A 224,168-nucleotide genomic window follows, 5' to 3' on the forward strand; every position below is an offset into this window, starting at 1 on the left:
CAGGCGGTGGAGCAGGCGCTGACTGTGCTGGAGCAGAGCGATCGGCTGGTGCAACTGCGCAGCGACTGGCTCGGCAAGGGGGAGGCGCTGCGGGTGCTGGCCGCCGCCAACGAGGCCCTGATGGGGAGTCTCAACCGTCAGGTCGGCACCCTGGTCAGTCAGGCCCGCGACTCCCTGGGGCAGAGCCAGCAGGCATTGAGCCAGCGGCTCAAGCTGCTGGAGCAGGCCCTGATGGTGATCGGCCTGCTCACCCTGGTGCTGCTCATCCTGCTGATGTGGCGGGTGGTCTATGGCCGCATCGTCTGGCCGTTGCAGCGAGCGGTCGCCGGGATGAGTCGGCTGGCGAAGGGTGACCTGGCGCCGCTGATGCCGGTCGGGGAAGCGGGACGCGACGAGCTGGCGGAGCTGGGGCGGGCGCTGCAGGTGTTTCGCGACAACGCCATCGAGCTTGGCCGCTACCAGCGGGAGCTGGAGTCGCGGGTCGAGGAGCGCACGGAGCAGCTCAGCCACGCCAATGTGCGCCTCAACGAGGAGGTGGAGAAGCAACGGCTGGCTCGCGCCGAGGCGGAGCAGGCCAACCGGGCCAAGTCGGTGTTCCTCGCCACCATGAGCCACGAAATCCGCACCCCCATGAACGGCATCCTCGGTGGCCTCACCCTGCTGGAGGACACCCACCTCAGCGAGACCCAGCAGCGCTACCTGGCCGCCATCGAGCAGAGCGGCGAATCCCTGCTGGAGATCCTCAACGACATTCTCGACTACTCCAAGATCGAGGCTGGCCATGTGGAGGCGCGTCGCGAGCCCTTCTCCCTGTGCCCGCTGGCCGAGGAGCTGATCGCCCTGTTCGGGCCGAGGGCCGATGCGAAAGGGGTGACGCTGGCGCTGGAATATGCCCCCTCGCTCCCCCCAGTGGTGGAGGGGGACGTGGGCAAGCTGCGCCAGGTGCTGGCAAACCTCTTGGGCAATGCGGTCAAGTTTACCGGCGAGGGGCGCATCACCTTGGTGGTGGCGCCGCTGGCCTGTGCGGGTCCCTGCGCCGAGCCCTGCATCCGCTTCGTGGTGAAAGACACCGGCCCCGGCATTCCGACCGGGGAGCAGGAGGCTGTGTTCGAGGCCTTCCGCCAGCGCAAGCGGGACATGGGCCATCAGGGGGGCACGGGGCTGGGGCTCGCCATCAGCCGCCGGCTTGTGGCCGCCATGGGGGGAGAGCTTATGCTCTCCAGCGAGCCGGGGCTGGGGTGTGAATTCAGCTTCAGCCTGCCGCTGCAACGCTCGGCGGCCCAGCTGCCGGCCAGCGCCCAGCCGGTGCGCCTCGGCCAGCCGCGGGAGATCCTGCTGGTGGAGGACAACGAGATCAACCGGCTGGTGGCCGAGGGCATGCTGGTGCGCCTCGGCCACAGAGTCACCTTGGCCGAGGATGGGCGCAGCGCGCTGGCGCGGGTGACCGAGCGCCCCTTCGAGCTGGCTCTGCTCGACATCAACCTGCCGGACATGGATGGCATGACGCTGCGCGAGGATCTGGTGGCCATCAGCGAGGAGGAGCATGGCTGCGGCCTGCCCGCCATCGCTGTCTCGGCCCAGATGTACCCGGAGGATGTGCGCGCCTGTCTGGCGGCGGGGTTTGCCGATTTCGTCGGCAAGCCGGTGCGGCTGGGGGCGCTGGCCGCGGCCATCGACCGTCTGTCAGCGGGGGAGGAGGCGCCTCCCCTGGTGGCGGACAAGCCGCTCGCTGTCGTCGAGACAGCCAACCGGGTGCTGGAGGCGGATCTGGCCCTGCTCGGCAGTCAGCGCATCCGCCAGCTCATCGCCCTGTTTGGTCAGCAGGGGGCGCCCCTGGTGGCCGAGCTGGCGCACAGCGAAGGGGAAGCGCAGCGCGCGCTGGCGCACAGGCTCAAGGGCAGCGCCCTGGCGCTCGGGCTGGATGATTTCGCGGCGCAGTGCGCCGCCGTGGAGCTGGGGCAGCTGGATGGGGGGGCGCTGGCTGTGCCGTTTGAGCAGGCGCTGGCCGGTTTGCGGGTGTGGCAGGCGAAGCATCTGCCGGATTAGCGGCAAGGAGGCGTGGTTCACGTCCGCGCAGGAAGGTCATTGCTCTTCGCGGTAGAGCGGCTGCCTGCACTGGGCGCAGAGGTGCTGGCGGCGGAAGTCGGCCTGGTGCACCAGGCCCACATCCAGCTGCTGATGATGGCCGCAGTGAATGCAGAAAAGGATGTCGCCGTCGATGGCGTCCGGGTGGGCCGCCAGATACTGCTCGCGGGTGGGCAGCTGGTCCCATTGGGTGGTGAAAGGGCTCTTGCGACTGCCGGTGTAGTAGATCCAGTAGAACAGCGCGAATACCGAAATAATCAGAAACAGCATCAAGTTATCCAGCATGGCTTACTCCCGTGAGTCTGCGGTGTGACAAGACAAGAGGGTGACGCGAGCAGCAGTTGACCGGATGCGGTGAGGGGCCCTTCCGTTGCCGGCCTGCGCGCCGGGCAACTGCTGTGCCTGTTAAAGATGTTATCTGTTAGTAAATGCTATATCCATGATCTGGCTCTGGTTTTGGCCGGCTGATGAGCCATGCTCCGGCACTTGGCCGAGTGTATCGGCGGCAGATGAAGAGTGCGCCGGCCGGGCGGGCGTGGGCTCGCCGGCGGGTCGCAGCCCGCCTGGTCGGTGTGAAATTTGCGACGCATTTTACATTTTTTAAACAAATTTTTGGGTGGTTGGACTGTCTCTTTGATCCAGCTCACGTTACAATGCGCCTGCCCACTTCACCTATCGCGCAAACGATTTTCAGGAGAGAAACGGATGTTGAAACGTGACATGACCATTGCCGGCTATGATCCCCAGCTGTGGCAGGCCATCACAGACGAGACCCGTCGTCAGGAAGAGCATATCGAGCTGATTGCGTCCGAGAACTACACCAGCCCCCGCGTCATGGAAGCCCAGGGCTCCCAGCTGACCAACAAGTACGCCGAAGGTTACCCCTCCAAGCGCTACTACGGTGGTTGCGAGTATGTGGATGTGGTTGAAACCCTGGCTATCGAGCGCGCCAAAGAGCTGTTCGGTGCCACCTACGCCAACGTGCAGCCGCACTCCGGCTCCCAGGCCAACAGCGCCGTCTACATGGCCCTGCTGCAACCGGGCGACACCGTGCTGGGTATGAACCTGGCTCACGGCGGTCACCTGACTCACGGCTCCCCGGTCAACTTCTCCGGCAAGCTGTACAACATCATCCCCTACGGCATCGACGAGTCCGGCAAGATCGACTACGACGAGATGGAACGTCTGGCCGTTGAGCACAAGCCGAAGATGATGATCGGCGGCTTCTCCGCTTACTCTGGCGTTGTCGACTGGGCTCGCATGCGCGAAATCGCCGACAAGATCGGTGCTTACCTGTTCGTCGACATGGCCCACGTGGCTGGCCTCATCGCCGCCGGCGTCTACCCGAACCCGGTGCCCCACGCTCACGTGGTCACCTCCACCACTCACAAGACCCTGGCCGGTCCGCGCGGTGGTCTGATCCTCTCCGCCGCTGACGACGAGGAGCTCTACAAGAAGCTCAACTCCGCCGTCTTCCCGGGTGGTCAGGGTGGTCCGCTGATGCACGTCATCGCCGGCAAGGCCGTTGCCTTCAAAGAGGCGCTGGAGCCCGAGTTCAAGACCTATCAGGCCCAGGTCGTCAAAAACGCCAAGGCGATGGCTGCCACCTTTATCGAGCGCGGCTACAAGATCGTCTCCGGCGGCACCGACAACCACCTGATGCTGGTTGACCTGATCGGCCGCGAGCTGACCGGTAAGGATGCTGATGCTGCGCTGGGCAAAGCCAACATCACCGTCAACAAGAACTCGGTGCCGAACGATCCGCGTTCCCCGTTCGTCACCTCCGGTGTGCGTATTGGTACCCCGGCCATCACCCGCCGCGGCTTCAAGGAAGCCGAGTCCATCCAGCTGACCCACTGGATCTGCGACGTGCTGGACAACCACGACAACGACGAAGTGCTGGCCACCGTGCGCGAGAAGGTGCTGGATATCTGCCGCCGTTTCCCGGTTTACGCATAATCGACCCGCTTTCAGGTTGAACCGCAATGCCACCCTCGGGTGGCATTGTTTTTTGTGGCGTCTGGCAACATGAGAGGGGCTATGAGTCAGCACAGCAAAGAGCAGTTGCAGGGCACAGGGAGCGGGGGCAACGCTGAGAGGGACTTGGCGTCGGCAGCGCTCAGGCAGGCGATCCGTGCCCAGTACCATTTTCGCGCCAGCGAACAGGGGCTGCTGGCCTGGGACGTGCGCCGGCTGGTGTGGTTGAGCCGCGATCTGCCGGTGCAGGCGGTGGCACTCGGTGAGATTGCCGAGCTCGACCAGCTGCACTGGTACGGCCATGGCGCCGCCAGCCCCACGGTGCGCAGCGTGGTGGAGCACTGCCAGCTCATGATGGCGGCCGATCTCGCCTATCCCATCCTGCTGGACAGCGCAGGTCGGGTGATGGACGGCATGCACCGGGTGGGCAAGGCATTGATGCTGGGCCACAGCCACATCGAGGCGCGCCGCTTTGCCGTGGATCCGGCGCCCGACTATCAGGATTGTGACCCCGATACCCTGCCTTATGATGACTGAGCCCGGTCGAATGGATGACTGGGATGGGCGCCTAAAACAGCTCTGATGTTCAAGAAACGGATGGCAGGAGATAGCTCAATGAAGAGAGTGCTGGAGATCCGAAACTACCGGCTCAAGGCCGGTAGTCGGGCAGAGTTTCATAGGTTGGTTGCAGAGCAGAGTTTGCCGCTGCACCGCGAGTGGGGAATGGATGTGGTGAACCATGGCCCTTCCTTGCACCATCCGGACGTCTATTTTTTGATGCGGGCTTACGATGATCTTGACGATCTGAACCGTTCACAGGCGGCATTCTATGCCACGGATGCATGGAGAAAAGGTCCGAGAGAAGCCATCGTCGAGCTGATAGAGAGCGACACCAATACTGTGCTCTGGCTGCCTGATGTCGCCATTGATGCACTTCGTGGTTGCTGATGGCATCTGTCACTTCCCTTGTTTTCACGGGCTTTTACCGGTTCCGGATGGCCGTGCTACACTGGCCGGCCTAGAGCCGGCCCCGGTGGTCGGCGCCCTTTTCCGTCAACGCCGGAGGTCCGATGCATTGCCCTTTCTGTAGTGCGGTAGATACCAAGGTGATCGATTCCCGTCTGGTGGCCGAAGGCCATCAGGTACGCCGCCGTCGCGAATGCCTGCTCTGCCACGAGCGCTTCACGACCTTCGAGATGGCCGAGCTGGTCATGCCCCGCGTCATCAAGTCCAACGGCTCGCGCGAGCCTTTCAACGAAGACAAGCTGCGTGCCGGCATCCTGCGGGCACTGGAGAAGCGGCCGGTGAGCATGGAGGCCATCGAGAAGGCGGTCAACCACATCAAGTCCCGCCTGCGGGCCACCGGCGAGCGCGAAGTGGCCTCCGAGCTGGTGGGCAACCTGGTGATGGACGAGCTCAAGGGGCTCGACAAGGTGGCCTATATCCGCTTTGCCTCCGTCTATCGCAGCTTTGAAGACATTCGTGAGTTTGGTGAAGAGATCGCCAAGCTGGAGAAGTAAGTCTTTCTTCCAAACCAGGTTGCCGCGTTCGATTACGCTGCGCTAATCGAACCTACGATATTGCGTAAGCCTGGATGTGCTGTCAGAGGAGCCCAGATGTTTAGTCAAGACGATTACCAATGGATGAGCCGGGCCCTCGAACTGGCCCGCCGCGGCCGCTACACCACGGCGCCCAACCCCTGTGTCGGTGCCGTGCTGGTGAAAGGCGGCGTGGTGGTGGGAGAGGGCTGGCACCAACGGGCCGGTCAGCCCCATGCCGAGGTCTATGCCCTGCACGCGGCCGGTGAAGAGGCCCGCGGCGCCACCGCCTACGTGACCCTGGAGCCCTGCTCCCATCACGGTCGCACCCCGCCCTGCGCCGAGGCGCTGATCAAGGCCGGTGTGAGCCGGGTGGTGGCCGCCATGGTGGACCCCAACCCTCAGGTGGGGGGGCGCGGCCTGCGCATGCTCTCCGAGGCGGGCATCAAGACCGATTTCGGTCTGCTGGCTGCTGAGGCCGAGGCGCTCAACCCGGGCTTTTTCAAGCGGATGCGTACCGCCTTCCCGCAGGTGACGGTCAAGCTCGGCGCCAGCCTGGATGGCCGCACCGCCATGGCGAGCGGCGAGAGCCAGTGGATCACCTCCCCGGAGGCGCGCCGCGACGTGCAGCGACTGCGGGCTCGCCACGATGCGGTGCTCTCCAGCGCCGAAACCGTGCTGGCGGACAACGCCTCCCTCACCGTGCGCTGGGACGAGCTGCCCCCCTCGGTCAAGGCCGTCTATCCCAAAGAGACCCTGCGCCAGCCGCTGCGGGTCATCGTCGACTCGCAAAACCGGCTGACCCCGGATCTGCCGCTGTTCCAGAGCGAGAGCCCGGTGCTGCTGGCCCGCCACAAGGCGGACGGCGACTGGCCAGCCTGGGTACAGCAGCTGGAGGTGCCGCTGCTGGATGGCAAGCTGGATCTGGTCAGCCTGTTCATGCTGCTGGCCAAGCAAAACGTCAACTCGGTACTGGTGGAGGCGGGGCCCCGCCTGTGCGGCGCCTTGCTGGACAAGGGGTTGGTGGACGATCTGGTGCTCTATCAGGCGCCCAAACTGATGGGGGATGAGGGGCGCGGCCTGTTCCATCTGCCCGGGCTCACCCGGCTGTTCCAGGCACCCAAGCTCAACATCAAGGATGTGCGCATGGTTGGCCAGGATATTCGTATTACCGCCAAAATAGCCTGATTTATCAATGTTAAAGGGGGCATTGTCGCCCCCGTCATCAGCAAGGTGATCTGCATGTTTACCGGAATTATCGAAGCGGTGGGAACCCTGGCCGAGCTGCGTCGCCAGGGCGAAGACATGGCCCTCACCGTGCACGCGCCCACCCTGGATTTTGGCGACGTCAAGCTGGGCGACTCCATCGCCACCAATGGTGTCTGTCTTACCGTGATCGCCCTGGGCGACAAGCGCTACACCGCCGACGTGTCGCTGGAAACCCTCTCCCGCACCGGTTTTTCTGCCGCCAAGGTGGGCGATCGGGTCAACCTTGAGAAGGCGCTGATGCCCACCTCCCGCCTCGGCGGTCACCTGGTCTCCGGCCACGTGGACGGGGTGGGGGAGGTCAAGAGCGTCTCCAGCAGTGGCCGTGCCATCGAGTACTGGATCAAGGCGCCGACGGAGCTCTCCCGCTACATCGCCGAGAAGGGCTCCATCGCGGTGGACGGCATCAGCCTTACCGTCAACGCCGTGCAGGGGGATCTGTTCCGGCTGACCATCGTGCCCCATACCGCCCAGGAGACCACCATAGCCGGCTGGAAGCCGGGCAGGAGCGTCAATCTCGAGGTGGATCAGATAGCCCGCTATCTGGAGCGGCTGATGACGGGTCAGCGCCAGGAGAGCAGTGCCTCCACCCTGACCCTGGAAAAGCTGGCCCGCTCCGGTTTCCTGTGACGGAACCTCGGCGGGAAAAACGCTTTTCTGTGATCCCGCTCCGATTGAAATGGGGCCCCGCGTGCCCCATCTAGAGCACAATAGGCAGTATCACATCGAGCCGACTGGCTCAATCCCCGAAGCATGTTGATGGAGTAGCCCATGGCGCTGAGCACGACCCAGGAAATCATTGCCGATATCAAGGCTGGCAAGATGGTGATCCTGATGGATGACGAAGACAGGGAGAACGAAGGGGACCTCATCATGGCCGCCTCCTGTGTCCGCCCGGAAGATATCAACTTCATGGCCCGTTACGGCCGGGGGCTCATCTGTCTGACCCTGACCCGGGATCGCTGCAAGCAGCTGGCGCTGCCGCTGATGGTCGACCGCAACAACGCCCAGTTCTCCACTGCCTTCACCGTGACCATCGAAGCGGCCGAAGGGGTGACCACCGGCATCTCCGCCGCCGATCGCGCCGTCACCGTACAGGCGGCGGTGGCGCCCGATGCCAAGGCTTCTGATCTGGTGCAGCCCGGCCACATTTTCCCGCTGATGGCCCAGGATGGTGGCGTGCTGACTCGCGCCGGCCACACCGAGGCAGGTTGTGACCTGGCCCGGCTGGCCGGTTACGAGGCCGCTTCCGTCATCGTCGAGATCTTGAACGAAGACGGCACCATGGCGCGCCGCCCTGACCTCGAGATTTTCGCCGAGCAGCACGGCATCAAGCTTGGCACCATTGCGGATCTCATCGAATACCGCAACCAGCACGAGACCACAGTCGAGAAGGTGGCCGAGTGCAAGTTGCCCACCGAATATGGCGAGTTTGACCTCATCACCTTCCGTGACACCATCGACAACCAGGTGCACTTCGCCCTCAAGAAAGGCGAGGTGAGTGCCGACCAGCCGACCCTGGTACGAGTCCATCTGCACGACGTGCTGAGCGATCTGCTGCAGACCGACCGCCACGCCGCCCGCAGCTGGCCGCTGCCCAAATCCATGGCCCGCATCGCCGACGAGGGCGGGGTGCTGGTGATCCTGGGGGCGGAAGCCCACGGCGCCGAGCTGCTGGCCCGGGTCAAGGGCTTTGAGGCCGCCGACAAGGGGTTGGCGCCGGAAGGGGCCAAGTGGCAGGGCACCTCGCGCCGGGTCGGCGTCGGCTCCCAGATCCTCAAGGCGCTGGGGGTGGGCAAGATGCGCCTGCTGAGCTCGCCGAAGAAGTACCATGCTCTCGGCGGCTTCGGCCTGGAAGTGGTGGAGTACGTCGGCGAGTAAGCGCCGCATACGGCTGAAATCATCCTCATGGCCGCCCGTTGCGGCCATGGTTTTTTGTCGTGGGTCTGTTGTGCTAGAATGTGCGCACTTTTGACTCCGGCCCTTTTGCTTTCACAGATACAGGATTTCCAATGAAGGTTATCGAAGGAAATATCGCCGCTCCTGAAGCGCGCGTTGCGATTGTCGTTGCTCGTTTCAACAGTTTCATCAACGACAGCCTGGTGAGTGGTGCACTGGACGTACTGAAGCGTCAAGGCCAGGTACAGGACAGCAACCTGACCCTGGTGAAAGTGCCGGGCGCGGTTGAAATGCCGCTGGTCATCAAGAAACTGGCCAAGAGCGGCAACTATGACGCCATCGTGGCAGTCGGCACCGTCATCCGTGGCGGCACCTACCACTTCGATCTGGTCGCCAACGAGAACAGCAAGGGCATGGCCCAGGTAATGATGGAATATGAAATTCCGGTTGCCTTCGGCGTACTGACCACTGAAAACATTGAACAAGCCATCGAGCGTGCAGGTACCAAGGCGGGTAACAAGGGTGCAGAGGCTGCACTGGCAGCGCTCGAAATGATCAACGTCCTGAAAGAACTGGACGTGTAACGAGGAGAAATGCATTGAAACCGTCTGAGCGCCGCAAGGCCCGCCATTGCGCCACCCAGGCCATCTACCAGTGGCAGATGACCAAGGCCAACGTGGGCGACATCGAAGAGCAGTTCAAGATCGATCAGGACACCAAGGGTGTGGATCTGAACTACTTCCGCGATCTGCTGTTCGGGGTAGCCCTCCACTGCAACGAGCTGGACAAGGTCTTCGCACCTTTCCTCTCCCGTCCGCTGGAAGAAGTGGACATGGTGGACAAGGCGATCCTGCGTCTGGCGACCTATGAGCTGACCCGTCGTGATGATGTGCCGCCGCGCGTGGTGATCAACGAAGCGATCGAGCTGGCCAAAGCCTTTGCTGCCGATGACAGCCACAAGTTTGTCAACGGTGTACTGGACAAGGTGATCAAGTCGCTGGACAAGCGCTGATCCCTGCGTTCATCAGCATTCCATGCTGATCGATGCTCTGTCGCGAGCCGTCGTCAGCAAGGTGAAGCGCAGCGCCTGGCCGACGTGTATGGAAATACATGAAGAGCCCGGCAGCGACCAGCCTTGAACACGGTCTCGCAGCAAGAGCCGCAACAGCATCTATCTAATAGAGGAGCCAGCTTAATCGCTGGCTTTTTACTGTATGGGTGAATTTGAGCTGATTGATAAGTACTTCAAGGTCCCCCACGCCCGCAAGGACGTGGTGATGGGCCCTGGGGACGACTGCGCCCTGCTGACCCTGCCCCCCGACACCCAGCTGGCGGTGAGCACGGATACCTTGGTGAGCGGCGTACACTTCTTTCCCGACATGGATCCGGTAGACCTCGGCTACAAGGCGCTGGCGGTCAATCTCTCCGATCTGGCCGCCATGGGCGCCGAGCCGCGCTGGGTGTCGCTGGCGCTGACCCTGCCCACCGTCAACGAAGCCTGGGTGGCCGGTTTTGCGGAAGGCTTCCTCGAGCTTGCCGAATACTACAATGTGGCGCTGGTGGGCGGGGACATGACCCGCGGCCCGCTTTCCATCACGGTATCGGTCAAGGGCTCGGTGCCGGCCGGCCGTGCCCTGCTGCGCAGCGGCGCCAAGGCCGGCGACGGTGTCTATGTGACCGGCACTCTGGGGGATGCCGCGCTGGCGCTCTCCCACCAGCTGGCCAAGCGCACCCTCAATGAGAACCAGCTGGCGGCCGTGTTGCCGCGCCTCGACCACCCCCATCCCCGCATTCTGGCCGGCCAGGCCCTGCGTGGGCTGGCCGGCAGCGCGCTGGATCTCTCCGACGGGTTGGCCTCGGATCTTGGCCATATCCTCAAGGCCTCCAGTGTGCGGGCCCAGATCGATCTCGATCTGCTGCCGCTCTCGCCGGTGCTGCAGGATGCGGTGAGCGAACAGGATGCCTGGCAGCTGGCACTGGCCGGCGGCGATGACTATGAGCTCTGCTTCACCGTGCCGGAGGAGCATCGCGGCGCGCTGGACACGGCGCTGGCCAACTGTGGCGTCAAGTTCACCCGCATCGGCCGGATCCTGGCCGGTGAGCCCGGCATCGACTATCTGCACGGTGAGCAGCCGGTCGAGCTGACGTTGAAAGGGTGGGATCACTTCGCATGAGCTGGTTCATGATAAAGCCCGAGCTGAAGCGGTTGAACCTCAGGAACCCGCTTCACTTCCTGGCGGTGGGGTTTGGCTCCGGCCTCTCGCCCAAGGCGCCCGGCACCATGGGGACGCTGGCCGCCATCCCGCTCTACCTGCTGGTGAGCGGCTTGCCGACAGCCTGGTTTATTGCCCTGCTGGTGGTCGGGTTCCTGATCGGCATCCGCATCTGCCAGAGCGCCACCGATGCTATCGGCATGCCGGATCACGGCGCCATCGTCTGGGACGAGGTAATCGGCTTTGGCGTCACCATGATAGCGGCGCCGGCCGGTTGGGAGTGGATACTGGCCGGCTTCGTGCTGTTTCGCCTGTTCGACGTGCTCAAGCCCTGGCCTATCTCCTGGTTTGACCGCCGTATCCACGGTGGCTTCGGCATCATGCTCGACGATCTCATCGCCGCCCTGTTCGCCCTGTTTTGTATGCAATTGCTGGCATACTGGCTGGGGTGACGGGGATTACGAGGGGGAATGCAGCGCTGGCATCCCCCTATTTATCTCTGTTTAGTTTTCATTCATCGGCATATGCTGCCGTTAAAAAATCATTTCACATAAATATTCACTACTCATTCGAGGCTTGAGACTATTGTGTCAATAGTGAATATTCCCGCCTGTTACACCCTTGTTGAAAGTAAAAGCACTAGATCTTCATTTATGTGGTCATAAAGTCTGGATATGTGATTGTAGTCATCATTTATGACTGCTGAGCTGGCTGCTAACTGAGCAAAGTATTGCGAAATTGTATAACCCGATCATTTACACTCGCCGTCAAACCGTCTAAGTTACTCGCGGGTTATTCCAAAAAAATGCAAAAAACCCGCCCGGATCGCTGGTTTCGTTGTCTCATGGATTGAGCGTTTAGTCGTCATATCAAACACTCACGATCACGCCAAGGCACGACCGGCATCTGCGGCCGATTTACGGACGAATTATTTGGGACGGATGTCCCCCGCAGAGGTAACCATGTCCTTGCTCGAAGTGAAAAACTTGCGGATCGAGTATCCCTCCCGCTACGGGGTACTGGCCGCAGTGAAGGATCTCTCTTTCTCCATCGAAAAAGGGGAGATAGTCGGTGTCGTGGGTGAATCCGGCGCCGGCAAGTCCACCATCGGCAACGCCGTCATCGATCTCCTGAGCCCGCCGGGTCGCATCGCCCGTGGCGATATCTACCTCAATGGCGAGCTCATCTCCGGCAAGAGCCAGAACGAGATGCGGGCCATTCGCGGCTCGCGCATCGGTTTCATCTTTCAGGACCCCATGACCTCCCTCAACCCGCTGTTCACCGTCGAACATCAGCTGGTTGAAACCATCCTCGCCAACACCGACCTGTCCCGTGAGGCGGCCTTTGCCAAGGCGCTCGAGCTGATGAAGGCGGTCGGGATCCCGAGCCCGGAGCTGCGCATCAAGCAGTATCCGCACCAGTTCTCCGGCGGCATGCGCCAGCGGGTGGTGATTGCCATCGCCCTCTCCGGCGATCCCGAGCTCATCATCGCCGACGAGCCGACCACGGCGCTGGACGTCTCCATCCAGGATCAGATCCTCCAGCTCATCCGCACCCTCTGCAAGGAGCGGCAGGTGGGCTGCATGCTGGTGACTCACGACATGGGCGTGGTCTCCAACGTCACCGACAAGGTGGCGGTCATGTATCGCGGCGATCTGGTGGAGTTCGGCACCACGGAACAGGTGCTGGGTCGCCCCAACCATCCTTACACCCGCAGCCTCATCTCCGCGGTGCCCCGCTCGGATGTGAAGCTGGTGCGCTTCCCGCTGGTCTCCTATATCGAGGATGCCGGTGCGGCGGATACCAGCATCGATCTCAAGACCCACTGGCTCGGCCAGAGCCAGGACGAACGCGCCTATGAAGGGGCGTTGCTGCGGGTGGAGAACGTGGATCTCAAGTTCGTCACCAAGGACTCCTTCTTCCCGAGCCGTCGCCAGTATGTACGGGCCTGCAACAACATCAGCTTCGAGATCTTCGAAGGTGAGACCTTCGGCCTGGTGGGGGAGTCTGGCTCCGGCAAATCCACCATCGCCCGCGCCATCACCGGCCTCTATCCGCCCGATACCGGCAAGATCTTCTTCGAGGGGATCGACTTGACCGCCCTCAAGGGCGAGCATGAGCGTCGCCCATTGCGTCGCCAGATGCAGATGGTGTTCCAGAACCCTTATTCGTCGATGAACCCGCGCATGAAGGTGCGCGACATCATTGCCGAGCCGATCCGCTTCCACAAGCTGGCGAGCAGCGAGAGCCAGATCGCCGGCATAGTGGGGGATCTGCTGGATCACGTTGGCCTCGGCCGCGGCGCCGGGGTCAAGTACCCCCACGAGTTTTCCGGTGGCCAGCGTCAGCGCATCTCCATCGCCCGGGCCCTGGCGACCCGGCCCCGTTTCCTCATCTGCGACGAGCCCACCTCGGCGCTGGATGTGTCGGTCCAGGCCCAGATCCTGAACCTGCTCAAGGATCTGCAGCAGGAGCTTGGCCTCACCATGCTGTTCATCAGCCACGATCTGCCGGTCATCCGCCAGATGTGCGATCGCATCGGGGTGATGCAGCACGGTCACCTGGTGGAGGTGGCCGAGACCGAGAAACTGTTTACCAATGCCGAGCATGAGTACAGCCGCAAGCTGATCTCCCTCATGCCGGAGTTCAAGGGAATGTCCCGCGAGGGGCTGGAAATCGCAAGCTAGGAAAGCACCGGCTCGCCGGTATCTATGTCAATAAAAAAGCCAAAAGCATGGAGAAAACAATGAAAAAAGGATTGTCCAAGATTGCACTGGCGCTGTTTGCCGCTGGTTTCGCCTTTAACGTCTCCGCTGTCGACATCAAGGTCGGTGTCGCCTCTGACGCCACCTCGCTGGACCCGCAGGAGCAGCTCTCCGGTCAGACCCTGGAGATGTCCCACCTGGTGTTCGATCCGCTGATGCGTTACACCCAGGACCTGCAGTTCGAGCCGCGCCTGGCCGAGAAGTATGAGCGTATCGACGACAAGACCGTCCGCTTCTTCCTGCGCAAGGGCGTCAAGTTCCACTCCGGCAACGACTTCACCGCCGACGACGTGGTGTGGACCGTCAACCGTCTGAAGTCCTCCGTCGACTTCAAGGCTATCTTCGACCCCATCGCCGAAGTGAAGAAGGTCGATGAGTACACAGTGGATCTCGTCACCGCCAAGCCGTTCCCGCTGGTGCTACAGACCGTGACCTACATCTTCCCGATGGACTCCAAGTTCTATACCGGCAAAACAGAGGCGGGCAAGGACAAGGGCGAGATCGTCAAGAACGGCGACTCCTACGCCTCCACCCACGTCTCCGGTACCGGCCCGTTCAGCGTCAAGTTCCGCGAGCAGGGCGTGAAGCTGGAGTACGTGCGCAACGCCAACTACTGGGACAAGGCCTCCAAGGGCAACGTTGACAACCTGACCGTGGTCCCCATCAAGGAAGACGCCACCCGCGTGGCGGCCCTGCTGGGTGGCGACGTGGACATGATCTACCCGGTTGCACCGAACGATCTGGAGCGCGTGAAGAACGGCAAGGACACCCAGCTGGTGACCCTGTCCGGTACCCGCGCCATCATCATCGAGCTGAACCAGAACACCAACCCGGCGCTGAAAGACAAGCGCGTGCGTCAGGCGATCAACTACGCCATCAACCAGGTGGGTATCGTCGAGAAGATCAACAAGGGCTTTGGCACCCCCGCCGGCCAGCTGAGCCCGAAAGGCTATGCCGGTCACAACGAGGCGCTCAAGCCCCAGTATGACCTGGCCAAGGCCAAGGAGCTGATGAAGGAAGCCGGCTACGAGAAGGGCTTCAAGATGAGCTTTATCTCCCCGGCTGCCCGCTACGTCAACGACGTCAAGATTGCCCAGGCCGTCTCCGCCATGTTGGCCAAGATCAACATCAAGGTTGATCTGAAGACCATGCCGGTGGCCCAGTACTGGCCGGAGTTTGACAAGTGCGCCGCGGACATGCAGCTGATCGGCTGGCACTCCGACACCGAAGATACCGCGAACTTCTTCGAGTTCCTGACCTTCACCAAGGATGCCAAGACCGGCATGGGCCAGTACAACTGTGCCGGCTATGCCAACGCCGAGGCTGACAAGCTGGTCGAGCAGGCCAATGCCGAGACCGACCCAGCCAAGCGCGCCGAGATGCTGAAGAAGGTCGAAGCCATGCTGATCGACGACGCCGCCTACGTGCCGCTGCACTGGGAAGATCTGGCCTACGGCGCCAAGAAGAACGCCGACATCAAGCCGGTGGTCAACGTAATGAACTTCCCTTACCTGGGTGACCTGGTGGTCGGCAAGTAAGCGCAAGTCGCAAGGAAGGACGGGGCGGGGTGGTCAGCCGGCCACCCCGCCTGCTAACAGAAGCCTGTGCCATGACACAGGCCACGTAGAAGGACAAGCATGTTTACATTCCTGCTGAAACGGTTCTATCAGGCCGTGATAGTGATGTTCGTCATCAGCCTGGTCGCCTTCTCCATCCAGGACAACCTGGGGGATCCGCTGCGCGAGCTGGTGGGACAATCCGTCTCCGAAGCCCAGCGCCACGAATTGCGCGAGAAGATGGGCCTCAACGATCCTTTCCTCGTCAAATACAGCCGCTTCTTGAAGAACGCGGTACACGGGGATCTGGGTACTTCCTACTTCTTCAAGCGACCCGCTCTCGAGGTTATCCTCGACAAGCTGGTGGCTACTCTTGAGCTGGTGTTTGGCGCTGCGCTGATCATCGTGGTGGTCTCCATTCCGCTTGGGGTCTACTCGGCGATCCGCCCGCACAGCATACCGACCAAGATCATCATGGCGGGGAGCAGCATCGGCATCTCGATCCCGGTGTTCCTGACCGCCATCATGCTGATGTACCTCTTCTCCATCCAGCTAGGCTGGCTGCCGGCCTATGGCCGCGGCGAGACCTACAACCTGCTGGGCTGGGAGTCGGGCTTCTTCACCTGGGACGGTATCAAGCATTTGATTCTGCCCTGCGTGTCGCTCTCCTCCATCATGCTGCCGCTGTTCATCCGGCTGGTGCGCTCCGAGATGCTGGAGCAGCTCTCCTCCGAGTACGTCAAGTTTGCCCGCGCCAAGGGGCTGGACAACAACAAGGTCTATTACCAGCACGCCCTGAAGAACACCATGCTGCCGGTCATTACCGTTGGCGGCGTGCAGATCGGTACCATGGTGGCCTACACCATCCTGACCGAGAGCGTGTTCCAGTGGCCGGGGACCGGCTTTTTGTTCCTCGAGGCGATCCACCGGGTCGATACGCCCCTCATCACCGCCTACGTCATCTTCGTCGGGCTCATTTTCGTGGTGACCAATACCCTGGTCGACCTGCTCTACGGGTTGATCAATCCGACCGTCAACCTGACCGCCAAGGGGTAACAGATGACTAACGCTGTGACTGCGAGCCCAAGCCGTTGGGCCCGATTCAAAAATTCCGACATCGTCTACTACTTCCTGCGGGACAAGGTAGCCATGTTCAGCTTTGCGGTGTTCGTGGTGTTCGTGCTGGCCGCCATGCTGGCGCCCTGGCTCGCCCCGTACAACGTCTATGACCAGACCAGCTTCGATCTGATGGATGCCGAACTGCCGCCCTCCTGGCTGGCAGGGGGCGAGGAGCGCTTCTGGCTCGGTACCGACAACCAGGGTCGCGACATCTGGAGCACCATCCTCTATGGCGCCCGCATCTCGCTCACCATAGGTCTGTTTGCGGTGGGGCTGCAGCTGGTGCTCGGCATCGTCATTGGCCTGCTGGCCGGCTACTTCGGTGGCCGCATCGACAGCCTGCTGATGCGCTTTGCCGACGTTCAGCTGTCGTTTTCCACCATGATGGTGGCGATCATCATCTCCGCCATCTTCCAGGCTACTTTTGGTTCCGAGTTCTACTCGAAGTTCGCCATCCTGATGCTGGTGGTGATCATCGGCATCGCCGAGTGGCCGCAGTACGCCCGTACCGTGCGCGCCTCGGTACTGGCGGAGAAGAAAAAGGAGTATGTGGAAGCGGCCAAGGTGATGGGCTTTCGTGCCCCGCGCATCATGTTCCGCCACATTCTGCCCAACTGCCTGTCGCCGATCCTGGTCATCTCCACGGTGCAGGTGGCCAACGCCATCATGAGCGAGGCGGCGCTCTCCTTCCTGGGGTTGGGGATGCCGGTGGATCAGCCGTCGCTGGGCTCGCTCATCAGCGTGGGCTTCAACTACATCTTCTCCGGCTCCTGGTGGATCACCGCCTTCCCGGGCATCTGCCTGGTGGTGCTGGTGCTGGTCATCAACCTGTTGGGTGACTGGCTGCGGGATGTGTTCAATCCCAAGCTCTACAAGGGCTGATGGTCACAGATAAACAATCAAGACAGACAAACGAAAAGGGCGCCATAACGGCGCCCTTTTGCTCTGTGTGCTGAGGGTCAAGCCTGCAGCCACTGCTCGATGCTGCGCTGGATGCCGGCGCCATCGAGCCCCAGCAGAGCGTAGATCTCCTCCTGGGTACCCTGCTCCACGAAGCGATCCGGCAGGCCGAGGTTGAGCACCGGCTTGCACTGTTTGCTGCGCATCAGCAGCTCGTTCACCGCAGAACCCGCGCCGCCCATGATGGCGTTGTCCTCAAGGGTGACGAATTGATCGTGGGTCGCGGCCAGGGAGAGCACCAGCGCCTCGTCCATCGGTTTGACGAAACGCATGTCCACCAGGGTGGCATCGAGCGCCTCGGCTGCCGCTTTGGCCTGTTGCAGCAGGGTGCCGAACGCCAGGATGGCGGTGCCCTTGCCCTGACGGACAATGCGGCCCTTGCCGAGCGCCAGCGCCTGCATCTCGCTCTCCACCTGGATGCCGGTGCCGCTGCCGCGGGGGTACCGTACCGCCGCCGGCCCGTTGCACTGGTAGCCGGTGTAGAGCATCTGACGGCATTCGTTCTCGTCGGACGGGGTCATGATCACCATGTTGGGCACGGTGCGCAGGAAGCTGATGTCGAACGCCCCCTGATGAGTCGGGCCGTCGGCCCCTACCAGACCGGCCCGGTCGATGGCGAACAGCACCGGCAGCTCTTGCAGCGCCACGTCGTGGATCAGCTGGTCGTAGGCGCGCTGCAGGAAGCTCGAGTAGATGGCGACTACCGGCTTCTGGTCGGCGATGGCGAGACCGGCGGCGAAGGTGACTGCGTGCTGCTCGGCGATGGCCACGTCGAAGTAGCGATCCGGATACTGCTGGCTGAACTTCACCAGGCCGGAGCCTTCGCGCATGGCCGGGGTGATGCCGACCAGCCGCTCATCCTTGGCTGCCATGTCGCACAGCCACTGGCCGAAGATGGCGGAGAAGCTCGGCTTGCCGCCGCTCGCCTTGGGCAGGGTGCACTCGTCCGGATTGAACTTGGGCACGCCGTGATAACCGATGGGGTCCTTCTCGGCAGGCTCGTAGCCCTTGCCCTTCTTGGTCTTGACGTGCAGCAGCTGCGGCCCCTTGAGATTGCGCATGTTGCGCAGGGTCTCGACCAGAGCCTCGATGTCGTGGCCGTCAATGGGACCTATGTAGTTGAAGCCGAACTCCTCGAACAGGGTGCCTGGCACCACCATTCCCTTGAGGTGCTCCTCTGCCCGCTTGGCCAGCTCCTTGACCGGCGGCAGGCCGGCCAGCACCTTCTTGCCACCCTCGCGGATGGTGGTGTAGAGCTTGCCGGACATGATGCGGGCCAGGTGGTTGTTCAGTGCCCCGACATTTTCGGAGATGGACATCTCGTTGTCGTTGAGCACCACCAGCATGTCCTTGTGGACATCGCCGGCGTGATTGAGTGCCTCGAACGCCATGCCGGCGGTGATGGCGCCATCACCGATCACCGCCACCACCTTGCGCCCAAGCCCTTCGCTCTCGGCCGCCACGGCCATGCCGAGCGCCGCACCGATGGAGGTGCTGGAGTGACCGACGGAGAGCACGTCATACTCGCTCTCGCCGCGCCAGGGGAAGGGGTGCAGGCCGTCTTTCTGGCGGATGCTCTGCATCCGATCGCGGCGACCGGTCAGGATCTTGTGGGGATAAGCCTGGTGGCCCACGTCCCACACCAGCCGATCGAACGGGGTGTTGTAGACGTAGTGCAGCGCCACCGTCAGTTCGACGGTGCCGAGCCCGGAGGCAAGATGACCACTGGAGCGACTCACCGAACGCAGCAGATATTCACGCAGTTCGTTGCACAGCACAGGCAGTCGCTCGAAGGGCAGGGATCGCAACTCGACCGGCGTATCCGCGAGGGCCAGGTTGGGGAAATTGCTTATATCAACGCTCATATTGTTACTGTTATCCAGCGTTTAGTGGGTTCGCTCGATGATGTAATCGGCAAACGCTTCCAGAATGTCGGTATTGTAGGGCAAAGATTGCAAGGCTGTTAAGGCTTTACCATGCAGTTCGCGAGCCAGCTCACGGGCATTGTCGAGCCCCAGCAGCGCCGGATAGGTACTCTTTTCCAGCGCCAGATCGGAACCTTGTCGCTTGCCGAGGGTGGCGGTATCGCCTGTGATGTCGAGGATGTCATCCTGCACCTGGAAGGCGAGACCGATGGCGGCGGCATAGGTTTGCAGCGCGCTCAGGATGGTTTCATCCACGTCGGCCTTGCACAGGGCGCCAAGCGCCACGGCGCACTCGATGAGAGCCCCGGTCTTGTGGCGGTGTACCTGTTCCAGCTCGGCCAGGGTGATCTGACGTCCTTCCGCCTGCAGGTCCAGCGCCTGGCCACCGCACATGCCGAGATAACCGGAGGCGCGCGCCAGCCGGCTCAGCATCCGCACCCGGTTGGCCTGCAGCGAATCCGGCATCGGGTGATCAGCCAGAATGGCGAAGGCCAGGGTCTGCAGGGCGTCACCGGCCAAAATGGCGGTGCCTTCATCAAATGCCTTGTGCACCGTCGGTTGGCCGCGACGTAGATCGTCGTCATCCATGGCGGGCAGATCGTCGTGCAGCAGGGAGTAGGCGTGGATGCACTCCACCGCGGCGGCGGGGCCGTCCAGCAGCTCGCGCTTTACTCCCAGCATCTCGCCGACGGCGTAGACCAGAAAGGGGCGTACCCGTTTGCCACCCAGCAGCAGACCATAGCGCATGGCATCGCGCAGGCGGGGGGCCATGGGCGGCAAGGATTCAAGTTGTGCAGAGAGACAGTCGTCAATACGTTGCCGGTGCAGGCGGGAAAAATCGTCCAGCGTCACTCACTCCTCTCCTTGCTCTGGCTGGAAGGGAACTGCGTGCTCGCTGCCATCGGCCTGAGTCAGCAGGAGCTGGATCTTCTGCTCGGCCTGCTCCAGCTTCTGCTGGCCGGCGCGCACCAGGTGAATGCCCTGTTCGAACTGCTTGAGGGCCTCTTCTAGCGGCAGGGAGCCCTGTTCCAGTTGATGAACTATGGTTTCCAGCTCTTCCAGAGTGGCATCAAAACTCAGGCGGTCGATTTTTTTACTGGCCATGTCCATCCTCGGGGATTGAAAAAAACGGCTTATCTTAACATCGACGGCGGGCAGGGGGGAGGCAGAAAAATGCCATCGGCTTAAACTCTCGGAAAAGTGGCCGATAATAAGCCATCTTCCAAAGGGGAAAATGGTAGCGGCCCTTGCCGCTGGTGAGCCAATAGCAGAAAATTCAACAAACTACAGATACAACAAATTTCAGCTGACAGGAGTAGGGATGTGGATCTAGGTAGTCTGATTGGCATAGTGCTGGGATTTGGGGTGGTCATCTATGGCATGCTGCTGGGTGGCCCTGTGGGGATGTACATTGACGTTCCTTCAATCTGCATCACGGTGTTAGGCTCCATCTTTATCGCCATGATGAAGTTCAACATCGGCCAGTTCCTGATGGCGTTCAAGGTGGCCGGCAAGGCATTCATGTACAAGGGAGACAAGCTTGACGATCTGATCGTCAAGGCAGTCGAGCTGGCCGATGCGGCCCGCAAGGGCGGTTTTCTGGCGCTGGAAGCGGCCGAGGTGCCCAACCCCTTCATGAAAAAGGGCATCGACATGCTGGTGGACGGTCACGACGCCGACGTCATCCGTGCCGTGATGGAAAAAGACATAGAGCTCACCGCCGAGCGTCATGTCATCGCCATCAAGGTGTTTCGGTCGTTGGGGGATCTGGGGCCGGCCATGGGGATGATCGGTACCCTGGTCGGGCTGGTGGCCATGCTGGCCAACATGAGCGATCCCAAATCTATCGGCCCGGCCATGGCGGTAGCCTTGCTCACCACTCTGTACGGCGCCATCGAGGCCAACATGCTTGCCATCCCCATCGCCGACAAGCTGGAGCTGCGCAGCGGTGAGGAGAAGCTGAGTCGCTGCCTGGTGCTGGACGCCATCATGGGTATTCAGGATGGCCAGAATCCGCGGGTGATCCAGTCCATGTTGCAGAACTACCTCAACCAGTCGAAACGCAACAATGGCGATGAATAGGGGGCTGTATGTCTGATTGCAAATGTCCGCCCCCCGGGCTGCCCGGTTACATGGGGACTTTCGCCGATCTGATGTCGCTCTTGATGTGCTTCTTCGTGCTGCTGCTCTCGTTTGCCGAGATGGATGTGCAGAAGTTCAAGCAGATTGCCGGCTCCATGGAGAAGGCGTTCGGGGTGCAGAACATCCTCGAGGTGAAGGACATCCCCAAGGGAACCTCCGTCATTGCCCAGGAGTTCAGACCGGGTCGCCCGGAACCAACGCCCATCGATACCATCATGCAGCAGACCATCGACATGACCCAGACCGAGCTGGAATTCCAGCCCGGTGATGCCGACAAGGCTGGTGGTCATGACAAGAGCGAAGACAAGCTGGTGGGGGGCGACACCCAGCAGGAGGCGCAGAAACAGCAGCAGGAGCAGTCCAATGCGCTGGCCAAGGCGCTGGCGGATCAGATGAAGGCGCAGATCCAGGATGGGGCGATCGAGATCGAGGCGCTGGGCCAGCAGATCATCATCCGGATCCGCGAGAAAGCCGCCTTCCCGGCGGGCTCCGCCTTCCTGCAGCCCCAGTTCTGGCCTGTGGTGCGCAAAGTTGCCGCCTTGCTCAAGGATGTACCGGGCGAGATCACCATCTCCGGTCATACCGACAACGTGGCCACCGAGGATGAGCTGTTCCAGTCCAACTGGGAACTCTCCTCCCAGCGGGCGGTGGCGGTGGCTCACCAGATGATCAAGGTGCCCGGTTTTGATGGCAGCCGGCTGGTGGTGCAGGGCATGGCGGATACTCAGCCGCTGGTGCCCAACACGACACCGGAGAACCGGCGCATGAACCGGCGGGTGGAGATCTCCATCATGCAGGGCAAACCGACGGTATCTGCTCCGATAAGCGCCCAGGAGCAGAAATAGTCACAGACAATTGTGATGCCAAAGCGCGATCTGCCTCGCAGGGACCGACATGGATTTTGTGCCGGCTTCATATTAAGATGCCTCATCCGAACCGACAGCTGCGGCTCTCTCTGATAGCCGCAGCTTCTCTTTTCAAGCAACCCAGGTTTCGACTATGAATCATACTCCGATGACTGTTCGCGGCGCTGAAAAGCTGCGTGAAGAGCTCGAATATCTCAAGACCGAGCTTCGTCCGCAGATTATCGAAGCGATTGCAGATGCCCGTGAACATGGTGATCTGAAAGAAAACGCCGAATATCATGCTGCCCGCGAGCAGCAAGGCTTCTGTGAAGGCCGTATCCAGGAAATTGAGAGCAAGCTCTCCAACGCCCAGGTGATCGACGTCACCAAGATGACCAACAATGGTCGCATCATCTTCGGGGCGACCGTGACGCTGCTCAAGAGCGAGACGGAAGAAGAGGTGGTCTACCGCATCGTGGGTGACGACGAGGCGGACATCAAGCAGAACATGATCTCCGTGAATTCGCCCATTGCCCGCGCCCTGATCGGCAAGGAAGTGGACGATGTCGCCATCGTCAAGACGCCGTCCGGCGACGTGGAGTACGAGATCCTGGAAGTCGCCTACCTCTGAGGTGGCGACCAGCCAGCAACAGGGGAGCCCGGCTCCCCTGTTTGTATTCAGCGGGGCTGATAAGCCTGGGTGAAGGCGTCCTGATGGCGCTGAAACATCCATCCGCGCAGTTGTTCAAGATCCTCTCTGGCCATCTGGAAGTGCAGTGCCCAGCCCTGTATGCCGTTGCGACGGTGGATCCGCCTGACCGGCTCTGCGCTGAGGGGCAGAGGAGGGAGACCTTCGATCAGCAGGGTGCCTGCCAGCGTGGTATCCATGGCCAGCTCGGCCGGCAAGCCTTCCACCACCAGCCCGTCCAGCGACAGGCTGTGCACCAGGTAGTCCTCTTCTCCCATCTGGAAGCGGGCCTGTTCATCCAGCCGCCAGGTGCGCGGATGGGGGTAACCCAGCTCCTTGATGACGGGGGCGGCGATGCGTGGTTCGACGAAGCCGTCATCGCCCTGAGTAAAACGCAGTGGGAAACGGAGCTGGTGTCCGGCGAAGCGGGCTTCCAGCACCAGCTGGTCGGCGCGTTGCAACAGACCAAGCAGGGGAGTGGCGAGATAACCGCTCAGGGGTTGTCCGGCGGCCGTCTCCTGATCGTTTCCCAAGTCCCGTAGCATGGCCAGTTCATCTTCGGTGAGAATCTGATGGTGATCCATAGCGGGTTTCCACGAGTATTCATCGCAGGTTAAGGGCCTGGCGACTACTTTGGCAAGCGACTTGGGAAGAGAGAAAATGAGAGGAAAGAGCGATGCTCTTTCCTGTTACTTGCGGGGCAGTTGGATTTTCGGCTCGTTGGCCTGACGGTAGATGGTCAGCACGTGGCCGATGCTCTGTACTTTCACCGCGCCGGTTTCACGGACGATGGCATCCATAACCAGCTGTTTCATCTCACGATCTTCAGACGCAACCTTAACCTTGATCAGCTCGTGGTGGTTGAGCGCCAGATCGATCTCGGCCAGCACACCTTCGGTCAGACCGTGCTGTCCCAGCAGGACGACCGGCTTCAGACTGTGGGCAAGGCCCTTGAGGTACTGTTTCTGTTTATTGTTGAGAATCATGGCAATTTCTTCATAAGTCAGGGTTGAAAGGGGCGTATTCTACCCCCACTTAGCCCTTAATACTAATAACCCTTGTGGTTTTTTAAAGTCGACAATCATGACCCAGAAAAAACATTCCCCCAGTTCAACCCGCTGGTTAAAAGAGCATTTTGACGATCAATACGTCAAGAAAGCCCAGAAGTTGGGGCTGCGTTCCCGTGCCGTGTTCAAGATCGACGAGATCCAGGGCAAGGACAAACTGCTCAAGCCCGGCATGACGGTGGTGGACCTGGGGGCGGCCCCCGGTGGATGGTCCCAGTTTGCCATCGATCAGGTCGGTGACAAGGGGCGGGTGATCGCCTGCGATATTCTGCCGATGGATTCCATCGCCGGTGTCGATTTCCTGCAGGGAGACTTTCGGGAGGAAACTGTACTGGGAGCTCTGCTTGAGCGGGTCGGTCCGGACAAGGTTGACGTCGTCATGTCCGACATGGCACCCAACATGAGCGGTACCCAGCAGGTGGATCAGGCCCGTTCCATGTATCTGGTCGAACTGGCGCTGGACATGTGCAATCAGGTCCTGCGTTCCAACGGCAGTTTCGTGGTCAAGGTATTCCAGGGGGAGGGGTTTGACATCTATCTCAATGAAATCCGTAAGCTTTTCTCTGCTGTCAAGATTCGTAAACCAGACTCGTCTCGTGCCCGTTCACGAGAAGTCTACATTGTGGCTACCGGTTTTAAACTGTAGTACCCTAACCTTCATCGTTAACTGTCAGTCTGCGAGGTTACTGATTTGAGTGACATGGCGAAAAACCTAATCCTGTGGCTGGTCATCGCCGTCGTGTTGATGTCGGTGTTCAATAGCTTCAGCCCCAGCGATACCACCAGTCGCCAGCTGGACTATTCCAGCTTCGTTAAAGAAGTGACCCAAGAGCAGATCCGTGAAGTACGGATGGATGGCAAGGTCATTAATGGCGTCAAGCGCACCGGTGAACGCTTCACCACCATCATCCCGGCGCCGGATCCCCAGCTGCTCAACGACATGCTCAATCACAATGTCAAAGTGATGGGCGAGAAGCCGGAAGAGCCGTCTCTGATCACCTCCATCTTTATCTCCTGGTTCCCGATGCTGCTGCTGATCGGTGTCTGGGTCTTCTTCATGCGTCAGATGCAGGGCGGCGGTGGCAAAGGTGCCATGTCGTTTGGCAAGAGCAAGGCTCGCCTGATGAGCGAGGATCAGATCAAGACCACCTTCGCCGACGTAGCCGGTTGCGATGAGGCCAAGGAAGAGGTCAAGGAATTGGTCGACTATCTGCGCGACCCAAGCAAATTCCAGAAACTGGGCGGCAAGATCCCGACCGGCGTACTGCTGGTAGGTCCTCCCGGTACCGGTAAGACCCTGCTGGCCAAGGCCATTGCGGGTGAGGCCAAGGTGCCTTTCTTCACCATTTCGGGCTCAGATTTCGTCGAGATGTTCGTGGGTGTGGGTGCCTCCCGGGTACGCGACATGTTCGAGCAGGCCAAGAAATCCTCCCCCTGCATCATCTTCATCGATGAGATTGACGCCGTCGGTCGCCAGCGTGGCGCCGGTCTGGGCGGTGGTCACGATGAACGCGAGCAGACCTTGAACCAGATGCTGGTCGAGATGGACGGCTTTGAGGGCAATGAAGGCATCATCGTCATCGCCGCTACCAACCGTCCTGACGTACTGGATCCTGCCTTGCTGCGTCCGGGCCGTTTCGACCGTCAGGTCGTGGTCGGTCTGCCGGATGTGCGTGGCCGCGAGCAGATCCTCAAGGTGCATATGCGCAAGGTGCCGCTGGCGGATGACGTCAACCCAGCGCTGATTGCCCGCGGTACCCCAGGTTTTTCCGGCGCCGATCTGGCCAACCTGGTCAACGAAGCCGCTCTGTTTTCCGCGCGTGAAAGCCGCCGCGTGGTGTCCATGGCCGAGTTCGAGAAGGCGAAGGACAAGATCATGATGGGCGCAGAGCGTCGCTCCATGGTGATGAAAGAGTCCGAGAAGGAGATGACGGCTTATCATGAAGCGGGTCACGCCATCATTGGTCGCGTGGTACCGGATCATGACCCTGTCTACAAGGTCTCCATCATTCCGCGCGGCCGTGCGCTGGGTGTGACCATGTACCTGCCGGAGCAGGATCGCTGGAGCCACTCCAAGCAGCATCTGGAGTCCATGATCTCCAGCCTGTACGGTGGCCGTCTGGCGGAAGAGCTGATCTACGGTGCCGAGAAGGTATCGACCGGTGCATCCAACGACATCGAGCGTGCCACCGACATCGCCCGCAAGATGGTGACCCAGTGGGGTATGTCCGAGCGTCTCGGTCCCATGCTCTATGCGGAAGAAGATGGCGAGGTGTTCCTCGGTCGCAGCATGGCCAAGGCCAAGCACATGTCCGATGACACTGCCCGCATTATCGATGCCGAGGTCAAGCAGGTGATCGACCGCAACTACGACCGTGCCAAGCAGATCCTGCTGGATAACATGGACGTGCTGCACAGTATGAAAGATGCGCTGATGAAGTACGAAACCATCGATGCCAAGCAGATCGATGATCTGATGGCTCGTCGCGAAGTGCGTGCTCCCAGCAACTGGCATGACGAGCACGGCGATACCCCGCAGGGGGGGGCGACTGTGGCACCCGAGCCCAAACCGACCGTGACCGAGGCGGAACAGGTTGCCGATGTCGATATCGACAAGGCCAATGACCTGCCTGCCAAATAAGTTGTGATGATATAAACCCCGGGCTGGCCCCGGGGTTTTTCTTTATGTCCATGGAAGTGAAGATGCAGCTAATCAGCAAGGGGCTCAGCCTCTCCCTCGAACGCCCCCACGTCATGGGGATCCTCAATGTGACACCGGACTCCTTCTCCGACGGCGGTCATTTCAACCAGCTGGAGCGTGCGATGACCCATGCGCGCCAGATGGTGGCGGAGGGGGCAACCCTCATCGACATCGGTGGCGAGTCGACCCGTCCCGGCGCTCCCGACGTGAGCGAGCAGGAGGAGCTGGACAGGGTCCTTCCCGTGGTGGAGCGCATGGTGCGTGAGCTCGACGTGATGATCTCCCTCGACACATCCAAGGCGGCGGTCATGCGGGAGGGCTGCGCGGCGGGGGCTCATCTTATCAACGATGTACGAGCCCTGCTCGAACCTGGTGCACTGGCTGCGGCCGCCGCTGCCGACGTCCCCGTGTGTTTGATGCACATGCAGGGGCAACCGAGAACCATGCAGGCCGAGCCCCATTACGATGACCTGCTGGGGGAGATGAGAGCCTTCTTTGATGAGCGGATCGCCGCCTGTTTGACGGCCGGCATAGCTCGTGAACAGCTGCTGCTGGACCCTGGCTACGGTTTTGGCAAGACCCTTGCGCACAACTATCAGCTGCTGGCACAGCAGGAGTCATTGCTCGATTACCAGCTGCCGCTCTTGGTCGGCATGTCGCGAAAGTCTATGATAGGCAACTTGCTCGGTCGCCCGGTTGATGAACGGCTAGCCGGCAGCCTGGCCTGTGCCCTTGTCGGGATGCAGCGTGGTGCCCGGATCATCCGGGTGCACGATGTGCGAGCGACCATGGATGCTCTGCGCACCGGCTGGATGGTCATGACGGGACAAGATTTCATATCCAAATAAAAAAACGAGAACAGACAATGGCAAGAAAGTATTTTGGCACCGACGGTGTACGCGGCAAGGTGGGTGAATACCCGATCACTCCCGATTTCGTAATGAAACTGGGCTGGGCCGCGGGCAAGGTGCTCTCCAAGAAGGGTACCCGCAAGGTGCTGATCGGCAAGGATACCCGCATCTCCGGCTACATGCTGGAGTCGGCGCTGGAAGCGGGTCTTTCTGCCGCCGGTCTCAAGGCCATCCTGATGGGCCCCATGCCCACCCCGGCGGTTGCCTACCTGACCCGCACCTTCCGTGCCGAGGCAGGCATCGTCATCAGTGCTTCCCATAACCCCTATTACGACAACGGCATCAAGTTTTTCTCCGCCGATGGCACCAAGCTGCCTGACGAGGTCGAGCTGGCCATCGAAGCCGAGCTGGATCACGAGCTGAAGTGCGTGGAGTCCGCCGAGCTTGGCAAGGCGCTGCGTATCGACGATGCCGCCGGTCGTTACATCGAATTCTGCAAGAGCACCTTCCCCTCCAATCTGAGTCTGGAAGGGCTGAAAATGGTGGTGGATTGCGGCCATGGTGCCACCTATCACATCGCGCCTTCCGTTTTCCGCGAGCTGGGGGCCGAGGTGATCGCCATCGGCTGCAGCCCGGATGGTCTCAACATCAATGACGGCGTCGGCTCAACCGCCCCGGAGGCACTGGCCGCCAAGGTACTGGAGTGCAAGGCTGATCTCGGCGTTGCCTTCGACGGCGATGGCGATCGCCTGGTGATGGTGGATCACACCGGCTACATCATCGACGGTGACGAGATCCTCTACATCATCGCCCGCGATGCTCTGCGTAACGGCCGCCTCAAGGGTGGTGTTGTCGGCACCCTGATGGCCAACATGGGGCTGGAGCTGGCGTTACAGACCCTGGGCATTCCGTTCGCCCGCGCCAAGGTGGGTGACCGCTATGTGCTGGAGATGATGAACGAGAAGGGCTGGCGCATCGGTGGCGAGAACTCCGGTCACATCATCTGCCTGGATCAGACCACCACCGGGGATGGCATCGTCGCCGCCCTGCAGGTGCTGACCGCCATCTGTACCGCGGAGATGCCGCTGGCCAAGCTGCGCTCCGGCATGAACAAGTTCCCGCAGGTGCTGGTCAACGTGCGCTTTGCCGAAGGCAAGGACCCGCTGGCGGCTGACGCCGTACAGCAGGAAGTGGCCAGGGTGGAACAGGAGCTGGCCGGTCGTGGCCGTGTGCTGCTGCGCAAGTCCGGCACTGAACCCCTGATCCGCGTCATGGTGGAGGGGGAGCACGAGCAACAGGTGCGCGATATGGCACAACGCATTGCACAACAGGTTGAATCGGCGTTTTAATGAACAAATGGGGCGGCTTTTTAGCCGCCCTGGTTGTATCTTGTTCAAACGATTCAAAAATTTAAAAATAGCGCTTGTCAGCTGACAATCCTCTGGATATTATCAGCCCCGCTTTCGCAAGGGAGTTGCCGATGGGACATCGCAAGCCGTTTGTAGCAGCCAACTGGAAGTTACACGGTAGTAGGTCGCAGTTAGAGCAGTTTGCCGGCCAATGCCTGAAAGGTATTGGTGAGCAGGTAGACGTGGTCTTGTGTCCATCCCATGTGCATCTCGACTTAACGGCCGCTCTGCTCGGTGAGCAGAGGGTGATGAAGTTGGGGGCTCAGAATGTGAGCCAGCACAGACATGGCGCTTACACGGGTGAAATCTCGTGTCAGATGCTGGTCGAGGCAGGGTGTCGATACGTGTTGGTAGGGCACTCCGAGCGCAGGCGTCTCTTTGGTGAGACCAGTTTTATCGTTGCAGAGAAGTTTGCGGCGGCCAGGTCGGCAGGGCTTGTTCCAATCCTCTGTTTGGGCGAGTCGGGTGCGGCAAGGCAGGCGAGAAGAACCTTCGAGGTGATTGCCGAAGAGCTGGATATCGTCATAGAGAAAAATGGCGCGATGGCTTTCGATAATGCTATCATCGCCTACGAGCCGATTTGGGCTGTAGGTACAGGTAAATGCGCCACACCCGAGCAGGCACAAGAGGTTCATTCCTTTATACGTGGTCGCTTGGCGGAGGATACTCCGGTCATAGGTGAGAAAGTCAGAATCATCTATGGTGGGAGCGTGACACCGGCCAATGCGAGAGAGTTGTTTACCCAGCCCGACGTTGACGGCGGCCTGATTGGTGGAGCAAGTCTCGATGACCAGACGTTTTTGGGAATTGTTGAAGCGGCAAAGGGTGCAAGTTAAATGTACGAGATTCTTTTGGTCGTTTATCTGCTGGTATCACTGGCTCTGATTGGTCTGGTGATGATTCAGCAAGGTAAAGGGGCTGACATGGGCGCCTCCTTCGGCGCAGGGGCATCGAATACCGTATTCGGCTCCGGTGGTTCAGGCAGTTTCCTGACCCGCACAACAGCGATTTTGGCTACTCTGTTCTTCTTGATTAGCTTGGTGCTTGGCTCTATGTCCAGCAACAAGGTCAAACAGGGTAGTGAATGGGAAAATCTGCAACAGACCCAACAGGTTGAGCAGAGCAAAGCGCCAGTAAAGAAAGACACTGACGTTCCCGAGTAAGAGTTTTGCCGTGGTGGTGGAATTGGTAGACACGCTATCTTGAGGGGGTAGTGCTCTAGGGTGTGCGGGTTCGAGTCCCGCCCACGGCACCAATTAAGCAGTAAGCCTGGGTGACCAGGTGTGTTATAGCCAGTCAGTCTTGTGTGACGAGAGTGAAGTGGCTATAATCTCGCACGATTTCGGACGCGGGGTGGAGCAGCATGGTAGCTCGTCGGGCTCATAACCCGAAGGTCGTCGGTTCAAATCCGGCCCCCGCAACCAAATTTCACGCATTTCCTACGCTCAGGAAGGCGGTCGCTGCGAGGCGACAATCAGGGTAAAGCGCCAAGCCCCGATTTGACATCGGGGCTTTTTGTTATGTGCAATTTACTCTGAATCTATTTCTATCTGGGCTTTATGCCCTTTTTTTGTTTTTCGGAGGGTGACTTTGGCTACGTTGGAACAACGTTTGACCGATCTGCTCGAGGCTCCTGTCGTTGCCTTGGGTTTTGAACTGTGGGGTATCGAGTTTATCCGTGCGGGTAAACACTCCACCTTGCGCGTCTACATCGACGGCGAGCATGGCGTGAGCGTCGAGAACTGTGCAGAAGTCAGCCATCAGGTTGGCGCCATCATGGATGTCGAGGATCCCATCACCGAGGAGTATTACCTCGAGGTGTCCTCCCCGGGTCTGGATCGTCCCCTGTTCAAGGTTGCCCAGTTCGAAAAATACGTTGGCCAAGAGGCGGCGGTTTCGCTTCGGATGGCAACAAACAACCGCCGCAAGTTCAAAGGCGTAATCAAAGCCGTGCAGGGCGACATGATCACTCTGACGGTAGATGGTAAGGACGAAGTGTTGGCTTTCACCAATATCCAAAAAGCGAACATAGTGCCGAACTTTGGTTAACGAGGCTATCGGATATGAATAAAGAGATTTTGCTGGTCGTTGACGCTGTGTCCAACGAGAAGGCGGTTCCCCGCGAGAAGATTTTCCAGGCTCTGGAAACCGCACTGGCGACGGCGACCAAGAAAAAATATGAAGGCGAGATCGAAGTTCGGGTAGAGATCGATCGCAAGACCGGCGACTACGACACCTATCGCCGCTGGGTCGTCATCGCGGATCAGGCCGCCATGGAGAACCCCTACGCCGAGATCACCCTGGAAGCGGCACAGATCGAGCAGCCGGATATCCAGATCGGTGAATATGTTGAAGATCAGATCGACTCCGTCACCTTCGACCGCATCACCACCCAGACTGCCAAGCAGGTCATCGTGCAGAAAGTGCGCGAAGCCGAGCGTTCACAAGTCGTTGACCAGTTCAAGGACAAAGAAGGCACCATCATCAGTGGCGTGGTCAAGAAGAGCAACCGCGACAACGTGATCCTGGATCTGGGCAGCAACGCCGAGGCCGTGATCTTCCGCGACGACATGCTGCCGCGCGAGACCTTCCGCCCGGGCGACCGCATCCGTGGTCTGCTCTACGCTGTGCGTCCGGAAGCCCGTGGTTCCCAGCTGTTCGTCAGCCGCTCCAGCCCGGACTTCCTCAAAGAGCTGTTCCGCATCGAAGTGCCGGAAATCGGCGAAGAGATGATCGAAATCATGGGCGCCGCCCGTGATCCGGGTTCCCGTGCCAAGATCGCGGTCAAGACCAACGATCGCCGCATCGACCCGATCGGTGCCTGTATCGGCATGCGCGGTGCCCGCGTTCAGGCGGTCTCCGCCGAGCTGAGCGGCGAGCGCGCCGACATCGTACTGTACGATGACAACCCGGCCCAGTACGTGATCAACGCCATGGCGCCGGCTGATGTGGCCTCCATCATCGTCGATGAAGACAACCACACCATGGACATCGCCGTGGAAGCCGCCAACCTGGCTCAGGCCATCGGCCGCAACGGTCAGAACGTGCGTCTGGCCTCCCAGCTGACCGGTTGGGAACTGAACGTGATGACCGTCGAGGACATGCGTGCCAAGCACCAGGCCGAAAACGACCGCATCATGAACCTGTTCACCAGCACCCTCGACATCGATGACGATTTCGCCGGCCTGCTGATGGAAGAGGGCTTCTCCACCCTGGAAGAGATCGCCTTCGTACCGGTCAACGAGCTGCTGGCCATCGACGGTCTGGATGAAGACATGGTCGAAGAGCTGCGCAAGCGTGCCAAAGACGCCCTGACCACCAAGGCGCTGGCCAAAGAAGAATCCTTTGAAGGTGTTGAACCTTCCGAAGAACTGCTCAATCTGAACGGCCTCGGTCGTGAAATGGCGTACGCCCTGGCCGCTCGCGGCATCGGTACCCTGGAAGATTTGGCAGAGCAAGGCATCGATGACCTTGCTGATATCGAAGGGCTGACCGCCGAGAAGGCCGGTGAGCTGATTATGGCTGCTCGCAATATCTGTTGGTTCGGAGAAGAGCAGTCTAGTTAAGATCAAACGGAGGAAAATGAATGGCAGAAGTATCAGTCAAACAACTTGCCACTGACATCGACACACCGGTTGATCGTCTTCTCCAGCAGTTTGTCGATGCCGGTATCAGCAAGAGCAAGGCCGACGACATGGTCAGCGAGTCTGAGAAACAGACTCTGCTGACTCACCTGAAGAAACAGCATGGAGGTGACGAGGTCGCCGCACCTGCCCGCATGACCTTGCAACGCAAGACCAAGAGCACCATCAGTGTTCAGGGGACTGGCGGCAAGAACAAGGAAGTGCAGGTAGAAGTGCGCAAGTCTCGCACCTATGTAAGACGCTCGGCGCTGGAAGATGAACAGCGTCAGGCGGAAGCCGAGGAAAAAGCGCGTTTGGAAGCAGAAGAAAAAGCTCGTCGCGAAGCCGAAGAGAAGGCTCGTCTCGATGCTGAAGAGAAGGCTCGCCGTGAGGCTGAGCAGGCTCGTCGTGAAGCTGAGGAAAAGGCGCGGATCGAGGCACAACAAAAGGCTCGACAGGCTCAACAGCCCGCCAAAGCAGCCAGTAGCACAGCTCAGCAAGAGGCAGAAAAGATGGCCAAGCGCGAAGCAGAAGAACTGAAGCGCCAACAGGAACAAACAGCTTTGCAAAAGGCTGAAGAACTCGCCGCCAAGAAAGCCGAAGAGGCTCGTGTCATGGCGGAACAGAACGCAGCCCGCTGGGCTGAAGAAGAAGCCGCTCGCGCCAAAGAGAGCAGCGATTACCATGTGACCACCTCCAAGCACGCCCAGGCTGCTGAAGACGAGCTGGATCGCAAGGAAGAGACCAGCCGCCGCACCGCTGCAGCTGCCAAGGGGCCGAAGAAGGCCGGTCGCCGCGACGACGATCGCAACGACCGCAACTCCCGTGACCCGCGCGCCCGTAAAGGCAAGCGTGGCAAGGTGGCTACCCCGAACGCCATGAAGCACGGCTTCAACAAGCCGGCTGCCGCAGTCAACCGTGACGTCATCATCGGCGAGACCATCACAGTGGCAGAGCTCGCCAACAAGATGGCCGTCAAGGGTGTTGAAGTCATCAAGGTGATGATGAAGATGGGTGCCATGGCCACCATCAACCAGGTGATCGACCAGGAGACCGCTCAGCTGGTCGCCGAGGAGATGGGTCACAAGGTGGTGCTGCGTCGTGAGAACGAGCTGGAAGAGGCGGTGCTGTCCGATCGTGACGAAACCTCCGAAGCCAAGCCGCGCGCGCCGGTCGTAACCATCATGGGTCACGTTGACCACGGCAAGACCTCGCTGCTGGACTACATCCGTAAAGCCAAGGTGGCTGCCGGTGAAGCCGGTGGTATTACCCAGCACATCGGTGCGTACCACGTACAGACCGACAGCGGCATGATCACCTTCCTGGATACCCCGGGTCACGCGGCGTTTACCTCCATGCGTGCTCGTGGTGCCAAGGCAACCGACATCGTGGTGCTGGTCGTTGCAGCAGACGACGGCGTAATGCCGCAGACCATCGAAGCCATCCAGCACGCCAAGGCTGCCGGTGTACCGCTGGTTGTTGCGGTCAACAAGATCGACAAGCCGGAAGCGGATCCGGATCGCGTCAAGACCGAGCTGGCCCGCTACAACGTCATGTCCGAAGACTGGGGTGGTGACTGCCAGTTCGTGCACGTCTCCGCCAAGTCTGGCGAAGGCATCGACGACCTGCTGGAAGCCATTCTGATTCAGGCTGAAGTCCTGGAGCTGAAAGCCGTGGTTGACGGCATGGCCAACGGCGTCGTGATCGAGTCCTTCCTCGACAAGGGCCGTGGTCCGGTTGCCACCGTGCTGGTACAGGAAGGCACCCTGCGTCAGGGCGACATCGTACTGTGCGGTCTCGAATACGGCCGTGTGCGCGCCATGCGTGATGAGCTGGGTCGCGAGATCAAGGAAGCGGGTCCGTCCCTGCCGGTGGAAATCCTCGGCCTGTCCGGCGTTCCCTCTGCCGGTGACGAAGCCACAGTTGTGCGTGACGAGAAGAAGGCCCGTGAAGTGGCGCTCTATCGTCAGGGCAAGTTCCGCGAAGTCAAGCTGGCTCGCCAGCAGAAGGCCAAGCTGGAGAACATGTTCGCCAACATGACCGAAGGCGAAGTGTCCGAAGTGAACGTGGTGATCAAGGCCGACGTACAGGGTTCCGTGGAAGCGATCTGCGATGCGCTGGTCAAGCTCTCCACCGACGAAGTGAAGGTGAAGATCGTCGGTTCTGGCGTGGGTGGTATCACCGAGACCGACGCCACTCTGGCGGCCGCGTCCAGTGCCATCCTGGTGGGCTTCAACGTCCGTGCCGATGCTTCTGCTCGCAAGGTCATCGATGCCGAGAGCCTGGATCTGCGTTACTACTCCGTCATCTATGACCTGATCGACGAAGTGAAGCAGGCCATGAGCGGCATGCTGGCCCCCGAGTACCGTCAGGAAATCATCGGTCTGGCCGAAGTGCGCAGCGTCTTCAAGTCACCGAAGTTCGGCGCCGTTGCCGGCTGTATGGTTACCGAAGGTGTGGTCAAGCGTTCCAACCGCATTCGCGTTCTGCGCGACAACGTGGTTATCTATGAAGGCGAGCTGGAATCCCTGCGTCGCTTCAAGGATGACGTCAACGAAGTCAAGAACGGCTACGAGTGTGGTATCGCGGTCAAGAACTACAACGATGTACGCGAAGGCGACCAGATCGAAGTTTACGAGACCGTTGAAATCCAACGGACTCTGTAAGCCAAGAGTCAGATTAAATAGGGGGCCGCGGCCCCCTTTTATCGCAGGATAGAATATGGCCAGAGAATTTAGCCGGACCCGTCGGGTCGGACAGCAGATCCAGCGCGAAATCGCGCTCATTCTGCAGCGCGAGGTAAAAGACCCGCGCATCGGCATGGTGACCGTTTCCGATGTGGAAGTGTCCCGTGACCTCAATTACGCCAAGGTGTATGTCACCTTCTTGCAGCTGGAAAATGATGCCGAGCGCATCAAGGAAGGGCTCAAGGCGCTGACCGAAGCCGCCGGCTACATCCGCAGCCTGCTGGGCAGCGCCATGCGCCTGCGCGTGGTGCCCGAGTTGCGCTTCTTCTATGATCAGACCCTGGTTGAGGGGATGCGCCTCTCCAACCTGGTGACCAACACCATCCGCGAAGACAAGCGTCGCATGGCCGAATCCGGTCGTGAAGAAGACGAAGCCGCACCGGATGACACTACTGAGGATAAAGCCTGAGATGTCTCGTAGACGTCGTTTCAAGGGCCGTGACGTACACGGTATCCTGCTGCTGGACAAGCCGACCGGCCTGACCTCCAACGATGTGTTGCAGAAGGTCAAACGGATTTACAACGCCGCCAAGGCCGGTCACACCGGTGCCCTGGATCCGCTGGCAACCGGCATGCTGCCGATCTGCCTCGGCGAGGCCACCAAGTTCTCCCAGTATCTGCTGGAGGCGGACAAGCGCTATGAGGTGACCGCCAAGCTGGGCGAGCGCACCAACACCAGCGACTCCGATGGCGAGGTGGTCTCCACCCGTCCGGTGAACGTGGCCGTGGGTACCCTGATCGAGGCGCTGGACCAGTTCCGCGGCCCCATCATGCAGGTGCCGTCCATGTATTCGGCCCTCAAGCACAACGGCCGTCCGCTCTACGAATATGCCCGTGAAGGCATCGAGATCGAGCGTGAAGCCCGTCCTATCACCGTCTTCGAGCTCAAACTGCTGAGCTTTGAAGGGGATGAGGTGCGACTTGAGGTGCACTGCAGCAAGGGTACCTACATCCGCTCCCTGGTGGACGATCTGGGGGAAGTGCTGGGTTGTGGCGCCCACGTCACCCAGCTGCGTCGCACCCAGGTGGCCAGCTACCCCTATGAGCGGATGCTGACCCTGGAGCAGCTCGAGTGCATCTTCGAGCAGGCCAAGGCCGAGAGCATTCCGCCGCGCGAGCAGCTGGATCCCCTGCTGCTGCCGATGGATACCGCGGTGGCCTCCCTGCCCGAGGTGAACATGCTGGCTGCCGTGGCCGCCTATGTGAACCAGGGCCAGGCCGTGCAGGTGGCAGGCAGCCCGCAGAGCGGCCAGGTCCGCATGACGGTCGGCCCGGAGCGCGAATTCATCGGGGTTGGCGAGATCGACGACGAGGGACGCGTGGCGCCCAAGCGTCTGGTGCGCTACCACGACGAGGAGTGATCCTCAGGCGGTATCAGGTTGCTTGCCCGTTGCGCGTCTTTATCGTTGCGAAAAGGGGCGGGGACGATTATGATACCGCCCTCATTTCACGGCTGAATTAGAGATTGGCTGTGAACCTTTAAACACTCTACTGGAGTATTACCATGTCTCTAAATGCTGAGATCAAAGCTCAAATCGTTGCTGACAACGCTCGTTGCGCCAACGACACTGGCTCCCCCGAAGTGCAAGTTGCCCTGCTGACTGCCCAGATCAACCATCTGCAAGGTCACTTCAAGGAGCACTCCAAGGATCACCACGGTCGTCGCGGTCTGCTGCGCATGGTTTCCCAGCGTCGTAAGCTGCTGGACTACCTGAAGCGTAAAGACGTTCAGCGTTACGCTGCTCTGATCGCCAAGCTGGGTCTGCGTCGTTAATCGACCATCAGATTTCGCGAAAAAGGGGAACCTCCGGGTTCCCCTTTTTTATTGCGTGTCAGGCTGTTGCCGCCCTCACAGAATTTGTGTCACTGCTTACCTTTTGCATCGAATCAAGTATACTTGCACGCGAATTTAAAGCGCCAAATTGTAAAAAGGAAATTCACGTGAATCCTATTGTAAAGTCATTCCAGTACGGTCAACACACCGTCACTCTGGAAACCGGTGTGATGGCCCGTCAAGCCACTGCGGCCGTCATGGTCAGCATGGACGATACCTGCGTATTTGTGACCGTCGTTGGCAAGAAAGAGGCCGATCACGGCCGTGATTTCTTCCCGCTGACCGTCAACTACCAGGAGCGTACCTATGCTGCTGGTCGTATCCCGGGTGGTTTCTTCCGTCGTGAAGGTCGCCCGAGCGAAGGCGAGACCCTGATCTCCCGTCTGATCGACCGTCCTATTCGTCCGCTGTTCCCGGAAGGCTTCCTCAATGAGGTTCAGGTGGTTGCCACCGTCATGTCCGTGAATCCGGCCGTCTCTCCCGACATCGTTGCCATGATCGGTGCCTCCGCGGCGCTGGCCATCTCCGGTATCCCGTTCGGCGGCCCGATCGGTGCAGCCCGCGTGGGTTACATGAACGGTCAGTACGTGCTCAACCCGACCACTACCGAACTGCCCCAGAGCGATCTGGATCTGGTGGTTGCCGGTACCGCCAACGCCGTGCTGATGGTGGAATCCGAAGCGGCCATCCTCTCCGAAGAGGTGATGCTGGGTGCCGTGGTATTCGGTCACGAGCAGATGCAGGCCGTTATCAACGCCATCAACGAATTCGCTGCCGACGTCGGCACCAAGCCGTGGAACTGGACTGCGCCTGCCGTCAACGAAGCGCTGAAAGCCAAGGTTGCCGAGCTGGCGACTGCCGAGCTGGGTGAAGCCTACCGCATCACCGAGAAGGCCGTGCGTTACGAAACCATCGGTGCCATCAAAGCTCGCGTGGTTGAGCAAGTGATCGCTTCCGGCGTGGAAGAAGATGCCAAGAAGATCGGCGAAGAGTTCCACAGCCTGGAAAGCCGCATCGTCCGTGGTCGCGTCGTTCGTGGCGAGCCGCGTATCGATGGTCGCGATCCGGAAATGATCCGCGCCCTGTCCGTCGCCACCGGCGTACTGCCGCGTGCCCACGGCTCCGCCCTGTTCACCCGCGGTGAAACCCAGGCCATGGTCGTTGCGACCCTGGGTACCGAGCGTGACGCCCAGAACATTGACGAGCTGACCGGCAACCGCGCCGATCGCTTCATGCTGCACTACAACTTCCCGCCATACTGCGTCGGTGAGACCGGCATGATGGGCAGCCCGAAGCGCCGCGAAATCGGTCACGGTCGTCTGGCCAAGCGCGGCGTTGCCGCCGTGATGCCGAGCGCCGACGAGTTCCCGTACGTGGTGCGCGTGGTGTCTGAAATCACCGAATCCAACGGCTCCTCCTCCATGGCCTCCGTCTGTGGTTCCTCCCTGGCGCTGATGGACGCCGGTGTGCCGATCAAGGCCTCCGTTGCCGGTATCGCCATGGGTCTGGTGAAGGAAGAAGAAGGTTTCGTCGTGCTGTCCGACATCCTGGGTGACGAAGATCACCTGGGCGACATGGACTTCAAGGTTGCCGGTACCACCGAAGGTGTGACCGCCCTGCAGATGGACATCAAGATCGAAGGCATCACCAAAGAGATCATGGAGATTGCCCTGAAGCAAGCTCGTGGTGCTCGCCTGCACATCCTGAAAGTGATGGACGAAGCCATCCAGGCGCCGCGTGCCGAGATCTCCGATTTCGCCCCGCGCATCCACACCATCAAGATCAACCCGGAGAAGATCAAGGACGTCATCGGCAAGGGTGGTTCCGTGATCCGCGCCCTGACCGAAGAGACCGGCACCAACATCGAGCTGGATGATGACGGTACCGTCCGCATCGCCGCCGTTGACGGTGACGCCGCCAAGGAAGCGATCCGCCGCATCGAGGCCATTACCGCCGAGATCGAAGTGAACCGCATCTACGAAGGCAAGGTCGTCCGTCTGGCCGACTTCGGCGCCTTCGTCAACATCCTGCCGGGCAAAGACGGTCTGGTACACATCTCCCAGATCACCGATGCGCGCGTGCAAAACGTGGCCGACTACCTGAAGATCGGTGACGTGGTGAAGGTGAAGGTACTGGAAGTGGACCGTCAGGGCCGCGTGCGTCTCTCCATCAAGGAAGCGAACGCCCCGACCGAAGCTGCCGCCGCTCCGGCTGCCGTTGCCGTCGAAGAGCCGGCTGCCGAATAAGCCTCTGCTTGCTGAAAAAGCCGACCTCAGGGTCGGCTTTTTTTATATTTGTGGCCTGATGTTGTCTCTCTTGAGGCCCCTTGTTATAACGAAAGGCTTCTCGCGCGACGGGCAACAAGGAGCAGTGTGATGTCGTGGGCCCTCCTCAGACAGTTTCCTCCCCTGGTCTGGACCGTGATCCTGGGCACCTTCATGGTGCGCACCAGCTATTACATGGTCTGGCCGTTTCTCTCCATCTTGCTCTATCGGGAGTATGGTCTCTCGGCGACCACCATCGGCGCCATGCTGGGGGCGACCGCGGCCATCTCCACCCTGGTCAGCTTCTATGGCGGCTGGCTCTCCGACAAGCTGGGGCGGCGCAACATCTTGCTGGCGGGCTGCCTGGTCTCGGTGCTCTGCTACAGTCTGCTCGGCTTTTCCCACTCTGTGTTCTGGCTCGGGCTCGGGGTGCTCGGCAGCGGCCTCTCCTCCGGTCTCATCGATGCGCCCGGCAAGGCGTTGATGGCCGATAGTCTGGCTTCGGCCAAGGCCCGTGAGCTGGCATTGCACCTGCGTTACTTTCTGCTCAACCTGGGGGCGGCCCTCGGCCCCTTGCTGGGAGTGACCCTGGGCATCAATGCCCAGCAGCAGACCTTCCTGCTGCTCAGCAGCAGCTATCTGCTGCTGGGGGCTGCCTTCCTTTGGGGATTTGCGCAAAGCAGGGTTGCGGTGACCCGTGGCAACGAGCTGGGCTTGCGGGTGGCCATCAAGGTGCTGTGGCGGGATCGGGGCTTCTTGCTGCTGGTGCTGGCCAACCTGCTGATGAACCTGGTCTATTCCCAGTTCCACTCACCGCTGGTGCAGTACCTGACCCGGGCCGGGACCCCGGAGGTGGCGAGCCTCATCGCCATCCTGGTGGCCACCAATGCCCTGACCGTGGTGCTGCTGCAGTTTCCTCTGCTGCATCTGCTGGCCCGCTGGCCGGGCAAGGTGCGCCTGCAGGTCGGCATCACCCTGTTTCAGGGGGCTCAGGTGCTGTTTGCGCTGGGGGATCCGCAGCAGTGGTCGCACTGGATCGGCGCCGTGCTGATGCTGAGCGTGGGAGAGACCATATTGTTCCCGCTGCTCAACGTGCTGATCGATCAGATGTCGCCCCCGCATCTGAAGGGGAGCTACTTCGGGGCCGGCGCGCTGGCCGGGCTGGGTGGCGCCATCGGCGCCCTGCTGGGAGGCTGGCTCCTTGCCCAGTGGAGCGGGCAACTGCTCTATGCGTTGATGGCGCTGCTCTGTCTGCTGACCTTCCTGCTCTATGAGTGGGGCGCCCGCATTCCGCGCCCCGAGCTGGCCCGGGCCAACCCGGGTCAGTGAGTACCCTTCTGGGCGACCTGTTTCATCGCCTTCTTGGCGGCATACATGCGCTCGTCCGCCAGCCGGATCAGGCTGTTGCCCTCGTCGAACTGCACCGGCCCGGTCTGCACCAGCCCTATGCTGAGGGTCACGTCACCGGTCCGTTCGGCCAGTGTCTTGTTGAGACGGGGCAGGAAGACGTCCCTGGCCTGATCCTCGTTGCAGTTGGGCAGGATCAGGCAGAATTCATCCCCGCCGTAGCGGAAGCAGCAATCTTCCACCCGCGACACCTGGCGAATGCAGTCGCCGACGATGCGCAGGATCTCGTCCCCGCGCTGATGGCCCTGGGTGTCGTTGATCTGCTTGAAGTCATTGATGTCGAGGTAGGCGATGACCACAGGCTCGGAGCGACGCTGGCAGGTGCGCAGGGTGCGGGTGAGGTTCTCCTGCAGATGGCGCACGCTGAGCAGGCCTGTGAGGGCATCGGTCCGGCTCATCTCCTCCAGCTGCTGGGTGCGTTCGCGTACCTTCTCCTCCAGCGCCTTGGCGTAAAGCTCGGATTTCTCCTTGGAGGATTCGATCTCCGACACCAGGCTGCGGATATAGGTCTCAAACACCAGGGTGATGTCGAACAGGAACAGCTTGTCGAGGGCGGTGAGCATGGTGACCCGCTCCTGCTCGCTGGGGATCTGGGTGAAGATATCCTCGATGAGCAGCCCTTTCAGGGTGTTGATGGCGGCCAGGTAGAGCTTGGGTTCCACCCCGATCCGCTTGTGCACCAGCCCGATGCGCAGCCGGTTGTTGACGTACTCCAGGTCATACAGACCGCTGAACAGGTCGAGAATGTAGCGGCGCTGGGCCGCCCGCAGTCGGGTGAGGGTGTCGGCGTCGCCGATCAGCAGGGCAATCTCGGTGATCCCGGTCTGCAGGGTGTAGAACTTGTCGACCAGGGCGTCGATGTGGGGCTCGATCTTGGGACGATAGCTGGCGAGCAGGAGGAAATCCTGCTCGTCCAGCAGCAGCAGCTCCTTGCGATGGGCGATTTCGAACTCTGTGATCCGCATCTGCTCCAGCAGCGTCTGTTCGGTTGGGTTCATGACAGTTTCCCGAGCAAAAATGAAGGCGCACACATTGTTATGTAATTGACAGTGTAGACATTAACAGCCGGGAGCAGGTTTTCAAATGGCGCAGTGTTGTGACAGATCAACTCTGCGCCCATTTTTGCCTTGTGCTAGAAGGTGAGCACCTTGTGGGCGGCCAGGGTCCACTGGGCCAGCAGCGGCAGGGTGCCGATCTCGATCCCCTCGATGAGCGGCAGTGCCGTGATGCCGCGGGCATCGGTACAGGTCTTGCAAAGGCGGATGGTGACCCCCTGGGCCAGCAGGATCTCCAGCATCTGGCGCAGGTTGTAGCCCTCGGCCGGGGCCTGGCCCGCCAGGGCGGCGCTGACCGCGTCGGACATCAGAAACAGTTTCAGGCTGGTACCGCCCTGTTCGCCCAGGGCGATGGCCAGGCGCAGGGCATTGAACAGGGATTCGCTGCCATAGGGGGCGCCGTTGGCGATGATGACAATCTCTTGATTCATAACGGACTCCTTGATGAAAGTCGCCATTGTAGACCCAGCAGCCCACCATTGGCGTGACGTCGCACAAACTCTGTCGTAGCGGTTTGCCCACGCCTTGACCCGGCCGGCCGAGTACGGTCTGATAGGCGGCCATCAAACATGACAGGGGAACGAGGTCGTTATGTGGAAGGTTATCGGAATGAGCATGCTGCTGTTGGCCGGTCAGGCCTACGGCAGTGAGGCTGTCGGTTGCAAGGCGCGCCAGCAGGCCGTCAAGGAGCAGCTGGCCATTGCCAAGGCGCACGACAACGGGGACCAGGTGGCCGGGCTGGAGCGGGCCCTGCGCAATATCGAGACCCATTGCACCGATGCGGGCCTGTTCAAGGAGCAGCAGCAGCGGGTGGCCGAGCTCAAGGAGCAGGTCAACGAGCGGTTGGTCGAGCTGCAGAACGCCCGGGTGACGGGCAAGCCCGACAAGATCGCCAAGAAGCAGGCCAAGCTGGAAGAAGCCCAGACCAAATTGCTGGCCGCCCAGCGCGAGCTGGACGCACTCAGCAAGCTGATCAAATCCTGATTTGTCGATAAAAAGAAGCCGGCGCAGCCCGGCTTCTTTTTTATAACGGGTATCCCTCCGGGATGGCTCAGCCGCCACGCCGGCCCACCATGTCGGCCGGCACCACCCAGGCATCGAACTGCTGCGCCGTGAGGTGACCGGAGGCGATGGCTGCCTCCCGCAGGCTGAGCCCCTCATGGTGGGCCCGTTTGGCGATCTCTGCCGCCTTGTCATAGCCGATATGGGGGTTGAGGGCCGTTACCAGCATCAGGGAGCGGGCCAGCAACTCGTCGATGCGGGGCTGGTTCGGGCTGATACCGACCGCGCAGTGATCGTGGAAGCTCTGCATGCCGTCCGCCAGCAGCCGCACGCTTTGCAGGAAGTTGTGGGCGATCATCGGCCTGAACACGTTGAGCTCGAAGTTGCCGCTGGCGCCGCCGATGTTGATGGCGACGTCGTTGCCCATCACCTGGGCGCAGAGCATGGTGAGGGCCTCGCACTGGGTCGGGTTGACCTTGCCGGGCATGATGGAGGAGCCGGGCTCGTTCTCCGGGATGAGCAGCTCCCCCAGCCCGCTGCGGGGGCCGCTCGCCAGCCAGCGCACGTCGTTGGCGATCTTCATGAGGGAGGCGGCCAGCGTCTTGAGGGCGCCGTGGCCATGGACCAGGGCGTCGCTGGCGGCCAGCGCCTCGAACTTGTTGGGGGCGCTCACCAGCGGCAGGCCGGTCTGTTCGGCCAGGGTGGCGGCCACCGCCTCGGCGAAACCGGGCGGGGTGTTGAGGCCCGTGCCGACGGCGGTGCCCCCCAGCGCCAGCTCGCACAAATGGGGCAGGGCGGCCCGGATATGGCGCTCCCCCTGCTCGAGCTGGGCCACCCAGCCGGAGAACTCCTGCCCCAGGGTGAGCGGGGTGGCATCCTGCAGATGGGTGCGGCCTATCTTGACGATGTCGTCGAAGGCAGCCGCCTTATTGGCCAGGGTAGCGCTCAGGGTGGCCAGGGCGGGCAGCAGTTGCCGGGTGAGGGTGGTGACGGCGGCCAGGTTCATGGCGCTCGGGAAGACGTCGTTGCTCGACTGGCTCTTGTTCACCTCGTCGTTGGGGTGCACCAGCCGCCCCTCGCCGCGGGGGCCGCCGAGCAGCTCGCTGGCCCGGTTGGCCAGCACCTCGTTGAGGTTCATGTTGGTCTGGGTGCCGGAGCCGGTCTGCCATACCCGCAGCGGGAACTCCTCATCATGCTGGCCGCACAGGATCTCATCGGCGGCGCTCATGATGGCCTGCGCCGTGCGGGCGGGCAGCAGCCCCTTGGCGTGATTGACCCTGGCACAGGCCGACTTGATGCGGGCCAGCGCGTGGATCAGCGCCATCGGCTGGCGCTCGCCGGAGATATCGAAGTGCTGCAGGGAGCGCTGGGTCTGGGCTCCCCACAGCCGGTCGGCCGGTACAGCTATCTCGCCGAAGCTGTCGTGTTCACTCCTGCTCTTCATCTCGTTCTCCCTTCATTGCGAAAAAGGGGCGACATCCTGCGCCCCTGTCGAATTATCCGCCGGTCAGTGCCAATCAGCCGCGCGGGCGAAACGGCGTCAGCTCGGCCAGCGGCGCCGCCGTGCTGAACTCCTGGGTGGTCTCGGCGTGCTTGAAGATCTTGAAGCCTTCGCCGCGGGCGCTCCAGTACTCGATCTGCTCGCCACTTACCTGCAGCAGGCTCGCCTCGCGCAGGGCCACCACGTGCTCGCTCGGGTTGATGGCGCAGAACTCGGCCAGGCGCTCGTCACGGGTCTCCCCCATGTGGCCGCTGATGCTGGCGTCCAGGTAGTGGGGGTTGATCTGCAGCGGGAACAGCCCCAGCGCCGGCAGCACGGCGGCGCTGCAGACCGGCATGTCGTTGGTGGTGCGGATGCTCGGGGTCGCCACGTTGCAACCGGCGCTCCAGCCCACATAGGGCACGCCCCGCTCGCGCACGGCGCGCTGGATGGGCACCACCAGGCCATTTTCGTGCAGCAGCTGGTTGAGGCGCCAGGTGTTGCCGCCGCTGATAAAGATGGCGTCAGCATGGTTTATCGCGTCCACCGGGTCATCGAACTGATGGATGCTGATGGCTTCCACCCCCAGGCTCTCGCTGAGCTCCAGGGCACGGGCATCCCAGTCGCTGCGGATCACCGCGTAGGGGATGAGCAGGATGCGCTTGACCTGTTTGCGGGCGAGCAGGGTTTGCACCCGATCCCGGGCCCAACCGAGCAGGCCCGGGCATTCGGTGGCTTTGCCGTTGCTGAGAAGAAGCAGTTCCATGAAGCGTGTCCTCGATAAGTGAAAGCGCGAAGAGGTCACCGGCCCCGGCCGGCTGACGGAAGCTCCCATTCTAGCCCGATCCGGCGCCGGGTTCTGTGATCGACTCGCCATGTACCCTGATGAGACCGTTTTTTGACCAAGTAGAGGCCCGGCAGTGGTGGGCCCGCGACAGGTGCCATGGTGCCGAGCGGGTGGCATATGGGCGCGATGAGGCTGCAGAGCAGAGGATATCCAGGGGTCAGTGGCCTGTTTGAATTTCGTCGGCGGCCACAAAAGCACAAGGGGACCCGCAGGCCCCCTTGGTCAGTCTGGCGCGATCAGTCGAGCTTGAAGTCGACCCACACCAGGCGGTGATCCGAGCTGACTCCCTTGGCGATGCCCAGCTTGGCGTCATACACCAGGTGGTAGCCAGGTTCGAAGCTGGCTGGCCAGAACACGCCGGAGGCGACCGCGTTCAGGTTGGCGGAGGGAAGCACGTGGTCAAGCTGCAGCCCGCTGCTGCTGGTGATGCGCTCCGGGGTGGGGCGGTTGTTGTTGCGCTTGCACTGATCCGGCTGGCTGGCGAGGCACTCGGGGCCGCCCTGGCTGACCGGGAGCAGGGCGCCGTTGGTGACGGCCTGATTGACCAGCACATGGTTGTGCAGATCCTGAATGGCGGTGAGGTCGCCATCGCCAATCTGGGGATCGGCGTTGAGATCGCCGGCGATGACGAACTTGGCGCCCGCGGGCAGGCCACCCGCCTTGCCGGCGTCATCCACCATGTAGCTGGCGGTCTCCACGTAGTCCTGCCAGAAGGCGACTTCGGCCCGGTTGTGCTTGACGTTGTGGCGCGCCGCGTTGCCGAAGATGGGCGGGGTCGGGTGGGAGATGAGGAAGTGGATCACCTCCTCCTTGTTGCCGCGCTTGATGCGCACCGGCACGTCGGCGTGGTTCTTGGACGAGAGCGGGAAGGCCTGCCAGGCGGCGTCGTCATACCAGGCATCGCCACACTGGCGGCCGGCCGGGATCGGCGCCTTGGCATTGTTGCAGTCGTCGATGACGGGGTTCGTTTCGCCCGGCATGTCCTTCCACTTGAATTTCTGGAAGGTGCGGATCTGTTTGGTATCGATGGGGTACTGGGACATCACGGCGAAGGCGTACTGGCCGTGATAGTTGCCAAAGCCCCAGGCGTCGTCCGGCCCGTTGTTGACCTTGCCGTCCAGGTTGAGGTCATGGCCGCTCATCAGGCCGGTGTTGGTGGCGAAGTTCTGCAGCACCGGGTAGCTGATGGCCTTCACCTCGTCGTGCTGGGCGTGGGCCAGGTAGTTGTCGTTGAAGGCTTTGAGGTCCTTGGTGTCGCTGCCCTTGCCGTCATTGTCGAATTCGTTGAGCAGGAAGACGTCGGGTCGGGTGCGCTGCACTATCTCGGCGATGTTGCGGATCTGCTGCACGTCGAGGGCCTTGGTCTTCTCGGCGCCGCTCAAGGTGCCGTCGGCGAGGCGGGCCAGCAGGGCGTCCTGCTCGGTGCGGCTCAGAGCCAGTTCACCGGCGAGCATGCCGGCGGCGGTGCGATCGAAGGAGAGGTTGAAAGTAGCGAAGCGAACCATGGGGGTCGGGGTCTCGGAGTCATTATGGCTGTTACAGCCTGCCATCAATCCGAGGGAAATGGCAGCCGCGAGTAGGGACTTGCTGATATTTTTCATTGTAATATTCCGTAGCATCAATAAGTTATACCTTGCTCATGGGGAGCGAAGGCGGGCCCATTATAGGGATCCCGGTCGACAGCCGGGCTCTGAATGGGCCAAAGTGTGAGACCATTCACAGAGCAAAACGGGGAGGCGGGATGAGTCGGCGACAAACGGCCCTGGTGGTCGAGGGGGGCGCCATGCGCGGCATTTTTGCCGCCGGGGTGCTGGATGCGTTTCTGGCCAAGGGGCGCACGGCGTTCGATCACTGCATCGGAGTGTCGGCCGGGGCGGTCAACTTGGCGGCCTTTCTGGCCGGCCAGCAGGGGCGCAACCACAACGTCATCACCGACTACTCCTGCCGTCCCGAGTTCATCAACCTGGCCAAGTTCGTGCGTGGCGGCCACTGGCTCGATCTCGACTGGCTGTGGGCGATCACCATTCGCGAGTGCCGGCTCGATCTGGCGCGCTTTGCCGCCAACCCGGTGCCGCTGACCGTGGTGACCACCCGGGTGGCAGATGGTCAGGCCGCCTACCTCAGGGCCAATGCCGCAGAGCTGGAGCAGCAGATCAAGGCCTCCTGCTCGGTACCGCTGGTCTACCGGGACTTTGTGCGCATCGACGGGGAAGCCATGACGGACGGCGGGGTGGCCGACTCCATTCCGGTGCGCCACGCCTATGAACAGGGGGCGCGCGACATCACAGTGGTGCTCTCCCGCCCGCTGGGCTATCGCAAGCGCGCGCCGCGCCTGCCTGCCCTGCATCGCTACCTGCTGCGCGAGACGCCGGCGCTGGCTCGCGCCAGCCTGTCGCGCCATCAAAGCTACAACGATGCCATCGACTTCATCCGCCAGCCGCCGGCCGATTGCCGCATCCGGGTCATAGTACCGCCGGCAAACTTTCGGGTCGGCCGCATGACCACCGACCGGGCGAGGCTGGAGCAGGGTTACCGGATGGGCTGGCAGGCAGCCCTCGACTATCTGGCGGCGGAGCCGGTGCCGGCCTGAGGAGATTCGGTCGACCATAGGCAGCGTCGCTGGGACGAGATGCAAAGCACCGGGGCAACCCGGTTTTTTTGTGTCTGCGCCATCCCGGAACCCGGCCATGGCACATCGGCTTATTATGTGAATAAATAATTGTTTGCGATATTTTCGGCGAAGTGGTCACTATTATTCCGTTGAGCCGCTATCACTATTAAGCTCTGCTAAATAATGGCTGAGTCAACTTGTGACCAAATAAAATAATGGCTAGGGAACTTTTTGGGAAAAGGGTTTTTTGTAACCGCTTTAATATTCATTATTTTGTTTTTATTCATATAGATAAATGTGAATTGTTTATGCGGTAAAGATTATTAGCGCAGGGTTGAAGCTGTTTACATCAATGGCGAATTGATAGCCTGACTTTATCTCGGCTACTGTCCCCTCTCGATTCGTTTGGGTAGCAAACGGATACACAAATAATAACAACAGAGACTGGACGCATTGATAAAGAGTCATCTTTATTGATTTTAATCCTGCCAAAGGAGCCGGAATAATGAGTGGTTTATCTTCCCATCAAATTGCCCAGAATATATTTGCCGAGCTGTTGCCCTATCGCCGCCGCTTCCCCGATCCCATCCTGGATCGGCAGCAGGAGGAGGCAGAGGTGGCCGCCATCCAGATCCCCCGTCTGCAAGACTTCATCGAGCGGGGCGAGACCATCCTCTGCGTGTTGCCCGCCTTTCCCACCAAGTCGCCCAATCCGAACAAGGTGCTGGGCTCTCTGCCGGACATGGCGGAGCGGCTCTCCCTCAGTTTTCTCAACCACCTCTGCCAGCGCATCCAGCTGCACTATGCGCCCGGCATGCGGATCCTCATCTGCTCGGATGGCCACGTGTTCGGTGACCTCATCCGGGTGCCCGATCCGGCCATCGATGCCTATCAGGCCCATATCGAGCAGCTGATCCTGGAGCTGGGGGCGACCCATCTCGGGGTCTTCCACCTGGGGATGGTGGCGGGCATGGCCGAGTTTTGCGCCAGCCGCGACTTCGACACCCTGCGCGAACAGCTGGTGGAGCGCTACGCCGAGCCGCTGGAGCTGATTGCCCAGGAGGTGAGAAGCACCGAGGAGGGCATTCGCCTCTATCGCGCCATGACCCGCTTCCTCTATGAAGACAGCCAGCTGCCGGACACCCCGCTCTCCAACACGGCGCTGCAGCGGGATGCCAAGGGGCGCACCCATGCGGTGATCCAGCGCAGCCGCGCCTGGGGCAACCTGCTGGCGGAGCGCTTCCCCGAGGCGATCCGCCTCTCCATCCACCCCCAGGCGAGCCACAGCCTGAAGATGGGCATCCACATGCTGCCGACCCGAGATGACTGGCTCACCCCCTGGCACGGGGTGGCGGCCAACCTGGATGGCCAGTTCGTGCTGATGAAGCGGCGCGACGTGCTGGCGATGGAGCATGAGCTGGTCCATATCCACGGCCGTCCGAGCCACTACCTTATCAACGGCAAGCAGGCGGCTGCCTGAGGAGTTTCCCATGACTGCATCCATCGTTACCCTCGGCGGCGAGCGCTGCCGCATCCTGCCACAGGCCCCGTTCGGCCTGTTGATTGAGCCGGCCCGCAACGCCCAGCCGGTGCAGAGCCTGGCTATCGAGGCGCTGCGCGAGCTGGCCCGCCGCCACGGCGTGCTGATCCTGCGCGGGTTCGAGTCGGGCTTCACCGATCCCGAGCGGCTGACCCGCTACGGCGAGGGGTGGGGCGAGATCATGATGTGGCCCTTCGGCGCCGTTCTGGACGTGAAGGAGCACGAGAACGCCACCGACCACATCTTCGACTCCAGCTATGTGCCGCTGCACTGGGACGGCATGTACAAGCCAACCCTGCCCGAGTTCCAGCTGTTTCACTGCGTGCACGCCCCGGCGGCGGACGAAGGGGGGCGCACCACCTTCATCAATACCCGCCAGCTGCTCACCGAGCTGGACGGCGAGCGGCTGGCCCGCTGGGAGCGGGTGCATATCACCTATCGCATCAAGCAGGTGGTGCACTACGGCGGCCAGGTGAGCTCGCCACTGCTGGTGCCCCACCCGGTGAGCGGCGAGACGGTGCTGCGCTACAACGAGCCGCCGCGCGAGGGAGTGCGTTTTCTCAACCAGCATGCCCTCGACATCGAGGGGGTGGCGCCGGCCGAGCAGGCCGCCTTCCTGCAGGATCTGCACCAGCGGCTCTATGACCCGCGCTACTTCTATGCCCACCAGTGGCAAGGGGGAGACGTGGTGATCGCCGACAACCTGGGCCTGCTGCACGGCCGCGAGGGGTTCACCGCCCGCTCCGCGCGCCACATCCAGCGGGTCCACATCCAGGCCAGCCCGGTCTGCCTCAACCCGGCGCTGGCGCCGCAAGGGGCGGCGTGATGGCGACCATTTTGCTGGCGGCCACCGCCACCCCAGGCCACGTCAATCCCATGCTGGCGGCGGCCCGTCTGCTGGTGGCGCAGGGGCATAGAGTGCTGATGCTGTGCGGCGCCCTGTTCGAGCAGCGCATCCGCGCAACCGGTGCCGAATTCGTGCCCTTCGCCCCCGAGGTGGACTTTGACTACCGGGCGCTGGAGCGGCACTTTCCCGAGCGGGCCAGCCTGAGCGGCACCGCCCAGATGGCGCTGGCACTCAAACGCTTCTTCGCCGCCCCCATGGCGCAGCACGACAGGCAGCTGCGGGCGCTGATCGCGGCGGAGGGGGTGGATCTGCTGCTGGTGGAGAACGGCTTCTACGGCGTGCTGCCCTTGTTGCAGCAACCCCATGGCCGGCCGGTGCCGATCCTGATGCTGGGGGTGAACCCTGTCTCTTTTTCGAGTCCGGACGCCATCTTCTACGGCCCGCGCATTCCCCCCGAGCTGCGCCGTTCCCTTGGCGAGCTGCCCTGGCTCGATGAGCCGACCCGGCAACTGCAAAGGGAGGTGCAACAGCGCTTCGATGCCGCCTTGGCCGAGGCGGGTGCGCCGCCGCTGACGGCCCCCTTCACCGACGTGATGGTGACGGCGCCCGATGCCTTCTTGCAGCTCTCCTGCGCCGGCTTTGAATACGAGCGGCCGGAGCTCGAGGGGGTGATCCGTTATGTCGGCCCGCTGCTGCCACCCCGGCTTGAGCTGACGTCGCCACCCTGGTGGGAGAGGCTCGATGAGCGGCCGCTGGTCATCGTCAGCCAGGGCACCCTGGCCAACGTGGATCTGGGGCAGTTGCTGCTGCCGGCCATGCAGGGGCTGGCCGGCGACGAGCTGCAACTGCTGCTGACCACCGGCGGGCGGGATCCGGCGCTGCTGGGCGATGCCATCCCGGCCAATGCCATCGTCATCGACCACGTGCCGTTCGAGCTGGCGCTGCCCCGCGCCGCCGCCCTGGTGACCAACGGCGGCTACGGCTCGGTGCAGTCCGCGCTGGCCCACGGGGTGCCGCTGGTGGTGGCGGGCACCGGAGAGGACAAGGCGGAGGTGGCGACCCGGGTGGCCTGGAGCGGGGCCGGCATCAATCTGCACAGCAACGAGCCGACGGCGGCCATGGTGGCCACGGCGGTGCGCAAGGTGGTGAGTGAGCCGCGCTACCGCGCCCGGGCGCGGCTGCTGGCCGAGGAGATGGCGGCGCTCGATGGCCGCGCCGCCATCGCCACGAGCGTGGCGGGTCTGCTCGGCGGACGACCTTGATAGCGTGATGAAGGGGAGGCCAGACGGCCTCCCTTTTTGTTCAGCTTCTGCTCAGTTTGTGGCTGCTAGCGTGGCCATCATGACAGCAGGCTGCGCCAGTGGCGCCGGATGCGCTTTTTCATGCAAAAAAGAGCGTTTTCGACGTTGAAATTTTGGCCGACTCAGGAAAGAATGCGCGCTCGGTAATCGACCGCGGACGCCACCTTTGCGCCCCGGCGCAACCGAGGATGACACGGCCTTCGGCCAACTTGGTACAGGAAACCACACAGGAATTTTATGAATCCCCTTCGCATTGCCGCTTCGGCTCTTTTATGTACGCTGGCACTGGCCGGCCAGCAGGCTGCCGCCGTTGAATACCAGCTGCCCGCCGCCAACAGCCGCCTGATCGGCGAGAACCAGGAATACGTGGTGCCCGCGGACAATCGTCCGCTGGAGCAGATCGCCTCTGACTTCCAGCTGGGTCTGACCAACATCATGGAAGCCAACCCGGGCGTCGACCCCTACCTGCCCAAGGCTGGCAGCAAGCTGATCATTCCCCATCAGCTGATCCTGCCCAACGCTCCCCGCGAAGGGATCGTCATCAACGTGGCCGAGATGCGTCTCTACTACTACCCGAAAGGCAAGAACGTGGTACAGGTGCTGCCCATCGGCATCGGCCAGCTGGGGGTCAACACCCCTGAGAACTGGATCACCAAGGTTGAGCGCAAGCGTGCCAACCCGACCTGGACCCCGACCGAGAACATCCGTCGCCGCTACGCCGCCCAGGGCAAGACCCTGCCTGCGGTCTGGCCGGCCGGCCCGGACAACCCCATGGGCCTGCACGCGCTCTACATCGGCAACCTGTACGCCATCCACGGCACCAACGCCACCTTCGGCATCGGCCTGCGGGTGAGCAGCGGCTGCGTGCGCCTGCGTGCCGACGACATCAAGTACCTGTTCGACCACGTGCCGGTCGGCACTCGCGTCCAGTTCGTCAACCAGCCGGTCAAGACCACGGTCGAGCCGGATGGCAGCCGCTACATGGAAGTGCACGAGCCGCTGTCACGCACCGAGGCGGAGTTCAACTCCACCGCCTCCGTACCGCTGCCCATGACCCCGGCCACCACCCGTTTCATCGCCCACGCGGAGAGCGACTCCAACGTGGTCAAACAGGTGCTGGAACAGCGTACCGGCATGCCGACCCGTCTCAACCCGCAGGTCTGATGACCCGGGAGACTGGCTCATGCACAACGGCGACCATCAGGTCGCCGTTGTTGTTTCTGGGAGCCGCCGTCGTCAGTCGGCCGGCGGGGCATAGAGGGCCAGCCAGTTGCCCTCGGTATCTTCGATGATGACCCGGGAGCCATGGCCGCTGCCGATGCTGTGCAGGGGCTCCAGCACCCGTCCTCCGATGCTGGGCACCAGCTGTTCGGCCTCCTGCAGGCGATCGCCCAGGGCTAGGTAGATGAGGGGGCCCGAGTGCCCCGGCTGGTGGTACTTGTCCATGGGGCCGAGACAGGCCGCCGCGTTGTTGCCGTCGTGGCGCAGCATGGCGAAGCGGATCTCCTCCTGTATCGGCGTGACCGGTACGTCGAGCAGGGCCGAGTAGAAGGCCATGGCGCGATCCAGATCCCGTGTCGGAATGTCGGCCCAGACCAGGGTATTGTCCATCTTGGTGATCTCCTGCATGTGCCGGCCGATGCGACCGGCGGCTCTGTTCCTTGCTGACGGCCTCTCGCGGCAGGTCGTAGACAGCTTCTTAGAGGTTAGGAGTGGCCCATCAGGGGCGCCAGAGCTAAAAAAGCGGCGCCATCAGGCGCCGCTTTCGGGTGGGGAACTGGAGGTTTTTTCCCTCGATATACAGTTACTTGCCCGCAATGCTCAGCCCGCCGAAGCGAATAAGCGGCGCGTAGAAGCTCTTGCCATCGTCGTGGTGCAGCAGGTTGCCGACTGCTTCCAGCTCACTCAGCAGGCGGTAGAAGTTGCCCGCCACCGTGATGCCGCGTACCGGGGCCACCCGCACGCCGTCCCGGCACAGGAAGCCGGAGGCGCCGAACGAGAAGTCGCCGCTCACCGCATCGGCGCCGGAGTGCAGGCCGTCCAGCTTGACCAGCTCCAGATACTCGCCGGCTTGCGCCTCGGCCTCGCTGTGGGGGCCGAGCCCGAACACCAGGTGGCGCGGGCTGACATCCAGCGCACTGCGGGCGCTGCGGGCCGCCGAACCGTTGCTGGCCACACCGAAGTGGCGGGCGGTGGCGCTGTTGTGCAGCAGGGTCTTGAGCTCCCCTTCGCCGATCAGCAGCAGATCCCGGGTGGGGGCACCCTCGCCATCGAAGGCCTTGATATGCATGCCGCCCGGCATATAGGCCCGGCTCTCCAGGGTGAGCCAGCGGGAAGCCACCGACTGGCCCAGCTTGCCCCGCCAGGGGTTGATCCCCTGCTGGGCCCACTTGCCCGACAGTGCGGCCTGGAAGCAGCCGAACAGGCTGGCCAGGGCATTGGTGTCGAAGATGGCGCTGTAGTGGCCGCTCGGCACCGCGTCTCCCGCCAGCAGGCCGTCGGCCACGGCGTGGATCTGCTGGATGAGGGTCTGGCTGTCCAGCGCATCGAAGCGGCGCTCATACTGCCCCTGGGAGAACATGGACTGACGGCTGTCGCGCTCGATGAGGGCGGAGCTGTAGCAGCCGACGCTGAATGCCTGATGCTGGCAGAGGCTGCCCTGGCTGTTGGCGAGCCACAGCCGGCCTTCTCCCTCGAAGAAGCTGTTGTAGGGGGCGCCGGTCACGTCCGGCAGCGCCAGCATCTCCGACTCGAGGCGCAGGGCCAGGGCAATCTTCTCCTCCACTGGGGTGGTGTCGGGCTGATTGATCTCGGCGCAGTCGGTGGTGAGCCGGCTCTGCTGCACGGCGATGGTCTGATCCGGGTCCACCTTGGCGAAGCGGCTGGCATCCAGCGCATCCTGCACCATGGCGGTCAGCGCCGACTCGTCGAGAGACTCCGAATAGGCGATGCCGATCCGGCCCTCTTTTATCAGCCGAATGCCGATCTGCTGGCTGCTGGTGACCTTGTATTCGCTGAGCTCGCCCTTGTCAGCCTTGAGGGAGAAGGCCTTGTCCTGGTTGGCGATGACGTCCGCCTCGGCACCGAGATCGGCGACCTGGTCCAGCAGGCGGGTCAGCAGTTGGTTCATGTCGAGTTGGCTCATCAGGCGTTCCCTCCAACCAGGATATTGTCGACCTTGAGTGGCGGCTGGCCGACCGAGGCGGGAATGGATCCGGAGACCGAGCCGCACATGCCGGCGGAGAGGGCCAGATCGCGCCCCACCATGGAGATCTCCTTGAGCACCTGCGGGCCGGTGCCGATCAGGGTGGCCGACTTGAGGGGGCGGGTGATCTTGCCGTGTTCGATGAGGTAGGCTTCCTGTACGTTGAAGTTGAACTCGCCGGTGCCGGGTTGCACCGAGCCGCCCCCCATCCGCTTGGCATAGATGCCGTGCTCCACCGTCGCCAGCATCTCGTCCAGGCTGTGATTGCCCGGCTCTATGTAGGTGTTGCGCATGCGCGAGGCCGGCGCGAACTTGTAGGATTCACGGCGCCCGGAGCCGGTACGGGCGTAGCCGGTGCGAAGGGCTCCCATCCGGTCCACCAGGAAGCCGGTGAGCACGCCATCCTTGATGAGCTGGGTGTGCTGGGTCGCCATCCCCTCGTCATCGACGTTGATGGAACCCCAGGCGTTGCCCTGCAAGCCTTCGTCCACCGCGCTGACCGCCGGATTGGCGATGAGCTGGCCCATCTTGTCGTGGAACACCGAGGCCTTCTTGGCCACCGAGGTGGTTTCCAGCAGGTGGCCGCACGCCTCGTGGAAGATGACGCCGCCAAAGCCGCTTTCCATGATGACCGGCAGCTTGCCGCTCGGGCAGGGGGCGGCCCCCAGCTTCACCAGCGCCTGGCGGGTGGCGGTGAGGGCCAGCTCGCGGGGATCGATACTGGCGGCGTGCTCCCAGCCCATCATGGCGCCGGGGGCTTCGTAACCGACGCTCTGCTCGCTGCCAAGGGCGGCGATGGTCTGGGCCATGATGCGGTTGTAGTGGCGGCGATCGCTCACCTGCACCCCTTCGCTGTTGAAGATCTCCACCTCCTGCTCCCAGCCCAGCACGTTGCCGGCAAACTGGCTCACCTTGTCGCTCTCGGCGCGGGCCGCGGCATCCATGGCGTGCAGGTAGGCAATCTTCTGCTCCAGCAGCTTGTCGGCCGACAGGGGCAGGGCGATCGGGTTGCGATCGTTCAGGCGGGTGAAATCGAAAGCGGTGGCGGTGACCACGGGGTCACGCCTGTCCTTGGCCGCCAGCAGGGTGACGATGCGCAAGAGCTCGTTGCGATCGGCCAGGTTGGTGTAGCCGTAGAGCACCTTGTGGCCGTAGCACAGGCGCACGCCGATGCCGAAATCGAGGCCACCGCTGATATTTTCTATCTGGCTTGAGAGCAGGCTGAGCTGGCTGCGGCGCTTGCGCTCCACAAACAGCTCGGCGAAGTCGGCACCCAGCGCCAGCGCGTGATCGAGCACGTCGCGGGCGATGGCGGGGGCCAACAGGGAGAATGGGGTCATAGAATGTCCTTTTCTGGTCTGTCCGTTTGCTTCCGACACCCGGCTGTGATTGTTATGGGGTGTCGCGTCCATTGTTGCAGACCAGCATAAAAAAGTCGCTATAGCGTCATGCGATGATACCGATTGAGAAAATCGGTGCGATTTATGCGCCCGGTGGTCCGAAACCTGGGGCGGCAGGCGGGGAAGCGTCGCAGCTGACGTCTGTTCAAGGGGTCTGTCACAAGGCCTTTTTCGACATGCCGTGTGGGAAGCGGGCGATGGCAGGGGGCCATCGCCACTGCTGTCAGAAAACCCGGCGTCACAGCAGTTCGTGGATCTCGCTCAAAATCTGGTCGACCCACTGCTCGATGCGCGATTCGGTCTGGTCGTACTGATTGGCGTCGTCGAGGGCCAGGCCAACGAAGTGACGACCATCGTCGATGAGCGCCTTGGAGGCGTCGAACTCGTACCCCTCGTTGGGCCAGTAGCCCACCAGCTTGACCCCCTTGGGCACCAGCTGATCGTGCAGCATGCCGAGGGCATCCTGGAACCATTCGCCATAGCCCAGCTGATCGCCGAGGCCAAACAGGGCGATGATGCGCCCCTCCAGATGCAGGTCGGCAATGTCTTCCCAGCGGGATTCCCAGTCCTCCTGCAGTTCGCCGAAGTCCCAGGTGGAGATGCCCAGGATCAAGATGTCGTACTCCTGCATGCGGATGAGGGGCACGTCCTTGATGTTGTGGAGATCGACCAGCTCCGGGCCAATGAGGGTGCGGATCTTCTCGGCGGCCATCTCGGTGTAGCAGGTGGTAGAGCCGTAAAACAAACCAATCTTCATCGCTCTTCTCTTGATCGCAGTAGGCAAGGGGCGTGACCGGCACAGCGGCGCCCGGGGTGGGCGCCAGTCTAGCAGATTGCCCGGCGCGCTTCACTTCTTGCCGGGCCACGGACAAGCCTGCCTTGCGGGCCGGGTGGGTCGACACGTTACAATGGGGGCCTGTTTCCCTGAGCGCGGCGTACCATGAGCAAAGCTGAATCCCATCCCCTGATCGAGCCGTTTCTCGACGCCCTCTGGCTGGAGCGGGGCCTCTCCGACAACACGGTCAGCTCCTATCGCACCGATCTGGAAAAATTCTCCCTCTGGCTCGACGAGCAGGGGGGATCCCTGCTGCTGGCGGGGCTGGACGACATCCAGCACTACCTCGCCTGGCGGGTGGACCACCAGTTCGCGGCCAGCAGCACGGCCCGCTTCCTGTCGGCCCTGCGCCGCTTCTACCAGTATCTCAACCGCGAGAAGCTGCGCAGCGACGATCCCACCGTGCTGCTGGAGGGGCCCAAACTGCCCAAGAAGCTGCCATCGGATCTCAGCGAAGCCGAGGTGGAGGCGCTGCTGCAAGCGCCGCTGGTGGACGACCCGCTGGAGCTGCGCGACAAGGCGATGCTCGAGCTGCTCTACGCCACCGGGCTGCGGGTCTCCGAGCTGGTGGGGCTCACCGCCGAGCATGTCAGCCTGCGCCAGGGGCTGGTGCGGGTGGTGGGCAAGGGCAACAAGGAGCGGCTGGTCCCCATGGGGGAGGAGGCGGTGTACTGGTTGGAGCGTTACTACCGTGAGGGGCGCGGCCTGCTGCTGGGGGGCACCAGCTCGGACGTGGTGTTCCCCTCCAAGCGGGCCCAGATGATGACCCGCCAGACCTTCTGGCACCGCATCAAGCTCTATGCCCTGCGGGCCGGCATCAGCGGGGAGCTATCTCCCCACACCCTGCGCCACGCCTTCGCCACCCACCTGCTCAACCACGGCGCCGACTTGCGGGTGGTGCAGATGCTGCTGGGCCACGCGGATCTCTCCACCACCCAGATCTACACCCACGTGGCCAACGAGCGGCTCAAGGCGCTGCACGGCCAGCACCACCCGCGCGCCTAGGCCAGACAGAGGCGATCTTTCCCCTCCTGCTTGGCACGATAGAGGGCGGCATCCGCCCGGGCCAGCACCTCGGCGGGCGGTGCATCCAGCGCCTCGGCCAGCCCGCCGCTGAAGGTGACGGTCAAGCCCGGTTCGCGCCAGTTCTGCGTGGCCATGGCCCGGCGCCACTGCTCCATCTGCTGCTGTGCCTCCTTAAGCCGCCCCTGCTCGAAGATGGCGACCAGCTCCTCGCCACCAAAGCGGCAGAGGGTGGCCTTGCCCTCCAGCAGCTGGCTGCCCAGGGAGGCGGTGCGTCTGAGCACGCTGTCGCCGGCGGGGTGGCCATGACGGTCGTTGATCTGCTTGAAGTTGTCGATGTCGATGATGGCCAGCACATAGGGGGTATGTTGCTGGTGCAGCTCGCTCAGCAGGGTGTCCATGTAGCGACGGTTGTAGAGCCCGGTCAGGGCATCGCGCTGGGCCTTCTCGCTCTCCGCCTGCATCTGGTCGGAAATCAGGGTGATCTCGTCCTCCAGCTCCTCGATGCCCGGAATACGGGGGATGATGAGGGGCTGTCCCGGCGGGGTGACCCGCAACTGGCGCACCACCTGCACCAGCATGCCGATGGTGTTCTCCAGCCGCTGATGGAAGATGACGGCCACCAGGATGAACATGACCAGCGACAGCAACAGCCCCATCATCATGTTGGGCAGCAGCTCCCTGATGACGAAAGAGTTGCTGAAGGGGTAGATGATGATGACCTGCCAGCCGGGGTTGTTGGCCAGGGTGTAGTAGGCGATGAGTTCGTCATCCTGGCTCTGGATCGCGCCATTTTTCCCCTGAAGCCGGGATAACCAGGGCTCGTCGAGCGGGGTGGCGTTCAGCAGCGGGTTGCTGTGCGCCACGATGCGCTGATACCTGCGATCGTAGAGCTGGTAAGTCATCTGCTTGCCGCCCTGCAGCATGCGCCCGATCCGGTCCGAAACTCGCGACAGCTCGACGTCCAGACCAATCACGGCCACTATCTTGCCGCTGTGGTTCAAGACCGCCCGCGACAGGGTCACCACCGGAATGTGCTGGACGGTGTCGAGATAGGGGGCACTCCAGATATTGATCCCCGGCGTATGGATGGCATCCAGATACCATGCCTGTTTGGCCATTGCCTGGGGGGAAGGGGGGAGCTGGTGGTTGAAGTTGACCAGGGTATTGTCCCGCTGCACATAGTAGAGCCCCTTCAGCAGGCTGCCCGAGCGGCTGAGCTGCTGCCACACCGAGTAGTGCCGCGCCCGCATTTCTGGCGGGAGCACGCCGTCATGGTTGGCGAGATCCACCGCCAGAATATTGAGTTGCTCTTCGACCGAGCTCAGCGCGTTGTCCCATTGCTGGGCCGTACTGCTGCTGAAAAACTCCATGCGCTCGCGTACTACGTTCTGTTGTTTGATGAAAAACAGATAGAGGTTGCTGGCTGTCATCAATAGCAGGGGCAGGGAGAGCAACAGCAAATAGCGCAGAATGAAACCATGTTTCGCTCTGGTCTTCACTGTCGGGGATGTCATGGCGATGATTCCTGTAGGTTTACATTCATTCAAGCATGATGTGCGTGGGATGGGGGCGGATGCAGATCAGGGTCTGGGTGATGCCAAGTGTAAAGTGTTCCGTTGCTGATGTAGCTAAAAAACCGCCCGAAGGCGGTTTTTTTCCAGTACACGACAGGAGCTGGCGCTTATTTTCCCTGTTGGGATTTGAGCAGATCGCGGATCTCGGTCAGCAGCTCCTGATCCTTGGTGGGGCCGGCCGGTGCCGCGGCTTCCTCTTCCTGCTTCTTCTTCAGGGTGTTGATGGCCTTGAGCCCCATGAAGATGGCGAAGGAGATGATCAGGAAGTCGATGATGGTCTGGATGAACTTGCCGTAGGCGATGACCACGGCCGGCGCACTGCCCTCGGCGGCCTTCAGGGTCACGGCGAGGTCGCTGAAGTCCACGCCCCCCAGGATCAGGCCGATGGGCGGCATGATCACGTCACCGACGAAGGAGGAGACGATCTTGCCGAAGGCGGCCCCGATGATGATACCGACCGCCATGTCGATGACGTTGCCTCTGGATGCAAAGGCCTTGAACTCTTGAATCAGACTCATTTTCCCCTCCAAAAATGGGCTAGTAGCGGCCTGGGCCGCCCTGGTGTTTGAATAATAAAGCATCAGGAAAACAGAGGATGACCGTCGTGTTTCCTGTCGTCCCGGTTAGCTTGCTGGGGCTTTGCCCGATTGGCAACCTGTCAGATTGGGATTTTTTGCGACCCTTCTATTAACCAATCAGTAATCAAGCAGTTGAGGCGAGCATAGTTGCTGAGTAACCTTGTGAGTCCATTCGTTCATGCCAAGTGAGTAAAAAAGTGCACTATTTACTGCTGGGAATGATGCTGCTGGGCTCTTTTGCCGTCAGCGCGGGGATGGATCCCCAACTGTTGAAACAGACCATAGAGCGGCGGCTCGGGGTGCAGGTCTACCTGGTGGACGAGACCCCGGTCTCCGGCCTCTATCTGCTTGGCACCGCGCAGGGGCCCCTCTATACCGATGCCAGGGGCGACCATGTGCTGCTGGGCACCATGCTGGATCTGGCCCACGACATGAAGAACCTCACCATGCTGGGCCAGCGTCAACAGCGGCAGCTGGCCCTGGCCCAGATCGGCGAGCGGCGGATGCAGCTCAAGGCCGTGCCCGAGCGCCACCGCCTCACCCTGTTTACCGATCTCGCCTGCCGCGGCTGTCGCACCACTCTGGCAGAGTTGCCCGCCTTGCAGGCGAGGGGGGTGAGCGTGCAGCTGCTGCCGGTGCTTGGCCCCTTTGCCGATCTGGCCGAGGCGCAGGCGCGCTGGTGCGATCCCGGGCTGCTGCGCGAACTTGAACTCAGTGATCGTTTGCCTGAGAGCGGCTGTAATGAGATCCTTGCCCATCATATTGGCCTGAGCCAGTGGCTCGGGATCAAGGCGCTGCCGAGCTGGGTCCTGCCAAATGGCGACCTGCTGCGCGGTTATCAGAGCCCTGAACAACTGCTCAAGATACTGGATCACATCGATGCCCCTGCTAATCCGTCGTCGTCCGCGCGTGGATGATTCCCATCTGCCCGCCACCCTTCATCCCTTGCTGCGGCAAATCTTCGCCAGCCGTGGGGTCGAAGACCCTGCCCTGCTGGAGCGCAGCGCCAATCAGCTGCTGCCACCCCAGCGCCTGTTCGGTATGGCGCAGGCGGTGCCCCTGCTGGCCGAGGCGCTGACGGCGCAAAAGCGCATTCTCATCGTCGGCGACTTCGACTGTGACGGCGCCACCAGCTCGGCCCTGTGCGTGCTGGCCCTGCGCGCTATGGGCGGCCGCCACATCGATTTTCTGGTGCCCAACCGCTTCGAGTTCGGGTATGGCCTCACCCCCGAGATCGTCGAGCTGGCAGTGGCCCGCGGCGCCGAGTTCCTCATCACGGTGGACAACGGCATCTCCAGCATCGCCGGGGTGGCGGCGGCCAAGGCGGCCGGCATGCAGGTACTGGTTACCGATCACCATTTGCCGGGCCAGGAGCTGCCTGACGCCGACGCGATAGTGAACCCCAACCAGCATGGCTGCGACTTCCCCTCCAAGTCGTTGGCCGGGGTCGGGGTCGCCTTCTACCTGATGGCGGCCCTCAACACCCATCTGCGCCAGAGCGGCTGGTATGAGCGCCAGGGGCTGCGCGCCCCCAACGTGGCGGATTACCTGGATCTGGTGGCCCTTGGCACCGTGGCCGACGTGGTGGCGCTCGATGGCAACAACCGTATCCTGGTCCATCAGGGCCTGCAGCGGATCCGGGCCGGCCGCTGTCGTCCCGGCATCCAGGCGCTGGTGGACGTGTCCGGTCGCGATGGTCGTCGCCTGTGCGCCGCCGATCTCGGCTTTGCGCTGGGGCCGCGCCTCAACGCGGTGGGCCGGCTCGACGACATGTCCCTCGGGGTCGCCTGTCTGCTGAGCGAGGACATCAACCTGGCGCGCCAGCTCGCCTCCGAAATGGACAGCCTCAACCAGGAGCGCAAGGAAATAGAGCAGGGGATGCAGCAGGAGGCGCTGGCCACCCTGGAGCAGATCCGGTTTCGTGATGGCGAGGTGCCCTCCGGTATCGTGCTGCACCGGGACGAGTGGCATCAGGGGGTGGTGGGGCTGGTGGCCTCCAAGGTGAAGGAGAAGTACTACCGCCCGGTCATCGCGTTTGCCGAGAGCAGCGAGACCGAGCTCAAGGGCTCCGGGCGCTCCATCCCCGGGGTGCACCTGCGCGATGCGCTGGAACTGCTCGATACCCGTCACCCCGGCCTGATGGGCAAGTTTGGCGGCCACGCCATGGCGGCGGGGCTGACCCTGCCCAAGGCCAATATCGAGGCCTTCGGTCGCGCCTTCGAGGCGGTCATCGGCGAGCTGGTGACTCCTGAGCTGCTGACCGGGGTGCTGCTCACCGACGGCGAACTGCTGCCGGACGAGCTCACCCTCGAGCTGGCGGAGCTGATCCGCGCCTCCGGCCCCTGGGGTCAGGCCTTCCCCGAGCCGCTGTTCGACGGCGAGTTCGTGCTGGTGCAGCAGCGGCTGGTGGGGGAGAAGCACCTCAAGATGATGCTGACCACGGACTCCGGCCACGCGGTGGATGCCATCGCCTTCGGGGTCGACTTGCAGCGCTGGCCCGATGCCTCGGTCAAACGGGTACGGCTGGTCTACCGGCTCGACGTCAACGAGTGGCGCGGCAACCGTAGCGTGCAACTGCTGGTGGAGCATCTGGAGGCCGCCGGCCTCTGATCCGTGAGTCTCTCTTGCTGCCTATGACGGCCACCTCAGGGTGGCCGTTTTTTTATGGTGTTAACCCGGATTTTGCCGTTGACCCGTCTATTGCTTCACAGTTTAAGCTTCCCTTCATCGGGTCATGGACCCCACTGCGAGTCGCTGTCATGAAAATATCCGAACTGGCCAGGCGCTGCGGCCTGGCCCGCTCCACCCTGCTCTATTACGAGAAGTTGGGGGTGATTGCGGGCACAAGGGGCGCCAACGGTTATCGCCACTACGACGATGAAGATCTGCAGCGGCTGCGGATGGTGCAGGCCCTGCAGGCCGGCGGGCTCAGCCTCAAGCAGTGCCTCGCCTGTCTGGCGGGGGAGCTGGAGCAGGCAACGCTGGCAGCCCGGGTCAGGGAGCTGGATGAGGAGCTGGCGCGGATGCAACGCGCCAGGGATCTGCTGGCGGATCTCGCCGGTTTGCGTGCGCACTCCGGCGACGAGTTCAAGGCCTGGCAGCGGCAACTGCAGCATCAAGCCCCGCAGGCCTACTTTGCCTGGGTGATGAAGCAGGGATTCAGTGAAAAAGAGCGTTATCACCTGCAGTGGCTGAGCAAAGACATGAATGAACACGAGCGCTACATCCGGGATTTCAAGCTGCTGCTGGACGACATGAGCTATTGGGGGCCGGGGGATAGCCTCTTTACCCAGCAGCAGTTTGCCGCGCTGCCCAGCCAGCCTCGCCGGATCTTCGACATGGGCTGTGGGCGGGGCGCCGCCACCCTGGCGCTGGCACAGGTGACGGACGCCACCATAGTGGCCATTGATCTGGACGAGGAGGTGCTGGCCGCCGTGGTCAGATCGGCCAGCGCGGCTGGCTTTGAGCAGGTCACCACCCTGTGCGCCAACATGGCGGCGCTGCCGGTGGAGCTGGCCCCCGCCGACCTTATCTGGGCCGAAGGGAGCGCCTACACCATAGGGGTGGTCAATGCGCTCAAAGCCTGGCGGGCGCACCTTGCCGGCCCTGATGCCTGCATCGTGCTGAGCGACCTGGTGTGGCTGACGGACACGCCGCCAGAGGAGGCGCTGGCGTTCTGGCAACGGGATTATCCCGCCATGCAGACCCTGGCTGGCCTGCTCAAGACGGTGCAGGAGGCGGGGTATCGCTGTCTGTGGCACACCGAGTTGCCGCAAAGGGCCTGGCACAACTATCTGGATCCCATCGAACGCAATCTGGCGCGCCATCGCGCCGAGCTGGGGGATAGCCCAGCCTGGCAGGATCTGAGTCGGGAAGTGGCCATCCACCGCCAATACCTGGGCAGCTATGGCTATGTGATCTGCTGCCTGCAGGCAGTCTGATCAGGCCATCCATTGCAAGATAACAAACGGAGAAAACCTTATGAACATCCTCATTCGACCCGAAACGGGCGCCGATCACGACGCCATTGAAGCGGTGACAGTGGCCGCATTCCTCAAGGCTCCCCATACCGATCACAACGAGCAGCTGATCGTGCGCGACCTGCGCCAGGCCGGGGCACTCAGCCTGTCGCTGGTGGCAGAGCAGGCGGGGCGAGTGGTCGGCCACCTCTGCTTCTCGCCGGTGACCATCAGCGATGGCAGCCTGCACTGGTATGGTCTTGGCCCCATTTCCGTCTCCCCCGAGCTGCACGGCAAGGGGCTGGGATCACGGCTGATGGAGGCGGGTCTGGCCGAGCTCAAGGGGATGGGGGCGGCCGGCTGCGTGGTGCTGGGGGATCCCGGCTTCTACGGTCGTTTCGGCTTCGTGTCCGAGTCGGGGTTGACGCTGCCCGGCGTGCCGGCCGAGTACTTCATGGCCCGCTCGTTCGGCGCCGCCATGGCCCATGGTGAAGTGCGCTACCATCAGGCCTTTGAGCAGGGGTGAGTCCTCACCATGAGAGCAGACGTCATGGCGCTTGCTCTCATGGTGGTTTTTAATTGCTGGATTTTTTGATAATCAGGGTTTTTAGCATCGATTAAAGCTGATTTCCCATATGGTAAATTCAATAAATCGAGGAATTGTGATAAATTCGCCCCTCTTGTTCCTCTTTGTTTGAACCGGATGCATCCCTTGCTGCCCCCTGGCCGACTGTCGACCTGGTCGATGGTCCTCGCCATCGCCTGCCTTCTCTGGCTTGCCGCCTCTGGCGCGGCAGGGGTCGTTGCAACCCCGGGGCCGGCAACGGGAGGGCAGGAGGGCTCGATGCAGCTGCACGAGCCGGCCCAGCGGGGGCTGCTCGACAGCGTCAGCCTGCCGCCTGCCTCCCAGTGGCGCCTCGGCTTCGAGCAGGGGCGGCGACTGGAAGGGGCCGCTCATGCCGAGCTCTACCAGATGCTGCTGGCCTGGTTCCAGCACGAGATCCTCGGCCTGCTCTGCGGCCTGCTGTTATTCCTGCCCCTCATCTACCTCAGGCAGCTGGCCGAGCACTTCGGCTATCTGCATCGGCGGCTGCGATGCTGCCACCATCTGCAATTTCGGTTCTGCCACAGCGACTAGAGGCCGGCTGCACGCCACGCGCCCGTTCGATCCGATCCTGATCCCTGCCACAGAGTACTGCCTGCGGGCCAGGCTCCGATCCGGCGCCTCTTGCACCGTCTTCGTGCCCGCTTGCGCGCAGGGAGGCGGCTCCCGTTCGTACCCGTTGTGAGCCGACCCGATGGACTATTACGTAAACCTCTTCATTCAATCGATCTTTGTGGAAAACCTGGCGCTGGCCTTCTTCCTTGGCATGTGCACCTTCCTGGCCGTTTCCAAGAACATCAACACCGCCTTCGGCCTTGGCCTGACGGTGCTGGTGGTCATGGTGATCGCCATCCCCCTCAACAATCTGATCTACCGCCATATCCTGCGCCCGGAGAGCACCTTTCTCGGCGAGTTTGATCTGAGCTTTCTCGATTTCATCGTCTACATCGGGGTGCTGGCAGCCCTGGTGCAGGTGATGGAAATGGTGCTGGACAAGCACTTTCCGGCGCTTCATCACGCGCTGGGCATCTATCTGCCGCTGCTGACGGTGCACTGCGCCATCTTCGGCGGGGTGATGTTCATGGCGCAGCGGGACTACGACTTCATCGAATCCGTGGTATATGGAGCGGGCTCAGGCCTGGGCTGGCTGCTGGCCATCGTCGCCATCGCCGGCCTGCGCCAGAAGATGAAGTATGCGGATGTGCCAGAGGGGTTGAGGGGGATTGGCATCACCTTCATCGTGGCCGGGCTGATGTCGCTCGGCTTCATGTCCTTCTCCGGCATGTCGTTCTAGCCGGGTCGAAAACAACAACGGCCACCCTGGTGGCCGTTGTTGTCTGCCTCAGCCCTCCGCCAGCATGGCGAGCAGTCGGTCACGCACCAGCGGCAGGGTCAGAAAGCCGTCCCGGTCGAGGAAGTGGCCGCCATGCTCCAGGCTGTAGAGTGGCGCAGCCAGTCGCTCGCTCAGGTGCTGGCTGTAGGGATAGGGCACGATGGCATCATCCCGGGAGGCGATCACCACCCGGCGGGGGGCCAGCGCCATGATGCGGGCCGGGTCATAGTCCGGAGTCATGAAGGGATCCAGCTCCGGCAGGGTGTGCAGCGGCTGATCGAAACCGGAGACCAGCAGGATCCCCCCCACCTGGCTGCCGGCGGGCAGCCGGTCGAGCTGGCGCAGTATGGTGATGCAGCCGAGGCTGTGGCCCAGCAGGAAGGTGCGTTCGTCGTGATCCCGCACCAGGTGGTCCATGGCTGCGTCCCAAGTGGCGGGCTCTGGGTGGTGGGGGTCAGGCATGGCCAGCACCTCGACCCGGACATCCCTGGCCTCGAGTTCGGCCTTGAGCCAGGGAAACCAGTGAGCGTCGGGGGAGGCGGTATAACCGTGCACGATGAAGAGGCGGGTTTGAGACATGGCATATCCTGGGCGGTTGACGATAACGGCGGCCACATCATAACAGCGACCGAGGCCCCTCGACATGCCCGTTTCGGGGGCGCCAACCAGCAGGATGTGCTTTGCGACTTGCATAAAAAAGAGCGCCATAAGGCGCTCTTTTTCTGTCGGTGGGCAGAGGCTTATTTGACCTCTTCCCCCTTGGCTTGCAGATCCGCGTGGTAGGAGGATCGCACGAAGGGACCGCAGGCGGCGTGGCTGAAGCCGAGCTCCATGGCCACATCTTTGAGCTCATCGAACTCTGCGGGCGGCACGTAGCGCTTCACCGGCAGGTGGTGGCGGCTCGGCTGCAGGTACTGACCCAGGGTCAGCATGTTGACGCCGTGCTCGCGCAGGTCCTTGAGCACCTGGACTATCTCTTCATTGGTTTCGCCCAGACCCATCATGACGCCGGACTTGGTCGGCACATGGGGGTGCATCTCCTTGATGCGGCGCAGCAGCTCCAGCGACCACTTGTAGTCGGCACCCGGGCGGGCGACCCGGTACATGCGCGGGGCGGTTTCCAGGTTGTGGTTGAAGACGTCGGGCGGGGTCTCGCGGAACACCTCCAGCGCCTGCTCCATCCGGCCGCGGAAGTCCGGGGTCAGGATCTCGATGCGGGTCTGCGGGCTGTGCTCGCGGATCTGCTTGATGCAGTCGGCGAAGTGCTGGGCACCGCCGTCGCGCAGATCGTCGCGATCCACCGAGGTGATCACCACGTATTTCAGCCCCATCTCCTTGATGGTCAGCGCCAGCTTCTTCGGCTCTTCCGGGTCGAGCGCCAGCGGGCGGCCGTGGGCCACGTCGCAGAAGGGGCAACGACGGGTGCAGATGGCGCCCATGATCATGAAGGTGGCGGTGCCATGGTTGAAGCACTCAGCCAGGTTGGGGCAGGAGGCTTCTTCACACACCGAGTGCAGCTTGTTCTTGCGCAGGGTGCTCTTGATGTGCTCGATCTTCTGGCTCGACGGTGGCAGCTTGATCCGCATCCAGTCAGGCTTGCGCAGCACTTCCTCGTTGGGATCCGGCATGAATTTCACCGGGATCAGGGCCATCTTGTCGCCATCGCGCAGCTTGACGCCCGGCTCCATACGAACGGGTTTGCTCATGATTCACTCTCGGTGTTTGTTATTGTTTGATAACCAATCAGGCGGGCCAGTTCGGCCACCAGGATGGATTGCGCCTCGGCCACGCTCTGCGGGCCGCCCAGGGCGCTGGTCTGGGTCATGGCCATGCCCGCATAGCCGCACGGGTTGATGCGCAGGAAGGGGGTCATGTCCATGTTGATGTTGAGGGCCAGCCCGTGGAACGAGCACCCCTTGCGAATGCGCAGGCCAAGGGAGGCCAGTTTGGCCTCCATGCCGAGCTCGTTCTTCACGTAGACCCCGGGGGCATCGGCCTTGGCATAGGCGCTGATGTCGCTGTTGGCCAGGGTATTGATGATGGCGGTCTCCAGGCAGGTCACCAGCTCGCGTACCGTCAGCTTGCTGCGACGCACGTCCACCAGCACGTAGAGCACCAGCTGGCCCGGGCCGTGATAGGTCACCTGACCGCCGCGATCGCTCTGCACCACCGGGATGTCGCCGGGGGCGAGCAGATGTTCGGCCTTGCCGGCCTGCCCTTGGGTGTAGACGGGGTCATGCTCCACCACCCAGAACTCGTCCGGGGTGTCGGGGGTGCGGCTGTCGGTGAAGGCCTTCATGGCATCCCATACCGGCTGGTAGGGACGACGGCCCAGCTGTCTCACCAGCAGCTGGCTGGTGGACTGTGATGACTCGGCGGGAGTTTGGGGTGACATCTTTCCTCACTGACAGGCGCTTGGGTCGGCTGGCACGGCGCTGGTCGCCGGCGGCAAATAATCAGTCGCCCCGGTGGCGGGGCGAAAGAGGCGACTTACAGGACGTAGCGAACCAGTTCTATGTTGCCGAGGGCGGTATACATGGCTTCGATATGTTCCTTGCTCTGGGCAGTCACAGTGACCCGGACCGAGTGGTAGTTGCCCTTGGAGCTGGGCTGGACGGTCGGGCTGTAGGTGCCGGGGGCGTGCTGCTGCAGCACTTCCACCACCATGTCCGGCAGGGCCGGGTCGGCAACGCCGAGCACCTTGAACGGGAACTTGCAGGGGAACTCCAGCAGTTCATCAAACTTGGTATTCATTTACTCACCTTTTGCGGTCGTCGCGAGACGACTTTCTTGCTTGTGGCTAATGGCCGTTGGCCCCTCGGGGCCGCCATACCCCCGTCTGTGCGGGGCAATGCTCAAGTGTATATGGGCATTGCCCGGGCCGGGATCAAGGCCGGACCGGCAGACAAGGGATGGAGGTGCTGCTTTTTACCACAAATCGTCAGTCGGCGGAACCTGCAGTTTACAGGGTTATTGACTGGCCCGACCCCAAAAAGACAGCAGCGGCGCCTGTTGGCGCCGCTGTTTGGTCGGGATCCTGCGTGTGGATTACTTGAACCAGCTGGAAACCAGCATCACCAGGTAGTCCCACAGACGGCTCATCAGGCCACCCTCTTGTACCTCTTCCAGGGCGACCAGCGGTACCTGCTTGATCTCCTTGTCCCCTTGCTTGAGGAACACGGTGCCGACCCGTTGACCCTTGGCCAGCGGTGCCTTCAGCTCGCTCTCCAGCTGGAAGTCCGCCTTGAGGTTGTTGCCCTGGCCACGGGTGACCAGCACGGAGACGTCCTTGTCGACGCCCAGCTTCACTTCCGGCTTGTCGCCCATCCAGATCTTCTGGGTCACCAGCTCGGTGCCCGCCTTGTAGGGGGTCAGGCTCTGGAAGAAGCGGAAACCGTAGGTGAGCAGCTTCTTGCTCTCGGCGGCGCGGGAGGCTTCGCTGCTGGCGCCCAGTACCACGGCGATCAGGCGCATGCCTTCGTTGTTGGTGGCGGAGGAGACCAGGTTGTAGCCGACCTGGCTGACGTGGCCTGTCTTGATGCCGTCAACCTGCAGGGACTGATCCCACAGCAGGCGGTTGCGGTTGTGCTGGGTGATGCCGTTGAACACGAAGGATTTCTGGGCGTAGATCTTGTACTCCTCCGGCAGGTCGCGGATCAGGGCCTGGCCCAGGCGCGCCATGTCGTGAGCGGTACTGTAGTGACCTTCCGCATCCAGACCGTGCGGGTTCATGAAGTGGCTGTCGTTCATGCCGAGTTTGGCGGCCCAGCTGTTCATCAGGCTGGCGAAGGAGTCGGTGCTGCCCGCCAGGAATTCGGCCATGGCGACGCAGGCGTCGTTGCCGGACTGGATGATGATGCCCTTGTTCAGGTCATCGACGGAGACCTGCTTGCCCACCTCGATGAACATCTTGGAGGAGTCGGAGTAGTTCTTGGACCAGGCGTTCTGGCTGATGGTCACCATGTCGGTGCGCTTGATGTTCCCCTTCAGCAGCTCCTGGCCGATGATGTAGGAGGTCATCATCTTGGTCAGACTGGCGGGCGGCAGACGCTCTTCGGCGTTCTGCTCGGCCAGTACCTGACCGGAGTAGTAGTCGATCAGGATGTGGGCCTTGGCGGAGATCTCCGGCGCGGCGGGAACCACCACGGGGTTGGCGTTCGGCGTCGGGGTCGGTACAGGCGTGTTGGCCTGGGCGGTGGCGCTTATCAGGGAGGCCAGAATAACTGAACGGGCAAATTTGGACATCTTGAAATTCCTGGTGCCTGGTTGGGGTAACCCAAGTTAAAAATGCGGGCTTCACTATACCAGAAGCGACCGTCGGTCAAAGCCCGACGTGCCATCTGGTCTGGTTTTTTCTCCGTCCGCAGCCGCCATCACGCCGGGAAACGACGTGATGGCGGGCCACAGAGGGCGGTTCGGTCAGCTTGAGCCTGAGACGCTCAGGGGACGATGAAGGCTTGCTCCAGCCCCCCCTGGCGCACTTTCTCCAGGGTGGCGGCCTGCTGGTCGGCAGGCACAGGGCCGATCAGCACCCGGAAGATGGCACCATGGGCGTCCACCCGATAGGGCAGGCCGTGGCGCTGGGTCATCACCTTGCCCATCGCCTCCGCCCGTGCCTGCGAGCCGCTGGCCAGCACCTGGATCATCTTGCCCTCGCCGCTGCTGGCGGGCGCCGCCGTCTTGGCCGCTGCCGGTTTGGCGGGTTTGGTGACCGGCGCCTTGACGGGGGCCGGCTCCTCTGCCGCCGGCGTGGCCATGGCCAGCTCGGTGGGTTGGCCGACGAAGCCGTCCTGAGCGACGGGGGCCGCGGCGGTCGGCGTCATCTCGATGGGCTTCATGGGGGCCATGAGCACCATCTGATCCGGGGTGTCGTTGATGAGCTCGAGCCGTACCCGCGCCTCGCCCCCTTCCACCATCCCCAGCTGCTTGGCGGCGGCATGGGAGAGGTCGATCAGCCGATCGCTGCCGAAGGGGCCGCGATCGTTGACCCGCACTATGGTCTCCTGCCCGTTGTCCAGGTTGGTGACCCGCACATAGCTTGGCAGCGGCAGGTTGCGGTGGGCAGCGCTGAACAGCTTGCTGTCCTGCACGTCGCCGTTGGCGGTCTTCTGGCCGTCCAGATCCTGGGAGAGCCAGCTGGCGGTCCCCTCTTCGCTGTAATGCTTGATGTCGCGCCACACCTCGTTCTTCTGCTTGCCAATCCAGTAGTCACGGTTGCCGCTGGCGCTCAGGGGCTCGGGACGCGGGATGGCGCCGGTGGCCTGCGGGATCTCGATGACCTGGGGTTTTTCCGGCTGGACCGGTTCGGGAGGCGGGGGAAGCTGTTCCGGCTGGCTGCTACAGGCGGCCAGCAACAAGGTCAGGCTGAGCGGGAGAAGTTTGTGGCTGTAATGCATACGCGTCCTGGATTGCTTGACTGAGTTGATGCACCGCCATCGCATAGAGCGGGCTGCGGTTATAGCGGGTGATCACGTAAAAATTGTGGCGCGCGACCCAGTATTCCGGTCCATCGGCCTGTTCCAATGCCAGCAGTTTCACCGGCGTGTCGGGTGCCAGCGGGGTGGCGAGTTCAATGCCCGCGGCGGCCAGCTCGGCCCAGGTCTGGGTCAGCTCGGGGGCCGGCCTCAGCAGGGTACCCACTGGCGCCAGTCCGATCAAGGCGGGTTCGACCGCCGACTCCCCCCAGCGCCACTGATGCTCGGCAAAATAGTTGGCGACGCTGCCGATGGCATCCACCGGGTTGGCGAACAGATCGCGCTTGCCGTCGCCGTCGAAGTCGACCGCATAGTGGCGATAGCTGGAGGGCATGAACTGACCCATCCCCATTGCGCCGGCATAGGAGCCCTTGAGAAGGGTGAGTGGCCACTTCTCTTCCCGGGCAAGCAGCACCAGCTGGGCAAACTCCTTGGCGAAGAAGTCGGCCCGCTCGGGGTAGTGAAAGCCCAGGGTGTAGAGGCTGTCGAGCACCGGATGGCGGCCCATCTGGCGGCCGTAGAAGGTCTCGATGCCGATGATGGCGACGATGAGGGAGGCCGGCACCTGATAGGTCTGCTCGGCCCGCGCCAGGGTGGCGGCGTGGCGTTGCCAGAAGCCGACCCCGTCCCGGATCCGCTCCGGGGTGATGAACAGCGGCCGGTAGCGATGCCAGGGTTTGGCCTCCCAGGGGCGGCTGATGGTGTCGAGCACCTCCTGGCGCAGGCTGGCCTGGGCGGTGGCGGCCTGCAACTCGGCCAGCGGCACCTGCTGCTGCTCGGCGAGCCGGGCGAGCCCGGGGGGCTCGACGGCCGCCGTTGCGTTCAGGGCAACGAGCGAGAGCAACACACCGGCCAGTCGCATCAGGCCAGCAACCTTCTGTGGGTCTGGATAGACATCAGGATGCCGAAGCCGGCCATCAGGGTCACCATGGAGGTGCCGCCGTAGCTCACCAGCGGCAGGGGGACCCCTACCACCGGAAGGATGCCGCTCACCATCCCCATGTTGACGAACACGTAGACGAAGAAGGTCAGCGTCAGGGCACCGCCCAGCAGGCGTTCGAAGCTGTTCTGGGCCTGCATGGAGATAAACAGGCAGCGGCTGATGATGTAGAGGTAGATCACCAGCAGGAGGGCGACCCCCACCAGGCCGAACTCCTCGCTGAACACCGCGAAGATAAAGTCGGTATGCCGTTCTGGTAAAAACTCGAGCTGGGACTGGGTGCCCTGCAGCCAGCCCTTGCCGAACACGCCGCCGGAGCCGATGGCGATCTTGGACTGGATGATGTGGTAGCCACGGCCGAGCGGGTCCTTCTCAGGGTCCAGCAGCATCAGCACCCGCTGGCGCTGGTAGTCGTGCATCAGGAAGAACCAGAGCACCGGCATGAAGGCGCAGATGAGCAGCACCGCGAGCCCGATCAGCCACCAGCTGATCCCCGCCAGAAAGATGACGAAGAAGCCGGAGGCGGCTACCAGGATGGAGGTGCCAAGGTCGGGCTGGGCCGCGATCAGCAGGGTGGGCAGCAGCACCATGATGAGGCTCAGCACCAGGTGGCTGAACTTGGGCGGCAGCGAATGACGGCTGAGCCAGGCGGCCACCATGATGGGCATGGAGAGCTTCATCACCTCGGAGGGCTGAAACTTCATGAAGCCGAGGTCCAGCCAGCGCTGGGCCCCCTTGCCGATGTGGCCGAACACGTCCACCGCGATGAGCAGCAGCACCACCACAGCAAACAGGGGCACCGACCAGCGGGCATAGAGAGAAGGTGGCAGCTGGGCCATGCCGATCATCAGGGCGAACGCCAGTCCGCCGCGCACCAGCTGGCGCACGATGGAGTCGACATCCTGACCGGAGGCGGAGTAGAGCACCACCATGGAGAGGGACATCAGGGTCAGCAGGCCGAGCAGCAGCGGCAAGTCGATATGCAGCTTGTACCAGATGCTCTGCTGGCGAGCGGAGTTACTCATGAGAGGCAACCTCTTCGGATTGGGGCTTCTTGGCCGGTGCCGGCGGCAGCTGGGGCTCCGGCGGCAGCAGATAGGCATCCAGCATGTTGCGGGCGACCGGCGCCGCCATGGCGCTGCCGCCCCCGGCGTTCTCCAGCACCAGGGCGACCACCGCCTTGGGTGCTTCGAACGGTGCGAACGAGACGAACAGGGCGTTGTCGCGATGCTCCACCTTGGTGGTGGCCGCGTTGTAGACCTGGTTCTCCTTGAGGCCCACCACCTGGGCGGTGCCGGACTTGCCCGCCGCCTTGTAGGGGGTGTTGGCAAAGGCGCGTCGACCTGTCCCTTCGTGGCCGTTGATGACCCGCCACATGCCGTCCTTGGCCACCTGCCAGTAGCTGTCGCTCTTGGTCTGGATGGCCATGTTCGGGTTGATGGGGGCGTTGACCACGCCATCGATGGAGGCGGTGCTCTTGAGCAGGTGCGGCGTCACGTCGTGGCCGTTCTGGGTCAGGATGCTGATGGCCTTGGCCAGCTGGATCGGGGTGGCGCTCCAGTAGCCCTGGCCGATACCGATGGAGATGGTGTCACCCTGATACCAGGGCTGGCGCCAGCGTGCCATCTTCCAGTCGCGGGACGGCATGACCCCCTTGGTCTCTTCGTAGATGTCGACACCGCTGTACTGACCGAAGCCGAACCTGGTCATGTAGCTGTTGATCTTGTCGATGCCGACCCGGTAGGCGAGATCGTAGAAGTAGGTATCCGCCGACACCTCGATGGCGCGATAGACGTCGAGCCAGCCGTGGCCCCAGCGTCGCCAGTCGCGAAACTTCTTGGTGGTGCCCGGGATGGAGAAGCTGGGGCCGCCGAAGTAGCGGTAGTTGGGGGTGATGGCCCCCTCGTTGAGCCCCATCACCGCCATCATGGGCTTGACGGTGGAGGCGGGGGCATAGATGCCCTGGGTGGTGCGGTTCACCAGCGGCCGGGCCGGATCGTTGAGCAGCGCCGAGTAGTTGGCGCTGGAGATGCCGGTCACGAACAGGTTGGGGTCATAGCTCGGGCTCGACTCCATGGCCAGGAGGGCACCGGTATTGGGATCCATCATCACGATGGCGCCGCGGCGGCCGGCCAGCAGTTGCTGGGCCTTGAGCTGCAGGCGGATGTCGATGTTGAGGTAGATGTCCTTGCCGGGCTCGGGCGGCTGGAATTTCAGGGTGCGCACCACCCGGCCGCGGTTGTTCACCTCGACCTCCTGGTAGCCTGCCACGCCGTGCAGCTGATCCTCGTAGTACTTCTCCACCCCCTGCTTGCCGATGTCCTTGGTGGCGGCATAGTTGGCGAGCTTGTCCTCCTTGTCGAGGCGCTCCACGTCGCGGGTGTTGATCTTGGCCACGTAACCCAGCGCATGGGTCAGGGTGTCGCCAAACGGGTAGTAGCGCTTGAGGTAGGCCTCGATGCTGGCACCCGGGTAGTTGTGCTGGTTGACCGAGAAGAGGGCGACCTGATACTCGGTCAGCTTCTCGTACAGGGCGACCGGCTTGAAGCGGCGCTGGCGTTTCACCTCGGCCAGGAACTTCTCCTTGGTCCCCTCCGGCAGCTTCAGCAGGGCGATCAGCTCGTCGGCGGTCTTCTCCAGATCCTTGGTCTCTTCCGGCACGATCTCGAGGCTGTAGACCGGGCGGTTTTCCGCCAGCAGCACGCCGTTGGTGTCATAGATGAGGCCGCGCGGCGGCGCCACCGGCACGACGCGGATGCGGTTGTCGTTGGAACGGGTCTGGTAGGTGTCGTAAGACTCTACTTGCAGGTAGTAGAGATTGCCCAGCAGCACCAGCATCAGCACTATCATGCCAACGTAGGCGACCAGGGTTCGTCGGAAGAAGAGGCGACCCTCGGCGCTGTGGTCGCGCATTTCGATGCGAGTCTTCAGCATGCCGCTACCTTATGACTGTCGAGCAGGTGAGAAACGGGGTGCAGATGTGCATGCTCACGCTCTGTGATTCGGGTTTGAGAGGGGAATGCTTGGATAGTGCATGGCTCACTCTCTGTGATACGGATGATTGGTTGTGATGCTCCAGGCGCGATAGAGGCTCTCGGCCACCAGCACCCGCACCAGCGGATGGGGCAGGGTCAGCGGCGACAGCGACCAGCTCTGCTCGGCGGCAGCCTTGCATTCGGGGGAGAGCCCTTCCGGGCCGCCCACCAGCAGGGCCACATCGCGGCCATCGAGCTTCCAGGCTTCCAGTTGCACGGCCAGCTGCTCGGTAGTCCAGGGTTTGCCGGGGATGTCCAGGGTCACGATGCGCGAGCGGCCGGCGGCAGCCAGCATGGCTTCCCCCTCTTTTTGCAGAATGCGGGGAATGTCGGCATTTTTACCACGTTTTCCGGCGCCGATCTCGACAAGTTCGAATGGCATGTCTTTGGGGAAACGGCGGCGATACTCTTCGAAGCCATGCTCTACCCAGGCGGGCATCTTGGTGCCCACCGCAATCAACTGGATTTTCATCGGTCGTTACACTTGTGCTCGTTTATTGCGCATTCACCTGAGCGGTGTTGCTCCAGAGTTTTTCCAGCTGATAGAAATCGCGATGCTCATCCTGCATCACATGCACGATGACGGAGCCCAGATCCACCAGCACCCACTCGCCGGTGAGCTGGCCTTCCACACTCAGCAGATCGAGCCCGGCATGGCGAGCTTCGCTGGCCAGATGGTGGGCGATGGCGCTGACGTGACGGCTGGAGTTGCCGGAGCAGATGATCATGGTGTCGGTGATGCTGGATTTGCCGCGCACATCGAGGGTGATGATGTCGCGGCCTTTCATGTCATCGATCTTGTCGACGATAAAGGCATGCAGTTCTTGGCCTTGCAATGAGTCTCTCCTGTATTCCGGCGCGCTTTCACGGCGTGAGGGCGGCGGATTATATCATGGTCACTCCCGTTTCCCAGTCCGGTGAAGGGGAGTGGAACAGGGGCCGAGCCCGCTCGGAAAACGGCCCCCTGTTGATCACTATAGTGCGCGATCCGCGCCGGACAACCACCCCGGCAAACCGGGTTCAGGCCGGTCGATAGAGCCCCTGCTGGCGGATGTACTCCGCCACCGATGGCGGCAGCAGATAGCGGGGATCCGCCCCCGCCGCCAAGCGCTCTCTGAGCCGGGTGGCCGACAGCTCGACGGGCAGGTTGTCCGCCAGCCAGATGCGGCCGTGACGCAGCCGGTGCAGCTCCGTCACTTCGCGGGTCTGGTGGCGGGCCAGCAGCGCGGCCACTGCGGCCGGGTAATCCGGCTGCCAGCCGGGACGGGTGCTCACCACCAGGTGGGCGTAGTCGAGCAGCTCCTGCCAGCGGTGCCAGCTTGGCAGGCTCAGCAGGGAGTCCATCCCCATCAAAAAGCAGAGCGGGGTGTCCGGCAGCTCGCTCCTCAGCTCGATCAGCGTGTCGATGGTCCAGGAGGGGGTATCGCGCTTGAGTTCCCGCTCATCCACCACGAAGCCCGGGTTTTCCGCCGCCGCCAGCGTAACCATGGCCAGACGCTGCTCGCTGGAGCAGAATGGGCTGGTGCGGTGGGGCGGGATATGGTTCGGCAACAGGCGCACTTCGGCCAGACCAATGGCGTCGCGGGCCTCGATGGCCGGGCGCAGATGGCCGATGTGGATGGGATCGAAGGTCCCCCCCAGGATGCCGATGGGCGGCTGCAACATGGATTCCCCTCCGGTGATGGCTGGAATGTCGACGGGCTGGCTCATGCGTCAGATCCCGCCAGCGGCAAGGGGGTACCATCGCGAAAACCGAGGGCGATGGTCTGCAGCATCAGCCAGGCTTGCTCGGTATCGAAGCGACGCTGGGCGTCGTCGAGGTGGGCCATCAGCTGCCACAACTGCTGCAGCTTGGCGAAGGGGAGCCGGGTCAGCGCCTGCTGAATAAGCTGCTGGCGGCTCTGCCAGATGCGCAATCGGGAGAAGTGCTCCACCAGGGGCTGACCGGCGCGGGCCGCCAGCGCCAGCTCGGTGAGCTGCTCCAGCTCGCGGCACAGGGTCCAGGCCAGCATGCCGGGCTCGGTGCCTTCGGCGCGCAGGGCCAGCAGGATGCGCTGGGCCCGGTTCACCTTCCCTTCCAGCAGGGTGTCGATGAGCTGGAACGGGGTGAAGTGGGCGTGGCGGATGATGGTCTCCTGCAGATAGGCGACGCTGATGGGCTGGGGCGGCGAGAGCAGGGTCAGCTTCTCTATCTCCTGGCTGGCGGCCAGCAGGTTGCCCTCGTAGGAGTGGCACATGAAGTTGACCGCATCCGGCAGCGCCTTGAGGCCGAAGCGCTGGAAGCGGGCGCTCATCCAGCGCGGAAAGAAGCGGGGTTCGGGGTGGTTGACCGGCACATAGGTGCCGCTCTGGCTCAGCTTGTCGAACCAGGCTGCCTTCATCTGGGTCTGGTTGAGACGATTGCCGCTCAGTACCAGCAGCAGGTCGGGGTGCAGCTGCTTGCCGATCTCGCTGATGCGGGCGGCCAGGTCCTTGTCGACCTTGGCCGGCAGCTCCAGCTCGATGATCTGGCGGGCCGAAAACAGGCTCATGGCCTGGCAGGCATCGTATACCTGATTCCAGTCCAGCCCCTGTTCCACCACGAAGCTGTGGCGCTCATCGAAGCCCTGTTTGCGCGCCACCTGGCGCACGGCATCAATGGCTTCCAGCTTGAGCAAGGGCTCGTCCCCAAAAATGAGATAGCAGGGCTTGAGCCCTGCCTTGAGATGATCCGCAAACTGCTCGGGATAGACTCTCATCAACACACTCTCATCAGGATGGGCGCATCAGAATTTGACCTGACTGAGCTGGCGGATCACCAGGTTGGCGGCCTGCTCCTGCATCTCCTTGCCGAGCTGCTCCTGCTCGCGGGAGGAGGCGAGCGCCGCGTCCGGCTTGTTCAGGAAGCTGCGGTTGAAGGCGATGGGGAAGACCTGGGTCGGTTTGCCCGGCATGGAGACGGTGAACTGGGTGTTGTAGCCCAGCACGTACTCACGGGCCTGGCCGATGGAGTCGACGGAGGCGACCTGACTGGTGCTGCCGACGCCGGACAGGGTCAGCACCGGAATGCCCTCCTTGTCGGCGAGTTCGACGCCAGCGGCTTTGAGGCGGGTGGTGACCAGCCGGTAGAAGTCGCTCTTGTTGTCACCGACCACTTTCATGGTCATCAACTCGGGCGGGATGGCGGTGCCGCGCATCTGGAAGCCGCAGGCCTGCAGCAGCAGACCGGTCAGCAGGATGGCCATCCAGCGGGTGAGGGTGGTGCCCATAGAAAATCCTCTTTGCATGAAGTGAAGAGCGGCGGGCGCAGGGCCCGCCGTTATCATCCGTTTGCTGTGACCGCTTGGCAACCGCTCCGTTGGCGACGCAGTTGCGTCGACCCGAACCGGTCCCCGGTTGCCAGTAAGCGATATGGCATCAGTTGGCTACGATGTTGAGCAGCTTGCCCGGCACGTAGATCACCTTGCGCACGGTCAGGCCGTCGGTGAACTTCTGGACCGAGGCATCGGCCATGGCCAGCTTCTCGACGTCGGCCTGGCTTATCTCGGCCGGCACGGTCAGCTTGCCGCGCATCTTGCCGTTGATCTGCACCACTACCAGCTTCTCGGTCTCGACCATGGCGGCCTCGTCGGCCACCGGCCAGGCCGCGTGATCGATGTCGTCGCCCTTGCCCAGCATCTTCCACAGCTCGAAGCCGATATGCGGGGTGATGGGGTAGAGCATGACCACCACCGCTTCCAGCGCTTCCTGCATCAGGGCGCGATCCTGGGCGTCGCTGCCCAGCTTGGCCAGGTTGTTCATCAGCTCCATGATGGCGGCGATGGCGGTGTTGAAGGTCTGACGGCGACCCACGTCGTCGCTCACCTTGGCGATGGTCTTGTGCAGCTCGCGGCGCACGGCTTTCTGGTCGCTGGTGAGGGCGGCCAGATCCAGTGCGGCAACGGCGCCACCAGAGACGTGCTCGAAGGTGATGCGCCACAGGCGGCGCAGGAAGCGCTGGGCACCCTCCACGCCGGAGTCGGACCACTCCAGGGTCATCTCGGCCGGGGAGGCGAACATCATGAACAGACGGACGGTATCGGCGCCGTAACGCTCCACCATCAGCTGCGGGTCGATGCCGTTGTTCTTGGACTTGGACATCTTGGTCATGCCGGAGTGCATCACTTCACGGCCTTCGAGGTCGACCGCCTTGGTGATGCGACCCTTGTCGTCGCGCTCAACCTTGACGTCGAGCGGGCTGACCCAGACGTTACCGCCCTTCTCGTCCTTGTAGTAGAAGGCGTCAGCCAGCACCATGCCCTGGCAGAGCAGGCGCTTGAACGGCTCGTCGCTGTTCACGAGGCCTGCGTCACGCAGCAGCTTGTGGAAGAAGCGGGCGTAGAGCAGGTGCATACAGGCGTGCTCGATACCGCCGATGTACTGGTCCACCGGTAGCCAGTGGTTGGCAGCAGCCGGATCCAGCATGCCCTTGTCGTAGTCCGGGGAGCAGTAGCGCGCGTAGTACCAGGAGGACTCCATAAAGGTATCGAAGGTATCGGTCTCGCGGAACGCTTCCTGGCCGTTGTAGGTGGTCTTGGCCCACTCGGCGTCGGCCTTGATCGGGCTCTGGATGCCATCCATCACCACGTCTTCCGGCAGCAGCACCGGCAGCTGATCTTCCGGAGTCGGCACGACTGTACCGTCAGCCAGGGTCAGCATCGGGATGGGGGTGCCCCAGTAGCGCTGACGGGAAACCCCCCAGTCGCGCAGACGGTAGTTGACGGTGCGCTTGCCGTGGCCGAGGGCTTCCAGCTTGTTGGCGATGGCATCGAAAGCACCCTGGAAGTCGAGACCGTCGAACTCGCCGGAGTTGAACAGCACACCCTTCTCGGCGTAGGCGGCTTCGATCACGTTCGGTGCTTCACCGTCGGCCTGCTTGATGACCGGCTTGATCTCGAGGCCGTACTTGGTGGCGAATTCGTGGTCACGCAGGTCGTGACCCGGTACTGCCATCACGGCGCCGGTGCCGTAGTTCATCAGCACGAAGTTGGCGACCCAGACCGGCACCTTGCGGCCATCCAGCGGGTGAATGGCGTAGAGGCCGGTGGCCATGCCCTTCTTCTCCATGGTGGCGAGCTCGGCTTCGGCCACCTTGGTGTTCTTGCACTCTTCGATAAAGGCGGCCAGCTCCGGATTGCTTTCGGCAGCCTGCAACGCCAGCGGGTGGCCGGCGGCGATACCCACATAGGTCACGCCCATGAAGGTGTCCGGACGGGTGGTGTAGACCTCGAGATGTTCAGTTTGACCCTCGATGGCGAAGCTGATGTTGACCCCTTCGGAGCGGCCAATCCAGTTGCGCTGCATGGTCTTGACCATCTCAGGCCAGCCTTCGAGGTTGTCGATGTCGTTGAGCAGCTCTTCGGCGTAGTCGGTGATCTTGATGAACCACTGGGGGATCTCTTTCTGCTCCACCGGGGTGTCACAGCGCCAGCAGCAGTTGTCCACCACCTGCTCGTTGGCCAGCACCGTCATGTCGTTCGGGCACCAGTTGACGGAGGAGGTCTTCTTGTAGACCAGACCCTTCTCGTAGAGCTTGGTGAAGAACCACTGCTCCCAGCGGTAGTAATCCGGCTTGCAGGTGGCCAGCTCACGATCCCAGTCATAGCCCAGACCCAGCATCTTCAGCTGGTTCTTCATGTATTCGATGTTTTCGTAGGTCCAGGGGGCCGGCGCAGTGTTGTTCTTGATGGCGGCGTTTTCCGCCGGCAGGCCGAAGGCGTCCCAACCGATGGGTTGCAGCACGTTCTTGCCATTGAGGCGTTGATAACGGGAGATCACATCACCTATGGTGTAGTTGCGAACGTGCCCCATGTGTAGACGACCAGACGGATAGGGGAACATGGAGAGGCAGTAGAACTTTTCCTTGTCTACTTTCTCCACCGCCTTGAAGGTTTTCTTGGCATCCCAGTGCTTTTGCACTGCTGGTTCTATGGATTGGGGAACGTATTGCTCTTGCATTGGTGACATCCGGATCTGTGAAATGGATAGATAAATCAGCTGGGAAATCGCAATAGAATACCTATATCCTGCGGCGGCAACAACCGCCAGCGTCCCTCGGGCCTTAAGCCGGGCTCGATCAGGGTTCAGTAGAGGAGTAACGGCCATGGACAAACGTCAAAAAGGGTACGAAGCCTTCATTGCCGAACTGCAGAAGCAGTGGCAAGAGACAGAACAGTTCCAGGGGGAGCGCCTCAACCGGATGATCGCCAAGGTACAGGCCTATCTGGAGGCGGCCGGGGATCTGACCCAGGACGAGCTGGCTCTGATCGCCGAGTATGTGAAGCGGGATCTGGGCAACTATGACGAGGGGCGCAAGGATGAGCAGGTGGAGGAGTCCGCCTTCATGCTGGCGCTCAAGGACACCGCCTGGTCCTGGCTGGCGGACGTGACCGACCGCACCCAGGTGGAGTGGCAGGAGCTGGCGGACGAGCTGGAGCACAAGGGGGTCTACCGGGCCGGCGACTGGGTGGGGCTCGGGGTATTGGTGTGCGATCATTGCGAGTGGCGCCATACCGTGCTGCACCCGGAACAGCTAGGCACCTGCCCCGAGTGCGGGGCCGATGAGTATCACCGTGAGCCGCTCTCTCCCTGAGAACCTGTCCACACTCTTACTGCGAGGCCGTGATCAAGGCTCATGTACTGCTCGCTTGTTTGTAACCGAGAGTTCTCACGTATATCTATACGCTCCGGTTCCTGCGCTGCTCTTTACCTTGCTGACGACCTCTCGTTGCAGAGCCTGAACAGGTTCTGAGCGGGTATCAGACTGAACAGAAGAGAGGCGCCCAAGGGCGCCTCTCTCATTTATCGGGTTGTACGACTGGGTCAGCCCTTGCGCGCCCAGGGGTGGGCGCGGGGACGCAGCCACAGGGCCAGTGCCAGCAGGGCGGCGGCCAGACCGTACATGGGCCAGCTGCCAAAGCGCAGATAGGGGGTCACGCCGTGGGCGGGACGCACCTCGGTGCGCAGCACGCCAGCCTCGAACTGCGGGATCTGGGCGATGATGCTGCCGTCGATCTCGGTGACTATGGTGATGCCGGTGTTGGTGTCGCGCAGCAGCGGGCGGGCCAGCTCAAGGGCGCGCATACGGGCGATCTCCATGTGCTGCCAGGGGCCGATGCTGGTGCCGAACCAGGCGTCGTTGGAGACGGTCAGCAGGAAGTCGGTATCCGGCTGCACGTTGCGGCGCACCTCGTCCGGGAAGATGATCTCGTAGCAGATGGCGGCGGCAAACTTGAGCCCCTTGGCGATCAGGTTCGGCTGCACCTCGTCCCCGCGGCTGAAGGAGGACATGGGCAGGTTGAAGAAGGGCGCGATGGGGCGCAGCAGATCTTCAAACGGCACGAATTCGCCAATGGGCAGCAGGTGATATTTGTAGTAGCGGTTCTTGTGCTGGTAGTAGTAGGACTCCTTGCCTTCCGCATCCTGCACCCCCATGCCGAGCACGGTATTGAAGAAGCGCTGCTGCTCGAGATCGTAGTGGATGATCCCCGCCAGCAGGCCGGTATCGTTCACCTTCATCGCCTTGTCCAGGCTCTCCAGGTAGTTGCCCATCTCCTTCTCGATGGCCGGGATGGCGGATTCCGGCCAGACGATGATGTCGGCATCCTGGTTCTCGCGGCTCAGATCCTGATACTTGCGCACCGTCGGCACCAGGGCCTCCGGATCCCACTTGAGGGACTGCTCGATGTTGCCCTGCACCAGCGCCACCTTGACCGGTTCACCGCGGGTCACCCAGTTGAGCTGCATCAGCCCCTGGGCGGCGCCCACCAGAGCCACCGGCACCAGCAGCCAGGCCGGCTTGCGGCTCTGCCAGAGCAGCCAGAGGGCGGAGGCGGTCAGCAACAGCGCGAGGGTGATGCCCTGCACGCCGAGGATGGGAGCAAAACCCTTGAGCGGCCCGTCGATCTGGCTGTAGCCAAACCAGAGCCAGGGGAAGCCGGTCATCACCCAGCCACGCAGCCAGTCGGCCATCAGCCAGAGTGCCGGGAAGGCGAGTAGCCAGCGGCTCCAGTGACGTTCGCGGAAGAAACGGGCAAACAGCCAGCAGGCGAGGGTCGGATAGAGCGCCAGATAGGCCGACAGCCCGGCCAGCAGCACGAAGGCGACCGGCAGGGCGATGCCGCCGAACATGGTCATGCTGACGTGGATCCACCACAGCCCCGGCAAAAACAGCCCCATGGCGTAGCCAAAGCCGCGCCAGGCCGCCTGCTTGGGGGTGGCCTTGTCCAGCAGGGCGTAGAGGCCGAGTAGGGACGGGATCACCAGCGGCCAGTAGTTGAAGGGCGAGAAGGCCAGCACGGCGATGGCGCCAGAGGCCATGGCAAACAGGCTGGTCAGAAGTTTCGATTTTGCGGGCTGTAATTTCACGGGCGATGAGGCTCGGATTGGACTGCTATGGGTTGAATGGCCGGTATCTTAACCCGTAAAGGCGGTCAACGGCGAGCCTCCCGGCCGACGGCCCGAAGCGAGGGGATAAAAGGGCTATGACGGGCCCGATAGCCGGTGGGAAACAGGGGTTGTATGTGGTCAAACGAACAGCGCCCCGACGGGCGGGGCGCTGTTGACTCGAACCAGGGCTTATTGGGCCTCGGACTGGGCCGCGACATGGTTGTCGGGGATCTTCACCTGCAGCTGCTGCAGACGACGCTTGTCGGCATGCATCACCTTGAACAGGTAGCCGTCCAGCTCGATCTCCTCGCCCTTCTTGGGCAGGTGGCTGAAGGCGTGCATCACCAGACCGCCGACGGTATCCACCTCTTCATCGCTGAACTGGGTGCCGAAGAAGTCGTTGAAATCCTCGATCTCGGTGAGGGCGCTCACCGAGAAGACCCGTTTGCTGATACGGCGGATCTCGTCCGGCTCGTCTTCGATGTCGTCGAATTCGTCGTCGATCTCGCCGACGATGAGCTCAAGGATGTCCTCGATGGTCACCAGACCGGAGACGCCGCCGAACTCGTCCACCACGATGGCCATGTGGTAGCGCTCTTCGCGAAACTCCTTGAGCAGCCGGTCGACCCGTTTGCTCTCGGGCACGATCACCGTGGGGCGCAGGATATTCTCCAGTTGCAGCGGTTCGCTGGCGTGGTGGCCGCCGAACCCGAACGGCAGCAGATCCTTGGCGAGCAAGATGCCCTCCACGTGATCCTTGTCCTCGTTGATCACCGGGAAGCGGGAGTGGCCCGACTCGATGATCACCGGCAGGATCTCGTCCACCGGCTGGGATTTCTCGATGGTCACCATCTGGGAGCGGGGGATCATGATGTCGCGCACGCGCAGCTCGGCAATTTCGAGCACCCCCTCGATCATGTCCTTGGTGTCCTGATCGATGAGATCGCGCTCTTCGGCGTCGGCTATCACTTCCACCAAATCGTTGCGGTCTTTTGGCTCGCCCTGGAAGAGTTGGCTGAGTTTGTCGAGCCAGGTTTTCTTCGGCGAGCCGGTACTAGGGTGATCGTCGGTCATTTTCTCTCTTGGTTACTCGTATGAACACACTTGAAATCGTTGTGGCTATATGAGGATGACCATCGGCTGTTTCAAGGCGATGACCATCCCGCGGTTTACTCTTCGTCGTTCAGATAAGGATCGGCGAAACCGAGCTCCTGCATGATGTCGCGCTCGAGCGCTTCCATCTCTTCGGCCTCGTCATCCTCGATATGGTCATAACCTAGCAGATGGAGACTGCCGTGCACAACCATATGGGCCCAGTGGGCCATCAGCGGCTTGCCCTGCTCAATGGCTTCGCGCTCCACCACCTGGCGGCAGATCACCAGATCGCCGAGCAGCGGCAGCTCCAGACCGGGTGGTGCCTCGAACGGGAAGGAGAGCACGTTGGTGGGCTTGTCCTTGCCGCGATAGGTGAGGTTGAGCTCGTTGCTCTCCGCCTCGTCGACGATGCGCACCGTCACTTCGGCCTCCTGCTGGAAGCCGAGAATGGTGCCGTCGAGCCAGCCCTGCAGCTGGGCCTCGCTCGGCAGGCCGTCGCTGTTGGCACTGGCCAGTTGCAGATCCAGGGTCACGCTCATTGGGCACTCTCTTTGCTGGTGTGGGTGGCGACCTTGTCGGCCGCCTGTTTGGCATCGAACGCCTCGTAGGCCTGCACGATGCGGGCCACCACAGGGTGGCGCACCACGTCGGCGGACTGGAAGAAGTTGAATGATAGGCCGTCGACATTCTGCAGCACTTCCAGCGCGTGGCGCAGGCCCGACTTCTGGTTGCGGGGCAAGTCTATCTGGGTGATGTCACCGGTGACCACCGCCTTGGAGTTGAAGCCGATGCGGGTCAGGAACATCTTCATCTGCTCGGTGGTGGTGTTCTGGGCCTCGTCCAGGATGATGAAGGCGTCATTGAGGGTGCGGCCGCGCATGTAGGCAAGCGGCGCCACCTCGATGATGTTGCGCTCCATCAGCTTCTCCACCCGCTCAAAGCCCAGCATCTCGAACAGGGCGTCGTAGAGCGGGCGCAGGTAGGGGTCCACCTTCTGGGAGAGATCGCCTGGCAGGAAGCCGAGCTTCTCGCCTGCTTCCACCGCCGGCCGGGTCAGCAGAATGCGGCGGATCTCCTGGCGCTCCAGCGCATCCACCGCCGCCGCCACCGCCAGATAGGTCTTGCCGGTGCCGGCGGGGCCGATGCCGAAGCAGATGTCGTGGCGCACGATATTGGCGATGTACTGGGCCTGGTTGGGGCTGCGCGGCTTGATGAGGCCACGCTTGGTCTTGACCGTCACCTCCTTGCCGTAGGGGATGCTCGGCGCCGGCTCGTCATCCTGCTCCAGCACCCGCGACTCCTGAATGGCCAGATGGACCATGTCGGGGGTGATGTCGGTCACCTTGCCGCCCTTGAGCGACTGGGTTTCCACATAGAGGTGCTTGATTATGATGGCGGCCGCGTCCACCTGGGCCTGCTTGCCCAGCAGCTGGAAGTGGTTGTCGCGGTAGCTGATCTCGACGCCGAGGCGGCGCTCCAGCTGTTTGATGTTGTCATCGAACGGGCCGCACAGACTGGCGAGACGCTGGTTGTCGGCGGGATCCAGATGCAGATTCAGGGTCGAGAGGTGTCGGCTCAAAGTGTCCTCGTCTTGACGCGACCCCATCCGGCCGGGGCCGGATGGGGTGAACAGATTAGTGGGGAGTGAAGGCGGCCACGCCCAGCTGGTCCGGTACGTTGTCCGGGCGGCGGGCCAGGATTTCGCTCGGGGCGGTGGCGATGCGCAGGTTCATCTCGTTCTCGCCGCGCAGGAATTTGCCGCGCAGGGAGTTGGGGCGCACCTCGGTGATCTCCACGTCGGCAAAGCCGCCGATCAGGGTGTGCGGGCCTTCGAAGTTGACCACCCGGTTGTTCTCGGTGCGGCCGCACAGCTGCATGGGGTCGAGCTTGGAGGGCCCTTCCACCAGGATGCGCTGGGTGGAGCCCAGCATGGCGCGGCCAATCTGCATCGCCTGGTTGTTGATGACGTGCTGCAGGCGGCTCAGGCGGGCTTTCTTCACCTCCATGTCGACATCATCGGGCAGGTCGGCGGCGGGGGTACCGGGGCGCGGGCTGTAGATGAAGCTGAAGCTCATGTCGAAGTTGATATCCTCGATGAGTTTCATGGTGGCCTCGAAATCCTCGTCCGTCTCGTTCGGGAAGCCGACGATGAAGTCGGAACTGATGGTGATGTCGGGACGGGCGGCGCGCAGGCGGCGGATCTTGGACTTGTACTCCAGCACGGTGTGCGGGCGCTTCATCATGGTCAGGATACGGTCGGAGCCACTCTGCACCGGCAGGTGCAGGAAGCTGACCACTTCCGGCGTGTCCTTGTAGACCTCGATGATGTCGTCGGTGAACTCGATGGGGTGGCTGGTGGTGTAGCGAATGCGGTCGATGCCGTCGATGGCGGCCACCAGTCGCAGCAGCTCGGCGAAGGTGCAGATGCCGCCGTCGAAGGTCGGGCCCCGGTAGGCATTGACGTTCTGACCGAGCAGATTCACTTCGCGCACACCCTGCTGGGCGAGCTGGGCAATTTCATAGAGCACGTCGTCCAGCGGTCGGCTCACCTCCTCGCCGCGGGTGTAGGGTACCACGCAGAAGGAGCAGTATTTGGAGCAGCCTTCCATGATGGAGACGAAGGCGGTCGCCCCTTCGGCGCGCGGCTCGGGCAGGCTGTCGAACTTCTCGATTTCGGGGAAGGCGACGTCCACCTGGGCGCCACGCCCCTCCTGGACCTGCTTGATCATGGTGGGCAGGCGATGCAGGGTCTGCGGACCGAACACGATGTCCACATAGGGGGCGCGGGTGCGAATGTTGTCCCCCTCCTGGGAGGCGACACAGCCGCCCACGCCGATCACCAGACCGGGCTTGTTCGCTTTCAGTTTTTTCCAGCGTCCCAGCTGGTGGAACACCTTCTCCTGCGCCTTTTCACGGATGGAGCAGGTGTTGAGCAGCAAGACGTCTGCCTCTTCGGGCTCTTCGGTCAGCGTGTAGCCATTGCTGGCATCCAACAGGTCGGCCATCTTGGACGAGTCGTACTCGTTCATCTGGCAGCCCCAGGTTTTAATGTGAAGTTTCTTGCTCATTGCTTCTCTTGACTTGTTTTGAATGCGGCATGGTCAAAGGACCGGGCATTTTACTCCGCAATCCGGAGACTGCCTAGCAAATATCCAGCCCGCCATGGTCGGAACGCAGCCGTAGCCACCTCGGCAGGCATCGGCTTTCTCCTTGATTTGGCGCACTAATTCTCCACGGCCTTCACTGTTTCTCGGCGCCCCTTGCGGTATCATGTGACCATTCGGTCCGGCTGCGCTCTCCCCTTGCCCGGGCCCACCCCTTGCAGGAATCAAGTTATGGAACAGTGTGATATCGCCATCGTCGGGGCCGGCATGGTCGGCGCCGCCACCGCCTGTCTGCTGGCGGCGCAGGGCCTCTCCATCCGGGTCATCGAGACCCGGTTGCCGGAGCAGTACGCCGCCGAGCAGCCGCTGGATCTGCGGGTCTCCGCCATCAGTCAGGCCTCGGTGGCCCTGCTGGAGCAGGCCGGCGCCTGGCAACACCTGCGACAGATGCGGCTGTGCCCCTATCGCCGGCTGGAGACCTGGGAGCTGGACGGCTTCGCCACCTGCTTCAACGCCGCCGACCTCGGCCTGCCCCAGCTCGGCTACATCATCGAAAACCGGCTGGTGCAGCTGGCGCTGCTCAGGCGCATGGAAGATTTCCCCAACATCCAGACCCACACCCCGGCGGCGGTGACCAGCCTGCGCCAGGGCGCGGACGAGGCGGTGCTGACCCTGGATGATGGCAGCGAGCTGGCCGCCCGTTGGGTGCTGGCCTGCGATGGCGCCGAATCCCGCACCCGCCAGCTGGCCGGCATCGGGGTGTCGCGTTTTGAATACCGCCAGCACTGCATGCTGATCAATATCGACACCGACTTCGAGCAGGAAGACATCACCTGGCAGCAGTTTACCCCGAGCGGCCCGCGGGCCTTCCTGCCGCTGCCGGGCCGGCACGGTTCCCTGGTCTGGTATGACAGTCCGGCCCGCATCCGGGCGCTGGCGGCCATGAGCAACGAGGGGCTGGCCGCCGAGGTGCGCCGCCACTTCCCGGCTCGCCTCGGTGGTTTTACCGTGACCGGCAAGGGGAGCTTCCCGCTGGTGCGTCGTCACGCCAACGACTACCACACCGGCCGGGTGGTGCTGCTGGGCGATGCCGCCCACACCATCAACCCGCTGGCGGGGCAGGGGGTCAACCTCGGCTTCAAGGATGTGGCCTGCTGGGTGGATCTGTTGCACAGTGCCGGTGCCGAGTGGCACAAGCCCGAGCTGGCGACCCGCTATGAACGGCGGCGCCGCCCGGACAACCTGCTGATGCAGTCGGGGATGGATCTCTTCTACGGCGTCTTCAGCAACGAGATAGGCCCCCTCAAACTGGCCCGCAACCTGGCCCTCAATCTGGCGGACAAGGCGGGCCCGCTCAAGGAGATGGCGCTACGCTATGCGCTGGGGCTGGTTTAAGGCGCGTGGCGCCATCATGAGGGAGGAGAGCCCATGAACAAGGCATTGCTGGTGATCGATTTCATCAACGACATCGCCCACCCGGACGGGCGCATCGCCGCCTCGGCGGCCCATGTGCTGGAGCAGGACGCCATCGCGCACGCCAACCAGGCGCTGGCCCATGCCCGCGCCCACGGCTGGCTGGTGGTGCAGATCAAGGTGGGCTTTGACCCGCACTATCTGCTGCAGCCCAAGGGCTCCCCCATGTTTGGCCGGGCCCACCAGTTCGGGGCGCTGTCGCTGGCCGATCCCGGCACCGACTTTCACCCTGATCTGGACGTGCAACCCGGTGATCTGGTGCTGACCAAGCCCAGGGTCAGCCCCTTCTACGGCACGGCGCTGGAGCCGGCGCTGCGGGCCAATCGCATCGAGCATCTCTATCTGTGCGGCGTGAGCACCGGCTGGGCCATTCAGGCGGCGGCGCGGGAGGGTCACGATCGGGATTACGCCATCACCATCCTGGAAGATGCCTGCGCGGCGGCGGATGCCAACGAGCACCACGCCTCGCTGCGTCTGCTCGGTCGCATCGCCGAGATCATCAAGGTGGCCCAGCTGGCCTGATCCCGGCGGCAGGCGGAGCTTGCTCACTGTTTTGACATTTTGTCTGCGGCCCCCTGTCGGGCCGCAGCCATTTTGGGCAACATGAAGCGAGTATCGATGGCCACAAGGATGGGGACATGCGTTATCAGGGACGGATCGTGCGCTGGAACGAAGCGCGCGGCTTTGGTTTTATCGCGCCCGAGCAGGGGGAGGGTGCCCCGAAAGGGGCCGAACTGTTCGTGCACATCTCGGCACTGAGGTGCGACGGCCTGCCGCCCATGGCGGGAGAGCGGGTCTCCTACCTGGTGGGGGCTGGCCAGGATGGCAAGCTCAGGGCCGAGCAGGTGTTTTTCCCCGAGCGCCCCCTGTCGCTGGCAGACGGCAATGAGAGTCGACCCACTCCGGCGGGCCGCCGCAGGTCGGAGGGCAGTCGCATCCCGGCAGGCAGCGGGCCTACCCCGCAGCACACGCGTCCTCGCCCCGCCTACCGGCGCCGCAGCCACTGGCGCGGCAAGCTCATCCCGCTGCTGGTGCTGGTCGGGATCTTCTCCCTCTACTCCCGTTTTTCGGTCGAGTCGGTCTCACCTACCTCCACTTCCTCGTTCAGCCAGGTAGAGGTCGACCCCTCGGACAGCTTGCAGCAGGCCGCCACCTTCGTCCGCCAGTGCGACGGTCGGCAGTACTGCTCCCAGATGACCTCCTGCGAGGAGGCGACCTGGTTTTTGCAAAACTGCCCCAATACCAGGATGGACGGCGAGGGCGACGGCATCCCCTGCGAGCGGCAGTGGTGTGGCCACTAGCGGGCTCGGGGGCCGACTCAAGTCGTTGATCATCTATCATTATCTTGCTGGTCGGGTCATGGCAGGTGTGGCCCCGGTCATTGGCAACACGCGGACGGGTCTGGATGGATCTGGTTGTCGCGGCCATGCCGGGGACGTCGTTTTTGGGTGAGGAGTGCGGTCATGGCGGACTATTTTCAGGGCTCACTGTTTCACTTCTCCGATCGGGCGCAATACCTGGCCGCGCTGCTCAATTCGCTGGAGGAGCAGATCTCGGTGATCGACCGGGATGGCGTCATCCACTACACCAACCTCGCCTGGAATCGCTTTGCCGAGCAGAATGGCATGCCGGCAGGCTATGACTGGCTGGGGGTCAACTACTTGCGGGTGTGCGACAACTCGGTGGAGCCGCTGGCCCTGATGGCGGCGGAGGGGATCCGGCGGGTGCTGCGCCATGAACAGCAGCACTTTCATCTGGAGTACCCCTGTCACAGCCCGGACACCCAGCGCTGGTTCATGATGCGGGTCTCCGCCATTCCGGGTATCGAGGTCGAGTTCTACACCATCAGCCATATCAACGTCACGGAGCGCAAGCTGCAGGAGCTGGATATGGCCTACCTCTCCCTGCATGACCCGCTGACCGGGCTGGCCAACCGACGACTGTTCAACAGCTTTCTGCACAACGAGTGGCGGCGCAGCATGCGCGAACAGACCCCGCTCTCCTTCATCATGCTGGATCTGGACAACTTCAAGCTGTGCAACGACCATTTCGGCCATCAGGTGGGGGATGACTTCTTGCAGCAGGTGGGCCGGCTGTTGAGCACCTTTTGCCAGCGAGCCACCGATCTGCCGAGCCGTTTCGGCGGCGACGAGTTTGCCCTGATCCTCGGCAACACCGGGGCAGAGGCCGCCTCCCGCATGGGGGAGGCTATTCGCCTTGGCATCGGCGAGCTGCTGATCCAGGGGGCGGACACCCTTAGGCTCAGCGCCAGCGTCGGCATCGCCACTCTGCTGCCGCAGCAGGCCCGCGCCTCGGAGGAAGAGCTGCTGAGCGCCGCCGATATGGCGCTCTATCTAGCCAAGCAGGGGGGCAAGAATCGCTGCCACAGCGTCAGCTGCAGTGCCCTGCCATCCCCCTGATATCCCTCGTTTTATCCTGCCTGCGACCCTGCACTCTATTAACGATTCTGCTTGCTGTTAACGCTGTTGCCCGGCCGGCTGCGGTTCGGGATGGGCATCGACGACCAATTGCAAGAAACGATCGCGGATCGGGTCGGCAAAGTCGGGGTTCCACACCAGGCTTATCTCCCACTCGGAGCAAGGGCCGGAGAGGGGATAGAGGGTGACGTCCCGGCCCGCGATGAAGCTGACGCTGCGCGGCAGGATGGCGTTGCCGATGCCGGCGGCCACCAGCGCCACCAGGGTCTGGATATCTTCTGCCTCCTGCACCATGCCGGTCAGCCGGTTGGCGCCGAGGAAGCTGGCGATCTGCTGGCTGAGGCCGGGGCAGCGGTGTCCCACCATCTGCAGCAATGGCTGGCTGGCCAAGGCCTGTTCGATGTCGAAGGCGGCCGGATCCGGCTGTGTCATCTGGGTCGGTACCGCCAGCACCAGCCGGTCAGTCAGCAGCCTGTGCTCCCTAAGCTGCGGGGCTTGGGGCCGGCGCATGAAGCCAAGTTGCAGCTGGCCCGACAGCAGCCGCTCCTGCTGGATGGCGGAGGTCATGTCCTGCAGGTGCACCATCACATCGGGGGCCTGCTGTTTGAAGCGGGCCACCAGCGCCGGCGCCAGCGCAAAGCTCGACAGTCCGAAACCAATCTTGAGTCGTCCGGCAATGCCGCTGGCCAGCGCCAGGGCGTGGCGCTCAAAGCCCTTGCCATGCTCGACCAGCGCCCTGGCCTGGGTGAGCAGCTGGGTGCCGATGGCGGTCAGCTCGGCGCCGTGGCGCCCCCGGTTGAACAGGGTGCTGCCGAGGGTCTGTTCCAGCCCCTGGATCTGCTTGGTGAGCGCCGGCTGGGTGATGAACAGGCGGTTGGCGGCCTCCCGGTAGTTGGCGGTCTCCGCCAGGGTCACGAAGGCCTGCAGCTGTCTCAAATCGAATTTCATTCTGTTTGGTTATCGAAAGTGGCCATTTTGTGATTATAAATTATCTAACTGCCTTGTTCTAATAGACCTGAAGCGGGCCCTGTCGGCCCCGTCAGCTTGCTAACAAGGAGTCATTCATGCCTGCCGAGCGCTATCTGTTTTTGATCAAGGGAGATCTGGTGCTGGCCCAGCCGCTGGCTGCGCCGGAGACGGGGGAGCTGCTGACCAGCCTGTTGCTGCAGGGCTTTGCGGTGGGTCCGCTGCAAGTCTGGGCGAGCAACGCCGAGCAGGCGCTGGCCTGTTATGAGCAGGCTGCCCAGCGGCGGGCCTTCGGCGAGATCCTGGCCGGGGCCGAACCCGCCGTGGCCGGAGCCGTTTCATGAGCATGCTCACGCTGCGGGCCCGCGCCCTGCTGTTGGACATGGATGGCACCCTGGTGCACTCTACCGGCGAGGTGGAGGCGGTGTGGCGGCTGTGGTGTCGCCGCCACCGGCTGGATCCCGAGCCCGTGCTGGCCATGTGCCACGGGGTACGCTCGCGGGAGGTGATCCGTACCCTGGCCCCGCAGCTTGACCTGGCACAGGAGGTGGCCCTGCTCGACGATCTCGAGATCCATCACACTGGCCAGGCCGAGGCCCTCGCCGGCGCCCGGCCCCTGCTGGCAAGTCTGCCCGTCGAGCGCTGGGCAGTGGTGACCTCTGCAAGTCAGCGGGTGGCCAGGCATCGATTGCGCAGCGCCGGTCTGCCGCTGCCCGTTCTGCTGGTGGGGGCCGAGGATGTAGAACACGGCAAGCCGGATCCCGAACCCTATCTGTTGGCGGCAGAGCACCTGGGGCTGGCCGCCGCCGATTGCCTGGTGTTTGAAGATGCGCCCGCCGGCATCAGCAGCGCCCTGCGGGCGGGTTGCCGCGTGGTACAGGTGGGGGGCAGGCAGCGGCTCAGTCCCGGCATCAGCGCCCTGATCCAGGACTGGCGCCAGGTGAGCGTGGTGGTGGAGGCTGAGGGTCTGCAGCTGACGCTGCTCACCTGACAACAAAAAGCCCCCGCGAGCGGGGGCCTGACTGGCGACGGGACTATTACTTGAACACGCGAAAACGCACGGCGTCGTCCATGAAGGTCTTGTCACCGGCCGGTTGCTGGATGCTGCCAAAGGGCATCTGGGCGCGCAGCAGCCAGCTGGCGGGCAGGTTCCACTCCTTGCGCACCGCCTCGTCGATGAGCGGGTTGTAGTGCTGCAGGGAGGCGCCGATCTTCTCCTGGGCCAGGGTGGTCCAGACCGCAAACTGGGCGATGCCGGTGGCATGTTCCGACCAGATGGGGAAGTTGTCGGCGTAGAGGGCGAATTTTTGCTGCAGATCCTTGATGACGTCGGTGTCTTCGAAGAAGAGCACTGTGCCGACACCTGCGCGGAAGCTGCCATTCACCTTGGCTTCGCTCTGGGCGTAGGCTTCCGGCGGCACTATCTTCTTCAGCTCAGCCTTGACGATGTCCCACAGTTTGTGATGCTGGGCACCAAACAGGATGACGGCGCGGGAGCTCTGGGAGTTGAACGAGGAGGGACTGTGCTTGATGGCGTCCTGGATGAGGGCGGTCAGCTGCTCCGGCGTATGGGAAACCTGGTCACCCAGGGCATAGATGGTACGACGTACTTTGATCTGTTCGATAAACGGACTGCTCATAACATCTCCTTTGTTTGACGGGGAATCGTCTTCGGTGATCCTTGGCAAGGCCATCCGGCTCCGATTGCTCGAGTTGTAGACTATAACACCCTCTTGCGGGTTAGCCGTCAACGCACAGTGGTCACTGTTTTTACTTTTTGTTGATATGCCTCTTCGTGACGCGGGAGAGCGGTGTCACGTTTATGTGTTTTTTGTCAGTTAGCCGAAATTCGGCTGATATCAATCAATGAATAATTCCGTTTGAGCACCATAAAATTCTCGCATTCCAGTTTTTGTTGCGGAGTGTTGATGATCCAGTGGTTGGTTAGTCGGCGTTATTATCTGTTGACCTCGTTTACCCTCTTGTTGGGGGCCCTGGTGCTGGTGGTCACCCTCACCCTGGCGATGGCCAGTTATCTGCGCAGCATCGACAAGACGGTGACCGGCTACGGTCACATGCTTTCCTCCCTCGAAGCGGCTCTGATCCACGAGCTGGTGCTGGCCAACCAGCGTCAGATCGCCGTGCTGGAGGCATCGCTGGACAAGGCCGCCATCGCCCGCGGCGAGCCGGCCGACAACCCGCTCTGGGCCATCGCCCACCAGATCAAGCGCGACAGCCACTATATCTACTTCTATCACCCACAGACGGATCGCCTCAGCAGCTACCCGGCCTGGCAGCAGCCGGTCGAGTATCGTGCCGCCAGCCGGCCCTGGTATCGGGCATTGTCGATGCCGGGGGCGGATCTCGTCTGGCTCGCTCCCTATCCGGCGTTCGACACCCAAAGCCGATCCTGACCCTCATCAAGCGGGTAAAGGGGCTGGACGATCAACTGCTCGGCCTGCTGATGGTCGACATGTCCTTCAACACCATCGAGCAGGCTCTGCAGCGGGCCATGGGCAGCAACCGGGCGGCCATCTACATCAGTGCACGGGAGGACGGAAAGCTGGTGGTGGGCAGCAACATGGGGCTCTATCAGCCGTCAGCGGCCGAGCCGGGCGGCGCGGACAAGGGGCTGGCGGTGATCTGGCACGGCAGCCACCTGCGCCGCGAGCTGGAGGATATCGACTGGGATCTCAACATCTATCTGCCGCCAAGGCTGTTTCATGACGACCTTGAAGAAGCCCTGCTGATGGTGGCACTGCCGCTGCTCCTGCTGTTTGCCATCTGGTTTTGCAGCATCAACTTTCTGGTGCGGGTGTTCAATCAGGAGCAGGCGCTGGTGGCGGGCTCGCTGACCGGCATAGTGCGGGATCCGACCCAGGCTAGGAGACCCGGCCGACTGAAGACCTGGTTCGTACACGACAGCCTCAGCGAGATAGATCAGGTGCGGGCGAGTTTTCTGCAGGGGCAGGATGCGCTGCTGCACGATCCCCTCACCGGCATCATGAACCGGCGGGCCTTCACCCAGAGTCGCGCCGAGCTGGAAGAGCGCGCGACACCCCACTGGCTGCTGCTGTTCGACGTGGATCACTTCAAGCGCATCAACGACAGCTGGGGGCATGCGGTGGGGGATGGCGTGCTCTGCAGGGTGTCCGAGCTGCTGGTGAGCGAGCTTGGCAGCGGCAGCGTCTTCCGGATCGGGGGGGACGAATTTGCCGCCCTGCTGCCCTGGCCGCGCAGCGAGCTGGAGGCGGGGCTGACCCGGTTGCTGACCAGGGTGCGCAACCAGCGCTGGCGCGAGTTTCACGAGGCGGTGACCCTGAGCGTGGGCGGCGCCCACTGCCCGGAGGACGGGGCCCTGCTGTTCGAGCGGGCCGACGAGTGCCTCTACCGGAGCAAACGGCTGGGGCGCGACGGCTGGTCGCTGACGCAGTGGCCCCGGCCGGACGGAGATGCTGACAGATCCTGTCATATCGATCATGGGTGAGCGGGGGCGCTCTGCCCGGGGGGCCAGCGACTGCCTCTGCTGCTATTTCACAACATCTGTTTTTTAGTAAGCAAATTCAAAAGGTTAATCCTGATTTGGTCAGCGCGGCAGGTCGTGCCTAGCCGGGTGTCGCTCTGCTGCGACAGTGGCGCCCTTTGCCGGGAATCGTATAGTTCGGGGAAATTAATCAGGTTTGACAGGAGTACCCCATGGAGATGAACAAGCACGGCATGCGCGCCCTGGCCCTGTTGGGCTCACTGCTGCTGGCCAGCGGTGCGGCGCAGGCGTCGGAGACCCTCAACACCATCCTGGGCGGCGGTGCGGGCGGCGTGGCCGGCACCATGATCGGCAAGGAGCTGGGCGGTGACACCGGCGCCCTGGTGGGTGCTGCACTGGGCGGGGCGGCCGGCGGCGCGGCCACGGCCAACAAGGGCAACAAGAATGAAGCTGCCCTCGGCGGGGCCGTCGGGGCATTGGGCGGGGCCGCCATCGGCAAGAGCGTGGGTGGCAGCACGGGTCAACTGATCGGGGCCGGCGTCGGCGGGGCCAGCGGCTCTGCCATCGGGGCCAAGACCGGGGATGGCCACAAGAGCAACGATCGCTACTACGACGATGACCACAGGCACTACAAGAAACACAAGAAGCACAAGAAACACAGATGGCACGACGATGATTGATCGCCGCCAGCATTGAGAGAGGGGCCGACGGGCCCCTCTCTCGTTTTGGTCGCTAGAGGGGTCACACCAGCCGGTGCTGGCGGCGCCCCTCGGCGAAGGCGTTGATGTTGTCGATCAGCTGATCGGCGAGGCGCTGCATCGACTCCTCGCTGGCCCAGGCCACGTGAGGGGTGAGGATGAAGTGGGGGTACTGCAGCGCCTTCATCAAGGGGTGGTCGGGGGGCGGCGGCTCGACGCTTGCCACGTCGAAACCGGCGCCGCCGAGGCGACCGTTGGCCAACGCTCGCAGCAGGGCCTCCTCGTCCACCAGACCGCCGCGGCCGACGTTGATCAGCAGGGCACCCGGCTTCATCAGCCCCAGCTCCCGTTCGCCGATGAGGTTGCGGGTATAGGGGGTGAGCGGGCAGTGCAGGCTGATGACGTCGGCGCTTTGCAACAGCTCGTCCAGCGGCAGCCGATCCTCGTCGTGGCTGGCACCGACCTGGCTCTGGGCGTAACGCACCTCCATGCCGATCCCCCTGGCCCGCTCGCCGAGGGCCTGGCCGAGCGTCCCCTTGCCGATGATGCCGAGCCGCTTGCCGTGCAGATCCGTGATGTGGTGATCGAAGAAGCAGAACTGGCCGCTCTGCTGCCAGCGCCCCTCCAGCAGCGACTGGCGCCAGCAGAAGAGGTTGCGCGCCAGGGCCAGCATCAGCGCCATGGCGTGCTCCGGCACCGAGGGGCCCGAGTAGTTGCGGATGTTGCAGACGCCGACGTTGGCGGCGCGGCACGCCTCCAGATCCACGTTGTCGCTGCCGGTGGCCGCCAGCGCGATGAGTCTGAGCTCCGGCAGCTGGGCCAGCTCGGCTGCGCCGATGCGCACCTTGTTGATGATGGCGATGCTGGCGTCTTTGAGCCGCGCCACTACCTGCTCGGGGGCCGTGCTCGGGTAGCTCTGCCAGTGGTGGGGAAAGCCGGGGTGGCGCAGGGTGATGCCGGTATCCAGGGTATCACTGTCGAGAAACACAATTTGCTGCATGAAGCCTCCTGCCGTTGAGGCGTTCATGATGCCAAACATCGGCGGCCGAGGGCCAGTTTGCTGCACCTCAAGGCCTTGGCAATCGCGCCGGATGTGAGACAGGCGGCATTTTTGGCGTCAGAGCCAGCCGAGGTGGGTGAGCCAGCCCTGGATCCGGGTCGGCGTTTCATCCAGCTCCAGCAGGGCGTAGGGGCGGTAGTTGAGCTTGTGGCTGCGGCGGCTCTCGCTTCTGCGCGCCTCGGCGGCCAGCAGCGGCCAGCGTCCGCCATCCTCCTGATAGAGGTCGAGGGTCGGCATGGTGGCCTGGGCGATCTCCTTGGCGAAGATCTGGTTGCTCTGCTGGTCGGGGAAGAAGCCGTCGAGCAGCACCAGCGCATCGGGGGCGGGCAGCTGTTCGCTGGCGATGAGGTTGGTGGCCCAGGCGGCGCCGGTGCCCTGCGCCAGTATCAGCTTGAAGCCCCCCTCCTGCAGCTTGGCGTCCCCCAGCTTGCTGATGCGGGTGGCGAACTGCTTGCGAAAGTCGTCTATGGCCTGCTGTTTCTTCTCGGCGGCGGGGTCAAATTCGGTTTGCTGGGGCGAGGGGAGCAGCAGCAGGGTGTCGAAGCCGAGCCGGCCGAGGGCGCGGGTCAGCTGCCACAGCTGGCCACTGCGCTGCCAGTCGGGCAAGAGGATGGCGAGCCCCACGTAGCTGTCGCTGTCGTGCTTGGCAAACAGCACCGTCTGCTTGTCGATCTGGGTGCTGTTGGGCAGCCCCTGCCAGTCGCTGTTCTGCCAGTAGTCGAGGGGCGTGAGCGGTGTGCCCTCGCTGGCCTGCAAGGGGTTGCTTGCCAGCAGGGTCAGTAACAGCAGTGATAAGAACAGTCTGGCCATAGTGCGCTCCCCCGGTTATTCGGGTTAGCGGCACCAGGCCGGATTTCTGAAGGGGGAAGTGGTAGGGCTAGCGTGGCGGTTGCTTGAGGCTTGCCAGCCCGGCCAGCTGCCGGTCGTGCAGGGGGGAGAGCAGCAACAGGGCGCTGACGGCGCCAATCAGGGCGAAGAACATGTCGGACTGGGTATCCCAGGGGTCGCCCTGGGTGCCGAGAAACTCATCCGCCCCCTGGCCAAGCGCAAGGGCGGCCCCCCACTCGATGAACTCGTAGGTGGCGCTGATGGCGAGCACCACGCAGACCACCAGAAACGCCAGCATGCGCCGGCCTTGCACATAACCTCCGCGCAGCAGGATCTCTCGGCACACCAGGGCGGGCACGAAGCCATGGAAGAAGTGGCCAATCTTGTCATAGGGGTTGCGACCGAGCTCGAGCCACTGCTGCAGTTCGAACCCGAGCGGGACGCGGGCGTAGGTGTAGGCGCCGCCCAGCATCAGCACCATGGCGTGCAGGGTGATGCACAGATAGAGCAGGCTGGTGAGCGGAAAAGAGCGGTGCGTCAGGACAAGCAGCGGCATGGCGATGAGCACGGGGGCGACTTCCATCAGCCAGGTCGCCCTGTCATAGGGTTGCCAGCCGGAGAGGGCCAGCAGTAGCAGGGTCAACAGCAGCAACAGCGCTTTGTGCAGGGATGTCATGGGGCGCTCCGGGGGATGGCACAAGCCAGCATGCTCCATTTAGCCATGTTTGCGCCGTGAATACAGCCAGGGGGCCGATGCGCCCATAAAAAAAGCGAGCCGACGGCTCGCTTTTTTACCACTGATCCAAGGGGTCAACTTAGTTGACGCGACGCTTGAACTCACCGGTGCGGGTATCGATTTCGATCTTGTCACCGATCTCTACGAAGGCGGCAACGGCCAGCTCGTAGGTGGTGCCCTTCAGACGGGCAGGCTTGGTCACTTTACCGGAGGTGTCGCCACGGGCAGCCGGCTCGGTGTACTCAACTTCGCGCACGATGGTGGTCGGCAGCTCTACGGAGATGGCTTTCTCGTTGTAGAAAGTCACTTCACACAGATCTTCCATGCCGTCTACCAGGTAGTTCAGCGCGTCACCCAGGTTGTCTTTCTCGACGTCGTACTGGTTGTATTCGGTATCCATGAATACGTACAGCGGGTCGGAGTAGTAGGAGTAGGTGCACTCTTTACGTTCCAGCTGAACAACGTCCAGCTTGTCGTCGGCCTTGAAGACGGTCTCGGTGGCGCTGCCGTTCAGCAGGCCTTTCAGCTTCATTTTGACCACGGCGGAGTTACGGCCGGATTTGTTGAATTCAGCCTTCTGGACCACCATCGGCTCGGTGCCGATCATGACTACGTTACCAGCGCGGATTTCCTGTGCGGTTTTCATGTAAAAAATTCCTGTTCGTGAAACGGACGGATAAAAACTGCCAGATTATATACGGCTTTCTAAAAATTTCACCAACCTCGTGACGAGATCCCCGTCCTGGAGCAGCTTATGTGACCAGTGTCGCCCATGTTGCTGCCATATCGCGGCGTGATCCGGCCATTGGGCCCACCATTCGCGGGTATTTTCCCCCTGATTGAGGGCATGGCTGAAACCGCGCAGCCACTGGCCGGTGGCGGTGGGCAGCTCTGCCAGATAGTGGTCGAGAAAGCCGTCCAGCTTGACCATGTGCGCCTGCTCTTCCTGCGGGTAGATATGCCAGAGGAAGGGGCGGGCAGCCCACTGGGCCCGCACGAAGGAGTCTTCGCCGCGCACCAGGTTGAGATCGCAGCTCCACAGCAGCCGATCGTAGCCGGCCTGATCGGTCATCGGCAGCAGCTTGATGGCGAGGTTGCCCGAGTGCAGCAGATCCCCCGCCCGAGCGGTGGGGATGGCATCTGCCAGCCCGGCGCCGGTGAGCACGTCGTTGAGGGAGCGCCCGAGCGGCAGCAGCAGGGTGACGGGGGTGGCGCCCTGGCACCAGCACTCGACCAGGCTGGTCAGGGCGGCGCTCTCGTAGGTGAAGAGGCTGACCCGCAGCTCGAGCTCCTGTTTGGGGGGCAGGCCGAGGCTCGCCCAGTAGGCGTTCAGTCCCGCTTCATCCTGTTGCCAGCGCTCGCGCTCGACGATGAGGCCGCGCTCGCACAAGAGGCCGCCGGTTCTGGCGGTGAAGCCCGGGAAGAAGAAGTATTTGTTGAGACTCAGGCTGCCGAGGCTCTGGCTCTCGAGACGCTGGGGGGAGGCGAGGCCGTGGCAATCCTCGACCCAGCTCTCGGCCGAGAGGTATTCGAGGTTGAGCCAGCAGGGGGGGCTGGGCTGGCTCGCCATCTTCGCGACGAAGGGGGCGGGCAGTTCACAGGCGAACGCCTCGATCACCGCTCGGGCCGGGATGGTGTCCGCCGGCAGGGTCTCGTGCCAGTGCTGGACATGGATGCCGTCGACCCACTGGCTCTCCTGCGCCGGGTCGAGCCCAGGGCAGATGCGGGCGAAGCTCGCCAGATCGTCCACCCAGAGCCGCACCTGAACCTCACTCTCCTGCGCCGGGAGCGCTCCTTCCTGTTTCAACTGGCGGGCCAGCCGCCAGGTGACACCGATGTCACCGAAGTTGTCCACTACGCAGCAGAAGATGTCCCAGTCAAACGGGGGAAGCGGGCTTGTCATGTCGCGGGGTTCCAGATGCAAAAAACCGGTGCGCAGGGTAGCACACCGGTTGGCTGGCTTCTAACCGTCAGCGCATGACGGTGGCTGCGGCGAGTTACTCCTTGCCGTAGACGTTGTTCTCTTGCTCGCGCACCCGGATAAAGGTGGTGCGCTTGGTGAGTTCTTTCAGCTGGCTGGCACCCACATACGTGCAGGTGGAACGCACGCCGCCCAGGATGTCGCGCACCGTGTTCTCCACCGGGCCGCGGTAGGGCAGCAGCACCGTCTTGCCCTCGGAGGCGCGGTACTCGGCGACGCCGCCGGCGTGCTTGTCCATGGCGCTGGACGAGCTCATGCCGTAGAACTTCATGAAGGGTTCGCCATCTACATCGACGATCTCGCCACCGCACTCCTCGTGGGCCGCCAGCATGCCGCCCAGCATCACGAAGTCGGCGCCGCCGCCAAACGCCTTCGCCACATCCCCCGGGCAGGTGCAGCCGCCGTCACCGACGATCTGGCCGCCCAGACCGTGGGCCGCATCGGCACACTCTATGATGGCGGAGAGCTGCGGATAGCCGACGCCGGTTTTGACCCGGGTGGTGCAGACCGAACCCGGGCCTATGCCTACCTTGACGATGTCGGCGCCGGAGAGGATCAGCTCTTCGACCATCTCGCCGGTCACCACGTTGCCCGCCAGGATGACGTGGTTGGGGCAGGCGTCGCGGATCTTGCGCACGAACTCGACGAAGTGCTGGGAGTAGCCGTTGGCCACGTCGACGCAGATGAAGCGCAGCGCTTCGGACATGGCCAGGACCTGGCGGGTCTTGTTGAAGTCATCCTCGGAGGTGCCGGTGGAGACCATCACATGGCCCAGCAGCGCCGGGTCGGTTTCGCTCACGAAGGTTTGCCACTGCGCAAGGCTGTAGTGCTTGTGTACTGCGGTCATCATCTCGAAGCCGGCCAGGGTACGCGCCATGGCGAAGCTGCCGACAGTATCCATGTTGGCGGCGATGACGGGCACGCCCTGCCATTGGGTCTGGGTGTGCTTGAAGGTGAACTGGCGGGTCAGGCTGACTTGGGAACGGCTCTTGAGAGTAGAGCGCTTGGGGCGGAACAGGACATCCTTGAAACCGAGCTTCAAGTCTTCTTCGATACGCATTACGAATTCCTTATTGAGCCTTGTTTGATAGGTCACTTTGCAGTGGCAACTTTTCGGCAGGCACAAAAAAACCGGTGGTTTTCAGGGCCTCCGGTTTACAACAGTGTAGGCAAAAATCCCTCCGGAACAAGACTGATAATTCGCGAAGCCTTGTGGTAGCCTTTGGCGTCACAACCTGAGCACAGCCTCGGGTTTCATCCAGCCCCGTTTATCTCGTCCCATCCGCCCACTTGAAACCACCTGATTGAATCCTTTCTGGCAAGGTTCTGCGTGATCCTGACGCCACAGGCCATGGCCGCGTTGGTTGCGGTCAGCCAGACACGTTCGCCAGTTGACAGCCGGACTTTCCATCCCCACTCTGGGCGGCTCGGGCCTGTGTCGGCCCCGTCCTGACAAGGAGTAGACATGATCCGATTGCGAATGATACCGCTGCTGCTGGCCGGGTTTGCCCTGCCGGCCCTCGCCGCGCCGGCGCCCACCATCTATGGCTGGATTGAGAAGGGGCTCATCATGCCGAGCGGGGTGGCAGTGAAGATGAAGCTGGATACCGGGGCGCTCACCTCCTCGCTCGATGCGCGGGATCTGCGCCACTTCAAGCGTGACGGCAAGCCCTGGGTGCGCTTTACCCTGCAGGTGACCGATGCCAACACCGACCGGCAGGTGAGCCAGACCCTGGAGCGGCCGGTGGAGCACATGGTGACGGTGCGTGGCGCCGGCGGCATGGAACAGCGCCCCACGGTCACCATGTCCATCTGCCTGGGTGACAAGGTGTACGAGGAGTGGTTCACCCTGCGGGATCGCAGCAAGATGATCTATCCGGTGCTGCTGGGACGCCGCCTGCTGGCGGATCTCGGCGCAGTGGATTCGAGCCGCACTTTCACGGTACAGCCGAGCTGCCGCTAGAGCAATTTCGGCGCGGATCTAAAAAACGGCGTTTCACAGCTAAATCACACTGTCTCTGCCAGCGGTAGCATTTGCACCATACCCTCGATGCGGGCGAGCCCATTCGCCCGCAAGGGATGGAGCATGGAGTGGAGCATAGTGAAAGCCTACCAACAAACCGTATCTGAATGGCTATCGCTCGCAGGTGAGCAGCAGGGCGTTGCCTTGAGCCTGGGAAGTGATGGCCACTGCCGTGTGCCGTTCGGCCAGGATGGCGAGTGTCTGGTCGAGGTGCCAGACAACGATGAGCTGCAAGCGTGTTACCTCTATATCCCGTTGTTGCGCCTACCGGAAGATACCAACGGCCAGTTGACCCTGACTCGGGCAGCCCTCGAACTGAACATGTTTGGCCTTGTCACCGGGGGCAGCCAGATCAGCCTGGACAGTCGCAGTAACCACCTGGTGCTGACTTTTTCTTCTCTCATCGAAATGCTTGATAGCGCTCTGTTCATGCAGACCTTGGGCGAGTTTCTCGATCTCGGCGTTACGTTGCTGGGGCAGTTGCAGAGCGTGCTCGCGCAGCAGGAGAGTCCCTCGCGTCCATCCCCGTTGTCCGGCGTCATCATTCCATGTTGACGGGTGTCCGCTCGTATTAATCAGGAACAGAATATGTCTATCCAAAACATTGGGCAGCCCCTGCATACCACCACAGTTACTTCTCATGCTCATGGCGAGGTACAGACCTCGTCTCGTCAGAGCAAGGTGCACCACAATCTGGCGTCTCACTATACCAGCCTCGGGTTCGGTTCCCGTGTACAGCCAGGCAAGGTATTGAATACCTCGCTCAAATGGCTGACCCTCAGTGCTCCGGCTCGCAAGATTGGCATTGCCATTCAGGGTGGTCATGACTCTCATGCCCAGAGCGCCAAAGGCAAGGCTCGTTACTGGACAGGCGCCCTCATCAAGGGCTTGGCCAATATCACTGGGGGCATCAGCAGTGTCGCCAGTGGCGTTGTGACCGCTGGCGCTGCCGGGGTGAAAAATCTGGGTGAGTCGGCCGCCCGTCTGGTTGCCTCCTCTTCATTGGGACTGGCTGGTGCCGTGATGAAAGGGGCTTCCCATTTGCCCCTGGGCGTGTCGGAGCGACTGCAGCAAGGGTCACAGCAGGCGTTGAGTGCAGCCAAAGAGGTGCTCAAGCCTGCCTTCGTAGCCAAGTCGGAGCAGGAACCACTCACTGCCGAAGGGGCTCGTGCCGTCATGGATGCCGCCCAGCTGGCAAGAGTCAGTTGTTCCAGCAGCTATCGGGAGATGCCGGCTGGTTATCATCACGCTACGCTGGCGGACATACCGCCTTCTATCCTGGCGCGGCGTGAAGATGGAACCGGTGGTAGCGGGAGTGCGCTGGCCCTTCATGTTGTTGCGAAAAAGGGTGAAAACGACCCCTTCATCCTGGCTGGGGATGCCTGGTCTGCGCTCAAGGTCGCTGTCTACAAGCGTGACGATACCGTGGTGCTCTCGTTTGTTGGTACTCAGCCAACCAAACGACCGGGGACGCTGAAGAGCGATGCCGGTGCGGCACTCGGGATCAAGGACAGCGCGTTTCAGGATGCAGACCGTCTGGTCAAGGCGTTTGCCCAGCAGCATGGTGGCAAGGTCGAGGTACAGGGTCACTCTCTGGGAGGTGGTCTGGCGCAATATGCCGGTATCAAACACGGGTTGAAGGTTACGGCCTTTAACAGCATGGGGTTGCATGTTGGGCTACGGGATCGCCTCGCCCACAAGCTTGATCAAGCCAACGTAACCCATATCAATACCAGTGGCGATCCGCTGAGCCAGAAGGTTGAGCACGGGATTTTCGGGCTGGATGCCTCTGCTCAGGTGGGCAAGCGGTATGTCATAGAACATTCCGGTGGCCACCGGATGGAGGCCGTGACGGCCGGTTTGGACAAGCTGCTTGCTTGAGTTGCCGACTGCAGCCTGGCTGCTTCTGCGTAATCAACCAGTGTGAACAACGCCTCCGATGGGAGGCGTTGTCGTTTCCGGGTCATGGCGGGGATGGGGTGCGAGAGGGCAGCAGCACGCTCACTTCCAGCCCCCCTTCTGGCCGGTTGTGGATGTCGAGATCGGCGCCGTGCAGCTGGGCGATGCGCGAGACGATGGCCATGCCGAGGCCGACCCCGTCCCCCTGCTGGGGATTGACCCGAAAGAAGCGCTCGCACAGGCGCGACAGGGCGGCGGTGGGGATGCCGGGGCCGTTGTCGCGAATGTCGACCCTGACCCTGTGCCCCTCCTGGCACGCCTCGACCACGATCTCGCCCTGGGCCTGGGTGTAGCGCAGGGCGTTGTCGATGAGGTTGCTGAACATCAGCTCCAGCAGGGTGGCCTGCCCCATCACCGTCAGTTGCTCGGTGCCTTCCAGCGACAATTGCTGATCCTTTTTCAGGGCGATGGGGGCCAGGGTGGCCAGGGTGCCCTGCAGTAGCTGGTTCAGGTTGAGCTCGCTCAGCTCCAGCCCCTGCTGGTTGTCGATGCGGGCCTGGGTCAGCAGCTGGCGCAGCAGCCGATCGCTGCGATCGAGCGCCAGCAGCATCTTCTGCAGGGAGTGCTGACGGCTCTCGGCATCCTCGGCGGCCAGCGCGTTCTCGCTGTGGATGCGCAGCACCGCCAGCGGGGTGCGCAGCTCATGGGCCGCCTCGTTGGTGAACTGTTTCTCCCGCTCTATGGTGTCGGCAAGGGCGTGCATCAAGCGATTGATCTCGTTGGTGAGCGGGGTCAGCTCCTGGGCCCGGATCTTCAGGTTGAGCGGACTCAGGTTGGCCGGGTGGCGCTCACCGATGGCCTGGGCCAGCTGGCGCAGCGGCGCCAGCCCGCGGGAGATGAGCCACCACAACAGGCCAAGCAGGAAGGGCAGGGTGATGAGCAGCGGCAGCATGGTCAGGGTGGCCATCTTGCTGGCCAGCTCGCTGCGCTCGTCGTCCCGCTCCGCCACGATGAGCCAGGTCTGTGCATCCTGGTTGTAGAGGGTGAAGGTGCGCCACTCGTGGTTGTCCTTGGTGACGCTGTTGAAGCCGGGGGCCAGCGCGCCGAGGGGCTGGCTGGGGGCGCTGGGGGAGCGCAGCAGTATGCCGCCCTGCTCGCTCAGCAGCTGGAAGTAGAGGTTGCGCTCGAACTCGTGGCCAAAGGGGGTGAGCTCTCTGTCTTCACCCCGCAGGTTGAAGCTCTTGTCTTTCTGCCACGGCTCCGGGTTGCTCTGCTCCCACTCCTGATAGACGGTGCCGTTGGCGGGCAGCTCGCCGTTTTGTTCCAGATAGCGGCCGAGCAGCTGGTTGGTGATGCGGGCCGACTGGGCGAGCCTTGCATCGAACAGCTCCTCCATTTCGTGGCTCGCTTCCAGATAGCCGATGAGGGCGCTGACGGCCAGGCTGGCGCTGACCAGCGCCAGGATGCCGGAGAGCAGAAAGCGGCGGATGGAGCGGGGACGTGTCATGCCCGGCCGTCCCGGCGCTGGGCCTGCTCAAGCTGGGGAATGATGTAGCCGACCCCGCGGATATTGCGGATGAGGTCGCTGTAGAACTTCTTGCGCAGATGGTGAATGTGCACCTCCACCGCGTTGCTCTCGGCCCCCTCGTCCCAGCCGTAGAGGCTCTGCTGCAGCTGATCCTTGCTCAGCACCCGCCCGCTCTGGGTGATGAGCTCCTGCAGCAGCTTGTATTCGTGGGGGGTGAGCTTGACCGGCTCGCCCCGATAGGTGACCTGCTGGGATTCGGGATAGAGCTGCAGCTCGCCGTATTCGAGCACCGCCTGGGCCTGGCCCTTGCTGCGGCGCACCAGGGCGCGCAGGCGGGCGTTGAGCTCCTGCAGGGCGAACGGCTTGACCATGTAGTCGTCGGAGCCCGCATCCAGCCCCAGCACCCGGTCGTCCAGGGCGTCGCGGGCGGTGAGGATCAGCACCGGCAGCGTCTGGCCTTCCCGGCGCAGCTTGCGCAGCAGGCTGATGCCGTCGATGTCCGGCAGGTTGAGATCCAGAATGAGCGCGGCAAACTCCTCGCTCTTGAGCACCGACAGGGCAGGCAGCCCCTGCTGCAGCCAGTCCACCGTGTAGCCGCTGCTGCGCAGGGCATCCACCATGCCGTCGCCCAGCATCACATCATCTTCCACCAACAGGATCCGCATTGTTATTCCCCTCAAAAGACGCTGCCCACCAGTATGCAAGCTGGTGGGCAGAGTTTAAATAGCCCGCTGATCCCAAACGGATTTACAGCTTGTCGAGGCGGTCGCGGATCTCGATGCGTCGACCCTGGTCCGCCAGCTCGCGACCCGGCCGGGGCGGGGCTGCCAGCGCCTTCTCCAGATAGCCTTTGGCCTCGGCCTTGCGGCCCTGATCCAGCAGGAAGTCGCCGTAGAAGAAGTTGGGGTCTATGCCGGTCGGGTTGATGGCCAGCGCCTGCTTGAGCAGCTGCTCGGCCTTCTCGTCATCGCCAAAGCCCACCGGCCAGCCCGGCACCTGGTAGTAGAGCGAGCCCAGGCTGGTGTAGGCGGAGCCGTCCAGTGCCTTGGGGTCCTGCCGGAGGGCGATCTCCAGCTTGGCCTTGGCCTCCTTGACCAGACCGAGCGCACCCAGCCCGCCCTTGGCGCCGGCCCAGGTGCTCTTGACGATGGCTGACCAGATCAGCAGATCGGTGCGAAAAGCCTCCTTGGCGCTGGCCTGATCGGCCTCGCTGCTCAGCTGTTCGAGGCAGCTCTCCTTGGCCTTGCCGGTCTGTTGATACTGACAGACCGCCCACAGCTGCTGGATGACGGGCAGGGCGTCGGCGGCCTGGGCCATCCCCGAGCCCAGCATGAGCAGCAGGAGGGCGCCGTGGGTGAAACGGGGGCGGAAAGTGGCGTGCTTCATCTTAACGTTCCTTCTCTGTCATGACGGAGGTGGCGTGCCCCGACGTGCCGGCAGCGGGTGCCGGGTGGCGGGCATAGCGCTCTATGATGGGTTGTTGCCTGGCCAGCGCCCGGTCGACCAGGCCGGGCAGCAGGCCGTTGAGCCGCACGAACAGCTTCTCCGGCCAGCCGAGCCAGCTGCGGCGGGTTTCGTTACACAGGGCGATGACGGCCTCCTCGGCCACGTCCTGCGGGCTGTCGGTGTGGGTGCCGAGCTCGGCATTCATCTCGTAGGCCGCCTCCGAGTTGAGGCGGGTACGGGTGGCGCGGGGGGCAAAGTGGAGCACCTGGATGCCGGTTCCCTCCAGCTCGCGGCCGAGTGCCTCGCTGAAGCCGCGCAGGGCGAACTTGCTGGCGCAATAGACGCTGTAGCCAGCGTAGCCGATGGCACCGAAGCTGGAGCCGATGTTCATGATCACCGCCGGCTTGCGCAGGCGGGGCAGCAGCATGCGGGTGAGCTGGATCGGCGCCTCGACGTTGAGCAGCAGCTGGCGCTCGACCTGCTCGCTGCTCTGATCCTCCAGCCAGGCAAACTGGTTGCAGCCGGCGTTGTTGATCAGCACGTCCAGCCCCTCGTCCAGCGCCGGGTGCTGCAGCAGTCTGGCCCGCTCCTGGGGCGAGCCCAGATCGGCGATCACCGTCTGGTGGCGCTCCGGGTGCGGCAGCTCCTTGCACTGCCGCTCCAGTGCACCGGCCCTGCGTCCGTGCAGCAACAGGTGCGCTCCCTGGGCCGCCAGCTCCTGGGCCAGCGCCTCGCCGATCCCGCCGCTGGCGCCCGTGAGCAGCACGAGTTTTCCTTCAAGCTTCATGATGTCTGGTTTTCCGTCAGTTGATAGAGCATGTCGGCGTAGAGGCGGTAGACCACCCTGGCCGAGTGAATGATGGCCGCCTGATCGGCCGGGCTCTCCACCCGGTTCATCAGGGATTCGAAAAACTTGAGGTGATCCTGATCCAGTGCGCCGTGGGAGCTGAGATAGCTCATGGCCTGGGGCGGCAGACCGAGGCCAGCCTTGAGCTGGTCGGCCACGGTCAGGGCGATGGCGACGCTGGTCCCCTCCAGCACCTGCACCATGCCGAAGAAACCCATGGGGTTGCCGCGCTGCACCTGGTCATAGAGAAAGGCCACCATCAGCTCGATGGGCAGCTCGGGCTGGCCGTGGCGCACCGCCTCGGCATCGCCGCCGCAGGCGCGGATGTCGCTCAGGATCCACTCCTGATGGCCGTACTCCTCGTCGATGTACTCCTTGATGGCACCGCGCACCCACTCATACTCCTGGCCCAGCTTGCCGCCGGTGGCCATCAAGAGCGGCACCGTGTGGCGCACGTGATAGAAGGCCTGGGAGAGGAAGCGCAGGTAGATGTCGCGGGAGATCTCCCCCTTGCGGCACGCCTCTATGATGGGGGCGTTGAACAGATGCTCGCGCTCACTGGCAGTGGCTTGTTGCAGAGTCTGATAGAAGCTCATGAGGTCTCTCCTGTAAGGCATTGGCTGATCTGCCGGGAAAAGTGGTGATAAATCCGTTCGCGACGGGGGCGACCGTTGGCGGTCAGCAGCTCCGGATGTTGATCCAGCGCCACCGGCAGCCAGTGATGGATGCGGGCGTAGTCGGGCAGACGATGGTTGAGCTGCTCGATCTGCTGGGCCAGCAGTGCGTCGGTGCCGGGCTGCGGCTGGATCAGGGCGACGTTGGCCGGCTGGCCGTCGCCGAAGATCACGATGCGGGCGATGGCCGGACAGAGCTGGGCTTCCGCCTCGACCCATTCGGGGGAGAAGTTGCGACCGAAGGCGGTGATCTGGACGTTCTTCTTGCGCCCGGTGATGTGCAGATAACCCTCCGCATCCAGATGACCCAGATCGCCGGTGGCGACCAGCGCTGGTACCGCCTCATCGCTGCCCAGATAGCCGAGCATGGCGGCTCCCTCCACCAGGATCTCGCCGTCGGCGGCGATCGATACCCGGCAGTGGGGCAGTGGCTGGCCGACGCTGCCCAGGCTGTGGCCGTTGGGGCCGTTGAGCGCCACGACGGAGCCACACTCTGACAGCCCGTACCCCTCGTAGACCGGCAGCCCCAGCTTGCGGGCCCGGCTGATGAGCTCGGGCGAGACCTTGCCGCCGCCCACCGCGACGAAGCGCAGGCCGGCCAGCTGCTCGGCCAGCGCCGGGTTGGCGCTGCACAGGGCCAGCAGCAGGCGCAGCAGCTCGGGCACCAGCACCAGGCTGTGGGTGGGCCAGCGCAGCAGGGCCTGGGCCAGGGTGGCCGGATCCAGCTTGCTGGAGCCGGCAAAGCCGAGCTCTGCCAGCGAAGGGATGCGGCTGCAGGCGCCGGTGAGCAGCGGCACGTAGAGGCCGGTGAGGTTTTCCAGCAGGGTGGTGAGCGGCAACAGAGTCAGGTGCTTCTCCACCTTGGCCGGGGCGACCCGTTCGGCCAGCGAGCTGCAGACCGCCATCATCTGGGCCAGCGACAGGCAGACTCCCTTGGGTTGCCCTGTGGTGCCGGAGGTATAGGTGATCTTGGCGGTGCCGGCCGGCAGGGGGGGCAGCCGGGCAGGGGTACGGCGCCACAGCGGCAGCTCGCCGACCGCGAGCGTCAGCGGTTCGCTGGCCTGCCAGCCCGGATGGTGGGGGCCGATCAGGGCATCGGCGCCGCTGCTCTCCAGCAACCACTCCTGCTGCTCCAGGCTGAAGAAGTGGGGGATCGGGATCACCACGATACCGGCCATGGTGCAGGCGAGATCGATGAGCGCCCAGGGCAGGCCGTTGTCCAGTTGCAGCGCCAGTCGGCTGATCCCGGCCATCTGCAGGCGGTCGGCCAGCGCTGGCAACTGCTGCCACAGCGCCTCGTAGCTGAGGCTGTGCTGGCTGTTGGCAAGAGCCGGGCTGTGGGGCGTCTGGCGGGCGAAGTAGGCGATTTGGTCAAACAGCATCATAAGGCGCTCCGGTGCGGGCAGTTGAACAGGGAGGGCATGGGGGCCAGCAGGGAGAGCAGCAGGCTGCCCCGGGCCAGTGCCTGCCGTCCGAGGCCGAGGTCGCCGACCATCACCTTGGGCTGGCAGTGGTAATAGGCGCCCCAGGCGCTGGCGTCGTCACCCACCTTGTCGGCCCGGGCGGGGGCCAGCTCCACCGGGGTGAGGTGAAGGCGGTGGAAGCTGTTGCGCAGCTTGGCGGTGCCGGTGAACACCACGTAGTCGAGATCGTTGTCGCACAGCAGGCGGCAGAGCGCCGCAAACATCAGGCGGGCGTTGCCGGGCTCGCTGCAGGCGAGGTTGCCCACCTCGACGATGCGATCCCGCCGGGCGGGGGCGCCGAGCCGGGTTTCAATGGCGGCCTCGATGGGCTGATCCAGATACTGCTCCAGATAGAGGCGCTCGCTGCCGGCCAGCTTGAGACCACAGGCGCCGACCAGCAGGCCGTCGGCCCGGTAGAGGCCGAGCAGGCAGGGCAGAAAATGGGGAATGCGGGCGTTGAACTCCTGGCTGTAGGCCGCCTGGATGTAGCCCTGCAGTACCATGACCTGTTGCGGGGTATCGGCCAGCGCCAGCCGATAGGGGGCTTGAATGTCTGTGGTCATGGATGGCTCCTTCTTGTCGATTGTCATCAGACTAAAGGGGCAAACTTAAGAAACCCTTAAGAGGTGAAAAATCTGTTTCACACAGAGGCAACTGGTTGAAAAAATAGGTAAAGCTGCGACCCGAACACGGGGCGGGCGGACAAAAAACCTTGTCAGCCGCCAGGCGGGCAGGCAAGCTGCGGCCACTTTTGACCGCCCGCTTTCGAGAGGAGATGCCATGACCCCCTTATCCTGCCCGCTCTGCTGCGCCGCCGATGCCTATGAGCTGCCGGTGGCCGGCAAGCTGTACCATCGCTGCCGGGTCTGCGAGCTGGTCTGGCTGGATGCGGCCGAGCACCTGGATCCCGCGCGCGAGAAGGCGGTCTATGATGGCCACGACAACCAGGTGGATGATCCCCGCTATCGCGCCTTTTTGCTGCGGGCCTTCGGCGAGGTGCTGCGCCGGCTGCCTCCGCCGGCTAGCGGCCTCGATTTTGGCTGCGGCCCGGGCCCGGCGCTCATCGCCATGGGGCGGGAGGCGGGCTACCAGATGGCGGGCTACGACAAGTTCTATGCCGATGAGCCCGAATTGCTGACGCGGCAGTATGACTTCATCACCAGCACCGAGGTGGTCGAGCACATCGCCGAGCCGCGCGCCGTGCTGGAGACGCTGTGGGGCTGCCTCAAGCCCGGCGGCCTGCTGGTGCTGCAGACCCAGCGGGTGCTGGGGGACGAGCGCTTTCGGCAGTGGCGCTATCGCCACGATCCGACCCACATCGTCTTCTTCGCCGAGGCCTCCTTTCGCGCCCTGGCGACCCGCTGGCAGGCGCAGGTCGAGTTTCCCCATCAGGATGTGGCGGTGTTCACCAAACCCTGAACGGGGCATTTCCATTTGGTGGCGGCTTGGGCATGCTGAGGGCCTGATTGGCGGGATCCGCCTGCCTGTTTCCCTGTATTGACCCCCAAGCGTTGCCAACCGCCCGTATCCCGACACCAAGGAGTGGTTCGTCATGTCGATTCCCCATCTTTCACTACAGGATGCCCGCCATCTACAACTGGCGGCCCAAGGGCTGCTGACGCCGCGCCGTGGCAAGGCGAAACCGGCCGATCTGCTGGCCACCATCCGCCGCATGGCGCTGCTGCAGATAGACACCATCTCGGTGGTGGCCCGCAGCCCTTACCTGGTGCTGTTCAGCCGGCTGGGGCAGTACGAACCAGGCTGGCTGGAGCAGTTGCTGGCCGAGGGCAATATCTTCGAATACTGGGCCCACGAGGCCTGCTTCGTGCCGCGGGAGGATTACCGCCTGCTGCGCCACCGCATGCTGGATCCCGCCGCCATGGGCTGGAAATTTTCGGCCAACTGGCTTGCCACCCATCAACAGGAGATCGGCGAGATCATCGAGCGCATTCGCCAGCATGGCCCGGTGCGGGCGGCCGATTTTGAACGCAAGGGGGGCAAGGGCAACGGCTGGTGGGACTGGAAGCCGGAGAAGCGCCATCTGGAGGTGCTGTTCACCGCAGGCCAGCTGATGGTGCGCGAGCGGCGCAACTTCCAGCGGGTTTACGATCTGGCCGAGCGGGTGATGCCCGAGTGGCGCGACGAGCGGGATCTGCCGAGCCCGGAACAGGCGCAAAGGGACATGGTGCGAGCCAGTTGCCGGGCGCTGGGGCTGGTCAAGACCGGCTGGGTGGCCGACTACTATCGGCTGCGGCGCGGCAAATACGACGCCCTGCTCCACCAGCTGGCGGACGAGGGAGAACTGTTGCCGGTGCGGGTGGAGGGGTGGCAGCACGGCGCCTTCGTGCACGCCTCGCTGGCGGACGAGCTGGCCCGGGCCCAGGCTGGCACCCTCAAGGCCAGTCACACCACGGCGCTGTCACCGTTTGATCCGCTGGTCTGGGATCGCAAGCGGGCCAGCGAGCTGTTCCAGTTCGACTATCGCATCGAGTGCTACACCCCGGCGCCCAAGCGCCAGTACGGCTACTTCGTGCTGCCGCTGCTGCATCGCGGCAAGCTGGTGGGCAGGATGGACGCCAAGGCCCATCGCCAGCAGGGGATCTTCGAGATAAAGAACCTCTATCTGGAGGCGGGGGTCAGGGTGACCCGGACCCTGGCGCAGGAGCTGGTCAAGGCGCTGCAGCGGCTGGCCGACTGGCACCAGACCCCGACCTTGCGCTACGGCGCCATCCCCGCGCCCCTGCTGGCCCTGTGGCAGGAGGGGGCACTATAACGGGGATCGTCACACCCGCCTGCACTAAGCTGCAAGGGAGGCGAAGGAGGGAGACAATGACGCGAGCCATGTTGTTGCTGCTGGGATGGGGCCTGACCGGGCTGGTGGAGGCGGCCCAGCCCGAGGTGCAGATCTGCCTGGGGGAGGGCAACGAGTGGGCCCCCTTCACCTACTGGGAGCGCAAGGATGGCGTGCCCGATACCGGCCGTCTCACCGGCTCTGCCACAACCCAGGTGCTCGAGGCCCTGAAGCGGCTCGGTTTGTTCTACAAGATCCGCTATCTGCCCTGGGCAAGGGTGCAGCAGGAGCTGGCCGACTATCGCCAGAACCGCTTGTGCGAGCTGACCTGGGATGCCAGTTACAAGCCGGAGCGGGCGGAATATGCTTTCTACAGCGTACCGCTCTACTACACCCACCTCGGATTTTTCTACCTCAAGCGGCGCTTTCCCGAGGCGCCCGATCTGCAGACGGTCAATCGTTCCCGGGTATGCGGGGTGCTCGGCTACAACTATGCCCCCTACGGGCTGGCGCAGGAGCCGCGCCGGCTCAAGCAGCTGCAGCAGGCGCTGGACATGCTGGGGCGCGATCGCTGTGACTTCTTGCCCAGCGAGATTGAACCCCTGATGAGCGGTATCGGCCTTGGCATCTACCAGAGCGAGAGCGGGCTGCTCCACCTCGCCCTGCCCAGCCGCAAGGGCTTCTATCTGCTGGTGAGCAAGGGCTCGCCGCGCTCCTATGAGCTGGTGACCCGCCTCAACCAGTTGCTTATCGAGTTTCAGGACAGCGGTTACAGCGACGAGGTGATGCGCCGTTTTTTGCCGCCGATGGAGTGATGACCATAAAAAACCGGGCCTGATGCCCGGTTTTTTATGGCTGTGATGGCGTTGACTGGGGCGGCAACTTATCGGCAGGTTTCGCGTTCTGATGTCATCTCGCCCTTTGCCGTGACGCAGCCTCCTGGCCGAGGGGGCTTTACCCTCGCACCAGGCCGGGCAGGACCAGAGCAACGGCGGCGGCGATGCGCGCACGGATATCGCTGCCTGGCGCCAGCAAGCCGAGCGCCATCTGGCGCAGCGGCTCCGCCATGGTCATCGCCAGCAGCAGATCGCTGGTCTGGGCTGAATCAAGCTCGCGCAGCCAGCCCAGTTGCTGCTGGCGCTGCAACCACGCCGCCAGGGTCGCCCTGCCGCGGGTTATCCCGTTCTCCTGATAGGCCGCCAGCAGGGCATCGCGCCCCGTGAACTCATGCTGTAGCAGCCGGAACATGCCTACCGCCTGAGCACTCAGCACCTGATCTGCAATGGCCTGCAAGCCCTGCTCCAGCATCTCCCCCAGGGCGCCTGGGTGAGTGGCATCCTGCTCGAATGCGGGTTGAAAGGCATCGGTCCAGCTGCGCACCGCCTGCGCCACCAGTTCGTCGCGGTTGGCGGCAAAGCGGTAGAGGGTCTTCTTGGCGACCCCCGCCTGTTTGGCCACCGCATCCACGGTCGTGGCACCGTATCCTCCCTTGAGCAGCAAGGTCAGCGTTGCCTCGGTGAGGGCGGCACGCAGGTCCGCTTCCGGGGTGACCGGCCGGCCCCGTGAGCGTGTTTCTTCATCGGTTTGGTGCGACATGATGGGCTCCTGGAAAGCATTGACAGACTCAGCATACAGGCATAGCGTAATTTAGGAAACGAAGTTCGTTTCCTAAATTTATCGGAGTCTCATCATGAATACTTCCGCCTTGCTTGCCCCCTGGGGCGTCAATGACATCAATGAGTTGCTAAGGCCGCAGCCACTGCGCCTGGAAATGGGCCTGACCCGCAGCACCGAGGGCCTGCTGACGGTCGCCATCCGCACCGATCTGCACGGCTGCAAGGGGCGCATGCTGGATTGGTGGTTCACCTTCTTCGAGACGACCCAGCACATCCGGTGGTGGCACCCCCACGACCACGTCGAACACCGGGGCTGGGATCATCACTGGAAGAGAGGTGAGCGTTATGTGGGAGCCAGCATAGCGGCGGTGGAGTGGCTTGCCGAGCTGCCGCCGGTGGCGGCTCGCCTCAAGTTCCACAGCGCCGAAGAGGTGTTCGCCCCGCAGCCGCTGCAGGAGGCGCGGGAGACACAGGCTCTCTCTGCCGCCATCTGCGCCCGTATCGGCTTTGGCGATGAGGTAGTGCTGGATGAGAACGGGGCGCCGCTGGATGGCGAGATGTTGCACCTGGCGCGCGATACCCCATACGGCTGTGTGCTGCGCAGCCGCTTCCTGCTGGGCAAGGCCTGCACCAATCCGCTTGACGAGGTGCTGGACGAGATAGGCTTCAATCTGATGCGCCACTGCTACAGCGAATTCAGCTATCTGGCGCAGTTTCTGCCGTCGCTCTACTACGCGGAAAACGGTCGTGAGCTGGCACCGAGGCTCTGGTGAAGGATGCCGAACGAGTGCGCAGGCCAGCTGCCGGATGGAGATGAGCCGCGGAAGATGGTCATAAAAAAACCGGGCACTTGGCCCGGTTTGTCATGCAGTCTGGATGTGCTTACTGGAACACCAGCACCATCAGCAGACCCAGGGTGATGGCGGACACCAGGAAGGCGAAGCCATAGAACACATAGTGGTGCAGCTTGGTGGTGTGGATCCCCAAGTCATGCAGGCCGTGGTAGATGCGGTGCATGCCGTGCCAGATGGGCAGGGCGATGATGGCCAGCAGGATGCAGGCACCCCACCAGGAGCTGGCGAATTCCAGCACGCGCTCGTAGCTCATGGTCTCCACGTCCATGATGCCCATGGGCACCAGCAGACCTGTGATGAGGACAATGACCGGCAGCAGCATAGCAACGACCATGCCACCTGCCCCAAACAGACCCCAGTAAATTGGCTCGTCAGAACGTCTCATTGTTTTCTCCTCAGGCCACGATGATCAGGACAAGCAGGGATACCACCGCCAGCGCCACATACTGGGCGATGACGATCGGCTTCTCCGGCACCAGGTCTTCGCCACGGAAGATGCGCATGGCTTTCGGGGCCAGGGCGAACCAGGTCTTGGCGTGGAACAGGCAGGCTGCCAGGGCGATGACATGGAACAGGATGGCGATCGGGCTCTGCAGGGATTCCAGCCAGCCGTTGAACGCCTCCTGACCCTGTACCAGCCGCAGCAGACCCCACATCAGCACGACGGCGTAGATGGAGACGAAGATGCTGGTGCCTTCGCGGATCATGTAACCGGTGTAGAAGGCATTCTTCAGCCACCAGTCTTTCTTCATTTCGCGGACGTAAGGCTTACGTTTGCTATTGGTGTTGTTCATGGTCTCATTCCTGCTCTCAATCTGGCTTGAACATGGCGATCATGTAGTCCTTGGCGCTCTCGACCTTGCCAAGCTGGATGGCCGCCGCCGGATCCACGCCTTTCGGGCACACTTCGGAGCAGTAGCCCACGAAGGTGCAACCCCAGACGCCCTCGTCCTGGCTGATGATCTTCATCCGCTCTTTGGACGCGCTGTCGCGGTTGTCGGCGTTGTAGCGGTAGGCCAGCGCCAGGGCCGCCGGACCGGTGAACTTCTTGTTGATGCCATACTGCGGGCAGGCCGCGTAGCACAGACCGCAGTTGATGCACATGGAGAACTGGTGATACTTCGCCATGTCAGCCGGGGTCTGGGTGTACTCGCCATCGCACAGGTTGCGCGGCTCAGACGGGATGATGTAGGGCTTGATGCTCTCCAGCTTCTCGATGAAGTCGGACATGTCGACTACCAGATCGCGCTCGATCGGGAAGTTGTTGAGCGGCTCGATAGTCATCTTGCCCGGCAGGTAGTCGCGCAGGAAGGTCTTGCAACCGAGTTTCGGAATGCCGTTGACCATCATGCCGCAGGAGCCGCAGATCGCCATCCGGCAGGACCAGCGGAAGCTCAAGGTGGAGTCCAGATGATCCTTGATGTATTGCAGTGCATCCAGCAGGGACATCTCTTTGAGGTAGGGCACCTGGAAGGTCTGCATCCAGGGCTCGTTATCCTGCTCGGGACGGTAGCGCAGGATTTCAATTTCGATCATCTCAGCCATTCTTCTTAGCCTCGTCTTGTTTCTCACCCTCGGAACCGTACACGCGCTTGGCCGGTTGGGATTTAGTGATCTTCACATCGGAATAGTCGATGGTCGGGGCCCCTTCGCCGTTGTAGAAGGAGAGAGTGTGCTTGAGGAAGTTGACGTCATCGCGCTCCTCGTAACCGTCCAGACGCTGGTGGGAACCGCGGGACTCTTTCCGGTTGATGGCGGAGTGCGCCATGGCTTCGGCCACGTCCAGCATGTAGCCCAGTTCGATGGCGTACAGCAGATCGGTGTTGAAGACGGAGGACTTGTCGTTGATCTTGATCTTCTTGTAACGGGCTTTCAGCTCGTTGATCTTGTCGATGGTGCCCTGCATCAGCTCTTCGGTACGGTAGATACCGACCCCGGCTTCCATGGACATGCCCAGCTCATTGCGGATATCCGCCGGGTTTTCGGTGCCGTCGATATCGAGCAGGGAGAGGTGCTGCTTGATCAGCGCCTCGGCCTTGGCGGCCAGCGCCTGGGTGTTGCCATGAGACTGGGTCTTGGCAAATTCACCGGCGTGCTCACCGGCCACCTTGCCGAACACCACGATCTCAGACAGGGAGTTGGAACCCAGACGGTTGGCGCCGTGCAGACCAACGGATGCACACTCGCCCAGGGCATAGAGGCCCGGCAGACGGGTGGCGCATGCGCCGTTGGTCTCGATGCCGCCCATGGTGTAGTGGGCAGTCGGACGCACCGGGATCGGCTCCTTGACCGGATCCACACCCACGTAGGCCTTGGCCAGTTCGCAGATGAAGGGCAGACGCTCCTTCAGGTACTTTTCGCCAAGGTGGCGCAGGTCGAGGTGAACCACGTCGCCCATCGGGCCCTGGATCACGCGGCCTTTCTGCTGCTCCTGCCAGAAGGCCTGGGAGAGGCGGTCACGGGGACCCAGCTCCATGTGCTTGTTCTTCGGCTGGCCGACCGGGGTTTCCGGGCCCAAGCCATAGTCTTGCAGGTAGCGGTAGCCATCCTTGTTGAGCAGGATGCCGCCCTCACCACGACAACCTTCGGTCATCAGGATGCCGGTGCCCGGCAGGCCGGTCGGGTGATACTGGACGAATTCCATGTCGCGCAGCGGTACGCCGTGGCGGTAGGCCAGCGCCATGCCGTCACCGGTGACGATGCCGCCGTTGGTGTTGTAGCGATAGACACGACCGGCGCCACCGGTGGCCAGAATGACGGATTTGGCCTGGATGAAGCGGGTGATACCGTTCTGGATGTCAAAGGTCAGTACGCCCTGGACGCGACCATCTTCCACGATGAGATCCATGCAGAAGTGCTCATCGAAGCGCTTGATGCTCGGGTACTTGATGGAGGTCTGAAACAGGGTGTGCAGAATGTGGAAACCGGATTTGTCTGCCGCGAACCAGGTGCGGGGGATCTTCATCCCGCCGAAACGGCGCACGTTGGCCTTGCCGTCCGGCTTGCGGCTCCAGGGGCAACCCCAGTGCTCCAGCTGGATCATCTCGTTGGTGGCGTTGTTGACGAAGTAGTCGACCACGTCCTGCTCACACAACCAGTCGCCACCGGAGACGGTGTCGTTGAAGTGGTTTTCGAGGGAGTCATCATCACGGACGACACCGGCGGCGCCGCCCTCTGCGGCCACTGTGTGGCTGCGCATCGGGTAGACCTTGGAGATCAGGGCGATCTCCAGCTCCGGGTGAGCTTCCGCTATGGCGATTGCGGCACGCAGGCCACCACCACCAGCACCGATGATGGCGACATCGGTCTTGATAATATCCACATCTGCCTCCTTAGGGATAGATTTGCTGGGCACGATTTTGCTCTATAAAAAAAATTCAGGCTTGATGCAAGTCAAACTGGTCTGTTTTAGTGCTTGGCAATGGTGATCTTTATCAAAATCACCCCATTCCTTGGATGAAAACGCCGTAATTATCGCCATCCTGCAGTTATCGGTATCAGCCGCTGTCATTACTATGGTTATTTTAAGCTCAGGATTATACGTAGTTTTCTTTCAAAAAAATGAGAAACACCTCTCTTTTTAGGTATTAACCCCAAAGTTTTTAAGTTTTTTATCAAAAATATTTAATAAGAATTATTCACGGATAGAAGAATGTGGTGATTGAGTTCAAAAAACTAATCCGAATGTCATGGTGAGTCAGTTGTTGCAGGATCGAGGGCTGACCGGTGTCGTGCAGGAGAGTCGGCAATCCCTGCTGGTTGATGTGGTAATAACTATTGAAACCAAAGCATTTTTTCATAAAAAAAGGGGCCTGCATGGCCCCTTTTGTCGATCTGCATCAGATGCGGAACATGCCGACCTGATTGCTCAGTTCACCTGAAATATTTTTAAGTTGTTCAGAGAGATGGCGTGAGCTGTCGGCATCGACCGCCAGCTCGTCCGAGACGTCCTTGACCGCCTGGATGTTGCGGCTCACCTCGTCGGTAACGGCCCGCTGCTCCTCGGCGGCGCTGGAGATCTGGGTCGCCATGTCGGAGATCTGGTTGATGGAGGCGGTGATCTGCTCCAGTGCCTGGGTGGCATCGTTGGCATCTTCCACGCTGTTCTGGGCCAGCAGCTGGCCTTCATGCATGGTGCTGACGGCGCCCTGGGTGTTGCGCTGCAGGGTCTCGATCATGTTGCGGATCTCGACGGTGGAGCTGTGGGTACGCTGTGACAGTACCCGCACCTCGTCGGCCACCACCGCGAAACCGCGACCCTGCTCGCCGGCACGGGCTGCCTCGATGGCGGCGTTCAGTGCCAGCAGGTTGGTTTGCTCGGCGATGCCCTGAATGGTAGAGAGGATGGTGTTGATCTCCTGAGCGTTCTTCTCCAGCTCCTGGATTATGCCGGAAGCCTGTTTGACCTGGGTGGCGAGATCCGTGATGGAGCGCTGGTTGCGGGCGATCACCTGCTTGCCGTGCTCACAGCTGCTGGAGGAGCTGCGGGCCGCATCGGCAGTCTGCTCGGCGTTGCTGGCCACTTCCACCGCGGTGGCGGACATCTCGTGCACCGCAGTCGCGATCTGGGAGATCTCGTTTTGCTGGCGGGCCAGACCCTGGCTCGATTTCTCCGCCATGTTGTGGGACGACTTGGCCTGCTGGTTCAGTTGCCCGGAGGAGTTGGAGATGTCCTGCACCATCACGTGGATGCGGTCGATGAAGGTGTTGACGTGTTTGGCGACTATGCCCACTTCGTCTTCCCGCTCGATCTTGACGCGGCGGGTCAGATCCCCGTTGCCGCGGGAGAGATCGGCAATCGCCTCGCCCAGGGTCTTCAGCGGTGCCAGGGAGCCGCTGATGGCGACGTAGGAGAAACCGGCCACGATGAGGATGGTCAGCAGACCTTGCAGCAGGGCGGAGGTGATCATGCGGGAGACGGACTGGTAGGCGACCGCTTCGTCCACCACGATGCCGAAATACCAGTTGGTGTTCGGGATCTCGGTCAGGTCGAATACGCTGGGTTTGCCGCTGATCTCCATCTCGGAGATGGTGTTGTCATGGGCCAGTTCGTTGACCTTGGCTGCGGTCAGATCGGGGGAGAGGGCGGTGGCCGGCTTGAGCGCCAGCTCCTTGTCCGGGTGGGCGATGATGGTGCCATTACCGTCAACCAGGATGGCGTAGGTACCTTCCGAATTGAGGGCAAGCACATCGCGTACCAGGGCATCGATGGAGACGTCACCGGCGATGACCCCCTGGGTGTTGCCCCGGGTGAAGGGCTCGGCGATGGTGATGATCAGCTGACCCGTGGTGATGTCGGCGTAGGGCGAGGTGATGGCCAGCTTGCCGGCTGCCATGGCGTCCTTATACCAGGGACGTTGACGGGGGTCATAGCCGGCCGGCAGGTCGGTCGGCTTGCTCTGGATCATCTTGCCATCCTTGGTGCCCACGTAGACCAGGTCGAAGTTGCCTGCGTTCATGGTCTGGGCCAGATGGCTGATGGGTTCGTCTTCCTTGGCGAAGGCCTCCTTGGTGGCGGTGACCATGCCGATGCGGGCATCCAGCCAGCGGGAGATGCCTTTGACATTCGAGACCGAGCTGTCGTCGATGAAGCTCCAGATCAGACGCCGGGTCTCGCTTTTCAGTTGACTTGTGTTGTACCAGACCTGCAGGCCTGTGATGACCAGGATAATGACCCCGATGGCGAGGACAAGCTTGTTCTTAATGGATAAGTTCATGTTTACATCCTTGTGAGCTTCAGTCTGCGATGTGTGGTTTTATTGTTATGGGCCAACACTGTATCGGCCAAAGTCGAACTTTTTGTATCCCGGTGCGCCATTAAATTTATAGCTTAAATCAGCGGTTATCGATCACCCCCGACACAATGAGTCCAATTTGGCGGATGGCAGAAAGCGATCCGGCCGGTTGGTGAAGATGCCGTCGACGCCGATGGCAGCCAGCATAGCCTGATCGGCAGGATCATCGACCGTATAGACCAGTACCCTGAGCCCGCGATCGTGGGCATCCTGTACCAGCTGTTGATCGACAAAATCCACGTCGCAGTTGAGTGACCAGGCCCCCAGCTCGGCCGCAAAGGCCGCCTGGGTGAGGGGAATGGTGGAGGTGAGCGCCCCCAGCCGGATCTCGGGGCGCAGGGCGGCGAAGCGGGCAAGCTCGGGATGGTGGAAGGAGGAGACGACCCACTGGGCGGTCGTGAAGCAAAGCTCGGCCTCGGCACGCCGGATCAGTCGGGCTACCTCGTCGGCTGTTTGTGCTCCTTTCAACTCGATATGCAGCTCGGCCTGGCCGGCGATGGCCTCCATCACCTGCCACAGGGTCGGGATCCCCTCTCCCTCGCCGGCATTCAGGCTTTCCAGATAGGTGCGTGACTGGGCCATCAGCACGCCGCGGCCGTCGGTGCAGCGCTCCAGTCTTCGGTCATGGAAGACCCACAGCTCGCCGTCGGCCTGCTGCACGTCGATCTCGATGGCTTCAGCCCCCAGCGTCAGCGCCAGCCGGATGGCCTTGAGGGTGTTCTCCGGTGCCAGTCCGCTGGCGCCGCGATGGGCGATGATCTGCATGTTGTGCTCCTGTGAGGGCGACTCAGGCCCGGCTCAGACGAATGTCGATCTGCTGGTGCGGCAGCCCCAGCCCCTGTTGCTGCAGTTTCTCCAGCACCAGCGAGTGGACCTCGTGGGTGATGGGCATGCGGTGATCCATGCTGTTGACGTAGAGCCGGATCTCGTAGATCAGGGCCGAGTCGGTGAATTCGATCAGGAACACCTCGGGGGAGGGGGTCTCCAGTACCAGGGTGGAGGCCTTGATCGACTCTTCCAGAATAGTCTGTATCTTTCTCGGCTCCTGGGTCAGGCCGATGCGGATACGCAGCCGTACCCGGGTGATGGCGTCGGACAGGGACCAGTTGATGAACTGCTCGGTGATGAAGGCCTTGTTGGGGACGATGATCTCCTTCCTGTCCCAATCCACTATGGTGGTGGCGCGGGTCTTGATCTTGGTGACGGTGCCGGTTAGCTCGCGGATGGTGACTGTGTCGCCGAGCCGGATCGGTTTCTCGAACAGTATGATGAGGCCGGAGACGAAGTTGGCGAAGATCTCCTGCAGACCGAAACCCAGGCCCAGAGAGAGGGCCGCCACCATCCACTGCGCCTTGGACCAGTCGATGCCGAGAATGGAGAAGCCGGTCAGTGCCCCCACCACCAGCACTATGTACTTGGTCACTGTGGTGATGGCAAAACCGGTGCCGGGAGAGAGGCTCAGGTGCTGGAGCAGGGTCAGCTCCATCAGGCCCGGCAGGTTGCGGGCGGTGACCACGGTCAGGATGAAAGTGAAGGCCGTCAGCATCAGATCCTGCAATGTGATGGCGACGACCTGCTCGATGCCGCCGATCTTGCTGCTCACCTGCCACACCTCGATGCTGCGCAGGAAGCTGAACGCCGAGTTGAGTTCGGACCACTGCACCACCACCAGCATGGTGAAGCCCAGCATCAGCAGGGTGCGCACCAGTCCGAGGGACTGGGCACTGATGGTGTCCAGATCCAGTTCGGTGTCCTCCACCACGTCCGGGATCTCGGAGCTGAGCTCGTCGTGTCCCTCTTCCCGGCCGCGCTGGGCCAGGATCTCGGCGCGCTTGCTCTTGGCTCGCTCGAAGGCGAGGCGGCGGCGCTGGATCAGCATCCAGCGGTGCGCCAGATAGTAGACGAGCAGGCAACCCAGCCCCATCAGCAGGCTCAGCTCCAGCTGGCGCAGCAGGATGCGGGAGGTATAGAAGTAGCCGAGCAGGGAGCCGATCACCGCCAGCAGCGGCGCCAGCATCAGGCTGTTCCAGATGAAGTGGTGCAGCAGGTGGGGCTTGCTCATGTCGGCCTGGCCCCAGGTGAGCGGCAGCCGCTCCCGGTTGAGGCGGGCAAAGAACAGCAGCAGCCAGAGGGCGCCGACGATGAAGGCCAGCCGGCCGAGGGAGTCGTAGAAGGCGTGCTCCTGATAGCTGTTGGCCATGCCCTGCACGAAGAAACTCGGGATGATCACCAGCAAGAGGGTGCGAAACTGGCTCCACACCTTCTGCACCCGCTCCTTCTGCCAACGAAAATGGAGGATCAGGATCCCCTTCTCCAGCGTCAGGTGACGCGCCATCAAGAGCGCCAGCAGCAGGAACCAGATCTCGCCGAGGCCGCGGGCCACCGCCACCGCGAACGGGTATTGCCAGGCGCCGTCGAGCAGGCCGCGCACCATCAGCACCATGGCGGGCAGCGGCAGGGAGGCCAGCAGAGAGCGCATCAGCAGCCGGCTGGTGAGGCTGAACTTGTCCTGGGTCACCTTGCCGATGCGGGGCGCTATGTACTGGCTGTAGTGGGTCAGGTGGCGAGCCAGCTTGAACCAGCACCAGGCCAGCACCAGGATGCCGATACCGGCGAAGGTGAGGGTGATGGGGTTGTTCTCGGCGATGGCCTGGGGCAGTTGCAGCCAGTTGACCGGGTTGAGGGCGAGGCCGAGGGCGGCCGGCACCCCGAGCAGCACGGCCGGGGTGAGCGGGCGCACGTCCGGCATCCAGAACAGGTGGCTGGCGCTGAGCTCGCGGATTTCGTCGATCTTGCTGTTCTGGCGGCTGTAGAGCAGCTTGAGCCGGGTCTGCTCCTGAATGAGGCTGTCGGCGGCGTCGTTGAGTCGGGTCAGCAGCTGCCGTCTGGCCTTGAGCAGGTTGTCGAGCACCGCCAGCTGGGCGCGATCCAGGGTGATGCCGTCGGTGGCCAGCAGCTGATCGCGCAGCTGACGTGGATCCTTGAGGGCATCCTGCTCGGTCTCGTACTGGTATTTGGCCATGCGGGCGTTGACGATGGCCGACTCCAGCTTGTCGAGGGGGAAGTAGGCGGGCAGATCCGAGAGCTTGCTGCGCAGGTTCTCGCCATAGGCGTTGCTGATCTGCAGCCACTCCAGTTGCTCGCGCACCGAGTTGACCAGGTCGTTCAGGGTCGAGAGGTTCGTGTCGATCACCCGCTGCTCGTCCTGCACCCGCTCAATCTGATCTTCGAGCGCGCCGAGCTGGATGGAGAGCGCCTGGTTCTGCTGTTGCTGCTCCAGCAGCAGCGGCATGTCGGAGGTGAGCTGCTTGCGCAGCCGCTCGCTCTCCGCCAGCGCCTGTTCTGTCTTGTCGCGGCGCAGCTGGTTCTGCTGGTTGAGCAGGCTGATTTGCCACTCGTCCTCGTCGGTGATGGCGAGGTTGAGCTCCTGCAGCCTGAGCTTGCCCAGATCGTTGCGCTGCTGGGCGGAGAGCTGCTCCAGCTCCAGCATCTGGATCCGGTCGGAGAGGCTCTGCTCCTTGAGGCGGGTCACCAGCTGCTGGGCATCCTGCTGGCGGTCAGACTCGCTGCTGAAGCTGAGCCGATCGAGCAGGGCACGGGTCTGCTGCAACTGCTTGCGCAGCTCGTCGACCCGCAGGTGATACTCCTGGCCGGTGCTCTCTAGCTGGTTGAGGCTGTCCATCACCCCCTGGCGCTCCTTGCGCAGGTTGAGCTGGCGGTTGCTGCTCAGGCCGATGGCTTGGCGCAGCGCCTCCTCCTTCAGGGAGGAGAGGGCAGGGCGAGGCTGGGGCTGGTAGTTGTGCAGGCTATCCTTGAGGCGGGCCGACTCCTTGGGATAGTCGATGAGCACCTGCTGATAGGCCTTGCCCTGCTCGCGGTAGCGCTGGGCTTCCCGGGCAAATTGCAGCGCCTGCTGGTAGCTCTCCCGCAGCTTCTGGTTCTCCGGGGTGTCCGTCTTGGGCACGCTCTGCAGCAGCTCTTCCACCTGGGTGATGGCGTCATCGGCCTGAACCAGGGGAGAAAGAAGAGTAAGGCAGAGCAGCAGGGAGAGCAGGCGTTGCAACATGGCGCACGTTTCCGTTCAGGTGGAGTCGCCCTAGCCTAAAGCAGGGGCCTGGGCGGGTAAAGTTTTCCATATTAATGATTTGTAACATAAATAACGGGCGATCCCGGCCCGCTTTGGCTATCATTCCGGCCGTTTTCCCCTCCATTGAGCATCCTATGTCCGCAGTCGATCTGGGCACGGCCCCCCTTTCCCGCCTGTTCTGGCGCTACGTCACTCCGACCGTGGCCGCCATGCTGGTCACCGGCATCTATGTCACCATAGACGGCATCTTCGTCGGCCATATTCTGGGCCAGGACGGCCTGGCCGGCATGATGCTGGCCTACCCCATCTGCGCCGTGCTCTATGCGGTGGGGGCGCTGATCGGCATGGGCTCCTCGGCGCTCGCCTCGTTTTATCTGGGCAAGGGGGAGCAGGCCAGGGCCCGTCACATCGTCGGCAACGCGCTGGTGATGGTGCTCATCGCCTCGGCGCTGCTCGCCTTCATCGGCATCCACTATGGCGACGAGATGCTGGTGTGGATGGGGGCGGAGGGGGCCATCTTCGACGCAGGATACGCCTATCTGCAGTGGTATTCCTGGCTCGGGGTGTTCGCGGTGCTCTCCATGGCCTTTACCGCCCTGCTGCGCAACGACGGGCGACCCGGCCTCACCACCTGGATCCTGGTGGGGGGCGGCGTGCTCAACGTGCTGCTCGACTACCTGCTGATGGCGGTGATCCCCTGGGGGCTGGCGGGGGCCGCCATCGCCACCATGCTCTCCCAGGCGGTGACCGGGGGGCTGTGCCTGTGGCACTTCTTCACCCCGCGCAGCCAGCTGCGCATTGGCTGGGATACCCTGCGGCCCGACTGGCGGCTGATGGGGGAGACATTGCGACTCGGGGTGTCGAGCTTTCTGATGTACCTCTATCTGTCGGTGGTGCTGGCGCTGCACAACAAGGCGCTGCTCTCGGTCGGCACTTCACTGCACGTGGCTGCCTATGGGGTCATCAGCTACAGCGAGGCCTTCTTCTATCTCATCTTCGAGGGGATCGCCATGGGCATCCAGCCCATCGCCAGCTTCAACGCCGGGGCGGGCAACTGGGCACGGGTGCTGCGGGTGCGCAACCTGGCGCTCGGGGTGACGCTGCTGGTGGCCCTGTGCGGCATGTTGCCGCTCTATCTCTGGCCGGAGGGGGTGGTCTACCTGTTTGCCGGTGACAACGCGGCCCTGTTGCCGGTGGCCAGCCTGGGCATCTGGCTCTACTTCTGGGGCTTGCCGATGGAAGGCCTGCTGCTGGTGGGGGCCACCTACTTCCAGGCCATCAACCGGGCCCGTATCGCTTCCCTGCTCACCGGCGGCAAGCTGGTGCTGATCGGCGGCTTTCTGTGGGGCTTCTCTTCCCTGTGGGGGGTATCCGGCGTCTGGTTGGCGCTGCCCACCTGCAGCACCCTGCTGGTACTGGTGATGTGGCGGGCGATGAACAGGGAGGCGCGCCAGCACAGCGCTGCCTGACAGGTGGTCATTCGTCCATGAAAAAGGCAGCCTCGGCTGCCTTTTTCGTTTTGAACGCCCCTGCCTGCGCGCGACAGGTCTCCGGCCTCAGGGCTTGAAGGCACCGATGAAGATGGCGGGATCGACGCGGGCGTCGTTGAGGCTGACATTCCAGTGCATATGGGGACCGGTGGCGCGGCCGGTGGCGCCGACCCGGCCGACGATGCCGCCGCGGGGCAGGCTCTGACCCAGCTTCACGTCGACCTTCGACATGTGGCAGAACATGCTGATGAGCCCCTGGCCGTGGTCGACGAACACCGTGTTGCCGTTGAAGAAGTAGTTGCCGATCAGGATCACCTTGCCCGCCGCCGGCGCCTTGATGGGGGTGCCGGCACCGACTGCGAAGTCGAGGCCGGAGTGGGGGTTGCGCTCCTCGCCGTTGAAGAAACGGCGCAGCCCGAACGGGCTGGAGAGCGGCCCCTCCACCGGCTTGTCGAACAGCAGGTTGCTGGGCTGGGCCGGGCTGAAGGTCTGGTAGGCGCGGGTCTGTTCCGCCAGCTCGCGGTTGATGCGGGCCATGTCCTCGGCCAGCGGGTTGACCTGGCGGCTGTTCTTGAGCTTGATGTGCTGCTCGCGGTATTGCTTGCTGCCGACCGTGAAGTCGAGGGTGCGGCCATCGCTCACCTGCAGCTGGTGGGGGCCGGGCTGGCTCTTGAGGGGGATGCCGACGATGGCAATCCAGCGCTTGTCCTCTTCACGCACCACCAGTACCGGCTTGTCCTGATAGCGGGCGGTCGGGGCCTGCGCCTCGCTGCCAAGGGGCACCACGGCGACGCCACCTGGCACCGGGTGGTTGAGCAGGCGACTGATGAAGCCCTCGGCGAGGGCGGACTGGCTGGCCAGCAGCAACAATAGACAACAAACGACTCTCATGATGATTCCAGGCTGGGTTGACTAAGACGAAACGGTAACGAAATCAGGAGGCTGGCTGGAAGCGCTGGTAGATGGCCTCCATCTGGACCGAGACCTCCTGGCGCACCAGATCCAGCTCCAGCATGTCTTGCAGCACCTTGAGCTGATCCGGGCTCAGGAAGCCGCGGCTGCTCTCCAGTACCCGCTGGGTATAGGCGCGCTGGTTCTCCAGATAGGTGCCGGCATCACCGCTCTCCTGCTGGGCCAGCTGCTGGTTCGCCTCGCTCAACAGGCGCGTCAGGGATTGGCGCTGGGCCGGTGCCAGCAGCTCGCCGCGCTCCGCCAGGCGGCCCTGGATCTCCAACAGGCGGTTGGTGTCGCCCGAGTAGATCTCCTGCTCGAGCCGGGTGCGGGTATCCTCCCCCAGCAGGTTGCTGAGGTTGCTCCAGATGCGCTGGCTCTCCTGCTCATAGGCGTCAGGATGATCGAAGCCGAGGCGATAGAGCTCGCGCAGCTGCTCCTGCACCTGGCCGCGCACGTCCTCCACGATGTCGAGCCGATCGAAGACGGTGGTGAGCTGGCTGCCCTGCTCGGCGTCATAGAGCCGTTCGATCAGCACGGACCCTTCGCTCGACTGGCTCCACTGGCTGATGGCGGCTTCCAGTTCGGGGTTGGGGGGGAGCGACTCTTGGGCGGGCGCAGGCTCGCTCTGGGGGCCCTTGCCGGGCAGCTTGGCCAGCAGGTTCTGCCCCGGGTTCTGGCTGCTGCTCTGGGAAGCTGACGCGTCGCACTGGGCTGCGCGGGCGGTGCCGGCGGCGTTTGATTCCGGCTGGGCGGCTGTGTGGTCGGCTTGCCACTGCCAGAGGTTGAGCAACAGGGAGGCCAGCAGCAGCGGCGCCAGGTGAGATGTACGCATTTTGGATTCTCTTGAATAAGTGAACGCCCCTTGCAGAGGGGTCTCTTATGATAACCGTAACGTCTGATACAAGCAGCCATGACGTGCACCTGCGGTGTCGACGGCGGCCCGCCATTGAGTCGGGGGCCCCATGGCTCTAGAATCGGCAACCAGCCGTTTTCATCCGAGGAAATGTTATGAATGGATTGTCCCCCCTGCGCACAGCTCCCGCCCGTCACCCCATAGGGCGTGGCTGGGTCTGGGTGCGGTCCGGCTTCGATATCTTCAACAAGGGGATGGGGGCCAGCGTCGGCATGGTTCTCGTCTGGTTTGCGGTCGGTCTGCTGCTGGAGCGCCTGCCGGCGGGCAGCCTCATCTCCCAGCTGCTCTACATGGTCTGGGGCGCTGGCTGGGTGGCGGTGGCCCACCACGGCTATGAAGGCAACCCGCTGCGCTTCGCCGACTTTTTCTCCGGTTTTCGCCACAAGCTGACCCCGCTGATGCTGGGGGGGCTGCTGGTGCTGGCCCTGTTCAGCCTGATCGGTCTCATCTGCCTGGGGCTGCTCTCCATGTGGGGGCTCACCTCCCTGCTGACCCAGGATCCCGAATCCCTGGTGGTCACGGCGGCCCAGGCCCAGGGGCTGCTGCTCTGCCTGCTGCTGGGGCTGGCGCTGCTGATCCCGGTGCTGATGGCCGTTACCTTCGCCCCCGCGCTCATCTATTTCCACGATGTGGGGATCCTGCAGGCGGCCAAACTCAGCTTCAAAGGCTGCCTGACCAACATGTGGCCCTTCCTCTGGTGGGGCATAGTCGCCGCCATCCTGATGCTGTTTGGTGCGGCGCTGATGCTGGTGGGGCTGCTGGTGGTGATCCCGGCGCTCAACTACTCCATCTATGTGGCATATCGGGAGATCTTCCTGGATGTGGCGCAGGAGACGCCGGCCGATGCCCCGTTGAACGGTTTCGAAGCCTGAGTGCGGCCAGCGAGTCTGGCATATTGAACGAAAGGGGCCTGACGGCCCCTTTTTCATGCCGGTTTAATCGCGCCACATGGGGTCGGCGGCCATGCGTTCCACCATAAAGTCGAGGAAGCTGCGCAACAGCGGTGACATCTGCTTGCGGGTGCCATAGACGGCGTAGACTCCGAGTCGCTTGGGCTGCCACTGCTCCAGCAGCGGTACCAGAGTGCCGGTCTCGAGATGGGGCTGGGCGGAATAGCGAGGCTGCAGGCTGATGCCGGCACCTTCCAGGGTCGCCTCCAGCAACAGGTTGGAGATGTTGGCGCTGAGGTTGCCGCTGACCGGCACAGATTCGGGCCCGTCCGGCCCCTGAAATTCCCACAGGCTCTTGCCGAAATAGGTGTAGGTGAGGCAGTTGTGCAGGGCGAGCTCCTGCACCTTGTGCGGTGTCGGGTGCCTGGCCAGATAGGCCGGGCTGGCACAGACCACGGAGTGGCAGGTGCCGAGCCGGCGGGCCACCAGGTTGGGATCGAGATCATTGGTGATGCGGATGGCGAGATCGATCCGCTCCTCCACCAGGTTGACGGTCCGGTCCAGCAGCAGGATATCGATGGCGGTGCCCGCATAGCGCGCCAGGTAGTCGTTGGCGGCCCCCACCAGCAGGGCTTCCGAGAGCGAATAGCTGCTGGTGATGCGCAGCTGCCCCTTGGGCGCCTCGTCGCCGCGCACGGCGATCTGCTCCATCTCTTCCCCCAGCGCCAGCATGGCCCGGGCCCGGTTCAACGCCTCTTCTCCCGGGCCGGTCAGGCTCAGCCGGCGGGTGGTGCGGTGCAGCAGCCGCGCCCCCATCCACTGCTCCAGCTCCGCCAGATAGCGGGTCACCATGGCGCGCGACATCTCCAGTTTATCCCCGGCACCGCTCAGGCTGCCCTGTTCGACTACGCTGACAAAGACCCGCAATGCGGTCAGTCGATCCATGTTCAGGCTCTCTATATGCTCGATTAATGCAACAGTGATGCGCTCATTATGCTGTATTTGTACCGAAAGTGATCCAATAAACTGTGTCCATCTGATGAACCCCTGATGACTTGATGAGGAATACCCGATGAACAATACCCTGATCCGCAATCTGACCCTGGCTACCACCCTGCTGAGCGGTGCCGCCATGGCTGCCCCGCTGACCGTAACCGTCTACAACCCTGGCGAGAAGGCCATCTTCCCGGTCTCCTCTTCCCTGGTGGCCGGTGACAAGGAGGCGATACTGATCGATGCCCAGTTCGACGTTCAAAACGGTCAGGCGCTGGTGGACATGATCAAGAAGAGCGGCAAGAAACTGACCACCGTCTATATCAGTGCCGGTGACCCCGACTTCTACTTCGGTCTGGAACCTGTCATGGCCGCGTTCCCCGACGTCAAGGTGCTGGCCGACCAGCATGTGGTTGACCATATCAATCAGACCAAGGACGCCAAGCTGAGCTACTGGAGCCCCATCCTTGGCAAGGGTGCACCCAAGAGCCTGACCGTACCGCAAGTGATGACGGCCAGCCATCTGACACTGGATGGCGAGAAGATCGAGATCAAAGAGATGAACACTCCGAATGCCTACCTGTGGGCGCCGTCCATCAAGACTGCCTTTGGTGGTGTACCGGTCTACAGCGGCGTACATGTGTGGATGGCGGACAGTCAGACCAAGGTCGCTCGCAGCAACTGGGTCAAGGCGCTGAACAATCTGCTGGCGCTGAAGCCTGAGCGCGTGGTGCCGGGTCACTTCCTGGGGACTGCGCCCAAGGGTACCGAAGCCGTGACCTTCACCCGTGACTACGTAGAGCGCTTTGAGCAGGAGCTGGCCAAGGCCAAGAACTCCGGGCAGCTGATTGAAGCGTTGAAGAAGGCTTACCCCTCCCTGCCGGTCGACGATGGTCTGGCCATCGGTGCCAAGGTCAATACCGGCGAGATGAAGTGGTAATCCCCTGACGCCTACTTCCCTGTGTTTTTTTACCGGGCCTTCGGGCCCGGTTTTTTATCCAGAATTGAAGCGAGAATGATGATGAACGAAGTGCAAACAACCCTCCATTATGTCTATGACCCCCTCTGTGGCTGGTGCTATGGCGCCGCCCCGCTGCTGAAAGCCGCGGCCGATGTCGCCGGCTTGCAGATCGAACTGCATGCCGGCGGTCTCTGGCTGGGTGGTCGCCGCCAGGCCATGGGTCAGGCGCTGCGCGACTATGTGCGCCCCCATGACGAGCGGATCCAGGCACTGACCGGTCAGCCCTTTGGCGAGCGCTATTTCAACGAGCTGCTGCTGCGCGATGGCCTGCTGCTGGATTCGGAGCAACCGATCCGCGCCATCCTGGCGGTGGGATCCCTGGGGGGTAATGGGTTGGTGATGCTGCACCGCATCCAGCAATCCCACTATCGCGATGGCATCTGGATCGGTTCTCTCGAGCATCTGACCAGCCTGGCGGCGGAGCAGGGCATTGCGCAGGAGGCCTTTGGGCAGGCGTATCAGGCGGTTGAGCTGGCAAGCCATCTGGCGGACTGCCAGGTCTGGATGCGTCGTCTCGGCGGGCAGGGTTACCCGACTCTGGGGCTGGTGCAGGGGGACAAGGTAACGCCCTTGTCAGCGTCCTCTTTCCTGGGCGAGCCGCAGGCATTTGCCCGCCATATCCAGCAGCTGATGGGGCGCTGAGGGGGGAATTGGTATCCTGCCGAAGATAATCTTGCTCGGATGAGTCCTGAGTGGATTTTCTTGCCTGGGCGACCCTCATGCTATCCCCGGGCAGGACGATATATTGAGCCGCGGATAGTTTGAAAATCATCCGCTTGCAGTCATCGCGCTATGCTCTATGGGGATAGCCCGGACGTTCGATGTCAGGGGCTTGCGTCTAGCCGCCAAGGATACCAATCATGTTCAAAAATATGTCTATAGGTCAGAAGTTGAGCGCCGGTTTTGCCGTATTGGCCCTGCTTGTGGTGGGGCTGGCGTGGTTCTCCATCACTCAGCTGTCCCACCTTTATGCCGATACCGCCACCATCTCGGGCAACCTGTTGCCATCGACCCGTTATGCCAGCCAGATGCACGTGGCCATTCTCGATGCTCGTCGCTCCGAGCTTGCTCAGGTGATTGGTGGCCTCAACCAGGATCCGCAGGAGGTGAGCGAACGTACCGGGACCTTCAACAAGGCCAAGGATGAGTTCAACACCGCTGCGCAAAAATATGGTTCACTGCCGTTTAGCACGGACGAAGAGAAACAGACCTACGAGCAGTTGCTGGCCGCCGGTGCCAAGTATTTCGCCGTACATGAAGAGCTGATGGCGGCCTTTGCCAGCGGTGATCTGGATAAAGTGAAGAGCCTGCGTCGGAACGAAACCCGTGTCGCTCTGGAAGAGGCTGGGGCCAAATCCTATCGTCTGCGCGAGATCAACAACGAGCTTGCCGACAGCATGGTGAAGGCAGTTGCCGACCTCTACAGCAGCTCGCGCACCATGAGTATCATCGTCAGCCTCATCACCGTCTTGTTCGTGGTGGTGGTGGCCTGGTTGCTGACTGGCCAGATCCGCAACCCGGTCATGGCTATGCTGGAGCAGACCCGCAAGGTGGCAGCCGGCGATCTGGCGGCTCATCTTGATGCCAGCCAGTTCAACAATGACGAGCTGGGTCAACTGGCCAAGGGCTTTGGCGAGATGCAGAAAAACTTGCGCACTCTGGTCAGTGAAGTCTCCGGCTCCGTGGTGCAACTGAGCTCTGCGGCCGAAGAGATCAGTGCGGTTGCCCGTCAGTCCGCCAACAACATGAACAGCCAGCAGCACGAGCTGAACCAGCTGGCCACCGCCATGAACGAGATGCAGGCGACGGTGCAGGAGGTGTCCCGCAACACCAGCGATGCCGCCAGTGCCGCCAGCGCCGCCAGCAGCACCGCCGAGCTGGGGGCCCGCACCGTCAACGACTCCATCAAGCGTATTGAACAGGTGGCCGGTGCCATCGAGAGTACCGCCGTGGTGATCCGCCAGCTGGGGGACGATAGTCGTAACATCGGCATGGTGCTGGAGGTCATTCGTGGGATCGCCGAGCAGACCAACCTGCTGGCACTTAACGCCGCCATCGAGGCGGCCCGGGCCGGGGAACAGGGGCGCGGTTTTGCGGTGGTGGCTGATGAGGTGCGCACCCTGGCGAAACGGACCCAGGACTCCACCTCCCAGATCAACACCATCATTGCCGAACTGCAGCAGCGGGCCGAGCAGGCCGGCACCACCATGCAGCAAAGTCAGGACATGATGAACTCCACCGTCAGTACGGCGCGCGAGGCGGGGGCGTCCATCTCCGAGATCAGCGGCTCGGTGGAGAGCATATCCCACATGAACATCCAGATTGCGACCGCCACCGAAGAGCAGGGGGCGGTGAGTGAAGAGCTCAACCGCAACGTGGTCAATATCAGTCATGCCTCGGAAGAGGTGGCGGCCGGGGCAACCCAGATGGCGCAGGCCTGCAACGACCTGAACCATCTGGCCACCCAACTGCAGGAGCTGGTACGCCGCTTCCGGGTGTGATGAGGCGACGCTGACCCGACGGGCCCGGATCCGGGCCCGTTTTATTTATCCTCTGCGCATGGTCTGTCCAATCTCACCATCCCTTGTCCCTCCCGCCGTTCTTGGGCATGCTAATGGCCCCATTGGTTGGCAGGATTCTGGATGTATGAACCTTCGCGATCTCGAGTATTTGGTGGCGCTGGAAGAGGAGAAGCACTTTCGCAAAGCGGCGGAGCGCTGTTTCGTCAGTCAGCCGACCCTGAGCGGCCAGCTGCGCAAGCTGGAGGATGAGCTGGGGGTGATCCTGATCGAGCGCACCTCCCGCAAGGTGCTGTTTACCCCGGCTGGCGATGCCATGGCCCAGCAGGCTCGCAAGGTGCTCAAAGAGGTGCGCGAACTCAAGAGCATAGGCCAGCACTTTGCCGAACCCATGTCCGGCGAGATCCACATCGGCTTCATTCCCACCGTCGGCCCCTATCTGTTGCCCCACATCATCCAGGATCTGCGCGAACATTTTCCCAAGCTGGAGTTCTACCTCTATGAAGAGCAGACCCAGGTGTTGCTCAAACGGCTGGAAGAGGGGGAGCTGGACTGCCTGATCCTGGCCGAACTGGAGGGGATGGAAGGGTTTGGCTCCATCCCTCTCTATCAGGAGCCCATGTGGCTGGCGGTGCCCCAGCAGCATCCGGAGGCGAAGGCCAAGGCGGTGCCGCTCAGCAATCTCAAGGGCAAGAAGCTGCTGATGCTGGCCGATGGCCACTGTCTGCGGGATCAGGCGATGGGCTTCTGTTTTGCCGCCGGCATCGGCGAGGATCAGCGTTTCAAGGGCACCAGCCTGGAGACGCTGCGCAACATGGTGGCGGCCGGCAGCGGCATGACGCTGGTACCCAGGCTCGCGGTGCCTGCCAATACCGAAGAGGGCGGCGTCAGCTACCGGCCGGTGATCGATCCGGTACCGGGGCGTACCATAGCGCTGCTCTATCGCCACTACTCGGTGCGCCGACCCTGCTTCAACGAGCTGGCGGCCCGCATCTCGAGCCTGATGAAAAGCCTGCTCGGCTGACGACAACGCATTCGTGTTCACCAAAAGAAAACCGGCGCCTGGGCGCCGGTTTCTGTCTGCTGCGGTTGCTTAGAAGATATCGTCGGTGGAGACGGGGCCGTCAGTGTCCGAGCCATCGCCGCCATAGACCTGATTGCCATCCGAGCTCTGGGTGGCGAAGCGGGTCGGTTCGGTGCCTTCTTTGAAGTATTCGTCCGTGCTGCTGCCATCGGTGCGGTTGGTCAGCAGGCCGGTTTCACGGTCGATGCGCACCGTGATGATCCCTTCCGGTACCGGCATCTTGCGCTCGGGGATCTGTTTGAGCGCCGTCTTCATGAAGTCGATCCAGATGGGCTGGGCGGCGCCGCCGCCAAACTCGGCCCGGCCCAGGCCACGCTGGTGGTTGTCAAAACCGATCCAGGAGGTGGCGACCAGGTTCGGGGTATAGCCGGAGAACCAGGCATCGCGCGATTCGTTGGTGGTCCCGGTCTTGCCCGATATATCGTGGCGTTTGAGATCGCGAGCCGCCCGCCAGCCGGTGCCGCGCCAGCCATTGCCGCCCCAGATGGCGGTGGTCAGGGTATCGGTGACCAGGAAGGCGCTCTGGGCACTGATGGTCTGCGGCGCCATATTGTTGGGCACGACGGGATCGATGGGGCACTGGGCCTTCCAGTCGGGGGCCGTATTGGCATAGGCATCTGCGCTGTCCAGACCGGCGGCGGCCAGTACGCCACAATCACGGCAGGCGGCGGCCGGGTTGGCCTGATAGAGAGGCGCTCCGAAGCTGTCGGTCACCTCGGTAATGAAGTAGGGGGTGACCTGGAAGCCGCCGTTGGCCAGCACCGAATAGCCGCGCACCACTTCCAGCGGGGTGAACTCGGCCGCGCCCAGCGCCAGCGATTCGTTGGGCGAGATGGTGTCGCGGGCAAAGCCGAAGCGGGTGAGGCCGTCGATATAGGTATCCAGCCCGATGGCGCGCATCAGCCGCACCGACATCACGTTCTTCGACTTGGCAAGACCAAGGCGCAGCGGTGTGGGGCCGTCATAGATGGCCGGGGAGTTCTTGGGCTGCCACATGGGGCCCTTGGAGGGATCCCACTGGTTGATCGGCGCATCGTTGATGAGCGAGGCCAGGGTATAGCCCTGCTCCAGTGCGGTGGCATAAAGGAAAGGCTTGATGTTGGAGCCTATCTGGCGACGAGCCTGATCGACCCGGTTGAACTTGGACAGCTCGAAGCTGAAGCCGCCGACCAGCGCCTCGATGGCGCCATCCTGCGGATTCATGGCCACCAGGGCGGCGTTGACCTCGGGGATCTGGGAGAGCAGCAGCTCTTCACCCTTCTCCCGTACCCAGATCTGGGCGCCGACCTTGAGTACGTCACGTGCCGATTTCGGGGCAAAACTCTGGCGATCGTCGGTGATGAAAGAACGGGCCCACTTGATGCCGTTCCAGCCAAGCTCGGCCTGTTTGCCGTTTTTCAGCACTATGGTCGCGCTCTTGTCACCCAGCTTGGTGACCACGGCGGCCATCAGCGGCTGATAGGTCGGCTGCTTGGCCAGATGGGCCATGATCTTGTCGTAATCCCAGTCGGCCTCGCCGCTCTTCCACAGCTGGGCGGTCACCCCCTTGTAGCCATGGCGGGTGTCATAGTCGAACACGCCGTCGAGCAGAGCCTGACGGGCAGCCCGCTGGCGCTTGGCGGTGACCGTGGTGTAGACGTGCAGGCCCATGGTGTAGGCGTCTTCCCCAAACTGCTCCACCATCTTCTGGCGAACCATCTCGCCGAGATAGGGGGCGTTGAGGGTGGTCTCTGCTCCGTGATAACGGGCCTTGATCGGCATCTTGGAGGCTTCGTCATACTGGGCCTGGGTGATCTTGCCGGTTTCCAGCATGCGGCCCAGCACCACGTTGCGGCGGGCGAAGGCCCGTTCCGGCGAACGGATCGGGTTCAGCATGGAGGGGGCCTTGGGCAGACCGGCAATGATGGCGATCTCATCCAGAGTGAGCTCTTTCACCTCTTTGCCAAAGTAGACCTGGGCGGCGGCGCCGACCCCGAAGGCCCGATAGCCGAGCGGTATCTTGTTGAGGTAGAGCTGCAGTATCTCGTCCTTGGAGAGATTCTGCTCGATGCGCCAGGCCAAGAAGACCTCCTTGATCTTGCGCACCAGGGTCTTCTCGTTGCTCAGGAAGAAGTTGCGGGCAACCTGCTGGGTGATGGTACTGGCGCCCTGGCGTGCCTGGCCGGAAACGGCCCAGACGGTGGCAGCCCGCAGGATGCCGATGGGGTCGATGCCGGGGTGCTCGTAGAAGCGGGCATCTTCGGTGGCGAGCACCGCATCGATCATGGACTGGGGAATTTCATCCAGATGCAGGGGGATGCGACGAATTTCGCCAAATTGGGAGATCAATTCCCCATCCCGGCTGTACACCTTCATCGGGGTGGCCAGCTTGACGTCGCGCAGTGCGGTCACATCCGGCAACTGGGGCTTGATGTAGAAGTAGATACCGATGAGGCTGGCAACACCCAGCACAGCACCCAGCATCATGACAATAAACAGGCGTACGAGCCATTTCAGCATGGAAGAACTACCAATCGTCTTAAAATTAGCCAACGGGCGCAGAGTATAGCCCTTTTGCCTTCGTGAATTCGAGGTTTTCCTGACGATGGTCCGGCTCCTCGAGAAGAGGCGGGAGGTTAGCACTCTGCGACTCAATAACCAAGGGGAGGAGGGCGCGGCTCGGAAAGCGAGTTGCATCACTTTTCGGCATAAACTTTATGACATTGATAGATAGAGCATTTAGGATGAGTTAAGCCATCATCTTCTGATTAGCTGTCCTACAATCAATCCTAAAACCCATATAACGCATGGATGTGTATATGTTTGGGCTATTCAACAAGGGTTCTCTGCTTCCACTGGCAGGCATTGATTTTGGAAGTCAGACCATCAAGGCCGTGACCATCACCGGCCGTCCCGGCAAGCTGCACCTCGAGTCCGTGGCGGAGGTTGTCACTCCCAAAGGCACCCTGGTCGATTATCAGCTGCAGGATATCGAGCGGGTCGGCCAGTCTCTCAAGGGCCTCAAGCGCCTCATCTCGGGCAGCAGCCAGTACGTGGCTACTGCCGTCACCGGCTCCAACGTGATCACCAAGGTCATTCAGGTGGATGCCAGCCTGAGTGAAAGCGAGCTGGAAAATCAGGTCCAGCTTGAGGCCGAACAACTCATCCCTTTCCCCCTCGATGAAGTGAGCCTGGATTTCGAGATCCTGGGCAAGGTCGCCGATCAGGAGCGCCAGGAGGTGCTGCTGAGCGCGGCCCGCACCGAGAGCGTGAATGGTCGGGTCACCGCGCTGGCGGAAGCCGACATGACCACCAAGGTGGTGGATGTCGGGGCTCACGCCTTGGGGCGGGCGGTACTCGCCTGTCTGCCTGAGCTGCAGGAGTGGGACAAACCGGTCGGTGTCATCGACATCGGCGCCAGCGCCATGACATTTGCCGCGCTGGTGAAGGGGGAGGTGATCTACTCCCGCCTGCAAAATTTCGGCGGTGATCAATACAGTCAGGCGCTGGCCTCTTTCTACAGCCTCTCTCTGGATGATGCAGAGCAGGCCAAGCTGCAGGGCAAGTTGCCAGTTGATCACGAGCTGGATGTGTTGCTGCCCCACATGAATGCGTTGCTGCAGCAGGTGCGGCGCAACGTCCAGCTGTTTTGCAGCTCTTCCGGCCACCGGGAGCTCTCCAAACTGGTGTTGAGCGGAGGGGGCAGTTTGCTGCCCGGGTTGGCGGCTCAGATTGGCAACGAGCTCAGCTGCGAGGTGTTGCATCCCGATCCCTTTACCCTGTTCGGCAAACCCAAGGGAGAGGTCGCTGCCCATGGTGCCAAGTACATGACGGCGCTGGGTCTGGCATTGAGGAGCTTCACGCCATGTCAAATATAAACCTCCTTCCCTGGCGTGAAGCCAGGGCGCTGCGTCAGAAGAAGCAGTTCGGCGTCATGCTCGGTATCTTCATGGCCATCACGGCATCCCTCGGTTTTGCCGCCGACTGGCTGGTGGAACAGCAGATCGGCCATCAGCAGCAGCGCAACCAGCGTCTGCAGCAGGAGATGACCATACTCGATGCCCAGCTTGGCGAGATCCGTCTGCTCAAGGAGCGGCGCAAGGAGCTGATTGACCGCATGCAGCTGATCGAGCATCTGCAGATGCGTCGCAACCTGCCGGTTCGTCTGTTCAACCAGCTGCCTTCGTTGGTACCCAATGGGGTGTATCTCAACACGTTGGCCCTGCAGGACAACCGGATCGACGTGAACGGCAAGACCGAAGCCTATGGCAGGGTGGCCAGCATGATGCGTCGCATCGATGGTTCCGGCTGGCTGGGGCAGTCGCAGATCAGCACCATCTTTGCGGCCGATGTAGCACCAGTTTCGCTCAGCCAGTTTTCCATGATGTTCCAGGTCGCCGTGGCGGCTGGAGCCAGCCTCGACATGGCTAAGGGGCAGAAATGAACCTGCAACAGCTCAACGAACTGGATTTCAACAACATCGCCAGCTGGCCCAAACTGGCCAAGGGGATCTTCATCCTGTTCTTCTGCGCCCTGCTTGGGGGCGCCATCTATTACTACGTGATTGCCAAGTCGCTGACTCTGTTGACCCAGGAAACCGACAAGGAGGCGGAGCTCAAGTCACAGTTTGAGAGCAAGGCGATGCTGGCCGCCAATCTCGGTGCCTACAAGGCGCAGATGGTGCAGCTTGAACAACTGGTCGATACCCAGCTCAAACAGCTGCCCAATACCCATGAAGTGGCCGGGCTGCTGGATGACATCAGCTTTATCGCCACCGACAACGGCCTCAAGCTGAATCGCATCAACTGGGAGCCGGAGATCAAGCACGAGTTTTCCACTGAGCTGCCCATGCGAATAGAAGTGGTGGGCACCTATCATGAGATCGGCAAGTTCACGGCTGACATGGCGGCCTTGCCAAGGATCGTCATTCTGGAGTCGTTCACGCTGGGTCAGGGCAAGGAGCAGGATGACATGATCGCCATGTCGATGCTGGCCAAGACCTATAAATACAACGGCAAGACGGTGGAGCAGAAAAAATGAGGATACTCTGCGTTCTGTTGCCGGCATTGTTGCTGACGGCCTGCGGCGGTCAGGATGACATGGATAATTACGTGGCCGAGGTGAAGGCCAGAAAGCCGGTCCCCATTGAACCTCTTCCCGAAATAAAGCCCTTCTCTCCCATGGCTTATCATCTCAGTGATCAGCGCAGTCCCTTCATCGCTCCCCAGCCCGAGGCCAGCAGTGCCAAGACGGATGCCAAGGTGAAACCGGATTGCGCCCAGATCGTCGCCAACAGAGAGAAAGAGGTGCTGGAGAACTATTCATTGGCCAGCCTGAGCATGCAGGGTTCCCTTGGCAAGCAGGGGCAGCTGTGGGCCCTGATCAGAACGCCGGATGGTCAGTCCATCCGGGTGGGCCTCAACCAGCATATGGGGCTGGATCAGGGGCGGGTGATCAGGATCACTGACACTTATGTGGATTTGATTGAGACTATACCGGACGGCAAAGGATGCTGGGTGACTCGAGAAACCCAGCTGGGCATGGCCAATCTTGAAGCAAAACGATAATCAGGGATGAACTGCGATGAGAACAACAATAGGTAAGGCAACCAGAGTGGCCCTGCTGTTTTGCGTCGGTGCATGGGGCCAGGCCTGGGCGGTGGCCACCCTGCAGGAGGTCAAAGTCAATCCGCTGATGGCCGATCAACTGCTGCTGGAGCTGAGTTTCAGTGAACCGGTCAGCGGGTTTACCGATCGGCTCTCCTATGAACCCAACCAGTTGCTGCTGCATGTGCCGGGGGCGGTGGGGGCACTCAACGTGAATCCCCTGCCCATCAAGCAGCAGGGGGTGGATAACATCAAGGTAGAGGGCAAGGGGGCGGGTCTCGATATCAAGATTGCGCTCGATCAACTGACTCCCTATCAGGTGCACCAGCAGGGCAACAAGCTGTTGGTTGCGTTGGGGGACAAGGCGGCCATGCCGCTGCCAACCACGACCTCTTCCTCCGGGATGGTGGCTCCCCAGCCGAATTCGTCCGCCCTTATCAATACCCCGCCGGCAACCTCGTCGGCATTAATCAACAGCCAGCAGCTTGCCCGCCAGAGTGCCCCGGTGGCGGCGCCGGTTGCCAGCAAACCTGTATTGCCAACCCCGCAAACTTCGGCCAGTGGCGCTTACTTCAACTCCGTCAAAGGCGTGGATTTTCGACGTGGCAAGGACGGACAGGGGGAGTTTCTGGTGACGCTGGATAACAGCTCTGCCGCCGTGGACGTCAGCAGCCGCGGTCAGACTGTGCTGGCCAAGTTTCATGGCACCCGGGTTCCGGACGACCTGCTCAATCTGATCAATGTGCAGGATTTTGCCACCCCTGTTTCTCAGGTTGAGGTGTTTCGCCAAGGCAATGACACCCTGTTCGAGCTGTCGGTCAACGGCCAGTTTGATTATCGCTACGACCAGGCAGACAAGATGTTCATCGTCGAGGTGAAAAAACGCACCGCGGCGAGTGCCGGGAAGCAGTATCAGGGCAAACCAATCTCCCTCAATTTCCAGGATATTCCGGTCAGAACCGTGTTGCAGCTCATCGCGGACTTCAACAATCTCAACCTGGTGACCACGGACTCGGTGTCGGGCAACATCACCCTGCGGCTGGATGGGGTACCCTGGGAGCAAGCCCTCGACATCATCTTGAAGGTGCGTGGACTCGACAAGCGGCTCGACAACAACATTCTGCTGGTTGCACCGGCGGAAGAGATAGCCGCCCGTGAGAAACAGCAGCTGGAGAGCCGCAATCAGGTCGCCGATCTGGCCCCGCTCTACACCGAATACCTGCAGATAAACTATGCCAAGGCATCCGAGGTGGCGGCGCTGCTCTCGTCTGAAAGCACCAAGCTGCTCTCTGCCAAGGGGGCGGTGAGCGTGGATGAGCGGACCAACGTGCTGGTAGTCAAGGACACCGCCGACGTCATCAGCAGCATCAAGCGCATGCTGGATATTCTGGATATCCCGGTCAAGCAGGTGGTGATCGAAGCGCGCATGGTGACCATAGACGACGGTTTCGACGAGGCACTCGGGGTACGCTGGGGGGTGACCAAGAACGACGGTCACGGCAACAGTACCTCTGGTACCATCGAGGGCAATGACGGTTCCGGCAACAACAACGGTGGTTCGACCATTACCCGCCCCGGGGTGGACGATCGGTTGAACGTCAACCTGCCGGTGACCAACGCCGCCGGTACCCTAGCCTTCCAGGTGGCGCGGCTGGCGAACGGCACCTTGCTGGATCTCGAGTTGTCGGCACTGGAGAAGGAGAGCAAGGCCGAGATCATTGCCAGTCCACGGGTGACCACGGCCAACCAGAAGCCGGCGCTGATCGAACAGGGGACCGAGATACCCTATGTGGAGTCCTCTTCCAGTGGGGCTACCTCGGTCACCTTCAAAAAAGCTGTGCTGAGTCTCAAAGTGACACCACAGATCACCCCTGACAACAGGGTGATCCTGGATCTGACCGTGACCCAGGACACCAAGGGTGAAACCGTACCTACCGGTACCGGCGATGCCGTCTCCATCAACGCCCAGTCGATCACCACCCAGGTGCTGGTCAACAATGGCGAGACGCTGGTGCTGGGCGGTATCTATCAGCAGACCATTACCAACGATGTGACCAAGGTCCCCCTGCTGGGTGATATCCCGGGTCTGGGGGTGCTGTTTCGCAAGACGACCAGCGCGAACAAAAAGCGGGAGCTGCTGATTTTCGTGACACCGAAGATAGTCACCGAGACTTTCTGAAGACTTTACATGTGAAGGTAAAACACATATAACCTTACGCCCCAATGAGGCTGGGGCGTAAGGGCTGCGGTTGCCAGTCCTGATTTCTATTGAGATAATCCCCCTCCTGATCCATCGCAAGATAAGGTTCATAGGTACCCCGATCGAGAGTTTGTCGGGGTCGTACAGTTTGTAATTACTAACGAAAAGACATGGCTGAGAAACGCAATATTTTCCTGATAGGTCCCATGGGTGCGGGCAAGAGCACCATAGGTAGACATCTGGCAGAACAACTGCATATGGAGTTTTTCGACTCAGATCATGAGATTGAGCGCCGCAGTGGTGCCGATATCGGCTGGGTGTTCGATGTTGAAGGCGAAGAGGGTTTCCGGATCCGCGAAGAGAAGGTCATTGGTGACCTTTCCGAACAGCAGGGTATCGTGCTGGCAACGGGTGGCGGTGCCATCAAGAGCCGTGAAACACGCAACAAACTCTCTGCTCGCGGCATTGTGGTGTACCTCGAGACCACCATTGAGAAGCAGCTGGCCCGGACGCAACGTGACAAACGTCGCCCGCTGCTGCAAACCGAAGAGCCGCCGCGCGAAGTACTCGAGCGTCTGGCACAAGAGCGCAACGCCCTGTACGAAGAAGTGGCTGACTTTGTCATCCAGACCGATGACCAGAGCGCAAAAGTTGTTGCCAATCAAATCGTCAAGTTGATCGGCATGTAATCAAGAGGACGTCCATGGAAAGGTTGAAGGTCGAACTGGGTGAACGCAGCTATCCCATCGAGATAGCGGCAGGTCTGTTGCAGCATGCAGAGGTGCTGACGCAAACCATCAAGGGCAAGCGGGTCATGATAGTGACCAACACCGTTGTCGCCCCCTTGTATCTTGAGCGCATTACCCAGCTGCTATCCGGTTATCAGGTTGAACACCTGATCATGCCGGATGGCGAGGCCTACAAGAACCTGGCAACCTTCGAGCGGATCATGTCCGCTCTGCTGGAAACCAACCATGGCCGTGATACCACTCTGATCGCCCTGGGGGGCGGTGTGATAGGTGACGTGGTCGGCTTTGCTGCGGCAAGCTACCAGCGTGGCATTCCTTTCATTCAAGTGCCTACCACACTGCTCTCCCAGGTTGACTCCTCCGTCGGCGGCAAGACCGCCGTCAACCATCCTCTCGGCAAGAACATGATCGGGGCCTTCTATCAGCCCAGACACGTGGTCATCGACACCGAGTGCCTTCAGACCCTGCCTGCCCGTGAATTCGCCGCCGGCATGGCCGAGGTGATCAAGTACGGCATCATCTGGGATGTCGAATTTTTCTGCTGGCTCGAAGCCAACATGTCCCGTCTGCAGGCGCAGGAGCCGGCCGCGCTGGCCTATGCCATCCGCCGCTGCTGTGAAATCAAGGCCGACGTGGTCGGTCAGGACGAGACCGAGCATGGCGTGCGTGCCCTGCTCAACCTGGGTCATACTTTCGGCCATGCCATCGAAGCCGAAAAAGGCTACGGCAACTGGCTGCACGGCGAAGCCGTGGCGGCGGGCACCATGCTGGCTGCCTGGACCGCACAGGCCCGTGGCGATGTAACCGAGCAGGACGTAGCCCGTATCCGGGCGCTGCTCCTGGCAGCCAATCTGCCGGTACAGGCCCCGCCCGAGATGGATTTTGCCGCCTTCATTCGCCACATGCGTCGCGACAAGAAGGTGCTGGAAGGCAAACTGCGTCTGGTGCTGCCGGTTGGCATCGGTCATGCCCAGGTGGTGGCCGATGTCTCCGATGCTGAACTGCTGGCGGTGATCGAGTCTGGTCGTGACAAATAAACTGCTGAAGCTTCCTTCCCAGCGGCAGCTGGTTGACCGGCTGCTGCATCTGATTGAATTCAATCATCCTTTCATTTTTCTTTCCGGCAAACCCGGTAGTGGTCGCGGCACTTTGTGCCAGGACATGCTCGATCGTCTGCCTGAAAAAGTCCGCGTCGCCAGTCTGATCGGCACTCCGGCCATGAAGATGGTGGACGTGCGTCAGCTGTTGCTGCCCCAGGTGGTGGCCCGCCCGCTGTTCAATCCACAGGATGCGCTGGCAGACAGCTTCTTTCGCATGCTGGAGGGCAAACCGGCCACATTGCTGCTGCTGATCGAACGGGCAGACGAGCTGCCGGCCGAACTGGTTGGCGAGCTGTGGAGTCTGTGCCGCCACAACGACACCCTGGCCGTACCCCATCAGCTGGCGATCATGGTGTCCGGCAGTGACGTCTGGTGTCGCACCCAGAAGGCGTTGCTCAAAGGGCGTGCCATGCCGGCACTGGAGCTGGAAGTCGCGCCGCTGAGCGCCCCTGAACAACGTATCTTCTTGTATGAGAAGGCCAAAGAGCTCAAGATCCCGACAGCCCTCTTGCCCAAGCCGAAAGTGGAAGAGATCCTGAAAGTGGCGAATGGACATCCGTCCACCATCATGCAGTTACTGGAGGATATCATGACCGACAGAAGGCCCAAGAAACGTCAGGCCGAGTTGCCCGTCAAGAAGATTGCGACCCTGCTGGCACTGGTTGCCGGCGGCCTGTTGGCCCTGAGTTATCTGCTGCCGGCCCTGTTCAGCAGTGACGACAAAGGGGCCGTGTCTGAACCCGCCCAGAGCACGGCGCTGCCGATCCCCGTGTCGGGTGGCGATCCGCTCACCGTCGGCGGCAGCAACAGTAGCCAGAACGACAATCAGAGTGTGAACAATGATGGTGCCGCCACCAATCAGGGTGGTGTGGTTCGTGACTGGCAGCCCGATGCCAAGGCCTTGCCCAAGGCGGTGGAGAGCGACACGGTTACCACCGAATCGACCAACTACGAGGGGCGCCGGGTGGTGATCTCCGACGAGGTGGTCGAGAAGCTGATGAAGCAGCCCAACGTCAGCGGGGCCCTGCCCACGGCGGTGGTGGATGAGCTGACCGGTGCCGATTCCCGGGCGGCAGCCACCCAGGATGCGCCAGCCAGGCAGGCGGCCACACCCAATGCCACCGCCCAGCCGGCAACAGCCGCCAAGGCCCAGCCCGTGCAGGCTACCAGCAAGCCGGTGGTCAAACCGGCCGCCGCCGAGCCGGTGGCGACTCCTGCACCCAAGGTGGCGCTGACTCCCGCCGCCACCCTGAACAAGAAGCCGCGCAGCCACTACAGCATCCAGCTGATGGGGGCGAGCAACACCAAGGCGGTTGACAAGTTCGTGGCCGAAAATGGCCTTGCCGGCAAGATCTGGGTCTATCAGACCCAGTTCCGCGGCAGCCCCTGGTACGTGGTGTTGCAGGGGGACTACGCCAGCAGCAACCAGGCCAAGGCCGCCATTCGCAAGCTGTCGCCCGCCTTGCTGAAGGGTCAACCCTGGCCCAAGTCGTTTGCGCAGGTACAAAAAGAGTTGAAGCAATAGCCATTTTGGCCGGGAAGGGGGTAGAATCGTCCCCCTTTTTTGGTCGATGCCTTCTTAACACCGGATTTCCATGAAAAAAACACGCGCTTTTTTAAAATGGGCCGGGGGAAAATACTCCCTGGTTGAAGAGATTGCCGAGCGTTTGCCGGCCGGGCGTGTGTTGCTGGAGCCCTTCGTCGGGGCCGGGTCCGTGTTTCTCAACACCGACTACGACGCCTATGTGCTCAACGACATCAATCCGGATCTGATCGGGCTTTACAACCACCTCAAGCAGACGCCGGACAGCTTCATCGCCGAGGCGCGCAAGCTGTTCGTGGCCGAGCACAACCACAAGGTCGCCTACTACCGGCTGCGTACCCAGTTCAATCAGGCCGATACCAGTTTCGAACGTGCTCTGCTGTTCCTGTTTCTGAATCGGCACGGTTTCAACGGCCTGTGCCGTTACAACAAGAAAGGGGGCTTCAACGTCCCGTTCGGTTCCTACAAGAAACCCTATTTCCCGGAAAAAGAGCTGTGGGCCTTCGCCGAGAAGGCGCAGAAGGCGACCTTCATCTGTGAAAGTTATGCCGACGCCATCCAGCGCGCCGAAGAGGATTGGGTCATCTATTGCGATCCGCCCTATGCGCCGCTCTCCACCACGGCGAGCTTCACCACCTATTCGGCCGGCGGCTTTACCCTGGACGATCAGGCCGTGCTGGCTAGGCTGGCCCGCCACACCGCGGCCCGCAAAGGGGTGCCCGTGCTCATCAGCAACCACGACATCGAGCTGACCCGCGAACTCTATCGCGGTGCCCGCCTCGACGAGATCCTGGTCAAGCGCACCATCAGCCGCAACGGTGGCACCCGCAACAAGGTGGCCGAGTTGCTGGCGCTCTATCCGCCCGGCATCGAGCCGGAGCAGGGCTACTACCCGAGCGATGCCGAACTGGCGCCACTCGGCTGAGACAGACGGCACCCTGGGTGCCGTTTATATTCCAGTATTTCGGTTTGAAAATATGGTAAGCACACTTATCTCCGACTTCGATGGGACAAGGTGCGAAGCGAACACAGCGTGATAACTGGTCGATCAGATTGAAAAAGTGAGTGGACCTGCTGACAGGCTCAAACCTGTTATGACATTCAGGGAAGCTTGGCCGTTTTGGTGTGGTTGCATAAACACGATCAGCAAGATTGGAGTCATGGCTCTCTCTGTGCGCCGAAAGGCTCACTGCTGCGCCTGACATACACCCGAACAGCGAATCAAAAACTCACTCAGTGATCGATTCGGATGAGTCAGAAGGCCCAAATTTTTAATTGATGCAGGGACCGAGGACAGGACCATACCTGGTTGAAAGTCGGTACCGGACATTGACCGAACACCATCTACTGAGCTAGCCCAGACGGGCTTATAACAAGGCAATGCACAGTTTTCACTGCTTTCATTGTTCCCTTTTCGTGTTCAAGTCGATTAGTGCTGGTTTCAAACCCTCTGGGGCTGCGACTCGGAAGTGACGTTTTGCTGATGGAGTGTTTTTTTGGATTGAGGTTGGTGACCCTGTGGCGCAGTGAGGTTTCATTGGTATTGGTGAAAGGCTGGCCTGGGGACTGAATTTTTCTGATCGAGTACTTGGAAACCATGGATACGGCTTTCAGCTTGAATTCGACAGTGGATGAGCGACGTAATCTTGTCATTGGGTACCAGAGGTCAGGATGGTGACTTTACCACCTAAACTTATGAGTTGCAGGAAAAGGAAGAGGGGAAATAGGTATCAAAAGGTCTAGGCATCATTGAAGAAGCTCCCCGCGGTTATGATCTGCCTTAAAGTTGTTTTTCCAACACGTGATTAGGACTGTACCAAGAAAAACGCCCCGCTGGGCGGGGCGTGGTGATGGGGATGTCAGTCGCGGGGGGTCTTGAGCGCCTCAATCACATCGTCATTGGGGGCCAGCCCCTCCACGTGATTGAAGTTCTCCACCCCCTCCTGTGGGTTGAGGGTGAAGGCGTCGGCGCTCAGGTAGCTGCCGCTGCCGGCACTCTCGACCACGACGATGAGCTCGGGCTGCTTGTCGCCGTTGAGATCCAGCAGCTTGAGCTCCTTGATGCTGCCATCGCGCGGCAGCACCTTGCCGTCGATGAACTGATCCAGCGGGAACTGGGGGTTGGTGCCGGAGTAGAGGCGCACGTCGTAGCTGCCGGTGGAGGCAGGTTCGCCGCGCCCTTCGCTGACGGTCACTACCTGGCCTGAGGGGAGCGTCAGCTGTTTGAAGAACCCGTCCGCCGCCTGGCTGGCGAGGGGCAGGGTGAGCAGGCCGAGTGTCATGAGCAAGGCTTTCATCGGTTTGACCCTTGTTACTGCGGTGGCGGTTGCCCGCCACCTGTGTTGCTGTGCGGATCGGCCGGGCAGCCCCCGCCGGTTCGCGTCATCCGCCCCTCAGCGGGGCCGTCATTACCAGATCTTGACCCGTTTGGCCGGGTCCAGATAGAGCTTGTCACCTGGCTGGATGTTGAACGCCTCGTAGAAGGCGGGGATGTTCGGCACCACGCCGTTGACCCGGTACTCGGGTGGCGAGTGGGGATCCGAGGCGAGCAGCATCTGCATCAGCTCGGGGCGATACATGCCCTTCCACACCTGAGCCCAGCCGAGGAAGAAGCGCTGCTCGCCGGTGAAGCCATCCAGCACCGGGGCCTCCTTGCCATCCAGCGACAGCAGATAGGCCTTGTGGGCTATGGTGAGGCCGCCCAGATCGCCGATGTTCTCCCCCAGGGTGAACTGGCCGTTGACGAACTGCCCTGCGATGGGCTCGAAGCGGTTGTACTGGGCCACCAGCCGGCTGGTGCGGAAGCGAAACTCCTTGAGATCGGTTGGCGTCCACCAGTCGCGCATCACGCCGTCACCGTCGGATTTGGCCCCCTGATCATCAAAACCGTGGCCCATCTCGTGACCGATCACCCCGCCGATGGCACCGTAGTTGACGGCGTCATCCGCCTGCATGTCGAAGAAGGGGGGTTGCAGGATGGCAGCCGGGAAGACGATCTCGTTGTTGCTCGGGTTGTAGTAGGCGTTCACCGTCTGCGGCGACATGTGCCACTCGTCTCTGTCCACCGGCTTGCCGAGGCGCGCCAGGTTGTCGGCGTATTCGAAGGCGCGGGCGCGCTGCAGGTTGCCCACCAGATCGTCGGCGCGGATCGCGATGGCGCTGTAATCCTTCCATTTGTCCGGGTAGCCGATCTTGGGGCGGAACTTGGCGAGTTTCTCTTTGGCCTGGGCCTTGGTGGCTGGCGACATCCAGTCCAGCTCCTCGATGCTCTGGCCGTAGGCGGTGCGCAGGTTCTCCACCAGCTGCTCCATGCGGGCCTTGGCCTGGGGCGGGAAGTAGCGCTCCACGTAGAGCTTGCCGACCGCCTCGCCCAGATGATCGTCCAGCACGCCGAGGGCCCGCTCCCAGGGGGCGCGCTGCTTGGGCGTGCCGCTCAGGGTGGTGCCGAAGAAGGCGAAGTTCTGGGCATCGGTCTGGCTGTCGAGGTAGGGGGCGTAATCGGTGATGAGCTGCCACTTGAGGTAGGCTTGCCAGTCGCCGATCGGGGTCTGCTTCATCACCTCGTTCAGGGCCGCGAGATAGCTCGGCTGGCCGATGACCAGGCTCTGCTGGCCGGCGAGGCCGGCTTGGCTCAGGTAGGCGTCCCAGTCGATGGCGGGGGCGAGGCGTTTGAGCTCGCTCTGAGGCCCCTTGTTGTAGTTCTTCTCCCGATCCCGCAGGTTGACGTTGTCCCACTGGATCTTGGCGAGTTTGCTCTCGAGGGCCAGTACCCGCTTGGCCTTGGCAGCGGCATCCGGCTCGCCGAAGCGGCCCAGCATGGTGGCGATGTGCTGCTCGTATTTCTTGAGCAGCGCCTGGCTGGCGGCATCCGTCTTGAGGTAGTAGTCCCGATCCGGCAGGCTGAGGCCGGCCTGGTAGAGGTAGACCGCATAGCTGTCCGGGGCCTTGGCGTCGGCGTCTATCCAGAAGCCGAAGGGGGCGCCGCCGCCGTTGCGACCGCTTTGGGCGAAGGCGCGGGCGAGATCCTGGCTGCTCTTGATCTGCTCGATCTCGCTCAGCATGGGCAGCAGGGGCGTGGTGCCCTTGGCATCCCGGGTCGCCTGATCCAGATAGCTGTGGTAGAGGTCGCGGATCTGCTGGGCCTGGGTGCCGGCGGCGGCCTTGCCATCCAGCCCTTCCACCAGCACCCGCACGTCCGCCAGGGACTTGTCCCGCAGCAGGTAGAAGGCGCCGTCGGCGGGCCTGTCGTCCGGGATCTTGGCGGTGGTCAGCCAGTGGCCGTTCACGTAGCGGAAGAAGTCATCGCCGGGTTTGACGCTGGTGTCCATGTTGGCCAGCGCGAGGCCTGAGTGCTTGCTGCTGGTATCCGGCGCCTGACTGCAGCCTGCCAGCAGGGCCAGCCCGATGAGGCCGGCCAGTATGCTTTTCTTATTGTTCATTTTTTGATTCCAATTCGGGTTATACGGCTTCCTTGCCCACGCAGGGAGCGATTCACTCTAGCAGTCGGGTTAGCGCTTGATAAGCCCGACTCTGCTAAGATCGGCCTGGTCGTATTGGGGAAGCCTATGATTTCTCGTATTTATTCTCGCTTTTGTCAGACCCTGCCCGCGCCGGAAGGTTCCCGCGGCCTGCTGGTGGCCTTCAGCGGCGGGCTCGACTCCACCGTGCTGCTGGTGCTGGCGGCCCGCTTCGCTCACGCCCACGGCCTTGCCCTGCGCGCCCTGCACGTCCATCACGGCCTGAGTCCACATGCCGACGAGTGGGTGGCCCACTGTGAAGGGGTATGTCAGCAACTGGCGGTGCCGCTCATCACCGTGCGGGTGCAACTGCAACGGGGTAGCGGCGACAGTCTGGAGGCGCAGGCGCGGGAGGCCCGTTATCAGGCCCTCGCCGTCCAGCTGGGGGAGGGGGAGTGGCTGCTCACCGCTCACCATCAGGACGATCAGCTGGAGACTCTGCTGCTGGCGCTCAAGCGCGGCGCCGGTCTGCGCGGGCTGGCGGGCATGGTGCCGAGCCAGCCCTTTGCCGGCGGCTTGCTGCTGCGCCCGCTGCTCGAGGTGAGCCGGGCCGAGCTGGCCGAGGCGGCGGCCAGCCTCCCCTATGGCTGGGTGGAGGATGAGAGCAATCAGGATGTGAGTTATGACCGCAATTTCCTGCGCCAGCAGCTCATTCCCCAGCTCAAGGCCCGCTGGCCCGCCATGGCCCAGACGGCGGCGCGCAGCATGGCGCTTTGCGCCGAACAGGAGGCGCTGCTGGAGGAGCTGGCCGAGGCCGACTGGCGGCTGGCGGCGGCAGGAGAGGCGCTACAGATCACGCCGCTGCTGGCCCTGTCAGGTACCCGGCGCAACAACCTGCTGCGCTACTGGATCCGCCGCCAGGGAGGCGAGATGCCCTCCCGCGAGCAGCTCGGCCTGCTCTGGCAGGAGGTGGCGCTGGCGCGGGAAGATGCCAATCCCCAGCTCAACTGGGGGGAGCAGAGCTGCCGCCGCTTTCAGGGGCGGCTTTATCTGGTGCGACCCGGACTGCTGCCTCGTCACGAGCAGCTGGCGTTGAGGGTGGGGGAGACGCTGATCCTGCCGGACGGGCTCGGCGAGGTGCGACTGTCGCCGCGGACGGAGGGCGAAGGGCTGCGGCTGCCAGGGGCGGACGAGCCGCTGTCGGTGCGCTTCGGGGTGGCCGCTGGCAGCATGCTCAAGCCGGTGGGGCGCGGCGGCAGCCGGCGTCTCAAGAAGCTGCTGCAGGAGTACGGGGTTCCCTCCTGGCAGCGCGGCCGCATTCCCATCCTCTATTACGGCGAGCAGGTGGCGGCGGTGGGCGAGCTGTTCCTCTGTGACGGATTTATGACGCAGGAGCCTGGCCTGGCCTGGCACTGGCTGCCGGCGGCGGCCTGTCAGCCCCCGCTGTAATCCTCTCTGCAGCAAACGGACAAGGCCGGCATATGCCGGCCTTGTCGTATTCAGCGGCTGGCCGGTTCAGTCCAGCAGGCCGGCCTTGCCCGCCTTCTTGCGGGCATAGAGGTGAGCATCGGCCGCCTCGTACAGGCTGTGCACATCCACCCCGGACTGCCAGCTGGCGGCCCCCAGGCTGCAGCCGACCGAGAAGGTGCTGAGCTCCTTGTGAGTCAGCAACATGTGCTGCAGACGCAGCCAGACCGGGCGCCAGGCCTCGGGTTCGGCGGGTTGCAGCAGCAAGGCGAACTCGTCGCCGCCGAGGCGAAACGCCTGATCCGTGCTGCGGATGCAGTGGGTCAGCAGCTGGGCGAAGCGGCTCAGCACCAGATCGCCCACCGGGTGGCCCCAGGTGTCGTTGATCTGCTTGAAGCTGTCGAGATCCAGCAGCACCAGCACCAACCCGTGAGACTCCCGGCTGTGCTGCTCCACCGCGCGGCCGATGGCCTCGTCAAAGTAGGAGCGGTTGCCGAGCCCGGTCAGGTGATCGAGCCGCACCTGCAGCTCCAGCTGTGACAGGCGCAGATAGAGGGGCAGCGGCAGGCTGAGCAGCTGATGATACTGCTGCAGCACCCGTTGCTGACTGCCGCTCAGGGCGTGTTCGAGGGTGTAGTGCAGCTGGCCCAGCAGCTGGCCATGCTGGCCGCGCAGCTCGAACGGGTAGCTGTGCAGGGTCAGGCTGGCCTGGGGTGGATGCTGGATCAGGGTGTGCGGTTGGCCACAGTCGAAGTGCAGGCTGTGGATCCGGACAATTCTTGCCGCACGATCGGCAAAAGTTGCCAGCAAGCTGCCCAGATCGGTCTGCACCAGCAACTGCTCGAGCAGCTGGTTGCTATCCTGGCTTGCCAGCGGCGTGAGCCGCTCCATCTGGCGAACCCACTGCTCGATGCCATGTCCCAAACCGCTCAATGATGATGTGTTTTCCACGGTACAGCCCTCAAACAACCTACTTCCTGCTTCTTACCTGCAATACCTGTGCCCAAAATATGTTCGATGCGAACAAGGGCGGCTGGCTAGGCTTAAGTAGATAAAAAAGGAGGAAATATTGTACGCAGACGTATTGATCCTGCTGCTTGCCGCAGTCCTGCTGGTGGCGATTTTCCGGCGCCTGGGCCAGCCGGTGATCCTCGCCTACCTGCTCGCCGGGGTCGTGCTCGGCCCCCATGGCGCCGCCGTGATCACCGGCCAGGCGATCATGCAGACCATCGCAGAGCTCGGTATCGTCTTTCTGATGTTTTCGCTGGGGCTGGAGTTCTCGCTGCCCCGGCTCATCGCCATGCGCCGGCTGGTGATCGGGGTGGGCGGCCTGCAGGTGCTGCTCACCTCCCTGCTGTTCTTTACCATCGCCTGGTGGTGGGGCCTGAGTCTGGCCCAGGCTCTGGTGGTGTCGGGCACTCTGGCGCTCTCCTCCACCGCCGTGGTGATCAAGCAGCTGGGGGATCAGAAGCAGCTGCACACCCGCCGTGCCCAGCTCGGGGTGAGCGTGCTGCTGTTTCAGGATCTGGCGGTGGTGCCGCTGTTGGTGATGATCCCCATCCTGGCCCGGCCGGAGATCCAGGGCAGCGCCCTGCTGGCGGAGATCGCCTGGGCCACCCTCAAGGGGCTGTTTGCCTTGCTGAGCCTGCTGGCGGTGGGCAAGTGGCTGCTGCCGCTACTGTTTCACGAGGTGGCGCGGGCCCGCTCCGACGAACTGTTCGTGCTGAGCACCCTGCTGGTGGCGCTGCTGGCCGCCTCGCTCACCCAGTGGATGGGTCTCTCCATGGCGCTGGGGGCCTTTCTGGCAGGCATGATGCTGGGGGAATCCCACTATCGTCACCAGCTGGAGGTGGACATCCGGCCGTTTCGAGACGTGCTGATGGGGCTCTTCTTCATCACCATCGGCATGACCATGGACTGGCAGCGGGTGGCGCTGGACTGGTGGCTGGTGGCGCTGAGCGTGCCGGCCCTCATCCTGTTCAAGTCCCTGCTGGTGCTGCTGGCCGGCCGGCTGATGGGGGAACGCAAGCGCGACGCCATGGCGGCGGGGATCATGCTGAGCCAGGTGGGGGAGTTCGGCTTCGTGCTGCTGGCACTGGCCAACCACCACGGTCTGCTCGACCACCGGCTGGTCTCCCTGCTCATCGGTATCGGGGTCACCTCCATCGCCATGACCCCCTGGCTGGTGCAACAGGCTCACCAGCTGGCCCGCTCCCTCACCGATCCGGCCCTGCTCACCCGCTCCGAAGTGGCCCAGTCGGGCCTGAGCAAGAGCCAGCACGTGATCATCGCGGGCTTTGGCCGGGCCGGTCAGACCTGCGCCCGTTTTCTCAAGCAGGAGGAGATCCCCTTCCTGGCGCTGGATCTCGACCCCGAGCGGGTGAGCGAGGCCAAGTCGGCGGGGGAGCAGGTGGCATTTGGCGATGCCAGCCGGCGCGACATCCTGCTGGCCGCTGGCCTGCTGCGGGCCAGGCTGGTGATCATCACCTTTGACGATCCCAAGCGAGTCGAGGCCATGCTGGCGCTCATCAGGGAGCTGGCGGGGGAGGTGAAGGTGCTGGTGCGCACCCGCGATGACAGCTTTCTGGAGGCGTTCAAGCGGGCGGGGGCCTTCGAGGTGATCCCCGAGTCCCAGGAGGGGGCTCTGATGCTGGTCTCCCACCTGCTGCTCAACTGCGACATCCCCATCGGCCGGGTTATCCGGCGCATGGAGCATGAGCGCAGCAACCAGTATCGCTTTCTGCACGGCTTCTACTGGGGGGATCAGAGCGCCGGCAACCTGGAGACGGATCAACTGCTCGAGCGGCTGCACCCCGTGCTGCTGCACGAGCAGGCCTGGGCAGTGGGGCGCAGCGTGCAGGCGCTGGGGCTGGATGCGGTGCGGATCAGGGAGGTGCAGCGGGGCACACAGCGGCTGGAGCCCAGACCCGAACTGGTGCTGGCGACGGGGGATAAGCTGGTGCTGTTTGGCAATGCGGTGGCGGTGGAGCAGGCGGAGCAGCGCCTGCTGGAGGGGCGCTGATCCCTAAACCCATGTTGCACCAGCCCTGCTGCCAATGCCGTCCCCGCCTCCCTTGAATGCCCCGGCTCATGCCTCGACCCGTACCGCCTCCTCTAGCCCCAGAAACTGTTCGACCCGCTGGCGCTCGTTCAGGGTATCCAGGTAGCCCAGCTTGATCAGCTGCTGGCAGTAGCCGGGATAGAACATCAGGAAACTGGCCAGGCTGCTGGTCTCGTCCCCCGTCACCCCCAGCACCCGCAGCAGGCGGCGCAGATGCACCGGCAGCTTGCGCAGATAGGCCAGCGCCAGCAGGTCGAGATCCTGGCTTGGCTTGAGCACGCAGGTCTCCACCCGTTTGAGTTTCAACCGGTTGCGCTCCCGCTCCGGGATGAGATCCAGGGTCTGGTTGATGCGCCACAGCCGCTCCAGATCCGAGTTGAGGGTATCGGTGAAGACGGTGTCCAGCAGGTGGCTGGCGATGTTGGAGCTGGTCAGGTGGCCATGGTGAAAGGTGGGGGCCGTGTGCGCCGGTGGATCCAGGGTGATCAGCAGGATCCGCTCTGCCCCCAGGTGGATGGCGGGACTGAGCGGGCTCAGCTGATGGATGGAGCCGTCGCCGTAGAACTTCTCGCCGATGTGGGTGGCCGGGAAGACGAACGGCAGCGCCGAGGAGGCGAGCAGGTGATCCGAGGTGAGCAGGGTGCGCAGCCCGCGCCGTCTGGCCCGCTCCCACGGCAGGTGTTCCGCTCGCCCCTGAAAGAAGGTAGTGGAGAGGCCGTCGTCGTAGTCGGAGGCGGTGATGGCCAGCGCCTCCAGGCTGCCGTAGAGGATGTTGTCGTCGATGCGGTGATAGTCGATGAGCTGATCCAGCAGGCGGCGCAGCGGCGCGTTGTCGAACAGGTGAAAGGCGTGGTTGGTATGGGGATTGACGAGCCCCGCCGAGCCCTCGTACATCAGTCGCCACAACAGGCGCCCCGGGTGAAAGTCGAAGATGTGGTGGGTCTCGAAACGGCGCCAGACCCACTCCAGCTTGCGCACTCCCAGATGAAAGCAGGAGGCGTAGCAGGCCAGTGCGGTGACATTGATGGCGCCGGCCGAGGTACCGCACAGGATGGGAAACGGAATGCCGAGATTGCGGGGATAGAACTCGGCGATCGCCTTGAGGGCGCCGACCTGGTAGGCGGCGCGGGCACCACCACCGGTCAATAGAAGAGCTGTGTTGGGTCTGGCCATGATACTGCGCCTTATGCATGCCACTGGGGGTGTTGCCACCGAGCAATTTAACTATAAGACGCTGTATCAAATATAAAAACAGGCCTGCCAACCATTTTTGCAGGCCCTTTTTGAGGCTGTTCAGTGGTTGCTCTGGGCGGCACTCAGCTGATCGAAGGCGGCGAAGGCCGGGGCACTGGCGAGGATGCGGCCGTGGCCGAGGCCGCGGGTGCTCACCAGCCGGGTGCGACCATCCTGGGTGGCGCGCAGGGAATCGCCGTGCGGGGCGAAGCGATCCTCCTCGTCGTGCACTATGATGGCAGGCCCGCTGCGGCCGGCGAGCCGCCCCAGCGGGTCGACCGTGCTCAAGGGGTGCTGGTACTCCTGCTCAATCTCCTTGACCACCGCATCGAACAGCCGGATGGAGTAGCCGGAGCGCGCCACCATGCCGTAGAGCTGGGGCACGTAGTCGAGCACCGGCGAGATGAGCAGCAGCGGCAGGGCATCCAGCTCGCGTCGACGGCTGGAGAGGGTGACGGCGCCCCCCATGCTGTGGGCGATGACACCCTGCAGCGGGCCGCACTCCGCCGTCATCTTCTCCACCAGTTCGTCGAAGGCACGCACGAAGCGGGGCAGGTGGCCGGTATGGCCGGCGCTGTGGCCGTGGGCCGGGTGATCGTAGGCAATGGCCGTGAAGCCCTGGGCCGCAATGTGGCTCATCAGCGGGTAGAACTGGCTGGCGCTGCCTGACCAGCCGTGCATCAGCAGCCAGACCGGCCCCTGGCCGAGCCGGTAGCTCATCAGGGTGCCTTCGCTGGTGTGCAAGGCCTGTTTGACCAGTCCGGCTGGGACCTTGTCATCCCGCTGGTTGCGCTGGGGGGTGAGCAGCAGCTTGCTGGCGGTACGCTTGGCATGAGCGGGGGCCAGGGTGTGATGCAAGCGGGTGCCAAGGCCAAGCAACCATTTGCTCGGGCTGAAGCGGCGGGTGTTGAAGTAGATCTTGCTGCTCATGGTGATCCTGTGGTTTTTATGTGCGAACGGTCGTGCTTTTTTGTCGGTTTTAAAAAAGAGAGGTCAATCCATCAGCGCCAGCCATCCAGCAGTGTCTCCACTTCGGGCCAGAAGTGGCGGGCCGGATCCTGACACAGATCGAGGGCATTGAACACCTGATCCGCCAGATAGAGGCCGTAAAGGCGGTAGACGGCGCGCCAGGGATCCATGTCGCTGCGCCACTCGCCCTCGCTCTGTCCCTGCACCACCTGGCGGGCCAGGTAGTCGAGCCAGAAGCGCACCAGCTGGCGGGCGGCCTGCTGTACCTCACCCTCCTGGGCCGAGGTCCAGGCGTCGAGGAACATGCAGCGACCGGCGAAACACTGGTTCCAGGCCAGCCAGGCCTGCAGCAGGGCCGTCAGCTTCTCTCGCTGGCTGCCGTATTGCTGCTGGCGCACCGGCTGGATCACCCGCTCCCGGAACACCTCGGCGGCGTACTCCAGCACGGCGATCTGCAGGTTGTCGCGGGACTGGAAGTGGGCGAACAGGCCGCTTTTCGACATCTCGCAGGCGCTGGCAAGGGAGCCGATGGTGAGGCTCTCCAGCCCCTGCTGGCTCGCCTGCTCGAATGCAGTCTGCAAAATGTTGTCGCGGGTCAGCCGGCCCTTGCTCATCGCACTCTCCTTCATTGACCGGGGCAGCATAAAGTACGACCGTGCTATTTGTCGAGCGGTAGATGATGTGCAGGCCTGCAGGGAGGGCTCAGCTCTCCTTGATATCCATCTGCTGCAGGGCGATGACCGCCTGGGTGCAGTTCTTGACGCCGGTTTTTCTGAAAGATGGGAATGAGGTGGATCTTGATGGTGGCAAGAGGCTCAGTCGTCCTTGATATCCATCTGCTGCAGGGCGATAACCGCCTGGGTGCGGTTCTTGACGCCGAGTTTTCTGAAGATGGCGGTGATGTGGGCCTTGATGGTGGCCTCGGAGACGTTGAGCTCCCAGGCGATCTGCTTGTTGAGGCTGCCGTCGCGCAGCATCACCAGCACCTTGTACTGCTGGGGGGTGAGGCTGGCCAGCTTGCTGGCAAAATCGGCGCCCTCACAAGGCTCGGGGTGGAGCGAAATGCCGGCCGGCACCCAGTTGTCACCCCCGATCACCGTATTGAGGGCGTTGACCAGCTCCTTCATCGGCGCCGACTTGGGGATGAAGCCGAGCGCGCCGAGCCGCAGCACCTGCTGGATGATGGCAGGCTCTTCCGAAGCCGACACCACCACGATGGGCAGGTCGGGATACTGGCCGCGCAGGTGGGCGAGACCGGAGAAACCGTTGGCCCCCGGCATCTTGAGATCGAGCAGCAGCAGGTCGACTTCCGGGTGTTCCCCCAGCAGGTGGGCCAGGCTGTCGATGGAGTCCGCTTCCAGCAGCTGGGCATCGTCGATGGCCATGTGCACCGCTTGATAGAGGGCGCCCCGAAACAGGGGGTGGTCATCTGCGATGACGATGGTAAATTGGCTGTCCATTGCTCACATTGTTGCTAACTGATTGTTTTGGAAAATCAAACTAGCACCGCTCCCGGAGAGGGTCAAACCTGCCGGCGCGCAAATGTGAAGCGACCGTCGGATGTCGTGCCATTGGGGCAGATGGGATGGTCATGAACAACCCATGCAGGAGGCAATAGATGGGATCTCTGGTATTGACGGTGGGCACTGGCTCCACCTGGGCGATGCGGGCGGCGCTGGTGCTGGCCATGAGCGGGCTGGAGTGGCAGGAGCAGGTGTTCGATCTGGAAGATGCCAAGGATCTGCAGCGGCTCAAGCGGCTGGCCCCCGCCGGCCTGGTGCCCTGGCTCGATCACGACGGTGTGCGGGTGCACGACTCGCTGGCCATCGCCGAATATATCCACGAGCTCTGCCCCGATCGCCAGCTCTATCCCGCATCACAGGCCGAGCGGGCGCTGGCCCGCAGCCTCTGCGCCGAGCTGCACGCCGGTTTTCGCCAAATTCGTACCCTGCTGCCCTTCTTCCTCGGCGCCCCGACCCGCAGCGAACCGCCGGTGGAGGCCATCGGCGAGCTGGCCCGGCTGCAGACCATCTGGTCCCAGGCGCGGGGCCCCTTCTATTTTGGCGAGGCGGGGATCCTCGATGCCTTCTATGCGGTGATGGCCTACCGGCTGGCGAGCTATGGCATCCAGCTGCCCGGCCAGGCGGGCGCCTATCAGCAAGCGCTGCTGGCCTGGCCGCTGTGGCAGCAGACCCTGGTCAAGGCGCGTCTGCAGTGGCCGGCGGCCGCTCGTCAGCTGCAGTGAACCTGTGGGCGCAACCGCCGGTTTGAATGACTGGTGTAAACAGAGAGGGGAGCCACTGGCTCCCCTCTCTGTTTGGGTTTGATTCCTTAAGCTGGATTACGGCTGGCGGCCGGCGAACACCACCACCACCTTGTCATCCCCCTTCTCCCGCACGAAAGCATAGGGGCTGTCGGCCAGTTTCTTGTGGCTGCCCGCCGCCACCGCCGGGTGGGCGGCGCGGAACTGTCCGAGCCGCTGCCAGTGCTTGACCAGATCGGCCTTCTCGCCGCTGGCCAGCTCCTGCCAGTTCATGTCAGAACGCAGTGCCTGATCGAACACGCCGCCATCCTTGGCGAGCCCGCGGCCGGACTCATCGCCGTAGTAGATCTGGATGCCGCCCGGCAGCAGCATGAAGCTGCTGGCAACCCGGCGCTGCAGTGGCACGTCCTGATAATCGCCGAAGAACAGCTTGGTGTCGTGGGAGCTGATGTAGCTCAGCACGTTGAACTCGGGATCCTGATTGATGCGGCTGGCGTAGCCGGCATAGGTGGGCTCGGCGCTGGCCAGGCACTGGGCTTGGGGCAGGGCGAACTCGCGCTGATAGTCGAAGTTGATCAGCGAATCGAAGCCGTTTTGATACCAGAAATCCTTGGCCACCCCGTGATCCCACACCTCGCCCACCATGTAGAAGGGCAGGTCGTCGAGCTTCTTGGTCGGGTTGGCGGCTTTCCACTCCTTGAGGGCATCGGTGCCGGCCTGCTTGAGGCGGGCCCACACCTCGGGCTCCAGGTGTTTGACGGTGTCGGCTCTGAAGCCGTCGATGCCGAAGCGGCGCACCCAGTCGGTGTGCCAGGCAATCAGATAGTCGCTCACGGTAGCGTTGGGCAGTGGCTTGGCCCTGGTGTCCTGTTTGGCCGCCAGCAGCGGCGGCAGCCCCACCGGCTTGGTGGATTCGGTGAGGAAGTCCGGCAGCCCCGCCACCGAGCCGGTGACGTCGTCGGTGCCGGGCTGCGGGTAGCCGGGCAGGCCGGCTCGCACCCAGTCACCGCTCCACCACTGGTCCCACTTCGGCGACTGGTAGTCGATGAACTGGTTGTAGCCATGCCAGTTGAGGCCGCCGCTCGGTTGCCACTGGTTCCAGCGGGCCGGCAGTTTGCCGGTGTTCTGGGTGAGATCGGTGAGCCCCAGATCTTGCAGGTCGGCGAGGGTGGCGTAGCCGGCGTGGTTCATCACCACGTCGAGGATGATGCGCATGCCGCGCTGGTGCGCCTCGTCCACCAGGGTCTTCAGGCTCTCCTCGTCGCCGTAGTTGGGATCTATCTTGGTGAAGTCGAGCGCCCAGTAGCCGTGGTAGGCGTAGAAGGGGAAGTTGCCCTGCTCGCCACCGCCGATGAAGCCGTGCACCTGCTCCACCATGGGAGTGATCCAGATGGCGTTGATGCCGAGCTGCTTGATGTAGTCTAGCTTTGCGGTCAGCCCCTTGAAGTCGCCGCCATGCCAGGTGGCCACCTCATCCTGCCCGTCTTTCTGGCGCCCGAAGCTGTGGTCGTTGGCGGGATCGCCGTTGTTGAAGCGGTCGGTCAGCAGGAAATAGACGCTCGCCTGATCCCAGCTGAAGGGGGCCGCCGTGACTGCCTTGACCGGTTCGAGCAGCAGTAGGCCGCCGCTCTCTTTACTGGGCGTCAGGGTCAGCTTGCCACCCTTGACCACCCCTTGCTGGTCGGAGTAGGCGTCCCGCAGCTGGGTGCCGTCGGGCCAGACTCCTTTCAGGGATACGGTCACCGGGCCGCCATCCCAGCTGATGCAGGGCTCCGCTGGCGGCTGGCGCTTGAACTCGCTCTTCCTGGTGGCTCGCAGCACCTTGAGGCTGGGGGTATCCGGGTTGAAGGTGAACTCATAGTCCCCCGCCAGCATCACCCGCAGGTTGAAGTGCTGCCCCTTGCTGCACTTCTCCATGGGCTGGGCGGTGCCGAAGGGGAGCGGTTTGGCCTCGCTCGGACCGAAGCTGGTGCCGCAGCTGTTGCCCGCGTCGCTGATGCGGATCTGGTGGCTCCCCTTGGTGAGCGGATGGGTCAGCTGCACCGCCCCCTTGTCCAACGTCAGCGGCGCGCCGACCGGCTGGTCATCCACGTAGAGGCGCACCTCGGCGGCCATGGCCTGAGGGAGGAAGAGGGGGCAGGCCAGCAGGGCGAGCCAGAGGGAAGAAACAGATGGGGTGCGACGCATAAGCCATTCCTTGCTGGGGTTAAGCGGACCAGATTGCCGTCAATGGGGCTCATTCTAGAAGGCATGATGGCGGGCTTGGACAGGCAAACCGTCGATTTGTGACATCAGTTCAAATGGTTACGTTTTCAAGAATGGAAAAGTGTGAGCAGGGTGTCGCGCCCATAAAAAAAGCCGGTCGATGGACCGGCTTGTTGCATTGCCACCTTCGTCACACGGTGAAGAACTTGAAGTTGACAAAGGCCACCGCGATGAAGGAGGCCACCATGCCGCTCAGGCAGAGCACGGCCGGGCGAATGGCCGGCCAGCGATGGGTCAGCAGGATGATGGCCAGCATGGTCGGATAGAGGCCGAACATGTAGCGCGGCATGGCGTTGAGCCCTGTCATCAGCGGAATGGTGCAGCAGATGAACATCAGGGTCGCCTCGGCCCAGCGCTTCTGGCTGAACAGATAGAGGTTCAGCGCCCAGCCGAACATCACCATGATGGAGAGGTAGGATTTGCGTCCGCCCAGCTCGAAGCCGCTCAGCCACCAGTCCAGCGGGCTGTCCATGTAACGGCCCCAGGCCACCTGGATGTGCTTGAAGGCCAGCGCATCACCGGTGAGGTGATAGAGGTAGAACATGTAGGCGAACAGGCCGAGCGGGATCATCCAGAGGGTGAACACCACCTTGAAGGCGCGCTCGGTGAAGCGGAAGAACTCGCGCCAGCCGTAGGCCTGCAGCGCCAGGATCAGCACCGGGAACACCATCATCACCCCCAGGTTGCGGGTGGCGGAGATGAACACGCCGAGCAGGGCCACCATCAGCCACTGCTGGCGATAGGCGAACAGGAACATCCCCAGCATCAGCGCCATGAACATCGACTCGGTATAGCCGGAGACGAAGTAGGCGGAGAAGGGGGAGAAGGCGAGCAGCCAGACACCGAAGCGGGCGGTATCGTCACCCAGCTTGAGCTGGCGCAGCACCAGCAGCATCAGCGGCAGGCTGATGAAGAACGCCAGGTTGGCCACCAGCATCAGGCCGATCAGGCTCTCGACGTTGAGCAGGTTGGAGAGGGTGCCGGAGATCATCGGGTAGAGCGGCATGAAGGCCCAGTTGGCTGCGTTGCCCTTGCTCAGCCAGCGCGGGTAGAGATCGTAGCCGTTCTCGATGATGCGCTGGAACCAGACACAGTCAAACTGGCAATAGGCCTGCAGCGGGCCTATGTCGGTGGCGCCGTAGAGCTGGACGCCGAAGTAACCCATGCCGTACAGGGCGACCCGGCTCAGCACGAAGGCGGCGATGATCATCAGCCAGTCGCGACCGCTGATGCGAAGTGACGGGCGATAGGGCGCCGCCTGGTCGGGGGCAGTGGTGGTAGTCATGTCATTCATCAGGCAAATACCCAGATCCTGGAGAGGAGGTAGGTGAGCACGGTGACCGTCAGGGTGGCGATCACCACCGGTAGCAGACCGGAAAGACCCGCAAACAGCAGACCGCTCAATATCAGGTTACGCACCGCCAGCGAGAAGAGGGCGACCAGCAGGAACTTGCTGGCGGCACCTTGCTTCTGGAAGGTGATGTAACGGTGACCGAAGAAGGAGAACCAGAACGCGATGGCAAAGGCCAGCGTCGTCACCAGGTGCTCCGAGATGGTGGGCCAGGTGTGAAACAGGGCTATGGAGGTGCCCAGATCGACGAGGGTGGCCCCCCCGCCGACAAACCCGAAACGTACCAGCCGCCAGAATTCCTCGCGGGAGATCATTGAGAAGCCTGCTCCTGCTGGTCATCAGCGGCTTTCGCAGCTGCAGCCTTCTTGCCGGCGCTTTTCTTGCTGCCGGTGGCGGCGTCCTGCTTGGGCTCTTCATCCTGTTTCGCATATTGGCCGTAGACCCCTTCGATGAGGTAGACGGGGCGCTGCTTCACTTCCACGAACATGCGGCCGATGTACTCGCCGATGATGCCGAGCGACAGCAGCTGGATGCCGCCGAGGAACAGCACCACCGACATCAGGGAGGCGTAACCCGGCACGTCGATGCCGAAGAAGACCACCTGGGTGACGATCTTGAGGATGTAGAGGAAGGCGACGAAGGAGACGCCGACGCCGACGTAGCTCCATACCCGCAGCGGCCAGCTGGAGAAGCTCATCAGACCGTCGAGGGCGAAGTTCCACAGCTTCCAGTAGTTGAACTTGGTCTCGCCGGCATGGCGGGCGGGGCGCTCGTAGGGCACACCGACGGCACGGAAACCGGCCCAGGCGAACAGCCCCTTCATGAAGCGGTTGCGCTCCGGCAGCTGCTTGATCGCCTCGACCACCTTGCGGTCGATCAGACGGAAGTCGCCGGCGTTCTCCGGCAGCTTGGTGCTGGTGGAGAGGGCGTTGAAGAAGCGGTAGAAGCCGCCGGCGGTGAGACGCTTCATCGGGGTGTCGGCGCTGCGATCCACCCGGATGCCGTAGACGGTGTCGTAGTCGCCGGTCTGCCACAGCTTGACGAATTCGAGAATGAGTGCGGGCGGATCCTGCAGATCCACGTCCATCGGCACCACGGCGTCACCCTTGGCGTGATGCAGGCCGGCGGTCATGGCCGCTTCCTTGCCGAAGTTGCGGGCCAGGTTGACCAGGGTGACGCGCGGGTCGCGGGCGATGGCCTGCTCGACCACCTCACGGGTGCGGTCGCGGCTGCCGTCGTTGACGAATACAATTTCCAGCTGATCCTTGAGCGGCGCCAGTTCGTTATCTATCGCGTTGATGAAGGCATCTATGCTCTCTTCCTCGTTGTAAACGGGAACGATCAGAGAGAGTCGAAAATCGGCATGCGACATGAAAACTTCCTTATTTGGAAAATTATTTTATAAAACAGCGTATTGGAGAATACGTCTTACTGGGCGACGGTCAAGCGCACCGACTGGACATTGAGCGGTGTCGGGGCGGAGAGCGCCAGAAAGTTGGGACGCTTGGGATCCGAGGTCAGCGACTCGCCCGGCAGGCTGAGACGGATCTCGTTGATGCCGGCCTTGGCCAGCTTGACGGTGGTGGTGAAATCGTGACCCAGTGCCACCTTGAGCAGGGCGCCGGCCTGCGGGCTGTTGACCCGGGCCTGGATGGTCAGCTCTTCCGGCTGTGCCTGCTGTTTGGGCAGCACGAAATAGAGGCCGCCCTGGCCGCTCAGTTCGGTGCCGTCCGCGCTCGGCTTCTTGGCCCAGCCTTCGCTGGAGAGGAAGCGGCTCGGCTTGGTCAGATTGAGCTCGTTGCCGGGCTGGTAGGTCATGCTGGAGTTGTGCTCCCAGAAGCGGGTCTTGCCTTCCAGGTAATAGAGCTTGTAGGCCAGGCTCACGTTGGGGTGGGCGGCCAGATAGAGGGTGTAGAGATAGAAACCACTCAGCGCCATGATGGCGGTCAGAAAACCAAACTTTTTGTACGTCATATCACTCTCTGCGCCTCACGGTTTGTAGGCTGATTTCGCGCATATGCTAATCCAATTGCAAAAAAAGCATAGTGGATCACAAAAATATATTTGGTCACATATTAACCCCTTTCTGATTGGTGTTCCAAATGTCGCTTCTCCCTCTTTTTAGCTAGCCCCCAGGCCCTGTTGTGGCGGGCTGGCCGGGCCCCTTTTCTGCTCGGGCGATGCCGCTTTTTCGGTGCCCCGATCATGGTCTGCATCCCTGTGGCAGGATCTGTCGCCATTTTGCCGAGGCCGATTTATGATGAGCTGATACGCCGTCAAGGATGACCCATGAAGCTGAAACTCTGCTGCTGGATGCTCTGGTTGCTGACACCGCTGGTATCGGCAAATGCGCTGTGCCCTGCTCCCTTGCGGATCGGTTATGACAACTGGCCGCCCTATCACTATTACCTCGAGGCCGCGGCCGGCAAGAAAGAGCTGCAGGGCTTTGCCATCGAGGCGCTCAACGCCATGCTCAAACGGCTGGATTGCAAGGCCAGCTACGTGGAGATGCCCTGGAAACGGGTGTTGCACGGTCTGGCGCTGGGGTCGGTCGACATTGCCATGGAGGCCTACTTCAACGAGGATCGTGCCCGTTACGCCTGGTTTTCCGATGCCTACAATCCGGGCCGCAGCGTGCTCTGGATCCGCAAGTCAGACTCCTATGCCGACACCGATCTGGCGAGCTGGCTGGCTGACGGGCATACCCTGGGGGTCACCAAGGACTACTACTACGGCGCCGAGATCAGCGAGCTGCTGCGCCGTTATGCCGCCCAGGTGAGCGTGGTCAACGACGAGCAAAACTACGGCAAGCTGGTGTTGGGACGCATCGACGGTTTCCTCGGCGATGTGCTGGCCACCCCCTGGGGCTTGAAGAAGGAGGGGCTGAGCGATCTGATCGTCCCCCATGCCATGGCCGTATATGAAGCACCGACCTTTTTCATGTTCAGCAAGAAACGGTTGTCTCCCGAATTCGTGCGGGAGTTCAATCGCGAGCTGGCCAAGTTTAAAGCAACAAATGAGTATGACATTATCTGGCGGCGCTATGCGCCCGCCGGCTAGCAAAGTCGCGGGCATTCACGCATGATGAGCGCCTTGACCGCCGGGTCTGACGGATTGAAGTGAACCTATCTTGAGGTAAGCATGGGGAAGAAGTATTGGCTGGCATTGGCAAACCTGATCTGGCTGGGCTGCTGGCCAGCGGCCATGGCACAGGCCAGCGAAGGCCAGGTGGTGGTGAGCAATGCGGCGGAGCAGCACGACTGGTATCAGAACCGGACGGCGGAGCAGGCCAGGCAAGAGCTGGAGCAGCAACTGCAGGAGGCCGTGCTGGCCCAGCTGCACCCGGATTTCTATACGCTCTGGAAGAAGCTGCAGGCCAAGCCGTCAGATCAGCGCGGCGCCCTCTATGACGAGGCGTTTGGCAAGCTGGCCCGGTTCCAGCAGGCATGGCGCGCCATGGATCTGGTCTCCCGCGAGCAGATGCAGACCCTCAAACTCAATCTGAACAAGCCGCTGGCTCACGAGCCGGCCGGCGACAACCTGCTGGAACAGGTCAAGCAGCTCAGACCCCAGGTCGCGGAATACGAGGCGGTGCGCGAGGAAGTGCGCAAGCTGCTGGCGCTGCCCATGGCCAAGAAGTGGCCGACCCTGACCATGCCAACCCTGCGAGCCGGCGAGGTTTCCCCGGAGCTGGGCCAGATCCGCTCCATCCTCAACGAGCTGGGCGACACGGCCCCGCGCCATGATGACGCCACCTACGACGACGACACCCTGCAGGCGGTCAAGCAGTTCCAGCGCCGCCACGGCCTGACCGCCGACGGCATCATAGGCCGGCAGACCCGCAGCTGGCTCAACACCGGGCCCGAGGTGCGCGCCAGCCTGCTGCTGCGCAACCTGTGGCGACGTGACCTGGTGGATCAGCTCTCCGGCGCCCGCTACGTGCTGGTCAACATCCCCGACTATCGGCTGAGCGTGGTGGAGTCCGGCAACGAGGTGTTTACCAGCCGGGTGATCGTCGGCAAGGAGCAGCGGGCTACCCCGATCCTCGCCAGCGAGATCCGCTCCATCGTGCTCAACCCGGCCTGGCACGTGCCGCGCTCCATCCTGAGCAAGGACATTCTACCCAAGCTGGGGCGCGATCCCGCCTACCTCAATCGCGAGCAGTTCGAGGTGATCGACGGCGAAGGCAATCCGGTGCAGTTCACCGAAGAGGGCTGGCAGCAGGCGCTGGCGTCCGGTTTCCCCTATCGTCTGCGGCAAAAGCCGGGCGATCACAATGCACTGGGTCGCTACAAGTTCTATCTGCCCAACAACGAGGCGATCTACCTGCACTCCACTCCGCGCAAGGCGCTGTTCGAGCAGGGGGCGCGCGCCTTCAGTTCGGGTTGCATCCGGGTGGAGCACGCCGACGATCTGGCCGAGCTGCTGCTGGCGGACTCCCGCTACCAGCCCGACAAGGTGGCCAGCATCCTGAAAGAGAGCCAGACCAAGTGGCTGCCGCTGACCACTCCGATCCCGGTGTTCACCGTCTACTGGAGCAGCTGGATCGACGAGGAGGGGCGTCAGCAACTGCGCAACGACATCTATGGATTTGATCGAGTCAGCTACCAGAGTCGCCTGCTGTGATCCTCGCCACAGAGTGAAAAGCCCGGCCTGCGCCGGGCTTTTTCATGGCCCCTTGCGGTTTGACAGCGGCCGGCTCGGCGGGTAGTTTCAAGCGCCTGTATCAAATTCATTCAACGGTTTCACCTCAACATTGCGATGGACGGACAAGGGATGCTTGATCAAGAGATAAGCCGACGTCGCCTGCTGCTGGGTGCCGGTTGCCTGCTGGGGGGCTCGCTGTTGTCCTTCCCCGCCATGGCGAGCCGCAGTACGGCGGGACGTGAACTCAGCTTCTTCAATCTCAATACCGGTGAGCGGGTGCGCACCAGCTACTGGGAAGATGGCCGCTATCTGAAAGACGGGCTGGCCGAGCTCAACCACATCTTTCGCGACTACCGTCGCAACGAAGTGTTCAACATCGACAGGAAGCTGTTCGACCAGCTCTACCTGCTGCAGCACAAGCTGGGTCGCCACGGCGAAATCCAGCTCATCTCGGGCTATCGCTCCCCTGTGACCAATCGCCAGAAGCGCAGTCGCAGCCGCGGGGTAGCCAAGCACAGCTATCACACCCTGGGGCAGGCGGTGGACGTGCGGATCCCCGGGGTACAGCTGGCGCACCTTCGCAAGGCGGCGCTTCATCTCAAGGTGGGCGGCGTCGGTTACTACCCGAGCGACAACTTCGTGCACCTCGACACCGGGCCCGTGCGCAGCTGGTAACGGCGGTTTGCTGGCCGCATCGGCCCGGCGGGTGACTGGTCAGCGGGGTGGCCGAGCTGGTAGGCTCTGGACACCATGCAGAGGAGAACCAGATGAAACATATTTTGCTTGGCGGGCTGATTGCCCTGCTGCTGACCGGTTGTGGCAAGCTCAACCGCGAAAACTACGACAAGCTCAAGATGGGGATCAGCTACGCCGAGGCGAGCAGCATCCTCGGCAAGGCCGAGCGTTGTGACGATGCGCTGGGCACCACCAGCTGCATCTGGGGCGACGAGGGCAAGAACATCAAGATCCGTTTCATCGCCGACAAGGCGACCTTCTTCAGCTCGGAAGGGATCAACTGAGGCAGTTGCTACCCCCTTGCCCAACAAAAAAGCGTCTGACCGGCGCTTTTTTGTTGGCTGTGATCCGTACCGGCTCGCCAGAAGCTGGCGCGCTCAGTGCGCTGCGTACTGATAGTGGAAGGTGGGCAGCCCCCACTTGAAGCGCACCGCCAGCAGGCGCAGCACGAAGCCGATGCCGATGGCACCGAAGGCGGCCCAGTCGTTGGGCAGGCCCTGATCCAGCGCCAGGCAGTAGAGGGCGGCGGTTACCAGCGAGATGGCGGCATAGAGCTCGCGGCGAAACACCAGCGGAATGCGCTGGCAGAGCAGGTCCCTGAGCACGCCGCCGAAGGCCCCCGTCACCACCGCCATGATGCAGGCGATGCCGGCGCCGTGACCCATCTCCAGCGCCCTGGCGGCACCGAAGATGGAGAAGACCACCAGCCCCAGGGCATCGAGCGCCATGAACAGCTTGCCGAGATAGCGCATCAGCGGTGCCGAGATGACGCCGGCCATGGCCGCGCCGGCGACCAGCAGCACATACTCCGGGTGTTCGACCCAGAGCAGAGGGTAATGGCCCAGCAGCACATCGCGGATGGTGCCGCCTCCGATGGCCGTCGCCGAGGCGATGATCACCACGCCGAACAAGTCCATCCGTCGCCGGCCCGCGGCCAGCGCGCCTGTCATCCCTTCGGCCACCAGGCCCAGCAAGAAGAGTGCATGTAACATGAGATATCCCAGGGTGCGAGAAAGGCCCGCATCCTAACAATCTAGCGCTGGCGGGACAAGCAAACTCATATATGCATTAGATTAAGTAATGAAAAGGGGGCTTTCGCCCCCATTTTTCATCATGCTTGCCCGGGTCAGCGTTTGAGCTGTTCGTTGCGGTAGTGATCGACCCACATGGCGGTGGCCCCGCAGATGGCGACCGGCATCACGAACAGGTTCACCACCGGGATGGCGGAGAAGAGGGTGACCAGAGCGCCGAAGCTCAGGCACTTGCCGCGGCGTTGCTTGAGGGCGTCGCGCATGGTGATGAAGTCGATCTTGTGATTGTCGAACGGATAGTCGACATACTGGATCGCCATCATCCAGGCGCTGAACAGGAACCAGAGCACAGGCGCCAGGGTCTGGCCCAGCACCGGAATGAGGAACAGGATCAGGCAGCCGATGGCCTTGGGCAGGTAGTATTTGAGCTTGATCCACTCGCGGCCGAAGGTGCGTGGCACATCCTTGACGATGTCCAGCATGCCGGTGTCGTTGGCGGCCTCGCCAGTGAGCGCCTGCTCCACCTTCTCCGCCAGCAGGCCGTTGAAGGGGGCGGCTATCCAGTTGGCCACCGAGCTGAACAGGAAGGAGAAGACCACCAGTATGGTAATGAGGGCGATGGGCCAGAGCAGGTAGTCCAGCCAGTCGAGCCAGCTCGGGATCTGCTGGTGCAGCCAGCCGAACAGGCCATCCAGCTGCAGCAGCAGGGCGTAGAAGGCCCCGGCAAACAGCACGAAGTTGACCAGCAGGGGGATCAGCACGAAGGTGCGGATGCCGGGCTGGCGAATGAGGGAGAAGCCGCGCAGAAAGTAGTCTGCACCGCTGATCGAGTCTTTTACCATACGGGGGGAGTGGCTCATCGGAGCTCCATCTGTTCATGGGAAACTGCCAGCATATTACAAACAAGCTTTTGATTTGGTAAAGTCGCCTGCCCGCCTCCTCTTTATTTCGTTACCGACATAGGCCGCCATGCGTCTGAAATTGATCAAACTCGCCGGCTTCAAGTCGTTTGTCGAGCCGACCCGCATCGAACTCAACGCCGACATGACTGCCGTGGTGGGGCCCAATGGCTGCGGCAAATCCAACGTCATCGACGCCGTGCGCTGGGTGCTGGGGGAGAGTTCCGCCCGTCATCTGCGTGGCGAGAACATGACCGACGTCATCTTCAACGGCTCCGTCAATCGCAGCGCCCACGGCCGCGCCTCGGTGGAGCTGGTGTTCGACAATCCCCACAACCGGGTGCCCGGCGAGTTCGGCCGCTTTACCGAGATCTCGGTGCGCCGCGAAGTGCTGCGCGACGGCTCCAACCACTACCAGATCAATGGCCAGAAGTGCCGCCGCAAGGACGTGACCGACCTCTTCCTCGGCACCGGCCTCGGGCCGCGCAGCTACGCCATCATAGAGCAGGGCACCGTCAGCCGGCTGGTGGAGTCCCGTCCCGCCGATCTCAAGCTGTTCATGGAAGAGGCCGCCGGGGTTTCCCGCTACAAGGAGCGGCGCCGGGAGACCGAACAGCGTATCCGCCATACCCAGGAGAACCTGGAGCGCCTCGGCGACATCCGCGGCGAACTGGGGTCGCGCCTCGACCATCTCAAAGCCCAGGCCGAGACCGCCGAGCGCTACAAGCAGCTCAAGAGCCGCAGTCGCGCTGCCCGCGCCGAGCTGATCGGTTCTGAACTGTGGGCGTTGGAGACGCGTCTGGGCGAGGCCAAGACCGAACTTGCCCAGACCGAGCAGGCGCTGGCGGCCCTTGATGCCAAGCGCACCGCCGATGAGGGGCGCCACGTCACCCTGTCGGTCGCCCGCCAGGAGGCGCAGGCCGAACAGGCAAGCCGTCAGCAGCAGATTTTTCTCGGCGGTCAGGCCATCGCCCGCCTCGAGCAGCAGCAACTGCACCAAACCGAACTCGGTCGTGACTGGCAGGCAAGGCGGCAGGCCCTCGGCGAGCGCATCGAGGGGCTCAAGACCCAGCTGGCCGGCCAGCTGGAACAACTGGGCGAAAGCACTCTGCAGGGGGAGGTGGCGTCGGCGCGCCTCGAGCAGTGTGAGCAGTTGCTTACCGACCAGCAGAGCGTGCGCGCGGCGGCGGGCGAGCGGCTCGAGCAGGCGCGCCAGCGCCAGCAGCAGTGGCAGCAGCAGCTGGGCCAGTTGCAGGGGCGGCTCAACCAGACCCGCGCCGAGGTGAACGGTTTGCAGGAGCTGCAGGCCAAGACCCGGCTGGCCCGTCTCAAGCTGGAAGATGAACAGGCCGGGCCCCTCGGCGGGGAGGAGGAGAACCTGCAACCGGCGCTCGATGGGTTGGCGGCGACGCTCTCGCTCTCCCGCGCTCGTCATGAAGAAGCCGAAGCGGCTTGGCAGGCCGGCGTGGCCCGCCATGAAGAGCTCAAGGCAGCGCAGGGGCGCCAGCAGGGCTTGCTGCGCGAACTGGAGGCTCGCCTCGCCACCCTGGATCAGATCCTGGGGGAGCAGATGGCGGGCGTCACCCTGGCGGATCGGCTGCAGGTCCCCCCCGAGTGGGCCCGGGGGCTGGACAAAGTGCTGGGGCGCTGGCTCACCGCCACCCCGGCGGACGAGTGCAATCTGGCGCAATCCGGGCTCTGGATTGGTCCGGCCCGGCCGGCGCTGGCCGGTACCCTGGCGGCGCAACTGGGCGGTGAGCACATTCCCGCCTTCCTCAACGCCATCTGGCTGGCAGAGAGCCGGGAGGAGGCGCTGGCCCGCCTGCACAGCCTCTCTGCCGGTGAGTCGCTGCTCACTCCAGCCGGCGACTGGTTCGGCCCCAACTGGGCGGATCTGGGGGAGGGAATGGCCCTCGGCACCCTGGCGCTGCTCGGCGAACGTGAGCGGTTGCACAGCGAGTTGGTCGCGGGCCGGGAGGCGCTGCGCCGGCTCGATGAACAGCTGGCCGCCGCCGATGCGGCGCGGGCCCAGCTGCACAGCGCCCATGAACTGGCCCAGCGCACCCTGCGCGAGCAGGAGCAGCAGTGGCAGCAACTGCGCGAGGACTGGAGCCTGCGCGAAGGGCAGCGCCAGGCGCGGTTGCAGCGCCTTGGCCAGCTGGGAGAGGAGCTGATCCGGCTGGATAAGGAGCAGGCTGAGGAGGCGCAGCGGCTGGTGTCGGCCGGGGAGCGGCTTGAGCAGGATGAAGCGGCCCTTGGCGAGCTGCAGGAGCAAGGGGAGCTGCTTGCCGAGGCGCTGCTGTTTGCCCAGGAGCAGGCGAGCGCGGCGGATCGGGCGGTGGAAGAGGCCCGCCTGCGTCGTGAGCAGCAGCAAGCCGCCTGCCAGCGGCTGCAACTGGAGCAGCAGAACCAGCGCCAACTCATCACCCTGCGCGAGCAGGAGCTGGCCCGCCTCGGGCTGGAGCTGGCCGAACTCAAGGAGCCGGGAGCCACTTCGAGTCAGGATCTGTCGCCCCTGCTGGCCGAGCAGCGCAGCCTCGAGGAACAGCAACTCGCCTGTCATCAGCGGCTTGCAGAATTGGAGCGCCAGTTGACCGAGCTGGAGCAGGCCAGAAGCGCCGATCACAAGCAGCTGGTACAGATACAGGAGAAGCTGGCGACCCTGCGGCTCGAGCGCGAACGCAACCTCACCCGCCGGCAGGGGCTGCACGAGCAGTTCGAAGAGCTGGGGGTACGGCTGGTGGATCTCGATCAGGCGGTGCTGATAGCGGCTGATCGCGGCAAGCTGCGCCAGGAGATCCAGACCCTGGAGGCGCAAGTGGAGGCGCTTGGCGCCATCAACCTGGCGGCGCTGGAGGAATATGAAGAGGCGAAAACCCGCGCAAGCTACCTGGAAAACCAGTGCCAGGATCTGGAGCAGGCGCTGGAAACCTTGAGCCAAGCCATTAAAAGAATTGATAAAGAGACACAAATACGCTTCCGTGACACTTTCGATAAGGTCAACGAAGATTTAAAATCCCTGTTTCCAAAAGTGTTCGGTGGGGGCAGTGCCTGGCTTGAGCTCACCTCCGATGATCTTTTGGAGGCTGGAGTGAGCATCATGGCGAGACCTCCGGGTAAGAAGAATGCTACCATTGCCCTGCTTTCCGGGGGGGAGAAGGCGTTAACCGCTCTTGCGCTGGTTTTTGCCATCTTCAGACTCAATCCGGCACCTTTCTGTCTGCTGGATGAGGTGGATGCACCGCTCGATGAAGTGAACGTCGGTCGCTTCTGTTCTCTTGTCAAAGAGATGTCGAGCACAGTACAGTTCGTTTACATCAGTCATAATAAGGTCTCCATGGAGATGGCTGAGCAGCTGGTTGGCGTCACGATGCAAGAGCCCGGGGTTTCGCGCATAGTGTCGGTCGATATCGGTGAAGCCGTCGCTTTGGCTGAGCAAAACTAGAAAGAGAAGCAGCTAATGCAGGAATTGCGTTACATCTTGGTTGCCCTGGGCGGTATTGCCATCGCGGCATTGCTCATTCACGGGTTGTGGAGCAACAGAAAGAATCGTCAGGCACCGATCAAAGAGAAACCTCTGGGCCGGATGGAATCCAAATCACGGGACCGTGACAACGACGCCTTCGACAGCGATGGCATCGGTCAGGTGCGAGTGGTCAGCGGTGGCCGTCGTGCCGAGCCCAAGCTCCACCATGATGAACCTCGCCAGCCGGACGTCAGCCGTCGCGCCCCCGCGCCCGCCTTCGATGATGAAGAAGATGATGACGCCGATCTGCCGCCGCCCGTGGTACGCAAGCCTGCCGCTCGCCCCGTGCCCCCGCCTCCCGTCTATGAAGAGGAGGAGTATGAGGAGCCGGTCGCCGAGCCCGTCGAGGAAGTCCCGGCCGCGCCGGTACGCAAGCCTGCCCAGGTGATCCGTCGTACCCCGGTCCACCGTTCCCGTCCCCAGCGCGAGCCGCTTCTGCAGCCGCTGGACGAAGAGCCGCTGGTGGAGCCAGCCTACGCCACCGCGCCCACCTTCGGTGCCCGTGAACAGGCCCAGGCCGCTGCGCCCGAATACAAGGCGCAGCCCCGTTACGCAGCCCCCGAGCCTGCCTACGAGGAGCCCGCCTATGAAGAGCCGGTGCAGGAGCCGCAGATTGAACGTCAGCCGGTCGAGAAGATCTGGCAGGATGTCTATGTCATCAACCTGATGGCGCGCCCCGGCCACGACCTGCAGGGGGCGACCCTGATCTCTTCCCTGCTGGCGCTGGGCTTCAAATTTGGCGAGATGGACATCTTCCATCGCCACGAGGATCTCAACGGCAAGGGCGAAGTGCTCTTCTCCATGATCAACATGGTCAAGCCGGGTACCTTCAACCCGTACCGGATGGAGCAGTTCACCACTCCGGGTGTGTCGCTCTTCATGCAACTGCCGCTGCGCAGCAACGCCGCCTTTGCCTTCGAGCACATGCTGCAGTCTGCCGACCAGCTGGCCAGCGATCTCGATGCCATGCTGACTGACGTGGATCGCAGCCCGCTGAGCGACGAGACCATCGCCCGTTACCGGCACGAGCTGGCCGCCTACGAGGCCAGTCGCGACTAATACGCCAGGCGGGTCGAATGAATCAAAAGTGCGGTACCCAGGTGCCGCATTTTTATTGCTCCGCTGGCCGGTTTTTCCATCACACTTCGAGACTTTTTCATGAGCGATATCCTCTCCCGCCACCGTCAACTGTGTGAGCTGCTTACCGAATATGGGCATCAGTACTATGTGCTGGACAACCCCACAGTGCCGGACGCCGAATACGACCGCCTGATGCGCGAGCTGATCGCGCTGGAGGCCGACCATCCCGAGCTGAAAACCCCGGCCTCGCCGAGCGTGCGGGTGGGCGGTCAACCGCTCACCGCCTTCAAGCAGGTGCGCCACGAGATCCCCATGCTGAGCCTGGACAATGTGTTCAGCAGCGAAGAGCTGCAGGCGTTCGAACAGCGCATGAGTGATCGCCTCAAGCGGGAGGTCAATTTCACCTTCTGCTGCGAGCCCAAGCTGGACGGCCTGGCGGTGAGCCTGCTCTACGTGGATGGCCAGCTGGTGCAGGCCGCCACCCGGGGCGATGGCACCACGGGTGAGGAGATCACCGAGAACGTGCGCACCATCAAGGCCATTCCCCTGACCCTGCGTGGCGAGGGGTGGCCGGCTCGGCTGGAAGTGCGCGGCGAGGTGTTCATGCCCAAGGCGGGGTTCGAGGCGATGAACGCCAGAGCGCTGGCCGCCGGCGAGAAGGTGTTCGTCAATCCGCGCAACGCCGCCGCCGGCAGCCTGCGCCAGCTCGATTCACGCATCACCGCCAGCCGTCCGCTCAGCTTCTACGCCTATGGGGTGGGGGTCGGTGGCGAACTGCTGGGGGATTCCCACTACGGCCGCCTCACCCGGCTCAATGCCTGGGGGCTGCCGCTCAGCCCGGAGGTGAAGCTCAAGGAGGGGGCGGCCGGCTGTCAGGAATTTCACGACGATATCCTGGCCCGCCGTGGCGCACTCCCCTACGAGATCGACGGCGTGGTCTACAAGGTGGATGCCATTCCCCTGCAAGAGGAGCTCGGCTTCGTGGCCCGTGCACCGCGCTGGGCCACCGCCCACAAGTTCCCGGCCCAGGAGGAGATGACCCTGCTCGAAAACGTCGAGTTCCAGGTCGGTCGCACCGGCGCCGTGACCCCGGTGGCCAAGCTCAAACCCGTGTTCGTCGGCGGCGTCACCGTCTCCAACGCCACCTTGCACAATGCCGACGAGATTGAGCGCCTTGGCGTGATGATCGGCGACACCGTGATCGTGCGCCGGGCCGGGGACGTGATCCCGCAGATCGTGGCCGTGGTGGAGGCCCAGCGCCCAAGCGATGCCCGTGAAATCCTCTTCCCGACCGAGTGCCCGGTGTGCGGCTCGGCGGTAGAGCGGCTGGAAGGAGAGGCTGTGACCCGCTGCTCCGGCGGTCTGTTCTGCGAGGCGCAGCGCAAGGAGGCGATCAAGCACTTCGCCGCCCGCCGTGCCATGGACGTGGACGGCCTCGGCGACAAGATAGTCGAGCAGCTGGTGGACAAGGGGCTGGTGAAGACCCCGGCCGATCTGTTTGGCCTCAACGCCATCCAGCTGGCCGGACTCGAGCGGATGGGGCAAAAGTCCGCGCTCAATCTGGTGGCGGCCATCGATGCGGCCCGCAGCACCACGTTGCCGCGCTTCCTGTTTGCGCTGGGGATCCGCGAAGTGGGTGAGGCGACCGCGCTGAACCTCGCCAATCACTTCCTCACCCTGGATGCCCTGCGCGCCGCCTCGGTGGAGCAGTTGCTGGAAGTGGCCGACGTGGGGGACGTGGTGGCCAAGCATGTCTACTACTTCCTGCGCCAGCCCCACAACATCGAGGTGCTGGAGGCGCTGCTGGCCGCCGGTATCCACTGGCCCGCCATCGAGAAGAAGGAGGCAAGCGATCAGCCCTTTGCCGGCAAGACCTTCGTGCTGACCGGCACCCTCACCACCTTGTCGCGCAACGACGCCAAGGCGGCGCTGCAGGCGCTTGGCGCCAAGGTGGCGGGCTCGGTATCGGCCAAGACCGATGTGCTGGTAGCCGGTGAGGCGGCAGGCTCCAAACTGGCCAAGGCCCAGGAGCTCGGCATCACCGTCTGGACCGAAGAGGAGCTGCAACAGGCGCTGCAGGGCTGAGTCGCTGGCTCAACCAGATAAACGAAGAACCCGGCCATGCCGGGTTCTTCGTTATGAGGGCAATGATCGAGGCTCAATCACGCCAGAGGATCTTGTAGCGCCACTTGTCGGGCAGGGTGAGCTGCCAGCGGGCCAGCTCGCTCTTGCTGAACACATACTCGCCGCGCAGGGCAGCCCGCGGCGCCAGGGTCTTGGGCTGGGCTCCCTCCAGAATGGCATTGACCAGCTCGGCAGCCTTGGCCCCCTGATCGTGCCCATCCAGCACCAGGCCGCCGATGGCCTTGCCCTTGCCCACCGTAAACTCCCAGAAGCAGAACAGCGGCACCGGGCTGTGGGCACTGGTCCACTCCAGCACCTGGCGTTCATCCACGTGGCGACCCTGCTCATCGATGAGGGTGTGGTAGAGGCCGATGAAGATCGCCTGATAGCCGTTCTGCCTGGCGTTGAGCACGGCCTCCTGCCACAGGTCGTAGTCGCCGAGCAGCTGGCTGTTGACCCGGGTCTGGCCGACCCGCAACTCGGTCTGGGTCTTGAACTCATCCTCGATGGCGGTCAGAGCCACGTTGCTCGAATCAAACAACACCAGTGCCTTCTTGATCCCCCCCATCAGCTGGCTCATCTCGCTGATGTTGCGTTTGAGCAGGGGGCGCTCCAGCACGCCGGTGATCTTGGGGTGGCCGACCAGTCCCTTGTGGCGCGGGTTCTCGTTCATGCCGAGAAACACGACCGGGGTGCCGAGGGAGGCGATGCTGGTGGCCAGGTAGTTGATGGCGTTGTCATCGCCAAGCACCACCAGATCCGGTTTCACCTGGTGGTAGTAGGCGAGCGCCCGTTCGGCGATCTGGTCGAACTCTTCGGCGGGGCGGCGCTTGGTATCCATGTAGAAGTGGCTGATGTGGTGCTCGCCCTTGAGGTTGGCCACCAGGCTGGCGTTGTAGCTCTGATCCCACAGGTACTCGGGATGGTAGCTGCTGATCACCAGGATCTCGGCCGCCCACAGCCGCAGCGACAGGGGGCACAACAGCAGTAGCAGCAACAAAGGCTTGGTCATATGGCTTCCCATCGGCGCAGGGGTGTTGTCATTCATTATGTTCACTCCTGGGCCAGCCGGTGCCGGTCAATTACTGTCGGAGGGGAAATCTTTTTCTCGCTGGCCGGTATCGGGCGCCAGCCCGCACCAGGCTTGAAGGTGGTCTCGTGTGGTACCTTTTATGGCTGGTCGGGAACTGCGCCACTCGCCTCAAAACCTGTTCTGGATCAAGAAATACGCCCCCGCTTTGGTGCCTAATAGACACCACATATAGGGCTGCATTCGTTTTTAATCCCTATATGTTGTGTTATTAAGCTGTGTAAAAGCTGTTCCCTTCTCATCGTCAGCCCAGGCTTGTCAAGCCTCGGCTGAATTTATTTGCGCCGAGGACGAGGCGTGGAGAAGGGGGCCAAACAAGGGTAAGCCGAGGGCGAGAGCCTGGCCTTTTTAACGGGGAAACTCCATGAAACCGGTTGTGATCAAACGTGATGGATGTCGCGCACCATTCAATGCCCAGCTGATTGCCGAGGCGGTGGGCCGAGCGGCGGAGGCGGTCAATCAGGCCAGTCCGGCGCTGGCAGAGCGCATTGCCGCCGCCGTCAGCCAGGAGCTGGAAGGGCGGGGAGAAGTGGACATCCACGAGATCCAGAACCGGGTCGAGAACCACCTGATGGCCTCCGACGACAAGGCCATCGCCCGTGCCTACATCGAATACCGTCACGACCGGGATCAGGCTCGCGAGGCCCGCGGCCGGCTGGCCCAGGAGATCCGCGGCCTGGTTGAGCAGACCAACGCGGCCCTGCTCAACGAGAACGCCAACAAAGATTCCAAGGTGATCCCGACCCAGCGCGACCTGCTGGCGGGCATCGTCGCCAAGCACTACGCCACCAGCCACATGCTGCCCCGCGACGTGGTGCAGGCTCACGAGAGCGGTGATCTGCACTTCCACGACCTTGACTACTCCCCCTTCTTCCCCATGTTCAACTGCATGTTGATCGACCTGAAGGGGATGCTGACTCACGGCTTCAAGATGGGTAACGCGGAGATCGACACCCCCAAATCCATCAGCACCGCCACCGCGGTCACCGCCCAGATCATCGCCCAGGTGGCGAGCCACATCTATGGCGGCACCACCATCAACCGCATCGACGAAGTGTTGGCTCCCTACGTGACCATCAGCTGGGAGAAGCATCGGGAAGTGGCGGTGGAGTGGGGCATCGGCGATGTGGATGCCTACGCCATGGCCCGCACCGAGAAGGAGTGCTACGACGCCTTCCAGTCGCTGGAGTACGAGGTGAACACCCTGCACACCGCCAACGGTCAGACCCCGTTCGTCACCTTCGGCTTTGGCCTTGGCGACAGCTGGCAGTCACGCCTGATCCAGCGGGCGATCCTGAGCAACCGCATCGCCGGCCTTGGCAAGAACAAGAAGACCGCCGTGTTCCCGAAACTGGTGTTCGCCATCAAGGATGGCCTTAACCACAAACAGGGCGATCCCAACTACGACATCAAGCAGCTGGCGCTGGAGTGTGCCTCCAAGCGGATGTACCCGGACATCCTCAACTACGACCAGGTGGTCAAGGTGACCGGTTCCTTCAAGACCCCCATGGGCTGCCGCTCCTTCCTCGGTGCTTACGAGGAGCAGGGCGAGCTGGTCCACGAAGGGCGCAACAACTTAGGGGTCGTGAGCCTCAACCTGCCGCGCATCGCTCTCAAATCCCGCGATGAAGCGGACTTCTGGGACAAGCTGGACGCCGCCTTGCGGGTAGCCAAGACCGCACTGATGTACCGCATCAAGCGCCTGGACGGGGTCAAGGCCCGGGTCGCCCCCATCCTCTACATGGAAGGGGCCTGCGGGGTGCGCCTGAAGGCGGACGACAATGTCAGCGAGATCTTCAAGCACGGTCGCGCCTCCATCTCCCTTGGCTACATCGGGGTACACGAGACCATCAACGCCCTGTTTGGCGATCAGGTGCACCTGTTTGATAGTGCCGAACTGCAGCAGAAGGCCGTCGCCATCGTCGAGCGCCTCAAGGCCGCCACCGACGAGTGGAAGGAGGAGACCGGCTACGGCTTCAGCCTCTACTCCACCCCGAGCGAGAACCTCTGCTCCCGCTTCTGCCGCATCGACGCCAAGGAGTTTGGCGTGGTGGCGGGGGTGACCGACAAGGGTTACTACACCAACAGCTTCCACCTCGATGTGGAGAAGCAGGTGAACCCGTACGACAAGCTGGACTTCGAGGCGCCCTATCCGCCCATCGCCAGCGGCGGCTTCATCTGCTACGGCGAGTACCCCAACATCCAGCACAACCTGGAAGCGCTGGAGAACGTCTGGGACTACAGCTATGACAAGGTGCCCTACTACGGCACCAACACCCCCATCGACGAGTGCTACGAGTGCGGCTTCACCGGCGAGTTCGAGTGCACCTCCAAGGGCTTTACCTGTCCGCGCTGCGGCAACCACGACCCGGCCAAGGTGTCGGTGACCCGCCGCGTCTGCGGCTACCTCGGCAGCCCGGATGCGCGCCCCTTCAACGCGGGCAAGCAGGAAGAGGTCAAGCGCCGGGTCAAACACATGTGAGCCGAGCCCTCACCCCAGCCCTCTCCCAGAGGGAGAGGGAACCGGCCGAGGTGCTGTTTGTACTGCCTTGCTCCCTTCTCCCGCTCAGGTTGAAAAGAGTGGGAGAAGGGCTGGGGATGAGGGGGCATCCATCATCACCTGCCTGCCAAACCGTGAATCGAGAGACAAGATGCACTACCACCAGTACTACCCGGTCGATGTGATCAACGGCCCAGGCACCCGTGCCACCCTGTTCGTCTCGGGCTGCGAACACCAGTGCCCCGGCTGCTACAACCAGAGCACCTGGCGGCTCGATGGCGGCAAGCCGTTCGATCAGGCGATGAGCGATCGCGTCATCGCGGATCTCAAGGATCCGCGCATCAAGCGGCGTGGACTGTCGCTCTCCGGCGGCGATCCGCTTCACCCGGCCAACGTGCCCCACGTGCTGGCGCTGGTGAAACGGGTGCGCGCCGAGTGCCCCGGCAAGGACATCTGGTGCTGGACCGGCTATCTGCTTGGCGAGCTCAGCCCGACCCAGCGCGAGCTGGTTTGTTTACTGGACGTGCTGGTGGATGGCAAGTTCGAGCAGGGGCTGGCGGATCCCGGCCTGCTCTGGCGCGGCAGCAGCAATCAGCAGATCCACGACCTCAACGCCTGGCGGGAAGGAGGGGAACGGATCCCCTGTCTGGTTTGCAGTTGAGGCCAGGGATGTTTATGGTTAGCCCATTCCAATCCCTGTGACATCGTTGACGAGGAAATCCGAGATGAACAATCTGCTCAAGATCCTGCTGGCCATCTTCCTGCCGCCGGTCTGCGCCTTTATCCAGGTGGGCTTCAGCCTGCATTTTCTGATCAACATAGTGCTGACCCTGCTCGGCGGTCTGCCCGGCATGGTGCACGCCCTCTGGCTGGTGGTCAGTGACAAGCGCGGCTGACGTTGAGCCTCTTTGCTAAAAGCCAACCCGATGGGGTTGGCTTTTTTTATGCTGCTCAAACGGGTTCCGATTGTTACAGTAATGGGCCGGCAACCCTGCCGGGGAGGGGTGACCCCTCTGATCTGACTCAACAAGGAGTGTTGAATGGGTTTGAAGGTCTTGCTGCTGGGCACTGTGCTCGGCCTGCTGGGGGGCTGTGCCAGCCCCAGTCCCACCGTGAAACTGAACCAGCCGCCGCTGGAGGTGACCATGGCGGAGCTTGGCAAATACTGGGTGCAGGATGGCGAAGTGCCCCCGTTTGAACCGGTGGGCGGCGCGCCAGCCAAGCGGCCCGTCAAGGGCTATGTGGAGATCCGTTATCTCATCGACTCCAATGGCAATCTGTTCAGCCCAGAGATCCTGGCCTCGGAGCCGCCCGGCGTGCTGGATCTGATCGCCCTGTCGGGGCTGGCCAAAACCCGCTATCGAGTGTCGGAGCAGAACCCGCAGGCCATTCCGGTGCGAGTGGTGGGTCGCTACGAGATTGAAGTGGAGTAAACAACAACCCCGGCCTGGCCGGGGTTGTTGTTTACTGCTGTTTACAGTCGTTGTAGACGCTCTGCCACTCGCCGTCCTTGTCGCGCATCTCGACAAAGCCCTCATCTCCCTTGTTCCACCAGACGGCCTCGTGATCGTCGGTGTAGCGGGCGCCGGAGGCAGAGACGCTCTGCGGCAGGGTGTAGTCCTTGCCGTCCGGCAGTGCCAGCTTGACGAAGTTCAGGCTCTGATCGGAGAGGGCGAAGTAGCGCACCTGTACCCGTTGGCCCTGTTCGCACAGATAGGTGACGGGGTCGCCGCCGGTCACGCTCAGGGGGTCGGCGCCGCGTTCGCAGCCGCTCAGCAGGGTCAGGGTCGTGATGCCCAGCAGCAGAAGGTTGGCGTGCTTCATGTTGATTCTCCATCGGTGTCATCCGGGCGTGATCCTAACAGCTTGCCCAAGGGGGGCAATGCCGCTCGACCCGACTTGCGTCGATATGCGTCCATGGGCGTCAAAAGAAGCACTAATGAGTATGGGCTCAATGCAGGCCGAGTCTGGCCTCGAAGGCGCGCACCAGCGCCTCGTAGGTGCCGTTGTTCCTGATCTTCTGCAGCCCCTCTTCGAAGCGACTGGCCATCTCCTCACCCCGGGGGTGGGCGCGGGAGAAGGCGAGCCAGAAACCGTCGGTGGAGATCTTGCCCACCTTGACCACCTTCCCGCTCAGCTGTTTCTGCTGGATCTTGAGGTAGCCCGGCATCTCGTTCATCAGGATGTAGTCGACCCGGCCACGCACCAGCATCTCGATGATCTGGGTGTCTGACTTGGCCTGAAAGCGGGTGATCCTGGGGTTTTCCATGAAATCGGTGGGGTAGGTGTAGCCGAGAGTGATGCCCACCGTCTTCTGTTCCAGCGAGGTGAGTTTGAGATCCCGGCGCGGTTCGCTGGCCAGGGCGAAGATGGCGAGATCCTCCTCGAACATGGGGGTTTCGTGCCAGAAGTACTGGTAACGGTTCTCCTCGGTAATGGTGGCATCGAAGCAGCCGAGCACCTTGTCGCTGCGCGCCTCGTACATGCAGCGGGCGAAGGGGATGGTACGAAACTCCACCTCGACCCCCTCGGCGGCAAAGGCCGCCTTCACCAGCTCGGGCGCCAGCCCCTGCGGCTGGCCGCTCTCTTTGTCGAGAACGCAGTAGGGGGCCCAGTCATCTTCCGCGGCGATCAGCACAGACTCGGCCCGGGCGCTTCCCACCATCAGCAGAAGACAGATAACCAGCCAGTGAATGTGGGTTGCGTGTGTCATGGTCTCTCTCCCGTTGCCAACTGCCCTAGCAAGCATAGTTGCTGGGGCTGGCCACAGGCGCTGCCAGATACAGGGCAAAAAAACGCCCCGGTAGGCATAGCGGGGCGAAAGGCAGCACATCCTTGAGCTAACAACAGGGGGTCAATAACCGAACCGGGTGGCCTCGAAACGGTTAAGCAGTCGGTGGATGAGGTAACAGGCCAGCAGGGTGGCGACGATGGCAAACAGGATGCTGCTGACCCGGTAGAGGGCACTGAACACCAGATCGTTGCCGGGCGTCAGGTACTGGCCGAACAGGATGCCGAGGGTGGTGAGGGCGCCGAAGCCGACCCCGGAACCGCTCGCCTCCTTCACGTGGGCATGACTGAACAGCATGGCGCCGAGCCAGAGCAGGGGGGCGACCAGGATCAGCAGTCCGGACCAGTCGTAGAGCACCAGCTGGCCGACCAGGCCGAAGCTCACCCCGAGCAGGGTGCCCATGGCCCGCTTGCGGGCATAGCTCAGGGCGCCGTCCCAGTGCATGGGGAAGAGCACCAGTAGGGTCGTGGCCTGGGCCGACATGGAGTCCCGCAGATCGAAGAGCTGGAACACCATGAAGGAGAGGGTGGCGATGCTGGCGCCAAGCAGCGCCTCGTGCCGCATCCGGTGCGGTGCCTTGGGAGAGGGGGCCGGCTTGGGGCGCTCCTCCACGTCGGGGATGAGCGCCGTCATCAGGTAGGCGATGAGCACCGACAGCACGCTGGCCCACAGGTTGCTGAAGATGAGGTCGTTGAGATCGGTCTGCGGGTAGCTGGCAAAGTGCAGCATGATGCTGAGACTCAGCACCCCGTTGGCACCGAACAGAAACAGGCTGCCCCGCGACATGGCGGCGAAACGGTAGAGAAACAGCAGGAAGGCGATGGGGATCATCAGGCCGGGATGGCCGCCAAACAGCCCCCCCAGCAGCCCCACTTCCAGCCCGCAGACCACGGCGGCGGCGATCAACTGGCGGGCGGCATGACCGTTCATCACCGGCACCATGCCCAGCAGCAGCACAGGTGTCACCGTGTAGAAGACGCCGTAGTTCCAGCCGAACAGCTTGCAGAGCAGAAAGCCGCTGGTGCTGCCAAAGGCGATGCGCAGGCATTGGCGCAGTTCATTGGCGGTGAGGGGTCTGTGCCACAGGTTCATTGCCGTCACCTCAGTAGATGTAGTGCAGCAGGCTGAGCAGGCGGATCTGGGCGCGGGCCAGCAGCCCGGTCAGGGCGTTGTCGGGCAGCAGCTGCACGGTGGCACGGGCACCGGCCGGCAGATGGGCGGGCAGCTGTTCCAGCGCCAGATGCAGGCGCAGACGCTGGGCGTCGCGCACCCAGCGATCCGACTCGGTGGGGCTGGCCAGCTGGCCGTTGGCATCGAACTGACCGGCGCTGACCCCGGCATCCAGGCTGGTGACCCGGGCGGGATAGAGGCGGCCCGGCTCGCCGTCGAAGGCGACCAGGGCCAGGCTGTCCTGATCTACGTGGCGCAGGCTCTTCTCGCGAAAATCGGCGATCACGTCCACTTGCTCGGAGACCAGCGCCAGCAGCGGGGCGCCCGCCGCGGCGAAGCTGCCCGGCTTGAGCTGCAGGTTGGTGATGATGCCGTCCTGGCTGGCGTGGACCCGACTGTAGGCGAGGTTGAGCTCGGCCTGGGCGAGGCGGTTGCGGGCCTGGCGCAGTAGCAGGTTGTCGTCGCCGGGCAGGCCGCGGTTGACCCTGGCCTGGGTCATGCGGGCCTTGCTGGCCAGCAGGTTGGCCTGGGCGGTGCGAAATGCGCTGTCGGCGTCATCTTTCTGCTGCTCGGAGACCATGTGGCGGCGATAGAGGGCGTCGATACGCTCCGCTTCCCGCAACTTGAGGGCGGCCTGGGTTTGCAACGAGCTGAAATCGGCGCTGGCGGCGTTGAGGGTGGCATCGAGCTGGCGATTCTGCTGTTCGGCCTGGGCCAGGGCGAGGCGAGCCTGCTCTACCGCCAGCTCGAAGGGGGCCGGGTCGAGGGCAAACAGCAGATCCCCCTGCTTGACGTGCTGGTTGTTGGCGACAGCCACCTCCATCACCTTGCCGCTGACCTGGGGCGCCATCTTGGTGACGACGCGGGTCGCCATGGCCTGCGGGGTGAGCGGCATCTTGAGGTCGGCCAGCAGGAAATAGGCAAAGACCAGCACGAAGGCGCCCATGGCCCATTTGATCCAGCGTTGGAATTGTTGATCCGGGGTCATCTCATTCTCTCTCTTCACTCTGTGCACCTATCTTGCCGAGGGCATTGGCACAGATGCGGTGCACGATATCTTCAAACTGTTCCAGCTCCCGCTGGCTGATGCCGGCGAGCAGCTCCCGGCGTATCTCCATGATGCGATCTTCAATCTGGTCGAGCAGCGCCTTGCCGGCCGGGGTCAGGGTGACAATGCGGGCCCGCTTGTCCTGGCTGCAGCAGTGGCGTTCTACCAGCCCCTGCTCCTCCAGCTGGCCCAGGGTGCGCATCAGGGAGGGAAGTTCGATCTCCAGCGCCTCGGACAGGGTCTTCTGGCTGAGGTGGCCGCCGAGCCGGCTCAACTTCCACAGCGCCGTCCAGCGGGGATGAGTCAGGCCGAGGGGGGCCAGCTCGAGATCGGCCACGGTGCGCCACAGCCGATGCAGCCGGCCGACCCGCTCGGCGAGGGAGAGCTCGCGCAGCATTTCCAGATCCTTCATCATGAGATTCTCCTTTTACTTAGCTTGCTAAGTATTGTAGTTGTTTAGCAGGCTAAGTAAATAGTGTGATCACGATCTTGTTTATGAAAATTGGAGGTAGGTCTCTGGTGGAGCTCAAGCAGCATGGGTGAAGGGGTGAGTTGGGATCAGCGGCACTTTTGAGTGAAGCAGGAGGCTGGATATGGTCGGCAGGGCCCGGTGAAATAAAGAGAGTCGTTTATTGGGATGGCATGAAAATAGTCACAGCTTTTTATGTGCACCCTAATTAGACGATGCAAAAAAATATTATATAAATGCGGCACTCTGTTTTTTATTCACTAATATTGATGAGTCAGCTAAACAGGGAGATGATAGCTGTGGAACGATATGAATCGGGTGACGCCCATCTCGCCATCGAGAGTCTTCTGGTGGACGTGGAATATGTGGTCGACGGCCATTATGGACTCAGCCTGGAAAATGCCGAAACCTGTCATGAATTTGACCCTGCCAATATTCCATTGTTATTAGCCGAATAGTCTTTCGGTCGGTGACATCCGCACGTCATATTGAGAGGGCAGCCTGTCACAGGGCCTGCCCGCACCCTTTATCCTCTTGCTGCAAGCCGCCATTACCTGCGGGAGCGCCATGCTTGTAACAAGCTAGGCGCTCGCTATCGAGCTGTCATCGTCTTTCTTTTTTATCACCCGGCAGATCCTGGCCGGAGTGTTTTTGGTGATCAGAGGATCACCCTTGTCCATTGCTGGGTGATCATTCACCACTGCCAAACCTGACAGGCCATTATTGTTGGTTGCGACGCTGGTTATTTGATCGTTATTTGACAATGACCGCTTCAATCGCCGCTTTAAAGTGCAAAAGAGTGCGCTTCGAAGTGATTTAATGGCGACGACGGGGACCAAAATACCCCCATGTAAAATGGGTGCCAACCTTGCCCGCAGGCCATAGCGTTTAAGAATTTAATGTTTTTATATGCCTTTGTTGGCGGGCTAACCGACAGGAGGAGCGGAGATCTCTAGAGTGGCGCCACACCACACGCTGGAGCATAACAATGAAAAACCTCTCTACCCCACACACCAGAACCGCCCTGTTCGGCGGTCGGCAGATTGCCGGCATGCCCATGATGATCTTTCTGGGCCTCGCCACCTGCGTCCTCTTCTCGGGCTGGAACGGCTCGCTGCCGCTCGGCATGGTCGGCGCGCTGGCGCTGATGTTCGTGCTCGGCACCCTGCTGACCGAGCTCGGCGAGCGCATCACCCCCATCCGCGAATACCTGGGTGGTGGCACCATACTCGCCATCTTCGGCGGCGCCGCCCTGTTTGAATACCGGATCCTGCCCGTCGAGGCGGGTCAGGTGATCATCGGCTTCATGAAGGAGGGGGGCTTTCTCAACTTCTTCATCGCCAGCCTGGTGACCGGCTCTGTGTTCGGCATGAGCGGCGCCCTGCTGAAGAATGCCGCCATGCGCTACCTGCCGGTGATCCTGGGGGGCGTCGCACTGGCGCTGCTCAGCGTCGGTCTGGTGGGCGCCCTGATGGGCTACGGCTTCAAGAATGCCGTGCTGCTCATCGGTCTGCCCATCATGGGCGGCGGCATGGGGGCCGGCGCCGTGCCGCTGGTGGAGATCCTCTCCGGGCCGCTGCAGATGTCGAGCGCCGATCTGCTCTCGCGCATGGTGCCGGCGGTAGTGATCGCCAACACCCTGGCCATCCTGGTGGGCACCCTGCTGGCCCGCCTCGGCCGCCGCTACCCCGCCCTGACCGGCAACGGCAAGCTGATGATAAAAGAGAGTACAGATAGCGTGGCCGAGGAGAAGGCGCAGGCGCCGACGCTGGAGAGTCTGGGTCTGGGCCTCTTCATCAGCTCCAGCATGTTCGTGCTGGGCTCATTGCTTGGCAACTTCATCCCCATGCACCCCTTCGCCCTGATGATCCTGGCGGTGGCCGTCATCAAGGTGAGCGGCCTGCTGCCCCGTCGTTACGAGCAGGCGGCGGCCGATTGGTACCAGTTCGTGGTCACCAACCTGACCCCCTCTCTGCTGGTGGGGATCGGAGTCGCCTACACCAGCATCCCCGAGCTCATCAGCGCCTTCTCCGTCAGCTATTTCGTGCTGGTGCTGGTGACCGTGCTCGGTGGCGCCCTGGGGGCGGCGCTGGTGGGCCGAATGATCGGCTTCTACCCCATCGAGGCAGCCATCACCGGTGGCCTGTGCATGGCCAACATGGGGGGCACGGGTGACGTGGCCGTGCTCTCGGCGGCCCAGCGCATGACGCTGATGCCGTTCGCCCAGATCTCCTCTCGTCTCGGGGGCGCCGTCATGCTGATCCTGGCGACCCTGCTCATCTCGCTGCTGGCATAAGGAACAAGATAATGAACGACATCATGATGGGCACCAGCCTGCCCTATGCCGAACGCAAGCGTCAGGGATTGATGGGGCGCATGCCCCACAAGGAGGAGTCGCTGGCCCAGCAGCGACGCCGCATCTACCGGCTGGTCTCGGCCATGCAGAGTCCGTTTGATCAGCACCTGCTGCTGCGCCAGCTGCAGGAGGACAACCCGGTACTGTTCTACGAGCTGGTGCGCCACCATCTGCCGGAGCTGTTGCCCATCATCTACACCCCTGTGGTGGGGGAGGCGTGCCAGCGCCACAGCGACCTCTATCTGCGCAGCCACGGCCTCTACCTCTCCTGGCACGACCGGGACGAGCTGGACCACATCTTCGCGGCGGTGGAGCAGGAGGTGGACGTCATCGTCATCTCCGACGGCGAGCGGGTGCTGGGGCTCGGCGATCTCGGCATCGGCGGCATGGGGATCTGCATCGGCAAACTGGCGCTCTACTCCGCCGCCGGTGGCATCAACCCGGCGCGCACCCTGCCGCTGTGCGTGGACGTGGGCACCAACAACCCCGAACTGCTGGAAGATGACTCCTACCTGGGCTGGCAGGCCCGGCGGGTGGATGGCGAGCCCTATTACCAGTTCATGGACAAGGTGGTGGCCGCCATCCGCAAACGCTGGCCCCAGGTAGTGCTGCAGTTCGAGGACTTCGCCGGCAAGCATGCCGCCAATTTGCTGGCCCGCTACCGCGACGAGCTGTGCATGTTCAACGACGACATCCAGGGCACGGCGGCGGTGGCGTCGGCCTGCGTGCTGGCGGGCTTACAGCAGGCGGGCAGCGCGCTGGCGGATACCCCGGTGCTGATCGTCGGCGCCGGCTCGGCCGGCTGCGGTATCGCCGCCATGCTGGCCCAGCTGGCGGGCGGCCCGGAGCGAGTGCAGCTGTTCGATCAGGACGGTCTGGTCTGCCTGGACCGGGCCGGGCTCACCCCGGCCCAGCAGCCGTTTGCCCGCCCGGCGGGGGAGGCGTGCAATTCCTTGGCCGCGCTTATCGAGCGGCTGCGCCCCGGGGTGCTGATCGGGGTGAGCGGTCAGGGCGGCTTGTTCGACGAGGCGGTGCTGACCGCCATGGGGGAGGTGTGCGAGCGGCCGGTGATCCTGCCGCTCTCCAATCCCACTCGCAGCGCCGAGGCGACCCCGGCCCAGGTGTGGCAGGCCACCGGCGGGCGGGCCCTGCTCGCGACCGGCAGCCCCTTCCCGCCGGTGGAGGTGGACGGCGCGGCGCGGGTGGTCTCTCAATGCAACAACGTCTATGTGTTCCCGGGCATTGGTCTGGGGGCCTGCGCGGTCAAGGCGCGGCGCATCAGCGACGGTATGCTGCGGGCGGCGGTGCAGGCGGTGGGCGCCTATCCGCTGGCCGAGGGACGGCTGCTGCCCCCCATCGAGCAGGTGGGGGAGGTGGCCCGCGCGGTGGCGAGGGCGGTGGCACTCTGTGCCCGTGCCGAGGGGCTGGCCGATTTTGCCGGTGATCCCGCACCTTTGATTGACCAGACCTGGTGGCGCCCGCACTATTGGTCCGCGTCCTGATGTTGCAAGGCTAATCGATGAAACTGCGTCACCAACTGGTCACCCTCTCCCTGGGCCTGTCACTGCTCCTGATCATCATTCTGGGCAGCCTGCTGGCGCTCTTTATCCGCCATTTGCTGGAGAGCAATCTGGAGGACAAGGGAGGGGATCTGGCGCGGGTGCTGGCGGGAGACAGCCGGGTGGTGCAGGCGCTGCAGTGGGGGAGCGATCCGGGCCTGCGCGACTATGTGCAGGGGATCTGCAGCCGCACCGATGCCGCCTACATGGTGGTGACCGACGAGCACGCCCGCCGGCTGAGCCACCCCTCTCCGGAGCTGGTGGGCGGCCTGTTTCGCGGCGAGGATATCTGGCCCTCCCTCAACGAGCGCAGCAGCTACTGCTCCAAGGACGTGGGTACCCTGGGGCCGGCCATCCGCTGCTTCGCCCCGGTGATCGGGCCTGACGGGCGCGCCATCGGTGCCGTGGTGGTGGGTTATCTGATGCAGACGGTGGAGAGCATCTACCTGGATCGGATCGCCCTGCTCATCAGCGCCATCGGCGCCGTGCTGGGCTGCGGCCTGCTGCTGGCGCTCTGGGTCCAGCATCGGCTGCGTCGCACCCTGCTGGATCTGGAGCCGGAGACCATCGTCAACCGCTTCGTGTTGCAGGAGCTGGTGCTGGAGCACATCTCGGAGGGGGTGATTGCCCTCGACAGCCAGGGCCATATCCGCATGCTCAACAGTGCCGCCTTTTACCAGCTGCGTCTGCCCGGCACCGGCCGCCACTCCCTGCTCGGCCAGCCGCTCTCGGAGCTGTCGCCGCCGCTCGCCCCCGCCCTGACCCAGGTCGAGACCGAGCTCGGTTTCACCGTGCACGGCGAGTCGTTCGTCGGGCGCTGGCAGGCGGTGGAGGGCAAGATCCCCGGTCGGCTGCTGATCTTCAGCCGCCCCGAGGTGACCGGCAGTCTCGGCATGCAGGTGACCCACCTGCGCCAGTATGCCGAGATGCTGCGGATGCAGACCCACGAGTTCGCCAACAAGCTCAGCAGCCTCTCCGGCCTGCTGCAGCTGGGCCATGTGGATCAGGCGGTGGAGCTCATCCAGCAGGAGAGCGAGGCGTGCCAGACCATGCTGCACGATCTGCTGCGGGCCATCGAGGACAAGCCGGTGGCCGGGCTCATCCTCGGCAAGTTCAGCCGGGCCCGCGAGCTAGGGGTGGAGCTGGTGTTGGATCCCGATTCGGCGCTGGGCGAGTACCCGGCGGCGGTGTCGGCGGATCTCATCACCCTCATCGGCAACCTGCTGGACAACGGCATTCGCGCCGCCTGGGCCCGGCGCAAGCAGTGCCCGCCGCGGGTGCTCATCTCCCTCAACGACTTCGGGCGTCGGCTGGTGATCGAGGTGGAGGACAGCGGCGAGGGGGTGGACGAGGCGCTGGCGGACCATCTGTTTGATTACGGCATCAGTCGCCAGACCGGCGATCACGGTGTCGGTCTGTTCCTAGTCAAGGAGACGGTGGCCAGGCGAGGGGGTGTGATAGAATGGCGCCGCACCGCCGAACAGACGACCCTGTTCGGTATCTACTTGAATAAAAACCAATTGGTGTGATCTATGGAGCCCATTTTCACGCTGGTGATCGAGGATGACGAACGGATAGGATCCATTCTGGCCGAGCTGGTCTCCTCCACCCCCGGATTTTCCCTGCTGGGTCGGGCCGAAAGCCTGACCCAGGCCGATCTCATGATGCGTGCGGCCCAGCCGCAACTGCTGCTGGTGGACATCTCGCTGCCCGACGGCTCCGGCCTAGAGTGGGTGAACCGGCTGCGCAGCCACAACCGCGAAGCCTACGTCATCATGGTGACCGCCTCCTGCGACGTGGAGACCATCCAGCAGGCCCTCAACCAGGGGGTGCAGGATTACATCATCAAGCCGCTGCGGCTGTTTCGCATCCAGCAGAGCCTGGACGAGATCCTCACCCTGCACCGGCGCATCTGCGAGCGCGGCTCCCTCGAGCAGAGCGATCTGGACCGGCTGATGGGCAAGGTGAGACCCCAGGGGCGTGACGTGCGCGACACCCCCAAGGGGATCGACGCCATCACCCTGCGCCAGGTGCTGGAGCTGCTGGCGGGTGAGCCGGACAGCGCCTTCTCCACCGATACGGTGGCGCTACGCTTGTCCCTGAGCCGTACCACGGCGCGCCGCTATCTGGAGTATCTGGAGTCGGAGGACAGGGTGGACGTGGATCTCAACTACGGCCAGCGCGGCCGGCCCGAGCGCCGCTACCACTGGCGGCGGGGCAGCTGAGCCGCCAGATCCATACCAGCAAAAAGGGAGCCGAAGCTCCCTTTTTCAGGTCTATACGTCGGCACGAAAACCGGTACGACGGGCCGCTCAGGCCTCTTCCAGCAGGACGCGGCGGGCTCTTGGTTTGAACTGGGAGAGCATGACCCCGCTCAGGATGAGGCCGCCCCCCAGCAGGTGATAGCCGTGGATGGGCTCCCCCAGGCTGATGACGGCGATGAGGGCCGTGCACAGGGGCATCAGGTTCATGAAGACCGAGGTGCGCTCCGCCCCCAGGCTGGCGAGGCCGCGCATCCAGCAGTAGGCGGCGAAGATGGAGGAGGCGAGCCCGGCGAACAGCACCATGCTCCAGCCCTGAGCGGGAATGGCCAGGGAGTCGGCGGAGAGGGCCAGCGGGATGAGCAGCAGCACCGCCAGCAGGATCTGCAGGTAGAGGTTGAGCCAGGGGCCGAACGGCAGTTGCCAGCGGCGGATCAAGAGGCCATAGAGGGCATAGCTGGCCGCCCCCAGCAGCATCATGCCATCGCCTGGGTTGATCCCGCTGTGCAGCAGCGTCTGAGGGTTGCCCTGACCGAGCAGCCAGAGCACCCCGAACAGGGAGAGGCTCATGCCGAGCAGCGCCTGCTTGCCCGGCTTCTGGCCAAAGCAGCAGGCTCCTATCAGCAGGGTGAGCAGCGGCAGCAGGGAGCCGATGACCCCCATGTTGGTGGCCGAGGTGCTGTGGGCGGCATAGTAGGCGAGGCACTGGTAGAGCACCATGCCAAGCAGGGAGAGCACCAGCAGCTTGCCGAGCCAGGGGCGGAGATCGCGCCGGCGGCGCCACAGCTGCGGCAGGCAGAAGGGGGTCAGCGCCAGGGCGGCGATCACCCAGCGGTAAAACGAGATGGCGGCAGGATCCAGCACGCCGGCGGCGGCCTTGGAGACCACGGTATTGGCGGCCCAGATCAGGATGGCGAGCAGGGGAAAGAGAAAGGGCATAGCGACTCCTTGGTATGATGGGGAGAGTCTAACCTTGTCTTGAACGATGTAAGTAGCGTAAATAAGACATGTCATAACCGCTTTGGGACAATCTGCATGGGTACCCTCACCCTGGCCGAGCAGGATCGCCTGCTGGCCGCCCCCAACCCCCTCTATTTTCGCTACAGCCAGATCCAGGGGGGCAACGCCTGCGCCGAACATGCCCACCCCTGGGGCCAGCTCAGCCTCATCAGTCTCGGGGTCATGGTGGTGGAGGTCGGGGGGCAGCGGCTGGTGGCGCCGCCGGACTACCTCATCTGGGTGCCGGCGGATCAGCCCCACACCGCCTTCAACGAGCAGACCCTGGACTACACCTCCATCTACGTGAGCCACGCGCTGGCGCCGCGCCTGCCACGGGAACCCCAGCTGCTGGCGCTTACCCCCTTGCTGCGGGCCCTGCTGGAGGATTTCACCCAGCGCCGGGTCGGCCACATGGAGGACGAGTGGGATGCCCGCCAGGGTGAACTCTTCATCGAGAAGCTGGCTCGCACCCGTTGCCAGCCAAGCTACCTGCCCCAGAGCCGGGATCGCCTGCTGGCCCCCCTGCTGGCGGCATTGCAGGCGGCGCCGGAGGACAACCGCACCCTGGCCCAGTGGGCCAAGGTGCTGCACACCACGGAGCGCACCCTGGCGCGGCGCTGCCAGAAGGAGCTTGGCATGAGCCTCGGCCAGTGGCGCACCCGGCTGCGGCTGGTGAAGGCGCTGGACTGGCTGCGCGGCGAGATGCCGGTGCAGGAGATCGCCTGGCGGCTCGGTTACACCTCCACCTCGGCTTTTATCGCCATGTTCCAGCGCGAACAGGGCTGTGCCCCCCAGCGCTATCGTCAACAGCTGGGGATCGGCGCCGGGCAGGCACAACTCTGACCGCGACCGCACCAGCAATGAAAAGGGCGCCCGCAGGCGCCCTTGTGGATCACGGGGTGGGCTTAGAAGAAGCCGAGCGGGTTGATGTCGTGGCTCACCAGCAGGTTCTTGGTGTTTTGGTAGTGGTCCAGCATCATCTTGTGGGTCTCGCGACCGATCCCTGACTTCTTGTAGCCACCGAAGGCCGCGTGGGCAGGGTAGGCGTGGTAGCAGTTGACCCAGACCCGGCCGGCCTGGATGCCGCGCCCCATGCGCCAGGCCAGGTTGCTGTCGCGGGTCCACAGGCCCGCCCCCAGCCCGTACTGGGTGTCGTTGGCAATGGCCAGCGCATCCGCCTCGTCCTTGAAGGTGGTGACCCCGAGCGCCGGCCCGAAGATCTCCTCCTGGAACACCCGCATCTTGTTCTGGCCGTGGAAGATGGTGGGTTGGATATAGAAGCCCCCCTCCAGTCCGCTCACCTTGGCCGGGCCGCCGCCGATCAGCATTTTTGCCCCTTCGCCGCGGCCGATCTCCATGTAGCTCAGGATCTTGTCGAACTGCTCGCGGGACGCCTGGGCGCCGACCTGGGTATTGGTGTCGAGGGGGTTGCCCTGCACTATGGTGCGGGCGCGGGCCAGTACCCGGTCCATGAAGTCGTCATAGATGCTCTCCTGCACCAGGGCGCGGGAGGGGCAGGTGCACACCTCGCCCTGGTTGAAGAAGGTCATCAGCATCCCTTCCACCGCCTTGTCGATGTAGCTGCTCTCGTGCTGCATCACGTCGGCGAAGTAGATGTTGGGGGACTTGCCGCCCAGCTCCACGGTGGAGGGAATGAGCTTGTCGGCGGCGCAGCGCAGGATATGGGCCCCCACCTCGGTGGAGCCGGTGAAGGCGAGCTTCTGGATCCGGTTGCTGGTGGCGAGCGCCTGGCCCGCCTCGGCGCCAAAGCCGTTGACCACGTTGACCACCCCGGGGGGCAGGATGTCCTTGATGAGATCCATCATCAGCATGATGGTGACCGGGGTCTGCTCGGCGGGCTTGAGCACGCTGCAGCAGCCGGCCGCCAGCACCGGGGCCAGCTTCCAGGCCGCCATCAGCAGCGGGAAGTTCCACGGGATGATCTGGCCGACCACCCCGATGGGCTCCTTGAAGTGGTAGCTGACGGTGTTCTGATCCAGCTCGGCGGCCGAACCCTCCTGGGCACGGATGCAGCCGGCGAAGTAGCGGAAGTGATCCACCACCAGCGGCAGGTCGGCGGCCAGGGTCTCGCGCACCGCCTTGCCGTTCTCCCAGGTTTCGGCGATGGCGAGCACCTCGATGTTCTGCTCGATGCGATCGGCGATGCGCAGTAGCAGGTTGCTGCGTTCGGTGACGCTGGTCTTGCTCCAGCTGGCGAACGCCTTGTGAGCGGCGTCCAGCGCCAGCTCGATGTCGGCGGCGTCGGAGCGGGCTACCTCGCAGAACACGCGGCCATCCACCGGCGAGATGTTTTCAAAGTAGCGGCCGGCGCGCGGCGCCACCCAGTCGCCACCGATGAAGTTGTCGTAACGGGACTTGAAGCTGACCAGGGCACCTGCCTGACCGGGAGCGGTATAAATCATCTCATCATCCTTATGTGTGTGGTCCTGACCGGGCTGGTGAGCAGCCCGGTTGCTGCTGTGTATCGCAAGGGACGTGCCAGAGGGTCTGACCAGCGCTCTAAAAGTTACAAAAACGTTATCAAACGGGGTGCGGCAGCGTATCTTGGTTAACCAATGACCGCGGCGGTGGCGATACAACTGTGCCGTTTCTGGACAGTGGTCGCGACAGTCGTGCCGTTTGTGAACAGGAGGTGTGATGAGCGAGTTCCCTCAATCTGGTGCCAGCCCAATCCAGCGCTCCTGGCAGCGCTGCCTGCACCAGGGGTTGAGCCGTCAGCAGCGCGCCGAGCTGGACTTGCTGCCCCAGGGAGAGCTGTCGGCCCGCCAGGAGCAGCACAGGGTGCTGATCGCCAGCTTCCGGCGCTTCGTGCTACCGCTGTTTGACCAGCTGCTGGCGGGGCGCCCCTGTCGGTTGCTGCTGTGCGATGGCGAGGGGGCCATCCTGGCCGCCAGCGGTGACGACGGCTTCGCCCGCCACGCCGAGCGGGTCTTTTTGCGCAGCGGTGCCCGCTGGGGGGAGGCGAGTAAGGGCACCAATGCCATCGGCACCGCGCTGGCCGAGCAGAGCGAGGTACAGGTGCTCGGCAATCAGCACTTCTTCGCCCAGCACAGCTTTCTCAGCTGCAGCGCCTGCCCGCTGCTCGGGCCGGACGGGCAAGTGATCGGGGTGCTCGACATCTCCACCGATGCGGCCCACCACGGCGGCGACATGCTGGGCACGGTGCGGCTGCTGGCCATGACCCTGGAAAATGCGCTGCTGGCGTGCCAGCCGGGCTGGCTGGTGGATCTCGAGCCCCAGAGTCTCTGGTCTGCCCGTCTGCTGCTGGGGGAGGAGGGCGAACTGCTGGGGGCCAACCGGGCCGGCCGGCTCTGGCTCGGCCAGCACCCTTTCGACGGCAAGCAACTGCTGCGGGATCGGCGCGGCTTGCGGTTGATGCCGGAGGCCAGCTCAGGTGTGGCCCAGTCCGGCCTGCCGGCCGCTGCCGGCGGCTCGCACGCCCGGCAGGTGCCGCTCAAGATGCTGGAGCGCGGCATCTCCCTGCTTATCGAGGGGGAGACCGGCAGCGGCAAGGAGCATCTGGTGCGCGACCTCCATCGCCAGTCGAGCCGCCACGAGAAGCCCCTGGTGTGCGTCAACTGCGGCGCCCTGCCGGCGGAGCTGGTGGAAGCCGAGCTGTTTGGCTATGTCGGCGGGGCCTTCAGCGGTGCTCGCAGCCAGGGCAGCCAGGGGTATCTGCGCGCCGCCCACGGCGGCATCCTGATGCTGGACGAGATCGGCGAGCTGCCGCTCTCGGCCCAGACCCGACTGCTGCGGGTATTGCAGGAGCGCGTCGTCACCCCGGTTGGCAGCCACAAGCCCGAAGCGGTGGATTTCTGGCTGGTCAGCGCCAGCCACCGGGATCTGGCGGCCATGGTGGCGGCCGGTACCTTTCGCGAGGATCTCTACTACCGCATCTGCGGCTGGCGCCAGCAACTGGCACCGCTGCGCGACTGGCCGGCCTGCGAGCGGCAGGCGCTGGTCCAGCGCCTGCTGGCCGAGATGGATCCTGCCCTGTGCCTGAGCGATGAGGCCGAGCGCCACTTGCTGGCCCATCCGCTGCCCGGCAACGTGCGCCAGCTCAAGCAGGCGCTGGAAGTGGCCTGCGTGCTGGCGGAAGGGCAGGGCTGGATTGAGCCTGCCCACCTGCATCTGCCGACCGTGGTTGTGGCGCCTGTCGTCACCACTGCGCTGACGGGCAGCACATTGCGCCAGCAGAACCGGCAACGGGTGCAGCAGACCCTGACAGAGTGCGATGGCAACGTGAGCGAGGCGGCGCGCCGGCTCGGCATCAGCCGCACCACCCTCTATCGGGCGTTGCGGGAGGCCGGCTGAGGCGTTTGTGACCTAAGTTTTTCGTGGTTAAGATAGGTCCACAAGAGACCCTTTGATGATTCTTTTGCATGGCATGGAGTGCCTTATGACGCGTACCCGATTTGATTGGCAAGACCCCTTCTTTCTCGATGGCCAGCTTGGCGAAGAGGAGCGGCTCATCCGCGACGCCGCCCGCGACTACTGCCAGGCGCGGCTGATGCCGCGGGTGCTGGAGGCCAACCGCCGCGAGCAGTTTGACCGCACCATCATGAACGAGCTGGGGGAGCTGGGGCTGCTCGGCGCCACCTTGCCGGAGCAGTACGGCTGCGCCGGGGTCAATCACGTGGCCTACGGCCTCATCGCCCGGGAGGTGGAGCGGGTCGACAGCGGCTACCGCTCGGCCATGAGCGTGCAATCCTCGCTGGTGATGCACCCGATCCACGCCTATGGCGACGAAGCCCAGCGTCAGCGCTGGCTGCCGGGGCTGGCCCGGGGCGAGCTGGTGGGCTGCTTCGGCCTCACCGAGCCGGATGCGGGCTCGGATCCGGGTTCCATGAAGAGCCGGGCCGAGCGGGTCGAGGGCGGCTATCTGCTGACCGGCAACAAGATGTGGATCACCAATTCCCCCATCGCCGATCTGTTCGTGGTGTGGGCCAAGCTCGATGGCGAGATTACCGGCTTCGTGCTGGAGAAGGGGATGACCGGGCTCTCTGCCCCCAAGATCGAGGGCAAGTTCTCCCTGCGCGCCTCCATCACCGGCGAGATCGTGATGGAGCGGGTCTTCGTGCCGGAGGCCAACCGGCTGGCCGGGGTGAGCGGCCTCAAGGGGCCGTTCGGCTGCCTCAACAAGGCGCGCTACGGCATCGCCTGGGGGGCGCTCGGCGCCGCCGAGTTCTGCTGGCACGCCGCCCGCCAGTACGGGCTGGATCGCCAGCAATTCGGCCGCCCGCTGGCCGCCACCCAGCTGTTCCAGCTCAAGCTGGCCAACATGCAGACCGAAATTGCCCTCGGCTTGCAGGGTTGCCTGCAGGCCGGGCGCCTGATGGACGAGGGGCGCTGCCCGGTGGAGCTGGTGTCGCTCATCAAGCGCAACAGTTGTGGCAAGGCGCTGGAGATCGCCCGCGTCGCTCGCGACATGCACGGCGGCAACGGCATCAGCGACGAGTTTCACGTCATTCGCCACGTGATGAACCTGGAGGCGGTCAATACCTACGAGGGGACTCACGACATCCACGCCCTGATCCTCGGGCGGGCCCAGACCGGCCTGCAGGCGTTTGAGTGATGGGGCCCCTTGCCGGTGTGCGCGTGCTGGATCTCAGCCGTGTGCTGGCCGGCCCCTGGGCCAGCCAGCTGCTTGCCGATCTCGGCGCCGATGTGGTCAAGGTGGAGGCCCCCGGGCGCGGTGACGACACCCGCCACTGGGGCCCGCCCGAGCTGGTGGCGGGGGAGGCGGCCTACTTTCACGCTGCCAACCGGGGCAAACGCTCCATCGCCCTGGATCTAACGCGCGACAGAGACACCTTGCTGGCCCTGGTGGACTGTGCCGACGTGGTGATCGAGAACTTCAAGGTGGGGGGACTGGCGCGCTTTGGCCTCGATTATCCGAGCCTCAAGGCCCGCCGCCCAGAGCTCATCTACTGCTCCATCACCGGCTTTGGCCAGGACGGGCCCTGGGCCCAGCGACCCGGTTACGATCTGCTGATCCAGGGGTTGGGCGGATTGATGAGCATCACCGGCCAGCCCGACGGGGTGCCCGGTGGCGGGCCGGTCAAGGTAGGGGTGGCGCTCGTCGACATCCTCACCGGTCTCTACGCCACCATCGGCATCCAGGCGGCCCTGTGCCATCGGGAGCGAACCGGGGAGGGGCAGCAGATCGATCTCGCCCTGCTCGACGTGTCGGTGGCGGTGCTGGCCAACCAGGCGATGAACTATCTCGCCACCGGGCAGGCGCCCAGGCGCCTTGGCAACGGCCACCCCAATATCGTCCCCTACGACGTCTATCCCACCCTGGATGGCCACCTCATCCTGGCGGTGGGCAACGACGGCCAGTTTGCCGCCCTGGCGGCCCTGCTGGGGGAACCCGGGTGGGCGCAGGACCCCGACTTTGCCACCAACGCCGCCCGGGTGCGCCAGCGTCACCGGCTCAACGCCCTGATTGCCGAGCGGCTGCTGGCGCGCAGCAGCGCCGAGTGGAGTGCCATGCTGGAGGTGGCCGGGGTGCCGGGCGGCCCCATCCTCACCCTGGATGCCCTGTTTGCCCTCGAGCAGGGGGCGGTGCGGGGCTGGGTGCAGCAGGTGCAGCGCGGCGAACAATCCTTGCCCACCCTGGCCAACCCGCTGCATCTGTCGGCCACTCCGGTGTGCTATGGGCGCGCCTCGCCGGCGCTGGATGGCGACCGGGATAGCGTGCTGCGCGACTGGCTCGGGCAGGAGTGAACCGGTTGCTTTAAGCGGGGAGATCGCGCCTGCCCGGCGCCATGCTCCCCTCTTCCATCCTCTGCCATCTCATCTGCCCCGGTGCTGGAGCCCGGGGCCGTCCCCCGTTATGATGCGCCCCGTCCATTCATCTGTTGAGGTACCTCCCATGGCACAACACATTGGCGCCCTAGCCCTGCTGGTGGCCGATTACGACCAGGCCATCACCTTCTTTACCCAGGGACTGGGGTTCGAGCTGCTGGAAGACACCCCCCTCGACGAGCCGGGCAAACCGGGCAAGCGCTGGGTGCGGGTTGCCCCCAAAGGAGCCCCCGGTTCCGCCCTGTTGCTGGCGCGGGCTGCCACCCCGGAGCAGCGGGCCGCCATCGGCCAGCAGGGGGGCGGCCGGGTCTTCCTGTTCCTCGAGACTGACGACTTCTGGGGCGACTACCGGCGCATGCAGGCATATGGTGTCCATTTTTGTGAACAGCCGCGTACCGAGCCTTACGGCACCGTGGTGGTATTCGAGGACATCAGTGGCAATCGCTGGGATCTGCTGCAACTCACTGCTGCCAACTGAATCTGAAAACGTTTATCATCCCGCCTGTCATAAAGTCATAAAAGTGTCACAGAAAGTTCTAATAATTGGCGCACCCATCTTCACAGAGGAGAGAGAAGGGATATGGCTAAGCGAATTCTGGTGGTCGAGGACGAAGCACCGATCCGCGAAATGCTCTGCTTCGTGCTCGAGCAGAAGGGATATGAAACAGTAGAAGCTGAAGATTTTGCCGACGGATTGGCGAAGGTGCGCGAACCCTACCCCGAACTCATCGTGCTGGACTGGATGATGCCAGGCGGCAGCGGCATCCAGTTTATCAAGCAGCTCAAGCAGGATGAGGTGACCCGCCAGATCCCGGTGGTGATGCTGACCGCCCGCGGCGAGGAAGAGGACAAGGTGCGCGGGCTGGAGGCAGGGGCCGATGACTACATCACCAAGCCGTTCTCCCCCAAGGAGCTGACCGCCCGCCTGCATGCGGTGATGCGCCGCGTCTCTCCCACCTCGGTGGACGAGGTGATCGAGGTGCAGGGGCTCAAGCTGGACCCTGTCTCCCACCGGGTCAGCGCCGAGGAGAAGGCCCTCGACATGGGGCCGACCGAATTCAAGCTGCTGCACTTCTTCATGACCCACCCGGAGCGGGTCTACAGCCGCGAGCAGCTGCTCAACAACGTCTGGGGTACCAATGTGTACGTCGAGGACAGAACCGTGGATGTGCATATCCGTCGCCTGCGCAAGGCCATTGAAGAGACGGGGCATGATCGCTTGATCCAGACGGTGCGCGGCGCGGGCTATCGCTTCTCAACCCGTCTCTAAGAGGCACTTATGTTGCAACCATACGCCTGGCGGCGCCAGTTGTGGCGAATGGCATTCTTCTATGCGCCCTTCGTCTTGGTCGGCTGGCTGACGGAGAGTCTGGCCCTGTGTCTGTTGCTGGCTACCGTCATGCACCTGGGCTGGCACTACCGTTTCCAGAAGCGGCTGTCGGACTGGCTGTGGCACGATCGCAGCCTGGTGCCTCCCAACGGCAGCGGCAGCTGGGAGTACATCTTCAACGGCATCTACAAGCTGCAGCAGCGCCACCGGGCCCGCCGCCGCGAGCTGGCGGGTCTGATCCGCCGCTTTCGGGAAGGGGCCGAGGCACTGCCCGATGCGGCCGTGGTATTTCGCACCGACGGCAGCATCCTCTGGTGTAACCGGCTGGCGGAGCAACTGCTCGGTTTTCGCTGGCCGGAGGATGCCGGTCAGCACATCGGCAACCTGATTCGCAATCCCGCCTTCGGCGCCTACCTTGGCAAGGGAGAGTATGACGAACCGTTCGAGATGACCTCGCCCATCAATGAGGAGAAGTTTCTCGAGTTTCGCATCATGCCCTACGCCGAGGATCAGGCCATGCTGGTGGTGCGGGACGTGACCCGGCTGCGCAGCCTGGAGAAGACCCGCAAGCATTTCGTCTCCAACGTCTCCCACGAGCTGCGCACCCCGCTCACCGTGCTCAAGGGCTATCTGGAGATGACCGAGGAGCCGCCGCCGCCCGCCATGTGGGCCAAGGCGCACAGGGTGATGATGGAGCAGACCATCCGCATGGACAACCTGGTCAATCAGCTGCTCACCCTGTCGCGCATCGAGGCGGCGCCCACCGTGGATCTCTCCCATCTGGTGGACATGCCCGCCATGCTGGGGCTGCTGGAGCAGGAGGCGCGGGCGCTCTCCGGCGAGCGGGCCCACCAGATCGAGTTCATGGTGCAGCCCAATCTGCTGGTGCGCGGCGATCAGGATCAGCTGCGCAGCGCCGTCTCCAACCTGGTCTACAACGCCATCCACTACACCCCGGCGGGGCGCAAGATCACGGTGGAGTGGCGCAAACAGGGGACGATGGCGCTGTTTGCGGTGCAGGACGAGGGGGAGGGGATCCCGCCCGAGCACCTGGCGCGGCTCACCGAGCGGTTCTACCGGGTCGACAAGGCGCGCTCGCGGCACACTGGCGGCTCCGGGCTCGGCCTTGCCATCGTCAAGCATGCCCTGAGTCACCACGACTGCCAGCTCGACATCGAGAGTCGGGTCGGCCTTGGCAGCCGTTTCAGCTTCCTCATCCCCGCTCGCATGGTGGTGTTGAAATAAGCTTTTCAAGCAATGGGTTAGCGATGAAAAGAGGGCAGCGATGGCGGCCCTTTTTTCATTTGGTCAAAAGCCTCGCCATGTCATTAAAGTGTCACATTAAATCCATAAATTTGTCACTGCCAGGTCAGATACTGGCGCCGTCTTGAGAACGGACCTGTGCCAGTGCGGCGCAGGGAGAGAATGAAACGAGACCGGTCGATCGCCCCACTCGGGATGCCACCACGTTTCGGCCTCAGATTGATGACTGCCTTCCACCGCCCCGGAGTCGGGCCAAAGAGGGCAGGGAATGACATTCAGCGCCCCGGTCGGATGACCGGCACTGAGCCAAGTTAACCCGTGTTTTGATGGACTGCGTTCTGCAACCTTGGAGAGATTGGATGAAACTCAACAAACTGGCTGGTGTAATCGGATTCACCGCAGCAACCCTGTTTTCCGTCAGCGCCCTGGCTGCCGGTGTGGATAAAAATCTGCCGGATTACACTCCGACCAGCGGCATCTCGGGCAACCTGTCCTCTGTCGGCTCGGATACCCTGGCCAACATGATGACCCTGTGGGCCGAAGAATTTAAGCGCATGTACCCCAACGTCAACGTGCAGATCCAGGCCGCCGGTTCTTCTACCGCGCCGACCGCGCTGACCGAAGGCGTCGCCCAGTTTGGCCCTATGAGCCGCGCCATGAAGTCCGGCGAGGAAGAGGCGTTCGAGAAGCGCTACGGCTACAAGCCGACCGCCATCCGCGTCGCGGTCGATGCCCTGGCGGTGTTCGTCAACAAGGACAACCCCATCAAGGGCCTGTCCATGCAGCAACTGGATGCCATCTTCTCCAGCACCCTCAAGTGCGGTGAAGCCAAGGCGGCCACCAAGTGGGCCGACCTGGGTCTGGACGGCTCCTGGTCCGGCAAGGATCTGCAACTGTTCGGTCGCAACTCCGTCTCCGGCACCTATGGCTACTTCAAAGAACACGCCCTGTGCAACGGCGACTTCAAGAGCGGCGTGAACGAGCAGCCGGGCTCTGCCTCCGTGGTGCAGTCGGTCTCCTCCTCCCTGAACGGCATCGGCTACTCCGGCATCGGTTACGTCACCTCCGGCGTGCGCGCAGTACCGCTCTCCAAGGATGGCAAGACCTTCATCGAAGCGACCTCCGACAACGCCATCACCGGCAAGTATCCGCTGTCGCGCTTCCTGTACGTCTACGTGAACAAGCACCCGAACAAGCCGCTCTCCCCGATGGAGCAAGAGTTCCTGAAGATGGTGCTCTCCAAGGCGGGCCAGAACATCGTCGCCAAAGATGGCTACGTACCGGTACCGGCCAAGGTGGTCGAAGCCGACCTGAAGAAACTGGGCATCATGTAAGCCGGTTTCCTCTGCCAGACGGGCCCCGCGGGGCCCGTTTTCTTTTTGGGGCCGGCTGTGACCGCTTTCGCCGGACCGGGTGATTTGTCGACTTGCACCGGACGCCCGCATTTCCGAAAATAGGGCATCTTTATGGTGAAGGACACCTCCATGACATCTCCCCTGTTCAAGCTTGGCCTGGCGGCACTCTGTACGACCCTGCTCGCCAGCTGTGCCCAGTCTCCCACCGGTCGCAGCCAGATGCTGCTCTTCTCGCCCCAGCAGATGAGCAAGCTGGGGGCTGACTCCTTTGAGCAGATGAAAAAGCAGGAGAAGGTGAGCAAGGATGCCAGAGTGAACGCCTATGTCTCCTGCGTCGCCAAGGCGGTGACCGCCCAGGTGCCCGCCAGCTACGGCATCACCAACTGGGAAGTGGTGGTGTTTGACTCCAAGCAGGTGAACGCCTTCGCCCTACCCGGTGGCAAGATCGGGGTCTACAGCGGCCTGCTCAAGGTGGCCAAGAATCAGGATCAGCTCGCCACCGTCATCGGCCACGAGTTGACCCACGTGCTGGCCCAACACTCCAACGAGCGGCTCTCCCGCAGTCAGCTGACCGGCCTTGGGCTGGCGGCGGCCGACATCGCCATGGGCAGCAGCGAATACCGCGGTGCCACCATGGCAGCGCTGGGGCTCGGGGTCGAGGTCGGCGTCATGCTGCCCTATGGTCGCGAGCAGGAGAGCGAGGCGGACCGGCTGGGGCTGGATCTGATGGCCCGCGCCGGTTTCAACCCCGCCGAAGCGATCCCGCTCTGGCAAAACATGAGCGCGGCCGCGGGCGGCAATGCGCCGCCCCAGCTGCTCTCCACCCACCCCAGCAACGAGAGCCGGATCGCCGAGCTGCAGGCCCAGCAGGCTGAGGCCGTGCCGCTCTATCAGCAGGCCCGCGCCTCCGGACTGGTGCCCCAATGCAAGGCATAAGCCTGCGCATGGCGCGGCCCGATGACGCCGCCGCCATGACGGTGATGCAGCGGGCCAGCTGGCTCGCCGCATATGGCGGCGTGCTCGGTACCGACATGCTGGCCCAGCTGGCGGTCACCGAGCACCTGCAGATCTGGCAGCGCCGACTGGCGGAGACGGGCCCAAGGCCCATGCTGCTGTGCCAGGACGAGGTGGTCATCGGCCTGCTCTACTGGCAGCCGGAGCTGGCGGGGGAGTACCCCACCGCCTGGATCCGCGCTTTTTACCTGCATCCCGACCACTGGCGCCAGGGCCACGGCAAGCGGCTGTGGCAGGCGGTGGCGATGCAGATGCGGCGCGCCGGCTGTGAAGGCGTCAGATTGTGGCTGCTCGATGGCAACCACATAGGTGAGGGGTTTTATCTGCGCCGCGGCTTCGTCTTCGATGGCCAGGAGCGCACCCTGATGAGCCTCGGCCAGCCCTGCCTGCAGCGACAAATGTTTCGTTTGCTTTGATCTCTCTCCCGTTTTTCGCCCTCGGTCACTTTATTTTTTTTGCGAATTAATACAATGTCCCCCTCTGGACAGGCTGAGGTGAGGCGGCTCACCGACAAGGGAGTGTGGCATGTATTACGGCTTTGATATTGGTGGCACCAAGATAGCGTTCGCCGTCTATGACGGCGCCTTGAATCTCTGCCACGAGGAGCGCATGAGCACTCCCGGCAATGACTATCAGGGGCTGCAGCAGCTCATTCGCGAGCGGGTCGAACAGGCGGATGCCCGTTTCGGCGCGCGCGGTGCGGTGGGCATCGGCTTTCCCGGCATTCTCAACCGGCACGACCACAGCATAGTGGCGGCCAATCTGCCCTCCATCAATGGTCGCCACCTGGGCGCCGATCTGGCCGAACTGCTGGGCAGACCGGTCAAGGTGGACAACGATGCCAACTGCTTCCTCTGGTCCGAGGTACATCAGGGGGCGGCGGCGGGGGCCGACAGCGCCCTCGGCGTCACCATAGGTACCGGCATCGGCGGCGCCGTCTATCTGGCGGGCAAGCTGATCCAGGGCCGCAACTGGCTGGCGGGGGAGATAGGCCACTACCCGCTGCCGGCCACCATGCTGATGAAGTACCCCGACCTGCCTCGTCCCCGTTGCGGCTGCGGTCGCCTGGTCTGTTTTGAAACCTATGCCTCCGGCACCGGGCTGGAGCGGCTCTACCATCACTTTCACGGCCAGCGTGCCAGCGGCCACCAGATAGTGGGGCGCTTCGAGGCGCACGAGCCCCATGCAGTGGCCACGGTCGACTGCTGGCTCGAAATCATGGCTGCCGGGCTGGCTACCGCCATCTCGGTGGTCGACCCCGATGTGGTGGTGCTGGGGGGCGGTCTGAGCGGCCTGCCCGCGCTCTACGAACAGCTGCCGCTGCGCCTGCCTGGCCATCTGCTGCCCGGGGTCGCCCTGCCCGAGATCCGCGAGGCCCGCTTCGGCGGCGCCGGTGGGGTGCGCGGGGCCGCCTTGCTCAATTTATGAGATCAGATCCGGGGTCTGATCTCCCCAATAAAGGAGTCCATCATGACCTCTCTTGAAATCTGTATCGACAACCTGGAATCCCTGTTCACCGCTCAGGAGGCTGGCGCGAATCGCATCGAGCTCTGCTCTGCGCTGGGGCTGGGCGGTCTGACCCCCTCCTATGGCTTCATGCAGCTGGCGGCGCGCCATGCCACTATTCCCGTCTACGCCATGATCCGGCCCCGGGCCGGCGACTTCTGCTTTGGCGAGGGGGAGTTCGAGATGATGCTGCAGGATATCTCGGCGGCCCGTGCCGCCGGCCTGCAGGGGGTGGTGGTCGGTCTGCTGGACGAGGAGGGTCGGGTGCCTGCCGCCAGACTCGGCCAGCTGGTGGAGGCGGCGGGGCCCCTTGGTGTCACCTTCCACCGCGCCATCGACCTCTCCTCTGATTGGCGCCTCGACTTGGAGACCATAGTTGCCGCCGGCTGCGAGCGAATTCTGAGCTCGGGCCATGCGCCGACTGCGCTGGCGGGGCTCGAGACCCTGCAGGCGATGCAGCAGGCGCTGGCGGGGCGCGCCAGTCTGATGCCCGGTGCCGGGGTCAATGCCGACAACGTGCGTACCATCATCGAGTTTACCGGGGTAAACGAGGTGCACATGTCCGGCATGGGCTGGCGCGGCGGCATGGTGCCTCATGGAGTGAACATGGGCACCTCGGACGACGGTCGGGTCAATATCACCGACGGCGCCAAGGTAGCGGCGGTACGGGCCCTGCTGGACAGGGCCTGATACGAGCCGCACGGCGGCATGATGTCTCTTCATGGGCGTCAACATGGGCACCTCGGACGACGGCCGGGTCAATATCACCGACGGCGCCAAGGTCGCGGCGGTGCGGGCCCTGCTGGACAGGGCCTGATACGGCTTGAATGTGAGCAGGGGTGATGGTGCTCTGTTTTGCTCCCTTCTCCCCTGGCGGGAGAAGGGGCGGGGATGAGGGGGGCTGATGTGAGGCACCTCCCACCTGGGGGCAAAACTGGGGACGGGCGGCAGCACCCGGCGCAAAAGTCTGATATTATCCCGTCTCTTTTACCCTCAGGACCCGGAGCAACTTCTCAATGTCCCAATACGACTCTATCGAACAGAAGGCCAGCTATGGCATCGGCCGCAACATGGGTGATCAACTGGCGCAGCAAGCCTTCGCCGGTCTGGATATCCCGGCCCTGCAGCAAGGTCTGGCAGATGCCCTGAATGGTCTGGAGTTCGCGGTCAGCCGTGACGATATCAACGATGCCTTCCAGGTCATCACTGCCCGCATGCAGGAAGAGCAGGAAGCCGTTGCCAAGGCTGCCGCCGCCGAAGGCGAAGCCTTCCTGGCCGACAACGCCAAGCGCGCCGAAGTGAAGACCACCGAGTCCGGTCTGCAGTACGAAGTGCTGGTGGAAGGCAACGGTGCCGTACCCGTAGCCGGTCAGTCCGTGCGCGTGCACTACCATGGTACCTTCACCCACGGTGGCGTGTTCGACAGCTCCGTCGCCCGCGGCCAGCCGGCCGAATTCCCGGTAACTGGCGTGATCGCCGGCTGGGTAGAAGCGCTGCAACTGATGCCGGTTGGCTCCAAGTGGAAGCTCTACATTCCGCAGGATCTGGCCTACGGCGCACGCGGTGCCGGTTCCATCCCGCCGTACTCCGCCCTGGTATTCGAAGTGGAGCTGCTGGACATCCTGTGATCCGGCTGGCTTGATTGATACAGACGGCGACCCTCGGGTCGCCGTCTGTTTTTTTGCGCCGCGCGCGGCGGGGCATGGGCAGCGCCTGTGCTTTTGGATATAGTCATGGCTCCTGCTGGGAGAGCGCCCATGGCTGCCATCATCGAAGTCGTCGATCTCGTCAAGCACTTCCCCGGCGTCAAGGCGGTGGACGGGCTCAGCTTTGCCATTCCCGCCGGCAGCTGTTTCGGCCTGCTCGGCCCGAACGGGGCCGGCAAGACCACCACCATAGAGCTGCTGGAGGGGATCCTCACCCCGGACAGCGGCCAGATCCTGTTTCACGGTGCCCCCCGCGGCCCCGACTACCGCTCCCGCATCGGCATCCAGTTCCAGCACACGGCGCTGCAGGATTTCCTGACGGTGCGCGATACCCTGCGGCTGTTCGCCAGCCTCTACCCGGCCCCCTTGCCCCAGGCTAAGCTCATCGAGCTGTGTGCGCTGGGAGAATTTATCGATCGGGACAGTCGCAAGCTCTCCGGCGGTCAGCGGCAACGGCTGCTGCTGGCGCTGGCGCTGCTTGGCGACCCCGAGCTGCTGTTTCTGGACGAGCCCACCACGGGTCTCGATCCCCAGGCCCGCCACCACTTCTGGCAGCGCATCGAGGCGATCAAGGCGCAGGGCAAGACGGTGGTGCTCACCACCCACTACATGGACGAGGCCCAGCAGCTGTGCGATCAGATTGCCATCGTCGATCACGGCCATCTGCTCAGCCTGGATACCCCGGTCGCCCTGCTGGCCCAACACTTTAACGGTGTGCTGGTGCGCCTGGCGGCTCACCCGGCCCTCGCCAGTCTCGGTTATCCCCTGCGCCCGCTGGGCGAGCAGGTGGAGCTGAGCTGCCCCGACGTGGCGGACTTGCTGCCACGGTTGCTGAGTCTGGGCGTGCCGCTGACCGGCATGCAGGTGCGCTCCCCCAATCTGGAGGATCTCTTCCTCCATCTGACCGGCCATAGCCTGCGGAGCGGCGCATGAACGCGGCCCCGTGGCATCCCGCAGCGGCGCCTGCCGGCATGCCGTCCCAGCCTGCCAGCCCAAGGAGCACCAGATGACGGGATCCCTCAAGCGCATCGGGGCGCTCTTCTATGCCCGCAACCTGGAGTTCGTGCGGGATCGGGCCGCGCTGATCTGGAACCTGGCCTTTCCGCTGCTGCTGGTGCTGGGGTTCACCCTCATCTTCTCCGGCCCGCCCAAGCCGCTGGTGCAGATGGGGGTGGTGGGGGAGCTGCCCGCAGCCTATGCCCCGCTGCGCGCCGTGCCGCTGCTCAAGATCATCCCCTATGACGAAGAGGAGAAGGGCCGGCTCAAGGTGCGCCACCACCAGCTGGATCTGCTGCTCTCGCCCGGCACGGACCGTTACTGGATCAACCCGGACGCCCCCCAGGGCGCCATGGTCGAGTACCTGCTGCGCCAGGCCGTGCCGGTGCAGCTGGTGCGGGAGACCCTGAGCGGGCGCGCCATTCGCTATGGCGACTGGCTGCTGCCCGGGGTGATCGGCATGAACCTGATGTTCTCCGGCCTGTTCGGGGTGGGCTTCGTCATCGTCCGTTACCGCAAGAACGGGGTGCTCAAGCGGCTTGGGGCCACTCCGCTCTCGGCTGCCGAGTTTCTCTGCGCCCAGCTGCTGTCGCGCATCCTGATCACCCTGGTGGTGAGCCTGCTGGTGTTTCTGGTGGCCTACTTTCTGCTCGGGGTGCCGCTGCTCGGCTCGGGCTGGCTGCTGCTGTTGATCGCCCTGCTGGGCGGGGCGGCCATGGCGTCTCTCGGCCTGCTGGTGGCGGCCCGCATCCAGAACGAGGAGCTGGCGAGCGGGCTGCTCAACGTCATCAGCATGCCGATGATGTTCCTCTCCGGCGTCTGGTTCTCGCTGGAAGGGGCTCCCGCCTGGCTGCAGCAGTTGGCGGCCTGGCTGCCGCTCAGCCAGATCATCGCGGCGGCCCGCGCCGTCATGTTGGAAGGGGCAGGCTGGGCCGAGGTGGCGGCGCCACTGGGCTGGGTCCTGTTGTTTACGCTCTGCTGCATCACCCTGGGCAGCGCCCTGTTCAAATGGAGTCACAGATGAAGCTATTGATGAAGTCACTGCCGCTGGTTGGCGGAACCCTGCTGGCCCTGCTGCTGAGTCTGCCGGCCAGTGCCGGCGCCATGCGCTGCAAAAATGCTCTGATCACCGAAGGGGACAGCACCGCCGAGATGCTGATCAAGTGCGGCGAGCCCATGCTGCGCGAGGAGCTGACCCGCAACGAGGAGAACCAGTTCGGCAACCTGGTGCAGGTGAAGTATGGGGAGCGCTGGACCTACAACTTCGGCAAGAACGAGTTCATGCGTTTCGTCACCGTGCGCAACGGGGTGGTCACCGACATCGAGAACGGCCCGCGCGGCAATTGATCCTGCCGACCGGATGGTGCGCGCCGAGTACGGTGGTGTGGCTCCGGTCTCTTTCCGGCGTTTACGCCCCCGTATCCACCTTTCATCCCTCTCTTACGGTTGCCCGGTATTGGTTCATTCCCCCCAATAACGGGCCCTGTTGTTAGCAAAATGCGCCCGATAAATGCGTTGTCAGCGCGTTTTTCTGCCCCAATCCGGTGCGTCCGATTTTTTGCGAAAAATAATCCTCACATTATCGGGGGCTTGGAACCGTAGGCCATTTTGCGAATAAGGGTCTATTTTTAATTCTAAGAGTGCATATCGGCCCGTTGACCTATTTTGTGCTGCTGCACCAAGGTTGGGCCGGCTTGCACCGATTGACAGGTTTTTGAGCCGCTCGATAAGCTGTGAAAAAGCAGAGAAACGAAGGCATCTTGCCAGGTTCTGGTGCCTATTTGAATCAAACCACAGGGAAGCGTGAGATGAAGCAGATACACAAGGCAGGTATGGTGATGGTGCTGTCGCTGGTGGCAGCCAATGCATGGGCAGACGGCACCCTGGATGCCGTCAAGAAGAAGGGATTCGTGCAGTGCGGGGTGGGTGATGGCCTGCCGGGTTTCTCCAACCCGGATGCCAAGGGCACCTGGACCGGTCTGGACGTGGATGTGTGCCGCGCCGTGGCTGCAGCCGTGCTGGGGGATGCCGGCAAGGTGAAGTATGTCTCCCTCACCGCCAAGGAGCGATTCACCGCCCTGCAATCCGGCGAGGTGGATCTGCTGTCGCGCAATACCACCTGGACCCTGACCCGGGACGGGTCGCTGGGTCTGACCTTTGCCGGGGTGAACTACTACGATGGCCAAGGCTTTCTGATCAAGCAGTCCCTCGGGGTGAAGAGCGCCAAGGAGCTCGACGGTGCCGCCGTCTGCATCCAGTCTGGCACCACCACAGAGCTCAACCTGGCGGACTATTTCCGCGCCAATGGCGGCATGAAATATACCCCTGTGGTGTTCGATACCTCGGATCAGACCGTCAAGGGGTTCGAGGCGGGCCGCTGCGACGTGCTGACCTCGGATCAGTCCCAGCTCTATGCCCTCAAGATCAAGCTCAGCAAGCCGGCGGAGGCCATGGTGCTGCCTGAGGTGATCTCCAAGGAGCCGCTGGGGCCTGCCGTGCGCCAGGGTGACGATCAGTGGTTCAAGGTGGTGCGCTGGAGCCTCAACGCCATGCTCAACGCCGAGGAGGCCGGGGTCACCAGTGCCAACGTGGACGAGATGCTCAAGTCCACCAACCCGGATATCCGCCGTCTGCTGGGGCTGGAAGAGCCCAAGGGGTCGGTGCTCGGGCTGGATGACAAGTGGGCCTACAACATCGTCAAGCAGGTCGGCAACTATGGCGAATCCTTCGACCGCAACGTCGGTGCCGGCTCCCCCCTCAAGATCGAGCGTGGCATCAATGCGCTCTGGAACAAGGGTGGCCTGATGTACGCGCCGCCCATCCGCTGAGTCGACAACCATCGGGGGGCCGAGGCCCCCCATTTCCCCTGGCTTTGTCGGAGTCATCCTCATGGCGTTACACGCATCAAACCATAGGAAGGAACAGGGCCGCTGGTGGTATGACGCCAAGGTGCGGGCATTGATCTTCCAGTGCCTGGCTATCGCGGTCGTGGTCGGCTTCCTGTTCTACATCATCCACAATGCCCTGACCAATCTGGCCACCCGTGGCATCACCACCGGCTTCGATTTTCTGGGCAATACGGCGGGCTTTGGCATTCTGCAGAGCCTGATCCCCTATGACGAGACCTATACTTTCGGCCGTACCTTTCTGGTGGGGCTGCTCAATACCCTGCTGGTCTCCGTGCTCGGCATCCTGTTTGCCACCCTGCTCGGTTTCATGCTCGGGGTGGCGCGCCTGTCGCGCAACTGGCTGGTAGCCAAGATAGCGACCGTCTACATAGAGACGTTTCGCAACATCCCGCTGCTGCTGCAGATCTTCTTCTGGTACTTCTCGGTGCTGCGCACCCTGCCATCTCCGCGCCAGAGCGTGGATCTGGGGGGGCTCGCCTTCCTCAACGTACGGGGCTTCTATCTGCCCAAGCCCCTGTTCGAAGAGGGATTCGGCTACGTGCTCTGGGCACTGGTGCTGGCGGTGGTGCTGAGCTGGGGGCTGAGCCGCTGGGCCCGGCGCCGTCAGGCCCTGACCGGCAGGATATTCCCGTTCTGGCGCAGCGTGGCTGCCCTGGTCATTCTGCTCCCGGCCGCCGCCTTCCTGCTGGCGGGCAGCCCGCTCAGCTGGAGCGTGCCAGCCCTGCAGGGGTTCAACTTCCGGGGCGGTCTGACGGTCTTGCCCGAGCTCGCGGCCCTCTTGCTGGCGCTCACCATCTACACGGCGGCCTTCATCGCGGAGATAGTGCGCTCCGGCATCATGGCCATCAGCAAGGGGCAGACGGAGGCGGCCTCCGCCCTCGGGCTCTCACCCGCCAAGACGCTGCGGCTGGTGATCATTCCCCAGGCGATGCGGGTCATCATCCCTCCCTTGACCAGCCAGTATCTGAACCTCACCAAGAACTCCTCGCTGGCTACGGCCATCGGCTATCCGGATCTGGTGTCAGTGTTCATGGGGACGACTCTCAACCAGACCGGGCAGGCCATCGAGGTCATCGCCATGACCATGGGGGTCTATCTCGTCATCAGTATCACCACCTCGCTGCTGATGAACATCTACAACCGCAGAATGACGCTGGTTGAGCGCTAGGGAGCAGTCATGTTTGTGAACGAATTGCAGGAGGTTCTGCCGCCTCCCAGCCATCGCCGGGGCCTGGTCGCCTGGCTCAGGCAGAATCTGTTTCCCAACTGGTGGAACGGCCTGCTGACCCTGGTGCTGGCTTATCTGCTGCTGCCGCTGATCTGGTTTGCCCTGGACTGGGCGCTGTTCTCCGCCACCTGGCAGGGGAGCAGCCGCGAGGCCTGCGGCCAGGGCGGCGCCTGCTGGATCTTCATCGAGAGCCGGCTGGGGCAGTACCTCTATGGCTTCTACCCGGCCGATCAGTACTGGCGCATCAACCTTACCTTCGCCGGCCTGGCGGTGTTGCTGGCCCTGCTCATCTGGCCCAAGACCCCGCGCAAGGGGTTGCTGGCGCTGTTCACCCTGCTGGTATTCCCTGTCATCGCCTTCTTCCTCATCCATGGCGGGGCTGGGCTGGAGGTGGTGGAGACGAACCGCTGGGGTGGGCTGATGCTGACCCTGGTGCTGGCGGTGGTGGGCATAGTGGTTGCGCTGCCGTTCGGCATCCTGCTGGCGCTGGGGCGTCGCTCCCACATGCCGGTCATCGCCAGCCTCTGCACCGTCTACATCGAGTTCTGGCGGGCGGTGCCGCTCATCACAGTGCTCTTCATGGCGTCCGTCATGCTGCCGCTGTTCATGAGTACCGAAGTGGAGCTCGACAAGCTGCTGCGGGCGCTCATCGGCATCATCCTGTTCCAGGCGGCCTATGTGGCCGAGGTGGTGAGAGGCGGGCTGCAGGCGATCCCCAAGGGGCAATACGAGGCGGGGGAGGCCCTGGGGCTCTCCTACTGGAAGGTGATGGGGCTCATCATCATGCCGCAGGCCCTCAAGATCACCATCCCCTCGCTGGTGAACACCTTTATCTCCCTGTTCAAGGACACCAGCCTGGTGCTGATCATCGGGCTGTTCGATCTGCTGGCCATCTCCAAGGTGGCGCTGGCGGATCCGGCCTGGCTGGGTTATTCCACCGAGGCGTATGTCTTTATCGCCATGATCTTCTGGATGTTCTGTTTTGGCATGTCCCGCTACTCCATCTATCTGGAGCGCAAACTCAACACGGGCCACAAGCATTAGGAGTAGTTTCGAGATGAAAACGGACGCTGTTGTCGAACTGAAAGCAGTCAACAAGTGGTACGGTGAGTTTCACGTGCTGCGCAACATCAACCTGCAGGTGGGCAGAGGGGAGAAGATCGTCATCTGCGGGCCATCTGGCTCAGGCAAGTCCACCATGATCCGCTGCATCAACCGGCTGGAAGAGCACCAGAGCGGGGACATCCTGGTCAAGGGCACGGCCCTGACCTCGGATCTCAAGAACATCGAGGCGGTGCGCCGGGAGGTGGGCATGGTGTTCCAGCACTTCAACCTCTTCCCCCACCTGACCGTGTTGGAGAACTGCTGCCTGGCCCCCATCTGGGTCAAGCAGCTGCCGCGCAGGGAGGCCGAAGAGATCGCCATGAACTTCCTGCGTCGGGTGCGGATCCCGGAGCAGGCCCTGAAGTATCCGGGTCAGCTCTCCGGCGGCCAGCAGCAACGGGTCGCCATCGCCCGCAGTCTGTGCATGAACCCCCAGGTGATGCTGTTTGACGAACCCACCTCGGCGCTGGATCCCGAGATGGTGCGCGAGGTGCTGGACGTCATGGTGGAGCTGGCCCACGAGGGGATGACCATGCTCTGCGTCACCCACGAGATGGGGTTTGCCAAGCAGGTGGCGGACCGGGTGATCTTCATGGACCGGGGGCAGATCATCGAGGAGAACGTGCCGGATCAATTTTTCGACAACCCCCAGTCGGATCGGACCAAGCTGTTCCTCTCCCAGATCCTGCAGCATTGAGCCGCATGGGGGGATGTCGTCCATAAAAAAGCCCGCACTCTGGTGAGCGGCGGGCAAGTAGTAAAAGCATGGACGCAGACTACAAAACAGAAAGGACTATGGAAGTTACCCCAACAGCAGGGTGGTGTGGCGCAGGCCGCGAACCTCCAGATTGATCTGCCGGGCCAGACTCAGGGTCTGACGGCAGGTCAGGCTCTCCAGATTGATCTCGCCGCCGCTGAACTCGAACCGCCCGTGAGTCTCCACCATGAAGCTGCCGTGATGGAAGCTCTTGATGTAGCGGGCAATCTGGCGGGGAGACAAGTTCTTGAACACCTTCATCACAAAACACCTGTTGCGTGGACAGGGCACACTATGGCTTCGTCAGGTGACACGGATGTGACAATTTATGGAGGTTTGTATGAATCCGGTTTGCCGTCGGCGGCCGGCCGGGACGCAATTGAAAAAAGGCTGCCATGACAAGCCGTTACCCCGATATACTGCGGTCACTTGGATGAATCAGAAGGGTCTGCGTGTGGAGTGGGTGGATGTGGTGGATGGAGAGAACCGGGTGATCGGCGTGGCCGAGCGCGCCAAGGTGCGGCGAGAGAACCTCTGCCACCGCGCCAGCTATATCCTGGTGCTCGACGAGGCTGACCGGATCCTGGTGCAGCGGCGTACCCTCAGCAAGGATTTCTGCCCCGGCATGCTGGACGCCTGCGCCGGCGGCGTGGTCACCACGGGCGAGCAGATGGAACCCTCCGCCCGCCGCGAACTGGCCGAGGAGCTGGGCATCGAAGGGGTGCCGCTGCAGGGCTTTGGCACCTTCTATGCCGAAGGGGAGGGCTACCGGGTCTGGGGTGGCCTCTACAGCTGCCACTATCAGGGGCCGCTGCGGCTGCAAGCCGAAGAGGTGAGCGAGGTGTACTGGATGAGCCAGGCGGAGATAGCCGCGCGGGCCGCCGAATTCACCCCCGACTCTTTGCTCGCCATCGCCACCTGGCAGGCGCGGCGCTGAGCGGCGTTGCATGCAGAACGGGCAGCCAGTGGCTGCCCGTTCTGTTTTTGGGCGGTGGGAACCTCACACCAGCCTGAGCCGCCGGTTGGTGCGCCCGCAGGGGCTGGCACCGGCGAGCCAGTGGCCCTGCCACTCGGTCACCAGGCGCAGCAGCGGGTACTCCAGATCGAGCCGGGTCACCACCAGCTGGCCGACGGCGTCGCCGATGACCGGCTCACCGCTGGCCAGATCGATGATCTCGACCAGACAGTTCTCGTTGACGATGAACCCCTGGCCGGGCTGGCTCTCGTAGGCGATCACCCCGGCATCCTGCAGCAGCAGGCAGTTGAGCGCGCGGATGCCGTGCACCGCCTGCAGCGGCCGGGTATCGGGGTGGGACGATTCGCAAAGCAGGGCGCAGCGCAGGCTGTCGCTCGGCACCTCGGCCCGCTCTGCCGCCTCCAGCAGGTCCAGCAGCACCGCCAGCGGACCGACGAAGCCGGTCGGCTCAAAGCGCTGCAACGCCTCCAACTGGCGGCGGGTATCGTGGGGGCCGCAGGGTACCACCGGGCTCCCCAGCTGACGGGCGCCGTTGTCGAAGATGAAGGCGGTGGGGCTGATGTGATAGTCGTGGCCGTTGAGCAGCACCTCCCCGGCCTTGAAACCGGCGGCGAACAGGGCCCGCGCCGCCCCCCACCAGTCGGCCCCGGCATATTCGGGAATGGCCAGCTGGCCGGGGCAGGCAAACACCCGCAGCGCCTGGCTGGTGGGGCGGCCGGTAAGGCCGGCAAAGGGCGGGTGGGCCTGCTGGGCGGCGAACAGCTCACCGGCATTGAGCAGGGGCAGGCTGGCCAACTCCCCCAGATCCTGCAGGCGGCGCTGGCGGTAGGCGCTGGAGTAACCGGTACAATACTGGCCGACATGGGCAAGCAGGTGGTTGAGCTGATCCAGCTGCTGCTGCTCGCGCAGGGGGGAGGGGCGAATTTCCAGTCCATCGTAATAGTGCTGCATGAAGCCTCCTTGGTCGGCTGATCCTGCTCAAGGTTAGTTCAAATGATCCCGGTAAAGGGGGGCCTGTGTCACAGCGCGGTCGTGGGGTAGACTGGGGCTCCTTCCCTCCACTTAAGGATGAGCACAATGATTGCGATGGGTCAGACCCTGCCTGCGGGCGAATTCACCTTCATCACCCCAGAGGGGAAACAGCAGCGGGATACCCACAGCCTGTTTGCCGGCAAGCGGGTGGTGCTGTTTGCAGTGCCCGGCGCCTTTACCCCCACCTGTTCCAACGCCCATCTGCCGGGATACGTGGTGCTGGCCGATCGGTTCAAGGCCAAAGGGGTGGATGCCATCTGCTGCCTGTCGGTCAACGACGCCTTCGTGATGAAGGCGTGGCAGGATGCCCAGAACGCCGCTGCCATCACCATGTTGGCGGACGGTGACGGCAGCTGGACCCGGGCCCTGGGGCTGGCCAAGGAGACCGGCGCCTTTGGCGGCGTGCGCGCCCAGCGCTTTGCCCTCATCGCCAATGACGGCGTGGTGGAGCGGCTCTTCGTGGAGGCGCCGGGCAAGTTCGAGGTGTCGGATGCCGAGAGCCTGCTGGCGGCGCTGTGAAAGATTAATCGCCGTTTGATTTCATCTTGAAATAGCAAGGCGGCCCGTTACACTGTTGCCGCGTTTGGATGGAGCCAGGCAAGTTGCCTGGCTCTCGTGTTTGCCGTGGATGAGATAGAAAAATATGACCCTGGCTTTTGTTGCCCTGATTGCCGGACTGGCGTTGCTGGTCTGGAGTGCCGACAAGTTCGTGGACGGTGCCGCCGCCACCGCCCGTTATGCTGGTATGCCGCCGCTGCTCATCGGCATGGTGATCATCGGTTTTGGTACCTCGGCCCCTGAAATGGTGGTCTCCGCGCTGGCGGCTTCCCAGGGCAACCCCGGGCTCGCGCTCGGCAATGCCTATGGCTCCAACATCACCAATATCGCCCTTATTCTCGGCTTGACTGCCCTGATCAGCCCCATCGCCGTGGCTTCCCAGGTGGTGCGCAAGGAGATCCCCATCCTGCTCGGCATCACCCTGCTCTCCGGCGCCCTGTTGCTGGATGGTCGCCTGGATCGCACGGACGCCGCCATCCTCGGCGTGGTGTTCCTGGCGCTGATGGGCTGGTCTATCTGGGCCGGCATGCGCGGCAAGGGGGATGCGCTGGATGCGGAGACCGAGGAGAGCATCGACAGCGAGGGCATGTCCCTCAAGCTGGCCCTGTTCTGGCTGGTAGTCGGGCTGGTGCTGCTGATCGGTGCCTCCCGCCTGTTGGTATGGGGCGCAGTGACCATAGCCCAGGGTTTTGGCATCAGCGATCTGGTGATTGGTCTCACCATCGTCGCCATCGGCACCTCGCTGCCGGAGCTGGCCTCTTCGCTTATCGCCATTCGCAAGAACGAGCATGATCTGGCCCTTGGCAACGTGCTCGGCTCCAACCTGTTCAACACCCTGGCGGTGGTCGGGATCGCGGCCGGCATCCACCCGCTGGACGTGGCGCCGGAGGTGCTCTCCCGCGACTGGAGCCTGATGATGGGGTTGACCCTGTTGCTGCTGGTGATGTGCCTGGGCCGCAAAGGGCAGGGGCGCATCAACCGGCTGGAGGGGGGCGTGCTGCTCGCCTGTTTCGTCGCCTACACCGGCTGGCTGCTGACCAGCCAGTTTATCTGACGATTCGCCAGACCATAACAAGAAGGGGGAAGCATCGGCTTCCCCCTTCTGTTTTTGGCGCAGGCCTGTCAGGCCACGGCAACCATCTTCTGCCCTTTCTGGCTGCTGTCCAGAATGAGGATGTTCGCCTTGGGGAAGAAGTTGAAGGTGGAGGCCGACGCCCAGGTGTAGGCCCCCATCACCCGGCCCACCACCAGCTCGCCGATGGCCAGATCAGGCAGCATGATGCCGTCGCGGATCACGTCCACGCTGTCGCAGGTCGGGCCTGAGAGCACAGAGTTGTGCAGCTCGCCGCGAGCCAGCGGGGTGCTCACCGGGTAGGTGACGTGATCATAGAGCTGGCCGTTGTAGCTGCCGTAGAGACCGTCATCCAGGTAGTACCAGATCTTGTCGCCGCGATGGGCCTTGCCCATCACGCTGGATACCGAGGTCATGGCCGGCGCGCTGATGAAGCGGCCTGGCTCGGCAATCTTCTGTACCGTGGCCGGCAGCTTGGCCAGCGCCTCGCGGATCGGCGCGCAGAAGCCGTCGATGTCGAACTCGCCGCCCTCATAATCCACCGGGAAGCCGCCGCCGATATCCAGCACCCAGGGCTTGAGGCCGAGCTCCCAGGCCTGCTCCATGATCTCGCGGCAGGCGTCGATGGCCTGCACGTGGCGACGGGCATGGGGCACCTGGGAGCCGACGTGGAACGACAGCCCCATCACCTTGATCCCCTTGGCATGGGCCAGCTGCAGCAGTGGCAGCGCCTGCTCCGGAGTGCAGCCGAACTTCTTGGAGAGGTCGACCTTGGTCTCGGGGTTGGGGAAGCTGACCCGCAGCAGCAGTTTCACTTCGTCCTTGTAGGGGATGAACTTCTCCAGCTCCAGCGGGTTGTCGTAGACGAACACGGTGCAGCCGTACTCCAGCGCATAGCGGATGTCGCTGTCGCGCTTGATGGGATGGGTATGAATGCAGCGTCCCGGGCGGACACCCTGACTGCGCACCAGATCCACTTCGCCATTGGTGGCCAGGTCGAAACAGGCCCCCTCTTCCTTCAAGACAGAGACCACTGCCTCGTGGGGCAGGGGTTTGAGTGCATAGTGCAATCGTACATCGGGCAGGGCGGCGGCCAGGGCCCGATACTGTTTGCGGACGGCTGCCTTGTCGAGCAGCAGCAGGGGGGAGCCGAATTGTTCAACCAGCTGACGGTAATCTTGTGCAACCAGGGTCTCGTTCATTCTCTTTTGGTCATCCTTAGGGGGCGTGATATGCCCAAGCCATATGCGATTGAACCGGCGACGGCCGGGTCAGGCGAGCGGTCCGGTGGGACCAACCAGGCACACTGCATAACTTCCTTGCGAAGTGCTTAGTTATGCGCGGGATTATCGGCTTATTGCGTTTGTGTGCAACCCTTTTGATTGGATATGTCGGCAAGTTTTTCTGGTCGAGACGAAAGATCATCTTGATATGGCCCATGTTTCGACTAGCAAGCGGCAGGCTGTGCAGGCAACCTTGTCTAACGTATTGATAGTTAACGAACAAATAACATTCGGCCTCAGCCTGGCCGGGATCGAAAAAAATCGGCGACGAGGGGGCGCGAGTGGGAGACAGCTCACACTTTTTGGATTACCATGCCCGCTTCCTAATCCAAACTAGTTCGGATGAAGGTAGCAGGAGAGCGATGGGCAACCATCCACCGAAGAAGTGAATCTTTCAGGTACCGGGCAACCGGTGTGGACTGCTACTGGACGATACTCTGGAGAGACCCGTTGAATCGGGCGCCGAAGGAGCAAGGCACCGTGATTGCATCGCAATCCGGCGCCGGAAACTCTCAGGCAAAAGGACAGAGGGGATGGGATGGTTGTACCTGAGCTTGAAACTGTTCACGGTCTGTAACGAGAGGTCGTCAGCAAGGTAAAGAGCAGCGCAGGAACCGGAGTGTATGTGAATACATGAGGCTTTCGAGCAGCGCATGAGCCTTGGTCACAACCTCGCAGCAAGAGTGTGAACACGTTTTTGGCCCGCATCCGATCGCCTCTGGCCGATCGCGACACCTATGGGAAGATCATCCTTCTCCTCCTTAATTTCTGTTTCTTAAGGAGGATGCATGTCATCAATTCAATCGGCGCTCGCCGCCATCGATAGCTTTATCTGGGGTCCACCCCTGCTGATCCTGCTGGTCGGGACCGGCGTCTACCTCACTCTGCGTCTGGGTCTGCTTCAGGTCGTGCGTTTGCCGCTCGCCCTGCGTCTGGTCTTTGGCCGCGATCAGGGTCAGGGCAAGCAGGGGGATGTTTCCAGCTTCGGCGCGCTCTGTACCGCCCTCTCCGCCACCATAGGCACCGGCAACATCGTCGGGGTCGCCACCGCCATCAAGCTGGGCGGCCCGGGCGCCCTGTTCTGGATGTGGATGGCCGCCCTGTTCGGCATGGCCACCAAGTATGCCGAGTGCCTGCTGGCGGTGAAATATCGCCAGCAGGACGCCAACGGCCAGATGGCGGGCGGCCCCATGTACTACCTGGAGAAGGGGCTCGGCTCCAAGGTGCTGGCCAAACTGTTCGCCCTGTTTGGCATCGGCGTCGCCTTCTTCGGCATCGGCACCTTCCCCCAGGTCAACGCCATCAGTGACGCCATGAGCCTCTCCTTCTCGGTGCCCCGGGAAGTGACCGCCGTGCTGCTGACCCTGATCGTGGCACTGGTGACCCTGGGGGGGATCAAGTCCATCTCCAGCGTGTCGAGCAAGGTGGTGCCCTTCATGGCCATCTTCTACATCGTTGCCTGCCTCGGCGTGCTGGTGAGCAACGCCGCCGTCCTGCCGGATGCAGTGGCGCTGGTGCTGCAGAGCGCCTTCACCGGCCATGCGGCCACCGGTGGCTTCGTCGGCGCCGGCATCATGCTGGCGATCCAGTCCGGGGTGGCGCGGGGAGTCTTCTCCAACGAGTCCGGCTTGGGTTCTGCCCCCATCGCGGCCGCCGCGGCCAAGACCGATTCCTGCGTGGAGCAGGGGCTGGTCTCCATGACCGGCACCTTCATCGACACCATCATCATCTGCACCATGACCGGCCTGACCCTGGTGGTGACCGGGGTGTGGAGCGGCGATGCGAGCGGCGCGGCCATGACCAGTCTGGCCTTTGCCCAGGGGCTCGATGCCCATGTCGGCCAGTATCTGGTGAGCATCGGCCTGTTGTTCTTCGCTTTTACCACCATCCTTGGCTGGAACTACTACGGCGAGCGCTGCACCGAGTACCTGTTCGGGGTGAAGGCGATCAAGCCCTACCGCCTGGTCTACCTGGTGCTGGTGGCGTGCGGCGCCTTCCTGCATCTGGACATGATTTGGCTCTTGGCCGACATCGTCA

Annotated in this window: 209 protein-coding genes, 2 tRNA genes, 3 pseudogenes and 1 riboswitch (1 of these 215 running past the window's edge); of the genes and pseudogenes, 124 read left to right on the forward strand and 90 right to left on the reverse strand. The window is 62.8% G+C overall.

Annotated features, from left to right (window positions below; genetic code table 11):
• Positions 1–2,046, forward strand: a 2,046-nt coding sequence (locus BN1143_RS03165) for an ATP-binding protein (RefSeq protein ID WP_042049648.1), incomplete at its 5' end; no start/stop codon positions are given.
• A gap of 36 nt (positions 2,047–2,082) precedes the next feature.
• Here the strand turns inward: BN1143_RS03165 and BN1143_RS03170 are convergent.
• Positions 2,083–2,370: a hypothetical protein gene (locus BN1143_RS03170; RefSeq protein ID WP_017765166.1), complete on the reverse strand. Its 288-nt coding sequence runs from the start codon at positions 2,368–2,370 to the stop codon at positions 2,083–2,085.
• A 420-nt stretch (positions 2,371–2,790) separates the two neighbouring features.
• Here BN1143_RS03170 and glyA point away from each other — a divergent pair, with 420 nt between their 5' ends.
• From glyA to BN1143_RS03245, 15 genes are all read left to right on the forward strand, one after another.
• Positions 2,791–4,044, forward strand: a complete 1,254-nt coding sequence (gene glyA, locus BN1143_RS03175) for a serine hydroxymethyltransferase (RefSeq protein ID WP_042049650.1) — start codon at positions 2,791–2,793, stop codon at positions 4,042–4,044.
• A gap of 81 nt (positions 4,045–4,125) precedes the next feature.
• Complete coding sequence (locus BN1143_RS03180; RefSeq protein WP_042049652.1) at positions 4,126–4,599, forward strand: hypothetical protein; 474 nt, start codon at positions 4,126–4,128, stop codon at positions 4,597–4,599.
• A gap of 78 nt (positions 4,600–4,677) precedes the next feature.
• Positions 4,678–5,010 (forward strand): NIPSNAP family protein, encoded by a 333-nt coding sequence (locus BN1143_RS03185; protein WP_042049653.1) that lies wholly within the window; start codon positions 4,678–4,680, stop codon positions 5,008–5,010.
• A gap of 122 nt (positions 5,011–5,132) precedes the next feature.
• Positions 5,133–5,582 (forward strand): transcriptional regulator NrdR, encoded by a 450-nt coding sequence (gene nrdR, locus BN1143_RS03190; protein ID WP_005298086.1) that lies wholly within the window; start codon positions 5,133–5,135, stop codon positions 5,580–5,582.
• Between the two features lie 96 nt (positions 5,583–5,678).
• Positions 5,679–6,788 carry a bifunctional diaminohydroxyphosphoribosylaminopyrimidine deaminase/5-amino-6-(5-phosphoribosylamino)uracil reductase RibD gene (gene ribD / locus BN1143_RS03195; protein ID WP_042049654.1) on the forward strand — a complete coding sequence of 370 codons (1,110 nt, stop codon included), beginning with the start codon at positions 5,679–5,681 and terminating at the stop codon, positions 6,786–6,788.
• Between the two features lie 54 nt (positions 6,789–6,842).
• Entirely contained in the window at positions 6,843–7,496 is a 654-nt protein-coding gene (locus tag BN1143_RS03200) for a riboflavin synthase (RefSeq protein WP_005298090.1), read from the forward strand.
• A 141-nt stretch (positions 7,497–7,637) separates the two neighbouring features.
• Complete coding sequence (gene ribBA / locus BN1143_RS03205; protein ID WP_010633099.1) at positions 7,638–8,747, forward strand: bifunctional 3,4-dihydroxy-2-butanone-4-phosphate synthase/GTP cyclohydrolase II; 1,110 nt, start codon at positions 7,638–7,640, stop codon at positions 8,745–8,747.
• Between the two features lie 131 nt (positions 8,748–8,878).
• Positions 8,879–9,349 (forward strand): 6,7-dimethyl-8-ribityllumazine synthase, encoded by a 471-nt coding sequence (ribH, locus tag BN1143_RS03210; protein ID WP_005298094.1) that lies wholly within the window; start codon positions 8,879–8,881, stop codon positions 9,347–9,349.
• A 14-nt stretch (positions 9,350–9,363) separates the two neighbouring features.
• Positions 9,364–9,777: a transcription antitermination factor NusB gene (gene nusB, locus BN1143_RS03215; protein WP_005298096.1), complete on the forward strand. Its 414-nt coding sequence runs from the start codon at positions 9,364–9,366 to the stop codon at positions 9,775–9,777.
• Positions 9,778–9,979: 202 nt separating this feature from the next.
• Positions 9,980–10,939 (forward strand): thiamine-phosphate kinase, encoded by a 960-nt coding sequence (gene thiL, locus BN1143_RS03220; RefSeq protein WP_042049655.1) that lies wholly within the window; start codon positions 9,980–9,982, stop codon positions 10,937–10,939.
• On the forward strand, positions 10,936–11,430 hold the full coding sequence (locus BN1143_RS03225) for a phosphatidylglycerophosphatase A family protein (RefSeq protein WP_017788415.1): 495 nt from the start codon (positions 10,936–10,938) through the stop codon (positions 11,428–11,430). Before thiL ends, BN1143_RS03225 begins: the two co-directional genes overlap by 4 nt.
• A gap of 510 nt (positions 11,431–11,940) precedes the next feature.
• Positions 11,941–13,665 carry a dipeptide ABC transporter ATP-binding protein gene (locus BN1143_RS03230; protein ID WP_005298102.1) on the forward strand — a complete coding sequence of 575 codons (1,725 nt, stop codon included), beginning with the start codon at positions 11,941–11,943 and terminating at the stop codon, positions 13,663–13,665.
• Between the two features lie 59 nt (positions 13,666–13,724).
• Positions 13,725–15,281: an ABC transporter substrate-binding protein gene (locus tag BN1143_RS03235; RefSeq protein ID WP_005298104.1), complete on the forward strand. Its 1,557-nt coding sequence runs from the start codon at positions 13,725–13,727 to the stop codon at positions 15,279–15,281.
• Positions 15,282–15,380: 99 nt separating this feature from the next.
• Positions 15,381–16,355, forward strand: a complete 975-nt coding sequence (locus tag BN1143_RS03240; protein ID WP_017783736.1) for an ABC transporter permease — start codon at positions 15,381–15,383, stop codon at positions 16,353–16,355.
• A 3-nt stretch (positions 16,356–16,358) separates the two neighbouring features.
• Positions 16,359–17,300: an ABC transporter permease gene (locus BN1143_RS03245; RefSeq protein ID WP_005298107.1), complete on the forward strand. Its 942-nt coding sequence runs from the start codon at positions 16,359–16,361 to the stop codon at positions 17,298–17,300.
• Between the two features lie 77 nt (positions 17,301–17,377).
• Here the strand turns inward: BN1143_RS03245 and dxs are convergent, their stop codons facing one another.
• From dxs to xseB, 3 genes are read right to left on the reverse strand one after another with little or no spacing between them, the layout of a single operon-like run.
• Positions 17,378–19,243 (reverse strand): 1-deoxy-D-xylulose-5-phosphate synthase, encoded by a 1,866-nt coding sequence (dxs, locus tag BN1143_RS03250; RefSeq protein WP_042049657.1) that lies wholly within the window; start codon positions 19,241–19,243, stop codon positions 17,378–17,380.
• A gap of 21 nt (positions 19,244–19,264) precedes the next feature.
• Positions 19,265–20,155, reverse strand: coding sequence for a (2E,6E)-farnesyl diphosphate synthase (gene ispA / locus BN1143_RS03255; RefSeq protein WP_042049658.1), 891 nt, complete (start codon positions 20,153–20,155; stop codon positions 19,265–19,267).
• Entirely contained in the window at positions 20,156–20,407 is a 252-nt protein-coding gene (xseB, locus tag BN1143_RS03260) for an exodeoxyribonuclease VII small subunit (protein WP_042049659.1), read from the reverse strand.
• Positions 20,408–20,626: 219 nt separating this feature from the next.
• Here xseB and pomA point away from each other — a divergent pair, with 219 nt between their 5' ends.
• From pomA to greA, 3 genes are all read left to right on the forward strand, one after another.
• Positions 20,627–21,385: a flagellar motor protein PomA gene (gene pomA / locus BN1143_RS03265; protein ID WP_005298116.1), complete on the forward strand. Its 759-nt coding sequence runs from the start codon at positions 20,627–20,629 to the stop codon at positions 21,383–21,385.
• Between the two features lie 8 nt (positions 21,386–21,393).
• Positions 21,394–22,290, forward strand: a complete 897-nt coding sequence (locus BN1143_RS03270; protein ID WP_005298118.1) for a flagellar motor protein MotB — start codon at positions 21,394–21,396, stop codon at positions 22,288–22,290.
• Positions 22,291–22,444: 154 nt separating this feature from the next.
• Positions 22,445–22,921 (forward strand): transcription elongation factor GreA, encoded by a 477-nt coding sequence (greA, locus tag BN1143_RS03275; RefSeq protein WP_005298120.1) that lies wholly within the window; start codon positions 22,445–22,447, stop codon positions 22,919–22,921.
• Between the two features lie 47 nt (positions 22,922–22,968).
• Here the strand turns inward: greA and BN1143_RS03280 are convergent, their stop codons facing one another.
• On the reverse strand, positions 22,969–23,562 hold the full coding sequence (locus BN1143_RS03280) for a hypothetical protein (RefSeq protein ID WP_010633109.1): 594 nt from the start codon (positions 23,560–23,562) through the stop codon (positions 22,969–22,971).
• Positions 23,563–23,667: 105 nt separating this feature from the next.
• A complete protein-coding gene (gene yhbY / locus BN1143_RS03285) occupies positions 23,668–23,964 on the reverse strand; it encodes a ribosome assembly RNA-binding protein YhbY (RefSeq protein ID WP_005298134.1) in 297 nt (98 codons plus the stop codon).
• 97 nt (positions 23,965–24,061) lie between these two features.
• Between yhbY and rlmE the strand changes: the two genes are divergently transcribed.
• The 16 genes from rlmE to BN1143_RS03365 all read left to right on the forward strand — a co-directional run bounded on the left by rlmE (position 24,062) and on the right by BN1143_RS03365 (position 40,803).
• Positions 24,062–24,691 carry a 23S rRNA (uridine(2552)-2'-O)-methyltransferase RlmE gene (gene rlmE, locus BN1143_RS03290; protein ID WP_005298136.1) on the forward strand — a complete coding sequence of 210 codons (630 nt, stop codon included), beginning with the start codon at positions 24,062–24,064 and terminating at the stop codon, positions 24,689–24,691.
• A gap of 45 nt (positions 24,692–24,736) precedes the next feature.
• Complete coding sequence (gene ftsH / locus BN1143_RS03295) at positions 24,737–26,686, forward strand: ATP-dependent zinc metalloprotease FtsH (protein ID WP_017765155.1); 1,950 nt, start codon at positions 24,737–24,739, stop codon at positions 26,684–26,686.
• A 62-nt stretch (positions 26,687–26,748) separates the two neighbouring features.
• Positions 26,749–27,594, forward strand: a complete 846-nt coding sequence (gene folP, locus BN1143_RS03300) for a dihydropteroate synthase (RefSeq protein ID WP_042049660.1) — start codon at positions 26,749–26,751, stop codon at positions 27,592–27,594.
• Positions 27,595–27,611: 17 nt separating this feature from the next.
• Positions 27,612–28,946 carry a phosphoglucosamine mutase gene (glmM, locus tag BN1143_RS03305; protein WP_005298142.1) on the forward strand — a complete coding sequence of 445 codons (1,335 nt, stop codon included), beginning with the start codon at positions 27,612–27,614 and terminating at the stop codon, positions 28,944–28,946.
• Between the two features lie 131 nt (positions 28,947–29,077).
• Positions 29,078–29,842, forward strand: a complete 765-nt coding sequence (gene tpiA / locus BN1143_RS03310) for a triose-phosphate isomerase (protein WP_042049661.1) — start codon at positions 29,078–29,080, stop codon at positions 29,840–29,842.
• Positions 29,843–30,169 carry a preprotein translocase subunit SecG gene (gene secG / locus BN1143_RS03315; RefSeq protein ID WP_010633113.1) on the forward strand — a complete coding sequence of 109 codons (327 nt, stop codon included), beginning with the start codon at positions 29,843–29,845 and terminating at the stop codon, positions 30,167–30,169.
• Positions 30,170–30,176: 7 nt separating this feature from the next.
• Positions 30,177–30,261, forward strand: a tRNA-Leu gene (locus tag BN1143_RS03320).
• 92 nt (positions 30,262–30,353) lie between these two features.
• A tRNA-Met gene (locus tag BN1143_RS03325) sits at positions 30,354–30,430 on the forward strand.
• Between the two features lie 166 nt (positions 30,431–30,596).
• Complete coding sequence (gene rimP / locus BN1143_RS03330; RefSeq protein ID WP_005298148.1) at positions 30,597–31,055, forward strand: ribosome maturation factor RimP; 459 nt, start codon at positions 30,597–30,599, stop codon at positions 31,053–31,055.
• 14 nt (positions 31,056–31,069) lie between these two features.
• Complete coding sequence (nusA, locus tag BN1143_RS03335; protein ID WP_005298150.1) at positions 31,070–32,572, forward strand: transcription termination factor NusA; 1,503 nt, start codon at positions 31,070–31,072, stop codon at positions 32,570–32,572.
• 20 nt (positions 32,573–32,592) lie between these two features.
• On the forward strand, positions 32,593–35,295 hold the full coding sequence (infB, locus tag BN1143_RS03340) for a translation initiation factor IF-2 (RefSeq protein WP_005298153.1): 2,703 nt from the start codon (positions 32,593–32,595) through the stop codon (positions 35,293–35,295).
• A gap of 55 nt (positions 35,296–35,350) precedes the next feature.
• Positions 35,351–35,785 (forward strand): 30S ribosome-binding factor RbfA, encoded by a 435-nt coding sequence (rbfA, locus tag BN1143_RS03345; protein WP_005298154.1) that lies wholly within the window; start codon positions 35,351–35,353, stop codon positions 35,783–35,785.
• A 1-nt stretch (position 35,786) separates the two neighbouring features.
• A complete protein-coding gene (gene truB / locus BN1143_RS03350; RefSeq protein ID WP_019839525.1) occupies positions 35,787–36,737 on the forward strand; it encodes a tRNA pseudouridine(55) synthase TruB in 951 nt (316 codons plus the stop codon).
• Positions 36,738–36,880: 143 nt separating this feature from the next.
• Positions 36,881–37,150: a 30S ribosomal protein S15 gene (gene rpsO, locus BN1143_RS03355; protein ID WP_005298162.1), complete on the forward strand. Its 270-nt coding sequence runs from the start codon at positions 36,881–36,883 to the stop codon at positions 37,148–37,150.
• A 167-nt stretch (positions 37,151–37,317) separates the two neighbouring features.
• Positions 37,318–39,456, forward strand: coding sequence for a polyribonucleotide nucleotidyltransferase (gene pnp / locus BN1143_RS03360; RefSeq protein WP_005298164.1), 2,139 nt, complete (start codon positions 37,318–37,320; stop codon positions 39,454–39,456).
• Between the two features lie 129 nt (positions 39,457–39,585).
• Complete coding sequence (locus BN1143_RS03365) at positions 39,586–40,803, forward strand: MFS transporter (RefSeq protein ID WP_042049662.1); 1,218 nt, start codon at positions 39,586–39,588, stop codon at positions 40,801–40,803.
• Here the strand turns inward: BN1143_RS03365 and BN1143_RS03370 are convergent.
• Entirely contained in the window at positions 40,797–41,879 is a 1,083-nt protein-coding gene (locus tag BN1143_RS03370) for a protoglobin domain-containing protein (RefSeq protein WP_005298168.1), read from the reverse strand. The genes BN1143_RS03365 and BN1143_RS03370 overlap by 7 nt on opposite strands.
• A gap of 134 nt (positions 41,880–42,013) precedes the next feature.
• Positions 42,014–42,367: a DsrE/DsrF/TusD sulfur relay family protein gene (locus tag BN1143_RS03375; RefSeq protein WP_005298170.1), complete on the reverse strand. Its 354-nt coding sequence runs from the start codon at positions 42,365–42,367 to the stop codon at positions 42,014–42,016.
• 178 nt (positions 42,368–42,545) lie between these two features.
• Between BN1143_RS03375 and BN1143_RS03380 the strand changes: the two genes are divergently transcribed.
• Complete coding sequence (locus BN1143_RS03380; RefSeq protein ID WP_010633120.1) at positions 42,546–42,920, forward strand: DUF1090 domain-containing protein; 375 nt, start codon at positions 42,546–42,548, stop codon at positions 42,918–42,920.
• Positions 42,921–42,987: 67 nt separating this feature from the next.
• Here the strand turns inward: BN1143_RS03380 and fumC are convergent, their stop codons facing one another.
• From fumC to BN1143_RS03395, 3 genes are all read right to left on the reverse strand, one after another.
• Entirely contained in the window at positions 42,988–44,382 is a 1,395-nt protein-coding gene (gene fumC / locus BN1143_RS03385; RefSeq protein WP_042049663.1) for a class II fumarate hydratase, read from the reverse strand.
• A 73-nt stretch (positions 44,383–44,455) separates the two neighbouring features.
• Positions 44,456–45,184 carry a dipeptidase PepE gene (gene pepE, locus BN1143_RS03390; RefSeq protein ID WP_017788427.1) on the reverse strand — a complete coding sequence of 243 codons (729 nt, stop codon included), beginning with the start codon at positions 45,182–45,184 and terminating at the stop codon, positions 44,456–44,458.
• Between the two features lie 317 nt (positions 45,185–45,501).
• Positions 45,502–46,866, reverse strand: coding sequence for an endonuclease/exonuclease/phosphatase family protein (locus BN1143_RS03395; protein ID WP_042049665.1), 1,365 nt, complete (start codon positions 46,864–46,866; stop codon positions 45,502–45,504).
• 140 nt (positions 46,867–47,006) lie between these two features.
• Between BN1143_RS03395 and BN1143_RS03400 the strand changes: the two genes are divergently transcribed.
• The 5 genes from BN1143_RS03400 (at position 47,007) to BN1143_RS03420 (ending at position 52,728) form a co-directional block, all read left to right on the forward strand.
• A complete protein-coding gene (locus BN1143_RS03400; protein WP_042049666.1) occupies positions 47,007–47,855 on the forward strand; it encodes a patatin-like phospholipase family protein in 849 nt (282 codons plus the stop codon).
• A gap of 526 nt (positions 47,856–48,381) precedes the next feature.
• Complete coding sequence (locus BN1143_RS03405) at positions 48,382–49,356, forward strand: L-tyrosine/L-tryptophan isonitrile synthase family protein (protein WP_017788430.1); 975 nt, start codon at positions 48,382–48,384, stop codon at positions 49,354–49,356.
• Positions 49,357–49,366: 10 nt separating this feature from the next.
• The gene (locus tag BN1143_RS03410) at positions 49,367–50,242 is read left to right on the forward strand and encodes a TauD/TfdA dioxygenase family protein (RefSeq protein ID WP_042049667.1); all 876 of its coding nucleotides are present in this window, start codon (positions 49,367–49,369) and stop codon (positions 50,240–50,242) included.
• The gene (locus tag BN1143_RS03415; RefSeq protein ID WP_042049668.1) at positions 50,242–51,525 is read left to right on the forward strand and encodes a glycosyltransferase; all 1,284 of its coding nucleotides are present in this window, start codon (positions 50,242–50,244) and stop codon (positions 51,523–51,525) included. The genes BN1143_RS03410 and BN1143_RS03415 overlap by 1 nt, the downstream gene beginning before the upstream one ends.
• A 276-nt stretch (positions 51,526–51,801) precedes the next feature.
• Positions 51,802–52,728, forward strand: a complete 927-nt coding sequence (locus BN1143_RS03420) for a L,D-transpeptidase family protein (RefSeq protein WP_005298188.1) — start codon at positions 51,802–51,804, stop codon at positions 52,726–52,728.
• Positions 52,729–52,800: 72 nt separating this feature from the next.
• On the opposite strand, the gene BN1143_RS03425 is transcribed toward BN1143_RS03420, so the two are convergent.
• The 4 genes from BN1143_RS03425 to fldB all read right to left on the reverse strand — a co-directional run bounded on the left by BN1143_RS03425 (position 52,801) and on the right by fldB (position 56,926).
• Positions 52,801–53,193 (reverse strand): VOC family protein, encoded by a 393-nt coding sequence (locus BN1143_RS03425; protein WP_042049669.1) that lies wholly within the window; start codon positions 53,191–53,193, stop codon positions 52,801–52,803.
• Between the two features lie 175 nt (positions 53,194–53,368).
• Positions 53,369–54,709, reverse strand: a complete 1,341-nt coding sequence (locus tag BN1143_RS03430) for a TldD/PmbA family protein (protein WP_042049670.1) — start codon at positions 54,707–54,709, stop codon at positions 53,369–53,371.
• Positions 54,709–56,109: a TldD/PmbA family protein gene (locus tag BN1143_RS03435; RefSeq protein ID WP_042049671.1), complete on the reverse strand. Its 1,401-nt coding sequence runs from the start codon at positions 56,107–56,109 to the stop codon at positions 54,709–54,711. The genes BN1143_RS03430 and BN1143_RS03435 overlap by 1 nt, the downstream gene beginning before the upstream one ends.
• A gap of 298 nt (positions 56,110–56,407) precedes the next feature.
• Positions 56,408–56,926: a flavodoxin FldB gene (fldB, locus tag BN1143_RS03440; protein WP_005298196.1), complete on the reverse strand. Its 519-nt coding sequence runs from the start codon at positions 56,924–56,926 to the stop codon at positions 56,408–56,410.
• A gap of 183 nt (positions 56,927–57,109) precedes the next feature.
• On the opposite strand from fldB, the gene xerD reads away from it, so the two are divergent.
• Positions 57,110–58,009 carry a site-specific tyrosine recombinase XerD gene (gene xerD, locus BN1143_RS03445; RefSeq protein ID WP_017780681.1) on the forward strand — a complete coding sequence of 300 codons (900 nt, stop codon included), beginning with the start codon at positions 57,110–57,112 and terminating at the stop codon, positions 58,007–58,009.
• Here xerD and BN1143_RS03450 read toward each other — a convergent pair.
• Both BN1143_RS03450 and mscL read right to left on the reverse strand, forming a co-directional pair.
• The gene (locus BN1143_RS03450; RefSeq protein WP_042006915.1) at positions 58,006–59,544 is read right to left on the reverse strand and encodes a sensor domain-containing diguanylate cyclase; all 1,539 of its coding nucleotides are present in this window, start codon (positions 59,542–59,544) and stop codon (positions 58,006–58,008) included. The two genes, xerD and BN1143_RS03450, sit on opposite strands and share 4 nt — an antisense overlap.
• 167 nt (positions 59,545–59,711) lie before the next feature.
• Positions 59,712–60,122, reverse strand: coding sequence for a large-conductance mechanosensitive channel protein MscL (mscL, locus tag BN1143_RS03455; RefSeq protein WP_005298202.1), 411 nt, complete (start codon positions 60,120–60,122; stop codon positions 59,712–59,714).
• A gap of 257 nt (positions 60,123–60,379) precedes the next feature.
• On the opposite strand from mscL, the gene BN1143_RS03460 reads away from it, so the two are divergent.
• The 6 genes from BN1143_RS03460 to nqrE all read left to right on the forward strand — a co-directional run bounded on the left by BN1143_RS03460 (position 60,380) and on the right by nqrE (position 66,039).
• Positions 60,380–61,099 carry a disulfide isomerase DsbC N-terminal domain-containing protein gene (locus BN1143_RS03460; RefSeq protein WP_042006917.1) on the forward strand — a complete coding sequence of 240 codons (720 nt, stop codon included), beginning with the start codon at positions 60,380–60,382 and terminating at the stop codon, positions 61,097–61,099.
• Positions 61,062–62,792 carry a single-stranded-DNA-specific exonuclease RecJ gene (gene recJ, locus BN1143_RS03465; protein WP_042006918.1) on the forward strand — a complete coding sequence of 577 codons (1,731 nt, stop codon included), beginning with the start codon at positions 61,062–61,064 and terminating at the stop codon, positions 62,790–62,792. Before BN1143_RS03460 ends, recJ begins: the two co-directional genes overlap by 38 nt.
• A 149-nt stretch (positions 62,793–62,941) precedes the next feature.
• Positions 62,942–64,123: a MerR family transcriptional regulator gene (locus BN1143_RS03470; RefSeq protein ID WP_042049672.1), complete on the forward strand. Its 1,182-nt coding sequence runs from the start codon at positions 62,942–62,944 to the stop codon at positions 64,121–64,123.
• Positions 64,124–64,163: 40 nt separating this feature from the next.
• A complete protein-coding gene (locus BN1143_RS03475) occupies positions 64,164–64,667 on the forward strand; it encodes a GNAT family N-acetyltransferase (protein WP_042049673.1) in 504 nt (167 codons plus the stop codon).
• 318 nt (positions 64,668–64,985) lie between these two features.
• Positions 64,986–65,279, forward strand: a complete 294-nt coding sequence (locus BN1143_RS03480; protein WP_082038420.1) for a hypothetical protein — start codon at positions 64,986–64,988, stop codon at positions 65,277–65,279.
• 160 nt (positions 65,280–65,439) lie between these two features.
• Entirely contained in the window at positions 65,440–66,039 is a 600-nt protein-coding gene (gene nqrE / locus BN1143_RS03485; RefSeq protein WP_010633144.1) for an NADH:ubiquinone reductase (Na(+)-transporting) subunit E, read from the forward strand.
• Between the two features lie 48 nt (positions 66,040–66,087).
• On the opposite strand, the gene BN1143_RS03490 is transcribed toward nqrE, so the two are convergent.
• From BN1143_RS03490 to leuS, 15 genes are all read right to left on the reverse strand, one after another.
• On the reverse strand, positions 66,088–66,657 hold the full coding sequence (locus tag BN1143_RS03490; RefSeq protein WP_042049766.1) for an RBBP9/YdeN family alpha/beta hydrolase: 570 nt from the start codon (positions 66,655–66,657) through the stop codon (positions 66,088–66,090).
• Positions 66,658–66,818: 161 nt separating this feature from the next.
• The gene (gene lipA, locus BN1143_RS03495) at positions 66,819–67,784 is read right to left on the reverse strand and encodes a lipoyl synthase (RefSeq protein WP_005298218.1); all 966 of its coding nucleotides are present in this window, start codon (positions 67,782–67,784) and stop codon (positions 66,819–66,821) included.
• Positions 67,781–68,473, reverse strand: coding sequence for a lipoyl(octanoyl) transferase LipB (lipB, locus tag BN1143_RS03500; RefSeq protein ID WP_010633147.1), 693 nt, complete (start codon positions 68,471–68,473; stop codon positions 67,781–67,783). The genes lipA and lipB overlap by 4 nt, the downstream gene beginning before the upstream one ends.
• 95 nt (positions 68,474–68,568) lie before the next feature.
• Positions 68,569–68,832: a DUF493 family protein YbeD gene (gene ybeD / locus BN1143_RS03505; RefSeq protein ID WP_005298227.1), complete on the reverse strand. Its 264-nt coding sequence runs from the start codon at positions 68,830–68,832 to the stop codon at positions 68,569–68,571.
• Between the two features lie 294 nt (positions 68,833–69,126).
• Positions 69,127–70,323: a D-alanyl-D-alanine carboxypeptidase family protein gene (locus tag BN1143_RS03510; RefSeq protein WP_005298230.1), complete on the reverse strand. Its 1,197-nt coding sequence runs from the start codon at positions 70,321–70,323 to the stop codon at positions 69,127–69,129.
• 194 nt (positions 70,324–70,517) lie between these two features.
• Positions 70,518–71,474 (reverse strand): septal ring lytic transglycosylase RlpA family protein, encoded by a 957-nt coding sequence (locus BN1143_RS03515; RefSeq protein ID WP_042049676.1) that lies wholly within the window; start codon positions 71,472–71,474, stop codon positions 70,518–70,520.
• Positions 71,416–72,414: a lytic murein transglycosylase B gene (gene mltB, locus BN1143_RS03520; RefSeq protein WP_042049677.1), complete on the reverse strand. Its 999-nt coding sequence runs from the start codon at positions 72,412–72,414 to the stop codon at positions 71,416–71,418. Before mltB ends, BN1143_RS03515 begins: the two co-directional genes overlap by 59 nt.
• On the reverse strand, positions 72,414–73,517 hold the full coding sequence (gene rodA / locus BN1143_RS03525) for a rod shape-determining protein RodA (RefSeq protein ID WP_005298235.1): 1,104 nt from the start codon (positions 73,515–73,517) through the stop codon (positions 72,414–72,416). Before rodA ends, mltB begins: the two co-directional genes overlap by 1 nt.
• Positions 73,510–75,426 (reverse strand): penicillin-binding protein 2, encoded by a 1,917-nt coding sequence (gene mrdA / locus BN1143_RS03530; protein ID WP_017765125.1) that lies wholly within the window; start codon positions 75,424–75,426, stop codon positions 73,510–73,512. The genes rodA and mrdA overlap by 8 nt, the downstream gene beginning before the upstream one ends.
• 105 nt (positions 75,427–75,531) lie before the next feature.
• Positions 75,532–75,999, reverse strand: a complete 468-nt coding sequence (gene rlmH, locus BN1143_RS03535; RefSeq protein WP_005298242.1) for a 23S rRNA (pseudouridine(1915)-N(3))-methyltransferase RlmH — start codon at positions 75,997–75,999, stop codon at positions 75,532–75,534.
• Positions 76,000–76,021: 22 nt separating this feature from the next.
• Positions 76,022–76,363: a ribosome silencing factor gene (gene rsfS / locus BN1143_RS03540; protein ID WP_005298244.1), complete on the reverse strand. Its 342-nt coding sequence runs from the start codon at positions 76,361–76,363 to the stop codon at positions 76,022–76,024.
• A gap of 184 nt (positions 76,364–76,547) precedes the next feature.
• Positions 76,548–77,192 (reverse strand): nicotinate-nucleotide adenylyltransferase, encoded by a 645-nt coding sequence (nadD, locus tag BN1143_RS03545; protein ID WP_042049767.1) that lies wholly within the window; start codon positions 77,190–77,192, stop codon positions 76,548–76,550.
• A gap of 41 nt (positions 77,193–77,233) precedes the next feature.
• Positions 77,234–78,265: a DNA polymerase III subunit delta gene (gene holA, locus BN1143_RS03550; protein ID WP_017784607.1), complete on the reverse strand. Its 1,032-nt coding sequence runs from the start codon at positions 78,263–78,265 to the stop codon at positions 77,234–77,236.
• Between the two features lie 27 nt (positions 78,266–78,292).
• Positions 78,293–78,775 carry an LPS-assembly lipoprotein LptE gene (locus BN1143_RS03555; RefSeq protein ID WP_005298250.1) on the reverse strand — a complete coding sequence of 161 codons (483 nt, stop codon included), beginning with the start codon at positions 78,773–78,775 and terminating at the stop codon, positions 78,293–78,295.
• Positions 78,776–78,923: 148 nt separating this feature from the next.
• Positions 78,924–81,503: a leucine--tRNA ligase gene (leuS, locus tag BN1143_RS03560; protein WP_042049678.1), complete on the reverse strand. Its 2,580-nt coding sequence runs from the start codon at positions 81,501–81,503 to the stop codon at positions 78,924–78,926.
• A 145-nt stretch (positions 81,504–81,648) separates the two neighbouring features.
• Between leuS and BN1143_RS03565 the strand changes: the two genes are divergently transcribed.
• Positions 81,649–82,137, forward strand: a complete 489-nt coding sequence (locus tag BN1143_RS03565; protein WP_005298255.1) for a zinc ribbon-containing protein — start codon at positions 81,649–81,651, stop codon at positions 82,135–82,137.
• A 230-nt stretch (positions 82,138–82,367) separates the two neighbouring features.
• Here the strand turns inward: BN1143_RS03565 and lnt are convergent, their stop codons facing one another.
• The 5 genes from lnt to miaB form a co-directional block, all read right to left on the reverse strand.
• On the reverse strand, positions 82,368–83,864 hold the full coding sequence (lnt, locus tag BN1143_RS03570; RefSeq protein WP_010633154.1) for an apolipoprotein N-acyltransferase: 1,497 nt from the start codon (positions 83,862–83,864) through the stop codon (positions 82,368–82,370).
• A gap of 258 nt (positions 83,865–84,122) precedes the next feature.
• The gene (corC, locus tag BN1143_RS03575) at positions 84,123–85,007 is read right to left on the reverse strand and encodes a CNNM family magnesium/cobalt transport protein CorC (protein WP_005298259.1); all 885 of its coding nucleotides are present in this window, start codon (positions 85,005–85,007) and stop codon (positions 84,123–84,125) included.
• Positions 85,008–85,102: 95 nt separating this feature from the next.
• A complete protein-coding gene (gene ybeY, locus BN1143_RS03580; protein ID WP_042049679.1) occupies positions 85,103–85,567 on the reverse strand; it encodes an rRNA maturation RNase YbeY in 465 nt (154 codons plus the stop codon).
• On the reverse strand, positions 85,564–86,607 hold the full coding sequence (locus BN1143_RS03585) for a PhoH family protein (protein WP_042049680.1): 1,044 nt from the start codon (positions 86,605–86,607) through the stop codon (positions 85,564–85,566). Before BN1143_RS03585 ends, ybeY begins: the two co-directional genes overlap by 4 nt.
• A 55-nt stretch (positions 86,608–86,662) precedes the next feature.
• Positions 86,663–88,096, reverse strand: coding sequence for a tRNA (N6-isopentenyl adenosine(37)-C2)-methylthiotransferase MiaB (gene miaB, locus BN1143_RS03590; protein WP_005298264.1), 1,434 nt, complete (start codon positions 88,094–88,096; stop codon positions 86,663–86,665).
• Between the two features lie 267 nt (positions 88,097–88,363).
• Between miaB and BN1143_RS03595 the strand changes: the two genes are divergently transcribed.
• The 4 genes from BN1143_RS03595 to BN1143_RS03610 all read left to right on the forward strand — a co-directional run bounded on the left by BN1143_RS03595 (position 88,364) and on the right by BN1143_RS03610 (position 92,025).
• Positions 88,364–89,527: an FAD-dependent monooxygenase gene (locus tag BN1143_RS03595; RefSeq protein ID WP_042049681.1), complete on the forward strand. Its 1,164-nt coding sequence runs from the start codon at positions 88,364–88,366 to the stop codon at positions 89,525–89,527.
• 33 nt (positions 89,528–89,560) lie between these two features.
• The gene (locus tag BN1143_RS03600; RefSeq protein WP_042049682.1) at positions 89,561–90,127 is read left to right on the forward strand and encodes a cysteine hydrolase family protein; all 567 of its coding nucleotides are present in this window, start codon (positions 89,561–89,563) and stop codon (positions 90,125–90,127) included.
• Positions 90,128–90,243: 116 nt separating this feature from the next.
• Positions 90,244–90,906, forward strand: coding sequence for an excalibur calcium-binding domain-containing protein (locus tag BN1143_RS03605; RefSeq protein WP_042049683.1), 663 nt, complete (start codon positions 90,244–90,246; stop codon positions 90,904–90,906).
• Positions 90,907–91,068: 162 nt separating this feature from the next.
• Positions 91,069–92,025, forward strand: a complete 957-nt coding sequence (locus tag BN1143_RS03610; RefSeq protein ID WP_042049684.1) for a sensor domain-containing diguanylate cyclase — start codon at positions 91,069–91,071, stop codon at positions 92,023–92,025.
• 57 nt (positions 92,026–92,082) lie between these two features.
• Here BN1143_RS03610 and BN1143_RS03615 read toward each other — a convergent pair whose 3' ends face one another.
• Positions 92,083–92,991 (reverse strand): LysR family transcriptional regulator, encoded by a 909-nt coding sequence (locus tag BN1143_RS03615; RefSeq protein WP_005298273.1) that lies wholly within the window; start codon positions 92,989–92,991, stop codon positions 92,083–92,085.
• A 116-nt stretch (positions 92,992–93,107) separates the two neighbouring features.
• Between BN1143_RS03615 and BN1143_RS03620 the strand changes: the two genes are divergently transcribed.
• Together BN1143_RS03620 and BN1143_RS03625 are read left to right on the forward strand one after the other, a co-directional pair.
• On the forward strand, positions 93,108–93,353 hold the full coding sequence (locus BN1143_RS03620; protein ID WP_005298276.1) for a hypothetical protein: 246 nt from the start codon (positions 93,108–93,110) through the stop codon (positions 93,351–93,353).
• Complete coding sequence (locus BN1143_RS03625) at positions 93,350–94,000, forward strand: HAD-IA family hydrolase (protein WP_042049685.1); 651 nt, start codon at positions 93,350–93,352, stop codon at positions 93,998–94,000. Before BN1143_RS03620 ends, BN1143_RS03625 begins: the two co-directional genes overlap by 4 nt.
• Positions 94,001–94,046: 46 nt before the next feature.
• On the opposite strand, the gene BN1143_RS03630 is transcribed toward BN1143_RS03625, so the two are convergent.
• The gene (locus BN1143_RS03630) at positions 94,047–94,649 is read right to left on the reverse strand and encodes a nitroreductase family protein (protein WP_017780555.1); all 603 of its coding nucleotides are present in this window, start codon (positions 94,647–94,649) and stop codon (positions 94,047–94,049) included.
• 288 nt (positions 94,650–94,937) lie between these two features.
• On the opposite strand from BN1143_RS03630, the pseudogene BN1143_RS03635 reads away from it, so the two are divergent.
• A pseudogene (locus BN1143_RS03635) lies at positions 94,938–96,496 on the forward strand (GGDEF domain-containing protein).
• A 209-nt stretch (positions 96,497–96,705) separates the two neighbouring features.
• Positions 96,706–97,173: a YMGG-like glycine zipper-containing protein gene (locus tag BN1143_RS03640; protein ID WP_005298287.1), complete on the forward strand. Its 468-nt coding sequence runs from the start codon at positions 96,706–96,708 to the stop codon at positions 97,171–97,173.
• 61 nt (positions 97,174–97,234) lie between these two features.
• Here the strand turns inward: BN1143_RS03640 and BN1143_RS03645 are convergent, their stop codons facing one another.
• The 6 genes from BN1143_RS03645 to BN1143_RS03670 form a co-directional block, all read right to left on the reverse strand.
• Positions 97,235–98,191, reverse strand: a complete 957-nt coding sequence (locus BN1143_RS03645; protein WP_024941186.1) for a D-2-hydroxyacid dehydrogenase — start codon at positions 98,189–98,191, stop codon at positions 97,235–97,237.
• A 117-nt stretch (positions 98,192–98,308) separates the two neighbouring features.
• On the reverse strand, positions 98,309–99,061 hold the full coding sequence (locus BN1143_RS03650) for a DUF3530 family protein (protein WP_017764970.1): 753 nt from the start codon (positions 99,059–99,061) through the stop codon (positions 98,309–98,311).
• Positions 99,062–99,128: 67 nt separating this feature from the next.
• Positions 99,129–99,755 carry a DUF2238 domain-containing protein gene (locus BN1143_RS03655; protein WP_042049687.1) on the reverse strand — a complete coding sequence of 209 codons (627 nt, stop codon included), beginning with the start codon at positions 99,753–99,755 and terminating at the stop codon, positions 99,129–99,131.
• A 139-nt stretch (positions 99,756–99,894) separates the two neighbouring features.
• A complete protein-coding gene (gene efp, locus BN1143_RS03660) occupies positions 99,895–100,461 on the reverse strand; it encodes an elongation factor P (RefSeq protein WP_005298294.1) in 567 nt (188 codons plus the stop codon).
• Between the two features lie 45 nt (positions 100,462–100,506).
• Positions 100,507–101,718: an elongation factor P maturation arginine rhamnosyltransferase EarP gene (earP, locus tag BN1143_RS03665; RefSeq protein WP_042049688.1), complete on the reverse strand. Its 1,212-nt coding sequence runs from the start codon at positions 101,716–101,718 to the stop codon at positions 100,507–100,509.
• 94 nt (positions 101,719–101,812) lie between these two features.
• Positions 101,813–102,856 carry a GMP reductase gene (locus BN1143_RS03670; protein ID WP_042049690.1) on the reverse strand — a complete coding sequence of 348 codons (1,044 nt, stop codon included), beginning with the start codon at positions 102,854–102,856 and terminating at the stop codon, positions 101,813–101,815.
• A gap of 405 nt (positions 102,857–103,261) precedes the next feature.
• Here BN1143_RS03670 and rloA3 point away from each other — a divergent pair, with 405 nt between their 5' ends.
• The 3 genes from rloA3 (at position 103,262) to BN1143_RS03685 (ending at position 105,700) form a co-directional block, all read left to right on the forward strand.
• On the forward strand, positions 103,262–103,759 hold the full coding sequence (gene rloA3, locus BN1143_RS03675) for a retropepsin-like aspartic peptidase RloA3 (RefSeq protein WP_042049691.1): 498 nt from the start codon (positions 103,262–103,264) through the stop codon (positions 103,757–103,759).
• Between the two features lie 123 nt (positions 103,760–103,882).
• Entirely contained in the window at positions 103,883–104,374 is a 492-nt protein-coding gene (locus BN1143_RS03680) for a CesT family type III secretion system chaperone (RefSeq protein WP_017781585.1), read from the forward strand.
• Between the two features lie 33 nt (positions 104,375–104,407).
• Positions 104,408–105,700, forward strand: coding sequence for a Tle-like phospholipase domain-containing protein (locus BN1143_RS03685; RefSeq protein WP_017781586.1), 1,293 nt, complete (start codon positions 104,408–104,410; stop codon positions 105,698–105,700).
• Positions 105,701–105,782: 82 nt separating this feature from the next.
• Here BN1143_RS03685 and BN1143_RS03690 read toward each other — a convergent pair whose 3' ends face one another.
• The 7 genes from BN1143_RS03690 to BN1143_RS03720 form a co-directional block, all read right to left on the reverse strand.
• The gene (locus BN1143_RS03690; RefSeq protein ID WP_017781587.1) at positions 105,783–107,225 is read right to left on the reverse strand and encodes an ATP-binding protein; all 1,443 of its coding nucleotides are present in this window, start codon (positions 107,223–107,225) and stop codon (positions 105,783–105,785) included.
• Positions 107,222–107,911, reverse strand: coding sequence for a response regulator (locus BN1143_RS03695; protein ID WP_005298307.1), 690 nt, complete (start codon positions 107,909–107,911; stop codon positions 107,222–107,224). The genes BN1143_RS03690 and BN1143_RS03695 overlap by 4 nt, the downstream gene beginning before the upstream one ends.
• Positions 107,912–107,993: 82 nt before the next feature.
• Positions 107,994–108,632 (reverse strand): tetratricopeptide repeat protein, encoded by a 639-nt coding sequence (locus BN1143_RS03700; protein WP_042049693.1) that lies wholly within the window; start codon positions 108,630–108,632, stop codon positions 107,994–107,996.
• A gap of 1 nt (position 108,633) precedes the next feature.
• On the reverse strand, positions 108,634–109,479 hold the full coding sequence (locus BN1143_RS03705; RefSeq protein ID WP_042049695.1) for an SDR family oxidoreductase: 846 nt from the start codon (positions 109,477–109,479) through the stop codon (positions 108,634–108,636).
• Entirely contained in the window at positions 109,476–110,135 is a 660-nt protein-coding gene (locus BN1143_RS03710; RefSeq protein WP_017764976.1) for an iron-containing redox enzyme family protein, read from the reverse strand. Before BN1143_RS03710 ends, BN1143_RS03705 begins: the two co-directional genes overlap by 4 nt.
• Positions 110,132–111,598, reverse strand: coding sequence for an AMP-dependent synthetase/ligase (locus tag BN1143_RS03715; protein ID WP_042049696.1), 1,467 nt, complete (start codon positions 111,596–111,598; stop codon positions 110,132–110,134). Before BN1143_RS03715 ends, BN1143_RS03710 begins: the two co-directional genes overlap by 4 nt.
• A complete protein-coding gene (locus BN1143_RS03720) occupies positions 111,595–112,239 on the reverse strand; it encodes a thermostable hemolysin (protein ID WP_042049697.1) in 645 nt (214 codons plus the stop codon). Before BN1143_RS03720 ends, BN1143_RS03715 begins: the two co-directional genes overlap by 4 nt.
• Positions 112,240–112,456: 217 nt before the next feature.
• On the opposite strand from BN1143_RS03720, the gene BN1143_RS03725 reads away from it, so the two are divergent.
• The 3 genes from BN1143_RS03725 to BN1143_RS03735 all read left to right on the forward strand — a co-directional run bounded on the left by BN1143_RS03725 (position 112,457) and on the right by BN1143_RS03735 (position 115,282).
• A complete protein-coding gene (locus tag BN1143_RS03725) occupies positions 112,457–113,095 on the forward strand; it encodes a class I SAM-dependent methyltransferase (RefSeq protein ID WP_042049698.1) in 639 nt (212 codons plus the stop codon).
• A 133-nt stretch (positions 113,096–113,228) separates the two neighbouring features.
• Positions 113,229–114,449: a winged helix-turn-helix domain-containing protein gene (locus tag BN1143_RS03730; protein ID WP_042049699.1), complete on the forward strand. Its 1,221-nt coding sequence runs from the start codon at positions 113,229–113,231 to the stop codon at positions 114,447–114,449.
• A 56-nt stretch (positions 114,450–114,505) separates the two neighbouring features.
• Complete coding sequence (locus BN1143_RS03735; protein WP_042049701.1) at positions 114,506–115,282, forward strand: substrate-binding periplasmic protein; 777 nt, start codon at positions 114,506–114,508, stop codon at positions 115,280–115,282.
• Positions 115,283–115,421: 139 nt separating this feature from the next.
• On the opposite strand, the gene BN1143_RS03740 is transcribed toward BN1143_RS03735, so the two are convergent.
• Positions 115,422–116,063 carry a TetR/AcrR family transcriptional regulator gene (locus BN1143_RS03740; RefSeq protein ID WP_042049702.1) on the reverse strand — a complete coding sequence of 214 codons (642 nt, stop codon included), beginning with the start codon at positions 116,061–116,063 and terminating at the stop codon, positions 115,422–115,424.
• A gap of 94 nt (positions 116,064–116,157) precedes the next feature.
• Between BN1143_RS03740 and BN1143_RS03745 the strand changes: the two genes are divergently transcribed.
• A complete protein-coding gene (locus BN1143_RS03745) occupies positions 116,158–116,856 on the forward strand; it encodes a DAPG hydrolase family protein (protein WP_042049703.1) in 699 nt (232 codons plus the stop codon).
• Positions 116,857–116,965: 109 nt separating this feature from the next.
• On the opposite strand, the gene frdD is transcribed toward BN1143_RS03745, so the two are convergent.
• The 7 genes from frdD to mscM all read right to left on the reverse strand — a co-directional run bounded on the left by frdD (position 116,966) and on the right by mscM (position 126,798).
• A complete protein-coding gene (frdD, locus tag BN1143_RS03750; protein ID WP_005298330.1) occupies positions 116,966–117,322 on the reverse strand; it encodes a fumarate reductase subunit FrdD in 357 nt (118 codons plus the stop codon).
• Between the two features lie 10 nt (positions 117,323–117,332).
• On the reverse strand, positions 117,333–117,731 hold the full coding sequence (locus BN1143_RS03755) for a fumarate reductase subunit C (RefSeq protein WP_005298336.1): 399 nt from the start codon (positions 117,729–117,731) through the stop codon (positions 117,333–117,335).
• Positions 117,732–117,747: 16 nt separating this feature from the next.
• Positions 117,748–118,482 carry a succinate dehydrogenase/fumarate reductase iron-sulfur subunit gene (locus BN1143_RS03760; protein WP_005298338.1) on the reverse strand — a complete coding sequence of 245 codons (735 nt, stop codon included), beginning with the start codon at positions 118,480–118,482 and terminating at the stop codon, positions 117,748–117,750.
• A complete protein-coding gene (gene frdA, locus BN1143_RS03765) occupies positions 118,475–120,259 on the reverse strand; it encodes a fumarate reductase (quinol) flavoprotein subunit (protein ID WP_005298339.1) in 1,785 nt (594 codons plus the stop codon). The genes BN1143_RS03760 and frdA overlap by 8 nt, the downstream gene beginning before the upstream one ends.
• A gap of 517 nt (positions 120,260–120,776) precedes the next feature.
• Positions 120,777–122,654 (reverse strand): methyl-accepting chemotaxis protein, encoded by a 1,878-nt coding sequence (locus BN1143_RS03775; RefSeq protein ID WP_042049705.1) that lies wholly within the window; start codon positions 122,652–122,654, stop codon positions 120,777–120,779.
• A 132-nt stretch (positions 122,655–122,786) separates the two neighbouring features.
• Positions 122,787–123,497, reverse strand: coding sequence for a glycerophosphodiester phosphodiesterase (locus tag BN1143_RS03780; RefSeq protein WP_042049706.1), 711 nt, complete (start codon positions 123,495–123,497; stop codon positions 122,787–122,789).
• 22 nt (positions 123,498–123,519) lie between these two features.
• Positions 123,520–126,798 carry a miniconductance mechanosensitive channel MscM gene (gene mscM, locus BN1143_RS03785; protein ID WP_042049707.1) on the reverse strand — a complete coding sequence of 1,093 codons (3,279 nt, stop codon included), beginning with the start codon at positions 126,796–126,798 and terminating at the stop codon, positions 123,520–123,522.
• A gap of 155 nt (positions 126,799–126,953) precedes the next feature.
• Between mscM and BN1143_RS03790 the strand changes: the two genes are divergently transcribed.
• Entirely contained in the window at positions 126,954–128,288 is a 1,335-nt protein-coding gene (locus tag BN1143_RS03790; RefSeq protein ID WP_042049708.1) for an MATE family efflux transporter, read from the forward strand.
• A gap of 87 nt (positions 128,289–128,375) precedes the next feature.
• Here BN1143_RS03790 and BN1143_RS03795 read toward each other — a convergent pair whose 3' ends face one another.
• Both BN1143_RS03795 and BN1143_RS03800 read right to left on the reverse strand, forming a co-directional pair.
• Positions 128,376–129,200, reverse strand: coding sequence for a M23 family metallopeptidase (locus BN1143_RS03795; protein ID WP_042049710.1), 825 nt, complete (start codon positions 129,198–129,200; stop codon positions 128,376–128,378).
• A 43-nt stretch (positions 129,201–129,243) separates the two neighbouring features.
• Complete coding sequence (locus BN1143_RS03800; RefSeq protein WP_042049712.1) at positions 129,244–130,095, reverse strand: hypothetical protein; 852 nt, start codon at positions 130,093–130,095, stop codon at positions 129,244–129,246.
• A gap of 176 nt (positions 130,096–130,271) precedes the next feature.
• Here BN1143_RS03800 and BN1143_RS03805 point away from each other — a divergent pair, with 176 nt between their 5' ends.
• On the forward strand, positions 130,272–131,048 hold the full coding sequence (locus BN1143_RS03805) for a BPSS1780 family membrane protein (protein WP_042049714.1): 777 nt from the start codon (positions 130,272–130,274) through the stop codon (positions 131,046–131,048).
• A 63-nt stretch (positions 131,049–131,111) separates the two neighbouring features.
• On the opposite strand, the gene BN1143_RS03810 is transcribed toward BN1143_RS03805, so the two are convergent.
• On the reverse strand, positions 131,112–132,011 hold the full coding sequence (locus BN1143_RS03810; protein ID WP_042049715.1) for a LysR family transcriptional regulator: 900 nt from the start codon (positions 132,009–132,011) through the stop codon (positions 131,112–131,114).
• A gap of 127 nt (positions 132,012–132,138) precedes the next feature.
• Here BN1143_RS03810 and BN1143_RS03815 point away from each other — a divergent pair, with 127 nt between their 5' ends.
• From BN1143_RS03815 to oxyR, 4 genes are all read left to right on the forward strand, one after another.
• On the forward strand, positions 132,139–132,999 hold the full coding sequence (locus BN1143_RS03815; RefSeq protein WP_042049717.1) for a Vmh family MBL fold metallo-hydrolase: 861 nt from the start codon (positions 132,139–132,141) through the stop codon (positions 132,997–132,999).
• Between the two features lie 75 nt (positions 133,000–133,074).
• Complete coding sequence (locus BN1143_RS03820) at positions 133,075–133,722, forward strand: DsbA family protein (RefSeq protein ID WP_042049718.1); 648 nt, start codon at positions 133,075–133,077, stop codon at positions 133,720–133,722.
• Between the two features lie 218 nt (positions 133,723–133,940).
• Complete coding sequence (locus tag BN1143_RS03825) at positions 133,941–135,581, forward strand: methyl-accepting chemotaxis protein (RefSeq protein ID WP_042049719.1); 1,641 nt, start codon at positions 133,941–133,943, stop codon at positions 135,579–135,581.
• 145 nt (positions 135,582–135,726) lie between these two features.
• Positions 135,727–136,623 (forward strand): DNA-binding transcriptional regulator OxyR, encoded by an 897-nt coding sequence (gene oxyR, locus BN1143_RS03830; RefSeq protein WP_010633192.1) that lies wholly within the window; start codon positions 135,727–135,729, stop codon positions 136,621–136,623.
• Positions 136,624–136,692: 69 nt separating this feature from the next.
• Here the strand turns inward: oxyR and BN1143_RS03835 are convergent, their stop codons facing one another.
• On the reverse strand, positions 136,693–139,182 hold the full coding sequence (locus tag BN1143_RS03835; RefSeq protein WP_042049720.1) for a penicillin-binding protein 1A: 2,490 nt from the start codon (positions 139,180–139,182) through the stop codon (positions 136,693–136,695).
• Positions 139,183–139,469: 287 nt separating this feature from the next.
• Here BN1143_RS03835 and tapM point away from each other — a divergent pair, with 287 nt between their 5' ends.
• From tapM to BN1143_RS22900, 10 genes and pseudogenes are all read left to right on the forward strand, one after another.
• On the forward strand, positions 139,470–140,540 hold the full coding sequence (gene tapM / locus BN1143_RS03840; protein ID WP_082038421.1) for a PilM family type IVa pilus assembly protein TapM: 1,071 nt from the start codon (positions 139,470–139,472) through the stop codon (positions 140,538–140,540).
• Positions 140,528–141,106 (forward strand): PilN family type IV pilus biogenesis protein TapN, encoded by a 579-nt coding sequence (tapN, locus tag BN1143_RS03845; protein WP_017781609.1) that lies wholly within the window; start codon positions 140,528–140,530, stop codon positions 141,104–141,106. The genes tapM and tapN overlap by 13 nt, the downstream gene beginning before the upstream one ends.
• The gene (tapO, locus tag BN1143_RS03850) at positions 141,103–141,702 is read left to right on the forward strand and encodes a PilO family type IV pilus biogenesis protein TapO (RefSeq protein WP_005298374.1); all 600 of its coding nucleotides are present in this window, start codon (positions 141,103–141,105) and stop codon (positions 141,700–141,702) included. Before tapN ends, tapO begins: the two co-directional genes overlap by 4 nt.
• A complete protein-coding gene (locus BN1143_RS03855) occupies positions 141,699–142,229 on the forward strand; it encodes a pilus assembly protein PilP (protein WP_005298376.1) in 531 nt (176 codons plus the stop codon). Before tapO ends, BN1143_RS03855 begins: the two co-directional genes overlap by 4 nt.
• Before the next feature lie 16 nt (positions 142,230–142,245).
• Entirely contained in the window at positions 142,246–144,447 is a 2,202-nt protein-coding gene (locus BN1143_RS03860; RefSeq protein ID WP_042049722.1) for a type IV pilus secretin PilQ, read from the forward strand.
• Between the two features lie 191 nt (positions 144,448–144,638).
• Entirely contained in the window at positions 144,639–145,157 is a 519-nt protein-coding gene (gene aroK, locus BN1143_RS03865; protein WP_005298388.1) for a shikimate kinase AroK, read from the forward strand.
• Positions 145,158–145,171: 14 nt separating this feature from the next.
• Positions 145,172–146,254: a 3-dehydroquinate synthase gene (aroB, locus tag BN1143_RS03870; RefSeq protein ID WP_042049724.1), complete on the forward strand. Its 1,083-nt coding sequence runs from the start codon at positions 145,172–145,174 to the stop codon at positions 146,252–146,254.
• The gene (locus BN1143_RS03875) at positions 146,244–147,842 is read left to right on the forward strand and encodes an SPOR domain-containing protein (RefSeq protein WP_042049725.1); all 1,599 of its coding nucleotides are present in this window, start codon (positions 146,244–146,246) and stop codon (positions 147,840–147,842) included. Before aroB ends, BN1143_RS03875 begins: the two co-directional genes overlap by 11 nt.
• A gap of 70 nt (positions 147,843–147,912) precedes the next feature.
• Positions 147,913–148,785 carry a Dam family site-specific DNA-(adenine-N6)-methyltransferase gene (locus BN1143_RS03880; protein WP_042049726.1) on the forward strand — a complete coding sequence of 291 codons (873 nt, stop codon included), beginning with the start codon at positions 147,913–147,915 and terminating at the stop codon, positions 148,783–148,785.
• Between the two features lie 80 nt (positions 148,786–148,865).
• Positions 148,866–149,028, forward strand: a pseudogene (locus BN1143_RS22900) (IS3 family transposase); the annotation flags it as partial.
• Positions 149,029–149,719: 691 nt separating this feature from the next.
• Here the strand turns inward: BN1143_RS22900 and BN1143_RS03885 are convergent.
• Together BN1143_RS03885 and BN1143_RS03890 are read right to left on the reverse strand one after the other, a co-directional pair.
• Positions 149,720–150,157 carry a PliI family lysozyme inhibitor of I-type lysozyme gene (locus BN1143_RS03885; protein ID WP_005303404.1) on the reverse strand — a complete coding sequence of 146 codons (438 nt, stop codon included), beginning with the start codon at positions 150,155–150,157 and terminating at the stop codon, positions 149,720–149,722.
• Positions 150,158–150,268: 111 nt separating this feature from the next.
• Entirely contained in the window at positions 150,269–152,299 is a 2,031-nt protein-coding gene (locus tag BN1143_RS03890) for a M13 family metallopeptidase (RefSeq protein WP_042049727.1), read from the reverse strand.
• A 126-nt stretch (positions 152,300–152,425) separates the two neighbouring features.
• Here BN1143_RS03890 and tilS point away from each other — a divergent pair, with 126 nt between their 5' ends.
• Positions 152,426–153,766, forward strand: coding sequence for a tRNA lysidine(34) synthetase TilS (gene tilS / locus BN1143_RS03895; protein WP_042049731.1), 1,341 nt, complete (start codon positions 152,426–152,428; stop codon positions 153,764–153,766).
• 66 nt (positions 153,767–153,832) lie between these two features.
• On the opposite strand, the gene BN1143_RS03900 is transcribed toward tilS, so the two are convergent.
• Entirely contained in the window at positions 153,833–154,753 is a 921-nt protein-coding gene (locus tag BN1143_RS03900) for a GGDEF domain-containing protein (protein WP_082038422.1), read from the reverse strand.
• Between the two features lie 100 nt (positions 154,754–154,853).
• On the opposite strand from BN1143_RS03900, the gene BN1143_RS03905 reads away from it, so the two are divergent.
• Positions 154,854–156,806, forward strand: a complete 1,953-nt coding sequence (locus BN1143_RS03905; protein ID WP_042049733.1) for a cation:proton antiporter domain-containing protein — start codon at positions 154,854–154,856, stop codon at positions 156,804–156,806.
• Between the two features lie 66 nt (positions 156,807–156,872).
• Here the strand turns inward: BN1143_RS03905 and BN1143_RS03910 are convergent, their stop codons facing one another.
• The 5 genes and pseudogenes from BN1143_RS03910 to BN1143_RS22910 form a co-directional block, all read right to left on the reverse strand.
• Complete coding sequence (locus tag BN1143_RS03910) at positions 156,873–158,018, reverse strand: patatin-like phospholipase family protein (protein WP_024941010.1); 1,146 nt, start codon at positions 158,016–158,018, stop codon at positions 156,873–156,875.
• 120 nt (positions 158,019–158,138) lie between these two features.
• Positions 158,139–159,008, reverse strand: coding sequence for an alpha/beta hydrolase (locus BN1143_RS03915; protein WP_042049734.1), 870 nt, complete (start codon positions 159,006–159,008; stop codon positions 158,139–158,141).
• Between the two features lie 71 nt (positions 159,009–159,079).
• Positions 159,080–159,661 (reverse strand): TetR/AcrR family transcriptional regulator, encoded by a 582-nt coding sequence (locus BN1143_RS03920; protein WP_005303388.1) that lies wholly within the window; start codon positions 159,659–159,661, stop codon positions 159,080–159,082.
• 201 nt (positions 159,662–159,862) lie between these two features.
• The gene (locus tag BN1143_RS22905; protein WP_407060720.1) at positions 159,863–160,024 is read right to left on the reverse strand and encodes a response regulator transcription factor; all 162 of its coding nucleotides are present in this window, start codon (positions 160,022–160,024) and stop codon (positions 159,863–159,865) included.
• A gap of 138 nt (positions 160,025–160,162) precedes the next feature.
• A pseudogene (locus BN1143_RS22910) lies at positions 160,163–160,507 on the reverse strand (response regulator); the annotation flags it as partial.
• Between the two features lie 158 nt (positions 160,508–160,665).
• Between BN1143_RS22910 and BN1143_RS03930 the strand changes: the two are divergent.
• Positions 160,666–161,292, forward strand: coding sequence for a glutathione S-transferase (locus tag BN1143_RS03930; protein WP_005303384.1), 627 nt, complete (start codon positions 160,666–160,668; stop codon positions 161,290–161,292).
• A 96-nt stretch (positions 161,293–161,388) separates the two neighbouring features.
• Here BN1143_RS03930 and BN1143_RS03935 read toward each other — a convergent pair whose 3' ends face one another.
• From BN1143_RS03935 to BN1143_RS03955, 5 genes are all read right to left on the reverse strand, one after another.
• Complete coding sequence (locus tag BN1143_RS03935; protein WP_042049735.1) at positions 161,389–163,497, reverse strand: alpha-amylase; 2,109 nt, start codon at positions 163,495–163,497, stop codon at positions 161,389–161,391.
• A 208-nt stretch (positions 163,498–163,705) separates the two neighbouring features.
• Positions 163,706–164,869 carry a membrane protein gene (locus BN1143_RS03940; RefSeq protein ID WP_017784006.1) on the reverse strand — a complete coding sequence of 388 codons (1,164 nt, stop codon included), beginning with the start codon at positions 164,867–164,869 and terminating at the stop codon, positions 163,706–163,708.
• Complete coding sequence (locus BN1143_RS03945) at positions 164,869–165,240, reverse strand: GtrA family protein (protein ID WP_005303379.1); 372 nt, start codon at positions 165,238–165,240, stop codon at positions 164,869–164,871. Before BN1143_RS03945 ends, BN1143_RS03940 begins: the two co-directional genes overlap by 1 nt.
• A complete protein-coding gene (locus BN1143_RS03950; protein ID WP_029301561.1) occupies positions 165,237–166,298 on the reverse strand; it encodes a glycosyltransferase family 2 protein in 1,062 nt (353 codons plus the stop codon). The genes BN1143_RS03945 and BN1143_RS03950 overlap by 4 nt, the downstream gene beginning before the upstream one ends.
• Before the next feature lie 56 nt (positions 166,299–166,354).
• Positions 166,355–166,900 (reverse strand): hypothetical protein, encoded by a 546-nt coding sequence (locus tag BN1143_RS03955; protein ID WP_005303374.1) that lies wholly within the window; start codon positions 166,898–166,900, stop codon positions 166,355–166,357.
• Between the two features lie 315 nt (positions 166,901–167,215).
• Between BN1143_RS03955 and BN1143_RS03960 the strand changes: the two genes are divergently transcribed.
• The 4 genes from BN1143_RS03960 (at position 167,216) to BN1143_RS03975 (ending at position 170,592) form a co-directional block, all read left to right on the forward strand.
• Positions 167,216–167,986 (forward strand): substrate-binding periplasmic protein, encoded by a 771-nt coding sequence (locus BN1143_RS03960; RefSeq protein ID WP_042049737.1) that lies wholly within the window; start codon positions 167,216–167,218, stop codon positions 167,984–167,986.
• Positions 167,987–168,067: 81 nt separating this feature from the next.
• Positions 168,068–169,552 carry a L,D-transpeptidase family protein gene (locus BN1143_RS03965; RefSeq protein WP_042049738.1) on the forward strand — a complete coding sequence of 495 codons (1,485 nt, stop codon included), beginning with the start codon at positions 168,068–168,070 and terminating at the stop codon, positions 169,550–169,552.
• Between the two features lie 150 nt (positions 169,553–169,702).
• Complete coding sequence (locus BN1143_RS03970) at positions 169,703–170,248, forward strand: peptidoglycan L,D-endopeptidase MepK (RefSeq protein ID WP_005303369.1); 546 nt, start codon at positions 169,703–169,705, stop codon at positions 170,246–170,248.
• Between the two features lie 92 nt (positions 170,249–170,340).
• A complete protein-coding gene (locus BN1143_RS03975) occupies positions 170,341–170,592 on the forward strand; it encodes a hypothetical protein (protein ID WP_005303367.1) in 252 nt (83 codons plus the stop codon).
• Between the two features lie 93 nt (positions 170,593–170,685).
• On the opposite strand, the gene BN1143_RS03980 is transcribed toward BN1143_RS03975, so the two are convergent.
• Positions 170,686–171,300, reverse strand: coding sequence for a trimeric intracellular cation channel family protein (locus BN1143_RS03980; protein ID WP_005303366.1), 615 nt, complete (start codon positions 171,298–171,300; stop codon positions 170,686–170,688).
• Positions 171,301–171,434: 134 nt separating this feature from the next.
• A complete protein-coding gene (gene cysZ / locus BN1143_RS03985) occupies positions 171,435–172,199 on the reverse strand; it encodes a sulfate transporter CysZ (protein ID WP_005303364.1) in 765 nt (254 codons plus the stop codon).
• 109 nt (positions 172,200–172,308) lie between these two features.
• On the opposite strand from cysZ, the gene BN1143_RS03990 reads away from it, so the two are divergent.
• The 3 genes from BN1143_RS03990 (at position 172,309) to ligA (ending at position 178,929) form a co-directional block, all read left to right on the forward strand.
• The gene (locus tag BN1143_RS03990) at positions 172,309–175,683 is read left to right on the forward strand and encodes an AAA family ATPase (RefSeq protein WP_042049739.1); all 3,375 of its coding nucleotides are present in this window, start codon (positions 172,309–172,311) and stop codon (positions 175,681–175,683) included.
• 15 nt (positions 175,684–175,698) lie between these two features.
• On the forward strand, positions 175,699–176,823 hold the full coding sequence (gene zipA / locus BN1143_RS03995; protein ID WP_017779874.1) for a cell division protein ZipA: 1,125 nt from the start codon (positions 175,699–175,701) through the stop codon (positions 176,821–176,823).
• 99 nt (positions 176,824–176,922) lie between these two features.
• On the forward strand, positions 176,923–178,929 hold the full coding sequence (gene ligA, locus BN1143_RS04000; protein ID WP_042049740.1) for an NAD-dependent DNA ligase LigA: 2,007 nt from the start codon (positions 176,923–176,925) through the stop codon (positions 178,927–178,929).
• A gap of 73 nt (positions 178,930–179,002) precedes the next feature.
• Here ligA and BN1143_RS04005 read toward each other — a convergent pair whose 3' ends face one another.
• A complete protein-coding gene (locus BN1143_RS04005; RefSeq protein WP_042049741.1) occupies positions 179,003–180,016 on the reverse strand; it encodes an ABC transporter substrate-binding protein in 1,014 nt (337 codons plus the stop codon).
• 406 nt (positions 180,017–180,422) lie between these two features.
• On the opposite strand from BN1143_RS04005, the gene nrdD reads away from it, so the two are divergent.
• From nrdD to BN1143_RS04025, 4 genes are all read left to right on the forward strand, one after another.
• Complete coding sequence (gene nrdD / locus BN1143_RS04010) at positions 180,423–182,540, forward strand: anaerobic ribonucleoside-triphosphate reductase (RefSeq protein ID WP_042049743.1); 2,118 nt, start codon at positions 180,423–180,425, stop codon at positions 182,538–182,540.
• Positions 182,541–182,709: 169 nt separating this feature from the next.
• Positions 182,710–183,219: an anaerobic ribonucleoside-triphosphate reductase-activating protein gene (nrdG, locus tag BN1143_RS04015; protein WP_042049745.1), complete on the forward strand. Its 510-nt coding sequence runs from the start codon at positions 182,710–182,712 to the stop codon at positions 183,217–183,219.
• Positions 183,220–183,283: 64 nt separating this feature from the next.
• Complete coding sequence (locus BN1143_RS21705) at positions 183,284–183,454, forward strand: YqaE/Pmp3 family membrane protein (protein WP_005343870.1); 171 nt, start codon at positions 183,284–183,286, stop codon at positions 183,452–183,454.
• Between the two features lie 144 nt (positions 183,455–183,598).
• On the forward strand, positions 183,599–183,991 hold the full coding sequence (locus BN1143_RS04025) for an energy transducer TonB (RefSeq protein WP_010634739.1): 393 nt from the start codon (positions 183,599–183,601) through the stop codon (positions 183,989–183,991).
• 31 nt (positions 183,992–184,022) lie between these two features.
• On the opposite strand, the gene BN1143_RS04030 is transcribed toward BN1143_RS04025, so the two are convergent.
• The 5 genes from BN1143_RS04030 to slyA form a co-directional block, all read right to left on the reverse strand.
• Positions 184,023–184,382: an MliC family protein gene (locus BN1143_RS04030; protein ID WP_005303350.1), complete on the reverse strand. Its 360-nt coding sequence runs from the start codon at positions 184,380–184,382 to the stop codon at positions 184,023–184,025.
• A gap of 127 nt (positions 184,383–184,509) precedes the next feature.
• Entirely contained in the window at positions 184,510–185,271 is a 762-nt protein-coding gene (locus BN1143_RS04035) for a substrate-binding periplasmic protein (protein WP_042007943.1), read from the reverse strand.
• Positions 185,272–185,412: 141 nt separating this feature from the next.
• Positions 185,413–186,441, reverse strand: a complete 1,029-nt coding sequence (locus tag BN1143_RS04040) for a DUF2955 domain-containing protein (RefSeq protein WP_005303346.1) — start codon at positions 186,439–186,441, stop codon at positions 185,413–185,415.
• A 10-nt stretch (positions 186,442–186,451) separates the two neighbouring features.
• Complete coding sequence (locus tag BN1143_RS04045; RefSeq protein WP_005303344.1) at positions 186,452–187,507, reverse strand: HlyD family secretion protein; 1,056 nt, start codon at positions 187,505–187,507, stop codon at positions 186,452–186,454.
• Position 187,508: 1 nt separating this feature from the next.
• Positions 187,509–187,982 (reverse strand): transcriptional regulator SlyA, encoded by a 474-nt coding sequence (gene slyA / locus BN1143_RS04050; RefSeq protein WP_042049746.1) that lies wholly within the window; start codon positions 187,980–187,982, stop codon positions 187,509–187,511.
• Between the two features lie 290 nt (positions 187,983–188,272).
• On the opposite strand from slyA, the gene BN1143_RS21710 reads away from it, so the two are divergent.
• From BN1143_RS21710 to BN1143_RS04070, 5 genes are all read left to right on the forward strand, one after another.
• A complete protein-coding gene (locus tag BN1143_RS21710; protein WP_017787826.1) occupies positions 188,273–188,494 on the forward strand; it encodes a hypothetical protein in 222 nt (73 codons plus the stop codon).
• A 530-nt stretch (positions 188,495–189,024) separates the two neighbouring features.
• Positions 189,025–190,332, forward strand: a complete 1,308-nt coding sequence (locus BN1143_RS04055; RefSeq protein WP_017779881.1) for a 2-hydroxycarboxylate transporter family protein — start codon at positions 189,025–189,027, stop codon at positions 190,330–190,332.
• A gap of 11 nt (positions 190,333–190,343) precedes the next feature.
• On the forward strand, positions 190,344–191,894 hold the full coding sequence (locus BN1143_RS04060) for an NAD-dependent malic enzyme (RefSeq protein ID WP_042049748.1): 1,551 nt from the start codon (positions 190,344–190,346) through the stop codon (positions 191,892–191,894).
• A 17-nt stretch (positions 191,895–191,911) separates the two neighbouring features.
• Complete coding sequence (locus BN1143_RS04065; protein ID WP_042049750.1) at positions 191,912–193,480, forward strand: ATP-binding protein; 1,569 nt, start codon at positions 191,912–191,914, stop codon at positions 193,478–193,480.
• A 3-nt stretch (positions 193,481–193,483) separates the two neighbouring features.
• Entirely contained in the window at positions 193,484–194,176 is a 693-nt protein-coding gene (locus BN1143_RS04070; RefSeq protein WP_005303332.1) for a response regulator, read from the forward strand.
• A gap of 87 nt (positions 194,177–194,263) precedes the next feature.
• On the opposite strand, the gene BN1143_RS04075 is transcribed toward BN1143_RS04070, so the two are convergent.
• Positions 194,264–195,151, reverse strand: coding sequence for a DMT family transporter (locus BN1143_RS04075; RefSeq protein WP_042049751.1), 888 nt, complete (start codon positions 195,149–195,151; stop codon positions 194,264–194,266).
• A gap of 96 nt (positions 195,152–195,247) precedes the next feature.
• On the opposite strand from BN1143_RS04075, the gene BN1143_RS04080 reads away from it, so the two are divergent.
• Positions 195,248–196,054 (forward strand): AraC family transcriptional regulator, encoded by an 807-nt coding sequence (locus BN1143_RS04080; protein WP_005298514.1) that lies wholly within the window; start codon positions 195,248–195,250, stop codon positions 196,052–196,054.
• Between the two features lie 62 nt (positions 196,055–196,116).
• Here BN1143_RS04080 and exaC read toward each other — a convergent pair whose 3' ends face one another.
• Positions 196,117–197,634: an acetaldehyde dehydrogenase ExaC gene (gene exaC / locus BN1143_RS04085; protein ID WP_042049752.1), complete on the reverse strand. Its 1,518-nt coding sequence runs from the start codon at positions 197,632–197,634 to the stop codon at positions 196,117–196,119.
• Positions 197,635–197,869: 235 nt separating this feature from the next.
• Here exaC and BN1143_RS04090 point away from each other — a divergent pair, with 235 nt between their 5' ends.
• The 20 genes from BN1143_RS04090 to BN1143_RS04185 all read left to right on the forward strand — a co-directional run bounded on the left by BN1143_RS04090 (position 197,870) and on the right by BN1143_RS04185 (position 217,150).
• Positions 197,870–199,546 (forward strand): sigma-54-dependent Fis family transcriptional regulator, encoded by a 1,677-nt coding sequence (locus BN1143_RS04090; RefSeq protein WP_042049753.1) that lies wholly within the window; start codon positions 197,870–197,872, stop codon positions 199,544–199,546.
• Between the two features lie 85 nt (positions 199,547–199,631).
• Complete coding sequence (locus BN1143_RS04095) at positions 199,632–200,807, forward strand: acyl-CoA dehydrogenase (RefSeq protein ID WP_042049754.1); 1,176 nt, start codon at positions 199,632–199,634, stop codon at positions 200,805–200,807.
• The gene (locus BN1143_RS04100) at positions 200,807–201,961 is read left to right on the forward strand and encodes a CaiB/BaiF CoA transferase family protein (protein WP_042049755.1); all 1,155 of its coding nucleotides are present in this window, start codon (positions 200,807–200,809) and stop codon (positions 201,959–201,961) included. Before BN1143_RS04095 ends, BN1143_RS04100 begins: the two co-directional genes overlap by 1 nt.
• Positions 201,962–202,109: 148 nt before the next feature.
• The gene (locus tag BN1143_RS04105; protein ID WP_026139211.1) at positions 202,110–202,520 is read left to right on the forward strand and encodes a VOC family protein; all 411 of its coding nucleotides are present in this window, start codon (positions 202,110–202,112) and stop codon (positions 202,518–202,520) included.
• A 102-nt stretch (positions 202,521–202,622) separates the two neighbouring features.
• Positions 202,623–203,312 carry a phosphate regulon transcriptional regulator PhoB gene (phoB, locus tag BN1143_RS04110; protein ID WP_005298527.1) on the forward strand — a complete coding sequence of 230 codons (690 nt, stop codon included), beginning with the start codon at positions 202,623–202,625 and terminating at the stop codon, positions 203,310–203,312.
• 9 nt (positions 203,313–203,321) lie between these two features.
• Complete coding sequence (gene phoR / locus BN1143_RS04115; protein WP_005298529.1) at positions 203,322–204,617, forward strand: phosphate regulon sensor histidine kinase PhoR; 1,296 nt, start codon at positions 203,322–203,324, stop codon at positions 204,615–204,617.
• 377 nt (positions 204,618–204,994) lie between these two features.
• Positions 204,995–205,969 (forward strand): PstS family phosphate ABC transporter substrate-binding protein, encoded by a 975-nt coding sequence (locus tag BN1143_RS04120; protein WP_005298532.1) that lies wholly within the window; start codon positions 204,995–204,997, stop codon positions 205,967–205,969.
• A 150-nt stretch (positions 205,970–206,119) separates the two neighbouring features.
• Positions 206,120–206,926 carry a M48 family metallopeptidase gene (locus tag BN1143_RS04125; RefSeq protein WP_017785985.1) on the forward strand — a complete coding sequence of 269 codons (807 nt, stop codon included), beginning with the start codon at positions 206,120–206,122 and terminating at the stop codon, positions 206,924–206,926.
• Complete coding sequence (locus BN1143_RS04130) at positions 206,914–207,420, forward strand: GNAT family N-acetyltransferase (RefSeq protein ID WP_017783481.1); 507 nt, start codon at positions 206,914–206,916, stop codon at positions 207,418–207,420. Before BN1143_RS04125 ends, BN1143_RS04130 begins: the two co-directional genes overlap by 13 nt.
• 109 nt (positions 207,421–207,529) lie before the next feature.
• Complete coding sequence (locus tag BN1143_RS04135; protein ID WP_010634724.1) at positions 207,530–208,432, forward strand: ROK family protein; 903 nt, start codon at positions 207,530–207,532, stop codon at positions 208,430–208,432.
• Positions 208,433–208,474: 42 nt separating this feature from the next.
• Positions 208,475–209,200, forward strand: a complete 726-nt coding sequence (locus tag BN1143_RS04140; RefSeq protein ID WP_042049756.1) for a copper homeostasis protein CutC — start codon at positions 208,475–208,477, stop codon at positions 209,198–209,200.
• 31 nt (positions 209,201–209,231) lie between these two features.
• Positions 209,232–209,327: a hypothetical protein gene (locus tag BN1143_RS04145; RefSeq protein ID WP_029305957.1), complete on the forward strand. Its 96-nt coding sequence runs from the start codon at positions 209,232–209,234 to the stop codon at positions 209,325–209,327.
• Positions 209,328–209,526: 199 nt separating this feature from the next.
• On the forward strand, positions 209,527–210,138 hold the full coding sequence (locus BN1143_RS04150) for a BamJ family beta-barrel-assembly machinery protein (protein ID WP_005298548.1): 612 nt from the start codon (positions 209,527–209,529) through the stop codon (positions 210,136–210,138).
• A gap of 129 nt (positions 210,139–210,267) precedes the next feature.
• On the forward strand, positions 210,268–211,149 hold the full coding sequence (locus BN1143_RS04155; protein ID WP_042049757.1) for an ABC transporter ATP-binding protein: 882 nt from the start codon (positions 210,268–210,270) through the stop codon (positions 211,147–211,149).
• A 73-nt stretch (positions 211,150–211,222) separates the two neighbouring features.
• Positions 211,223–212,236, forward strand: a complete 1,014-nt coding sequence (locus tag BN1143_RS04160) for an ABC transporter permease (RefSeq protein WP_042049758.1) — start codon at positions 211,223–211,225, stop codon at positions 212,234–212,236.
• On the forward strand, positions 212,233–212,559 hold the full coding sequence (locus BN1143_RS04165; protein WP_010634719.1) for a DUF2845 domain-containing protein: 327 nt from the start codon (positions 212,233–212,235) through the stop codon (positions 212,557–212,559). Before BN1143_RS04160 ends, BN1143_RS04165 begins: the two co-directional genes overlap by 4 nt.
• 461 nt (positions 212,560–213,020) lie before the next feature.
• A complete protein-coding gene (locus BN1143_RS04170; RefSeq protein ID WP_005298555.1) occupies positions 213,021–214,040 on the forward strand; it encodes an amino acid ABC transporter substrate-binding protein in 1,020 nt (339 codons plus the stop codon).
• 61 nt (positions 214,041–214,101) lie between these two features.
• Entirely contained in the window at positions 214,102–215,289 is a 1,188-nt protein-coding gene (locus tag BN1143_RS04175; RefSeq protein WP_231570555.1) for an amino acid ABC transporter permease, read from the forward strand.
• 9 nt (positions 215,290–215,298) lie between these two features.
• On the forward strand, positions 215,299–216,393 hold the full coding sequence (locus tag BN1143_RS04180) for an amino acid ABC transporter permease (RefSeq protein ID WP_042049760.1): 1,095 nt from the start codon (positions 215,299–215,301) through the stop codon (positions 216,391–216,393).
• A gap of 13 nt (positions 216,394–216,406) precedes the next feature.
• Complete coding sequence (locus tag BN1143_RS04185; RefSeq protein ID WP_005298561.1) at positions 216,407–217,150, forward strand: amino acid ABC transporter ATP-binding protein; 744 nt, start codon at positions 216,407–216,409, stop codon at positions 217,148–217,150.
• Between the two features lie 105 nt (positions 217,151–217,255).
• Here the strand turns inward: BN1143_RS04185 and BN1143_RS04190 are convergent, their stop codons facing one another.
• Complete coding sequence (locus BN1143_RS04190; RefSeq protein WP_005298562.1) at positions 217,256–217,471, reverse strand: DUF1107 domain-containing protein; 216 nt, start codon at positions 217,469–217,471, stop codon at positions 217,256–217,258.
• 172 nt (positions 217,472–217,643) lie between these two features.
• Here BN1143_RS04190 and yfcD point away from each other — a divergent pair, with 172 nt between their 5' ends.
• A complete protein-coding gene (gene yfcD, locus BN1143_RS04195; RefSeq protein ID WP_042049762.1) occupies positions 217,644–218,147 on the forward strand; it encodes an NUDIX hydrolase YfcD in 504 nt (167 codons plus the stop codon).
• Between the two features lie 63 nt (positions 218,148–218,210).
• Here the strand turns inward: yfcD and BN1143_RS04200 are convergent, their stop codons facing one another.
• Positions 218,211–219,137 carry a phenylacetate--CoA ligase family protein gene (locus BN1143_RS04200; RefSeq protein ID WP_042049763.1) on the reverse strand — a complete coding sequence of 309 codons (927 nt, stop codon included), beginning with the start codon at positions 219,135–219,137 and terminating at the stop codon, positions 218,211–218,213.
• Between the two features lie 126 nt (positions 219,138–219,263).
• Between BN1143_RS04200 and BN1143_RS04205 the strand changes: the two genes are divergently transcribed.
• Together BN1143_RS04205 and BN1143_RS04210 are read left to right on the forward strand one after the other, a co-directional pair.
• Complete coding sequence (locus BN1143_RS04205; protein ID WP_017783489.1) at positions 219,264–219,737, forward strand: peroxiredoxin; 474 nt, start codon at positions 219,264–219,266, stop codon at positions 219,735–219,737.
• Positions 219,738–219,861: 124 nt separating this feature from the next.
• Complete coding sequence (locus tag BN1143_RS04210; RefSeq protein WP_005298570.1) at positions 219,862–220,830, forward strand: calcium/sodium antiporter; 969 nt, start codon at positions 219,862–219,864, stop codon at positions 220,828–220,830.
• 68 nt (positions 220,831–220,898) lie between these two features.
• Here the strand turns inward: BN1143_RS04210 and BN1143_RS04215 are convergent, their stop codons facing one another.
• The gene (locus tag BN1143_RS04215) at positions 220,899–222,050 is read right to left on the reverse strand and encodes a type III PLP-dependent enzyme (RefSeq protein WP_017780614.1); all 1,152 of its coding nucleotides are present in this window, start codon (positions 222,048–222,050) and stop codon (positions 220,899–220,901) included.
• A gap of 508 nt (positions 222,051–222,558) precedes the next feature.
• Positions 222,559–222,669: riboswitch (glycine riboswitch) on the forward strand.
• A 250-nt stretch (positions 222,670–222,919) separates the two neighbouring features.
• On the opposite strand from BN1143_RS04215, the gene BN1143_RS04220 reads away from it, so the two are divergent.
• Positions 222,920–224,168: the 5' portion of an alanine/glycine:cation symporter family protein gene (locus tag BN1143_RS04220; protein ID WP_042049764.1), read on the forward strand. It continues 128 nt past the right edge of the window; only the first 1,249 of its 1,377 coding nucleotides appear in the window; its start codon is at positions 222,920–222,922; its stop codon lies off the right edge, out of view.

Origin of the sequence: Aeromonas dhakensis, from assembly GCF_000820305.1 — a bacterium.
GTDB lineage: Bacteria > Pseudomonadota > Gammaproteobacteria > Enterobacterales > Aeromonadaceae > Aeromonas > Aeromonas dhakensis.

What these genes read in the sequence shown, in the direction of transcription:
- BN1143_RS03170 (WP_017765166.1), bottom strand. Translation starts at nt 2,370, where the DNA reads ATGCTGGATAACTTGATGCTGTTTCTGATTATTTCGGTATTCGCGCTG.
- glyA (WP_042049650.1), top strand. Translation starts at nt 2,791, where the DNA reads ATGTTGAAACGTGACATGACCATTGCCGGCTATGATCCCCAGCTGTGG.
- BN1143_RS03180 (WP_042049652.1), top strand. Translation starts at nt 4,126, where the DNA reads ATGAGTCAGCACAGCAAAGAGCAGTTGCAGGGCACAGGGAGCGGGGGC.
- BN1143_RS03185 (WP_042049653.1), top strand. Translation starts at nt 4,678, where the DNA reads ATGAAGAGAGTGCTGGAGATCCGAAACTACCGGCTCAAGGCCGGTAGT.
- nrdR (WP_005298086.1), top strand. Translation starts at nt 5,133, where the DNA reads ATGCATTGCCCTTTCTGTAGTGCGGTAGATACCAAGGTGATCGATTCC.
- ribD (WP_042049654.1), top strand. Translation starts at nt 5,679, where the DNA reads ATGTTTAGTCAAGACGATTACCAATGGATGAGCCGGGCCCTCGAACTG.
- BN1143_RS03200 (WP_005298090.1), top strand. Translation starts at nt 6,843, where the DNA reads ATGTTTACCGGAATTATCGAAGCGGTGGGAACCCTGGCCGAGCTGCGT.
- ribBA (WP_010633099.1), top strand. Translation starts at nt 7,638, where the DNA reads ATGGCGCTGAGCACGACCCAGGAAATCATTGCCGATATCAAGGCTGGC.
- ribH (WP_005298094.1), top strand. Translation starts at nt 8,879, where the DNA reads ATGAAGGTTATCGAAGGAAATATCGCCGCTCCTGAAGCGCGCGTTGCG.
- thiL (WP_042049655.1), top strand. Translation starts at nt 9,980, where the DNA reads ATGGGTGAATTTGAGCTGATTGATAAGTACTTCAAGGTCCCCCACGCC.
- BN1143_RS03225 (WP_017788415.1), top strand. Translation starts at nt 10,936, where the DNA reads ATGAGCTGGTTCATGATAAAGCCCGAGCTGAAGCGGTTGAACCTCAGG.
- BN1143_RS03230 (WP_005298102.1), top strand. Translation starts at nt 11,941, where the DNA reads ATGTCCTTGCTCGAAGTGAAAAACTTGCGGATCGAGTATCCCTCCCGC.
- BN1143_RS03235 (WP_005298104.1), top strand. Translation starts at nt 13,725, where the DNA reads ATGAAAAAAGGATTGTCCAAGATTGCACTGGCGCTGTTTGCCGCTGGT.
- BN1143_RS03240 (WP_017783736.1), top strand. Translation starts at nt 15,381, where the DNA reads ATGTTTACATTCCTGCTGAAACGGTTCTATCAGGCCGTGATAGTGATG.
- BN1143_RS03245 (WP_005298107.1), top strand. Translation starts at nt 16,359, where the DNA reads ATGACTAACGCTGTGACTGCGAGCCCAAGCCGTTGGGCCCGATTCAAA.
- dxs (WP_042049657.1), bottom strand. Translation starts at nt 19,243, where the DNA reads ATGAGCGTTGATATAAGCAATTTCCCCAACCTGGCCCTCGCGGATACG.
- xseB (WP_042049659.1), bottom strand. Translation starts at nt 20,407, where the DNA reads ATGGCCAGTAAAAAAATCGACCGCCTGAGTTTTGATGCCACTCTGGAA.
- BN1143_RS03270 (WP_005298118.1), top strand. Translation starts at nt 21,394, where the DNA reads ATGTCTGATTGCAAATGTCCGCCCCCCGGGCTGCCCGGTTACATGGGG.
- greA (WP_005298120.1), top strand. Translation starts at nt 22,445, where the DNA reads ATGAATCATACTCCGATGACTGTTCGCGGCGCTGAAAAGCTGCGTGAA.
- BN1143_RS03280 (WP_010633109.1), bottom strand. Translation starts at nt 23,562, where the DNA reads ATGGATCACCATCAGATTCTCACCGAAGATGAACTGGCCATGCTACGG.
- yhbY (WP_005298134.1), bottom strand. Translation starts at nt 23,964, where the DNA reads ATGATTCTCAACAATAAACAGAAACAGTACCTCAAGGGCCTTGCCCAC.
- rlmE (WP_005298136.1), top strand. Translation starts at nt 24,062, where the DNA reads ATGACCCAGAAAAAACATTCCCCCAGTTCAACCCGCTGGTTAAAAGAG.
- folP (WP_042049660.1), top strand. Translation starts at nt 26,749, where the DNA reads ATGCAGCTAATCAGCAAGGGGCTCAGCCTCTCCCTCGAACGCCCCCAC.
- glmM (WP_005298142.1), top strand. Translation starts at nt 27,612, where the DNA reads ATGGCAAGAAAGTATTTTGGCACCGACGGTGTACGCGGCAAGGTGGGT.
- tpiA (WP_042049661.1), top strand. Translation starts at nt 29,078, where the DNA reads ATGGGACATCGCAAGCCGTTTGTAGCAGCCAACTGGAAGTTACACGGT.
- secG (WP_010633113.1), top strand. Translation starts at nt 29,843, where the DNA reads ATGTACGAGATTCTTTTGGTCGTTTATCTGCTGGTATCACTGGCTCTG.
- nusA (WP_005298150.1), top strand. Translation starts at nt 31,070, where the DNA reads ATGAATAAAGAGATTTTGCTGGTCGTTGACGCTGTGTCCAACGAGAAG.
- infB (WP_005298153.1), top strand. Translation starts at nt 32,593, where the DNA reads ATGGCAGAAGTATCAGTCAAACAACTTGCCACTGACATCGACACACCG.
- rbfA (WP_005298154.1), top strand. Translation starts at nt 35,351, where the DNA reads ATGGCCAGAGAATTTAGCCGGACCCGTCGGGTCGGACAGCAGATCCAG.
- truB (WP_019839525.1), top strand. Translation starts at nt 35,787, where the DNA reads ATGTCTCGTAGACGTCGTTTCAAGGGCCGTGACGTACACGGTATCCTG.
- rpsO (WP_005298162.1), top strand. Translation starts at nt 36,881, where the DNA reads ATGTCTCTAAATGCTGAGATCAAAGCTCAAATCGTTGCTGACAACGCT.
- BN1143_RS03365 (WP_042049662.1), top strand. Translation starts at nt 39,586, where the DNA reads ATGTCGTGGGCCCTCCTCAGACAGTTTCCTCCCCTGGTCTGGACCGTG.
- BN1143_RS03370 (WP_005298168.1), bottom strand. Translation starts at nt 41,879, where the DNA reads ATGAACCCAACCGAACAGACGCTGCTGGAGCAGATGCGGATCACAGAG.
- BN1143_RS03375 (WP_005298170.1), bottom strand. Translation starts at nt 42,367, where the DNA reads ATGAATCAAGAGATTGTCATCATCGCCAACGGCGCCCCCTATGGCAGC.
- BN1143_RS03380 (WP_010633120.1), top strand. Translation starts at nt 42,546, where the DNA reads ATGAGCATGCTGCTGTTGGCCGGTCAGGCCTACGGCAGTGAGGCTGTC.
- fumC (WP_042049663.1), bottom strand. Translation starts at nt 44,382, where the DNA reads ATGAAGAGCAGGAGTGAACACGACAGCTTCGGCGAGATAGCTGTACCG.
- pepE (WP_017788427.1), bottom strand. Translation starts at nt 45,184, where the DNA reads ATGGAACTGCTTCTTCTCAGCAACGGCAAAGCCACCGAATGCCCGGGC.
- BN1143_RS03395 (WP_042049665.1), bottom strand. Translation starts at nt 46,866, where the DNA reads ATGAAAAATATCAGCAAGTCCCTACTCGCGGCTGCCATTTCCCTCGGA.
- BN1143_RS03400 (WP_042049666.1), top strand. Translation starts at nt 47,007, where the DNA reads ATGAGTCGGCGACAAACGGCCCTGGTGGTCGAGGGGGGCGCCATGCGC.
- BN1143_RS03405 (WP_017788430.1), top strand. Translation starts at nt 48,382, where the DNA reads ATGAGTGGTTTATCTTCCCATCAAATTGCCCAGAATATATTTGCCGAG.
- BN1143_RS03410 (WP_042049667.1), top strand. Translation starts at nt 49,367, where the DNA reads ATGACTGCATCCATCGTTACCCTCGGCGGCGAGCGCTGCCGCATCCTG.
- BN1143_RS03415 (WP_042049668.1), top strand. Translation starts at nt 50,242, where the DNA reads ATGGCGACCATTTTGCTGGCGGCCACCGCCACCCCAGGCCACGTCAAT.
- BN1143_RS03420 (WP_005298188.1), top strand. Translation starts at nt 51,802, where the DNA reads ATGAATCCCCTTCGCATTGCCGCTTCGGCTCTTTTATGTACGCTGGCA.
- BN1143_RS03425 (WP_042049669.1), bottom strand. Translation starts at nt 53,193, where the DNA reads ATGCAGGAGATCACCAAGATGGACAATACCCTGGTCTGGGCCGACATT.
- BN1143_RS03430 (WP_042049670.1), bottom strand. Translation starts at nt 54,709, where the DNA reads ATGAGCCAACTCGACATGAACCAACTGCTGACCCGCCTGCTGGACCAG.
- BN1143_RS03435 (WP_042049671.1), bottom strand. Translation starts at nt 56,109, where the DNA reads ATGACCCCATTCTCCCTGTTGGCCCCCGCCATCGCCCGCGACGTGCTC.
- fldB (WP_005298196.1), bottom strand. Translation starts at nt 56,926, where the DNA reads ATGAAGATTGGTTTGTTTTACGGCTCTACCACCTGCTACACCGAGATG.
- xerD (WP_017780681.1), top strand. Translation starts at nt 57,110, where the DNA reads ATGAGCAAAGCTGAATCCCATCCCCTGATCGAGCCGTTTCTCGACGCC.
- BN1143_RS03450 (WP_042006915.1), bottom strand. Translation starts at nt 59,544, where the DNA reads ATGACATCCCCGACAGTGAAGACCAGAGCGAAACATGGTTTCATTCTG.
- mscL (WP_005298202.1), bottom strand. Translation starts at nt 60,122, where the DNA reads ATGAGTCTGATTCAAGAGTTCAAGGCCTTTGCATCCAGAGGCAACGTC.
- recJ (WP_042006918.1), top strand. Translation starts at nt 61,062, where the DNA reads ATGCCCCTGCTAATCCGTCGTCGTCCGCGCGTGGATGATTCCCATCTG.
- BN1143_RS03470 (WP_042049672.1), top strand. Translation starts at nt 62,942, where the DNA reads ATGAAAATATCCGAACTGGCCAGGCGCTGCGGCCTGGCCCGCTCCACC.
- BN1143_RS03475 (WP_042049673.1), top strand. Translation starts at nt 64,164, where the DNA reads ATGAACATCCTCATTCGACCCGAAACGGGCGCCGATCACGACGCCATT.
- BN1143_RS03480 (WP_082038420.1), top strand. Translation starts at nt 64,986, where the DNA reads ATGCAGCTGCACGAGCCGGCCCAGCGGGGGCTGCTCGACAGCGTCAGC.
- nqrE (WP_010633144.1), top strand. Translation starts at nt 65,440, where the DNA reads ATGGACTATTACGTAAACCTCTTCATTCAATCGATCTTTGTGGAAAAC.
- BN1143_RS03490 (WP_042049766.1), bottom strand. Translation starts at nt 66,657, where the DNA reads ATGTCTCAAACCCGCCTCTTCATCGTGCACGGTTATACCGCCTCCCCC.
- lipA (WP_005298218.1), bottom strand. Translation starts at nt 67,784, where the DNA reads ATGAGCAAACCCGTTCGTATGGAGCCGGGCGTCAAGCTGCGCGATGGC.
- lipB (WP_010633147.1), bottom strand. Translation starts at nt 68,473, where the DNA reads ATGTCACCCCAAACTCCCGCCGAGTCATCACAGTCCACCAGCCAGCTG.
- ybeD (WP_005298227.1), bottom strand. Translation starts at nt 68,832, where the DNA reads ATGAATACCAAGTTTGATGAACTGCTGGAGTTCCCCTGCAAGTTCCCG.
- BN1143_RS03510 (WP_005298230.1), bottom strand. Translation starts at nt 70,323, where the DNA reads ATGTCCAAATTTGCCCGTTCAGTTATTCTGGCCTCCCTGATAAGCGCC.
- BN1143_RS03515 (WP_042049676.1), bottom strand. Translation starts at nt 71,474, where the DNA reads ATGCATTACAGCCACAAACTTCTCCCGCTCAGCCTGACCTTGTTGCTG.
- mltB (WP_042049677.1), bottom strand. Translation starts at nt 72,414, where the DNA reads ATGCGACTGGCCGGTGTGTTGCTCTCGCTCGTTGCCCTGAACGCAACG.
- rodA (WP_005298235.1), bottom strand. Translation starts at nt 73,517, where the DNA reads ATGAGTAACTCCGCTCGCCAGCAGAGCATCTGGTACAAGCTGCATATC.
- mrdA (WP_017765125.1), bottom strand. Translation starts at nt 75,426, where the DNA reads ATGCTGAAGACTCGCATCGAAATGCGCGACCACAGCGCCGAGGGTCGC.
- rlmH (WP_005298242.1), bottom strand. Translation starts at nt 75,999, where the DNA reads ATGAAAATCCAGTTGATTGCGGTGGGCACCAAGATGCCCGCCTGGGTA.
- nadD (WP_042049767.1), bottom strand. Translation starts at nt 77,192, where the DNA reads ATGTTGCAGCCGCCCATCGGCATCCTGGGGGGGACCTTCGATCCCATC.
- holA (WP_017784607.1), bottom strand. Translation starts at nt 78,265, where the DNA reads ATGAGAGTCTATCCCGAGCAGTTTGCGGATCATCTCAAGGCAGGGCTC.
- BN1143_RS03555 (WP_005298250.1), bottom strand. Translation starts at nt 78,775, where the DNA reads ATGGGCACCACCCTCACCCGCTGGATGGCCATCCTGCTGACCGGTCTG.
- leuS (WP_042049678.1), bottom strand. Translation starts at nt 81,503, where the DNA reads ATGCAAGAGCAATACGTTCCCCAATCCATAGAACCAGCAGTGCAAAAG.
- BN1143_RS03565 (WP_005298255.1), top strand. Translation starts at nt 81,649, where the DNA reads ATGGACAAACGTCAAAAAGGGTACGAAGCCTTCATTGCCGAACTGCAG.
- lnt (WP_010633154.1), bottom strand. Translation starts at nt 83,864, where the DNA reads ATGGCCTCTGGCGCCATCGCCGTGCTGGCCTTCTCGCCCTTCAACTAC.
- corC (WP_005298259.1), bottom strand. Translation starts at nt 85,007, where the DNA reads ATGACCGACGATCACCCTAGTACCGGCTCGCCGAAGAAAACCTGGCTC.
- ybeY (WP_042049679.1), bottom strand. Translation starts at nt 85,567, where the DNA reads ATGAGCGTGACCCTGGATCTGCAACTGGCCAGTGCCAACAGCGACGGC.
- miaB (WP_005298264.1), bottom strand. Translation starts at nt 88,096, where the DNA reads ATGAGCAAGAAACTTCACATTAAAACCTGGGGCTGCCAGATGAACGAG.
- BN1143_RS03595 (WP_042049681.1), top strand. Translation starts at nt 88,364, where the DNA reads ATGGAACAGTGTGATATCGCCATCGTCGGGGCCGGCATGGTCGGCGCC.
- BN1143_RS03600 (WP_042049682.1), top strand. Translation starts at nt 89,561, where the DNA reads ATGAACAAGGCATTGCTGGTGATCGATTTCATCAACGACATCGCCCAC.
- BN1143_RS03605 (WP_042049683.1), top strand. Translation starts at nt 90,244, where the DNA reads ATGCGTTATCAGGGACGGATCGTGCGCTGGAACGAAGCGCGCGGCTTT.
- BN1143_RS03610 (WP_042049684.1), top strand. Translation starts at nt 91,069, where the DNA reads ATGGCGGACTATTTTCAGGGCTCACTGTTTCACTTCTCCGATCGGGCG.
- BN1143_RS03615 (WP_005298273.1), bottom strand. Translation starts at nt 92,991, where the DNA reads ATGAAATTCGATTTGAGACAGCTGCAGGCCTTCGTGACCCTGGCGGAG.
- BN1143_RS03620 (WP_005298276.1), top strand. Translation starts at nt 93,108, where the DNA reads ATGCCTGCCGAGCGCTATCTGTTTTTGATCAAGGGAGATCTGGTGCTG.
- BN1143_RS03625 (WP_042049685.1), top strand. Translation starts at nt 93,350, where the DNA reads ATGAGCATGCTCACGCTGCGGGCCCGCGCCCTGCTGTTGGACATGGAT.
- BN1143_RS03630 (WP_017780555.1), bottom strand. Translation starts at nt 94,649, where the DNA reads ATGAGCAGTCCGTTTATCGAACAGATCAAAGTACGTCGTACCATCTAT.
- BN1143_RS03640 (WP_005298287.1), top strand. Translation starts at nt 96,706, where the DNA reads ATGGAGATGAACAAGCACGGCATGCGCGCCCTGGCCCTGTTGGGCTCA.
- BN1143_RS03645 (WP_024941186.1), bottom strand. Translation starts at nt 98,191, where the DNA reads ATGCAGCAAATTGTGTTTCTCGACAGTGATACCCTGGATACCGGCATC.
- BN1143_RS03650 (WP_017764970.1), bottom strand. Translation starts at nt 99,061, where the DNA reads ATGGCCAGACTGTTCTTATCACTGCTGTTACTGACCCTGCTGGCAAGC.
- BN1143_RS03655 (WP_042049687.1), bottom strand. Translation starts at nt 99,755, where the DNA reads ATGACATCCCTGCACAAAGCGCTGTTGCTGCTGTTGACCCTGCTACTG.
- efp (WP_005298294.1), bottom strand. Translation starts at nt 100,461, where the DNA reads ATGAAAACCGCACAGGAAATCCGCGCTGGTAACGTAGTCATGATCGGC.
- earP (WP_042049688.1), bottom strand. Translation starts at nt 101,718, where the DNA reads ATGACAAGCCCGCTTCCCCCGTTTGACTGGGACATCTTCTGCTGCGTA.
- BN1143_RS03670 (WP_042049690.1), bottom strand. Translation starts at nt 102,856, where the DNA reads ATGCGTATCGAAGAAGACTTGAAGCTCGGTTTCAAGGATGTCCTGTTC.
- rloA3 (WP_042049691.1), top strand. Translation starts at nt 103,262, where the DNA reads ATGATCCGATTGCGAATGATACCGCTGCTGCTGGCCGGGTTTGCCCTG.
- BN1143_RS03680 (WP_017781585.1), top strand. Translation starts at nt 103,883, where the DNA reads ATGGAGTGGAGCATAGTGAAAGCCTACCAACAAACCGTATCTGAATGG.
- BN1143_RS03685 (WP_017781586.1), top strand. Translation starts at nt 104,408, where the DNA reads ATGTCTATCCAAAACATTGGGCAGCCCCTGCATACCACCACAGTTACT.
- BN1143_RS03690 (WP_017781587.1), bottom strand. Translation starts at nt 107,225, where the DNA reads ATGACACGTCCCCGCTCCATCCGCCGCTTTCTGCTCTCCGGCATCCTG.
- BN1143_RS03695 (WP_005298307.1), bottom strand. Translation starts at nt 107,911, where the DNA reads ATGCGGATCCTGTTGGTGGAAGATGATGTGATGCTGGGCGACGGCATG.
- BN1143_RS03700 (WP_042049693.1), bottom strand. Translation starts at nt 108,632, where the DNA reads ATGAAGCACGCCACTTTCCGCCCCCGTTTCACCCACGGCGCCCTCCTG.
- BN1143_RS03705 (WP_042049695.1), bottom strand. Translation starts at nt 109,479, where the DNA reads ATGAAGCTTGAAGGAAAACTCGTGCTGCTCACGGGCGCCAGCGGCGGG.
- BN1143_RS03710 (WP_017764976.1), bottom strand. Translation starts at nt 110,135, where the DNA reads ATGAGCTTCTATCAGACTCTGCAACAAGCCACTGCCAGTGAGCGCGAG.
- BN1143_RS03715 (WP_042049696.1), bottom strand. Translation starts at nt 111,598, where the DNA reads ATGATGCTGTTTGACCAAATCGCCTACTTCGCCCGCCAGACGCCCCAC.
- BN1143_RS03720 (WP_042049697.1), bottom strand. Translation starts at nt 112,239, where the DNA reads ATGACCACAGACATTCAAGCCCCCTATCGGCTGGCGCTGGCCGATACC.
- BN1143_RS03725 (WP_042049698.1), top strand. Translation starts at nt 112,457, where the DNA reads ATGACCCCCTTATCCTGCCCGCTCTGCTGCGCCGCCGATGCCTATGAG.
- BN1143_RS03730 (WP_042049699.1), top strand. Translation starts at nt 113,229, where the DNA reads ATGTCGATTCCCCATCTTTCACTACAGGATGCCCGCCATCTACAACTG.
- BN1143_RS03735 (WP_042049701.1), top strand. Translation starts at nt 114,506, where the DNA reads ATGACGCGAGCCATGTTGTTGCTGCTGGGATGGGGCCTGACCGGGCTG.
- BN1143_RS03740 (WP_042049702.1), bottom strand. Translation starts at nt 116,063, where the DNA reads ATGTCGCACCAAACCGATGAAGAAACACGCTCACGGGGCCGGCCGGTC.
- BN1143_RS03745 (WP_042049703.1), top strand. Translation starts at nt 116,158, where the DNA reads ATGAATACTTCCGCCTTGCTTGCCCCCTGGGGCGTCAATGACATCAAT.
- frdD (WP_005298330.1), bottom strand. Translation starts at nt 117,322, where the DNA reads ATGAGACGTTCTGACGAGCCAATTTACTGGGGTCTGTTTGGGGCAGGT.
- BN1143_RS03755 (WP_005298336.1), bottom strand. Translation starts at nt 117,731, where the DNA reads ATGAACAACACCAATAGCAAACGTAAGCCTTACGTCCGCGAAATGAAG.
- BN1143_RS03760 (WP_005298338.1), bottom strand. Translation starts at nt 118,482, where the DNA reads ATGGCTGAGATGATCGAAATTGAAATCCTGCGCTACCGTCCCGAGCAG.
- BN1143_RS03775 (WP_042049705.1), bottom strand. Translation starts at nt 122,654, where the DNA reads ATGAACTTATCCATTAAGAACAAGCTTGTCCTCGCCATCGGGGTCATT.
- BN1143_RS03780 (WP_042049706.1), bottom strand. Translation starts at nt 123,497, where the DNA reads ATGCAGATCATCGCCCATCGCGGCGCCAGCGGACTGGCACCGGAGAAC.
- mscM (WP_042049707.1), bottom strand. Translation starts at nt 126,798, where the DNA reads ATGTTGCAACGCCTGCTCTCCCTGCTGCTCTGCCTTACTCTTCTTTCT.
- BN1143_RS03790 (WP_042049708.1), top strand. Translation starts at nt 126,954, where the DNA reads ATGTCCGCAGTCGATCTGGGCACGGCCCCCCTTTCCCGCCTGTTCTGG.
- BN1143_RS03795 (WP_042049710.1), bottom strand. Translation starts at nt 129,200, where the DNA reads ATGAGAGTCGTTTGTTGTCTATTGTTGCTGCTGGCCAGCCAGTCCGCC.
- BN1143_RS03800 (WP_042049712.1), bottom strand. Translation starts at nt 130,095, where the DNA reads ATGCGTACATCTCACCTGGCGCCGCTGCTGCTGGCCTCCCTGTTGCTC.
- BN1143_RS03805 (WP_042049714.1), top strand. Translation starts at nt 130,272, where the DNA reads ATGAATGGATTGTCCCCCCTGCGCACAGCTCCCGCCCGTCACCCCATA.
- BN1143_RS03810 (WP_042049715.1), bottom strand. Translation starts at nt 132,011, where the DNA reads ATGGATCGACTGACCGCATTGCGGGTCTTTGTCAGCGTAGTCGAACAG.
- BN1143_RS03815 (WP_042049717.1), top strand. Translation starts at nt 132,139, where the DNA reads ATGAACAATACCCTGATCCGCAATCTGACCCTGGCTACCACCCTGCTG.
- BN1143_RS03820 (WP_042049718.1), top strand. Translation starts at nt 133,075, where the DNA reads ATGATGATGAACGAAGTGCAAACAACCCTCCATTATGTCTATGACCCC.
- BN1143_RS03825 (WP_042049719.1), top strand. Translation starts at nt 133,941, where the DNA reads ATGTTCAAAAATATGTCTATAGGTCAGAAGTTGAGCGCCGGTTTTGCC.
- oxyR (WP_010633192.1), top strand. Translation starts at nt 135,727, where the DNA reads ATGAACCTTCGCGATCTCGAGTATTTGGTGGCGCTGGAAGAGGAGAAG.
- BN1143_RS03835 (WP_042049720.1), bottom strand. Translation starts at nt 139,182, where the DNA reads ATGCTGAAATGGCTCGTACGCCTGTTTATTGTCATGATGCTGGGTGCT.
- tapM (WP_082038421.1), top strand. Translation starts at nt 139,470, where the DNA reads ATGGATGTGTATATGTTTGGGCTATTCAACAAGGGTTCTCTGCTTCCA.
- tapN (WP_017781609.1), top strand. Translation starts at nt 140,528, where the DNA reads ATGTCAAATATAAACCTCCTTCCCTGGCGTGAAGCCAGGGCGCTGCGT.
- tapO (WP_005298374.1), top strand. Translation starts at nt 141,103, where the DNA reads ATGAACCTGCAACAGCTCAACGAACTGGATTTCAACAACATCGCCAGC.
- BN1143_RS03855 (WP_005298376.1), top strand. Translation starts at nt 141,699, where the DNA reads ATGAGGATACTCTGCGTTCTGTTGCCGGCATTGTTGCTGACGGCCTGC.
- BN1143_RS03860 (WP_042049722.1), top strand. Translation starts at nt 142,246, where the DNA reads ATGAGAACAACAATAGGTAAGGCAACCAGAGTGGCCCTGCTGTTTTGC.
- aroK (WP_005298388.1), top strand. Translation starts at nt 144,639, where the DNA reads ATGGCTGAGAAACGCAATATTTTCCTGATAGGTCCCATGGGTGCGGGC.
- aroB (WP_042049724.1), top strand. Translation starts at nt 145,172, where the DNA reads ATGGAAAGGTTGAAGGTCGAACTGGGTGAACGCAGCTATCCCATCGAG.
- BN1143_RS03880 (WP_042049726.1), top strand. Translation starts at nt 147,913, where the DNA reads ATGAAAAAAACACGCGCTTTTTTAAAATGGGCCGGGGGAAAATACTCC.
- BN1143_RS03885 (WP_005303404.1), bottom strand. Translation starts at nt 150,157, where the DNA reads ATGAAAGCCTTGCTCATGACACTCGGCCTGCTCACCCTGCCCCTCGCC.
- BN1143_RS03890 (WP_042049727.1), bottom strand. Translation starts at nt 152,299, where the DNA reads ATGAACAATAAGAAAAGCATACTGGCCGGCCTCATCGGGCTGGCCCTG.
- tilS (WP_042049731.1), top strand. Translation starts at nt 152,426, where the DNA reads ATGATTTCTCGTATTTATTCTCGCTTTTGTCAGACCCTGCCCGCGCCG.
- BN1143_RS03910 (WP_024941010.1), bottom strand. Translation starts at nt 158,018, where the DNA reads ATGGCCAGACCCAACACAGCTCTTCTATTGACCGGTGGTGGTGCCCGC.
- BN1143_RS03915 (WP_042049734.1), bottom strand. Translation starts at nt 159,008, where the DNA reads ATGAGCAGCAAGATCTACTTCAACACCCGCCGCTTCAGCCCGAGCAAA.
- BN1143_RS03920 (WP_005303388.1), bottom strand. Translation starts at nt 159,661, where the DNA reads ATGAGCAAGGGCCGGCTGACCCGCGACAACATTTTGCAGACTGCATTC.
- BN1143_RS22905 (WP_407060720.1), bottom strand. Translation starts at nt 160,024, where the DNA reads ATGCTGCGCGACGGCAGCCTCAACAAGCAGATCGCCTGGGAGCTCAAC.
- BN1143_RS03930 (WP_005303384.1), top strand. Translation starts at nt 160,666, where the DNA reads ATGGGATCTCTGGTATTGACGGTGGGCACTGGCTCCACCTGGGCGATG.
- BN1143_RS03935 (WP_042049735.1), bottom strand. Translation starts at nt 163,497, where the DNA reads ATGCGTCGCACCCCATCTGTTTCTTCCCTCTGGCTCGCCCTGCTGGCC.
- BN1143_RS03940 (WP_017784006.1), bottom strand. Translation starts at nt 164,869, where the DNA reads ATGAATGACATGACTACCACCACTGCCCCCGACCAGGCGGCGCCCTAT.
- BN1143_RS03945 (WP_005303379.1), bottom strand. Translation starts at nt 165,240, where the DNA reads ATGATCTCCCGCGAGGAATTCTGGCGGCTGGTACGTTTCGGGTTTGTC.
- BN1143_RS03950 (WP_029301561.1), bottom strand. Translation starts at nt 166,298, where the DNA reads ATGTCGCATGCCGATTTTCGACTCTCTCTGATCGTTCCCGTTTACAAC.
- BN1143_RS03955 (WP_005303374.1), bottom strand. Translation starts at nt 166,900, where the DNA reads ATGACGTACAAAAAGTTTGGTTTTCTGACCGCCATCATGGCGCTGAGT.
- BN1143_RS03960 (WP_042049737.1), top strand. Translation starts at nt 167,216, where the DNA reads ATGAAGCTGAAACTCTGCTGCTGGATGCTCTGGTTGCTGACACCGCTG.
- BN1143_RS03965 (WP_042049738.1), top strand. Translation starts at nt 168,068, where the DNA reads ATGGGGAAGAAGTATTGGCTGGCATTGGCAAACCTGATCTGGCTGGGC.
- BN1143_RS03970 (WP_005303369.1), top strand. Translation starts at nt 169,703, where the DNA reads ATGCTTGATCAAGAGATAAGCCGACGTCGCCTGCTGCTGGGTGCCGGT.
- BN1143_RS03975 (WP_005303367.1), top strand. Translation starts at nt 170,341, where the DNA reads ATGAAACATATTTTGCTTGGCGGGCTGATTGCCCTGCTGCTGACCGGT.
- BN1143_RS03980 (WP_005303366.1), bottom strand. Translation starts at nt 171,300, where the DNA reads ATGTTACATGCACTCTTCTTGCTGGGCCTGGTGGCCGAAGGGATGACA.
- cysZ (WP_005303364.1), bottom strand. Translation starts at nt 172,199, where the DNA reads ATGAGCCACTCCCCCCGTATGGTAAAAGACTCGATCAGCGGTGCAGAC.
- BN1143_RS03990 (WP_042049739.1), top strand. Translation starts at nt 172,309, where the DNA reads ATGCGTCTGAAATTGATCAAACTCGCCGGCTTCAAGTCGTTTGTCGAG.
- zipA (WP_017779874.1), top strand. Translation starts at nt 175,699, where the DNA reads ATGCAGGAATTGCGTTACATCTTGGTTGCCCTGGGCGGTATTGCCATC.
- ligA (WP_042049740.1), top strand. Translation starts at nt 176,923, where the DNA reads ATGAGCGATATCCTCTCCCGCCACCGTCAACTGTGTGAGCTGCTTACC.
- BN1143_RS04005 (WP_042049741.1), bottom strand. Translation starts at nt 180,016, where the DNA reads ATGAATGACAACACCCCTGCGCCGATGGGAAGCCATATGACCAAGCCT.
- nrdD (WP_042049743.1), top strand. Translation starts at nt 180,423, where the DNA reads ATGAAACCGGTTGTGATCAAACGTGATGGATGTCGCGCACCATTCAAT.
- nrdG (WP_042049745.1), top strand. Translation starts at nt 182,710, where the DNA reads ATGCACTACCACCAGTACTACCCGGTCGATGTGATCAACGGCCCAGGC.
- BN1143_RS21705 (WP_005343870.1), top strand. Translation starts at nt 183,284, where the DNA reads ATGAACAATCTGCTCAAGATCCTGCTGGCCATCTTCCTGCCGCCGGTC.
- BN1143_RS04025 (WP_010634739.1), top strand. Translation starts at nt 183,599, where the DNA reads ATGGGTTTGAAGGTCTTGCTGCTGGGCACTGTGCTCGGCCTGCTGGGG.
- BN1143_RS04030 (WP_005303350.1), bottom strand. Translation starts at nt 184,382, where the DNA reads ATGAAGCACGCCAACCTTCTGCTGCTGGGCATCACGACCCTGACCCTG.
- BN1143_RS04035 (WP_042007943.1), bottom strand. Translation starts at nt 185,271, where the DNA reads ATGACACACGCAACCCACATTCACTGGCTGGTTATCTGTCTTCTGCTG.
- BN1143_RS04040 (WP_005303346.1), bottom strand. Translation starts at nt 186,441, where the DNA reads ATGAACCTGTGGCACAGACCCCTCACCGCCAATGAACTGCGCCAATGC.
- BN1143_RS04045 (WP_005303344.1), bottom strand. Translation starts at nt 187,507, where the DNA reads ATGACCCCGGATCAACAATTCCAACGCTGGATCAAATGGGCCATGGGC.
- slyA (WP_042049746.1), bottom strand. Translation starts at nt 187,982, where the DNA reads ATGATGAAGGATCTGGAAATGCTGCGCGAGCTCTCCCTCGCCGAGCGG.
- BN1143_RS21710 (WP_017787826.1), top strand. Translation starts at nt 188,273, where the DNA reads ATGCGGCACTCTGTTTTTTATTCACTAATATTGATGAGTCAGCTAAAC.
- BN1143_RS04055 (WP_017779881.1), top strand. Translation starts at nt 189,025, where the DNA reads ATGAAAAACCTCTCTACCCCACACACCAGAACCGCCCTGTTCGGCGGT.
- BN1143_RS04060 (WP_042049748.1), top strand. Translation starts at nt 190,344, where the DNA reads ATGAACGACATCATGATGGGCACCAGCCTGCCCTATGCCGAACGCAAG.
- BN1143_RS04065 (WP_042049750.1), top strand. Translation starts at nt 191,912, where the DNA reads ATGAAACTGCGTCACCAACTGGTCACCCTCTCCCTGGGCCTGTCACTG.
- BN1143_RS04070 (WP_005303332.1), top strand. Translation starts at nt 193,484, where the DNA reads ATGGAGCCCATTTTCACGCTGGTGATCGAGGATGACGAACGGATAGGA.
- BN1143_RS04075 (WP_042049751.1), bottom strand. Translation starts at nt 195,151, where the DNA reads ATGCCCTTTCTCTTTCCCCTGCTCGCCATCCTGATCTGGGCCGCCAAT.
- BN1143_RS04080 (WP_005298514.1), top strand. Translation starts at nt 195,248, where the DNA reads ATGGGTACCCTCACCCTGGCCGAGCAGGATCGCCTGCTGGCCGCCCCC.
- exaC (WP_042049752.1), bottom strand. Translation starts at nt 197,634, where the DNA reads ATGATTTATACCGCTCCCGGTCAGGCAGGTGCCCTGGTCAGCTTCAAG.
- BN1143_RS04090 (WP_042049753.1), top strand. Translation starts at nt 197,870, where the DNA reads ATGAGCGAGTTCCCTCAATCTGGTGCCAGCCCAATCCAGCGCTCCTGG.
- BN1143_RS04095 (WP_042049754.1), top strand. Translation starts at nt 199,632, where the DNA reads ATGACGCGTACCCGATTTGATTGGCAAGACCCCTTCTTTCTCGATGGC.
- BN1143_RS04100 (WP_042049755.1), top strand. Translation starts at nt 200,807, where the DNA reads ATGGGGCCCCTTGCCGGTGTGCGCGTGCTGGATCTCAGCCGTGTGCTG.
- BN1143_RS04105 (WP_026139211.1), top strand. Translation starts at nt 202,110, where the DNA reads ATGGCACAACACATTGGCGCCCTAGCCCTGCTGGTGGCCGATTACGAC.
- phoB (WP_005298527.1), top strand. Translation starts at nt 202,623, where the DNA reads ATGGCTAAGCGAATTCTGGTGGTCGAGGACGAAGCACCGATCCGCGAA.
- phoR (WP_005298529.1), top strand. Translation starts at nt 203,322, where the DNA reads ATGTTGCAACCATACGCCTGGCGGCGCCAGTTGTGGCGAATGGCATTC.
- BN1143_RS04120 (WP_005298532.1), top strand. Translation starts at nt 204,995, where the DNA reads ATGAAACTCAACAAACTGGCTGGTGTAATCGGATTCACCGCAGCAACC.
- BN1143_RS04125 (WP_017785985.1), top strand. Translation starts at nt 206,120, where the DNA reads ATGACATCTCCCCTGTTCAAGCTTGGCCTGGCGGCACTCTGTACGACC.
- BN1143_RS04130 (WP_017783481.1), top strand. Translation starts at nt 206,914, where the DNA reads ATGCAAGGCATAAGCCTGCGCATGGCGCGGCCCGATGACGCCGCCGCC.
- BN1143_RS04135 (WP_010634724.1), top strand. Translation starts at nt 207,530, where the DNA reads ATGTATTACGGCTTTGATATTGGTGGCACCAAGATAGCGTTCGCCGTC.
- BN1143_RS04140 (WP_042049756.1), top strand. Translation starts at nt 208,475, where the DNA reads ATGACCTCTCTTGAAATCTGTATCGACAACCTGGAATCCCTGTTCACC.
- BN1143_RS04145 (WP_029305957.1), top strand. Translation starts at nt 209,232, where the DNA reads ATGGGCGTCAACATGGGCACCTCGGACGACGGCCGGGTCAATATCACC.
- BN1143_RS04150 (WP_005298548.1), top strand. Translation starts at nt 209,527, where the DNA reads ATGTCCCAATACGACTCTATCGAACAGAAGGCCAGCTATGGCATCGGC.
- BN1143_RS04155 (WP_042049757.1), top strand. Translation starts at nt 210,268, where the DNA reads ATGGCTGCCATCATCGAAGTCGTCGATCTCGTCAAGCACTTCCCCGGC.
- BN1143_RS04160 (WP_042049758.1), top strand. Translation starts at nt 211,223, where the DNA reads ATGACGGGATCCCTCAAGCGCATCGGGGCGCTCTTCTATGCCCGCAAC.
- BN1143_RS04165 (WP_010634719.1), top strand. Translation starts at nt 212,233, where the DNA reads ATGAAGCTATTGATGAAGTCACTGCCGCTGGTTGGCGGAACCCTGCTG.
- BN1143_RS04170 (WP_005298555.1), top strand. Translation starts at nt 213,021, where the DNA reads ATGAAGCAGATACACAAGGCAGGTATGGTGATGGTGCTGTCGCTGGTG.
- BN1143_RS04175 (WP_231570555.1), top strand. Translation starts at nt 214,102, where the DNA reads ATGGCGTTACACGCATCAAACCATAGGAAGGAACAGGGCCGCTGGTGG.
- BN1143_RS04180 (WP_042049760.1), top strand. Translation starts at nt 215,299, where the DNA reads ATGTTTGTGAACGAATTGCAGGAGGTTCTGCCGCCTCCCAGCCATCGC.
- BN1143_RS04185 (WP_005298561.1), top strand. Translation starts at nt 216,407, where the DNA reads ATGAAAACGGACGCTGTTGTCGAACTGAAAGCAGTCAACAAGTGGTAC.
- BN1143_RS04190 (WP_005298562.1), bottom strand. Translation starts at nt 217,471, where the DNA reads ATGAAGGTGTTCAAGAACTTGTCTCCCCGCCAGATTGCCCGCTACATC.
- yfcD (WP_042049762.1), top strand. Translation starts at nt 217,644, where the DNA reads ATGAATCAGAAGGGTCTGCGTGTGGAGTGGGTGGATGTGGTGGATGGA.
- BN1143_RS04200 (WP_042049763.1), bottom strand. Translation starts at nt 219,137, where the DNA reads ATGCAGCACTATTACGATGGACTGGAAATTCGCCCCTCCCCCCTGCGC.
- BN1143_RS04205 (WP_017783489.1), top strand. Translation starts at nt 219,264, where the DNA reads ATGATTGCGATGGGTCAGACCCTGCCTGCGGGCGAATTCACCTTCATC.
- BN1143_RS04210 (WP_005298570.1), top strand. Translation starts at nt 219,862, where the DNA reads ATGACCCTGGCTTTTGTTGCCCTGATTGCCGGACTGGCGTTGCTGGTC.
- BN1143_RS04215 (WP_017780614.1), bottom strand. Translation starts at nt 222,050, where the DNA reads ATGAACGAGACCCTGGTTGCACAAGATTACCGTCAGCTGGTTGAACAA.